General features: G+C 70.3%; 197 protein-coding genes and 10 pseudogenes (2 of these 207 running past the window's edge). 96 read left to right on the forward strand and 111 right to left on the reverse strand.

Annotated features, from left to right (window positions below; genetic code table 11):
- On the reverse strand, positions 1-286 hold the start of the coding sequence (locus MQE23_RS03980; protein ID WP_243378257.1) for a helix-turn-helix domain-containing protein. It extends 3,458 nt beyond the left edge of the window; the window shows 286 of its 3,744 coding nt (coding positions 1-286); its start codon is at positions 284-286; its stop codon lies off the left edge, out of view.
- A gap of 390 nt (positions 287-676) precedes the next feature.
- On the opposite strand from MQE23_RS03980, the gene MQE23_RS03985 reads away from it, so the two are divergent.
- From MQE23_RS03985 to MQE23_RS04020, 8 genes are all read left to right on the forward strand, one after another.
- Positions 677-1,798, forward strand: a complete 1,122-nt coding sequence (locus MQE23_RS03985; RefSeq protein WP_020274613.1) for a PP2C family protein-serine/threonine phosphatase — start codon at positions 677-679, stop codon at positions 1,796-1,798.
- A gap of 138 nt (positions 1,799-1,936) precedes the next feature.
- Positions 1,937-2,854: an L-threonate dehydrogenase gene (gene ltnD, locus MQE23_RS03990; RefSeq protein WP_243378258.1), complete on the forward strand. Its 918-nt coding sequence runs from the start codon at positions 1,937-1,939 to the stop codon at positions 2,852-2,854.
- A gap of 1 nt (position 2,855) precedes the next feature.
- Positions 2,856-4,136, forward strand: coding sequence for a 3-oxo-tetronate kinase (gene otnK, locus MQE23_RS03995; RefSeq protein WP_243378259.1), 1,281 nt, complete (start codon positions 2,856-2,858; stop codon positions 4,134-4,136).
- The gene (locus tag MQE23_RS04000; protein WP_020274610.1) at positions 4,133-4,867 is read left to right on the forward strand and encodes an aldolase; all 735 of its coding nucleotides are present in this window, start codon (positions 4,133-4,135) and stop codon (positions 4,865-4,867) included. The genes otnK and MQE23_RS04000 overlap by 4 nt, the downstream gene beginning before the upstream one ends.
- A 50-nt stretch (positions 4,868-4,917) precedes the next feature.
- Positions 4,918-6,225 (forward strand): MFS transporter, encoded by a 1,308-nt coding sequence (locus tag MQE23_RS04005; protein ID WP_020274609.1) that lies wholly within the window; start codon positions 4,918-4,920, stop codon positions 6,223-6,225.
- Between the two features lie 39 nt (positions 6,226-6,264).
- A complete protein-coding gene (gene otnI, locus MQE23_RS04010) occupies positions 6,265-7,083 on the forward strand; it encodes a 2-oxo-tetronate isomerase (RefSeq protein ID WP_243378260.1) in 819 nt (272 codons plus the stop codon).
- Positions 7,080-8,126 (forward strand): D-erythronate dehydrogenase, encoded by a 1,047-nt coding sequence (gene denD / locus MQE23_RS04015; protein ID WP_243378261.1) that lies wholly within the window; start codon positions 7,080-7,082, stop codon positions 8,124-8,126. Before otnI ends, denD begins: the two co-directional genes overlap by 4 nt.
- 10 nt (positions 8,127-8,136) lie before the next feature.
- Positions 8,137-8,883, forward strand: coding sequence for a FadR/GntR family transcriptional regulator (locus MQE23_RS04020; protein WP_020274606.1), 747 nt, complete (start codon positions 8,137-8,139; stop codon positions 8,881-8,883).
- Positions 8,884-8,922: 39 nt separating this feature from the next.
- Here the strand turns inward: MQE23_RS04020 and MQE23_RS04025 are convergent, their stop codons facing one another.
- A complete protein-coding gene (locus tag MQE23_RS04025; protein WP_020274605.1) occupies positions 8,923-9,546 on the reverse strand; it encodes a TetR family transcriptional regulator in 624 nt (207 codons plus the stop codon).
- A gap of 56 nt (positions 9,547-9,602) precedes the next feature.
- Entirely contained in the window at positions 9,603-10,427 is an 825-nt protein-coding gene (locus MQE23_RS04030; protein ID WP_243378262.1) for an SDR family oxidoreductase, read from the reverse strand.
- Positions 10,428-10,565: 138 nt separating this feature from the next.
- On the opposite strand from MQE23_RS04030, the gene MQE23_RS04035 reads away from it, so the two are divergent.
- Positions 10,566-11,423, forward strand: coding sequence for a helix-turn-helix transcriptional regulator (locus MQE23_RS04035; RefSeq protein ID WP_243378263.1), 858 nt, complete (start codon positions 10,566-10,568; stop codon positions 11,421-11,423).
- 13 nt (positions 11,424-11,436) lie between these two features.
- Here the strand turns inward: MQE23_RS04035 and MQE23_RS04040 are convergent, their stop codons facing one another.
- From MQE23_RS04040 to MQE23_RS04085, 10 genes are all read right to left on the reverse strand, one after another.
- Positions 11,437-12,591: an XdhC/CoxI family protein gene (locus tag MQE23_RS04040; protein ID WP_243378264.1), complete on the reverse strand. Its 1,155-nt coding sequence runs from the start codon at positions 12,589-12,591 to the stop codon at positions 11,437-11,439.
- A 138-nt stretch (positions 12,592-12,729) separates the two neighbouring features.
- Positions 12,730-14,937 (reverse strand): xanthine dehydrogenase family protein molybdopterin-binding subunit, encoded by a 2,208-nt coding sequence (locus MQE23_RS04045; RefSeq protein WP_037671009.1) that lies wholly within the window; start codon positions 14,935-14,937, stop codon positions 12,730-12,732.
- Positions 14,934-15,914: a xanthine dehydrogenase family protein subunit M gene (locus MQE23_RS04050; RefSeq protein WP_243378265.1), complete on the reverse strand. Its 981-nt coding sequence runs from the start codon at positions 15,912-15,914 to the stop codon at positions 14,934-14,936. Before MQE23_RS04050 ends, MQE23_RS04045 begins: the two co-directional genes overlap by 4 nt.
- 6 nt (positions 15,915-15,920) lie before the next feature.
- Positions 15,921-16,574 (reverse strand): (2Fe-2S)-binding protein, encoded by a 654-nt coding sequence (locus MQE23_RS04055; RefSeq protein ID WP_243378266.1) that lies wholly within the window; start codon positions 16,572-16,574, stop codon positions 15,921-15,923.
- Between the two features lie 175 nt (positions 16,575-16,749).
- Entirely contained in the window at positions 16,750-17,613 is an 864-nt protein-coding gene (locus MQE23_RS04060) for a GDSL-type esterase/lipase family protein (RefSeq protein ID WP_243378267.1), read from the reverse strand.
- Positions 17,614-17,650: 37 nt separating this feature from the next.
- Positions 17,651-18,724, reverse strand: coding sequence for a rhamnogalacturonan acetylesterase (locus tag MQE23_RS04065; protein WP_243378268.1), 1,074 nt, complete (start codon positions 18,722-18,724; stop codon positions 17,651-17,653).
- Positions 18,725-18,792: 68 nt separating this feature from the next.
- Positions 18,793-19,848, reverse strand: a complete 1,056-nt coding sequence (locus MQE23_RS04070; RefSeq protein WP_243378269.1) for a glycosyl hydrolase 53 family protein — start codon at positions 19,846-19,848, stop codon at positions 18,793-18,795.
- A gap of 103 nt (positions 19,849-19,951) precedes the next feature.
- Complete coding sequence (locus MQE23_RS04075; protein WP_279345191.1) at positions 19,952-21,754, reverse strand: rhamnogalacturonan lyase; 1,803 nt, start codon at positions 21,752-21,754, stop codon at positions 19,952-19,954.
- A 211-nt stretch (positions 21,755-21,965) separates the two neighbouring features.
- Complete coding sequence (locus MQE23_RS04080; RefSeq protein WP_020276437.1) at positions 21,966-22,847, reverse strand: alpha/beta hydrolase; 882 nt, start codon at positions 22,845-22,847, stop codon at positions 21,966-21,968.
- 198 nt (positions 22,848-23,045) lie between these two features.
- A complete protein-coding gene (locus tag MQE23_RS04085; protein WP_243378270.1) occupies positions 23,046-23,915 on the reverse strand; it encodes a PaaX family transcriptional regulator C-terminal domain-containing protein in 870 nt (289 codons plus the stop codon).
- A 445-nt stretch (positions 23,916-24,360) separates the two neighbouring features.
- On the opposite strand from MQE23_RS04085, the gene MQE23_RS04090 reads away from it, so the two are divergent.
- Positions 24,361-25,530, forward strand: a complete 1,170-nt coding sequence (locus MQE23_RS04090) for a serine hydrolase domain-containing protein (protein ID WP_037672924.1) — start codon at positions 24,361-24,363, stop codon at positions 25,528-25,530.
- Positions 25,531-25,638: 108 nt separating this feature from the next.
- Here MQE23_RS04090 and MQE23_RS04095 read toward each other — a convergent pair whose 3' ends face one another.
- The 4 genes from MQE23_RS04095 to MQE23_RS04110 are packed head-to-tail and all read right to left on the reverse strand — an operon-like array spanning position 25,639 to position 29,727.
- Positions 25,639-26,406 carry an SDR family NAD(P)-dependent oxidoreductase gene (locus MQE23_RS04095; RefSeq protein WP_020276440.1) on the reverse strand — a complete coding sequence of 256 codons (768 nt, stop codon included), beginning with the start codon at positions 26,404-26,406 and terminating at the stop codon, positions 25,639-25,641.
- Between the two features lie 56 nt (positions 26,407-26,462).
- A complete protein-coding gene (locus MQE23_RS04100) occupies positions 26,463-27,467 on the reverse strand; it encodes a transketolase C-terminal domain-containing protein (protein ID WP_243378271.1) in 1,005 nt (334 codons plus the stop codon).
- Entirely contained in the window at positions 27,464-28,354 is an 891-nt protein-coding gene (locus MQE23_RS04105; RefSeq protein ID WP_051185715.1) for a transketolase, read from the reverse strand. The genes MQE23_RS04100 and MQE23_RS04105 overlap by 4 nt, the downstream gene beginning before the upstream one ends.
- A gap of 20 nt (positions 28,355-28,374) precedes the next feature.
- Complete coding sequence (locus MQE23_RS04110) at positions 28,375-29,727, reverse strand: MFS transporter (RefSeq protein ID WP_243378272.1); 1,353 nt, start codon at positions 29,725-29,727, stop codon at positions 28,375-28,377.
- A gap of 200 nt (positions 29,728-29,927) precedes the next feature.
- Between MQE23_RS04110 and MQE23_RS04115 the strand changes: the two genes are divergently transcribed.
- Positions 29,928-30,614: a GntR family transcriptional regulator gene (locus MQE23_RS04115; protein WP_020276444.1), complete on the forward strand. Its 687-nt coding sequence runs from the start codon at positions 29,928-29,930 to the stop codon at positions 30,612-30,614.
- A 178-nt stretch (positions 30,615-30,792) separates the two neighbouring features.
- Positions 30,793-32,175, forward strand: coding sequence for an L-serine ammonia-lyase (locus MQE23_RS04120; protein WP_243378273.1), 1,383 nt, complete (start codon positions 30,793-30,795; stop codon positions 32,173-32,175).
- 164 nt (positions 32,176-32,339) lie between these two features.
- Here the strand turns inward: MQE23_RS04120 and MQE23_RS04125 are convergent, their stop codons facing one another.
- Positions 32,340-33,482, reverse strand: coding sequence for an aromatic ring-hydroxylating dioxygenase subunit alpha (locus MQE23_RS04125; protein WP_020276447.1), 1,143 nt, complete (start codon positions 33,480-33,482; stop codon positions 32,340-32,342).
- A gap of 193 nt (positions 33,483-33,675) precedes the next feature.
- Between MQE23_RS04125 and purU the strand changes: the two genes are divergently transcribed.
- Complete coding sequence (purU, locus tag MQE23_RS04130; protein ID WP_037672928.1) at positions 33,676-34,548, forward strand: formyltetrahydrofolate deformylase; 873 nt, start codon at positions 33,676-33,678, stop codon at positions 34,546-34,548.
- Positions 34,549-34,616: 68 nt separating this feature from the next.
- Positions 34,617-35,408 (forward strand): IclR family transcriptional regulator, encoded by a 792-nt coding sequence (locus MQE23_RS04135; RefSeq protein ID WP_051185717.1) that lies wholly within the window; start codon positions 34,617-34,619, stop codon positions 35,406-35,408.
- 149 nt (positions 35,409-35,557) lie between these two features.
- On the opposite strand, the gene MQE23_RS04140 is transcribed toward MQE23_RS04135, so the two are convergent.
- The 11 genes from MQE23_RS04140 to betA form a co-directional block, all read right to left on the reverse strand.
- Positions 35,558-36,163 carry a sarcosine oxidase subunit gamma family protein gene (locus MQE23_RS04140; protein WP_020276450.1) on the reverse strand — a complete coding sequence of 202 codons (606 nt, stop codon included), beginning with the start codon at positions 36,161-36,163 and terminating at the stop codon, positions 35,558-35,560.
- The gene (locus tag MQE23_RS04145; RefSeq protein WP_243378274.1) at positions 36,156-39,503 is read right to left on the reverse strand and encodes a sarcosine oxidase subunit alpha family protein; all 3,348 of its coding nucleotides are present in this window, start codon (positions 39,501-39,503) and stop codon (positions 36,156-36,158) included. The genes MQE23_RS04140 and MQE23_RS04145 overlap by 8 nt, the downstream gene beginning before the upstream one ends.
- Before the next feature lie 20 nt (positions 39,504-39,523).
- Positions 39,524-40,756 carry a sarcosine oxidase subunit beta family protein gene (locus MQE23_RS04150; RefSeq protein WP_243378275.1) on the reverse strand — a complete coding sequence of 411 codons (1,233 nt, stop codon included), beginning with the start codon at positions 40,754-40,756 and terminating at the stop codon, positions 39,524-39,526.
- Entirely contained in the window at positions 40,753-42,036 is a 1,284-nt protein-coding gene (gene glyA / locus MQE23_RS04155; RefSeq protein ID WP_020276453.1) for a serine hydroxymethyltransferase, read from the reverse strand. Before glyA ends, MQE23_RS04150 begins: the two co-directional genes overlap by 4 nt.
- Positions 42,033-42,893 carry a bifunctional methylenetetrahydrofolate dehydrogenase/methenyltetrahydrofolate cyclohydrolase gene (locus MQE23_RS04160; protein ID WP_243378276.1) on the reverse strand — a complete coding sequence of 287 codons (861 nt, stop codon included), beginning with the start codon at positions 42,891-42,893 and terminating at the stop codon, positions 42,033-42,035. Before MQE23_RS04160 ends, glyA begins: the two co-directional genes overlap by 4 nt.
- A gap of 26 nt (positions 42,894-42,919) precedes the next feature.
- Positions 42,920-45,358: an FAD-dependent oxidoreductase gene (locus MQE23_RS04165; RefSeq protein ID WP_243378277.1), complete on the reverse strand. Its 2,439-nt coding sequence runs from the start codon at positions 45,356-45,358 to the stop codon at positions 42,920-42,922.
- A gap of 226 nt (positions 45,359-45,584) precedes the next feature.
- Positions 45,585-46,547, reverse strand: coding sequence for an ABC transporter substrate-binding protein (locus MQE23_RS04170; RefSeq protein ID WP_020276456.1), 963 nt, complete (start codon positions 46,545-46,547; stop codon positions 45,585-45,587).
- 13 nt (positions 46,548-46,560) lie between these two features.
- On the reverse strand, positions 46,561-48,561 hold the full coding sequence (locus tag MQE23_RS04175; RefSeq protein WP_243378278.1) for an ABC transporter permease subunit: 2,001 nt from the start codon (positions 48,559-48,561) through the stop codon (positions 46,561-46,563).
- Positions 48,561-49,649, reverse strand: a complete 1,089-nt coding sequence (locus MQE23_RS04180) for a glycine betaine/L-proline ABC transporter ATP-binding protein (protein WP_020276459.1) — start codon at positions 49,647-49,649, stop codon at positions 48,561-48,563. Before MQE23_RS04180 ends, MQE23_RS04175 begins: the two co-directional genes overlap by 1 nt.
- Positions 49,650-49,669: 20 nt before the next feature.
- Positions 49,670-51,139, reverse strand: coding sequence for an aldehyde dehydrogenase family protein (locus MQE23_RS04185; RefSeq protein ID WP_037672936.1), 1,470 nt, complete (start codon positions 51,137-51,139; stop codon positions 49,670-49,672).
- Between the two features lie 197 nt (positions 51,140-51,336).
- The gene (gene betA / locus MQE23_RS04190; protein WP_243378279.1) at positions 51,337-52,995 is read right to left on the reverse strand and encodes a choline dehydrogenase; all 1,659 of its coding nucleotides are present in this window, start codon (positions 52,993-52,995) and stop codon (positions 51,337-51,339) included.
- A 208-nt stretch (positions 52,996-53,203) separates the two neighbouring features.
- Here betA and MQE23_RS04195 point away from each other — a divergent pair, with 208 nt between their 5' ends.
- The gene (locus tag MQE23_RS04195; protein WP_020277171.1) at positions 53,204-53,950 is read left to right on the forward strand and encodes an IclR family transcriptional regulator; all 747 of its coding nucleotides are present in this window, start codon (positions 53,204-53,206) and stop codon (positions 53,948-53,950) included.
- Here MQE23_RS04195 and MQE23_RS04200 read toward each other — a convergent pair.
- From MQE23_RS04200 to MQE23_RS04240, 9 genes are all read right to left on the reverse strand, one after another.
- Positions 53,922-55,082 (reverse strand): aromatic ring-hydroxylating dioxygenase subunit alpha, encoded by a 1,161-nt coding sequence (locus MQE23_RS04200; protein ID WP_243378280.1) that lies wholly within the window; start codon positions 55,080-55,082, stop codon positions 53,922-53,924. The genes MQE23_RS04195 and MQE23_RS04200 overlap by 29 nt on opposite strands.
- Before the next feature lie 37 nt (positions 55,083-55,119).
- Positions 55,120-56,283: an FAD-dependent oxidoreductase gene (locus MQE23_RS04205; RefSeq protein WP_082320085.1), complete on the reverse strand. Its 1,164-nt coding sequence runs from the start codon at positions 56,281-56,283 to the stop codon at positions 55,120-55,122.
- A complete protein-coding gene (locus tag MQE23_RS04210; protein WP_037673830.1) occupies positions 56,280-56,642 on the reverse strand; it encodes a bifunctional 3-phenylpropionate/cinnamic acid dioxygenase ferredoxin subunit in 363 nt (120 codons plus the stop codon). Before MQE23_RS04210 ends, MQE23_RS04205 begins: the two co-directional genes overlap by 4 nt.
- Positions 56,643-56,857: 215 nt before the next feature.
- On the reverse strand, positions 56,858-57,493 hold the full coding sequence (locus MQE23_RS04215) for an MBL fold metallo-hydrolase (RefSeq protein WP_243378281.1): 636 nt from the start codon (positions 57,491-57,493) through the stop codon (positions 56,858-56,860).
- Entirely contained in the window at positions 57,493-58,578 is a 1,086-nt protein-coding gene (locus tag MQE23_RS04220) for an S-(hydroxymethyl)mycothiol dehydrogenase (protein WP_020277176.1), read from the reverse strand. Before MQE23_RS04220 ends, MQE23_RS04215 begins: the two co-directional genes overlap by 1 nt.
- A 219-nt stretch (positions 58,579-58,797) precedes the next feature.
- Positions 58,798-60,099 carry an MFS transporter gene (locus MQE23_RS04225; protein ID WP_243378282.1) on the reverse strand — a complete coding sequence of 434 codons (1,302 nt, stop codon included), beginning with the start codon at positions 60,097-60,099 and terminating at the stop codon, positions 58,798-58,800.
- Positions 60,096-61,265 (reverse strand): PLP-dependent cysteine synthase family protein, encoded by a 1,170-nt coding sequence (locus MQE23_RS04230; RefSeq protein ID WP_279345121.1) that lies wholly within the window; start codon positions 61,263-61,265, stop codon positions 60,096-60,098. The genes MQE23_RS04225 and MQE23_RS04230 overlap by 4 nt, the downstream gene beginning before the upstream one ends.
- A 737-nt stretch (positions 61,266-62,002) precedes the next feature.
- Positions 62,003-62,311, reverse strand: coding sequence for a hypothetical protein (locus MQE23_RS04235; RefSeq protein WP_243378284.1), 309 nt, complete (start codon positions 62,309-62,311; stop codon positions 62,003-62,005).
- A gap of 381 nt (positions 62,312-62,692) precedes the next feature.
- Positions 62,693-63,331, reverse strand: a complete 639-nt coding sequence (locus MQE23_RS04240) for a DUF2218 domain-containing protein (protein WP_243378285.1) — start codon at positions 63,329-63,331, stop codon at positions 62,693-62,695.
- Between the two features lie 112 nt (positions 63,332-63,443).
- Here MQE23_RS04240 and MQE23_RS04245 point away from each other — a divergent pair, with 112 nt between their 5' ends.
- Positions 63,444-64,121, forward strand: coding sequence for a TetR/AcrR family transcriptional regulator (locus MQE23_RS04245; protein WP_243378286.1), 678 nt, complete (start codon positions 63,444-63,446; stop codon positions 64,119-64,121).
- A 27-nt stretch (positions 64,122-64,148) separates the two neighbouring features.
- On the opposite strand, the gene MQE23_RS04250 is transcribed toward MQE23_RS04245, so the two are convergent.
- Positions 64,149-64,799, reverse strand: a complete 651-nt coding sequence (locus MQE23_RS04250; protein ID WP_020277183.1) for a TetR/AcrR family transcriptional regulator — start codon at positions 64,797-64,799, stop codon at positions 64,149-64,151.
- Positions 64,800-65,004: 205 nt separating this feature from the next.
- On the opposite strand from MQE23_RS04250, the gene MQE23_RS04255 reads away from it, so the two are divergent.
- Positions 65,005-65,529 (forward strand): DUF4396 domain-containing protein, encoded by a 525-nt coding sequence (locus MQE23_RS04255; RefSeq protein ID WP_243378287.1) that lies wholly within the window; start codon positions 65,005-65,007, stop codon positions 65,527-65,529.
- Positions 65,530-65,542: 13 nt separating this feature from the next.
- On the opposite strand, the gene MQE23_RS04260 is transcribed toward MQE23_RS04255, so the two are convergent.
- Positions 65,543-66,418: a glutathione S-transferase C-terminal domain-containing protein gene (locus tag MQE23_RS04260; protein ID WP_243378288.1), complete on the reverse strand. Its 876-nt coding sequence runs from the start codon at positions 66,416-66,418 to the stop codon at positions 65,543-65,545.
- Positions 66,419-66,846: 428 nt separating this feature from the next.
- On the opposite strand from MQE23_RS04260, the pseudogene MQE23_RS04265 reads away from it, so the two are divergent.
- Positions 66,847-67,407, forward strand: a pseudogene (locus tag MQE23_RS04265) (FAD-binding protein); the annotation flags it as partial.
- Positions 67,408-67,681: 274 nt separating this feature from the next.
- Here the strand turns inward: MQE23_RS04265 and MQE23_RS04270 are convergent.
- A complete protein-coding gene (locus tag MQE23_RS04270; RefSeq protein WP_020277187.1) occupies positions 67,682-68,590 on the reverse strand; it encodes an NADP-dependent oxidoreductase in 909 nt (302 codons plus the stop codon).
- Positions 68,591-69,016: 426 nt separating this feature from the next.
- On the opposite strand from MQE23_RS04270, the gene MQE23_RS04275 reads away from it, so the two are divergent.
- A complete protein-coding gene (locus MQE23_RS04275; protein ID WP_037673837.1) occupies positions 69,017-69,373 on the forward strand; it encodes a MerR family transcriptional regulator in 357 nt (118 codons plus the stop codon).
- 475 nt (positions 69,374-69,848) lie between these two features.
- On the opposite strand, the gene MQE23_RS04280 is transcribed toward MQE23_RS04275, so the two are convergent.
- From MQE23_RS04280 to MQE23_RS04290, 3 genes are read right to left on the reverse strand one after another with little or no spacing between them, the layout of a single operon-like run.
- The gene (locus tag MQE23_RS04280; RefSeq protein WP_243378289.1) at positions 69,849-70,508 is read right to left on the reverse strand and encodes an IS5 family transposase; all 660 of its coding nucleotides are present in this window, start codon (positions 70,506-70,508) and stop codon (positions 69,849-69,851) included.
- Between the two features lie 40 nt (positions 70,509-70,548).
- A complete protein-coding gene (locus MQE23_RS04285) occupies positions 70,549-70,962 on the reverse strand; it encodes a RacP protein (protein WP_243382491.1) in 414 nt (137 codons plus the stop codon).
- A gap of 2 nt (positions 70,963-70,964) precedes the next feature.
- A complete protein-coding gene (locus MQE23_RS04290; RefSeq protein WP_243378290.1) occupies positions 70,965-71,492 on the reverse strand; it encodes a DUF6192 family protein in 528 nt (175 codons plus the stop codon).
- 8 nt (positions 71,493-71,500) lie between these two features.
- On the opposite strand from MQE23_RS04290, the gene MQE23_RS04295 reads away from it, so the two are divergent.
- Together MQE23_RS04295 and MQE23_RS04300 are read left to right on the forward strand one after the other, a co-directional pair.
- Positions 71,501-71,719 (forward strand): hypothetical protein, encoded by a 219-nt coding sequence (locus tag MQE23_RS04295; protein WP_243378291.1) that lies wholly within the window; start codon positions 71,501-71,503, stop codon positions 71,717-71,719.
- 100 nt (positions 71,720-71,819) lie between these two features.
- Positions 71,820-72,593, forward strand: coding sequence for an FAD-linked oxidase C-terminal domain-containing protein (locus tag MQE23_RS04300; protein WP_279345192.1), 774 nt, complete (start codon positions 71,820-71,822; stop codon positions 72,591-72,593).
- 9 nt (positions 72,594-72,602) lie between these two features.
- Here MQE23_RS04300 and MQE23_RS04305 read toward each other — a convergent pair whose 3' ends face one another.
- From MQE23_RS04305 to sfnG, 4 genes are read right to left on the reverse strand one after another with little or no spacing between them, the layout of a single operon-like run.
- Entirely contained in the window at positions 72,603-73,781 is a 1,179-nt protein-coding gene (locus MQE23_RS04305) for an LLM class flavin-dependent oxidoreductase (RefSeq protein WP_243378293.1), read from the reverse strand.
- 26 nt (positions 73,782-73,807) lie between these two features.
- Positions 73,808-75,004, reverse strand: coding sequence for an SfnB family sulfur acquisition oxidoreductase (locus MQE23_RS04310; protein WP_243378294.1), 1,197 nt, complete (start codon positions 75,002-75,004; stop codon positions 73,808-73,810).
- Positions 75,001-75,558, reverse strand: a complete 558-nt coding sequence (gene ssuE, locus MQE23_RS04315; protein WP_020271754.1) for an NADPH-dependent FMN reductase — start codon at positions 75,556-75,558, stop codon at positions 75,001-75,003. Before ssuE ends, MQE23_RS04310 begins: the two co-directional genes overlap by 4 nt.
- Before the next feature lie 57 nt (positions 75,559-75,615).
- Positions 75,616-76,737: a dimethylsulfone monooxygenase SfnG gene (gene sfnG, locus MQE23_RS04320; protein ID WP_020271753.1), complete on the reverse strand. Its 1,122-nt coding sequence runs from the start codon at positions 76,735-76,737 to the stop codon at positions 75,616-75,618.
- Positions 76,738-77,141: 404 nt separating this feature from the next.
- Here sfnG and MQE23_RS04325 point away from each other — a divergent pair, with 404 nt between their 5' ends.
- Both MQE23_RS04325 and MQE23_RS04330 read left to right on the forward strand, forming a co-directional pair.
- Positions 77,142-78,050, forward strand: coding sequence for a LysR family transcriptional regulator (locus MQE23_RS04325; RefSeq protein WP_243378295.1), 909 nt, complete (start codon positions 77,142-77,144; stop codon positions 78,048-78,050).
- A 799-nt stretch (positions 78,051-78,849) separates the two neighbouring features.
- Positions 78,850-81,411: a GH32 C-terminal domain-containing protein gene (locus MQE23_RS04330; protein ID WP_279345122.1), complete on the forward strand. Its 2,562-nt coding sequence runs from the start codon at positions 78,850-78,852 to the stop codon at positions 81,409-81,411.
- Positions 81,412-81,448: 37 nt separating this feature from the next.
- Here MQE23_RS04330 and MQE23_RS04335 read toward each other — a convergent pair whose 3' ends face one another.
- Positions 81,449-81,751 carry a putative quinol monooxygenase gene (locus tag MQE23_RS04335; protein ID WP_020271749.1) on the reverse strand — a complete coding sequence of 101 codons (303 nt, stop codon included), beginning with the start codon at positions 81,749-81,751 and terminating at the stop codon, positions 81,449-81,451.
- Positions 81,752-81,784: 33 nt separating this feature from the next.
- Positions 81,785-82,771 (reverse strand): carbohydrate kinase, encoded by a 987-nt coding sequence (locus MQE23_RS04340; protein ID WP_020271748.1) that lies wholly within the window; start codon positions 82,769-82,771, stop codon positions 81,785-81,787.
- A gap of 245 nt (positions 82,772-83,016) precedes the next feature.
- Here MQE23_RS04340 and MQE23_RS04345 point away from each other — a divergent pair, with 245 nt between their 5' ends.
- From MQE23_RS04345 to MQE23_RS04365, 5 genes are all read left to right on the forward strand, one after another.
- Entirely contained in the window at positions 83,017-84,033 is a 1,017-nt protein-coding gene (locus tag MQE23_RS04345) for a sugar ABC transporter substrate-binding protein (protein WP_243378296.1), read from the forward strand.
- A gap of 167 nt (positions 84,034-84,200) precedes the next feature.
- Positions 84,201-85,214 carry an ABC transporter permease gene (locus tag MQE23_RS04350; RefSeq protein WP_020271746.1) on the forward strand — a complete coding sequence of 338 codons (1,014 nt, stop codon included), beginning with the start codon at positions 84,201-84,203 and terminating at the stop codon, positions 85,212-85,214.
- Positions 85,211-86,038: an ATP-binding cassette domain-containing protein gene (locus tag MQE23_RS04355; RefSeq protein WP_243378297.1), complete on the forward strand. Its 828-nt coding sequence runs from the start codon at positions 85,211-85,213 to the stop codon at positions 86,036-86,038. The genes MQE23_RS04350 and MQE23_RS04355 overlap by 4 nt, the downstream gene beginning before the upstream one ends.
- A gap of 77 nt (positions 86,039-86,115) precedes the next feature.
- Positions 86,116-87,138, forward strand: coding sequence for a LacI family DNA-binding transcriptional regulator (locus MQE23_RS04360; RefSeq protein WP_243378298.1), 1,023 nt, complete (start codon positions 86,116-86,118; stop codon positions 87,136-87,138).
- 116 nt (positions 87,139-87,254) lie between these two features.
- The gene (locus MQE23_RS04365; protein WP_020271743.1) at positions 87,255-87,392 is read left to right on the forward strand and encodes a hypothetical protein; all 138 of its coding nucleotides are present in this window, start codon (positions 87,255-87,257) and stop codon (positions 87,390-87,392) included.
- 78 nt (positions 87,393-87,470) lie between these two features.
- Here MQE23_RS04365 and MQE23_RS04370 read toward each other — a convergent pair whose 3' ends face one another.
- Both MQE23_RS04370 and MQE23_RS04375 read right to left on the reverse strand, forming a co-directional pair.
- Entirely contained in the window at positions 87,471-88,997 is a 1,527-nt protein-coding gene (locus MQE23_RS04370) for a non-reducing end alpha-L-arabinofuranosidase family hydrolase (RefSeq protein ID WP_243378299.1), read from the reverse strand.
- A 218-nt stretch (positions 88,998-89,215) separates the two neighbouring features.
- Positions 89,216-89,938, reverse strand: a complete 723-nt coding sequence (locus MQE23_RS04375; protein ID WP_020271741.1) for a FadR/GntR family transcriptional regulator — start codon at positions 89,936-89,938, stop codon at positions 89,216-89,218.
- 288 nt (positions 89,939-90,226) lie between these two features.
- On the opposite strand from MQE23_RS04375, the gene MQE23_RS04380 reads away from it, so the two are divergent.
- From MQE23_RS04380 to MQE23_RS04405, 6 genes are all read left to right on the forward strand, one after another.
- Complete coding sequence (locus MQE23_RS04380) at positions 90,227-92,458, forward strand: alpha-L-fucosidase (protein ID WP_037668332.1); 2,232 nt, start codon at positions 90,227-90,229, stop codon at positions 92,456-92,458.
- Between the two features lie 177 nt (positions 92,459-92,635).
- A complete protein-coding gene (locus MQE23_RS04385; protein WP_243378300.1) occupies positions 92,636-95,104 on the forward strand; it encodes a SpoIIE family protein phosphatase in 2,469 nt (822 codons plus the stop codon).
- A 211-nt stretch (positions 95,105-95,315) separates the two neighbouring features.
- Positions 95,316-96,422 carry an SGNH/GDSL hydrolase family protein gene (locus MQE23_RS04390; protein WP_279345123.1) on the forward strand — a complete coding sequence of 369 codons (1,107 nt, stop codon included), beginning with the start codon at positions 95,316-95,318 and terminating at the stop codon, positions 96,420-96,422.
- 186 nt (positions 96,423-96,608) lie between these two features.
- The gene (locus MQE23_RS04395) at positions 96,609-98,744 is read left to right on the forward strand and encodes an alpha-galactosidase (RefSeq protein WP_243378302.1); all 2,136 of its coding nucleotides are present in this window, start codon (positions 96,609-96,611) and stop codon (positions 98,742-98,744) included.
- A gap of 44 nt (positions 98,745-98,788) precedes the next feature.
- The gene (locus tag MQE23_RS04400; protein WP_243378303.1) at positions 98,789-100,312 is read left to right on the forward strand and encodes a glycoside hydrolase family 43 protein; all 1,524 of its coding nucleotides are present in this window, start codon (positions 98,789-98,791) and stop codon (positions 100,310-100,312) included.
- 41 nt (positions 100,313-100,353) lie between these two features.
- On the forward strand, positions 100,354-102,123 hold the full coding sequence (locus MQE23_RS04405; RefSeq protein WP_243378304.1) for a cellulase family glycosylhydrolase: 1,770 nt from the start codon (positions 100,354-100,356) through the stop codon (positions 102,121-102,123).
- A 67-nt stretch (positions 102,124-102,190) separates the two neighbouring features.
- On the opposite strand, the gene MQE23_RS04410 is transcribed toward MQE23_RS04405, so the two are convergent.
- On the reverse strand, positions 102,191-103,837 hold the full coding sequence (locus MQE23_RS04410; RefSeq protein ID WP_037673132.1) for a ricin-type beta-trefoil lectin domain protein: 1,647 nt from the start codon (positions 103,835-103,837) through the stop codon (positions 102,191-102,193).
- A 336-nt stretch (positions 103,838-104,173) separates the two neighbouring features.
- Here MQE23_RS04410 and MQE23_RS04415 point away from each other — a divergent pair, with 336 nt between their 5' ends.
- Both MQE23_RS04415 and MQE23_RS04420 read left to right on the forward strand, forming a co-directional pair.
- Positions 104,174-105,766, forward strand: coding sequence for a glycoside hydrolase 43 family protein (locus MQE23_RS04415; protein ID WP_243378305.1), 1,593 nt, complete (start codon positions 104,174-104,176; stop codon positions 105,764-105,766).
- A gap of 53 nt (positions 105,767-105,819) precedes the next feature.
- Positions 105,820-107,838, forward strand: coding sequence for a non-reducing end alpha-L-arabinofuranosidase family hydrolase (locus tag MQE23_RS04420; RefSeq protein ID WP_020276634.1), 2,019 nt, complete (start codon positions 105,820-105,822; stop codon positions 107,836-107,838).
- Here MQE23_RS04420 and MQE23_RS04425 read toward each other — a convergent pair.
- The 3 genes from MQE23_RS04425 to MQE23_RS04435 form a co-directional block, all read right to left on the reverse strand.
- Complete coding sequence (locus MQE23_RS04425) at positions 107,813-108,328, reverse strand: TetR/AcrR family transcriptional regulator (RefSeq protein ID WP_243378306.1); 516 nt, start codon at positions 108,326-108,328, stop codon at positions 107,813-107,815. The two genes, MQE23_RS04420 and MQE23_RS04425, sit on opposite strands and share 26 nt — an antisense overlap.
- A 192-nt stretch (positions 108,329-108,520) precedes the next feature.
- A complete protein-coding gene (locus MQE23_RS04430; RefSeq protein WP_243378307.1) occupies positions 108,521-109,492 on the reverse strand; it encodes a helix-turn-helix domain-containing protein in 972 nt (323 codons plus the stop codon).
- Positions 109,482-109,736, reverse strand: a complete 255-nt coding sequence (locus MQE23_RS04435; protein ID WP_243378308.1) for a hypothetical protein — start codon at positions 109,734-109,736, stop codon at positions 109,482-109,484. The genes MQE23_RS04430 and MQE23_RS04435 overlap by 11 nt, the downstream gene beginning before the upstream one ends.
- A 161-nt stretch (positions 109,737-109,897) precedes the next feature.
- Here MQE23_RS04435 and MQE23_RS04440 point away from each other — a divergent pair, with 161 nt between their 5' ends.
- Positions 109,898-110,092 (forward strand): hypothetical protein, encoded by a 195-nt coding sequence (locus MQE23_RS04440; protein WP_020276638.1) that lies wholly within the window; start codon positions 109,898-109,900, stop codon positions 110,090-110,092.
- 172 nt (positions 110,093-110,264) lie between these two features.
- Here the strand turns inward: MQE23_RS04440 and MQE23_RS04445 are convergent, their stop codons facing one another.
- The gene (locus tag MQE23_RS04445) at positions 110,265-110,459 is read right to left on the reverse strand and encodes a hypothetical protein (protein ID WP_020276639.1); all 195 of its coding nucleotides are present in this window, start codon (positions 110,457-110,459) and stop codon (positions 110,265-110,267) included.
- 157 nt (positions 110,460-110,616) lie between these two features.
- Here MQE23_RS04445 and MQE23_RS04450 point away from each other — a divergent pair, with 157 nt between their 5' ends.
- On the forward strand, positions 110,617-111,510 hold the full coding sequence (locus tag MQE23_RS04450) for an alpha/beta hydrolase (protein WP_037673137.1): 894 nt from the start codon (positions 110,617-110,619) through the stop codon (positions 111,508-111,510).
- A gap of 91 nt (positions 111,511-111,601) precedes the next feature.
- A pseudogene (locus tag MQE23_RS04455) lies at positions 111,602-112,381 on the forward strand (DUF418 domain-containing protein); the annotation flags it as partial.
- 27 nt (positions 112,382-112,408) lie between these two features.
- Here MQE23_RS04455 and MQE23_RS04460 read toward each other — a convergent pair.
- On the reverse strand, positions 112,409-113,317 hold the full coding sequence (locus tag MQE23_RS04460; protein ID WP_037673146.1) for a LysR family transcriptional regulator: 909 nt from the start codon (positions 113,315-113,317) through the stop codon (positions 112,409-112,411).
- Positions 113,318-113,449: 132 nt separating this feature from the next.
- Between MQE23_RS04460 and MQE23_RS04465 the strand changes: the two genes are divergently transcribed.
- The 7 genes from MQE23_RS04465 (at position 113,450) to MQE23_RS04495 (ending at position 121,040) form a co-directional block, all read left to right on the forward strand.
- A complete protein-coding gene (locus MQE23_RS04465; RefSeq protein ID WP_243378309.1) occupies positions 113,450-114,568 on the forward strand; it encodes a PrpF domain-containing protein in 1,119 nt (372 codons plus the stop codon).
- A complete protein-coding gene (gene dctA / locus MQE23_RS04470) occupies positions 114,565-115,998 on the forward strand; it encodes a C4-dicarboxylate transporter DctA (RefSeq protein ID WP_243378310.1) in 1,434 nt (477 codons plus the stop codon). The genes MQE23_RS04465 and dctA overlap by 4 nt, the downstream gene beginning before the upstream one ends.
- 289 nt (positions 115,999-116,287) lie before the next feature.
- Complete coding sequence (locus MQE23_RS04475; RefSeq protein ID WP_243378311.1) at positions 116,288-117,295, forward strand: NADP-dependent oxidoreductase; 1,008 nt, start codon at positions 116,288-116,290, stop codon at positions 117,293-117,295.
- A 21-nt stretch (positions 117,296-117,316) separates the two neighbouring features.
- On the forward strand, positions 117,317-118,369 hold the full coding sequence (locus MQE23_RS04480; protein ID WP_243378312.1) for an alcohol dehydrogenase catalytic domain-containing protein: 1,053 nt from the start codon (positions 117,317-117,319) through the stop codon (positions 118,367-118,369).
- A 127-nt stretch (positions 118,370-118,496) separates the two neighbouring features.
- Positions 118,497-118,829 (forward strand): putative quinol monooxygenase, encoded by a 333-nt coding sequence (locus tag MQE23_RS04485; protein ID WP_020273848.1) that lies wholly within the window; start codon positions 118,497-118,499, stop codon positions 118,827-118,829.
- Positions 118,830-118,974: 145 nt separating this feature from the next.
- Positions 118,975-119,427: a DUF485 domain-containing protein gene (locus MQE23_RS04490; RefSeq protein WP_037670357.1), complete on the forward strand. Its 453-nt coding sequence runs from the start codon at positions 118,975-118,977 to the stop codon at positions 119,425-119,427.
- Positions 119,424-121,040, forward strand: a complete 1,617-nt coding sequence (locus MQE23_RS04495) for a cation acetate symporter (RefSeq protein WP_020273850.1) — start codon at positions 119,424-119,426, stop codon at positions 121,038-121,040. Before MQE23_RS04490 ends, MQE23_RS04495 begins: the two co-directional genes overlap by 4 nt.
- 62 nt (positions 121,041-121,102) lie before the next feature.
- On the opposite strand, the gene MQE23_RS04500 is transcribed toward MQE23_RS04495, so the two are convergent.
- The 6 genes from MQE23_RS04500 to MQE23_RS04525 form a co-directional block, all read right to left on the reverse strand.
- A complete protein-coding gene (locus tag MQE23_RS04500) occupies positions 121,103-123,523 on the reverse strand; it encodes a SpoIIE family protein phosphatase (protein ID WP_037670339.1) in 2,421 nt (806 codons plus the stop codon).
- A 185-nt stretch (positions 123,524-123,708) separates the two neighbouring features.
- On the reverse strand, positions 123,709-124,986 hold the full coding sequence (locus tag MQE23_RS04505) for an ABC transporter substrate-binding protein (protein ID WP_020273852.1): 1,278 nt from the start codon (positions 124,984-124,986) through the stop codon (positions 123,709-123,711).
- A 5-nt stretch (positions 124,987-124,991) separates the two neighbouring features.
- Positions 124,992-126,104, reverse strand: a complete 1,113-nt coding sequence (locus MQE23_RS04510; protein WP_020273853.1) for a branched-chain amino acid ABC transporter permease — start codon at positions 126,102-126,104, stop codon at positions 124,992-124,994.
- Entirely contained in the window at positions 126,101-126,982 is an 882-nt protein-coding gene (locus tag MQE23_RS04515) for a branched-chain amino acid ABC transporter permease (RefSeq protein ID WP_020273854.1), read from the reverse strand. Before MQE23_RS04515 ends, MQE23_RS04510 begins: the two co-directional genes overlap by 4 nt.
- A complete protein-coding gene (locus tag MQE23_RS04520; RefSeq protein WP_020273855.1) occupies positions 126,979-127,797 on the reverse strand; it encodes an ABC transporter ATP-binding protein in 819 nt (272 codons plus the stop codon). Before MQE23_RS04520 ends, MQE23_RS04515 begins: the two co-directional genes overlap by 4 nt.
- Positions 127,794-128,552 (reverse strand): ABC transporter ATP-binding protein, encoded by a 759-nt coding sequence (locus MQE23_RS04525; RefSeq protein ID WP_020273856.1) that lies wholly within the window; start codon positions 128,550-128,552, stop codon positions 127,794-127,796. Before MQE23_RS04525 ends, MQE23_RS04520 begins: the two co-directional genes overlap by 4 nt.
- Before the next feature lie 188 nt (positions 128,553-128,740).
- Here MQE23_RS04525 and MQE23_RS04530 point away from each other — a divergent pair, with 188 nt between their 5' ends.
- The gene (locus MQE23_RS04530; protein WP_243378313.1) at positions 128,741-130,036 is read left to right on the forward strand and encodes a helix-turn-helix domain-containing protein; all 1,296 of its coding nucleotides are present in this window, start codon (positions 128,741-128,743) and stop codon (positions 130,034-130,036) included.
- Positions 130,033-130,653 (forward strand): TetR/AcrR family transcriptional regulator, encoded by a 621-nt coding sequence (locus MQE23_RS04535; protein WP_243378314.1) that lies wholly within the window; start codon positions 130,033-130,035, stop codon positions 130,651-130,653. The genes MQE23_RS04530 and MQE23_RS04535 overlap by 4 nt, the downstream gene beginning before the upstream one ends.
- Positions 130,654-130,704: 51 nt before the next feature.
- Here MQE23_RS04535 and MQE23_RS43475 read toward each other — a convergent pair whose 3' ends face one another.
- Positions 130,705-131,181, reverse strand: a complete 477-nt coding sequence (locus MQE23_RS43475; protein ID WP_347710123.1) for a MarR family transcriptional regulator — start codon at positions 131,179-131,181, stop codon at positions 130,705-130,707.
- A 154-nt stretch (positions 131,182-131,335) separates the two neighbouring features.
- On the opposite strand from MQE23_RS43475, the gene MQE23_RS04545 reads away from it, so the two are divergent.
- The 4 genes from MQE23_RS04545 (at position 131,336) to MQE23_RS04560 (ending at position 135,928) form a co-directional block, all read left to right on the forward strand.
- A complete protein-coding gene (locus MQE23_RS04545; RefSeq protein WP_243378315.1) occupies positions 131,336-132,823 on the forward strand; it encodes an MFS transporter in 1,488 nt (495 codons plus the stop codon).
- A gap of 46 nt (positions 132,824-132,869) precedes the next feature.
- Entirely contained in the window at positions 132,870-133,796 is a 927-nt protein-coding gene (locus MQE23_RS04550) for an NADP-dependent oxidoreductase (protein WP_243378316.1), read from the forward strand.
- 61 nt (positions 133,797-133,857) lie between these two features.
- Positions 133,858-134,562: a type 1 glutamine amidotransferase domain-containing protein gene (locus MQE23_RS04555; RefSeq protein WP_020273862.1), complete on the forward strand. Its 705-nt coding sequence runs from the start codon at positions 133,858-133,860 to the stop codon at positions 134,560-134,562.
- 49 nt (positions 134,563-134,611) lie between these two features.
- Positions 134,612-135,928, forward strand: coding sequence for an aldehyde dehydrogenase family protein (locus MQE23_RS04560; protein ID WP_243378317.1), 1,317 nt, complete (start codon positions 134,612-134,614; stop codon positions 135,926-135,928).
- A gap of 10 nt (positions 135,929-135,938) precedes the next feature.
- Here MQE23_RS04560 and MQE23_RS04565 read toward each other — a convergent pair whose 3' ends face one another.
- From MQE23_RS04565 to MQE23_RS04610, 10 genes are all read right to left on the reverse strand, one after another.
- Positions 135,939-136,823 carry an acyl-CoA thioesterase II gene (locus tag MQE23_RS04565; protein WP_020273864.1) on the reverse strand — a complete coding sequence of 295 codons (885 nt, stop codon included), beginning with the start codon at positions 136,821-136,823 and terminating at the stop codon, positions 135,939-135,941.
- 76 nt (positions 136,824-136,899) lie between these two features.
- A complete protein-coding gene (locus MQE23_RS04570) occupies positions 136,900-137,934 on the reverse strand; it encodes a phosphotransferase family protein (protein ID WP_020273865.1) in 1,035 nt (344 codons plus the stop codon).
- Complete coding sequence (locus MQE23_RS04575; protein ID WP_020273866.1) at positions 137,927-138,709, reverse strand: SDR family oxidoreductase; 783 nt, start codon at positions 138,707-138,709, stop codon at positions 137,927-137,929. The genes MQE23_RS04570 and MQE23_RS04575 overlap by 8 nt, the downstream gene beginning before the upstream one ends.
- Position 138,710: 1 nt before the next feature.
- Complete coding sequence (locus MQE23_RS04580; RefSeq protein ID WP_037670343.1) at positions 138,711-139,940, reverse strand: acyl-CoA dehydrogenase family protein; 1,230 nt, start codon at positions 139,938-139,940, stop codon at positions 138,711-138,713.
- Positions 139,927-140,742 carry an enoyl-CoA hydratase-related protein gene (locus tag MQE23_RS04585; protein ID WP_020273868.1) on the reverse strand — a complete coding sequence of 272 codons (816 nt, stop codon included), beginning with the start codon at positions 140,740-140,742 and terminating at the stop codon, positions 139,927-139,929. The genes MQE23_RS04580 and MQE23_RS04585 overlap by 14 nt, the downstream gene beginning before the upstream one ends.
- Positions 140,739-141,557 (reverse strand): SDR family oxidoreductase, encoded by an 819-nt coding sequence (locus MQE23_RS04590; protein WP_020273869.1) that lies wholly within the window; start codon positions 141,555-141,557, stop codon positions 140,739-140,741. The genes MQE23_RS04585 and MQE23_RS04590 overlap by 4 nt, the downstream gene beginning before the upstream one ends.
- 143 nt (positions 141,558-141,700) lie before the next feature.
- On the reverse strand, positions 141,701-142,393 hold the full coding sequence (locus MQE23_RS04595; protein WP_020273870.1) for a TetR/AcrR family transcriptional regulator: 693 nt from the start codon (positions 142,391-142,393) through the stop codon (positions 141,701-141,703).
- Between the two features lie 55 nt (positions 142,394-142,448).
- Complete coding sequence (locus MQE23_RS04600) at positions 142,449-143,975, reverse strand: AMP-binding protein (protein ID WP_243378318.1); 1,527 nt, start codon at positions 143,973-143,975, stop codon at positions 142,449-142,451.
- A complete protein-coding gene (locus tag MQE23_RS04605; protein WP_020273872.1) occupies positions 143,972-144,613 on the reverse strand; it encodes an HAD family phosphatase in 642 nt (213 codons plus the stop codon). Before MQE23_RS04605 ends, MQE23_RS04600 begins: the two co-directional genes overlap by 4 nt.
- A 10-nt stretch (positions 144,614-144,623) precedes the next feature.
- Positions 144,624-145,823: an acetyl-CoA C-acyltransferase gene (locus tag MQE23_RS04610; RefSeq protein ID WP_020273873.1), complete on the reverse strand. Its 1,200-nt coding sequence runs from the start codon at positions 145,821-145,823 to the stop codon at positions 144,624-144,626.
- 165 nt (positions 145,824-145,988) lie between these two features.
- On the opposite strand from MQE23_RS04610, the gene MQE23_RS04615 reads away from it, so the two are divergent.
- Both MQE23_RS04615 and MQE23_RS04620 read left to right on the forward strand, forming a co-directional pair.
- Positions 145,989-146,825 carry an alpha/beta hydrolase gene (locus tag MQE23_RS04615; protein WP_020273874.1) on the forward strand — a complete coding sequence of 279 codons (837 nt, stop codon included), beginning with the start codon at positions 145,989-145,991 and terminating at the stop codon, positions 146,823-146,825.
- Between the two features lie 50 nt (positions 146,826-146,875).
- A complete protein-coding gene (locus MQE23_RS04620) occupies positions 146,876-147,697 on the forward strand; it encodes a hypothetical protein (protein ID WP_243378319.1) in 822 nt (273 codons plus the stop codon).
- 13 nt (positions 147,698-147,710) lie between these two features.
- Here the strand turns inward: MQE23_RS04620 and MQE23_RS04625 are convergent.
- Positions 147,711-147,788: pseudogene (locus tag MQE23_RS04625) on the reverse strand (NADP oxidoreductase); the annotation flags it as partial.
- A gap of 194 nt (positions 147,789-147,982) precedes the next feature.
- Here MQE23_RS04625 and MQE23_RS04630 point away from each other — a divergent pair.
- Positions 147,983-148,981, forward strand: coding sequence for an RNA polymerase subunit sigma-70 (locus MQE23_RS04630; protein WP_243378320.1), 999 nt, complete (start codon positions 147,983-147,985; stop codon positions 148,979-148,981).
- Positions 148,982-149,554: 573 nt separating this feature from the next.
- Here the strand turns inward: MQE23_RS04630 and MQE23_RS04635 are convergent.
- Positions 149,555-149,716: pseudogene (locus tag MQE23_RS04635) on the reverse strand (DUF317 domain-containing protein); the annotation flags it as partial.
- Between the two features lie 173 nt (positions 149,717-149,889).
- Positions 149,890-150,147, reverse strand: a pseudogene (locus MQE23_RS04640) (helix-turn-helix domain-containing protein); the annotation flags it as partial.
- A 562-nt stretch (positions 150,148-150,709) separates the two neighbouring features.
- Here MQE23_RS04640 and MQE23_RS04645 point away from each other — a divergent pair.
- The gene (locus tag MQE23_RS04645; protein WP_243378321.1) at positions 150,710-152,101 is read left to right on the forward strand and encodes an MFS transporter; all 1,392 of its coding nucleotides are present in this window, start codon (positions 150,710-150,712) and stop codon (positions 152,099-152,101) included.
- A 264-nt stretch (positions 152,102-152,365) separates the two neighbouring features.
- Here MQE23_RS04645 and MQE23_RS04650 read toward each other — a convergent pair whose 3' ends face one another.
- The 5 genes from MQE23_RS04650 to MQE23_RS04670 form a co-directional block, all read right to left on the reverse strand.
- On the reverse strand, positions 152,366-153,427 hold the full coding sequence (locus MQE23_RS04650) for a protein kinase family protein (protein ID WP_243378322.1): 1,062 nt from the start codon (positions 153,425-153,427) through the stop codon (positions 152,366-152,368).
- A 313-nt stretch (positions 153,428-153,740) separates the two neighbouring features.
- A complete protein-coding gene (locus MQE23_RS04655; RefSeq protein WP_243378323.1) occupies positions 153,741-154,232 on the reverse strand; it encodes an amino acid transporter in 492 nt (163 codons plus the stop codon).
- Positions 154,233-154,364: 132 nt separating this feature from the next.
- Positions 154,365-155,762: a glycoside hydrolase family 172 protein gene (locus MQE23_RS04660; RefSeq protein WP_243378324.1), complete on the reverse strand. Its 1,398-nt coding sequence runs from the start codon at positions 155,760-155,762 to the stop codon at positions 154,365-154,367.
- A gap of 61 nt (positions 155,763-155,823) precedes the next feature.
- Positions 155,824-156,663, reverse strand: a complete 840-nt coding sequence (locus tag MQE23_RS04665; protein ID WP_243378325.1) for a carbohydrate ABC transporter permease — start codon at positions 156,661-156,663, stop codon at positions 155,824-155,826.
- A complete protein-coding gene (locus tag MQE23_RS04670) occupies positions 156,660-157,157 on the reverse strand; it encodes a sugar ABC transporter permease (RefSeq protein WP_243378326.1) in 498 nt (165 codons plus the stop codon). The genes MQE23_RS04665 and MQE23_RS04670 overlap by 4 nt, the downstream gene beginning before the upstream one ends.
- Here MQE23_RS04670 and MQE23_RS04675 point away from each other — a divergent pair.
- The 3 genes and pseudogenes from MQE23_RS04675 to MQE23_RS43485 all read left to right on the forward strand — a co-directional run bounded on the left by MQE23_RS04675 (position 157,138) and on the right by MQE23_RS43485 (position 159,276).
- Positions 157,138-157,848: a glycoside hydrolase family 172 protein gene (locus MQE23_RS04675; RefSeq protein WP_243378327.1), complete on the forward strand. Its 711-nt coding sequence runs from the start codon at positions 157,138-157,140 to the stop codon at positions 157,846-157,848. The genes MQE23_RS04670 and MQE23_RS04675 overlap by 20 nt on opposite strands.
- Positions 157,841-158,347, forward strand: a pseudogene (locus MQE23_RS43480) (glycoside hydrolase family 32 protein); the annotation flags it as partial. The gene MQE23_RS04675 and the pseudogene MQE23_RS43480, both read left to right, overlap by 8 nt.
- Positions 158,284-159,276 carry a GH32 C-terminal domain-containing protein gene (locus MQE23_RS43485; RefSeq protein ID WP_279345124.1) on the forward strand — a complete coding sequence of 331 codons (993 nt, stop codon included), beginning with the start codon at positions 158,284-158,286 and terminating at the stop codon, positions 159,274-159,276. The pseudogene MQE23_RS43480 and the gene MQE23_RS43485, both read left to right, overlap by 64 nt.
- 63 nt (positions 159,277-159,339) lie before the next feature.
- On the opposite strand, the gene MQE23_RS04690 is transcribed toward MQE23_RS43485, so the two are convergent.
- Together MQE23_RS04690 and MQE23_RS04695 are read right to left on the reverse strand one after the other, a co-directional pair.
- Complete coding sequence (locus MQE23_RS04690; protein ID WP_243378328.1) at positions 159,340-162,144, reverse strand: GH32 C-terminal domain-containing protein; 2,805 nt, start codon at positions 162,142-162,144, stop codon at positions 159,340-159,342.
- A 198-nt stretch (positions 162,145-162,342) separates the two neighbouring features.
- Complete coding sequence (locus MQE23_RS04695; protein WP_243378329.1) at positions 162,343-165,276, reverse strand: GH32 C-terminal domain-containing protein; 2,934 nt, start codon at positions 165,274-165,276, stop codon at positions 162,343-162,345.
- A gap of 265 nt (positions 165,277-165,541) precedes the next feature.
- Here MQE23_RS04695 and MQE23_RS04700 point away from each other — a divergent pair, with 265 nt between their 5' ends.
- The 6 genes from MQE23_RS04700 to MQE23_RS04725 all read left to right on the forward strand — a co-directional run bounded on the left by MQE23_RS04700 (position 165,542) and on the right by MQE23_RS04725 (position 172,675).
- Entirely contained in the window at positions 165,542-166,576 is a 1,035-nt protein-coding gene (locus tag MQE23_RS04700; RefSeq protein ID WP_243378330.1) for a LacI family DNA-binding transcriptional regulator, read from the forward strand.
- Positions 166,577-166,723: 147 nt separating this feature from the next.
- Positions 166,724-168,028 carry a sugar ABC transporter substrate-binding protein gene (locus tag MQE23_RS04705; protein ID WP_243378331.1) on the forward strand — a complete coding sequence of 435 codons (1,305 nt, stop codon included), beginning with the start codon at positions 166,724-166,726 and terminating at the stop codon, positions 168,026-168,028.
- Positions 168,029-168,116: 88 nt separating this feature from the next.
- Positions 168,117-169,043, forward strand: coding sequence for a sugar ABC transporter permease (locus tag MQE23_RS04710; protein ID WP_243378332.1), 927 nt, complete (start codon positions 168,117-168,119; stop codon positions 169,041-169,043).
- A gap of 1 nt (position 169,044) precedes the next feature.
- Positions 169,045-169,917, forward strand: a complete 873-nt coding sequence (locus MQE23_RS04715) for a carbohydrate ABC transporter permease (RefSeq protein WP_184567858.1) — start codon at positions 169,045-169,047, stop codon at positions 169,915-169,917.
- Positions 169,918-170,032: 115 nt separating this feature from the next.
- Positions 170,033-171,457, forward strand: a complete 1,425-nt coding sequence (locus tag MQE23_RS04720; protein WP_347710124.1) for a glycoside hydrolase family 32 protein — start codon at positions 170,033-170,035, stop codon at positions 171,455-171,457.
- A 159-nt stretch (positions 171,458-171,616) separates the two neighbouring features.
- Entirely contained in the window at positions 171,617-172,675 is a 1,059-nt protein-coding gene (locus MQE23_RS04725) for a carbohydrate kinase (RefSeq protein WP_243378335.1), read from the forward strand.
- Here MQE23_RS04725 and MQE23_RS04730 read toward each other — a convergent pair.
- From MQE23_RS04730 to MQE23_RS04740, 3 genes and pseudogenes are all read right to left on the reverse strand, one after another.
- Positions 172,654-172,776: pseudogene (locus MQE23_RS04730) on the reverse strand (protein-L-isoaspartate(D-aspartate) O-methyltransferase); the annotation flags it as partial. The gene MQE23_RS04725 and the pseudogene MQE23_RS04730 overlap by 22 nt on opposite strands.
- 576 nt (positions 172,777-173,352) lie before the next feature.
- On the reverse strand, positions 173,353-173,877 hold the full coding sequence (locus MQE23_RS04735; protein ID WP_243378336.1) for a shikimate kinase: 525 nt from the start codon (positions 173,875-173,877) through the stop codon (positions 173,353-173,355).
- 83 nt (positions 173,878-173,960) lie between these two features.
- Positions 173,961-174,765 (reverse strand): annotated as a pseudogene (locus tag MQE23_RS04740) (SDR family oxidoreductase).
- Positions 174,766-174,992: 227 nt separating this feature from the next.
- On the opposite strand from MQE23_RS04740, the gene MQE23_RS04745 reads away from it, so the two are divergent.
- Positions 174,993-175,802 (forward strand): methyltransferase domain-containing protein, encoded by an 810-nt coding sequence (locus MQE23_RS04745; RefSeq protein WP_243378338.1) that lies wholly within the window; start codon positions 174,993-174,995, stop codon positions 175,800-175,802.
- 225 nt (positions 175,803-176,027) lie between these two features.
- A complete protein-coding gene (locus tag MQE23_RS04750; protein WP_243378339.1) occupies positions 176,028-176,462 on the forward strand; it encodes a GNAT family N-acetyltransferase in 435 nt (144 codons plus the stop codon).
- 1,124 nt (positions 176,463-177,586) lie between these two features.
- Here MQE23_RS04750 and MQE23_RS04760 read toward each other — a convergent pair.
- The 5 genes from MQE23_RS04760 to MQE23_RS04780 all read right to left on the reverse strand — a co-directional run bounded on the left by MQE23_RS04760 (position 177,587) and on the right by MQE23_RS04780 (position 182,080).
- The gene (locus MQE23_RS04760) at positions 177,587-177,823 is read right to left on the reverse strand and encodes a transposase domain-containing protein (protein ID WP_243378340.1); all 237 of its coding nucleotides are present in this window, start codon (positions 177,821-177,823) and stop codon (positions 177,587-177,589) included.
- A 111-nt stretch (positions 177,824-177,934) separates the two neighbouring features.
- Positions 177,935-178,966, reverse strand: a complete 1,032-nt coding sequence (locus tag MQE23_RS04765) for a LacI family DNA-binding transcriptional regulator (protein ID WP_243378342.1) — start codon at positions 178,964-178,966, stop codon at positions 177,935-177,937.
- Positions 178,967-179,045: 79 nt separating this feature from the next.
- Complete coding sequence (locus tag MQE23_RS04770; RefSeq protein ID WP_243378343.1) at positions 179,046-179,873, reverse strand: ATP-binding cassette domain-containing protein; 828 nt, start codon at positions 179,871-179,873, stop codon at positions 179,046-179,048.
- On the reverse strand, positions 179,870-180,883 hold the full coding sequence (locus tag MQE23_RS04775) for an ABC transporter permease (protein WP_243378347.1): 1,014 nt from the start codon (positions 180,881-180,883) through the stop codon (positions 179,870-179,872). Before MQE23_RS04775 ends, MQE23_RS04770 begins: the two co-directional genes overlap by 4 nt.
- A 180-nt stretch (positions 180,884-181,063) precedes the next feature.
- Positions 181,064-182,080, reverse strand: a complete 1,017-nt coding sequence (locus MQE23_RS04780; RefSeq protein WP_243378348.1) for a sugar ABC transporter substrate-binding protein — start codon at positions 182,078-182,080, stop codon at positions 181,064-181,066.
- Positions 182,081-182,339: 259 nt separating this feature from the next.
- Between MQE23_RS04780 and MQE23_RS04785 the strand changes: the two genes are divergently transcribed.
- The 8 genes from MQE23_RS04785 (at position 182,340) to MQE23_RS04820 (ending at position 190,485) form a co-directional block, all read left to right on the forward strand.
- Entirely contained in the window at positions 182,340-183,302 is a 963-nt protein-coding gene (locus tag MQE23_RS04785; RefSeq protein WP_243378349.1) for a carbohydrate kinase, read from the forward strand.
- Between the two features lie 216 nt (positions 183,303-183,518).
- The gene (locus MQE23_RS04790; protein WP_279345126.1) at positions 183,519-186,080 is read left to right on the forward strand and encodes a GH32 C-terminal domain-containing protein; all 2,562 of its coding nucleotides are present in this window, start codon (positions 183,519-183,521) and stop codon (positions 186,078-186,080) included.
- Between the two features lie 28 nt (positions 186,081-186,108).
- Entirely contained in the window at positions 186,109-186,402 is a 294-nt protein-coding gene (locus MQE23_RS04795) for an antibiotic biosynthesis monooxygenase family protein (RefSeq protein WP_243378350.1), read from the forward strand.
- A 444-nt stretch (positions 186,403-186,846) separates the two neighbouring features.
- Positions 186,847-187,584: a substrate-binding domain-containing protein gene (locus MQE23_RS04800; RefSeq protein WP_243378351.1), complete on the forward strand. Its 738-nt coding sequence runs from the start codon at positions 186,847-186,849 to the stop codon at positions 187,582-187,584.
- Between the two features lie 1,381 nt (positions 187,585-188,965).
- Complete coding sequence (locus tag MQE23_RS04805) at positions 188,966-189,232, forward strand: hypothetical protein (RefSeq protein ID WP_243378352.1); 267 nt, start codon at positions 188,966-188,968, stop codon at positions 189,230-189,232.
- 130 nt (positions 189,233-189,362) lie between these two features.
- On the forward strand, positions 189,363-189,731 hold the full coding sequence (locus MQE23_RS04810; protein ID WP_243378353.1) for a hypothetical protein: 369 nt from the start codon (positions 189,363-189,365) through the stop codon (positions 189,729-189,731).
- Between the two features lie 23 nt (positions 189,732-189,754).
- Positions 189,755-190,084 carry a hypothetical protein gene (locus MQE23_RS04815; protein ID WP_243378354.1) on the forward strand — a complete coding sequence of 110 codons (330 nt, stop codon included), beginning with the start codon at positions 189,755-189,757 and terminating at the stop codon, positions 190,082-190,084.
- Positions 190,051-190,485, forward strand: coding sequence for an aldehyde dehydrogenase family protein (locus tag MQE23_RS04820; protein WP_243378355.1), 435 nt, complete (start codon positions 190,051-190,053; stop codon positions 190,483-190,485). The genes MQE23_RS04815 and MQE23_RS04820 overlap by 34 nt, the downstream gene beginning before the upstream one ends.
- Before the next feature lie 276 nt (positions 190,486-190,761).
- Here the strand turns inward: MQE23_RS04820 and MQE23_RS04825 are convergent, their stop codons facing one another.
- Positions 190,762-190,917, reverse strand: coding sequence for a hypothetical protein (locus MQE23_RS04825; protein ID WP_010059700.1), 156 nt, complete (start codon positions 190,915-190,917; stop codon positions 190,762-190,764).
- A gap of 171 nt (positions 190,918-191,088) precedes the next feature.
- Between MQE23_RS04825 and MQE23_RS04830 the strand changes: the two are divergent.
- A pseudogene (locus MQE23_RS04830) lies at positions 191,089-191,504 on the forward strand (GTP-binding protein); the annotation flags it as partial.
- 1,305 nt (positions 191,505-192,809) lie between these two features.
- On the opposite strand, the gene MQE23_RS04835 reads toward MQE23_RS04830, so the two are convergent.
- Positions 192,810-193,775, reverse strand: coding sequence for a pirin family protein (locus MQE23_RS04835; protein ID WP_243378356.1), 966 nt, complete (start codon positions 193,773-193,775; stop codon positions 192,810-192,812).
- 226 nt (positions 193,776-194,001) lie between these two features.
- Between MQE23_RS04835 and MQE23_RS04840 the strand changes: the two genes are divergently transcribed.
- A complete protein-coding gene (locus MQE23_RS04840) occupies positions 194,002-194,292 on the forward strand; it encodes a tetratricopeptide repeat protein (protein WP_051185616.1) in 291 nt (96 codons plus the stop codon).
- Between the two features lie 67 nt (positions 194,293-194,359).
- On the opposite strand, the gene MQE23_RS04845 is transcribed toward MQE23_RS04840, so the two are convergent.
- Positions 194,360-195,769, reverse strand: a complete 1,410-nt coding sequence (locus tag MQE23_RS04845) for a PepSY domain-containing protein (RefSeq protein ID WP_243378357.1) — start codon at positions 195,767-195,769, stop codon at positions 194,360-194,362.
- 132 nt (positions 195,770-195,901) lie between these two features.
- Between MQE23_RS04845 and MQE23_RS04850 the strand changes: the two genes are divergently transcribed.
- Together MQE23_RS04850 and MQE23_RS04855 are read left to right on the forward strand one after the other, a co-directional pair.
- Entirely contained in the window at positions 195,902-196,546 is a 645-nt protein-coding gene (locus tag MQE23_RS04850) for a peptide deformylase (protein WP_243378358.1), read from the forward strand.
- 172 nt (positions 196,547-196,718) lie between these two features.
- Positions 196,719-198,311, forward strand: a complete 1,593-nt coding sequence (locus tag MQE23_RS04855; RefSeq protein ID WP_243378359.1) for an ABC-F family ATP-binding cassette domain-containing protein — start codon at positions 196,719-196,721, stop codon at positions 198,309-198,311.
- Positions 198,312-198,381: 70 nt separating this feature from the next.
- Here MQE23_RS04855 and MQE23_RS04860 read toward each other — a convergent pair whose 3' ends face one another.
- On the reverse strand, positions 198,382-199,812 hold the full coding sequence (locus MQE23_RS04860) for an NAD(P)/FAD-dependent oxidoreductase (protein ID WP_243378360.1): 1,431 nt from the start codon (positions 199,810-199,812) through the stop codon (positions 198,382-198,384).
- 118 nt (positions 199,813-199,930) lie between these two features.
- Here MQE23_RS04860 and trxA point away from each other — a divergent pair, with 118 nt between their 5' ends.
- Positions 199,931-200,323, forward strand: a complete 393-nt coding sequence (gene trxA / locus MQE23_RS04865; RefSeq protein ID WP_020273887.1) for a thioredoxin — start codon at positions 199,931-199,933, stop codon at positions 200,321-200,323.
- Here trxA and MQE23_RS04870 read toward each other — a convergent pair.
- The 3 genes from MQE23_RS04870 to MQE23_RS04880 form a co-directional block, all read right to left on the reverse strand.
- The gene (locus tag MQE23_RS04870) at positions 200,320-201,756 is read right to left on the reverse strand and encodes a benzaldehyde dehydrogenase (protein ID WP_243378361.1); all 1,437 of its coding nucleotides are present in this window, start codon (positions 201,754-201,756) and stop codon (positions 200,320-200,322) included. The two genes, trxA and MQE23_RS04870, sit on opposite strands and share 4 nt — an antisense overlap.
- A gap of 721 nt (positions 201,757-202,477) precedes the next feature.
- Positions 202,478-203,515: a LacI family DNA-binding transcriptional regulator gene (locus MQE23_RS04875; protein WP_037670368.1), complete on the reverse strand. Its 1,038-nt coding sequence runs from the start codon at positions 203,513-203,515 to the stop codon at positions 202,478-202,480.
- Between the two features lie 94 nt (positions 203,516-203,609).
- Positions 203,610-204,278 carry a TetR/AcrR family transcriptional regulator gene (locus tag MQE23_RS04880; RefSeq protein WP_020273890.1) on the reverse strand — a complete coding sequence of 223 codons (669 nt, stop codon included), beginning with the start codon at positions 204,276-204,278 and terminating at the stop codon, positions 203,610-203,612.
- Between the two features lie 130 nt (positions 204,279-204,408).
- Between MQE23_RS04880 and MQE23_RS04885 the strand changes: the two genes are divergently transcribed.
- A complete protein-coding gene (locus tag MQE23_RS04885) occupies positions 204,409-204,972 on the forward strand; it encodes an NAD(P)H-dependent oxidoreductase (protein WP_037670353.1) in 564 nt (187 codons plus the stop codon).
- Positions 204,973-205,105: 133 nt separating this feature from the next.
- Here MQE23_RS04885 and MQE23_RS04890 read toward each other — a convergent pair whose 3' ends face one another.
- Genes MQE23_RS04890 through MQE23_RS04905 form a run of 4 tightly spaced genes read right to left on the reverse strand, consistent with a single transcriptional unit; the run spans position 205,106 to position 209,877 of the window.
- Complete coding sequence (locus tag MQE23_RS04890) at positions 205,106-206,242, reverse strand: XdhC/CoxI family protein (RefSeq protein WP_243378362.1); 1,137 nt, start codon at positions 206,240-206,242, stop codon at positions 205,106-205,108.
- Positions 206,235-208,349 carry a xanthine dehydrogenase family protein molybdopterin-binding subunit gene (locus MQE23_RS04895; RefSeq protein ID WP_243378363.1) on the reverse strand — a complete coding sequence of 705 codons (2,115 nt, stop codon included), beginning with the start codon at positions 208,347-208,349 and terminating at the stop codon, positions 206,235-206,237. The genes MQE23_RS04890 and MQE23_RS04895 overlap by 8 nt, the downstream gene beginning before the upstream one ends.
- A complete protein-coding gene (locus MQE23_RS04900) occupies positions 208,346-209,338 on the reverse strand; it encodes a xanthine dehydrogenase family protein subunit M (protein WP_243378364.1) in 993 nt (330 codons plus the stop codon). Before MQE23_RS04900 ends, MQE23_RS04895 begins: the two co-directional genes overlap by 4 nt.
- Positions 209,335-209,877, reverse strand: coding sequence for a 2Fe-2S iron-sulfur cluster-binding protein (locus MQE23_RS04905; protein WP_037672286.1), 543 nt, complete (start codon positions 209,875-209,877; stop codon positions 209,335-209,337). The genes MQE23_RS04900 and MQE23_RS04905 overlap by 4 nt, the downstream gene beginning before the upstream one ends.
- Positions 209,878-210,116: 239 nt before the next feature.
- On the opposite strand from MQE23_RS04905, the gene MQE23_RS04910 reads away from it, so the two are divergent.
- Positions 210,117-210,695, forward strand: a complete 579-nt coding sequence (locus MQE23_RS04910; protein ID WP_243378365.1) for a TetR/AcrR family transcriptional regulator — start codon at positions 210,117-210,119, stop codon at positions 210,693-210,695.
- A gap of 37 nt (positions 210,696-210,732) precedes the next feature.
- Here MQE23_RS04910 and MQE23_RS04915 read toward each other — a convergent pair whose 3' ends face one another.
- The gene (locus tag MQE23_RS04915; RefSeq protein WP_243378366.1) at positions 210,733-211,638 is read right to left on the reverse strand and encodes a LysR family transcriptional regulator; all 906 of its coding nucleotides are present in this window, start codon (positions 211,636-211,638) and stop codon (positions 210,733-210,735) included.
- 117 nt (positions 211,639-211,755) lie between these two features.
- On the opposite strand from MQE23_RS04915, the gene MQE23_RS04920 reads away from it, so the two are divergent.
- A complete protein-coding gene (locus tag MQE23_RS04920; RefSeq protein WP_020275894.1) occupies positions 211,756-211,986 on the forward strand; it encodes a hypothetical protein in 231 nt (76 codons plus the stop codon).
- 4 nt (positions 211,987-211,990) lie between these two features.
- On the opposite strand, the gene MQE23_RS04925 is transcribed toward MQE23_RS04920, so the two are convergent.
- Positions 211,991-212,977 (reverse strand): MarR family transcriptional regulator, encoded by a 987-nt coding sequence (locus MQE23_RS04925; RefSeq protein ID WP_243378367.1) that lies wholly within the window; start codon positions 212,975-212,977, stop codon positions 211,991-211,993.
- 110 nt (positions 212,978-213,087) lie between these two features.
- Between MQE23_RS04925 and MQE23_RS04930 the strand changes: the two genes are divergently transcribed.
- The 4 genes and pseudogenes from MQE23_RS04930 to MQE23_RS04945 all read left to right on the forward strand — a co-directional run bounded on the left by MQE23_RS04930 (position 213,088) and on the right by MQE23_RS04945 (position 218,098).
- Positions 213,088-214,338 (forward strand): MFS transporter, encoded by a 1,251-nt coding sequence (locus MQE23_RS04930; RefSeq protein ID WP_243378368.1) that lies wholly within the window; start codon positions 213,088-213,090, stop codon positions 214,336-214,338.
- Positions 214,335-215,309 (forward strand): alpha/beta hydrolase, encoded by a 975-nt coding sequence (locus MQE23_RS04935; RefSeq protein ID WP_020275897.1) that lies wholly within the window; start codon positions 214,335-214,337, stop codon positions 215,307-215,309. The genes MQE23_RS04930 and MQE23_RS04935 overlap by 4 nt, the downstream gene beginning before the upstream one ends.
- A gap of 792 nt (positions 215,310-216,101) precedes the next feature.
- Positions 216,102-216,794 (forward strand): annotated as a pseudogene (locus MQE23_RS04940) (helix-turn-helix domain-containing protein); the annotation flags it as partial.
- A gap of 113 nt (positions 216,795-216,907) precedes the next feature.
- Positions 216,908-218,098 (forward strand): CaiB/BaiF CoA-transferase family protein, encoded by a 1,191-nt coding sequence (locus tag MQE23_RS04945; protein WP_020275900.1) that lies wholly within the window; start codon positions 216,908-216,910, stop codon positions 218,096-218,098.
- Between the two features lie 18 nt (positions 218,099-218,116).
- Here MQE23_RS04945 and MQE23_RS04950 read toward each other — a convergent pair whose 3' ends face one another.
- Together MQE23_RS04950 and MQE23_RS04955 are read right to left on the reverse strand one after the other, a co-directional pair.
- Positions 218,117-219,094, reverse strand: coding sequence for a TerC family protein (locus MQE23_RS04950; RefSeq protein ID WP_020275901.1), 978 nt, complete (start codon positions 219,092-219,094; stop codon positions 218,117-218,119).
- An 83-nt stretch (positions 219,095-219,177) separates the two neighbouring features.
- Positions 219,178-219,822 carry a phosphoribosyltransferase family protein gene (locus MQE23_RS04955; protein ID WP_243378369.1) on the reverse strand — a complete coding sequence of 215 codons (645 nt, stop codon included), beginning with the start codon at positions 219,820-219,822 and terminating at the stop codon, positions 219,178-219,180.
- A gap of 248 nt (positions 219,823-220,070) precedes the next feature.
- Between MQE23_RS04955 and MQE23_RS04960 the strand changes: the two genes are divergently transcribed.
- Both MQE23_RS04960 and MQE23_RS04965 read left to right on the forward strand, forming a co-directional pair.
- On the forward strand, positions 220,071-221,315 hold the full coding sequence (locus MQE23_RS04960; RefSeq protein WP_243378370.1) for a polysaccharide pyruvyl transferase family protein: 1,245 nt from the start codon (positions 220,071-220,073) through the stop codon (positions 221,313-221,315).
- Between the two features lie 39 nt (positions 221,316-221,354).
- Positions 221,355-222,794 carry an FAD-dependent oxidoreductase gene (locus MQE23_RS04965; RefSeq protein WP_020275904.1) on the forward strand — a complete coding sequence of 480 codons (1,440 nt, stop codon included), beginning with the start codon at positions 221,355-221,357 and terminating at the stop codon, positions 222,792-222,794.
- 12 nt (positions 222,795-222,806) lie between these two features.
- Here the strand turns inward: MQE23_RS04965 and MQE23_RS04970 are convergent, their stop codons facing one another.
- Positions 222,807-223,463: an alpha/beta family hydrolase gene (locus tag MQE23_RS04970; protein WP_243378371.1), complete on the reverse strand. Its 657-nt coding sequence runs from the start codon at positions 223,461-223,463 to the stop codon at positions 222,807-222,809.
- A gap of 144 nt (positions 223,464-223,607) precedes the next feature.
- Here MQE23_RS04970 and MQE23_RS04975 point away from each other — a divergent pair, with 144 nt between their 5' ends.
- Genes MQE23_RS04975 through MQE23_RS04990 form a run of 4 tightly spaced genes read left to right on the forward strand, consistent with a single transcriptional unit; the run spans position 223,608 to position 226,850 of the window.
- Complete coding sequence (locus MQE23_RS04975; protein ID WP_037666669.1) at positions 223,608-224,600, forward strand: GlxA family transcriptional regulator; 993 nt, start codon at positions 223,608-223,610, stop codon at positions 224,598-224,600.
- Positions 224,597-225,199, forward strand: coding sequence for a DJ-1/PfpI family protein (locus MQE23_RS04980; protein WP_243378372.1), 603 nt, complete (start codon positions 224,597-224,599; stop codon positions 225,197-225,199). Before MQE23_RS04975 ends, MQE23_RS04980 begins: the two co-directional genes overlap by 4 nt.
- Before the next feature lie 55 nt (positions 225,200-225,254).
- Positions 225,255-225,710, forward strand: a complete 456-nt coding sequence (locus MQE23_RS04985) for an archease (protein ID WP_037672374.1) — start codon at positions 225,255-225,257, stop codon at positions 225,708-225,710.
- Positions 225,711-225,743: 33 nt separating this feature from the next.
- Entirely contained in the window at positions 225,744-226,850 is a 1,107-nt protein-coding gene (locus MQE23_RS04990; RefSeq protein ID WP_243378373.1) for a CapA family protein, read from the forward strand.
- A 43-nt stretch (positions 226,851-226,893) separates the two neighbouring features.
- Here MQE23_RS04990 and MQE23_RS04995 read toward each other — a convergent pair whose 3' ends face one another.
- Entirely contained in the window at positions 226,894-227,913 is a 1,020-nt protein-coding gene (locus MQE23_RS04995) for a sigma-70 family RNA polymerase sigma factor (RefSeq protein ID WP_279345127.1), read from the reverse strand.
- Between the two features lie 133 nt (positions 227,914-228,046).
- On the opposite strand from MQE23_RS04995, the gene MQE23_RS05005 reads away from it, so the two are divergent.
- Both MQE23_RS05005 and MQE23_RS05010 read left to right on the forward strand, forming a co-directional pair.
- On the forward strand, positions 228,047-228,499 hold the full coding sequence (locus tag MQE23_RS05005; protein WP_020275992.1) for a YbhB/YbcL family Raf kinase inhibitor-like protein: 453 nt from the start codon (positions 228,047-228,049) through the stop codon (positions 228,497-228,499).
- Positions 228,500-228,653: 154 nt separating this feature from the next.
- Positions 228,654-229,916 (forward strand): MFS transporter, encoded by a 1,263-nt coding sequence (locus MQE23_RS05010; protein ID WP_243378374.1) that lies wholly within the window; start codon positions 228,654-228,656, stop codon positions 229,914-229,916.
- Between the two features lie 60 nt (positions 229,917-229,976).
- Here the strand turns inward: MQE23_RS05010 and MQE23_RS05015 are convergent, their stop codons facing one another.
- Entirely contained in the window at positions 229,977-230,405 is a 429-nt protein-coding gene (locus MQE23_RS05015) for a VOC family protein (RefSeq protein WP_020275995.1), read from the reverse strand.
- A gap of 269 nt (positions 230,406-230,674) precedes the next feature.
- Between MQE23_RS05015 and MQE23_RS05020 the strand changes: the two genes are divergently transcribed.
- A protein-coding gene (locus MQE23_RS05020; protein ID WP_020275996.1) for an SH3 domain-containing protein crosses the window boundary here: on the forward strand, positions 230,675-230,686 show its 5' portion. 363 nt of this gene lie beyond the right edge of the window; the window shows 12 of its 375 coding nt (coding positions 1-12); it begins with the start codon at positions 230,675-230,677; its stop codon lies off the right edge, out of view.

Consider the following 230,686-nt stretch of genomic DNA (forward strand, 5'->3'; position numbering starts at 1 on the left):
TCTCGTCCGGCGCGGGCGCACGGACCTCGGCGTCCGTCTCCCGCCAGCGTCGCTCCCACTCGTCCGGATCGCCGTCCAGCGCCTCGGCGTACGCCCGCACGACCGCCAGCGACGGCAACTGCTCACCGGCCGCCGCCTGGGACACCGCGGTGATCGAGTAGCCGGCCCGCTTGGCGATCTCCCGGTACGGGGGCTTCCCGGCCTTCTCCCGGAGCACCCGCAGATCGTGCGCAAGCCGCTGCACGGGACCGGCGTCGGGGTCGACCGGCTTCTCGCGTCGCCCCACCGGGACACCTCTCAAACACGCAGCTCGAAGAACAGGCGTTCAAGTTACGTTTCCGCCCCATCTCGCGCAATCTCCGCGTGAGCGCAAGATCATCGCCGCTTCCTGACGCACCCTGTGGATCGACCTCGCCGCGGCGGCCTCACGCACGGATCACCCGGCCCACGCCTACTTCGTCGAGCGCTACGAACGCGGACGCACACAGTTCGCCGAGGGCTTCCTGGACAAGGCGGCCCGCGGCCGGCTGCGCGAGGGGGTCAGCCCCGAGAGCGCCGCGGTTCTCTTCAGCAGCGGAGCGCCACCCGAGCGGACAAGGGGCGGCGGGGCACCTGCCCACGAACGGCCGGGCCTGCATAACGTACGGGAGAGGTCACGAGCTGCCCGGGAGTTCCCATGATCGACACCCGCCGGAGAAGGCCGTCGGACGCCCTTGAGGCGATCGAGCCTCCGGGCAACCTGGAGCTGGCCGCCGGCGTGGTCTCGGTGACGGCCCTGGTGGAGATCCTGGGCGCCCTGTCCGGGTCCGCGGTGTGGCTCCTCGGTCTCCTGGTCTTCCTCCCGGGTACGGCGTCGGCGCTGTGCACCGCCGCGCAGACGAGGTTCGTCGCCGCCTGGACCACGGTCATCGTCACTCTCACCGTGCTGCTGCGCGGCAGTGACGTGGGCCGGTCACTCGACCGCGCCCTGCTGGTCCTGCTGACCCTCGCCCTGGGGGTGACCTCCGTCTACGCCTGCCAGCGCCGCATCAGGCGCGAGCACGAGATGCTCCGCCTGCGCTCCACCGCCGCCGCCATGCAGCGGCACATCCTGCACCCCCTGCCCCTGGTCACCGACGACGTCCTGGTCAACGGCGTCTACGAACCCGTACAGGAGGACCGGCTCGTCGGCGGCGACATCTACGAGGTCGTCGCCTCGCCCTTCGGAACCCGGGTGCTGATCGGTGACGTGCAGGGCAAGGGGCTGGCCGCGGTGGGGGCCGCGTTCGCCGTGATCGGCGCCTTCCGCGAGGCGGCCCACCGGGAACCCACGCTCACGGCGCTCGTCGACACCCTGGACTCCGCGGTCGTCCGGCACAACTCCTACGCCGAACAGAGCGGAGACGACGAGCGGTTCGTCACCGCGCTCGTCGTCTCCATCGACGCCCACGCCGAGGCGCAGATCGTCAACTGCGGGCACATCCCACCCCGCTTGATGCACGAGGGCGTCGTCACGACTCCGCCGCTGGAGTCCGGTGTGCCGCTCGGTCTCGCCGAGTTGGCCTCCGAACCGACGACCGTGGGCTGGTTCGACTTCCCGGCCGGGTCCACACTGCTGCTGACCACCGACGGCCTCACCGAGACCCGCTCCTCGGACGGCACGTTCTACCCGGTCGACGAACGGCTGACGGAACACCTCGCCCTCTCCCCCACCGAACTGCCGCGGGCCCTGTACGAGGATGCCCGCGCCTTCGCCGGCGAGGGCAGCCAGCACGACGACGTCGCCGTCCTGACCGTCCGCCGCTCTCCGTACCGCTGACCGGCACCCCGGCCAGCCCCTCTGTCCGTGTGAGCGACATCACAGCTTGCAACTCGCCGTCCTCAGGTCATCATATGACCTGATCTCCTCCGGGAGTCAGGCCGACCTTCTGGACGACACGGCAGGACGAGGATGGGCATGGACGACGAGAGCAAGCCCGCACGAGTGCGTGTGGGCGTGGTGGGACTGGGAGCCATGGGCCTCGGGATGGCCCGCAGTCTGCGGAACGCGGGCTACGACGTGGGGGTCCACGACCTTCGGCCGGAGGTGGCCGCGGCCTTCGCCCGCGACGGCGGCACGGCGTTCGGCTCCTGCGGCGAGCTGGCAGCCGCCGTGGACGTCCTGGTCGGCGTGGTGGTCAACGCGGAGCAGGTCGAGTCCGTGCTGTTCGGTGCCGACGGCGCGGCCGGCCGGCTCCGCCCGGGCTCCGTCTTCGTGATGTGCTCCACGGTCGACCCGGGCTGGTCCGCGCGGCTCGAAGGCCGCCTGGCCGAGTCGGGGGTGCTCTACCTGGACGCTCCCATCTCCGGGGGCGCCGCCCGGGCGGCGGCCGGCGAGCTCACGATGATGACGTCGGGCTCCGCCGCCGCGTACTCCGTCGCCGACCCGGTGCTGGAAGCCATGAGCAGCACCGTCTACCGCCTGGGCGACCGCGCCGGACTCGGCTCCAAGGTCAAGATCGTGAACCAGCTGCTCGCGGGCGTGCACATCGCCGCCGCGGCCGAGGCGATGGCCCTCGGCATCAGGTCCGGCGTTCCCGCCGAGGCGCTCTACGAAGTGGTCACGCACAGCGCCGGCAACTCCTGGATGTTCGAGAACCGCATGGCCCATGTGCTCGCCGGGGATTACACGCCCCTGTCCGCCGTCGACATCTTCGTCAAGGACCTGGGGCTCGTCCTGGACTCCGCCCGCCCCGAGCGGTTCCCGCTCCCCCTCGCCGCCACCGCCCACCAGATGTTCCTCCAGGCATCGGCGTCCGGACTGGGGGCCGAGGACGACAGCGCGGTGATCAAGATCTTCCCGGGGATCGACCTGCCCGAGCCGGTGGAGGCGTGACATGGGAATCCGCCTCGGATGCATCGCCGACGACTTCACCGGCGCCACCGACCTGGCCAACAACCTGGTGCGCGCGGGGATGCGCGTCGTCCAGCTGATCGACGTGCCGCCGGCCGGCGCCGGACGGGCGGTGGACGCCGACGCCGTGGTCATCGCCCTCAAGTCGCGCACCGTTCCGGCCGCCGACGCCGTCGATGCCTCGCTCCGGGCACTCGCCTGGTTGCGGTCCGCCGGCGCCGAGCAGGTGTACTTCAAGTACTGCTCCACCTTCGACTCGACACCGGCCGGCAACATCGGACCGGTCACCGAGGCGCTGATGGACGCGCTGGGCACCGACTTCACGGTCGCGACGCCCGCGTTCCCCGACAACGGGCGCACGGTCTTCAAGGGCCATCTCTTCGTCGGTGACGTGCTGCTCGGCGACAGTGGCATGCGCCACCACCCGCTCACCCCGATGACCGACTCCAACCTGGTCTCCGTCCTCGGCGCGCAGACCAGGCGGGCGGTCGGCCTCATCGACCACACGGTCGTCGCCGGCGGCGCCGGGGCGATCCGGGCCCGCATCGACGCCCTGCGCGAGGACGGCTTCGGGATCGCCGTCGCCGACGCCGTCTCCAACGACGACCTCCTGCGCCTGGGTGCGGCGGTCCGGGGGCTTCCACTGGTGACCGCCGGTTCGGGTCTGGCGATCGGGCTGCCCGCGAACTGGGGGTTCGAGCCGTCCCCCGCCGCCGCGCAACTGCCGCCTTCCGGCGGCCACCGGGCCATCGTCTCGGGATCGGTCTCCGTCGCCACCAACGGCCAGGTCCTCCGGTACCTGCGCGGCGGCCGGCCCGCGTTCAGCGTGGATCCGCTGCGCGTGGCGGCCGGTGAGGACGTGGTGGGGCAGGCCCTGGCCTTCGCCGAGTCCCAGCTGGACGACGGGCCGGTTCTGGTCTACTCCACCGAGCCGGCCGACGCGGTCCGCTCCGTCCAGGGCCGGCTCGGTGCCGCCGAGGCCGGTGAGCTGGTGGAGCGGACGCTGGCCCGTGTCGCACAAGGGCTGGTGGAACGGGGCGTCCGCCGGCTCGTCGTCGCGGGCGGTGAGACCTCGGGAGCGGTCGTCCGGGCGCTCGGTGTCACCGGGCTCAGGATCGGACCGCAGATCGACCCCGGTGTCCCCTGGTGCGCGACCACCCTGCCCGACGGGGACACGCTCCACATCACGCTCAAGTCCGGCAACTTCGGCGGCCCCGACTTCTTCACCTACGCCTTCGCCCTGCTGGACGAGGAGGCCGCATGACCGGGCAGCCGGGCACCACCGCCGGGACAGGCGACGACGATGCTGTCGACAAGGCCGTGGACGAGGCCGTGGACAGGGCCGTCGAGGAGGCGCGCGACGAGATCGTCCGCGTGGGCACCAGTCTGTTCGCCCGGGGCTACGTCCACGCCAGCGCAGGCAACATCAGCGCCAAAGCCGGCGACCACCACCTGATCACCCCCACCGACGCCGCCCTCGGGTTCCTGGAACCCGGCCGCCTCGCGCTGGTCGACGCCCGTGGCGAGCAGATCGCGGGTGACCGCGCCAGCAAGACCCTGACCCTGCACCGGCGTATCTGCTCCGCCGACCCCACGGCCCGGTTCGTCATCCACACCCACTCCACGCACCTGGTCGCGCTCACCCTGGCCGGCGTGTGGAGCGACGACGACGTGCTTCCGCCCCTCACGCCGTACTACGTGATGAAGGTCGGGCACGTCCCGCTCATCCCCTACCACCGGCCCGGCGACCCGCGCGTGGCCGACCTGGTGACCGCCCGCGTCGCCGCGCACGCGGCGAGCCGTACGCCCCTGCGGGCCGTCCTGCTCGACAGGCTGGGCCCCGTCGTCTGGGGACCCGACGCGGCCACCGCCCTCGCCGTCCTCGAAGAACTCGAGGAGACGGCACGTCTCTGGCTCCTGACCGACCGTCGCCCCGAGCCGCTCCCGTCCCACGCGATCGACGAACTGAGGTCCGCGTTCGACGCCGCGTGGTGACGCGCTCCCCACCCGTCAGAGAATTCCCCTGAGCCGCAGAGGGATCATCCATGTCCATGCCCATAACGGCGTCGGCATCCGCCGACGTCGCCCGTGAGAACGCCGTCTTCCGCAAGGTCGTGCGGCGTATCGTCCCCTTCCTCGTCCTGTGCTACATCGTCTCCTACCTGGACCGGGTCAACGTCGGCTTCGCCAAGCTCCAGATGGCCGACGACCTCGGCTTCAGCGAGGCGGCGTACGGCCTCGGTGCCGGCCTGTTCTTCATCGGCTACTTCCTCTTCGAGGTGCCGTCGAACCTGATGCTCCAGCGCGTCGGCGCCCGTACCTGGATCGCCCGGATCATGATCAGCTGGGGTCTCGTCTCGGGGTCGTTCATGTTCGTCCACAACGAGGCGATGTTCTACGTCCTGAGGTTCCTCCTCGGAGCCGCGGAGGCGGGGTTCTATCCGGGGGTGATCCTGTACTGCACCTACTGGTTCCCCTCCCACCGCCGTGCCCGGGTGATCGCACTCTTCATGTCCGCCATCCCGGTCGCCGGCATTTTCGGCAACCCGCTCTCCGGCTGGATCATGGACCGGTTCCAGGGCGTGAACGGCTGGGAGGGCTGGCAGTGGATGTTCCTGCTGGAGGCGATCCCCGCCCTTCTCATCGGGGTGGCCACGCTGTTCTACCTCGACAACAGCGTGCGCTCCGCGAAGTGGCTCACCGACGAGGAGAAGGCCGTCGTCGAGCGGGCGATCGCCCAGGACGCCGCGCACCAGACCGTGCACGGCCGGGTCTGGGACGCCTTCCGCGAGCCCAAGGTGTGGCTGATGTGCCTCATCTACTTCTGCTTCGTGATGGGCCAGTACGCGCTGACCTTCTGGATGCCCACGTTCGTCGAGTCCACCGGTATCGAGGGCAACCTCGCGATCGGCCTGCTCAGCGCGGTGCCGTTCCTGGCCGCGCTCGTCACGATGAACCTGCTCGGGCGTTCGGCGGACAAGCGCCGTGAGCGCCGCTGGCATCTGGTGGTGCCCAGTCTCATGGGCGCGGTCGGCTTCTCCCTGGCGGCGGGCTGGGCCGGGTCGACCGCGCTGTCCCTGGTCGCGCTGTCCATCGCCGCGGCGGGCGTGCTGACCTGCGCGCCGCTGTTCTGGTCCCTGCCCACCGCGTTCCTCGGCGGCACCGCCGCCGCGGTCGGCCTCGCCGCGATCAACTCGGTCGGCAACCTCGCCGGCTTCGTCAGTCCCTACATGATCGGCGCGCTGAAGGACGCCACCGGCTCGACGTCGGTTCCGATGTACGTCCTGGCGCTCAGCCTCGTCGTCGGTGCCGCCGCGGTGCTCACCACCGACAAGCACGTCGTCAACCGCTGACCGGCCCTCCGGTCCTCCGGTCCTCACCCAGGAGCCAGCATGCCGAGGTTCGCAGCGAACCTGTCCCTGATGTACACCGAGCACGATTTCCCTGACCGCTTCGCCGCGGCCTCGGCGGACGGCTTCACCGCCGTCGAATACCTCTTCCCCTACGTCTACGACGCCACGCAGCTGCGCCGCCGGCTCGACGACCACGGCCTGCGGCAGGTGCTGTTCAACGCCCCTCCCGGAGCGTGGGATTCCGGAGAACGCGGGATCGCTGCCCTGCCCGGCCGCGAGGCGGAGCTCCGCTCCGGGATCGCCCGGGCCCTGGAGTACGCCGCCGCACTGGACTGCCCGCGGCTGCACGTCATGGCCGGGCTCGTACCGCCCGACGCCACGCCGGAGGAACGGGCCGAGCACCGCGCCACCTACCTGGCCAACCTCGCGTGGGCCGCCGAGCGAGCCGCCCCGCAGGGCGTCGACATCCTGATCGAGGCGATCAACGGCCGCGACATGCCGGGCTACTTCCTGTCCCGGCAGGCGGAGGCCCACGCGGTCGTGCGGGAGGTGGGCGCGCCGAACCTCAAGGTGCAACTCGACCTCTACCACTGCCAGATCGTCGAGGGCGACCTCACCACCACCCTGCGCCGCGACCTGCCGACCGGCCGGGTCGGTCACCTGCAGATCGCGGGCGTGCCCGACCGCCACGAGCCCGACCGGGGCGAACTCGACGTCGGCCACCTGTTCCGCGTCGTCGACGACCTGGGCTTCGACGGGTGGATCGGCTGCGAATACATCCCGCTGGCCGGCACGAGCGAAGGCCTCGGCTGGCTGAGCGACTACCGCCCGAACGACTACCGAGGAGACACCGCATGAGGATTGTCATCACGGGCGGCTTCGGCTTCCTCGGACGACAGGTCACCGGCACCCTGCTCAGGACTCGGACCTTCCGTGGAGTGCCGATCGACCGGCTGGTGCTCGCCGACCGGATCGTGCCGCCCGGTGCTCCGGAGACGGCCGACCCGCTCGTGGAGACGGTGCGGGGTGACCTGGCCGAGTGCCTCGACGAGGTGTTCGCGGAGCCGGTGGACGTACTGATCCACCTCGCCGCCGCCGTCTCGGCCGAGTGCGAGGCGGACTTCGACCTGGGTATGAGCGCCAACCTGGACACCACCCGCGCGCTCCTCGAAGCCGCCCGGGGGCAGTCGGCCACCGGCCGGCCCGCTGCGCGCCTGGTGTTCGCCAGCAGTGTGGCGGTCTACGGCTCCGACCCGGCGCTGCCGCTTCCGCCGGTGGTCGGCGAGTCGACGCTGCCCACGCCCCGGTCGAGCTACGGCATCCAGAAACTCGTGTGCGAGCAGCTCGTCGCGGACTACACCCGCCGGGGCTTCCTCGACGGGCGCGTGGCCCGTCTGATGACCGTGTCGGTGCGGCCCGGCAAGCCGAACGCGGCCGCCTCCGGCTTCCTGTCCGGCATCATCCGCGAGCCGCTCGCGGGCCTGCCCGCCGTCTGCCCCGTGCGTCCCGATCTGCGGGTGGCCCTGGCGTCGCCCCGGCGCACGGTCGAGGGGATCCTCCGCATCGCGGAAGCCGAGCGCGGTACCGGGAGGGGCCGCTTCGAGGGCGGACTGCCGGTCAACCTCCCGGGGCTCACGGTCTCCGTCGCCGAGATGCTGGCCACGCTGCGGCAGCTGGCCGGCGACGCCGTCGCCGACCTGGTGACGATCGCGCCCGACCGCGATGTCGAGGCCATCGTGGGTTCGTGGCCTTCCGTCTTCGACCACACGCGGGCCGCGGCTCTCGGGCTCCGGCCCGATCCGGACTTCGCGGCGGTGGTGCGGGACTACGTCGCCGACCACCGTGACGCGGTCCTGGTCGACGGGCCGCTCACGGCGGGGCAGCCGAGCGAGGGTCTATAGACTGAAAACCATGTTTTCCAAGGTGCCCGGTCCCGTCCGGCTCGCCGACCAGGTCGCCGCGACGCTCTCCGAGGAGATCGAGTCGGGGCGGCTTGCCGAGGGCGACCGGCTGCCGACCGAGGTGGAGCTGGTCAAGCAGCTGGGCGTGAGCCGCACCGTGGTGCGCGAGGCCCTGTCGCGGCTCCGCAACGCGGGCCTGGTCGAACCGCGGCAGGGCATCGGCGTGTTCGTCCTGCCGCGGCGCACCCGCCCGCTCGACCTCGACGCCGCCGACACCAAGGCGAAGGTGCTGCAGATCGTGGAGGTACGCCGGGCCATGGAGGGCGAGGCGGCCAGCCTCGCCGCCGCCCGGGCCACCCCGCACGACCTCGCGCGGATGCGCCAGGCGCTGGACACGATCGACTCGGCGGTCGCGGCCGGCGGTGACGGCGTGGACGAGGACCTCGCCTTCCACCGGTCCATCGCCGAGTCGACCGGAAACGCCGTGATGGTCTCGACGGTGCGGTACCTGGGCGACGTGTCGCGCAGCGGTATCCGCATCACGCGCGCGAACGAGGCACGCCGGAACGACTTCATCGAAGCGGTCCGGGACGAGCACCACGCCATTCTCGCCGCCATCGAGTCAGGCGACCCCGAAGCGGCACGCGCCGCCGCACGCCGCCATATGAAACACGCCGCCGGCCGGCTCCAGGACGCCGACGACAGCTTCTGGACGGAGACCGGGGACCTGGCCGTGGATCTCGGCACCGCTCCCTGACAGCGAGCGGACCGGCGTCAGCAGGTGCGCCGGGCCGGGCTACTCCGACAGTGCGCCCATCGCCCGGTCGAGCAGCTCGGCCAGCGGAACCGTGCCCTCGCATGCCACCCACCCCGTCGAGGCGACGTCCAGGCAGGCGAGCGCGGCGGCGGCCAGTGCGCTCGGCCTGGTGTCCTCCGGCCGGTCGGGGCTGACCCCCAGTCGCCGGGCGATCTCCGGCACCAGCAGTCCCTGCCAGATCAGTTGCTTCTCATGGTGCCCCGCGCGCAGCGACGGGGTCTCCTGGAGCATGCGCAGATAGGTGAGGGCCTGCTCGGGTGCCTGCTCGTTCCTCCGCGTCAGGACGTCGAAGGACCGGCGCAGCGCCTCCCAGGGCCGCTCGTCGTCGGGGCGGGCGGCGAGCGCCTCCGCGATCAGACGACCGGACTCCTCCAGGCGTCCGAGGACGATCTGTTCCTTCGTGCCGAAGTACCGGAACAGGCTGGCGCGTGACAGGCCCACCTCGGCGGCGATCTGGTCGACGGTCGTCCGGTCGAACCCCTGCTCGGTGAAGAGCCGGTGTGCCACGTCGACCACTTCCGCCCGGACCGTCGCACGCATGCGCTCACGCAAGCCGGGCGGCTTGCCTGCGGATTCGGCGGCGGTACGGGCGGTCTCGGTCATGCCAAGAGCGTACAGCAACGACTCAATTTGATACCGAGTATCAGATCCGTGGTCGGTTACGCGGCGGTACCCTGCGCCTGCGCGGCGACGTCGGCCCACTCCTCCCAGGTCTTCAGCCGCTCGGCGTAGACCTGCGGGACGAAGTGGAGCGGGGAGGTACCGAAGAAGACCCGCAGGGGCGGGTTGTCGGCGTCCACGACCTCCAGCAGGGCCGCGCCGGCCGCGGTCGGGTCACCATGCTCGATGTTCCCCCAGTTGGCGGCGAGGGCGGTGCGCAGGTCGTCGTAGGCGGGCAGCTGGCCGGCGAAGGTGGCGGAGGAGCCTGCCCAGTCGGTGGCGAAGCCACCCGGCTCGACGAGGGTGACCTTGATGCCGAATCCGGCGACTTCCCCGGCGAGAGCCTCACTCAGGGCCTCCAGGGCCCACTTGGAGGCGTTGTAGACACCGAGGTTGGGGAATGCGGTGACACCGCCGACGCTGGATATCTGCACGATGTGGCCGCGGCCCTGCGCCCTCAGCAGAGGCAGGGCGGCCTGGGTGACCCACAGGGCACCGAAGAAGTTGGTCTCCATCTGCTCACGGACCTGCTGTTCCGTCAGCTCCTCGACCATGCCGAACAGACCGTAGCCGGCGTTGTTGACGACGACGTCCAGTCGGCCGAAGTGGTCGTGCGCCCGCTGGACGGCCTCGGCGACGGCGGTCTTGTCAGTGACATCCAGGGTGAGGGGAAGGATCGCCTCGCCGTGGGCGGCCACCAGGTCCGCGAGGGACTCGGTGGTGCGGGCGGTGGCCGCGACCTTGTCACCGCGCTCCAGAGCCGCCTGGACGAACTGGCGGCCGAAGCCGCGCGAGGAACCGGTGATGAACCAGATCTTGCTCATGAGAGCACTCCTGTCAGAAATGAAGTCTTAATCCAAGACTCTACATCGCTTTGAGACTCAGTATCAAGATGAGTCGTGGATTCGGTGCTGTACGCTGCTCGGCATCTACGAGGCATGTGTGACAACTGGAGGACAGAGATGTCTTCAGGACTCGACCGGCGTGCCGAGCTGAGGGAGTTCCTGCGGTCCCGCAGGGCCCGGCTCAGGCCCGAGGACGTGGGCCTCCCCTCGTACGGGCGGCGGCGGGTTCCCGGGTTGCGGCGCGAGGAGCTGGCGCAGCTGGCGGGGGTGTCGTACGCCTACTACGCCCGCCTGGAGCAGGGCCATGGCGACACCATGTCCGCCGAGGTGCTGGACGCCGTCGCCCGCGCCCTGCGCCTGACCGAGGAGGAGCGCGACCACTTGGTCCGGCTGGCGCAGGCCGACCGGCAGAGCACGGCACAGGCAGCGCCCCCGCCGCAGCGACTGCGACCCTCCGTCCAGCACTTGCTCGAGGCACTCGGCGTACCCGCCTACGTCGTCAGCCGGCGCCTGGACATCCTGGGATGGAACCGGCTCGCCACCGCCGTCTTCGGGGACTGGGACGGGCTGCCGCCCGAGCAGCTCAACGTGGCCCGGCTGATCTTCCTCTCCCCCGAGGCACGTGATCGGTTCGCCGACCCGGCCGGCGCGGCTGTGAAGACCGCCGGCGTGCTGCGCATGAACGCCGGCAAGAGCCCCGGGGACGCGTACCTCTCCTCCCTGATCCAGGAGTTGACGCAGTCGAGCGAGGAGTTCCGGCGGCTGTGGGCACGGCACGAGGTGAGCTGCGGGTCCGTCGGCGAGTCCGTACGGATGCGGCATCCGCTCGTCGGAGAGTTCGACCTCGTCCACGAGCCCATGGCGCTGCCCGGGGGCGCCCCCATGCGACTGGCCACCTACCACGCCGAACCGGGCTCACCGTCGGAGGAAGCCCTGCGGACGCTGGCCAGCTGGGAGATGGAGCCGCTGCGCTGAGCACGGCGTGCCGTCATGCGGCCAGGAGCGCGTCGGGTGACGACACCTGGGCCACGGGCACGGAACCGTGGATGGGCCCGGGGACGCGTGACAGGGGCAGGCCGGTGCCGTTGTGGGTGTGGGCGATGATCTCGGCGGTGATGGAGATCGCTGTCTCCTCGGGTGTGCGGGCGCCGAGGTCGAGTCCGATCGGTGAGCGCAGGCGCGCGAGGTGCTCATCGGGCACGCCGGCCTCCCGCAGGCGTGCCAGGCGGTGCTCGTGGGTGCGCCGGGAGCCCATCGCGCCGAGGTAGCCGACCGGGAGGCCGAGGGCCAGGCGCAGCAGGGGGATGTCGAACTTGGCGTCGTGGGTGAGGACGCAGATGGCGGTGCGGGCGTCGACTCGTGTGGCCTCCAGGTAGCGGTGGGGCCAGTCGACGACGACCTCGTCGGCGTGCGGGAAGCGCTCCGGGGTGGCGAAGACGGGGCGGGCGTCGCAGACGGTGACGTGGTAGCCGAGGAAGCTTCCGGCCCGGCTGAGGGCGGCGGCGAAGTCGACGGCGCCGAAGATCAGCAGGCGGGGCGGGGCCGCGTGGGTGTGGACCAGGAGTGTCAGCTTCTCCGGGCAGCTGCCGGCATCCCCGCCGACCTCCACGCGGGCGGTACGGCCTGCCCGCAGCAGTGCGCGGACCTGGGTGGCCACGGCCCGGTCCTGCTGTCGGCTGCCGAGTGTCCCGTCGTACGCGCTGCCGCCCCCGAGGACGGACAGGGTGCGGCCGAGCTGGTGCTCAGGCCCGTCCACCACCTGTGCCACGGCGACGGGCAGACCGGCCGGCACCTGTTCCAGGGCGCCGACGAGGTGGGGCTGGTCGGCGGGGTCGACGCGCTGGACCAGGACCTCCAGTTCGCCGCCGCAGGTCAGGCCCACGGCGAAGGCGTCGTCGTCGGAGTAGCCGAACCGGGCCCGTACCGGGGGTTCTCCCGACTCCAGCACCTGCCTGCACAGCTCGTAGACGGCGCCTTCCACGCAGCCTCCGGAGATGCTGCCGACCGCCTCGCCGCCGGTGTCCACCGCCAGTGCGGTGCCGGGCGGCAGGGGTGCGCTGCCGCTGACCTGGATGACGGTGGCCAGGGCGAAGGGGCGGGCCTCGCGGCACCAACGGTGCAGCGTGTCGGCGATGTTGAGCATGAGTGGTACTCCTGGGGCGATGGGGAAGCCCGCCGCCGTGCCGGCATGGGGGGGATCGGGTGGCACGGCGGCGGGCCGATCAGCGGGACGGCTCTCGGCGCCCCGGCCAGGTGGCGGGAGGGGCCCTGCCGCCCGGGTTCAGAGCAGGGCTTCGGCGGTGATGGGCAGGTCGCGGACGCGGCGTCCGGTGGCGTGGAAGACCGCGTTGGCGATGGCGGGTCCCACCCCGATCTGCACGACTTCACCGAGGCCTTTGACCCCGATGGGGTCGGCGTGTGGGTCCTTCCCGTCCAGATAGACCGCCCGCAGATCAGGGATGTCGGCGTTGACGGGCACGAGGTAGTCGGCGAGGCCGGCGTTGACGATCCGGCCGTCGCGGTGGTCGGTGACCGTGTGCTCCAGCAGGGCCCCGCCGATGCCGCCCACCATGCCCCCGAGGGCCTGGCTGTCGGCGAGCTTGGGACTGATGATCCGTCCGACGTCGTAGACGCCGAGCATCCTCCGCATCCGCACCAGGCCCAGCCGCCGGTCGACGGCCACTTCGGCGAACACCGCGCTGTAGGCGTACATCGAGTACCGGTCGTCCCCGGCCGGGGTGAAGGTCCCGCGGGTCTCCAGGTGCGTACGGCCATGGCGGGCGAGCAACTGCCGGTAGGTCTCGCCGCGCGCGGGGTTGCCCTGCACGTGCAGTCGGCCGCCGCGGACCACTACGTCGCCGGCGTCGACGCCGTGCAGCGGTGACCGCTCGTCCTCGACCGCGAGTTTGATCGCCTCCTGCCGCAGCTTGTCGCAGCCGTCCTGGACTGCCGAGCCGACACCGGCCATGGTCTGCGAGCCACCGTGCGGCGGGGACGGTGCGAAGGTGGAGTCGCCGAGTTCGAACCGGACGGTGCGCATGGTCAGGCCGAGGGCGTCGGCGGCGAGCTGGGTCACGGAGGTGTAGGTGCCGGGACCCATGTCGCTGGTCGACGCCTGCACCAGGGCGGTGCCGTCGGATTCCAGCCTGACGCGTGCCTCCGACCGCATGCGCAGGGTGTCGTAGACGCCGCTGGCCATGCCCGTGCCGATGAGCCAGTCGCCGTCCCGCCGGGAGCGCGGCCTGGGGTTGCGCCGGTGCCAGCCGAACTCGCGGGCGCCGACCCGCAGGCACTCGCGCAGCCGCCGGGTGGAGAACGGCAGCCCGTTGGACGGGTCTTCCTCCGGTTCGTTGCGCAGCCGCAGTTCGATGGGGTCGACGCCGAGCTCGTGGGCGAGTTCGTCCAGGGCCGACTCCATGGCGAAGACGGCGGTGGAGTAGCCGGGGCCCCGCATGAACGTCGGTGTGTTCACGTCCAGCGGCACGGTCCGGTACGCCTGGCGTACGTGGGGCGTGGCGTAGTGCATCTGTCCCGGGACCATCACGCCCTCGGTGAACTGCTCGTACCTCGACGTCTCGCCCCGCACGCGGTGCACGGCCGCGGTCAGGCGTCCGCTGCGGGTGCTGCCCAGCCGCAGCCCGTACTCGTAGGCGGGCCGGAACCCCACGCCGTAGTACAGCTGCTCGCGGGTCAGGAGGAGCTTGACCGGGCGGCCGATCGCACGGGCGGCGAGGGCCGCGAGGGTGGAGTGCGGCCAGGTGCGCAGCGCGTTGCCGAACGCGCCGCCGACGAACGGCGAGATGACGCGCACGTTCTCCGACGGGATACCGAACACGGCCGCGAGTTCGCCCTGCGCTCCCAGCGTCCACTGGGTCTTGTCCCAGACGGTGAGCTTGTCGCCGTCCCAGCGGGCGATGGTTGCGTGCGGCTCCATCGCGTTGTGGTGGTTGCGGGCGAGCCGGTAGGTGCGCTCCAGCCTCACCTCCGCCGAGGCCAGCGCCTCTTCGGGTTTGCCGCGCGCGTAGTTCTGCTGGGGCAGGGGGTCGTTCTCGGGCGCGCCGGTCAGGTCGGTGGAGGGCTTCTCGGCGTCGTAGGAGACCTTCACCAGGTCCGCGGCGTGCTGCGCGGCCTCCAGTGTCCGGGCCACGACCACGGCGACCGGCTGTCCGAAGAAGCGCACCCTGTCGTCCTGGAAGACGTGCAGCCGTTCGCCGACGGACGGGTCCAACCAGGCCCCCTGGTTCTCGCGGTAGGCCAGCTTGGGTTTGTCCAGGTGGCTGATGACGCCCAGGACTCCGCGCTGGGCATTGGCGGCACGGGCGTCGATGCCGGTGACGCGGCCGCGGGCGATGGTGCTGTCGACGATGACGGCGTGGACGACGCCGTCGATGTCGTGGTCGGCGGTGTACTCGGCCTGGCCGGTGACCTTCAGTCGCCCGTCCACCCGGGACAGCGGCGCTCCGACGGCTGCCTGTGGCTGCGGGCTCACTTGCCACCTCCTACGACGCGCAGTTGCCGCTCGACGGTCCGTCGCAGCAACTCGACTTTGAAACGGTTGTGCTGAAGGGGCCGGGCCCCGTCGGCGGCGTGTTCGGCCGCCTTGGTCCACAGCGCGTCGGACGGCCGCCGCCCGATGAGCTGCCGCTCGACGGCGGGCAGCTTCCAGGGCACGGTGCCCACTCCCCCGGCGGCCACCTTCGCCTCTCGGATCACGCCGCCGCGGATGTGCAGGGCGACCGCCGCCGAGGTGAGCGCGAACTCGTAGGACTGCCGGTCACGCACCTTCAGGTAGCCCGACTTCAGCGGGCGAGGATGGGCCGGGATTTCGACAGAGGTGATCAACTCGCCCGGGCGCAGGGCCTGTTCGCGATTCGGTGTGCTGCCCGGCCTGAGCAGGAAGTCGGCGAAGGGCACGGTCCGCTCGCCGTCCGGGCCCAGCAGGTGCACGGTCGCCTCCAGGGCCGCGAAGGCCACGGCGACGTCGGAGGGGTGGGTGGCCACGCAGTCGTCGGAGGTGCCGAGGATCGCGTGGGTCCGGTTGACGCCGTGCAGCGCCGCGCAACCCGAGCCCGGCTCACGCTTGTTGCAGGCGGCCGTCACATCACGGAAGTACGTGCAGCGGGTGCGCTGCATGATGTTGCCGCCGATGGTCGCCATGTTGCGCAGCTGCGCCGACGCGCTCAGCTCCAGCGCCTGCGAGATCACCGGATACAGCGCGCGCACCCCTCGGTGGGCGGCGGCCTCGGACATCCGTACCAGTGCGCCGATGCGCAGGCCCCCGCGTCGGGTGACCGTGATCTCGCGCAGTGGCAGGCCGCTGATGTCTACCAAGGTGCGGGGGCGTTCGACGGTTTCGCGCATCAGGTCGACGAGTGTGGTGCCGCCGGCGATGTAACGGCCGCCGTCGCGGCCTGCGGTGAGGGCTTGGCGGGTGTCGGACGCCTTCGTGAAGGCAAAGGGGTACATCGGCCCTCACTTCCCGTGCGCGGTCTGCTCGACGGCGCGCACGATCTTCACGTAGCACCCGCAGCGGCAGATGTTGCCGCTCATGAACTCCCGGATCTCGGCCGGTGAGCCGGTGTGCCCTTCCTCGATGCAGCCGACGCCGGACATGATCTGGCCGGGGGTGCAGTAGCCGCACTGGAAGGCGTCCTGGTCGATGAACGCCTGCTGCAGCGGGTGAAGCCGTTCGCCTTTGGCCAGGCCCTCGATGGTGGTGACCTCGGCGCCGTCCAGCCGGACCGCCAGGGTCAGGCAGGAGTTGACGCGGCGGCCGTCGACCAGGACGGTGCAGGCCCCGCAGGCACCGGCGTTGCAGCCCTTCTTCGAGCCGGTCAGCCCGAGGTGTTCGCGCAGCAGGTCCAGCAGCGAGGTCCGGTTGTCGACCGTGACGGTGTGCCGCGTGCCGTTGACGGTCAGGGAGACACGGCTGCCGGGCGGTGCCTCGGCGGCGTCCGCGGGTTCGGCGCCGAACACGGACGGCCCCGCTATGAGGCCGCCCGCCACGACCGCACCGCCGACGGCGGTGGTGCTCGCGATGAACGTGCGCCGGGACGGGGCGGACGTGGATTCCTCGGTGGATCCCTCGGAGGGAGAAACAGGTGACTCGGGGGATTCGATGGACATGCCCACTCTCTTGGTCGACGGGAGACCGAGCCGAGCCCTGGGCGCGGCGTGTCATCCACTGTGGTGCACGCGGCACGATCCAACGAGTGAGCGGTTTTGGGACGACTCCGGTGCCTACCACTGCCGTTGGTACGTCTGGCAGTAGCAGGCAGTCCGGTTGCCCCTCCCCCGGGTGCTACCTGAGATACGCGGCGAGCGGGAGGTTCTGCCGGCGCAGGTCGCCGGCGACGAGCGTGGCGATCTGCTGGGCGCCGTGGGTTTCGAAGTGGGTGTGGTCGTTGCAGAAGAAGGTGCCCAGGGGACCGCTGCCTCCGTAGTCGCCGTTGTTCGGGCAGAAGCGCAGACTGTTGTAGCGCGAGACACTGAGTGTCTGCAGGTCGATGACCGGCGCCCCGGTCGCGGATCCGGCGGCGAAGGTCTGGGAGACGAAGCCGCGGTTCTTGGTCGCCGTGCTGCCGGAGCAGGTGATGGCGGCCACCGGGGTGAGCAGCACCGGGTGCGCGCCCCGGGCCAGGGCGGCCTGGGCCATCATGGTCATCAGCTGCTGGTACCGGGCCGGGCCGACGTGCCGGGGGCAGGTCGAGGAGGAGTCGTTGATGCCGAACTGGATGAAGAGATAGTCGCCGGCCTTCATCCCGGTGCTCGCGTTCAGCATCGCCTGCCAGCGTGACGAGTACGAGCCGGACGTGAGGCGGCACTCGCCGTCGGAGCCCTTGGTGCTGCTCACGTTCCCCTCGTACAGCCAGGTCTGGATGCTGCGGCCGCCCACCGCCTGGTTCCTGACCGTCACGTCGCTGTTGAACAGGGCGTCGAACTGGCTGCCCCAGCCGACCGGGCAGCGGGCGGCGCCCGGGTTGGCCATGGTGGAGTCACCGGCCAGCCACACGGTGACCGGCGCGGCCGCCGCCCGTGCCGCCGGGGCGTGGGAGGCACCGGTGCAGTTCACCGCGCCGCTGTCGGCCGCCGACGCGATGCCGACGCCGAGGCTGGACAAGGCGATCACCAGTGCGGTCGTGACGAGTGTCCGAAGCTTCTTCATCAGGTCCTTCCCAGGAACGGGCGCCGCCGCGCGTCGGTCAGCGCAGGTGCGCGGCCAGGGGCAGGCGCTGCTCCCGGATGCTCTGGAGCACCAGGGCGCCGATCTGCGTCGCGCCGTACTGCGAGAAGTGGGTGTTGTCCGTGACTCCGTCGACGGAGGAGCGCAGGAAGAGCTGTGCGGAGGCGGACGGGCCGAGGGACTCGACCAGCGTCTTGCTCTTGGCGGTCAGATCGATCACCGGCGCCTTCTGTGCCGTGCCGACCGCGCGCATCTGGGCGGGCAGGTCGACTCCGACGCCATTGACGTGCAGCGCCGTAGCCGTGAGCCGGTTGCCGTTGAACTGCCGGCGGACGGGCGGGGTCACCAGGACCGGGACGCCGCCCTTCGCACGGACCTGCGTGATCATGGAGGTCAGGTTGTTCCGGAAGGCGGACGCGCTGGTCTGCTTGTCGTTGTGGCCGAACTGGATGAACACCGCGTCGTTCGCCTTGACCTTCGGCAGCAGCACCCGGAAGAGCGCCGAGTTGGACAGGAAGCTGCCCGAACTCTCCCCCGAGTCGGCGTAGTTGGCGACGACCGCGCCGGGACCCACCGCCGGGGTGATCATCTGGCCCCATCCGGTGTAGGGGGCGATCAGCTGGTCGCACACGGTCGAGTCACCGGCCAGGTAGGCGACCATCGGCTGGTTCGCCGGTTTCACGGAGACGGCCGACACCTGCGGGTTGGTCCCCGCGAACCGGATGTCCAGGCCGGGGTTCCCGGTGCCGCCCTGGCCGGTCGGCTGGCCCTCCGGCTGCCGCACATTGACCGTGAACGAGTACGTGGCGACGGCACCGGCCGCCGTCTTCGTCGCCGGCAGCATCAGGCGCCGGGCCTCCACCCACATCTCGGTCTGCCCGGCGGAAGCGGCGCCGCCGAGGGAGACCGTCACGTCGTAGTTGCCGGGCGAGACCGCGTAGTGACACTTGATCGGCGCAGTGCCGGAACAACCGGCCGGCAGTGCCCGCGGAGCGGCGTCGGCCTGCGCCGTGCCGGTGCCGACCAGTGCCGCAAGGGTCAGGAGACCCGCTGCGCCCAGCCTGACCCCGTGCCCTTGACGTATGAGTGTCATGCTCATTTCAATCACGAGTTCCAATCCTTGACCGGAGGGATGCCCGGGCTGCGGTCCACAGCCGTCGTTCAGGCCTGGGTGAAGCCGTTCATGATGACGGTGGGGCGCTGCGTGGCGGAGTCCCAGGCGCCCATGTTGTAGCCGGTGAACGGGGACATGCACTCCGGCTCCCAGTAGAAGATGCCCTGTCCCCCGTTGGCCTTCAGTGCCTTGATGTAGGCGACCAGCGAGGCTTGGGTCGAGGAAGCCCGGTCCACCCGGCCGCCGAACTCGCTCTGCAGGAACGGCTTGCCGTAGGCGTCGGAGATCTTCCTCATGTTCGCCACGATGCCGGGGGCGACGTCGGCGCTGCCGTAGGAGGAGAACACCGACATGTCCCACTTGCCGCCGTTGGCGGCGTAACGGCTGAAGAACGTCGTCATCGCGTCGTACTTCTGCGGCTGGGCCAGGTGGATGCACACGATCGAGTTCGGTGACACGGCTTTGACCTGGGTGTAGGCGGCGTTGAGCAGGCCGGTCAGCTGCGCCGGGCTGGAGACGCTGCCGACAGGGCGGCAGATCCCGCTGTTGATCTCGTTGCCGATCTGCACCCAGGTGGGGAGCACGTCGTTGTTCCTCATGATCGTCATGGTCTGGTTCACGTACGTGCCCATCGCGGTGCGCATCTGGCTGTAGGTCATGTTCCGCCAGGCGGCGGGCGGGTTCTGCACGCCGACGGAGTTCCAGGTGTCGCCGAACATGTAGTCGAGCATGATCGACATTCCGGCGGCCTTGACCCGCTTGGCGAAGGCCGCGACCTCGTTGATGCCGCAGTGCCCGTCGGTGGGGCTGCTGGAGGGATTGACGAACGTGCGCAACCGCACCGCGCTGATGCCGTACCCCTTGAGAATGGTCAGCAGGTCCTGCTTCTGACCGCTCGCGTTCTTCCAGGAGAAGCCGCGCGCCTCCATCTGCGGCACCCAGCTGATGTCGACGCCCTTGACGAAGCCCGCGGCGGCGCTGGCCGGCGTGTCGAGTTCGGCGAGCACGGCGGCGGTGGCGATCGCCCCGGCGGTGGCCGTGGTGGCCTTCAGCAGGGTCCTGCGGTTGATCCGCCCGGAACCGCTTGCATCGGTGGGGTGCATGGTCGCTCCTTCCTGCGTTCCGGCCGCACTTGAGTCAGGCGGCCGGCGGGCGGTTGGCCGTGGGCCGCCCATGCGTGGGGCACGGGCGGCCACGCGGCGGGGTTCAGGGCGTGTGGACGGTGGGCCGTGGAGCCGTCGGCATCCCGTTGCCGATGAAGAAGCTCGGGTGCGGGGGCTGGTTGTAGGCCGTGTTCTGCCAGGCCAGGGCCGTGCGGTACTGCGTGTCGTGCAGCAGGGTCGTGATCTTCGTGTTCGTCTGGTGCGGGGTCGAGTAGATCCGCAGGGCCCTGTTGTTCGACGTCGGCCAGATGACCTCTTCACGCCAGTCGCCGAGGATGTCCCCGGAGAGCGACGGCGTGGACTTCGTGCCGTTGTTGGAGTGGACCCCGGACCCGGTCAGCAGGCGGGTGTCACCCGAGGTGCCGTACTTGTCGATGCGGGTGCCGTCGAGGAGTTCACGGACCGGGTCGCCGTCCCACCAGGACAGGAAGTTCATGCTGGACGGCTCCCGGCCGAGCGAGGCGCCGGTCGCCGAACGCAAGGTGGTGTCGGTGGCGGACCAGGCCTCGGCGCCCGGGCTGCCGGCGTAGATGTCGGCGGCGACACCGCGGCCGTTGTCCGAGCCCGAGGCCGTCCGCCAGAGGATCTGGCCGGTGCGGGCGTCGGCCATCCACGAGCCGGGTGAGCCGGAGTTCTCGCAGACCTTGAAGTACTCAAGGCCCGCGCGGGAGGGGTTGAGGTCCCCGACGTGGCCGGCGTCGCCGTGGCCCAGCCTCGTCGTCCACAGCCCGTTGCCGTTGTCGTCGACCGTCATCGCGCCGTAGACGATCTCGTCCTTGCCGTCGGCGTCGACGTCCGCGACGGACAGGCTGTGGTTGCCCTGACCGTCGTAGCCCTTGCCGCTGTTGGCGGAGGAGCTGGTGTCGAAGGTCCAGCGGCGGGTGAAGGCACCGTTTCGCCAGTCCCAGGCGGCGATCACGGTGCGGGTGTAATAGCCGCGCGCCATGATCAGGGAGGGGCGGGAGCCGTCGAGGTAGGCCGTGCCGGCCAGGAAGCGGTCGACGCGGTTGCCGTAGTTGTCGCCCCAGGAGGAGACGTTGCCGCGGCCCGGGACGTAGTCGACGGTCCCCATCGCCTTGCCGGTCTGGCCGTTGAACATCGTCAGGAACTCGGGACCGGACAGCACATAGCCGCTGGAGTTGCGGTGGTCGGCCGACGCGTTGCCGATGACCGCGCCGGTGCCGTCGCGGGTGCCGTCGGCGGTCTTCATGGCGACCTCGGCCTTGCCGTCACCGTCGTAGTCGTACACCTGGAACTGCGTGTAGTGAGCGCCCGAGCGGATGTTGCGGCCCAGGTCGACGCGCCACAGCCGGGTCCCGTCGAGCTTGATGCCGTCGACGATGGTGTTGCCGGTGTAGCCGGACTGGGCGTTGTCCTTGGCGTTGGTGGGATACCACTTCAGGACCAGGTCGAGCCTGCCGTCGCCGTCCAGGTCGCCGAGACTGGCGTCGTTGGCCTCGTAGGTGTACGCCGAGTTGCCCGGAGCGGTGCCGCCTGCGGGCGGGGTGATCGGGACGTCCAGGTATCCCGACCGGAACTGCAAGGCTCGCTCCGAGGGGGCCTGTTCGGTTCCGTTCACCACCGGGCGCACCGTGTACTCGGCGGAGTCCTGGGCGCCGGAGTCGAAGTAGTTCGTGGAGCCGGTGATCGGCGAGGAGTTGACCTTGGTGGCGCCGCGGTAGACGTTGAACGACACGTCGTTCGGGTCGGTGGCCAGCCAGCGCCACGACACCAGGTTCCCGCTGCTGGTGTGGACACTGGTGAGTCCCCGGTCGAGGCGCTCCACCTGTCGCGCGGTCGCGGCCTCCGCGGTCTGGGGCAGCACGGTGAGCGCGGAGGCCGCCAGCGCGAAGGCGGCGGCGAGGACGCCTGCCACACGGCCACCCGGGGCTCGGCGGATTCTTCGTGGACGCGGCGCCGTACGGGGGCGCCGGTGAGAGTCGGTCACAGTGACCTCCGGTGTGGGGGAATGCCCCGCCGCGTGACGCGATCATGACAAAGCTGTCTGACGAGCCTCACGTGCGGGAACGTCGGGCCGGGCGTGGAGCGGCTGCTCCTCAGCGCAGGACGGATTCCCACCTGGTGTTGGACCCGGCCGCGTCGGCAGGGAGGCGGTCCCGTGCGGCGGTGTCGCCGTACATGGTCCAGCGGGCCCAGTCGACGACGGTCCTCGGGAAGCGCTGGTCGCTCCAGAAGCTGGTGTGGCTGCCGCCGACGAAGGTGAGGAACGCCTTCGGCCAGGTCATCTCGTTGTACGCCTGCCGGGCAGAGGAGTACTGCGTGGTCGAGTCCCGGTCGCCGTGGACGAACAGGACCTTCGCGGAGACCGAGCTGGACGGGTTGCCCATGTCGGTGCAGGACTGCGGGTTGGCGGAGATGATCCTGCGGTCGGGCCAGGAGGTCAGCAGGCCATGGGTGATCATGCCGCCCAGGGAGTGGCCCGAGACGCCGACGCCGATCCCGGTGTTGATGTGCCCGGCCAGCGGACCGCTCGCGTTGAGCGCGAGGGTGTTGGTGATGACCTGCGAGACGTCCTTGGAGGAGTTGCCGTTGTTGACGTCGCCGAAGTTGTGGTTGAAGTGCGGGGCGGGGACGACGAAGCCCGCCGAGGCCAGGGCCCGGATGATGAACAGGGAGTTCTGCGGGCTGCTTCCGTACCCGTGGGTGAAGTTGTAGACGGGGAAGACACCGCCCGCGACCGGGGCGTTCGTCACCGGGTTGCCGCCGGGGGTGCCGGTGGCGGGGTAGTAGACGTAGGTGGTGCACCGGCGGCTGCCGCGCGTCCAGTCATACCGGCGCACGCCGACCGCGAACGGCGTGGTCGGTGCGCTCTGCGGCCTGGCGATGGCGCCTGCCTGCCCGGTGCCGAGCAGGGACGCGCCCATGCCCGCCGCTCCGGCCGCGCTCAGGGCCAGGAAGGTGCGCCGTTGCATGCTCATGGATGACTCCTGTGTGAGTGGGGGGTTGCACGTGTGGAGCCCGATGCGGCGAGGAGCGACTATGCCACCTGCTCTCTGAGGCACATGACTGTGAACGCTCCCACACCAGGTCGAATAACAGAAAGAGTCACCATCGGGCTCTCATCTGTCAATCGCTGGGACTCAATCCATCTGAACTCAAAGTCAAACCACCGGTGTTCAGTCGGGACTGTGACCGATTCCAGCGCTCATGCCGGCGATCGTGTGGGCGCTGATGCCGAGGTGCGGACCGGCCGCGGACCGGGCCGCCACCGAACGGACGTGTTCCTGGGCCGGGTGGGCCAGACCGTCGTACACCGCGACGCACACCTCCCGCGCCCGGGACCGGGGCCAGTCGGCCGGCAGCAGCTCGATGGGCAACAGGGGGTCCAGCACCGGGAAGTGACGGTAGGTGTTCATCACCTCGGTGCGGGCACGCACCGCCGCGGCGCCCGTGACCTCACCAGCGCTGATACGCGGCAGCAGGCCGCTCCACCGCCGGATGAACACCTCGTACTGCTCGGCGATGCCGGACAGGTCCCACGCCTCGACCGGGTTGCGGTTGGCCTCCGTCTCGAGATCCACCTGCCGCGCGCGGAACACACTCACCGACCCCGGCGCCAACTCGGCCAGCTCGACACGCCCCTTCGTGGTGAGCGGGTGCGGCGACGCCCAGACCGCGTCGTACAACGGCGCGAACCCCCGCCACCGCAGCGCGGTGCGCAGCGCACGCCGACGGGTACTCTCCCGCTCCGGCACGGAGAAGGCGACCAGCGTCCACCATCCGTCCCACGCGTCGGGCTGCGTGGTGAACGTGGCGATCGACGCACCGCCGCTCCACAGATCGACGGCGGCCTCCCGCGTCAGCCGGTACGAGCTGAACCGCCCCTGACGACTGTTCTCCAGCACCCCTCGACGCGCCAGCCTGCTGATCGTCGTACGGGCCGCGCCCGCAGCCACGTCGAACTCCCCCAGCAGCGCCACGATCGCCGCCGCCGGCAACCAGGCCCGAGCCGGAAACGTGTAGTCAGCGACCAAGGTGACCGCCAAACCCGCAGGCGAAACCTCACCCTGCCAACGCGGCAACCGCATCGGCCCAGTGCCGTCACCGGAGAAGATCTCCTCATGGTGGGACAGATTCGCCAAGTGTTGCTCCGACGCGTCGAATACGGCGGCACCCACTCTAACGGCCCGTGCCAACGCCCGGACGCAACCCGGGCGTTGAGCTGCCGTCACCTGTTCGCCGGCGCCTTGACGGCCACCTCCCGCAGGGGGACGTCGGGGGAGGCACACTCGTGCGCCCCCTGCGCCCCTCATCGTGAACTGACAGTTTCGAGCCCGATCGGACATCTGGATGAAGCATGTCGGGTCTGGCGTGGGTGGGTACAGGGGGTTAACCCCACCACCGATCCGGTTGATCGCCCCATCGCTCCGGTGCACCCGGTGCGGGCATCGTGGAATGACACCGCAAGCCCGGACGATCAAGGAAAACCACATGCTCAAGCACAAGCGCGCGCTGGGTGGCGCTCTCACACTGGCCGTGGCGATGGGTGTCGTGGGGGGCGTGCTGCCGGCCACCGCCACCGCGGCCACCGCCGCGGAATCCGCCGTCGGGGAGTCCAAGCGTCACGCCGACTACGCGCGGCTGCGCACCCTGCTGCACAGACTGACCACGGTCGACGGCGCGCCCGGAGCGCTGGCCGAGGTGCGGGACCGGCACCGCAGCACGGTGCTGACCAGTGGTGTCGCGGACGTCGAGAGCCGCGCGCCGGTGCACCGCGACAGCAGGTTCCGGATCGGCAGCATGACCAAGACGTTCACCGCGACGATGATGCTGCAGCTGGTGGGAGAGCGGCGCGTTGATCTGGACGCGCCGGTGGAGCGCTACCTGCCCGGCGTCGTGCGCGGCCACGGCAACGACGGGCGCAGGATCACTGTCCGGCAGATGCTCCAGCACACCAGCGGGCTGCCCGACTTGCTCTCCTACCTCAAGCCGCAGGATGTCATCCAGGACCCGATGGCCCACCACGACCCCCGTGATCTGGTGAAGCTGGCGCTCGCCCACCCGCCGACGTTCAAGCCGGGCACCGGCTGGAAGTACTCCAACACCGGCTACGTACTGGCCGGGATGATCATCGAGAAGGTGACCGGCCGCTCGTACGGCGAGGAGCTGCAGCGGCGCATCGTCGAGCCGTTGCGGCTACGAGGGACGTCCTTCCCGGGCGACGACCCGGCGATCCCCGGACCGCACGCGCGCGGATACGTGCAGCCGGGCCCGGACGCACCGCTCCTGGACATCACCGCGATCAACCCCACGGTCGGCGGCACGGCGGGCGGGATCATCTCCAGCGGCGCCGACGTCAACCGGTTCATGGGCGCGCTGCTGGGTGGCAAGCTGCTGCCCCCGGCCCAGCTCGAGGAGATGATGACGACCCGCCCGACCGGCAGCTCCGACGGCCGCGCGTACGGCCTCGGCCTGGAGAGCAAGCCGCTGCCCGGCGGCGGCCTCTACTGGGGACACACCGGCGACTTCCTCGGCTACGAGACGGCCGCCGGCGCCAGAGTCGACGGCAGGCAGGCCACGGTCATGGTGAACCTCGGTCCGGGCAGCTCGGACGCCCAGAGCGACGACATCCAGGCCGCCATCGAAGCGGCGCTCTCCTAGCGCCTCATGGAGTGGCTGGATTGGTCGCCGCCGCCCCCGGCGAGACCTCTGCACGGCACCATCCACCCACGCCACCCCTGTGATCTGCACGTTCAGGATGAACGCAACTCAGTGGATGTGGGACCCGCCGTTGACGTCGTACGTCGCGCCCGTGAGGTAGCCCGATTCGGGCCGGGCCAGGAAGGCGATGACGTCGGCCACGTCCTCGACATCGCCGATGCGGCGTACCGGGACGTCCGCGACCATGGCGGCCTTGCGCTCCTCGTCCAGCTTCCCTTGTGTGATGTCGGTGTTGATCAGGCCGGGGGCCACGGAGTTGACCGTGACTCCGGACGGGCCGAGCTCGCGGGCGAGGGCCCGGGCGAAGCCCAGGAGGGCGGCCTTGGCCGCCGAATACGCCACTCCCCCGAACACCCCGCCACCGCGCTCGGCGGAGACGGACGACAGGAAGACGATGCGGCCGAACCCCCGCTCGGCCATCCCGCCGGCCACGCGGTGAGTGACGAGGAAGCTCCCGCGGACGTTCACCTCGAAGATCCGGTCCCACTCGGTGGGCGATACGTCGAGGAAGCGGGTCGGGGACGTGATCCCCGCGTTGTTGACGAGGGCTCCGATCGGCGGGAGTGCCGCTTCGATCTCCCCGATCGCGGCGTCGACGGCGTCGGCGTCGGTGACATCCGCCGCTAGCCCCAGCGCTTGCACCCCGTGGCGGTCGGCGACCTCCCGGGCGGTGTCCTCGGCGGCCTCCTTGTCCAGGTCGAGGACGGCTGTGTGGTAGCCGGCGGCGGCCAGGGCGTGCGTGGTGGCGCGCCCGATGCCTCGGAGGGATCCCGCGCCGGTGACGACTGCGGTGCGGGGAGTGTGTTCGGTGACCATGGGTTCTCCTGAAGGAGTGGCGAAAGGGCGGTGAGTCCGGATGTCCTGCGCGGGGCTCAGAGCTCGCGGCGGACGCGTTCCTTGATCGCTGCGACGGAGAGGCCGTAACGGTCGTGGAGGGTGGGCAGCGCACCCGCGGCGAGGAACTCGTCCGGCAGTCCGATCGGTACGATGCGGGCTGTTTGCCGGGCGAAGGCCAGGCAGGACGCCACGGACTCGGCAAGGCCTCCGACGACGCTGTGGTTCTCGAGGGTGATGACGAGGCGTCCCCTGGCGCACTCCCGCAGCACGGTCTCGCGGTCGAACGGTTTGATCGTCGGCACGTGGAGGACGGCGACGTCCACGTGGTCGTCCGCGAGTTCCTGAGCCGCTGTCAGGGCACGGACCGTCATCAGGCCGGTCGAGATGAACAGCACGTCGCGGCCGCCGCGCAGCTCCGCCGCCTTGCCGAGTTCGAACCGGTAGTCGTACTCGTCCAGGACGGTGGGTACCGCTCCGCGCAGCAGCCTCATGTACGTGGGACCCGGATGGGCCGCCAGCGCCGGCACGGCCTGCTCGATGTCCACCGAGTCCGCCGGGTCCACGACCGTCAGGCCGGGCATGCCGCGCAGGATCGCCAGGTCCTCGGTCGCCTGGTGGCTGGGGCCGTAGCCCGTGGTCAGGCCGGGCAGGGCACCCACGACGTTGACGCCCAGCTGCGGCTCGGCGATGTCGAGGCACAGGAAGTCGTAGGCGCGGCGGGTGGCAAAGACGGAGTAGGTGGAGGCGAACGGCGTCAGGCCCACCTCGGCCAGCCCCGCGGCAGCGCCCAGCATCACCTGTTCCGCCATGCCCATCTGGAAGAAGCGGTCGGGGTGGGCTTCACGGAAGACGTGCATGTCGGTGTACTTGGCCAGGTCCGCGGAGAGTCCGACCACGTCGGGGCGTTCGTCGGCGAGCCGGGCCAGTGCGTGTCCGAAGGGGGCCTTGGTGGTGCGCTGCCCTTCTTCGGCGATCGAGGCGATCATCGCGGAGGTGGTGAGCTTGGGCCGGGCGGCCTGGGTCGGTACCGGGGTGTTCATCGAACGGTTCCCTCCTTCCGGGCGGTGGTGCGGTGACGTTCCGTCAACTGTTCGCGCGCCAACTGCCATTCGTGCTCCTCGACCCGCATGAAGTGCGCCTTCTCCCGGGCCTCCAGCATCGGTACGCCGCATCCGATGCGGGTGTCGCAGACGAGCACGGCCGGTGACCCCCGGTGCTCGCGCAGACTGTCGAAGGCCGCGAGGAGTGCCTCGATGTCGTTGCCGTCCACGCGGACGGCGTGCCAGCCGAACGCCTCCCACTTGGCCGTGACCGGCTCGGTGCGCAGCACGCCCTCGGTCGGGCCGTCCGCCTGGAGGGCGTTGACGTCGACGATGGCGGTGACGTTGTCGAGACCGTGGTGGGCGCAGGCGAGCGCCGCCTCCCAGGTGGATCCCTCGTCCAGTTCACCGTCCGACAGCAGGTTGTAGACGTGCGCGTCGCTGCCCTGGTGGCGCAGACCGAGCGCCATGCCGGTGGCGACGCCCAGACCGTGGCCGAGGGAGCCGCCGGAGATCTCCATGCCGGGTGTGTAGGACGCCATGCCCGACATGGGCAGACGCGAGTCGTCGCTGCCGTAGGTGGCGAGTTCGCCGACGTCCAGCACACCGGCCTCGGCGAGCGCCGCGTACAGGGCGATGGCGTAGTGGCCGATCGACAGCAGGAACCTGTCGCGCTGCGGCCAGTCCGGCTCGTCGGCACGGTGGTTGAGGACGTCCTGGTAGACGACGGCCAGGATGTCGGCCACGCCCAGTGCCTGTCCGATGTAGCCCTGGCCCTGGGTCTCCCCCATGTCCAGCGCGTGCATACGGATGCGGTGGGCGGAGTCCTTCAGGGCGGCGGCGCGCCGGGTGGACGGCACCCCTGTTGCGGGTGCCCGAGTGGACATCACGTTGATCCTCGTCTCTGTCAGTGGGCAGCGGGAAGAGCGGTTTCGGTGGACGCGGTCACGGCGCGGTCGGCTTCCCGGCGCTCGTCGACGCCCCACGTCTCACGCGTCAGCAACGTCGCCAGGAGGCCCAACAGCCCGTAGCAGGTGAAGAGAACCGCGGGCCCGGTCCATCCGGTGGCGGAGTACAGCGCGGTGGCGATCATGGGAGTGAAGCCGGAGACGACCGCGGAGAGCTGGTAGGCCAGGGACGTTCCGGCGGTGCGGGTCCCGGTGGCGAACAGCTCGCAAAACCAGGCGCCTTGGACACCGGCCAGCGAGTTCTGGCAGACGGCATAGCTGATCACGAAGGCGATCAGGATGAGTGCCGCGGCTTCGGTGTTGACGAGCAGGAAGAGCGGGATGCCCCATACGACGCTCACCGCGCAGCCGAACAGGTAGACCGGGCGGCGGCCGACCCGGTCCGACAGGCCGCCCCAGAGCGTGGTGGCGGCGATGCCGAGGGCGGCGGCCGTGACCAGGGCGGTGAGGCTGGTGGTGCCGGAGACGTCGGGGGCGTCGCCGTCGTCCAGGTAGGACAGGACGAAGGTGATCGAGACGGCGTATCCCGCCGTCTCGGTGATGCGCAGGCAGAAGGCCCGCAGGACGTTGCGCCAGTCGTCCCGGATCACCACGAACAGCGGGTTCTTGACGACCTCGCCGGACTCCTTGAGGGCCTCGAACTGGGGCGATTCGTCGATCTTGAGCCGGATGAAGATCCCCACGGCGATGAGGACGGCACTGAGCAGGAACGGCACGCGCCAGGCCCAGTTGTCGTCCAGGGTGTGCCGGCTCAGGAGGAAGGCGAGGTTGGCGAGCAGCAGACCCACCGGGAAACCGGCCTGCGTGATGCCCGTGTAGAGGCCGCGCCGTCGCCACGGGGCGTGCTCGAAGGTCATCAGGATGGCGCCGCCCCACTCGGCGCCGAACGCGAGCCCTTGGATCACGCGGACGACCACCAGCAGGATCGGCGCCCAGACTCCGACCATCTGGTAGGTGGGCAGACAGCCGATCAGCACGGTCGCGATGCCCATCAGCAGCAGCGATCCGACCAGTACGGGTTTGCGGCCGACGCGGTCGCCGAGGTGCCCTGCGACGATGCCGCCCAGCGGCCGTGCGGCGAAGCCGATGCCGAGCGTCGCGAAGGACAGCAAGGTGGCCGACAGCGGGTCGGAGTCGGGGAAGAACACGTCACCGAAGTAGAGGGCCGCGGCCGTTCCGAAGCCGATGAAGTCGTACGTCTCGATGGTCGCGCCGACTCCGCATCCGATGGCGACTCTCAGTCGCTCCGGCGAACCCTGCGCCGCCTGCTGTGGCGCTGTGAACTCAGCCATGCCGATCCTCCTTGATCGTAGGCGGGCGTCCCAGATCGGACTGTTGGCTGTCGACTGTTAACAGTCGAGAGTCGATGCTGATCCCGGTGGCGGGACGTGTCAACCCACTCGACAGGGATTGGCCCGGAACTGCCGACTGTCAACAGATGACAGCATCGCGGGCTACTATGATCACTCGCGGAGTTGAAGGGGGTTCGACCGTGTCCGGTCAGGCGCTTTCCAGTCTCACCCGCTCGACGACCCTCCGGGAGCAGGCGCTCGCGGCCTTGCGGACGGCCATCACGACCGGCCGGTACCGCCCCGGCGACCACCTCGGCGAGGTGGAGATCGCCGAGCACCTGTCGGTGAGCCGCGGCACGGTACGGGAGGCCCTGCGCCATCTCCAGCAGGAGGGGCTCGTCACGGCGGGAGCCCGCGGCATGCTGCGCGTGTCCCAGCTGACCCCGACCGAGGTGCGGGAGCTCTTCCAGGTCCGGGAAGCGCTGGAGGGACTCGCGGTGGCACAGATCATCGCGTCACCGCGCAGGCAGGAAGCGGCCGCAGCCCTGGGCGAGGCCCTGGAGAAGCTCCGTGACGCCTTCGAATCAGGCGCGGATCTGGCCGCGAAGGTCGAAGCCGATCTCGGCTTCCATCTCCTGTTGTGTGAACTCTCCGGCAACTCGATACTCCTGAAGACCTGGCGGCAACTCGAGGGACCGATGCGCGTGGTGATCATGAGCGCTGCCGGCGAACGCCGTGATCTGGCCATGTCCGCGACGTCCCACACGCCCATCGCCGACGCGATCGCGCGAGGAGACGCGGCAGCGGCCCAGGAGATCCTGCACGCGCACATGGCCTCGGCGATCGAGCAGCTGGGCATCGAGCGCGAAGACCCCAGCGAAACCTGAGCGGTCGGGGCGCGATGGGCGCTCGTCTCGTTCAGTGACGGACAGCGCGTTTGATGCTGTCATGCACGCGTCACATCGGCTCTGCGGCAGGCGCCTTGACAACACGGAACACAGCAGAAAGGCTGTTGCGTATAGAGATGCCGGTTGCTTCATCAGAAACCCAGGCAGGAGCCCGCTCGTGGCCATCTCCGTCTTCGATCTCTTCTCCATCGGCATAGGCCCGTCCAGTTCGCACACGGTCGGTCCCATGCGGGCCGCCCGCATGTTCACCAGCCGGCTGGAGAAGGAGGATCTGCTCGCGCGGACGGCGTCGGTACGAGCCGAGCTCTTCGGCTCCCTGGGGGCCACCGGCCACGGTCACGGCACCCCCAAGGCCGTCCTGCTCGGCCTCGAGGGCAACGAGCCGCACACGGTGGACGTCGGCGCGGCCGAACGGGACGTCGAGCGGATCAGGGCGACGGGACGGCTGCGCCTGCTGGGCCGCGAACTCGGCGACACCCATGAGATCCGTTTCGACGCGGAGCGGCAGTTGGTCCTGCACCGCCGCCGTTCCCTGCCGTACCACGCCAACGGCATGAGGCTGTTCGCGTACGACTCCGAGGGGCTGTCCCTGCTGGAGGCCACCTACTACTCGGTCGGCGGCGGGTTCGTCGTCGACGAGGCCGCGGCCGGTGCGGACCGGGTCAAGGTCGACGACACGGTGGTCAAGTACCCGTTCGGCAGCGGCGACGAGCTGCTGCGCCTGACCCGGGAGACGGGTCTGTCGATCTCGGCGCTGATGCTGGAGAACGAGCTGGCGTGGCGCACCGAGGAGGAGATCCGGGCGGAACTGCTGGAGATCTGGCGGGTGATGCGGCAGTGCGTGGCGCGCGGGCTGTCCTCTGAGGGGATCCTGCCCGGCGGGCTCAAGGTCCGCCGCCGGGCCCCCGCCGTGGCCAAGGCGCTGCGGACCGACGGCGAACCGGCGGCGCGGGCGTTGGAGTGGGTGACCCTCTACGCCATGGCGGTCAACGAGGAGAACGCGGCCGGCGGCCGGGTGGTCACCGCTCCGACGAACGGCGCGGCCGGCATCATCCCGGCCGTCCTGCACTACTACGTCGACTTCGTCCACGGAGCCGACGACGACGCGGTGGTCCGGTTCCTGCTGGCGGCCGGCGCCGTCGGCCTGCTGTTCAAGGAGAACGCCTCGATCTCGGGCGCCGAGGTCGGCTGCCAGGGCGAGGTCGGCGCCGCCTGTTCCATGGCCGCGGGCGGCCTCGCGGAGGTGCTCGGCGGCTCGCCCGAACAAGTGGAGAACGCCGCCGAGATCGGCATGGAGCACAACCTGGGCCTGACCTGCGACCCGGTCGGCGGCCTGGTGCAGATCCCGTGCATCGAGCGCAACGGCATGGCGGCGGTCAAAGCCGTCACCGCGGCCCGGATGGCCCTGCGAGGCGACGGCCGCCACCACGTCTCCCTGGACAAGGTCATCAAGACCATGAAGGAGACGGGCGCCGACATGAAGGTCAAGTACAAGGAGACGGCCCGCGGCGGGCTCGCGGTCAACGTCATCGAGTGCTGACGACACGGCAGGCGAGATCAGTCCGGCAGGTTGTTGGTGCCGAGGAGCCGGACGAACAGCCGGTAAGAACTCGGCAGGGTGCCGGTGCTTCGGCTCGGGCCGGGCGCGTCCCGGACAGTCGAATCCGCCTGGAGGGTCCGCACAGTCCCGCCTGCCCCACGACGCTAGCGCTCCGCGAGGTTCGCGCGGGTGCCGAGGCGGTCCTGGACCCAGTCGTGGAACTCGCCGATGTGGTGCTCGCTGGGCACCAGGACACCGCCCTTGGCGTACAGCCGGGAGCTCATCGCGGGCTGGCAGCGCTCACAGGCGTCGAAGTCCTGCCGGTTGACGCGGTCGAACAGCTCGACCGACCGGCTGACGTCCCTACCGCTCTCCACCACACCCTTCAGGTACAGCCAGTCGCACTCCACGATCGTGCGGTCGACCGACACCGGGAACATCCGGTGGAAGATCACGTGGTCGGGGACCAGGTTGATGAACACCTGCGGACGCACCGTGATCGCGTAGTACCGGCGGTCCTGTTCCTCGGAGACCGTGGGGATACGGTCCAGGCCCTGCGAGCCGTCCACGGTGAAGCCCTGGACGTCCGAGCCGAACTCGGCGCCGTGCCCCACGTAGAACTGCGCCGCGTAGCCGTCGGCGAACTCCGGGAGGACCTCGGTCAGCTCGGGGTGGATCGTCGCGCAGTGGTAGCACTCCATGAAGTTCTCGATGATGAGCTTCCAGTTGGCCTTGACGTCGTAGACGATCCGCCGGCCGACCTCCAGGCTCTCGACGTCGTACCGCTCGATGGACTCCACGTCGCCCAGGCGCGCGACCACGTCCGCGATCACCGACTGCTCGAACGAGGGCGGATTCTCGGCCAGGCACACCCACACATAGCCGAGCCACTCGCGTACCGCCACTGGTGCCAGGCCGTACTCGGTACGGCCGACGTCCGGCATCCTGGTCAGGTTCGGTGCCGCGACCAGCTTGCCGTTGAAGTCGTACGTCCAGGCGTGGTACGGGCACTGGAAGGCCCGCTTCACTTCGCCGGACTCCTGTGTGCACAGCTTCGCGCCCCGGTGCCGGCACACGTTGAAGAAGGCCCGCACGGAGCCGTCCCGCGACCGGGTCAGCAGGATGCTCTCCCGCCCGACGTCCACGGTCCGGAAGGCGCCCGGCTTGGACAGTTCCGACGCGCGTGCCGCGCAGAACCACATGGATTCAAATATGTGTTCCTGCTCCAGGCGGAAGATCTCCGGGTCCGTGTAGTGGTCACCGGGGAGGGTCGCGATCAGGCTCTCCGGCAGGCCGGTCGTCGTCATGGTTCACCTCGGAGTGAAGCGCCTCGGGCGGGCGAGTGGTTGCCTCATGTGCAACATGCTTCTTGCTACGCAACTCACGGTGCAGTCCGGCCGAAGCGGTGTCAAGCCCTTGACCGCAGGCCGTCACAGCCAGGACCATGTTGCGTATCAGTCAGCTCGTTGCGTAATACGCACTTCCCTCTGGGAGGGCTCCGTGTCTCTTGGACCCACAACCGGCCGCGAGTTCGTCCTCACCCTGTCGTGCCCCGACCGCTCGGGCCTCGTCCACGCCGTGACCGGCTTCCTGGTCCGGCACTCCGGGAACATCCAGGAGAGCCAGCAGTTCGACGACCGGCTGCAGGACCGCTTCTTCATGCGGGTGCACTTCGACGTAGCGGACCCGGGCACTTCACTGGAGGACCTGAAGTCCGGCTTCGCGCAGGTGGCGGAGGCGTACCGCATCTCCTGGCAGCTGTACGAGGCGTCGACGCCGACGCGCACGCTGATCATGGTCTCGAAGTTCGGGCACTGCCTGAACGACCTGCTCTTCCGCTGGCGCGCCGGCGCGCTGAACATCGAGGTGCCGGCGATCGTCTCCAACCACCGGGACTTCGAGCCGCTCGCCGAGAGCTACGGGATCCCCTTCCACCACGTGCCCGTCACCCGGGAGACGAAGCCGGAGGCGGAGGCGCGTCTGCTGGAGCTCGTCGACGAGCTGGACATCGATCTGGTGGTCCTCGCCCGCTACATGCAGATCCTGTCGAACGACCTGTGCAAGCAGCTCGAGGGCCGGGCGATCAACATCCACCACTCGTTCCTGCCGAGCTTCAAGGGCGCGCGTCCCTATGTCCAGGCGTACGAGCGCGGCGTCAAGCTCGTCGGAGCGACGGCCCACTACGTCACCCCGGACCTCGACGAGGGCCCCATCATCGAGCAGGACGTCATCCGCGTGAACCACTCGCAGGGGCCCGACAGCATGGTGGCCCTGGGGCGCGACGTCGAGGCGCAGGTCCTGGCGCGGGCGGTGGAATGGCACACTCAGAGCCGCGTCATGGTCAACGGCAACCGTACGGTCGTCTTCCGTTGAGAGATCTGTTTGAGGAAAATGAGCCCCACCCCCTCACACCCGTTGCCCATTGCACCTAGAGTTTCGCCATGAGCAACCACGGCGCTGAGACCGCAGGCGCTCCCAGTGGCGGAGTGCAATCCGTTGACCGTGCCGTCGCCGTGCTGGAGATCCTCGCCCAGCACGGCGAGGCGGGCGTGAGTGAGGTGGCCGCGGCGATCGACGTCCACAAGTCCACCGCTTTCCGTCTGCTCGGCGCGCTGGAAGCGCATGGGATGGTCGAGCAGGAGAACGAACGGGGAAAGTACCGTCTCGGCTTCGGGGTCGTGCGCCTGGCCGGCGCCGTGACGGGCCGTATCGCCGTCACCAGACACGGGCGCGGGATCTGTGAGCGTCTCGTCGACGACGTGGGCGAGACGATGAACATCGCCGTGCTCGAGTCCCACCACGCGATCAACCTCTACCAGGTGCGCGGCTCGGCGGCCATCGCCGCGCAGAACTGGGTGGGACGGCTGACGCCGCTGCACTGCACGTCGAGCGGCAAGGTCCTCCTGGCCCACCTCGCCCGCGAGGAACGCGACGCGCTCCTCGCCGAGGCCGGCCTCCCCCGGCTGACACCGCGCACGGTGACCTCCAGGAAGAAACTGGAGGCGGACCTGTCCGCAGCCCGTGAGCAGGGCTATGCCATCACGCTGGAGGAATACGAGGAGGGCCTCAACGCCCTGTCCGCCCCCGTGCGTTCGGGCGACGGCGAGGTCGTCGCCGCCCTCAGCGCGTCGGGGCCGGCCTTCCGGCTCACCGTGGAGCGGATGCACGAACTCGCGCCCCTGCTGGTCGCGGGAGCGGACGAGCTCAGTCAACGTCTCGTCCACGCGGACTGAGAGCCAACGTCTTGCCCACGCGGACTGAGAGCCACCGTCTCGCCCACGCGGACCGAGGTTCACGCCAAGCGCGGAACAGGCCCCTCATGCCAAGCGGCGGTCGGTGATCCGGTGTCCGGATCACCGACCGCCGCTTCACGCTGCCCGCGTCAGCCCGTCCACTCCACGGCCGCGTCCAGCAGCCAGTCCGTCAGGTGGCCGGCGAAGGACGCACGGACCAGCACCCAGAACCCGGCCCTGGGGTCGTCACGGGCGACCAGGACGACCTGGGTGCGGGCCAGGTTGGTCTGGGCGCAGCGCCCCGGGCCGAAGACCCGCGGGTGAAGATCGAGCGAGCAGCCGTGGGCCAGCAGGTCGCGGGCCCGGGGGCCGGCGACGAGGAGCGTGGTGCGCTGGGCCGACACATCGATGACGGACACGGGTTCGTCGCCCGCGGCCTCACGGATCCGGCTCTCCAGGTCCCGCCGACCGCCAGGCGGTCCCACCACGAGCCATTCGTCGGGGCCGAGCCACAGCGCGGTCAGCTCCCCGGCGCGGACCACGGCGCCGGGTTCGACGGGGAGTTGGAGCCCCAGCGCCAGTCCCACGGCGTCCGCCGCCGCTCCCTTGGGGTCGAGACGCACATTGAGCTGGGTCAGGAAGGGCAGTTCCGCCAGCCGGACCGCGCCCCCGGAGGCGCGGGTCGCGGCGGCCAGCCGGCCGGCGGCAGGCGACAGCGGGCTGCGGAGCGGGGTGGTAACGGCGGTGTCAGCCATCGCGGCGGGCTCCCTCGGGGTCGTAGAGGACGGGGCTCGCGACGGTCACCGGGACCAGCCGGTCGCCCACGGGGGCGTAGAGGCGCTCACCGATGCGGTCCCGGCCGCCCTTGACGAGCGCGAGGGCGAAGGTCCGGCCGAGGGCCGCGCTGCGGTAGCTGGAGGTGACGTGACCGAGCATCGGGACGGGCGGCGCGGGCAGCACACTGCCGGCGACCAGGTGCGTGCCTTCGGGGAGGAACGTTCCCGGGTCCTCCGGAAGCAGCCCGACCAGGTGCTTGCGGTCGGGGCGGGCGGTGTCGGCGCGGGCGTGGGACCGCTTGCCGATGAAGTCCCGCTTCTTCTTCGACACCACCCAGCTCATGCCGAGGTCCTGCGGCGTCACGGTGCCGTCGGTGTCCTGGCCGACGATCGGATAGCCCTTCTCCGCGCGCAGGACGTGCATGGTCTCCGTGCCGTACGGGGTGATGCCGTACGGGGCGCCGGCCTCGTACAGCGCCTCCCACAGGGCGAGGGCCTCCCACGGTGACACGTTGATCTCGTAGGCGAGTTCACCGGAGAAGCTGATCCGGCACACGCGCGCGTCGATGCCGGCGACGGTCGTCTCGCGCCACGCCATGAACGGGAAGTCCTCGTTGGCGACGGCGAGTCGGGGCGCGAGCGAGCCGAGGACCTCGCGGGAGCGCGGGCCGACCAGGGCGACGGTGGCCCACTGCTCGGTCACCGACGTGCAGTGGACGCGCAGTTCGGGCCACTCCGTCTGCAGCCACTCCTCCATCCAGTCCAGCACGGCGGCTGCGTTGCCCGTCGTGGTGGTGACCAGGTAGCGGTCCTGGTCGAGGCGGATCACCGTGCCGTCGTCGAAGACCATGCCGTCCGGGCGGCACATCACGCCGTAGCGGATCATGCCGACCTTCAGGGTGCTCATCATGTTGGTGTAGAGCAGGTCGAGGAAGACGCCGGCGTCCGGGCCCTGAACGTCGATCTTGCCGAGGGTGGAGGCGTCCATGAAGGCGACGCCCTCGCGGGCGGCGGCACACTCGCGCAGTACGGCCGTCTCCATGTCCTCGCCGTCCTGCGGGTAGTACCAGGGCCGCTTCCACTGGCCGACGTTCTCGAACAGGGCGCCGTGCGCGACATGCCATTCGTGCAGGGCGGTGGTGCGGATCGGGTCGAGCAGCGCACCACGGTCGCGGCCGGCGAGGGCGGCGAAGGAGACGGGGGTGTACGGCGGCCGGAAGGTGGTGGTGCCGAGCGCGGAGACGTCCACGCCGAGCAGTTCGGCGACGACGCCACTGGCCAGGACGCCGGAGGTCTTGCCCTGGTCGTTCGCCGTGCCGGCCGTGGTGTACCGCTTGGTGTGCTCCACGGAGCGCATGCCCGCACCGGTCGCCCGGGCCAGGTCGTCGACGGTGACGTCGCGTTGCAGGTCGACGAAGCGCGGGGCGCCTTCCCGGCTAGGGATGGTGAACACGCGCATGGGCGGCGTCTGCGGTGGCGTGGCCACCTGGGGCAGGCGCGGGGATTCACAGGTGTAGCCCTCGGCCTGAAGCGCGCGGGCACCGGCCGCCGCTCCCTGCGCTAGGACCCGGGCCAGCTCGAAGGCGCCGCTCGCGCCGCCCGCGACCTCGACCGCCTGACGGCAGGTGTCGGGGACGAAGGTGCCGAGCTCCTCGTCGTGGCGGAGCTTGCCTCCCGCCTGGCTGAACAGGTGCGCGACCGGGTTCCAGCCGCCGGAGACCAGGAGCAGGTCGGCGGCGAACTCCCGTCGGCCTGTTGTCTCTCCGTACGGGGCGACGGTCACGGAAGTGAGCCGGGGGGCGCCTTCCGTGCCGGTGACGGCGTGGCCCGTCAGCACCTCGATGCCGGCCTGCCGGGCACGCTCCGCCCACTCCCCCGGCTCGGCGCGGGTGTCGACGACGGCCTCGACCGCCACGCCCGCCGCGGCGAGGTCCAGTGCTGCCGCATAGGCGCTGTCGTTGGTGGTGAAGACGACCGCGTGACGGCCGGGCAGGACGCCGTGGCGGTTGACGTAGGCGCGGGCCGAGGCGGCCAGCATCACGCCGGGGCGGTCGTTGTCCGCGAAGGCCAGCGAGCGTTCGTGCGCGCCGGTGGCGAGGACGACCCGGCGGGCGCGGATGCGCCAGACGCGTTCGCGGGAGACGTGCTCCGGGGCCTCGGCGCCGAGGTGGTTGGCGCGGCGCTCCACGGCGAGGAGGTGGTTGTCGTCGTAGTAGCCGAAGACAGTGGTGCGACGCAGTACGCGTACGTCGGGGGCCGCGTCGAGTCGGGCGGTGGTGTCGTCCACCCAGTCCAGGAGTTCGCCGGTGCCGAGGAGGCTGCCGCCGGGTTCCGGCTGGTCGTCGGCGAGGATGACGCGGGCACCTGAGCGGGCGGCGGCTGCCGCTGCGGCGAGGCCGGCCGGGCCCGCGCCGACGACCAAGAGGTCGCAGTGGGCGTGTACGGCGTCGTAGCGGGCCGGGTCCGGGGCGGTGGCGAGGCGGCCCTGGCCGGGGAGGCCGGTCGCGACCAGGCCGTCGTAGAGCTCGACGGTGGTGGCGGGGAGCATGGGCTCGGGGAACGGGGCCTCGATCTGGACGACCGCGTTGGGCTCCTCGACGCCGGCCGAGAAGATGCCGCGGGGGCGGCCCAGCTTGATGCTGGTGCCGGTCCGGATGACGCCGTTGGCGAGGAGGGCGGAGGCGAGGGTGTCGCCCTTGTAGCCCTGGTACGCGGTGCCGTCGAAGGTGAAGGTGAGCGGGGTGTCGCGGTGGATTCGGCCGCGGGTGGGGTGGCGGAACGGCTGGGTTTCCTCGCCCCCGCCGCCCCTACCCGTCCGATCCTCCAGGGGCTCCGCCCCTTCGACCCCGCTGGGGGCTGCGCCCCCGGACCCCCGCGGGGGCTGCGCCCCCTGCACCCCCACCGGGGCTGCCGCCCCAGGTCCAGACCCCAGCGGTGGCTGCGCCCCCCGCACCTCCACCGGGGCTGCCGCCCCGGACCCCGCTTCGGCCTGAACGGCCTCGTCCTCAAGCGCCGGACGGGCTGGATGCACCTGGCGTGACTCGAAGGTGGCAGGGCGCTCCTCCCCCGCCCGGTACACCGTCAGGATCTCGTTCGTCGACGTGTCCCGCACCGCGTTGAACCAGCGGCGGCAGCCCGACGCGTGGGTCCAGCGTTCGGCGAAGGGGCCCCTGGGGTTGTCGCGGAAGAAGAGGTAGCGGGCCCAGTCCTCGTCGGTGAGGGAGGACGGGTCCTGCGGGTACGGCACGTGGGCCTGGCCGCCGTAGTGGAACTCGGCCTCGTCGCGGGGCCCGCACCACGGGCAGGGGATCAGCAGCATAGGTCGGCTCCCTGATGGTCCTAGTGGGCCACCGCGGCCGCGCCGTGCTCGTCGACGAGCGCGCCGGTGGTGAAACGGTCGAGCGAGAAGGGGGCGTTCAGCGGGTGCGGTGTGTCGTGGGCGATGGTGTGGGCGTAGACCCAGCCGACCCCGGGGGTGGCCTTGAAACCGCCGGTTCCCCAGCCGCAGTTGAGGTAGAGGTTGTCGACCGGGCTGAGGCCGATGATCGGTGAGGCGTCGGGGCTGACGTCGACGATGCCGCCCCAGGTCCGCAGGACGTGGGCCCGGGCGAAGACCGGGAAGAGCTCCAGGGCCGCCGACATCTGCTGTTCGATGATGTGGAAGGCGCCGCGCTGGGTGTAGGAGTTGTACGCGTCGATGCCCGCGCCCATCACCAGCTCGCCCTTGTGCGCCTGGCTGACGTACACGTGGACGGCGTTGGACATGACGACCGTCGGATGGACGGGTTCCAGCAGCTCCGACACCAGTGCCTGCAAGGGGTGGCTCTGGACGGGGAGTTCGATGCCCGCCATGGCCGCGAGCACCGAGGTGTGGCCCGCCGAGCAGAGGGCGACCTTGCCCGCCGCGATCGGGCCGCGGGTGGTCCGGACTCCCACCACCCGGTTGTCGACGACGTCGAGGCCGGTCACCTCGCAGTTCTGGATGATGTCGATCCCGGCGACGTCGGCGGAGCGGGCGAGGCCCCAGGCCACGTGGTCGTGCTTGGCGATGCCCGCGCGCGGCTGGTAGGTCGCGCCCAGGACCGGATAGCGCACGTCCGGGGAGATGTTGACGATCGGGCAGACGTCCTTGACACCGTCCGCGTCGAGCCACTCGGCGTCCACGCCGTTGAGGCGGTTGGCCTCGACGCGGCGCACGCTGTCGCGGACGTCCTGGAGGCTGTGGGCGAGGTTCAGCACGCCGCGCTGGGAGAAGAGGATCGGGTAGTCGAGTTCCTCGGCCAGGCCCTCCCACAGCTTGAGCGCGTGCTCGTAGATGCCGGCGCTCTCGTCCCAGAGGTAGTTGGAGCGGATGATCGTGGTGTTGCGGGCCATGTTGCCGCCCGCCAGCCAGCCCTTCTCGAGCACGGCGACGTTGGTGATGCCGTGGTTCTTCGCCAGGTAGTGGGCGGTGGCCAGGCCGTGGCCGCCGCCGCCCACGATGACGACGTCGTACGAGCGCTTCGGCTCGGGGTTGCGCCACAGCCAGTCGGGGTGTTCGGGGAGCTCGGCGCCGGGGGTGCGGGGGCTCATCGGGCGTCTCCGTCTTCGGACAGGTGCGGGTAGAGCGGGTGCTTGGCGGCCAGGGCCTGAGTGCGGGCGCGCAAGGCGGGCACGTCCGGCTCCGGCTGGAGGGCGAGGGCGATCGCGTCCGCGACCTCGGCGAAGTCCGCCTCCGTGAAGCCGCGGGTGGCCAGGGCCGGGGTGCCGATGCGCAGGCCCGAGGTGACCATGGGCGGGCGCGGGTCGAAGGGCACGGCGTTGCGGTTGACGGTGATGCCGATCTCGTGAAGCAGGTCCTCGGCCTGCCGGCCGTCGAGCTCCGAGTCGCGTAGGTCGACCAGGACCAGGTGGACATCCGTGCCGCCTGTCAGGACCTTCACGCCGGCCGCCGCCGCGTCCGCCCGGGTGAGGCGTTCGGCCAGGATGCGGGAACCGGAGAGCGTACGGGCCTGGCGTTCGGCGAACTCCGGTGACGCGGCGACCTTGAACGACACCGCCTTCGCGGCGATGACGTGCTCCAGGGGGCCGCCCTGCATCCCGGGGAAGACCGCCGAGTTGATCTTCTTGGCGAGGTCGGCCTCGTTGGTGAGGATGACACCGCCGCGCGGGCCGCCGAGGGTCTTGTGGGTCGTGGTGGTCGTGACGTGGGCGTGCGGTACGGGGCTGGGGTGCAGTCCCGCCGCCACCAGTCCGGCGAAGTGCGCCATGTCGACCATCAGCAGGGCACCCACCTCGTCGGCGATCCGGCGGAAGGCCGCGAAGTCCAGCTGCCTCGGGTACGCCGACCAGCCCGCGATGATCATCTTGGGGCGGTGTTCCTTGGCGAGGTGCTCGACCTCGTCCATGTCGACGAGGTTGTCCCCCTCGGACACGTGGTACGGCACGACGTTCAGCATCTTGCCGCTGTAGTTGATGCGCATGCCGTGCGTGAGGTGCCCGCCGTGCGCGAGGTCGAGGCCGAGGACGGTGTCGCCGGGCTGGAGCAGGGCGAAGAAGACGGCGGTGTTCGCCTGGGCGCCCGAGTGGGGCTGCACGTTGGCGAAGCCCGCGCCGAAGAGGGACTTGACGCGCTCGATGGCCAGCCGCTCGGTGACGTCGACGTGTTCGCAGCCGCCGTAGTAGCGGCGGCCGGGGTAGCCCTCGGCGTACTTGTTGGTCGCGACCGAGCCCTGCGCCTCCATGACGGCGGAGGGCGCGAAGTTCTCGGAGGCGATCATCTCCAGGGTGGACTGCTGGCGGTGCAGTTCGGCGCGGAGCGCCGCGTGGACCTCGGGGTCCAGCTCCGCCAGGGGGGTGTTCAGCGCGTTCATACGGGGTTCGCGTTCCTCTCGGCGGCCTCGACGACATTGGCGAGCAACATGGCCCGGGTCATGGGGCCCACACCCCCGGGCATCGGCGCCAGCCAGCCGGCGACCCGGGCGGCGTCCGGGTGGATGTCACCCACCAGGCCCTGGTCGGTGCGGGTGATGCCGACGTCCAGGACGGCCGCGCCGGGGCGCAGCATGTCCTTGGTGATCAGTCCGGGCGAGCCGGCTGCGGCGACGACGATGTCCGCCTCGCGTACGTGCCAGGCCAGGCCCTTGGTTCCGGTGTGGCACAGGGTCACGGTGGCGTTCTCGGACCTGCGGGTGAGCAGCAGTCCGATGGGCCGTCCGACGGTGATGCCCCGGCCGATCACGCACACCCGCGCTCCCGCGAGCGGCACGTCGTGGCGGCGGAGCAGTTCGACGATGCCGCGCGGGGTGCACGGCAGCGGGGCCTCGACGCCGAGGACGAGCCGGCCGAGGTTGACGGGGTGCAGTCCGTCGGCGTCCTTGGCCGGGTCCATGCGTTCCAGTACGGCGTTGGCTTCGAGGTGGCGCGGGAGCGGGAGCTGGACGATGTACCCGGTGCAGGCCGGGTCGGCGTTGAGTTCGTCGATCGTCTCCTCGACCTGCCGCTGCGAGGCGTCGGCGGGCAGCTCCCGCCGGATGGAGGCGATGCCCACCTGCGCGCAGTCCCGGTGCTTGCCGCCGACGTAGGCGCGGCTGCCGGGGTCGTCGCCGACCAGCACGGTACCGAGGCCCGGCGCACGGCCGGTGGTCGCGGTCAACTTGGCCACGCGCTCGGCCAGTTCGAGACGGATGGCGGCGGCGGTCGCCTTGCCGTCAAGGAGTTGTGCGGTCACCTGGAGTTCCTTCCAACGCCGAGGACTCAGCCACGAAGACGGGACATCGCCGGATCGAACAACGGCTCCTCGGCGACCACGGCCTCGACGGACTGGTCGAAGTACCCGATGTGCACGACGGTCCCCGGAGCGGCAAGCTCAGCCGGCAGCCACGCATAGGCGATGCCCTTGCCGATCGTGTAGCCGTACGCCGCGCTCGTGACGTACCCGACCGCACAGTCACCGTCGTACACCGGCTCCTTGCCCATCACGACCGCCCTGGGGTCGTCGATGGTGAGGCAGGTCAGCTTCCGCCGTACGTCGGCCCTCCGCCGCTCCAGCGCCGCCTTGCCGATGAAGTCGTCCTTGTCGAGCTTGACGGCGAACCCGACTCCGGCCTCGTAGGGGTCGTGCTCGTAGGTCATGTCGGTACCGAAGGACCGGTAGCCCTTCTCCAGGCGCAGACTGTTGAAGGCGCCGCGGCCGGCGACGATGCCGCCGAGCGGTTCGGCCGCCTGCCGGAGGGTGTCCCACAGCTTCTGGCCCAGGTCGGCGGTGGTGTACAGCTCCCAGCCGAGCTCCCCGACGTACGACAGGCGCATGGCCGTCACCGGGACGGAGCCGATGTGGGCGCGCTTGGCGCGGAAGTACTTCAGGCCGGTCGCCGAGAAGTCGGCATCGGTGAGCGGCTGCAGGACCTCGCGGGCGCGCGGCCCCCACAGGCCGATGCAGCACGTGCCGGGCGTGATGTCACGGACCTGGACCGTGCCGTCGGCGGGGAGGTGACGCGTGAACCAGTCGAGGTCCAGGTTGCCGTTGGCGCCGACCTGGAAGCGGTCGGGGGCCAGCCGGGCGACGGTGATGTCGCTGCGGATGCCGCCGTCGTGGTCGAGCAGCAGCGTGTACGTCACCGAGCCGACGGACTTGGCGACCTTGCCGGTGCACAGCCGCTCCAGGAAGGCGGCGGCGCCGGGGCCGCTGACCTCCAGGCGCTTGAGGGCCGTCATGTCGTACATCGCGACGGTCTCGCGGGTGACCTGGGCCTCGGCGCCGACGACGGGCGACCAGTAGCGCGCGGCCCAGTCGTTGGGGGTCGGGATGGAACGGCCTTCGACCAGGCCCGCGTTGGCCTCGTACCACTGCGGGCGCTCCCAGCCGTTGGCCTCCAGGAAGAAGGCGCCGAGCTCCTGCTGGCGGGCGTGGAACGGGCTCGTGCGGATCGGGCGCGGGTCTCCCGACGGCTGGAGGGGGTGGAGGATGTCGTAGACCTCGACGAAGTTCTGGCAGTCGCGGGCCAGCACGTACTCGGGCGAGAGCTGGTGCGGTTCAAAGCGGTTGACGTCGCACTCGTGCAGGTCGAACGAGGAGCAGTGACCGTCGACCAGCCACTCGGCCATGGCCCGGCCGACGCCCGCGGAGTGGGTGACCCAGACGGCCTCGGCGACCCAGAAGCCCTTGACGTCCGGGGATTCGCCGAGCAGCGGCAGGCCGTCGGTGGTGAAGGAGAACAAGCCGTTGATGCCCTCTTCGACCTTGGCGTCCTTCGTCGCGGGAAGCAGGGACTGGGTCTCGCTCCAGGCCTCCTCGAAGTCCTCCTCGGTGAACTTCAGGACGGACGGCATCTCGTCGGCCTCGTCCACGGAAAGGATGTCGTCGGCCGAGATCGGCATCGGGCGGTGGCCGTAGTAGCCGATGCCCAGGCCGTCGAAGCGGTCACGGTAGTAGAGGTCGGCGTCCTGGTGGCGCAGGATCGGGCGGACCGCCTCCTGCGTCTGGCCCGCCAAGGCCGGTACCGGGCCCGTCCAGGCCAGCTGGTGGGCGAGCGGCGTGAGCGGGAGGTTCATGCCGGCCATGCGGGCGATCCTCGGGCCCCAGATGCCGGCGCAGCACACGACGATGTCGGCGGGGATCTCGCCCTGGTCGGTGAGGACGCCGGTCACCTCGCCGTCGGCCCGCCGGACGTCGAGGACTTCGTGGCGGGCGAGGAAGCGCACGCCGCGTTCGGTGGCCCGCCGGATCTGCGCCTCGACGGCGAGGACCGCCTTCGCGAGGCCGTCCGTGGGCACATGGAGGCCGGCGAGGACCTTGTCCGGGTTGACGAGCGGGTGCTGTGCGACGCACTCCTCGGTGGTCAGCAGCCGGGACTCGATGCCCCAGGAGGTGAGCCAGCCGTGGCGCCGCTGGAGCTCCGTGACGCGCTCCGGGCTGGTCGCCACCTCAAGGCCGCCGACCTGGAGGAAGCAGGGCTCACCGTCGACGTCCAGCGAGCAGAACTTCTCGACGGTGTAGCGGGCCATCTCGGTCATGGTCTTGGAGGGGTTGGTCTGGAAGACCAGGCCCGGGGCGTGTGACGACGATCCCCCGGTGGCGGGCAGCGGGCCCTGGTCGACGACGGTCACATTGGTCCAGCCTCGCGCGGAGATCTCATCGGCGAGCGCTGCTCCCACGACGCCCGCTCCGATGATGACCACCCGGGGTCCCGCCATCGCCGCACCTCCGACGTTGAAAGCGATGCAGTTGCTGTGTGCGCAACAGAGTTCAGGTTGCGCAACTCAATGTGCCCGCCGTGGACAGGCGTGTCAAGGGGTCCGCGACGCCGGAAAAACCCTGGAAGCGGCGGGGAGGAATCACCGGAAAACGACGAGGCCCGGCAGGCTGAAGACACAGCCTGCCGGGCCTTTCCGGCGGGTTCACACAGACAATCGTGCGCCCCTACTTGATCCAGGCGTCGACCTTGCCGCGGTTGGCCTCGACCCACTTCTTCGCCGCGGCCTCCGGCGCCATCTTGTCCACCGCGATGTACTTGGCCACGGTGTTCTGGTCGTCGTTGGTCCAGTTGAACTTCTTCACCAGGTCATAGGCCGGGCTGCCCGACTTGGCGAACTTGGCGCTGACGATCTTGTCGAGCTTGTACACCGGGTAGTCGCAGGCGACCTTCTCGGCGTCGGCGTCGCAGCCCGTCTTGTACTCGGGCAGGCTGACCTTCTTGAGCGGCACCTCGGACATGAACCACTGCGGCTCGTAGAAGTAGCCGATCACCCATTCCTTGTTCTTCTCGGCGTTGCGGTACGCCTGGATGAGCGCGGTCTCGCTGCCCGCGTACACCACCTTGAAGTCCAGCTTGAGGTTCTTCACGAGCGCCTCGTCGTTGGTGACGAACGACGGATCGCCGTCGAGGAGCTGGCCCTTGCCACCCGACTCGGAGGTCTTGAACTTCGACGCGTACTTGTTGAGGTTCTTCCAGTCGAGGATGTCCGGGTGCGCCTTCGCCAGCCACGGCGGCACGTACCAGCCGATGAGGCCCTTGTTGCCGGTCGGGCCCGCGTCGACGGCGGTCTTCTGCTGGGTGATGTACTTCTTCTTCAGATCGTCGTGGCCCCAGTTCTCGACGACGGCGTCGACCTCGCCCGTCCCGAAGCCCTGCCAGGCGATCTCCTCCTTCAGGTTCTTCTGTTCGACCTTGCAGCCGAGGTCGTGCTCGGCGACGTAGGCGAGGACCGCCGCGTTCGCCTCATAGCCCACCCACGGGTTGATCGCGAGGTTGAAGGTGCCGCACTTGCCCGAGCTGCCCGAGCCGCCTGCGCTGTCGTCACCTACCTTCGCGCCCGAGCAGGCCGTGAGGGTGAGGCCGAGGACGGCCAGGCCGGCCGCGCCGGCTCTGAAGTGTCGTGCCATGGTGTGGTGCTCCTTAAGCGCCGGCGCGGCGAGCCGCTGCCTGAGTGATCCGGTCGAACATGACTCCGAGCAGGACGATGGCGAGCCCTGCCGCGAGTCCCTTGCCGTACAGCTGGCCCTGTGAGAACCCGGCCACGACGTCGTAGCCGAGGGCACCCGCACCCACCAGGCCGCCCACCACGACCATCGACAGCACGTAGATCAGGCCCTGGTTGGTCGCGAGGGTCAGGGCGCCCCGGGACATGGGCAGTTGGACCTTGGTGATGATCTGCCAGGTGTTGCACCCGGTGGACGTGGCCGCCTCGACGGTGGTCTCGGGCACGGCCCGCACGCCGTCCGCGATGATCTTGATGGCGACCGGCGCCGCGTAGACGACGGCGGCGACGATGGCTGTGAACCGTGTCGCGCCGAACAGCGCGAGGAACGGCACGAGGTAGACGAACGGCGGCATGACCTGGGCCGCGTCCAAGGTGGGCCGCAGCAGCCGGTCCACGAGCGCGCTGCGTCCCATCCACACCCCGAGGACGACGCCGAGCAGCATCACGAGCACCGTCGCCACCGCGGTGGACGCCAGCGTCGTCATGCCGTCCGACCAGACACCGGTACCGACCAGCAGGCCCACGCACACGGCCGTGGTGACCCCGGCGCGCCACCCGCCCAGCACCGTGCCGATGGCGACGAGGGCGGCGCCGACGAGCCACCACGGGGAGTCGGTCAGCACGGTCTGGAACGGGTTGAGCAGGCCGTTGGTGAGGGTGTCGCGGAAGGCGTTGGTCAGGCCCGACAGGTTGTCCTGTGCCCAGGTGGTCACGTCGGCCGTCGTCTTGGCGATGCTGCTGCCGATGCCGCCGTCGCCGGGGAACTCGGCCGCCCACACGTACGTGTGCGACAGGTACGCCAGCACCAGCGCCACCACGGCGCCTGCCGCGAGCAGCTGCCGGCGCCACTTGAGGAAGGGGCTGTCAGAGCCCCGGGCCGTCTCCGCCCGCGCGCTCGCCGCGGTGGTGACCCGGTCCAGCACGATGGCCATGACGACGATGGCCAGACCGGCGTTGAACGCCGTGCCGACGTCCAGTGACTGCAGGGCCTGGACGACGGTCTTGCCGAGGCCGGGCGCGTCGATCAGCGCGGCGATGGTCACCATGGCCAGAGCGGCCATGATGGTCTGGTTGACGCCCATCACCACGGTCCGCTTGGACATCGGCAGCAGGACCTTGAGCAGCGCCTGCCGCCGCGTCGCGCCCATCGAGTCCGCCGCCTCCACCGTGGTTTCCGGTACGGAGCGGATGGCGTGCGCGGTGATGCGGATCGCCGGTGGTGCCGCGTAGATGGCGGTGGCGATCGTGGCCGAGGCGGGACCGATCAGGAAGAACAGGGTCAGCGGCGCCAGATAGACGAAGGTCGGCATCGTCTGCATGAAGTCCAGGAACGGCGTGACGATCCGGTGGAACCGTTCCGACAGTCCGGCCCACACGCCCAGGGGAATGGCGAACAGCAGCGCGACGAAGACCGCGGAGAGGGTCAGCGCCAGCGTGTCCATGCTCTCCTGCCAGAGCCCTTGCAGGCCGAGGAAGGTGAAGCCGGCCACGGCCAGCAGCGCCACCCGCCAGTTGCCCACGGCCCAGGAGACGTAGCCGGCGATGCCGACGACGCCGAGCCAGCCGATCTGCGGAACCGGGCGGTCCGCGGACGGCTGCGAGATCAGCTCCTGGACGAAGGTCACCAGGGTGTCGATGACCAGGCGGATCTCGTTGAAGAAGTAGAGGAAGAGGGGGTTGGAGTTGCGGTCGGCGCCGATCGAGTCGTTGACGTCGTTGAACCACCGGTGCAGATCGGTCAGGTCGGCCGCCGCGAGGGACAGGGTCTGCTTGCCGCGCAGCACGGCGAAGAGCACCAGCCAGAGGAGCAGGATCGCGGCCACCACCACGGCGCGGTTGACCGTGCGCACGCGCCGGGCGGGAGCGGGTGGCTCCACGGTCCCGGTCTTCTCCGGTTTCTCCATCGCGACGGTCATCACGCGTCGCCTTCCTGCCCGGCGACCACCGCGAGGATCTCCTCGTCGCCGACGATGCCGAGCAGCTTGCCGTCCTCCACGACCTTGACCGGCTTCTCGGCGGCGAGCACCGCACGCGTGGCCTCCTTCACCACGACGTCCGGGCCGAGCTCGGGGCCGTCCAGGGGGTCGTCGGGCTCGGCCGGGCGCATGATCCACCGCAGGGTCAGTACGTCACCGCGGGGCACGTCCCTGACGAAGTCGCGTACGTAGTCGTCGGCGGGGGCGCCGACCAGTTCGTCGCCGGTGCCGCACTGGACCGTCCTGCCGTCGCGCATGATGAGGATGCGGTCGCCCAGCTTGAGCGCCTCGGACAGGTCGTGGGTGATGAACACCATCGTCTTGCCGACCTCGTGGTGCAGACGGATGACCTCGTTCTGCATGTCGCGGCGGATCAGCGGGTCGAGCGCCGAGAACGGCTCGTCGAAGAGGAGCACGTCCGGGTCACCGGCCAGGGCGCGGGCGAGACCGACGCGCTGCTGCATACCGCCGGAGAGCTGGTCGGGATAGGAGCTCTCGTACCCCGAGAGGCCGACGAGCTCGACGACCTCCAGGGCCCGCTTGGTGCGCTCGGCCCGGCCCATGCCGCGTATCTCCAGCCCGAACGCCACGTTGTCGACGACCCGCCGGTGCGGCAGCAGCCCGAAGTGCTGGAAGACCATGGAGAACTTGCTCCGGCGCAGTTCGCGCAGGCGGCCCGCGTCCGCGTCGCGGATGTTCTCGCCCTCGAAGAGGATCTCGCCGGCGGTGGGTTCGATGAGTCGGGTCAGACAGCGCGCCAGGGTGGACTTGCCGGAACCGGACAGGCCCATGACGACGAACACCTCGCCGGGCGCGACGTCGAAGCTCACGTCGCGCACGGCGGCGGTGCATCCGGTGCGGTCCATCAGTTCGCGGCGGGTGAGCCCGCGCAGTTCCTCGGAGCCCGGTACCTGGTCCGCCTTCGGTCCGAACACCTTCCACAGCTCGCGTACGGAGATGACCGGCGTGCCTGCCGCGTCCTGGGGTGTGCCGCGCCGCTGCGGCACCTCGGTCGTTGCTGGGGTCATGTTCGACCTCTTTTCGGCGTTCAGCCGCGGAACCAGTGCTGCGGCCTGGGTTGGATGTTCTGCCAGATGTGTTTGGGTTCGCGGTACTCGTCCAGGCCGGTCGGGCCCAGCTCCCGGCCCACGCCGGAGTGCCCGAACCCGCCCCATTCCGCCTGCGGCACATAGGGGTGGTAGTCGTTGATCCACACCGTTCCGTGGCGCAGCCGGCGGGCGACCCGCTGGGCCTTCCCGGCGTCCTGCGTCCAGACGGCGCCGGCGAGTCCGTACTCGGTGTCGTTGGCGATGCGTACGGCGTCGTCCTCGTCGGTGAAGCGCTCGACGGTGAGCACGGGCCCGAAGGACTCCTCGTGCACCACCCGCATGTCCTGACCGCACTCGTCGAGCACGGTGGGCGGGTAGTAGTGGCCGCCGGCCAGGGCCGGGTCGTCGGGGCGTTCGCCGCCGCAGCGCAGGACGGCGCCCTCGGCGAGTCCGGCCGCGACGTACGCCTCGACCTTGGCCAGGTGCTGGGCGGAGATCAGCGGGCCGGTCTCGGCCCGCGGGTCGAAGGGGCCGCCGAGCCGGATCCGCCGGGCGCGGCGGACCACCTCGTCGACGAACCGGTCGTGCAGCGAGTCCTCGACGATCAGCCGGGCGCCGGCCGAGCAGACCTGGCCCGAATGCAGGAAGACGGCCGTGAGCGCGAAGTCCACGGCCGTCTCGAAGTCGGCGTCGGCGAAGACGACATTGGGGTTCTTGCCGCCGAGTTCCAGTGCGACCTTCTTCACGGTCGCGGCGGCGGTGGCCATGATGCGTCTGCCGGTGTCCAGGCCGCCGGTGAAGGAGACCAGGTCGACGGCCGGGTCCTCGGCGAGGGGCGCCCCCACCTCGGGCCCGGTCCCCAGGACGAGGTTGGCGGCACCGGCCGGGAGCCCGGCCTCCGCCAGTGCCTTCATCAGCAGGACGGAAGTCGAGGGGGTGAGCTCACTGGGCTTGAGGACGATCGTGTTGCCCGCGAGGAGAGCGGGCGCGACCTTCCAACTCGCCTGGAGCAGCGGGTAGTTCCAGGGGGTGATCAGTGCGCACACGCCGATCGGCCCGTACTCGACGCGGCTGACGGCGTCGGCGCGGCCGGTGTCGATCACCCGGCCCGCATCGGTGCCGCCGAGCCCTCCGTAGTAGCGGAAGCAGGAGACGACGTCGGCGATGTCGTACTCGCTCTCCACCAGCCGTTTGCCGGTGTCCAGCGATTCCGCGCGGGCGAACGCGTCGGCGTCGCGTTCGAGGAGGTCGGCGGTGCGCAGCAGGAGGGCACCGCGCTCGCGCTCGGGGGTGCGCGGCCAGGGCCCTTCGTCGAAGGCCCGGCGGGCCGCGGCGATGGCCGCCTCGGCGTCGGGGCGGGTGCCTTCGGACACCGTCACGGAGAGCGAGCCGTCGGCGGGGCAGCGGATGTCCCGGTGGCCGCCGGCCACGGGATCCCGCCATTGTCCGTCCACGTACAGGTCTGCCACGTCGAGGGCCCTTCGAGCGAATTGCGTTGCGCATCGTGCATCGAATTGCTTGTGGTGGAACACTCTGGAGAAGGCTGCAACCCACGTCAAGGGGTTGGCCGATGACGGTTTAGCCAAGGAGACAGCCACGAGGACGCAGCACCGGCAGGCCCGGAACGCCTCGCCTCCGGGCCGGTCGGCGGTCTGAAAAGTGCTGGTTACGGCAGGGGACGGTGCCGGTAATAGGCGGCGGCGGACGGCGGCAGCGGATCCTTCCCGAGGATGAGGTCGGCCGCCTTTTCCGCGATCATCATCACCGGTGCGTAGATGTTGCCGTTGGTAATGTACGGCATCACCGACGCGTCGACGACACGCAGTCCCTCCACCCCGTGCACCCGCATACTGCCCGGATCGACGACGGCCATCTCGTCGGTACCCATCTTGCAGGTACATGACGGGTGCAGCGCGGTCTCGCCGTCCTTGGCGACCCAGGCGAGGATCTCCTCGTCGGTCTCGACGGACGGTCCCGGCGAGATCTCCCCGGCGTTGTAGGGAGCCATGGCGGGCTGGTTGAGCAGTTCGCGGGCGACCCTGACGGCCTCGACCCACTCGCGGCGGTCCTGCTCGGTGGACAGGTAGTTGAAGCGCAGCGCCGGATGCTCGGCCGGGTCCCTGCTCTTGATCTTGACCGAGCCGACGGCGTCGGAGTACATGGGCCCGACGTGCACCTGATACCCGTGTCCGCCGGCGGGCACGGAGCCGTCGTAGCGGACCGCGACGGGCAGGAAGTGGAACATCAGGTTGGGGTAGGGGACGTCCTCGTTGCTACGGACGAAGCCGCCCGCTTCGAAGTGGTTGGTGGCGGCGGGGCCCGTGCGGAAGAGCCACTGCAGGCCGATGAAGGGGGCGCGCCACTTCGCGAGGTACGGCTGCATGGAGACCGGCTGCTTGCAGGCGTACTGGATGTACACCTCCAGGTGGTCCTGGAGGTTCTCGCCGACGCCCGGCAGATCGTGTACGACGTCGATGCCGAGGGCGCGCAGTTCCTCGGCGTTGCCGACGCCCGAGAGCTGGAGCAGTTGCGGGGAGTTGATCGCACCTCCGCACAGGATGATCTCGCGGGCACGCACCCGCTGGGGTCTGCCGCTCCCCCTCCGGTACTCGACGCCGACGGCCCGCTTGCCTTCGAAGAGGACGCGGGTGACCAGGGTGCGCGTCCTGACCGTGAGGTTGGGGCGCTTTCGCACGGGCTTGAGATAGGCCTTTGAGGCCGAGAGGCGGCGGCCGCGGTGGACGTTGCGGTCGAACCGGGCGAAACCTTCCTGCCGGTAGCCGTTCACATCGTCGGTGGGAGCGTGGCCCGCCTCCTCGGTGGCCTTCAGGAAGGCCTCGAAGAGCGGGCCGGCTCCCGGGCCGCGCTCCAGGACGAGAGGGCCGTCGTGACCACGGAACTCGTCGTCCGAGTCGGCGGCGAGACAGTTCTCCATCCGCCGGAAGTACGGCAGGCAGTGCGCGTAGTCCCAGGTCTCCATGCCCGGGTCGGCCGCCCAGCGCTCGTAGTCCATGGGGTTGCCGCGCTGGAAGATCATGCCGTTGATGCTGCTGGAACCGCCCAGCACCTTGCCTCGCGCGTGGTAGACGCGCCGGCCGCCCATGTGGGGCTCCGGTTCGGACTCGTACTTCCAGTCGTAGAACCGGCTGCCGATCGGGTAGGTCAGTGCCGCGGGCATGTGAATGAAGACGTCCCAGGGGTAGTCGGGCCGGCCCGCCTCCAGGACCAGCACCTGGTTGCCCGGGTCCGCGGAGAGCCGGTTGGCCAGCGCACTGCCGGCCGATCCACCACCGACGATGACGAAGTCGTACTGCAAGTCAGCCATGGGGCCTCGTCTCGCTCGCGCCGTTGAGAATGCGCGGCATGCTAGTACTCGTACCGCTATGTGCACCAGGTTGCGAAACACGCAACTTTCAAGAAGTCGGCACAAGGCCGTGACCTGCACCGCTGGCCGCTATGTTTAACGCCCGTATAGTTGCGTTGTGAGCAACTACCATGCAGAGACCGAAACGACAACTGCGCCGACCGGTGGGGTGCAGTCCGTCGACCGCGCCATCACCGTGCTGGAGATCCTGGCGCGGCGAGGCGAGGCGGGAGTCAGCGAGGTGGCCGCCGAGATCGATGTCCACAAGTCGACCGCGTTCCGGCTGCTCGGCGCCCTGGAGGTGCGCGGTCTGGTGGAACAGGCGGGCGAGCGCGGCAAGTACCGCCTCGGCTTCGGCCTCGTGCGGCTCGCCGGCGCGGTCACCGGCCGCATCGACATCACCCAGCAGAGCCGCCCGGTCTGCGAGCGTCTCGCCGAGGAGATCGGTGAGACCGTGAACCTCGCCGTGATGCAGGAGCGCTACGCGATCAACCTGTACCAGGTGCGCGGTCCCGGCGCTGTCACGGCGTTCAACTGGGTCGGCCAGCTGACGCCGTTGCACGCGACCTCCAGCGGCAAGATCCTGCTGGCCCACATGCCGCCGAAGGAGCGTGCCGCGCTGCTGTCGGAGACCGGTCTGAAGAAGCTGACCCCCCGCACCCTGACCGCGAAGACGAAGCTCGAGAAGAACCTCGCCGAGGCGCTGGAGCGCGGTTACTCCTGGACCCTGGAGGAGTTCGAGGTGGGACTGCACGCCATGGCCGCCCCGGTCCGTAACAGGGACGGCGAGGTCATCGCGGCGCTGAGCGCCTCCGGGCCCGCGTACCGGCTCACCGAGGACCGGATGCACGAGCTCGCCCCTGTGCTGGTCAAGGGCGCGGACGAGGTCAGCCACCGCATGGGCTACCTGGGCTGACCTGCTGCGGTCGCCCCACGCCCAGACGTTCCTGGACGAAGGCGTGGAACTCGCCGATGTGGTGCTCGCTGGGCACCAGGACACCGCCCTTGGCGTACAGCCGGGAGCTCATCGCGGGCTGGCAGCGCTCGCACGCGTCGAAGTCCTGCCGGTTGACCCGGTCGAAGAGCTCCACCGACCGGCTGACGTCCTTGCCGCTCTCGACGACGTGCCGGAGGTAGAGCCAGTCGCACTCGACGACGGTGCGGTCCACGGCGACCGGATACATCCGGTGGAAGATCACATGGTCGGGCACGAGGTTGATGAACACCTGCGGCCGGACGGTGATCGCGTAGTAACGGCGGTCCTGGTCCTCGGTGATGCCCGGAATGCGGTCGAGGCCTTCCGAGCCGTCGACGGTGAAGCCCTTGACCTCGGAGCCGAACTCCGCGCCGTGCCCCACGTAGTACTGGGCGGCGTACCCGTCGGCGAACTCGGGGAGCACCTCGGTCAGTTCGGGGTGGATCGTCGCGCAGTGATAGCACTCCATGAAGTTCTCGACGATGAGTTTCCAGTTCGCCCGCACGTCGTAGACGATGCGCCGGCCGACTTCGAGGCTGTCGATGTCGTAGTGCTCGATCGACTCCGTGTCGCCCAGGCGCGCGACCACATCCCCCACGACCTCGTCGAAGGGGGGCGGGTCCGCCGCGAGGCACACCCACACATAGCCGAGCCATTCGCGCGTGGCCACTGCCGCCAGGCCGTACTCGGTGCGGCTGACGTCGGGCATCTTGGTGAGGTTGGGCGCCGCGACGAGTTTGCCCGTCAGGTCGTACGTCCAGGCGTGATAGGGGCACTGGAAGGCACGTTTGACCTCGCCGGTCTCCGCCGTGCAGAGCTTGGCCCCGCGGTGCCGGCAGACGTTGAGGAAGGCACGGACGGAGTTGTCCCGCGCCCGGGTGATCAGGACGCTCTCGCGGCCCACCTCGACGGTGCGGAAGGCACCGGGCCCGGCGAGGTCGGCGGAGCGCACGGCGCAGAACCACATCGCCTCGAAGATGTGTTCCTGTTCCTGGGCGAAGATCGCGGGATCCGTGTAGGAGGAGCCGGGGAGGGTGGCGATCAGGCTTTCCGGCAGGCCGGTCGGGGGCACGGTGCACTCCTCGAGGAAGCGTGGTGGATCGCCCCGGTCAGGGCGCCTTGGCCGCGAGTTGCTTGCGCCAGCGCGTGAACAGCTTCGGCTGGTTCATCCCGAGCACGGCGACCGGGTGTCCGGCTCGCCGGTAGACGGCGAGGACGTCGCGGTCGTCCGCGGTGCCTTCCTCGATCGTCACGCTGTCGGCGCGGGCCGCGTGGCCTGCGAACTGGATCTTCACGCCGTACTGGTCGGACCAGAAGTACGGCGGGCGGGGTATGCCCGGTTCGCTCTCGCCCCAGGACAGCAGGGCGGCCACGGCCGCGTCGGGGCGTTCCCGGGCGCCGGTCCAGTGCTCGACGCGACGGTGGGTGCCTGCGCGCGGGTCATACCAGGAGGCGCAGTCACCGACCGCGACCACCCCGGCGAGGCTGGTGCGGCCGTCCGCACCGCACTTGACGCCGTCGTCGAGCTCGATGCCGGAGCCGGTCAGCCAGTCGACGCAGGGGCGGGCCCCGACACCCACGACGACGATGTCGGCGGGGAGGCTGCGGCCGTCCTCCATCAGGACGGCGTCGACACGGGTCTCGCCACTCAGCCCCTTGACGCCCACCCCGCACAACAGGCGTACACCGTGGTCCGCGTGGAGGGCGGAGACGATGCGCCCCATGGCCGCGCCGAGCGGTCCGGCCAGTGGGGTGGGCGCCGCCTCGACGATGGTCACGTCGAGGCCGAGAGCGGAGGCGGTGGAGGCGACCTCGGCACCGATGAAGCCGCCGCCGATCACGACCAGGCGTCCACCCTGTGCCAGTTCGTCCCGCAGGGCGCGGGCGTCGTCCAGGGTGCGCAGGGTGTGCACACCGGCCAGTCCGTCCATGCCGGGCAGGGTCCGGGCGGCGGCGCCGGTGGCGATGACGATGCCGTCGGCCCGCACCTGGCGGCCGTCGGTGAGCCGCACGGCGCGGGGCGCGGTGTCGAGTCCGGCCGCGCGGGCTCCGAGCAGCCATTCCGCTTGCAGGTCTTCGTCGTCCGGCTCCAGTGCGAGCTCGGCTTCGCCGATGCCGCCGGCCAGGAACTCCTTGGACAGGGGCGGCCTGTCGTAGGGGCGGTGGATTTCGTCGCCGATGACGACCAGCCGTCCGTCGTATCCCTGCTTGCGCAAGGAGCGCGCCGCGGACAGACCCGCCAGCGACGCGCCCACCACGGCCACTGTCCTCACGCGACGCCCCCGGCGAGCCGGGCGGCGATGCAGGGGGGCAGGTTCGGGGCTGCCGTGGACAGCCGGACGTAGATCATGCCGTCCTCGACGAAGACCTCGTGCGTGCGCACCGGGAGCTTGGCCGGCGGGGCGTCGACGGCTCCGGTCTTGAGGTTGAACTTCGAGGCGTGCAGCGGGCATTCGACCTCACAGCCCTCCAGCCAGCCGTCGGCGAGCGAGGCGTCCTGGTGGGTGCATGTGTCGTCGATGGCGAAGAGTTCGCCGTCGTCGGTGTGGAACACCGAGACCGGCGGGTCGATGTCGAGCCTGTGGGCCTCGCCTCGGGGCAGATCCACGAGACGGCACGCGGCAATCATCATGACACCTCGGTGCGTATAGCGAAACGGATTGCGGTGAACGCAACGTCAGTTTGAGGGCGCCTTCAAACGCTTGTCAAGGAGTTCGAGGGACACCTGACGGCCTCATTTTCTGTTGCGTGATGCGAAACGCTCTGCGTTATAGGAAACGCAGGTCAGGGACGGAGCACCTCTCAGAACCGGGGCGCGAGCGCCCCGGTCGGGATGGTGGGGCTGGGTCACCAGCCGCGGGCGGCCCACTCCTCCAGGTGCGGTGCTTCTGCCTCGACGGTCGTCGTCCCGCCGTGTCCCGTGTGGACGACCGTGGCGCCCGGGAGGGTCAGCAGCCGGTCACCGATGGAGCCGATGATCGTGCCGAAGTCGCTGTACGAGCGTCCGGTCGCGCCGGGGCCGCCGGCGAACAGGGTGTCACCGCTGAACAGCGCCCCCAGGTCTGGTGCGTACAGACACACGGCACCCGGAGCGTGGCCGGGCGTGTGGAGGACACGCAGGCCGATGCCCGCCACCGTGAGTACGTCACCGTCGGCGAGCGGTCCGTCGGGCCGTCGGCCGGGGTGCGTCATCTTCCACAGCACCTGGTCGTCAGGGTGCAGGAGGATGGGCGCGCCCGTGGCCAGGGCGACGTCCGGCGCGGCGCGCACATGGTCGTCGTGGGCGTGGGTGCACACGATGGCCGACAGCCGACGGTCACCGACGGCCGCCAGGACGGCGTCGGAATCGTGGGCCGCGTCGACGACGACCACCTCGTCGTCGTCACCGATGATCCAGACGTTGTTGTCGACGTCCCAGGTCCCGCCGTCGAGGCTGAAGGTCCCGCTGGTGACGAGGTGCTCGATGCGCGGTGCGCCGGCCATCAGAGCACCACCACCGAGCGCAGCACGTCGCCGCGGTGCATCTTCTCGAACGCCTCCTCCACGTCACCGAGGCCGATGGTCTCGGAGACGAACGCGTCCAGGTCGAAACGGCCTCCCAGATACAGGTCGATGAGGGCCGGGAAGTCGCGCGAGGGCAGGCAGTCGCCGTACCAGCTGGACTTCAGCGAGCCGCCCCGCCCGAAGACGTCGAGCAGGGGCAGCTCCACCTTCATCTCCGGGGTGGGCACGCCGACCAGCACGACCGTGCCCGCCAGGTCGCGGGCGTAGAAGGCCTGCCGGTACGTCTCGGGGCGGCCGACCGCCTCCACGACGACATCCGCGCCGAAGCCGCCCGTCAGCTCGCGCACCGCTTCCACGACGTCGCCCTTCGCCCCGTCGACCGTGTGGGTGGCCCCCATGGCCGTGGCCCGGTCCAGCTTGCGCTGGTCGATGTCGACGGCGATGACCTTGCTCGCTCCGGCCAGCCTCGCCCCAGCGACGGCGGCCATCCCGACGCCGCCGCAGCCGATGACGGCGACGGAGTCGCCCCGGCCGACGGCACCGGTGTTCACGGCCGCGCCGAAGCCCGCCATGACGCCGCACCCGAGCAGACCGGCTGCCGCCGCCGGGGCCGCCGGGTCCACCTTGGTGCACTGCCCGGCGGCGACCAGCGTCTTCTCCGCGAACGCGCCGATGCCGAGCGCCGGCGAGAGCGGGGTGCCGTCCAGCAGCGTCATCGGTTGTGCCGCGTTGTGGGTGGCGAAGCAGTACCAGGGCCTGCCCCTGCTGCAGGCCCGGCACTGGCCGCACACCGCACGCCAGTTGAGGATGACGAAGTCACCGGGCTCGACGCCGGTGACTCCCTCCCCGACCGCCTCGACGCGACCTGCCGCCTCGTGCCCCAGCAGGAAGGGGAACTCGTCGTTGATCCCGCCCTCGCGGTAGTGGAGGTCGGTATGACAGACGCCGCAGGCCTCGACCTTGACCAGCGCCTCACCCGGACCGGGGTCGGGGACGACGATCGTTTCGACGGAGACCGGTGCGCCCTTCTTACGGGCGACGACGGCACGAACCTCGTGAGCCATGAGCTGCTCCTCAAGCGGGGATTCTCGCGAGTGCGTTGCCTAATTCGCTACACGCACCGCTATACGCAACCGAGCATCCCGGAGGAGCGCACCGAGGGTCAAGGGCTTGGTTTCAACCGGACCGACTCGGCCATGGCCGGCGCCCGAGCCGCTGCGCCTGACCGTGTGCGGCCGATCAGATCCAGCCGCACCCGGTCAGGCGGTCATTCGGTCAGGCGGTCAGGCGGCGATGGGCTGCGGCCCGGCCGCCGGCGCAGCCAGACGGCCAGTGCGGTGCAGGCCGTACAGAGCGGCCGCGCACGCGAGGCCGAGACCGCACAAGCAGATCCACGGCAGCGCGGGCACCCCCGCCTCGCGGGCGGCGTCGAGCGCCGCACCGGTGAGGAGGTTTCCGAGCGTGATGCCGATGCCGCAGATGGTGTTGTAGAGGCCGTAGTGGGTGGCGACGAGCCGGTCACCGGAGAGGCGGACGATGGTGTCCATCTCGAAGGGATAGGCGATCATCGTGCCGACGGCCAGCAGCAGCGCGGCCAGCATGGGCGGTACCGCGGCCAGCAGCCACAGGCCCACGCCCGAGTCCGGAACGGGCACCGCGGTGGCCGGCGCCAGGGGGACGAAGGCCAGGCCCATGGCGGCCAACCCCCGCGTCAGGGCTTGGCCCGGCTCGTAACGGGCCTTGCACCAGGCGGTCACCCGCGTCTGGCCGACGATCGTGCTCAGTCCGGACACGGCGAAGAGCGCGGCCACCGCCGCTGTGCCGAACTCCCCGTCACCGCCGACCCGTCGTACCTCCAGCGGCAGCGCGAGATAGACCTGGAAGGACAGGACGTACGAGCCGATCATGGCGCCGGAGAAGAGCAGGAACGGCCGGTTGGCGAGGACGCCGCGCCACTGGGTCAGTACGCCGTCGCGGTCCTGCCCCTCCTTGCCGCCCTTGGAGTCGTCGGCCCGTCGCGTCGGCAGGGCACGGATCTGCACGATACTGAGCAGCGCGAAGATCCCGGCCGCGACCAGGCAGGTGACGCGGAAGTCCACGCCGGTCAGCACCATGCCCACGACGGGGCCGAGCAGGATCCCGGCCTGGTAGAAGACGTTGAACAGGGCGAACGCCTCGACCCTGCGCTCCCCCGCGTCCGCGGCGAGATACGCCCGGACGGCCGGGTTGAACAGTGCCCCGGCGAGCCCGGTGGCCGCGGAGGCGGCAATCAGCGCGGCCAGTGAGTCGACCAGACCCAGCGTCGCGAAGCCGGCCGTGCGCAGCACGCATCCGGCCACGATCATCGGCTTGTAGCCGAAGCGGTCGGCGAGCGTCCCGCCGACCAGGAACATGCCCTGCTGGCTGAAGTTGCGCACGCCGAGGACCAGTCCGACGATCCAGCCGGCCAGTCCGAGGGTGCCGGACAGGTGAGCGGCCAGGTAGGGCATGAGCATGTAGAAGCCCAGGTTGATGGTGAACTGATTGACCATCAACAGCTGGACGCTGCGTTCGTGACCGCGTACCTGTGCGAGGGTGCCCTTCACCGGTTCTCCTCCACAGCGTCGGCGTGACCGCGCCCGGCGTTCTCGCCGGTTCCTTCCTCGCGGTCGAGTGCGTCGAGCAGGTCGGATCCCTGCGCCGGCTCGGCCAGGGTGAGCGGGTCGACCACGGTGGTGCACCGGGTCCAGCGTGCGACCTCCTTCTCGTCCACGCGCCCGATCACCTCCGGTTCCGGAGCAGGAGGGGCGTCGAGGAGGCCGTGCGCGCCGCAGTAGTCGTCGTCGAACACCGTCCCGAGGTAACGCTGCGGACCATCCGGGAAGATCGCGGCGATCCGGCTGTCGGCGGGCAGGGTGCGGGCCAGCCATCCGGCGACCAGGGCGACGGCGCCGACGCTCCACCCGCCGGTGGCGTAGTGCGAGCCGGCCAACTGGCGGCAGGTCCACACCGCCTCGGCCGGGGCCACCCAGTGGACCTCGGCGAAGTTGTCGTAGGCGACGTTGCGGGGGTAGATGCTCGACCCCAGGCCCCGCATCAGCCGCGGCCGGGCCGGCTGGCCGAAGATCGTGGAGCCGATGGTGTCGACGCCGACCACCTTCAGCTCGGGGTAGAGCTGCTTCAGCACGCGGGAGACGCCGGCGGAGTGCCCGCCCGTGCCGACACTGCACACGAGGACGTCGATGTGACCCAGCTCGGACGCCAGTTCCAGGGCGAGCGGGGTGTAGGCGGTGGTGTTGTCCGGGTTGTTGTACTGATCCGGGCACCACGCACCCGGATGCCGCGCGACGAGCTGCTCCACGCGCTCACGGCGGGCCTGCTGCCAGCCGCCGGTGGGGTGCGGCTCGGAGACGACGTTGACCTGGGCGCCGTACGCGGTCAGCAGCCGGGTCATCGACATCTCCAGGCCGGGGTCGGTGACCAGGGTGACCGGGTGGCCGTACACCATTCCGGCCAGGGCGAGGCCCAGTCCGAGGGTGCCGCTGGTGGACTCGATGATCCGAGCGCCGGGGCGCAGGTCGCCCCGGGCACGGGCCCGTTCCACCATGTGCAGACCCGGCCGGTCCTTGATGCCGCCGGGGTTGAAGCCCTCCAGCTTCGCCCAGAAACCGCGGTCCGGGGGCGTCAGGGGCTGGGACACCCGCAGCAGCGGCGTGTTGCCCACCAGTGCCGACAAAGCGGACCGCTCGGGCATGGCGGCGGTGTTCGTCATGGACTGCATGTCTTTTCGCTCTCGCTCGATGAATACGCGGTGCACGTTCATCTCGCGCGACGGCCACACGGGACGGTCTCTCCGTCCGAGGTCGTGGGGCCGTCGCGCGGCAGCCGGGCGGGGCCGGCTGCGAGCGAGAGGTCTAGATACGCCACCGCGAGGTGCGGACCAGCGCGGTTCTGCCCGTACGTCTTATGCGGGTTCGGTCCTGCCGACGCCGGGGCTGCGGCCGCACGACAGCCTGGGGAAGGCCGGCGGAGGCCGCCGGCCCGGCCTCGGCGGGTGGCTGGTGAGCGGCTTGCTCCGTCGTACGGGTGGCCCCGTCCAGGCCGCACTCCTCGGCCTCATGGTGCCGATGCGGCCCATGAGGCACCACCTCGCTCGCCACCGCCGGCCGTCCGAAGGCCGTGGCGACGGTGGGTGCAAGACGCTCCTGCTCCTCGAACTGCCCATGCGGGAGGGCGCACAGCCCGAGCATCACGAGCAGAGCTCCGGACAGCAGAGCAAGAAGCGGGCGCTGCCGACGCGAGGTGGCCGGGGCGCGCAAGGCAGGCGTGGGGGTACGGGATCGTGTGGGCACAGGTTCTCCGTGCACTCGCCCCTTTCGGCCACAGCGGCAGCCACGGCTGAGAGGAACGGCAGGCATGGGTGGGGGGATGTACGGCGTCGAGACGCGCAGCCCACGCCCGTTGGCAGGCGCAGGCGGAGCAGCCGCAGGAAGAGGAGGACTGCTGCTTCTAGACCTGCTGAACCACGGACAGTCTCAGGGCGGACGACGACGCCGCAGACAGCGCCTGCTCGTTGAGGCTCGGCCTGCCCGAGAGGCGCCCGGCGCCGGTCGGTTCGGCGACCGACACTGCGAAGCAGGGCGGTGTCAGCACCGGACCCTGCAGCGGCTGGCCGGAGACGCAGTGCTCACCGGTGTGCGAGGAGCCATGACCACCGCCCGGCTCATCCATCGCGACGGGCCGCGGCGCGGCCTGCTCGTCCTCGGCTCCGAGGATCTCCTCGTGCAACACGGCCACGGGGGCAGCCGCGCTGGTCACCAGGTGTCCTTCAGTGCTCTCGGCGCTCACTCCATGGGCGGACACGATGCCGAGCAGCAACACGACCATGGCCAACACGCGCAGCAACGGACCCGCAGACGCGCGAGCCCGCACCAGGCGCGGGAGTGACCAGGCCGTAATCATGCCGTGATACTAACGGCTCGTGGACCTTGGTCCGTCAACTCCCGCCCCGCAGCGCGTCAACGAGCCACACACATGACCGGTTTGCTTCGGCGTGATCCTGGGCACCGAGAAGCCCTCTGCGACCGCGGTCCGGGAGCAGGCCGAACGGGCGGAGCCGGGGTGGCAGGTCGGGATCCGACCGATGAGCTGCCGAACCGGGAGAAGGCGCACACCCCGGCACGTCAGACCGCTGGATGTTCAGCGGCCCTTCGTGGCCCGGCCGCGGCGGACGGCGAATCCGCCCAGGAGCGCGGCCTTCAGCAGCACGACCGCCAGGAGACCACCGACGGCCCAGCCGGTCCACCGCCAGTTCGACAGGAGGACGCTGCCGAGCCCCAGGTGGACAGCTAGGACGATGGCTACGACGCCCGCGACACCCACCACCTTGAGGTGGCTGCCACGCGCCCCGGAATCAGCTGCCCAGAGCTGGGCATCGCCGACGGCGGCTGCGGGAGCACCCACGGCGGAGTCGGTGGCCCGCCAGTTCACCCGCAGCCGGTCGCGTCGGCCGAACCTCTCCACGTGCCCGGCGACGAGGTCTTGCAGCCGCCGCAGGTCGTCCTCTTCGGCTGCCTCGACACGCAGAACCAGCGCCCCTGGGACGGCGCGCAGAACGATCCGCCCCCAGGGAAGGTCGACTTGCCCATCCGTGTCGGCCCACTCGACCTGCGCCTGCTCGGCCACGGCCCGCAGCTCACGGAACGCCTGCCCTTCACCGCCCGGATGGCCGTGGAGCCGCCGGCCGAGGTGGCGGCCCTTGCGGGAGAAGTGCTTGCAGAGCTGGGCGAGGTACCGGCTGGGCCGTTCGGCCTCGACGCGGGCTTCGGCGGTTGGCATGGCGATCTCTGTCCTGTCGTCCGGGTCCCCCGTGACGGCCTCAGCTTTATCGATACACATTGTCTGTGTCAATCCATAGTGTCACGGCATCGCCGGATCGTATGCTGAGGCCGTGCCCAAGCTCTGGAACGAGACGATCGACGCGCACCGCGCCGCCGTACGCAAGGCGGTCCTTGAAACCACCGCGGCGATGGTGGCCGAGCACGGGCTGACGTCGGTGACGATGTCGCGGATCGCGAAGGACTCCGGGATCGGCCGCGCGACGCTGTACAAGTACTTTCCGGATGTCGAGTCGATCCTCCTCGCCTGGCACGAGCAACAGGTCAGCCACCACCTCGACCACCTGGCCGAGGTCCGCGACGGGACCGAGGGTGCCGCAGCGCGCCTGGAAGCGGTGCTCCGGGCGTTCGCCCTGATCTCCCGCGCGTCACGGCAGCACCACGACGGCGACGCGGCGGCGTTCCTGCACCGCGACCGCCGGGTCAGCCAGGCGCAGCAGCGCCTTCACGGGATGGTCGAGGACCTGCTGGCCGACGGTGCGCGGTCCGGTGACGTCCGCGACGACATCGCCCCCGGCGAACTCGCGAGCTACTGTCTGCACGCCCTCACCGCGGCCGGCGACCTGCCGTCCGAGGCCGCGGTGCACCGGCTCGTCACCGTCACCATCGCCGGGGTGCGGCCGGGCGGTGCCGAGGAGTCGGACACTCCCCGATCCGCCGACGCCACCGCGCGTTCGCCGCACCACCCGCGACACCACCCCGCCCATGGTGGCCACTCGGCCCGTTCATGAGCGGGTTGTTCCCGGTCCGGGCGGGACTCAGCGGTCCCGTCCCGGGCCGTAGTGCCCGAGGAACATGTCCACCCCGCTGACGATGAGGCGGTCCGTGAGGCTGTCCTCGATGTGGGTGCCGTAGGTGCTGAAGACCATGTGGGGGAAGACCAGCAGCGAGTAGAGCTGGATGATCGCCGCTTCCAGGTCGGGGATGACCAGCCGGCCCTGGTCCGCGAGCGCGCGCAGGGCACCGGCGACGGCCGGATGGTGCCCCTCGGCACCTTGGCCGTGCCAGGCCCGCCCGAGCTCGGGGAAGCGGTGCTGTTCGGCGGCGACCAGGTTGCGCAGGGCGGTGACGTCCCTGTTCGTCCTGACGGCGTGCACCCAGGTGCGGGCGGCGTCGATGAGGGCCGCGCGCAGATCCTCGGCCTCGGGCAGCCCTTCGAGCGCGGCCGATGAGGCGTGGCCGAGGGGTTCGTCGAGTGCGCTGGTGATGACCGCGGTGAACAGCGCTTCCTTGCTGCCGAAGTGGTTGTAGACGGTCACCTTGGACACGCCCGCCTCGGCGGCGATGGCGTCCATTCCGACGCCGAAGCCTTCCCGCAGGAAGAGTTCGCGCGCCGCCCGGACGATGGCCTGCCGCTTCAGTGCGGCGCGGGGGCCGCTGGGGGGCTGCTTGACACTGTCCACGCTCATGAGCCGATCTTACCTGTCGACTGAACTGAACAGTTGAGTTCACACGTGGGCCGAGCAAGCCGCAGGCGAGGGGGCCGCACGTGGACCGAGGACCGAACCGATCCGCGCGGGGGGAAGTCCTGGACCATATACCCCCCAGGGGTATATGGTCCGGCCATGGGGCTCAAGGAACGGGCCGCACTCGACGGGATTGGGGAAGAGGGTCATGGACCACACCGCTCACCACGCCGGCACCGGGCACGACCACGCCACCCACGAGGGTCACCACGGCCACGCGGACCATGACGGGCACGCCGGAGCGTCCTGGGGTATGGCGGTCAAGGCGACGCTGCACTGTCTGACCGGCTGCGCCATCGGCGAGATCCTCGGCATGGTCATCGGCACAGCCCTGATGTGGGGCAACGTGCCCACCATGATCCTGGCGATCACGCTCGCGTTCCTCTTCGGCTACTCCTTCACGCTGCTCGCGGTCCGCCGGGCCGGCCTGGACTTCAAGACCGCGCTCAAGGTCGCGCTGGCCGCCGACACCGTCTCCATCGCCGTGATGGAGATCGTCGACAACGGCATCATCGCCCTCACGCCCGGCGCGATGGACGCCCACCTGTCCGACGGGCTGTTCTGGTCTGCCCTGCTGGGCGGCTTCGCGGTCGCCTTCCTGATCACCACGCCGGTCAACAAGTGGATGATCGGCCGCGGCAAGGGCCACGCCGTCGTCCACGCCTACCACTGACTGACGAACCCGGTCAGCCGGGCTGCCGCACCGGCTCCCATGCCTGCCGTCGTGCGTACGCCGCCCAGTCCACGATCTGCACGGCCGCGCCGGCGGCCTCCCTGCCCCGGCAGTGCGCGTGGTGCCTCCGGGCGATGCCGTCCAGGTCGAGGCGGGAGCCGAAGGCGGGGTGCTCCGCCAGGCGTCGTGCGTACGCCCACAGACGGGGGTGGTCGGTGATGCGGTGCACTGCGGCGGCGTCCAGGTGGTGGCGGTGCACGGTGTCCAGCTGGACCAGCGTCACCCACAACTGCACGTCCGCGAGGCTGAGTTCGCTGCCCAGCACGTACTCCTGGGAGGCAAACCGCCACTCCAGCACGTCCAGGGCGCGCAGCAGGGTGGCCAGCGCGGTGTCGCGTGCGGCCGGGTCGCCGTCGGACTGCCCGGCGCGCTGGGCGGTTGCGGTGATGCCGTGTTCACAGAGCCGGTCCAAGCCCTCGATCGCCTCCTCGGCACCACGCGGGTGGAGATCAGGACCCTGACCACCGAACCGCCGAGTCAGGTCCCTGACGATGTCCGGGGCGTGCGTGCTCACGATCCGCCCGGTCCAGCCGTCGCTGAGCACCGGCGCCGCGGCCGGCCCCGAGTGCTGGTGCCAACTGGCCTCGTACAGCGGACGCAGTGCCCGGTATCCGCCGCCGGGTGCGTCGGGCACGGCAGGCAGCAGCGTCACCGGGAGCGTGTCGCCGAGGCCGAGCAGGCCGTGCGTCACGGCGAGTTGCAGGGAGCGCGGACAGGAGAGGGCGAGATGGAGCCGGTAGCGGCGCGGGGCGGCGTAGTAGCCGCTGCGCGCGTCAGAGCCGATCCGGCTCCGGAAGGACGGCACGGCTGTCGGGGATGTCGCGGACATGCGTCTCCTTGGGCGTGCTCGGTCTTGGGCATACGACGTCTCGGGCATACGACGTCTTGCGCATACGACGGCGACGGCACGCGGCAGCTCCGGCGCGGCCGGGATGCGGTACTTCTGCGCAGGGGTCAGGCGTGAACGAAGGCTGGGCCGCCATCGCGCGGGGAACTCGCCGCACTGCACACACGCACGAGATCGATGTGGCGGCGGGACGTCAGCAGAGGCAGCGGCCGGACGGCGACGCGGACGGCGTCACCGCCGAGGTCCAGCGCAACACAGCCCATGATTCCCTACCAGCTCACTAGGATTCCCGTAATGAAGTGTCAGGCCGCGTCCACGCCGCGTCAAGAGGGCCGTACAACCGGTACCAGGACGGTCTCACCACGCGAGAGGGACCCGGGCTCCCGGTGCGGTCAGGCCGCGCCTGGACTGTCGTGCACGCGGCGAATCCCGAGCACGTGCGGACGACACTGCGGCATGCGCACGCCCTGCGGGTGCCGGTGGTGCCGCGCGGGACCGGGACCGGACTGTCCCGTGGTGCCAACGCCGGCACGGGCACGGTCGTTCTGGACCTGTCGGGGATGAACCGGATCCTCGACCTGGACCCGCGCGACCAGGTCGCCGTCGTCGCGCCGGGCGTCGTCACCGCCGAACTGGATCGCGCGGCAGGCGAGTTCGGACTGCGCTACGCCCCCGACCCTGCGAGCGCGGCGATCTCCACCGTGGGCGGCAACATCGCCACCAACGCGGGCGGGCTGCGGTGCGCCAAATACGGAGTGAGCAGGGACGCCGTGCTGGGCCTCGACGTGGTCCTCGCGGACGGCACGCCGATCCGGACCGGCCGCCGCACCGTCAAGGGGGTCACCGGTTACGACCTGACGGCCCTGCTCACCGGCTCCGAAGGCACCCTGGGCGTGATCACCGCGGCCACGTTGCGACTGCGTCCGGTGCCGGAGACGACAGCCACCGTCGCGGCGTACTTCGACACCTTCGCCGAAGGAGCCGAGGCCGTGTCGGCGCTGAGAACCCGTATTTGAATCCTCTCACGGGGCTGCTGAAGCTGGATGAGGCTAGTGCCTCGTGGACGACGGCTCATGTGCCACGTGTGGTGCCCGAGTGGGGGCGGCCTGCTTGACGAGGCGCCATGGAGATCGGCCTGCTCCGGACCGCCCGCTCGCCGGTACCGATCGAGGGCACGCCCGCCACGCAGGCCCGCACGTTGCGAGTTACCTACCTCGTGGGCCTGTTCAGATACAGATCGGCTGTTCAGATGCAGATCACGATCTTTCCTCGGGTGCGTCCTCGCTCGGCGTGCGAGTGGGCGTCGGCGATCCGCTCCAGGGGGTAGGCCTGTTCGATACGGGGTGTGTAGCGGCCTTGCCCGCCCAGTTCCGCCGCCGCGGACAGGAGAGTGGAGTCGTTCACCGCGTCGGCCACATGCGTGCCCAGGCGCTGCCCGCCCGCGTGGTCGGCGACCGTCGCGACGCGCTTCGGGTCGCCCGCGATCGCGACGAGGTCGTCCAGGGAGCCGGAGGCCGCGGTGTCGAGCACGATGTCGACGCCGTGCGGAGCGAGGGTGGCGAGGCGCTGTGCGAGGCCGGGGCCGTAGGTGGTGGGAACGGCGCCGAGAGAGGTGAGGAACTCGTGGTTGCGTTCGCTGGCTGTCCCGATCACCGTGCCGACACCTTGCGCCACGGCGATCTCGACCGCCGCGCTGCCCACGCCTCCGGCGGCGCCCTCGACGAGGAGGGTGCGCCCCGCGAGGGGGCCGAGCGCGTCGAGCCCACGCATCGCGGTCACGGACGCGAGACCGGCGCCCGCGGCCTGCTCGTCGTTCCACGTGGCGGGGGTGTGCGCCCAGGCCGAAAGGATGAGCAGCTCCGCGGTCGCGCCGGTGACGCCGCCCAGCCCGAAGACCCGATCGCCGATGCTCACCCCCTGCACCCCGTCGCCGATCTCGTCGACCACACCGGCGCCGTCGCGCCCGGGAATGTCGGGCAGATCCAGAGGGAAGATCTGGTGCAGGGCGCCGGAGCGCAGCTTCCAGTCGATGGGATTGACGCTGGCCGCCGCGACGCGGACACGAATCTCACCGGGTCCGGGGTGGGGGTCGGGGGCCTGCTCGATCACCAGGCTCTCCGCTCCGCCGTATTCGTGGAACCGGGCTGCGCGCATGATGGTCTGCCTTACTTTGACGGGCCGGAATGACGTGTTCATCCGACGCTCGTCACTCTAGAACCTGACGTTGACGTGAGGTGCAAGCCGCAACTGCCGCCGGGCCGGAGGAGGGCAGGCACGGATGGGTGAGGTTGCCGAGCGGGCGGGGGTGAGCGTGGGGGCCTGCGCCACTACGAGGGATCACGCCGCCCGTCACGGTCGACACCCATGTGCCCTCGGGCGGGCTCGGCGATCCCGGCACGACGCGAGGGCTGCCGTGCGTACGTGAACCGCGTGAGCGCCCTCGGGTCCGTCACCGGGTCATGATCAATCGCGGCGCCGGCAACGGTTCGATCGGCCCCCAGGGCTGCCCCCGGAGCCGGTATTGCTAGCCTGAACCTGACGTCAACGTGAGGTACTAGCGGGAAGGGAGTGACCTGCGTCATGCGCATCGGACAGCTCGCCAGACGGTCAGGGGTCAGCGTGCGGGCCCTGCGCTACTACGAGGAACAGCGGCTCCTGGAATCGACGCGAACGCCCGGTGGGCAGCGTGACTATCCCGACGAAGCCCTGGAGCGGGTCCAGCTCATCCAGGACCTCTTCGCGGCCGGCCTCTCCAGCCGTACCGTCGTCGAACTCCTGCCGTGCGTGAGCACCGGCGTCGCGACCCCCGCCATGCTCGACCAGCTCATCATCGAACGCGACCGCATCGCCGCACGCATCCAGGACCTGACCCGGGCCAAGACCAAACTCGGCCGCGTGATCGAGAATGTGACCGCGGCGAACGTGGCGCAGGACTGATCGACCCGTCGCGAGGGGTGGGGCCCCGACCTATCCGGCATCTACCGGGCGCCATCGCGCGTGAACAGGTCTCCCCGCCCGGTCGGGTCCGTGAGCGCCACCGCCACCCCTCCCCTGTACCCGCCATGAACGATCAACGCCTCCACGGTATCGGCCGAGCGAAGCCCACTTGTACATGCCTAACTTGCCTTACATCGCTTCAACCCGTTGATCTGTAGAGACACTTGAAAGCACTAGATAAGCGAGGTCGCAATAGGCTCAGATGCGTGGATTCTCAGCGGCCGAAGCAACGCGCGATCAGTAAGGGTGACCAGAAGTGCGGCAGTGCGGGCACCGTCGGCGGCATCATGCGGATCCAGGGAAGGAGCCCGGTCACACCGCTCCGGAAGGCTGTCTGGCGAGGCGATGCCGCGACTGCTACTCCTTCTGTCCCGTGCAGGAATGGGCCGTCCTGACCGAGGCATCGGGTAGGTAGTCAAGCTGCCTGGACTGCTGTTGTGGGCCGTGGTGTTGCCGCCGTCGGGTAGGCGGTCTGGCGGGTGAGGCGCCGGGTCATGAGCGTGATGGCGGCGAGGGTGAGCATCGCTTCGGAGTGCTCGGGCCGGGTCTCGTAGTCCCGGGCGTTCCTGCGGAGGACCTCCTTGGCGGCGACGGCGTCGTGGGTGCTGGCCGGCGTCACCATGACGAACAGCAGCAGCCCTTTCACGTCACAGACGATATGTCTCTTCCGGCCTGGGATTTTCTTCCCCGGGTCGAATCCGGACGTGGATCTCGGGACGGTGGCGGCGACCTTGACGGACTGCGAGTCGATCACCGCGGCCACGGGATGCGGGGAGGACCTCATGGCGCGGCGGACCTGGCGCCGGAGCTGGTCGCGGATGAGGTTGAAGATGCCGGCCGCTCGCCACCGGCTGAAGCACCCGAAGACTGTCTGGAAGGGCGGGAAGTCCGCGGGCAGGGCCCGCCACCTGCAGCCCGTATCCACCACATACCGGATGGCGTCCACGATCGCGCGGCGAGGCCACTTCTCCGGACGGCCGCCCGTGGACAACTGACATGCTGGCGTGGGTAGCAGAGGCTCCAGCAGGGCCCACTCGCCGATGCTGGTGTCGGAGGGATAGCGGCGTTGTCGCATCCCATGCTCCTCAGGGCCCGTCCCCGCGCGGAGGCGGGGATCAGGCGATCAGGTCGAGGGTGGACTCGACGGAGTTGAGCTGGGCAACCATGTGGCGGACCCACTTGTCCTCGGGGGCGAGTGCGGCGTGGGGGGTGACGGTGCCCGTGATCAGCCTGCGGATCTCGGTCAGTTTCTCGCGGATCACTCCCACTTCGTATGCCTGGAGGACGTCGCCGTCGGCGGTGAACTGGTAGCCGTCGGCGCGTGTGTAGATGAGGGGTGGCCAGCCCTTCTTCGCGATGACGTCGCGCAGCATGGCGAGCCCGGAGCGGACCTGGCTGCGGGTCAGTTCGGTGGCACGCAACAGCTGCGGCATGTGCAGGCCGGCGGGGCGGGCCGACATCAGCACCCGCCAGAGGGCCTCGGCGTACTCGCGGGCGGCATCGCCCTCGCGCCGCGATCGGCGCGGCACCGCTACTCGCACCGCAGCAGCTTGGTCAGCTCCTCGTCCATGTCCAGATGTCCGCTGTCGACTGCGGTGACAATCCACTCGCAGGTCGCCCGGACACAGTCGACGTTCTTGTGGATCACCTCACGCTCGTCCTCGGACAAGGCGGCTCCGCGCATCTGCGGCACCAAGCGGCCGGTCGCGGCCACGAACTTGTGGCAGGCCCCGATCAGATCCAGGAAGTCGATGGTCTGGTCGAGCTGGCGGACTACCGGCGCGACCGGGCTCTCCGGCGGCCCGGGAACCGGTTCGGCCTCATCGGCCTGGCGCCACCGGTCGGTCTGTGCCTTGTTGCACAGATGCCGGGCTGTGTCATCCCCGGCGGCCTGGAAGGCGACACTGGGGCGGCGCAGGAAGTCGGTGGCCACGCGTGCGGCGACCTGGTCGTCGACCGCGAGGTCGTGGATCGCCTCGACCTTCTCCTGCGGGGTCTGTGGGTTGTCGACCCGCCACCCGACCTGGCGTTTCGCCGCGTCCTGCGTCCATCGGGGCACTCCGTCGCGTGGATGACGCGGCGGTTCTGGATCCGGTCGAAGCGGTCGTCCAGCTTCTCAAGGATCCGGTGGATCTCGAAGGAGACGCCCGCGATCCGGTGCTCGGCGGGCCACTTGCCGGCCGTCTGCCGGTTGAGGCGGACCTGGTTGTAAGGGACGCCGATGTCCTCGGCATACAGCTCCAAGGTCTCCTGCACCCCGAGCAGTTCTTCACCGGCAGCCGGTAACGAGCCGCCGTGCGGCCTCATCGGCTCGATCTCCAAAGCGTGGTCACCGATTTTGAACTGGATCTTCGTATCGACCTCGATGAGCTTCCGGTTCTCGGCGATGATCTCCTCGTACCGCGCGCGGGAAACGCTCCCGACCTTCGTGCTCGTGGCATGGTGCCCACCACGAGGCCCATGGCAACCCGCAGCAAACGCTGTTGCGTACAAGCAGGTTCAAAGACGGGTTCTGACCGCCGCCCGGTGGGAGCCGTCCATGGCGGAGTTGCTGGACGGTCCGGTGCTCGGCGCCGTGGACGACGCGCAGGGCACGGACCTGCGCTCCCGTAGGGGTGCGCTGCTGCTTCTGCAGTGTGACGGACAGGCGGCCGCGACGGAGGCGAAGCGGGCGGTACGGCTGCTGCGCGGGCGCGCGACGTCGGTCGAGTCCACCGCCGACCAGGCGGAGGCGGACCGGCCGCTCACGGCCCGCAGGCTCGCTCTGCCCGCCCTGGAGCGGCTGGGGCGGGTGCTGATCGAGGACATCGCGGTGCCCAGGTCCCACCTGGGCACCGTGGTACGGGAGATCACCGCCATCGCGAAGCGCCACGACGTACGGATCTTCACCTTGGCGCATGCCGCGGACGGCAACCTCCACCCCATTCTCGTCCTCGACCCCGACACTCCCGGCATCCCCGACGCGGCGTGGCAGGCGACGGGCGAGATCTTCGCCGCCGCACTGCGCCCGGGCGGCACCCTCACCGGTGAGCACGGCGTGGGCACCCTCATGCGGCGGTGGCTCGTGGACGAACTCGGCCCGGAGCAGCACGCGTTGCAGCACCGCATCAAGGCTGCCTTCGATCCGCACCTCATCCTCAACCCGGGCAAGGCGCTGTGAAGAGGAAGACTAGGGAAGTGTCCGCGCTCCGGCTGACTCCCGTTCCCGCGCGAAGGGGATCTGCGCCGAGGGGGCGGTCTGCCTGCCGGAGGGGTGCTGCCACAGGCCCTGCGCCTGGAGCCTCGGCAGCACGCCCTCGCCGAACCAGTACGCCTCCTCCAGGTGCGGGTAACCGGAGAGGATGAACTCGTCGATGCCGAGGGCGTGGTACTCCTTGATCCGTTCGGCGACCTCCTCGTGGCTGCCGACCAGGGCGGTGCCCGCGCCGCCGCGCACCAGGCCGATGCCGGCCCACAGGTTGGGGTGGATCTCCAGGCGCTCGCGGCTGCCGCCGTCGTGCAGGGCGAGCATCCGCCGCTGCCCCTCGGACTCGCTGCGGGCGAGCCCGGCCTGCACCGACGCGACGGTCTCCGGGTCGAAGCCGTCCAGCAGCCGGTTCGCCTCGGCCCAGGCCTGCTCGGCGGTGTCGCGGGTGATGACGTGCAGCCGGATGCCGAAGCGGATGCTCCGGCCCTCCTTCTCGGCCCGCGTTCGGATCCACGCGATCTTCTCGGCGACCTTCGCGGGCGGCTCGCCCCAGGTGAGATAGACGTCGACGTGCTTGGCGGCCACCTCGCCGGCGATCGGTGAGGAGCCGCCGAAGTACACCTCCGGAACCGGGTCGGGCACCCGGGCCAGCCTGGCGTCCTCGACCTGGAGGTGCTCGCCGACCAGGTCGACGCTCTTGCCCTGCCACAACTCCCGTACGACCTCGAGGAATTCACCGGTACGGCGGTACCGGGCGTCCTTGTCGAGGAAGTCGCCGTACGCCCGCTGCTCGTGGCTCTCGCCGCCCGTGACGACGTTGAGCAGGAGCCGTCCGCCGGTCTGCCGCTGGAAGGTGGACGCCATCTGCGCGGCGAGTGTCGGTGAGACGAAGCCGGGCCGGAAGGCCACCAGGAACTTCAGGCGTTCGGTGTGCTGGCTGACCATGGCGGTGGTCAGCCACGCGTCCTCGCACCAGGCACCGGTGGGGGTCAGGGCGCCGACGAAGCCCAGGTCCTCGGCGGCGCGGGCGATCTGGCTCAGGTAGGCGACCGTCGGCGGCCGGTCCCGGCCGGAGGCGGTGGCCGGGGTGCCGTGGCCGCCGCCGACGACATGGCGGCTGTCGCCGTTGGTGGGCAGGAACCAGTGGAAGGTGAGGGACATGCGGGGTCTCCGATCGGGATCGCCGGTTACAGCAGGCCGTGCCGGGGCGGCCGGGTGCCGTTCAGGACGTAACGGCCGATGTGCTGGACCTTCCAGCGGGCCGGGTCGTGCAGGGTGTGGGTGCGGGCGTCGCGCCAGTGGCGGTGCAGGCCCAGGGAGTCGAGCGCCGACCGGGTGCCGGACACCTCGAAGAGGGCGCTGCCGACCTCCACGGCGGCCTCCGCCGCCGTCACCTTGGCCGCGGCCACCGCGATCGACGCCGCGGCGACCGAGTCGTCGGTCAGGTCGGCGCCGGCGGCGTCCACGGACCGCGCCGCGGTGGACAGCAGCGCGTCGGCGGCCCGTACCCGGATCGCCAGTTCGCCGAAGCGCTGGATCAGCAGTGGGTCCTCGGTGGCGCTCTCGTGCCCTTCGGCGACGCTCTCGAACCAGGGGCGGCTCTTGGTGCGGACGAAGTCCACTGCCTCGGCCAGCGCTCCGGAGGCGATCCCGGCGTCGATGGCGGCGTGCAGCAACTGGGCGACGGCGCCGTGGAGTTGGGGTCCCTGGAAGGTGAGATGGTGCGGCACGACCCGGTCGGCGGGCACGGGCACCGACTCAAGGCGGACGGTTCCGCTGGCGGTGGTGCGCTGCCCCATGCCGTCCCAGTCGTCCACGACCGTGAGGCCGGGTGCGTCGCGCGGTACGTACGCCACGTGCAGGTTGTCGTCGTCGGCGCGGGCGAGGACGGGGATCCAGTCCGCGAACAGGGCGCCGGTCGAGTAGTGCTTGACGCCGTCGAGGACGTACGACCCGTCCGGGCGCCGCGCGAGCCGGGTACGGATGTCCTGCACATGGCTGGTGCCCGCCTCGGACTGAGCGTTTCCGAACCGCTTCCCCGCCAGCACCTCGCCGAAGAGGGACTCCTGCTGCTCCCGCGTCCCCTGCCGGCGCAGCACTCCCACGTACACGAAGTGGCTCTGCGGGATCTGGGCGAGGCTCGCGTCGGCCGCGGCCAGCAGCCGGAAGATCTCGGCGAGTGTCTCCGTACGGACGTCCGCGCCGCCGAACTCCGCGGGCACCGTCACGGCGAGCAGCCCGGAGGCGGACAGCCGCTCCAGCTCCGGGTGCGGAAGTCTGCGCCGCGCATCCCGCTCGGCGGCGTCCTTGCGGAAGTCCGCGGCCAGTCCGGCGGCGGTGGCAAGAGCCTCGGCGTCGTCGGCGATCACGGTCACGGGGCTCACGCGGTGGCCGCCAGCAGTGTCGGGCGGCCGTCGAGAGCGAGCGAGAACTGGTCGATGACCTGGGCCAGGGGCTCGGCGGCGCCCGGTGCGACGGCCAGCGTTCCGTCGTCGCCCACCGTGATGTCCTTGTCGAGCGTGAACCAGCCCGGGGTGATGTGGGCGGCGCCCAGGGAGCTCAGCACCGGGCGCAGGGCGTAGTCGATGGCCAGGACGTGGGCGGTGCTGCCGCCGGTGGCCAGCGGGAGGACGGTCTTGCCCGCCAGGGCGTACTGCGGGAGCAGATCCAGCAGCGACTTCAGCAGGCCGGAGTAGGCGGCCTTGTAGACGGGGGTGCCGATCACGACCCCGTCCGCACGCTCGAACAGGGCGGTGGCCTCCACGATCGCCGGGTGGCCGAAGTCGGCGCGCAGCAGGGCCTCGGGCGGGAGAGTGCGGACGTCCAGCGGGATCACCTCGTGTCCCTGGGCCGTGAGCCGGTCGTCCAGGTGGCGCAGGAGACGGGCGGTGCGGGAGGTGGCGGACGGGCTTCCGGAGACGGACAGGACGGTGGCCATGTGAGGACCTTTCAGAAGTACCGGGTGGGGTGGGGAAGTTCGCCGTTTCCAGAGCGGTCAGGCGTGGGCGGCGACGGGCTCGGGCTCCTGGGCCTCCAGTTCGCGCACGAGGGGCAGGACCCGTTTGCCGAAGTACTCGACCTCCTCCAGGTAGTGCAGGAAGCCGAGGAGGAAGAGGTCCACACCGAGCCGCTTGTAGGCGACGATCCGCTCGGCGATCTGCTCGGGGGTGCCGATCAGGCCCGTGCGGAAGCCGTCGTTGTACTGGACGAGGTCCTCGAAGCCGGAGCCCTGCCACATGCCCTTGCCGTCCGCCGTGGACGCACCGGCCTGCTGCACGGCGTCACGGAAGCCGTGTACGGCTGGTGTGTCGGCCTTGGCGACGATCTCGCGGAGCGTCTCGCGGGCCTCGGCCTCGGTGTCACGGGCGATGAGGAAGCCGTTGAGGCCGAACTTCGGCGCCGTACGGCCCGCTTGGGCGGCGGAGGCGCGCACGTCGTCGATCTGCTCCGTGACGCCGTCGAAGTCCTTGCCGTTGCTGAAGTACCAGTCGGAGACGCGGCCCGCCATGGCGCGGGCGGCGGTGGAGTTGCCGCCCTGGAAGATCTCCGGGTGCGGGCGCTCGGGGGTGTTGAGGGGCTTGGGCTTCAGGGAGAAGTCGCGCAACCGGTAGAAGTCACCGGCGAGTTCGGCGTGGTCCTCGGTCCAGATCTTCCGCAGGGCGCGGATGAACTCCTCGGAGCGCCGGTAACGTTCGTCGTGCTCCAGCCAGGGCTCGCCGAGGGCGGTGAATTCGCCTTTGAACCAGCCGCTGACGACGTTGACCGCGAAGCGGCCGTGCGAGAGATGGTCGGCGGTGGCGCCCAGCTTCGCGAGCACGCCCGGGTGCCACAGGCCGGGGTGGACGGCGGCGATGACCTTCAGCCGCTGGGTCGCGAGCAGGAGGGCGAGGCTGAAGCTGGTCGACTCGTGCTGGTACTCGGCGCCGTAGCTCGCCATGTAGCGGACCTGGCTGAGGGCGTAGTCGAAGCCGTTGTTCTCGGCGAGCACGGCCAGTTCGCGGTTGTAGTCGTAGCCCCAGTCGGTGCGCTGCTCGATGGTGCTGGTGACCAGGCCGCCGCTGACGTTCGGCACCCAGTAGGCGAAGCGGAGGGGGTCGGATCCGGGCGGTACGGGCATGGGGAGCTCCTGGTAAAAGCGCACACGAAAAAAGCACGTGTGGCGACAGGGAAAAGAGTGCGGTGATCGGGATTCAGGCGTGCGGGGACGCCGCTTCCGGCACAGCCGAAATCACCATGGATAGCGGCCGGCAGTGAAATTCACGAGAGAGATCGGCGCGGGTGCGAGGGTTTCCCTCGGGTGCGCTCAGGCTCGACAGCGACAGCAGGAGCTGGAGACACGCGCAAGGTCGACATGGCGTCGCCGCGTGAGGTCCTGTCGCTTCATGTCATCGATCCAACCAGTGCGGAGTCCGGCCGGTCAAGAATGGCCGGAGGTGATTCCACATTCTGAGAGTCGGTATTCACGAGGTTGTGACAGGGATTCCCTTGAACCCGGTGTGCGGCGGACGGCAGTCTCCTGTGGTGCGTATCGAACAGCTCGAATACATCGCCGCCGTCACACGGTTGGGATCGCTGCGGCGCGCCGCCGAGGAACTGCACCTGTCGCAGCCCGCGCTCAGCGAGACCATGCGCAATCTGGAGCGCGAGCTCGGCGTGGACCTGCTGGAGCGCAAGCGGTCCGGGGCGAAGATCAGCGACGAGGGCCGGGAGCTGCTGCCGCACATCATGAGCGTGCTGGACGCGGTCGACCGGCTGCGCGGTGCGGCCGGCGACCAGCACCGCATCAGCCGCATGGTCCGCCTCGGCACGGTCAACACGGCCACCGTCCCGTTGGTCATCCCGACGGTGCGGGAGTTCCGGGCCTCGCACCCGGTCACCCAGGTCGAGTTGGTCGGCGCGCAGCAGTCCGAGATCCACCGCGGGCTGCTGGAGGGCGCGTTCGACCTGGGGCTGGTGAACTACCTCGGGGGCGATGACATGCCACCCGGCTTCGAGACCACCGAGCTGCTGCGCGGCCGGCCCGTGGTGTGCGTGCGCCCGGACAGTCCGCTGGCGGCCCTGGACGCGGTGGACGTGGACAGCCTCCTGGCCGAGCCGCTGGTCGTGATGCGGTCCGGCTATGTCATGCACCGATTCGTGCACCGTCTGCTCGGCGGCAGGACACCGTCCTTCTCGTACTCCACCGACGGCGCGGAAATGGGCAAGCTGATGGTCGCCGAGGGCCTGGGGGCGACGGTGCTGCCGGACTTCAGCGTCACCGGCGACCCCCTGGAGCGGCGGGGCGCGATCACCGTACGGCCGCTCGCGGGGGACGCGACCGAGGTGCTGCTGGTCCTGCAGCGCCGCCATTCCGGCTCCGTGCCCCGGGCCGTGCGAGACCTGCATGAGCTGTTCGTGCGCAATTCCCGTGCGTACGAGGCCTCTTCGTGAAGGGGGCTCGGCCGGTCCGTCGGACAGCGCGGCTCGTTCGTTGTCCGGGGTTTGCGTCATTGCAGCCTCCCTGATCGCGCGACACCGGCCCGATCGGTACGCGCCAGCCTGGGCCACAGTGAACCGGGCCCCAGGTCAGGGGTCCACGACCAAAGATCGATGCCCCGTATAGGCCGGGTCTATCAGTACCGGCACAGGCCGTGTGACGTTCGGTCAAGGCAATCGGCCCGCCCCGCTCCACGCCCCGGGCCGGCACCCCCGCCGCGCCAGGACCCGCACCCCCGCGGGCCGGGCAGGCGCGTCCGGCAGGCGGAATCGGGAGAGCGGGACATTTCGTTGCGCGGGCGCGGTGCGGAGGCTTGGCTGAACGCCATGGCAGACCCACCGGATTCCGATCGAGACCCGGTTCATTGTCGGGCTGAGCGACATCCTGACGGTGCGTCCGGTCGGTCGGCGCGACAGGGATCGCGGAAGTACCGTCCCCGCGACCATCGGCCATGGCCAATTCGACCGCCGGACCCGCGAGTTCGTCGAACGAACGCTTGACGGTGTCATCCCGGCCATGGGATACGCGGCGTAGAAACCCGTGCCTACGGAAACAATCGCGCCCGCACCGTTGACGCACCGGCCGGGCTGCCCTTCATAATCGGGCACTCGATGTCATCGCTGACACAAGTCAACGTTGACACCTCTGGTCGGCTGCGTGACGTCGGCGTCGGCCAGAGTGTCACTTTTCGGTCCGCCCGCGCCGGGGCCGCAGTAACCGGTGCGCGGACGGCCCGCGGGACAAGGAGACACCATGAGCTCTGCACGCGTATCCCGGCATGCCCGCATGCGATTGATGGCGGCGGTGGCGACCGTCTGCGCCCTGTCAGCAGCCCCGCTCGCCCCCCGGGCCGTCGCGGCCGACACCCCGCCGTACACCGAGACCTACAGGCCCCGATTCCACTTCACTCCGCAGAAGAACTGGATGAACGACCCCAACGGCCTCGTCTACTACAAGGGCGAGTACCACCTCTTCTACCAGTACAACCCGAACGGGAACACCTGGGGCGACATGTCCTGGGGGCACGCCGTGAGCAAGGACCTCGTGCACTGGGAGGAGTTGCCGCTCGCCCTGTCGCACGACGACGAGGAGATGGTGTTCTCCGGCAGCGCGGTCGTCGACTGGAACAACACCACCGGGTTCGGCACGAAGAAGAACCCGCCCATGGTGGCGATCTACACCAGTGCCTACAAGAACGGCGGCAAGCAGGCCCAGTCGCTCGCCTACAGCACCGACCGCGGCCGCACCTGGACCAAGTACCAGGGCAATCCCGTCATCGACATCGGTTCCACCAACTTCCGTGACCCGAAGGTGCAGTGGTACGCGCCGACCCAGAGCTGGCTGATGACGGTGTCGCTGTCCGCCGAGCACAAGGTGCAATTCTACTCGTCCAAGAACCTCAAGGACTGGAAGCTGCAGAGCGAGTTCGGGCCGGCCGGCGCGACGGGCGGCGTGTGGGAGTGCCCCGACCTGTTCCCCCTCGCCGTCGACGGGGACAAGGACAACATCAAGTGGGTCCTGGTCGTCAACATCAACCCCGGTGGCATCGCGGGCGGTTCGGCCGCCCAGTACTTCATCGGCGACTTCGACGGCAAGAAGTTCACCGCGGACGACAAGGACTCGTACACCCCGCCCACCGGCAAGGTCGTGCAGGACTTCGAGGGCACCGGCTTCGGAACGTGGGCGGCCACGGGCACAGCGTTCGGCCACGGACCGGCAGCCGGGGCGGTGGACGGGCAGGGGCCCGTCACCGGCTTCGACGGCAAGGGCCTCGCCAACAGTTTCCACGGCGGTGACGGCGCCACCGGCACCCTCACCTCCCCCTCCTTCACCGTCGACAACCCCTACCTGAACTTCAAGATCGGCGGCGGGCGGCACCCGCACGAGCCCGGAACCGTCATGGAACAGGGGCCCCCGCCCGAGGGCAGGGTCCTCGCCGACTTCGAAGGCGGAACCTACGGCGACTGGACGACCACCGGGGATGCCTTCGGCACCGCACCGGCCACCGGCACCCTCCCCAGTCAGCAGGACGTCTCCGGATTCCTGGGCACTGGCCTGGTCAACACCTTCCGGAACGGCGACTCGACCACCGGCACCCTCACGTCGCCCGAGTTCACCATCGACAAGAAGCACATCAACTTCCTCATCGGCGGCGGCAACCACCCGGCCGGCTCCGACAACCCGACCGCCGTCGAGCTCGTCGTGGACGGCCAGGTCGTCCGCAGCGCCACCGGTAAGGACGCCGAGGCACTCAACTGGGCCTCCTGGGACGTCGGCGACCTCGCCGGCAAGCAGGCGCATCTCAGGATCGTCGACGACAACACCGGCGGCTGGGGCCACCTCAACATCGACCACATCATGCTGTCCGACACCAAGGCCCAGCGCGTCTCCCAGGAGACGTCCGTCAACCTGATCGTCGACGGCAAGGTCGTCCGCAGCGCGACGGGCACCGACAGCGAGACCCTGGACTGGGCGTCCTTCGACATGCGCCCGTACGCCGGCAAGAAGGCGCAGATCCAGGTGGTCGACATGAACACCGCCGGCTGGGGCCACGTCATGGCCGACCAGTTCACCGCCGCTGACAAGCCCGCCAAGTCGGTCGTACAGCGCGCCGACTGGGCCGACTACGGCAAGGACTACTACGCGGCTGTGTCCTGGGAGAGCGCGCCGGGTGGCAAGCGCTACATGATCGGCTGGATGAACAACTGGGACTACGGCCAGTCCGTCCCCACCTCCCCCTGGCGCGGCGCGCAGAGCGTTCCGAGGGAGATGGCCCTGCGCACCGTCGACGGCCGGATCCGGCTGACCAGCAAGCCGGTGGGCAACCTGGAGTCCCTCCGGGAGACGCACCCGGCGGCGGCGTCCGCCGTCACCCTCACGAGCGCGTCCAAGCCCTTGATCAGTCCCGCGGCCAAGGGCAAGGCGCTCGACATCGAGGCGACTTTCTCCCTCAAGGACGCGGACCGCTTCGGCCTGAAGGTGCGTACCGGCACCGGAGGCGAGGAGACCGTCATCGGCTACGACACCACGACCCAGGAGCTGTACGTCGACCGCACCCGATCCGGCGTCGGCGACTTCAACAGCACCTTCCCCGGCGTCCAGACCGCACCCCTGAAGCCCAAGAACGGCAAGGTCAAGCTGCGGATCCTGGTCGACTGGTCGTCCGTCGAGGTCTTCGGCGGCAACGGCGAGGCAGTGATCACCGACCAGATCTTCCCCGACCCCTCCAGCACCGGCATCGAAATCTTCACCGAAGGCGGCACCGCCACCCTCAGCGACCTGCGGGCGTGGCAGCTGAAGTCCATCTGGCGGTGACGGTGGCCCCGAGGATCGTGCCGGTGTCCAGCGCTCGCTACGGATGCGTGGCCAACGGATCGAGGAACGTCAGGACCGAGGCGTCCTCCTCGATCAGCGGGGTGAGGGCGGCATTGAACGGCGCGCCGTACGGGGCGCCCAGGTGCGCCTTGAAGGCGTCCTCGTCACGGTAGACCTCGAAGATCCAGTAGGCGCGCGGGGCGGCCGCCTTGGTGTAGACGTCGAAGGCCAGGTTGCCTTCCTCTTCGCGCACCTTCAGGGCGTACTCCCGGATCAGCCGGGCGACTTCGTCCTCCGCTCCCTCTCGGGCGGTGAACTCGGCGAGCAGGGTTTTCGTCATCGTTTTCCTGTCCTTTCAGAGGTGGGGTGAGAGTCAGCGGGTGGAGTCGAGGTGCCGGACGACGCCCTCGTCCGTCGTGAGCTGCGCCGACTGGTCCTGCCACGGCGGGTTCGGGCCGGCGACCGAGCAGGTCAGGGCCGCGACCTGGGCGGCGAACAGGCAGGCCGCCTCGACCTCGCCGAGACGCAGGTCCGTCAGCCTGCCGCCGAGAAGTCCTCGGGTGCCGAGGTGGTGCAGCAGTCCCGCGGTGAAGGAGTCCCCGGCGCCGACCGTGTCGACGACCGGCGTCGCCACCGCGGGCACCCGCACCCGTTCCCCGTCGAGTGAGGCCAGCGCGCCGTCGGCGCCGCGCGTGATCACGACGAGCCGCGCCCCCGCCGCATGCCAGGTGTCGCACGCCTGCTCGGGCGGCGTCCCCGGCAGCAGGAGATCCAGGTCGTCCTCGCTCAGCCGCAGCACATCCGCGAGGCCGCACCAGCGCGCCAGCCGGGCGCGGTAGACCTCGGGGTGCACCAGGAGGGGGCGGACGTTGGGATCGATGCTGATCGTCGCCCGGGGCGCGGCCGCTGCCAGGAAGTCCTCCACCACACCTGCCCCGGGGTCCTTGACGAGGGCCAGTGACCCGGTGTGGACGCAGGAGGTGCCGGCCAGGTCCACTCCGGCCAGTTCGGCGCTCGTCCACTGCCAGTCCGCGGTGGCCTGGGCGTGGAAGGAGAACACGGCCTGCCCCTGGGCGTCGAGCTCGGCCACGGCCAGCGTGCTGGGCTCGGCGGCCTCGACGGCGTGCGACAGGTCCACGCCGGAGGCCTCCAGGTGGGCCCGGAAGAGGCGGCCGAACACGTCGCCGGACAGCCGTGCGAGGAAGCGGGCCGGAGTGCCCAGCCGGGCCAGGGCCACCGCCGTGTTGGCCGGTCCGCCGCCTGGCAGGACACGCAGGGCGAGTTCGTTCCGGGCCCCTGTGGACTGGGTGAACGCGTCGGCGACGCACTCCCCCAGGACGGTGATCTGACGCGGGCACATGGGCGGCTCTTCTCTTGGGACGCGTCGGCGAAACGGGCACATGACGGGCAGTCCCCGGACCGGTTCGGGCGGGTGGCGGCCACGGCGTTGCCGATTTGTGACGAGTGAAAGGCATTGACGTTGCCTGAAGGCGGAGTCCATCATCCTCGCCAAGCAGTGTCAACGCTGACATGAGTCAACGATGACACCTCGGGCGGCATGCGCCCGATGCCGGCCGCTCGTCCGCAATCCCGCAGGAGTCGTTCATGTCACGTATCTCTCGTCTGCCTTCCTCCGTGCTCAGAGCCGCCGCGTGCACGGGCATCGCGGCCCTCACCCTGACCGCATGTGGATCCGGATCCGGATCGGGCACGGCGAACGCCGGGTCGGGCAGCGTCAAGGTCGGTCTGATCACCAAGACCGACACCAACCCGTTCTTCGTGAAGATGAAGGAGGGCGCGGAGAAGGCCGCCAAGGAGAACGGCGTCCAACTCGTCACCGCGGCGGGCAAGTTCGACGGGGACAACGCCGGGCAGGTCACCGCCGTCGAGAACATGGTCGCCTCCGGGGTGAAGGGCATCCTGATCACCCCGAGCGACTCCAAGGCGATCGTGCCGGCGATCGAGAAGGCCAAGGCCAAGGGTGTTCTGGTCATCGCCCTGGACACCCCGACCGAGCCGGAAAGCGCGGTCGACGCCCTCTTCGCCACCGACAACCTCAAGGCCGGCGAGCTGATCGGCGAGTACGCCAAGGCCGCCATGAAGGGCAAGACCGCGAAGATAGCCGCCCTCGACCTCGCGCCGGGTGTGTCCGTCGGCGTTCAGCGGCACAACGGTTTCCTCAAGGGCTTCGGCGCCACCGACAAGGACGTCGCCTGCGCTCAGGACACCGGCGGCGACCAGTCCAAGGGCCAGACGGCGATGGAGAACTGCCTCCAGAAGGAACCCGGCATCAACGTCGTCTACACGATCAACGAACCGGCCGCGCTGGGCGCGTACACCGCGCTGAAGGCCAAGGGCCGGGAGAAGGACGTGCTGATCGTCTCCGTCGACGGCGGCTGCACGGGCACCCAGGCCGTCAAGGACGGCAAGATCGCCGCGACTTCGCAGCAGTACCCGTTGAAGATGGCCGCCGAGGGCGTCAAGGCCGTCGCTACGTACGCCAAGGACGGCAAGAAGGCGTCCGGTTACACCGACACCGGTGTCACGCTGATCACCGACAAGGCGCAGGACGGGATCACGTCCAAGGACACCGCCTACGGCCTGGAGAACTGCTGGGGCTAGGCCGCCGACTCCCAGCCGCCACCGTTCGACACCCCTCAGCGGGGCGGCCGGTCCCTCCTCCCCGACCGGGAACGGCCGCCCCCTCGTCCTCTTGCCGTCCGACCAGGACTGACCTTCCCGTCCGACAAGGACCGGCAAGGGCTTCTGTCTTCCGACAAGGACCTCGCATGACTGCCACGTCCACGCCACCGTCCACGTCCTCGCCGTACGCCGAGCTCAAAGCACCGACCACGGTCCGCAGACTGCTCACGCAACCGACCACCGGACCGCTCGTCGCCCTCCTCCTGGCCTGTGTCTTCTTCTCCATCTCGACCGACCAGTTCCTCACCGGCGGGAACTTCTCGCTGATCGTGCAGCAGGTCATGGTCGTCGGCACCCTCGCCATCGGCCAGACGCTGATCATCCTCACCGCGGGCATCGACCTGTCCTGCGGAGCGGTCATGGCGTTCGGCAGCATCGTGATCGCCAAGATGGCGGCCGAGGGCTCCCTGCCACCGCTCGCCGCGATCGCGTTGGGCCTGGTCGTCTGTGGCGGCTTCGGCCTGCTCAACGGCGCGCTGGTGCAGAGGATCCCTCTCCCGCCGTTCATCGTCACCCTTGGCATGCTCAACGTGGCGTTCGCGCTGACCCACATCTACTCCGAGGAGCAGACCGTCACGAGCCTGCCGGGCCCGCTGACAGCGCTCGGAGAGACCTTCCCGCTCGGCCGCACCGACATCACCTACGGCTCGCTGGTCACCATCGCCCTGTTCCTCCTCTTCGCGTACGCCCTGAGCAGCACCAGCTGGGGCCGGCACGTCTACGCCCTGGGCAACAGCCCGGAAGCGGCGCGGCTGAACGGCATCCGCACCTCCCGGCTGACCATCGGCGTCTACACCGTGGCCGGCCTGATGTACGGCATCGCGGCCCTGCTGCTCATCTCGCGCACCGGAGTCGGTGACCCGCAGGCCGGGCAGACCGACAACCTCGACAGCATCACCGCCGTGGTGCTCGGCGGCACCAGCCTCTTCGGCGGACGCGGTTCGGTCCTGGGCACCTTCATCGGCGTCCTCATCGTCGGCGTCTTCCGCAACGGCCTGCAACTGATGGGCGTCGCCTCCATCTACCAGACCCTGATCACCGGCGTCCTGGTGATCCTCGCGGTGACCGTCGACCAGATCTCCCGGAAGAAGGCCCGATGACCTCCCCCACCCCCGTGCTGCAGGCCCGCGGTCTGGTCAAGCGCTACGGCCATGTCACCGCCATCGACGGCGCCGACTTCGACCTGATGCCCGGCGAAGTCCTCGCGGTCATCGGCGACAACGGGGCCGGCAAGACCAGTCTGATCAAGGCACTTACGGGTGCTGTGACCCCTGACTCGGGCGAGATACGCCTCAACGGCGAGCCCATCACTTTCTCCGGTCCGCAGAGTGCCCGCGCCCACGGGATCGAGACGGTCTATCAGGACCTCGCCGTGGCCGCCTCCATGGACATCGCCTCGAACATGTTCCTCGGGCGCGAGCTCCGCCGTCCCGGTGTGCTCGGCAGTGTGTTCCGCATGCTGGACAAGAAGCGCATGCGTCAGGAGGCCGCCGAGCACATGGCCGATCTGAAGATCGGTCTGCGCTCGCTCACGCAGTCGGTGGAGACGCTTTCGGGCGGGCAGCGGCAGGCCGTCGCGGTCGCCCGTTCTGTCGCCTGGGCCCGCAGTGTCGTGGTCATGGACGAGCCCACCGCCGCCCTCGGCGTCAAGGAGTCCGGACAGGTCCTCGACCTCATCCGCCGCGTCCGCGACAAGGGCATGCCGGTCGTCCTGATCAGCCACAACATGCCGCACGTCTTCGAGATCGCGGACCGGATCCACGTCCACCGGCTGGGCCGGCGCGCCGCCGTGATCAAGCCCTCCGACTACTCCATGGCCGAGGTCGTCGCCATCATGACCGGCGCGCTCACCGTCGACGCGGCCGGAGATACTGTCGTAGCGGATTCCGCGGCAGCGAAAGCCGCCGGAGTCCAGGCCACTTGACAGCTCAACCCCGCTCTCGCACGTTCCGGCCGAGGCCGCGGCCGGAACCCGGGAGCACTCAGGAGACGGTTTCCTCCATGGCAGCGAGCCGCCGCCCCACCCTTGCCGATGTCGCACGAGAAGTCGGCGTCAGCGCCAAGACAGTCTCCCGCGTCCTCAACGAGGACGGACCCGTCTCCGCCGAGACCCGGGAACAAGTACTCGCCGCAGTGGCCAAGCTCGGCTTCCAGCCGAACCTCATGGCACGCAACATGCGCGTCGGCGGGCCGGACACCACCATCGGACTGGTCATCCCCGACCTCGGCAATCCCTTCTTCGGGGCGGTGGCCCGCGCCATCGAGGACACGGTCCGCGAACGCGGACTGACCCTCCTCATGGGCTCGTCCGCGGACGACCCCGACCGCGAGCGCGCCCTGACGGACAAGTTCCTCGCCCGTCGCGTCAGCATCCTGATCGTCGTGCCGTCCGTCGGCGCCGACCACTCCCACCTCAAGTCCCACCGCACGGCGGGGCTTCCCATCGTCTTTCTCGACCGCCCGGGAGTCGGTCTGCCCACGGACAGCATCGTCAGCTCCAACCGAGCCGGGGCCCAGGAAGGCGTCGCCCACCTCATCGCCCACGGGCACCGGCGCATCGGATTCGTCGGCGACCTGCCGATCAAGCTGTACACCCGCCGCGAACGCCTCGCCGGATACCGCGCGGCCCTGCAAGAAGCCGACATCCCCTACGACCGCGCGCTCGTCGCCAACACCCACGACCAGCCAGGTGCCGAGACCGCGACCGCTCAACTCCTCGGACTGGCCGATCCCCCCACCGCCCTGTTCGCCGGGAACAACATCATGGCGCTCGGCATCGTCGCCGAACTCGCGCGCAGCAAGCGCAAGGACGTAGCCGTCGTCGCCTTCGACGACGTAGCACTGGCCGAGGCACTCGAACCGGCCCTGACCGTCGTCGCCCAGGACCCCGAAGAACTCGGCCGCAGCGCCGCGGCCACCGCCCTGGCACGCCTGGACGGCGACCGCTCCCGGGCGCGCACCATCACCGTGCCCACCCGGCTGATCGTCCGGGGCTCGGGGGAGCAGGCCGCGCCCCGCCCCTGAGCGGCTCCCTTGCGCGACCGCGCGCACCAGGACGCGCCCCCTTCGGCAAGCAATCGGATCGCCCTATCCATTTCTGTGATACGGTGGCGACAGTAAACCGGAAAGGCCTATCCGTGATGTCCCTCCAGGCCCGCAGCCTCGCCGCGCTCGCGACGACCACGGACCAGCCCCTCGGGCCGGGCGTGCAGGCCGTCCCCGCGTCCATCGACCGGGGCGTCGCCACGGACCTGGTGGCCATGTTGAGCCGTATCTGAGATCCCACTGGAATCCGGGGGCCGGCCCCGCCGGGTGAGTTGCCCGGCGGGGCGCGGGGATGACCGAGGTTCGGACGGTCAGCAGGGGGAGTTGGTCTGGGTGAGCAGGCCCATCCGCCAGGGCAGGCGTATGTAGTCCGCCCCGTCGGCTCTGGGATCCACGCCCTGGTAGACGTACTGCAGTCGGCACGGATCGATGGGCAGGGTCTGGTCGTTGCCGGCGCGGACCAGCTCGCCGTGGCTGATGTCCTCGGTCCAGGCACCTCCGGGGAAGGTGACGTTGTTGCGGCCGGCGAAGGGTTCGTTCTCCGTGGCGGCCAGCGGCGTCCAAGTGCCGGTGAGGCTGGTGGAGGTGAAGGAGCGGAAGTAGCGCCTACCCGACGTGTTGCTGATGGCCTCCTGGAGGAGCAGGTACTGGTCGCTGCCGGTGACCTTGTACACGTTGGTCGCCTCGAACAGGTTGTTCTTGGTGTCCGACATCACCATCTGCGTGTTCCCGAAGCCGTTCGGGAAGTTCGCCAGGCTGGTCCGGGCGCGGTAGATGTGCCCGTTGTCGTCACTGAAGAACAGGTGGCAGTCGGTGGTGTCGCAGATGACCCAGAAGTCGATCCAAGTGCCTTTGCCCTTGTTGTCCTTGACGATCTGTGGCTCCTCGGACATGAAGAGGCGCGGCGCGGACCATGAGCGCGGGTCGGCCGGGTTGGCGCTGGTGGAGTAGGTGGGCGGACCGGTCTGGTAGACCATGTACCAGAGGTTCTGCGGCGCGAAGTAGAACACCTGGGGCGCGGCCCGGTAGCCGGGGCCCATGGGAGAGGTGTCGAGGTAGGTGTGCGGTGCGGAGGCTGCCTGTGACCAGTCGCTGAAGCTGAACTGCGCCAGACCCCAGTGGGAGGTAGGGCCGGCCGTGGTCGCGAAGGTCAGCCACTGGTTGTTGTACCGCACGATGGAGAAGTCCTTGATCGCCGCCACGTCCGGGTGCTGCGCGTCCGGCTTCGGACCGGCCAGGACGCCGCTGGAGGACCACCGGAACGTCGACGGCAGTGCGCCGCTGCCGCTGTCGACGCGGACCAGTCGCCACTGCTGGTTGGCCCCGCCCCAGTCGGTGAACTGCACGACCTTGGCACCGTCGGCGGTTGAGGCGTTCTGGACCTCGACGGCCTTGCCGCTGTTGCGGTTGATCAGCCGGACATGACCGTCCGGGGAATCGGCCAGCCGGAACTGCTGGTGGGCGCCGCCCGCATCACCCCACTGCACGATGTCCGCATGATCGGCACCGGATAAGTTGTAGACGTCCAGGACCTTGCCCGAATGCTGCGCCTTCAACCGGTAGTAGCCGCCACCCGAGTCGACGAACTGGAACCGCTGGTTGGCGCCGTCGTGGCGGGTCCACTGCGACAGGGCCGCCCCGTCGGCAGTACTCCCTCCCGACACGTCGAGTGCCTTGCCACTGCCCCGATTGACCAGCACGTACCAGCCGTTCGTATCCACCGTGGCCGCCTGCGCCGTCCCAGCGGCACCAAGTCCGCTCAGGAGCGCCGCCATCAAGGCGGTCACCGCCGCGAGCACTCCCGTACGTCTCCCGCATGCCCTGAGCATGCCCTTCATCCGTCTCTCCTTCGCCGGGCCAGGGGGTCGGCGGCCAGGCTGTCGAAGCGACATGCCCTCGTCAATAGCTACCCGAGGTAATACATCCCATGACCAACGTCTCGGAAATCAGAGAGGGAGCCACAACTCCTGCGAAAGGCTGGGATCCACACCTCTCACCTGAACAAGATCTCCTCGACACCTGCCAATACATCCCATGTTCCTGGACTGCCTGCTCGTCAGCTTCGCTCTGCCCCTGCGACGGAGAGGGACTCGCCGGAGCGCAGGTGTTCCCTGAGCCACTGCTCGGTGTTGCTCACATGGAGCAGCGCGGCGGCCTGGCTGAGGGCGGCGTCACGGGTGGACAGAGCGTTGAAGATCGCCTCGTGCTCGGCGAGCGTGCGGCCCGCGGCCTTGTCGTCGACCAGGCCGCGCCAGATGCGGGCGCGCAGGGTGCGGCCGGAGATCCCTTCCAGGAGGGTCAGGAGGCTCTCGTTGCCCGTGGCCGAGACGACGGCGCGGTGGAAGGCGGCGTCGTGTGCGTTGAGCTGTTCCACGTCGTCGCGGGCCTCGCGCATGGCGTCCAGGTGCCGCTTCACCTCGGCCAGCTGGGCGTCGGAGATCCGGGTGGCGGCCAGCGCCGTGGCCATCGGTTCGAGGAGCCGTCGCACCTCCATGAGGTCCTGCAGGGCGACCGCGTCACCCTGCAGGAGTTCCACCGCGCCGCCGAGACCCTCCAGCAGCAGCCTCGGCTGGAGGCTGGTCACGTACGTGCCGTCGCCCCGCCTGACTTCCAGGACCCGTGCGACGGCCAGCGCCTTGACCGCTTCGCGGGCGAGGTTGCGGGACAGTCCCAGCTGGGCTGCCAGGTCCGGCTCCGGTGGGAGCTTCGAGCCCGGCGGCAGGGCACCGGTCCGGATCAGCTCACGGATCTGCTCGATGGCCTTGTCCGTCAGAGACACCGCTCGCCCCTCCCCCCACCGTGCCCGTGAGCACGTCCGACCTGATCAGCGTGACGCTGATGATACTGGGACGCGGGTGCGGGACGGCGATCACCCAGATATGAAGCACTCCAAGACATGCCATGTCTGGTGATCGAAATATCCGCAATATCAACGCAAACCAGTCAACTCACCTGAAGCAATGGCCACTTTCATCCGTGCACGCTGGTTGACATCCCATGGCGACATGACCGACCTTCATGCGTGGCCCTGCATTCCCCCTGCCCCTTCCGCATCAGGGATGTGTCCATGTCGAGCTCGATCAACAGACGCCAGTTCGTGGCCTCCGCAACCTGCGTGGCCGCGGCGGCCGTCGCCGGTGATGTGTTCACTGCCGGTGTCGCCGAGGCGGCGCCCAGCACGTACACGCCCGACTGGGACTCGGTCGACCAGCACCCGCCGGCGCCGGAGTGGTTCCAGGACGCGAAGTTCGGGATCTACTTCCACTGGGGCGTCTTCAGCGTCCCCGCCTTCGACAACGAGTGGTACCCGCGCAACATGCACGAGGCAGGGAGCAACGCCAACCGGCACCACATCGCGACCTACGGTCAGCCGTCGGCATGGCCGTACCACAACTTCATCAACGGAGCGAAGGACCTGGCGGGCAACGCCGTGAAGTTCGCGCCGAAGCTGAAGTCGGCCGGCGGGAAGTTCGACCCCGACGAGTGGGTGCAGTTGTTCGTCGACGCCGGCGCCAGGTTCGCCGGCCCGGTCGCCGAGCACCATGACGGCTTCTCCATGTGGGACAGCCAGGTCAACGAGTGGAACTCGGTGAACAAGGGCCCTGGCCTCGACCTGCTGCGGCTGTTCTCCACGGCCATCCGCGCCAAGGGCCTGAAGCTGCTGGTGGCCATGCACCACGCGTACAACTTCACCGGCTTCTACGAGTACGTCCCCGCCCAGACGGACCCCAGCCTCAAGAAGCTCTACGGACAGTTGGGGCCGGCCGCACAGAACCGGCTCTGGTTCGACAAGCTCAAGGAGGTCATCGACCGCGCCCGGCCCGACATCCTGTGGCAGGACTTCAATCTGGACGCCGTCGACGAGAAACAGCGCCTGAACTTCCTGGCGTACTACTACAACCAGGCCAACAGCTGGGGCCGTGAAGTCGTCGCCACCTACAAGGACGGCATGAACGGCAAGGGCGAGGTCTTCGACTACGAACGCGGCGGCCCGGCCGATCTCACCACGCCGTACTGGCTGACCGACGACAGCATCTCCAGCAGCAGCTGGTGCTACACGCAGGGCATCGGCTACTACACCACCCAGCAGATGCTGCACTCGTTCATCGACCGGGTCAGCAAGAACGGCAACGTGCTGCTGAACATCGCACCGATGGCCGACGGCACCATCCCCCAGGCGCAGAAGGACATCCTGCTCGCCATCGGCGACCACCTGAAGCGCTTCGGCGAGTCGGTGTACGCGACCCGCGCCTGGACCGCGTACGGCGAAGGCCCGACGAAAATGGGCGGCGGCTCGTTCACCACCCCGCACGCAGGCACGCCGCAGGACATCCGCTTCACCCGCAACAAGGCGAACGACGTCCTGTACGCCACCGTCCTGGGCTGGCCCGGCAGCTCGCTGACGATCAAGACGCTCGGCTCGGACCGGATCAATCTCTCCTCGCTGACCTCGGTGAAGCTCCTCGGCACCACCGCCGGCACGTACATCGACCTGCCCACGCCGGCCCAAAGTGCCTCCGGCCTCAGGGTCACCCTGCCGTCCTCGGCGCCGTACAGCGCCAACGCCTACGTCCTGAAGCTCGACTTCTCCGGCACGATCCCCGGCCTGCGGCCGCTCGCCGGCGCCGTCGCCTTCACGGACGTCAACTACACAGGCGGCTCCGCGGTCCTCGCCGTCGGCGACCACACCGCGGCCGACCTGTCAGCGGCCGGCCTGGGCCCGCGCACCCTCTCCTCCCTCCGGCCCGCCCCCGGGTACCAGGTGATCGGCTACTCCGGGGACGACTTCACCGGTACTTCCTGGACCTTCGCCGCCGACAACCCCGACCTCAGGGCCACCGGCAACAACGACCAGATCACCTCACTGAGGGTCCGGTTCGACCCGGCGACGTACTTCCGGATCACCAACGCCACCAACGGGCTGGCCCTGGACAGCGGCGGCAACGTGGCCTCCGGCTCCGACCTCAAGCAGTGGACCTGGGACGGCAGTTCGAACCTGCAGTGGCATGCGGAGGCTGTCGGAGGCGGCTACTACAGGCTGGTCAACCGCACGAACAACATGGTCGCCGACGGCTGGGGCGCCACCGCCGACGGATCCGCCGCCCGGCAGGCCGCCTGGAACGGCGGCACCAACCAGCAGTGGTCCATCACCCACCGGGGCGGCGGCCGCTATTCGATCGCCAACCGCACGACCGGCCTGGTCCTGGACGGCGGCGGCAGCGTCGCCTCGGGCTCCACCACCAAGCAGTGGACCTACGGCAGCAGCACCAACCTGCTGTGGACCTTCACCGCGCTGTAGCCGGCGGAGCCCGCCGTCGCCTCGGCTTCTCGGCTGCCATCGGCACTACTCGGCCCCCGCCGGTCAGGTACGTACCGGTCGGGGCGCCGTGGAGCAGGAGCCGACCTAGGCTGGAAGCTGCGGCTGAAACCAGCCCTGACGGGCCCGGCTGTCCGGACGGAGGCGAGGCGCGTGGACATGGCCGGCGAGCAGGACGCCCGCACTGCCGCGCTCGTGGTGGGCCCGGACGGTGTGGTGAGCGGCTGGAGCGAGAGCGGGCGGCTGCTGCTGGGCTGGACGGCGGAGGACGTCGTCGGGCGCCCCGTGACCGACCTGCTGGCCGCTCCCCCGCCGCCCGGCTTCCCCGAGAGCTCCGGCAGCGGCCCCGACCCCCCGGTGCTCATCCCCCTGCGCCACCTGGACGGATCCACGGTGGACGCGCTGGTGTCGGCTCACCCGCTGTTCGGCGCCGACGGCCGGGCGCTGGGCCGTACGGTGACCGTCCAGCGCTGGGAACGCCGCCCGGTGATCGCCGACCTGGCCTTCGAGCAGAGCCCCTTCGCTCTGGGCGTCTACGACTCTGAGCTGCGGTTTCTGTGGATCAACGCCTCCTCGGGCCGGGTGATCGCGCACTCCGAGGAGCAGGTGCTCGGTAAGAAGTACCGCGAGCTGTTTCCCGAATTCGATCGCGAGCTGTTCCCCGAAAGGGACGACAAGCCCTACACCGACCAGCTCGCCGAGGTGGCGAGGACGGGCGAGCCCGCACGTCTCATCACCGTCTTCCGGCCGCTCGGCAGTAACTACGCCAACGCCTGGGCCACCAGCATCTGGCCCGTCCGGGATGCCGAGGGCAGGGTCCGCGCGGTCGCCAACTGGGGATTCGACATGAGCGCGGAGTACTGGGCCAGGCAGCGCCTGCTCATGCTCAACGAGGCCAGCCGCGGCATCGGCCGGACACTCGACGTGATCGGCACCGCACAGGAACTGGCCAGGACCTCCGTGCCGAGGTTCGTCGACTTCGTCACCGTAGATCTCTTCGACGAGGTGCTGCGCGGAGAGGAACCGCCTCTTTCCCCCGCCCCCGCCTCCGGCGAAGCCATCACGCTCAGCCGTGCCGCCGAGCACGGCGCGAAGCATGACACCGACCGGGCTCCCGGGCACCCGATGCCGGTCAGTCACGCTCCCGGTTCGGTCGCCACCCGCTGCATTGCCACCGGCAGGTCCACGGTTCAGCTCGCGGCCGAGCCCGGCCCCGGCGGCGAATGGGCCTTCGGGCCCGGGCTCGCCGCCGACCCGGCCCACTGGCCGCCGGGCAACCCGTTGATCGACGAGTCCCTCGCCGCGGACGGGCTGACCGGCCGGATCACCGTGCCGCTCCGGGCCCGCGGCGCGCTGCTCGGCGTCGTCGCGTTCTCCCGCAGTGACCGGCCCGAGGCCTTCACCGCCGACGACCTGATCCTCGCCGAAGAGCTGACCGCCAAGGCAGCCGTCGCCATCGACAACGCCCGCCGGTACTCGCGCGAGCGCACGACCGCGCTGACCCTGCAGCGCAGTCTGCTGCTGCAGCAGTTGCCGAGCCAGGAGGCGCTCGAGGTGGCGTCCCGCTACCTGCCCGCCGGGACCGGCGCGGAAGTGGGTGGTGACTGGTTCGACGTCATTCCGCTCTCCGGTGCCCGGGTCGCCCTGGTCGTGGGCGACGTGGTCGGTCACGGCCTGCACGCCTCGGCCAGCATGGGCCGGCTGCGCACGGCGGTCCGCACGCTCGCCGACGTGGACCTGCCACCGGACGAGTTGCTGACCCACCTGGACGACCTGGTCATCCACCTCGCCAGCGACCTCCAGCCCGCCGGCCGCTTCCAGCCGACCGGCGAATTCGGGGCCACCTGCCTTTACACCGTCTACGACCCGGTCTCCCGCCGCTTCACGATGGCGAGCGCGGGTCATCCGCTGCCGTTGATCATCTCCCCGGACGGCACCAGGACCCCGGCGCGCGCCCAGCCGGGACCACCGCTCGGCATCGGCGGACTGCCGTTCGAGGCCACCGAACTCGAGCTGCCCGAGGGCAGCCTGCTCGCCCTCTTCACCGACGGGCTGGTGGGGAGCCGGGAGCGCGACGTCGACCAGGGCATCACCGAACTGCTGCGGGTCCTCAACCATGCGGTCCCCTCGCTGGAGGGCCTCTGCGACACGGTGATGGACGCCATCCTTCCCGAGCGCCGCACCGACGACGCCGCCCTGCTGCTCGCTCGCACTCACGCGCTCGATCCCCAGCATGTCGCCGACTGGGACGTCGTACCGGACCCCGCAGAGGTGCCGCGCGCCAGGAAGTTCGCCCTCGACCAGCTGGACACCTGGGGCCTGGAGGAGACATCGTTCGTCACCGAACTGGTGGTCAGCGAGCTGGTGACCAACGCCATCAGATACGGCGAGCCGCCGATCAGGCTGCGGCTGATTCGCGACTCCTCCCTGATCTGCGAGGTCTCCGACGCCAGCAACACCGCCCCGCACCTGCGCCGGGCGCGCGCCTTCGACGAAGGCGGCCGGGGCCTGCTGCTTGTCGCCCAGCTCACCCAGGGGTGGGGCACCCGGCACACCCCCGACGGCAAGACGATCTGGTGCGCGCAGAGCCTCGCCGAATCCCAGCCGCTCCCAGACATGGGATGTTAACGAGTCGGCGACGGAGAGGGAGAGAGTGCCGAACAGGCCGTTGAATCAGCGGTGTTGGGACGAAACCGGGCAGAACCCGCCCTTGTGCCACTGCTCTCCGAATTCCCCTCATCCATGGGATGTCCAGACAGCGATAGTGCGTGATATCTGTACGAGTGCGCTCCAGGGGCCGGCCAGGACTGAGCAGTCACTCACAGAAGAGGACACCTGCATGAGAAAGCCTTGGCTTCTCCCTCTGCTCACGCTTGTCACTGCCGCCCTCGGGCTGACGGCGGCCGGTGCGACCCCTGCCTCCGCCGCCCCGAACACGCCCTTGCGGGTCATGCCGTTGGGCGACTCGATCACATGGGGCGTGGGAAGCAGTACGGGCAACGGCTACCGGGCTCCGTTGTGGAACCGGCTCGCGGCAGACGGCCATCCGGTGGACTTCGTCGGCACGTTGCGGGGCGGTTCGATGTCCGACCCCGACAACGAAGGCCATTCCGGATACAAGATCCACCAGATCGCCGCACTCGCCGACGCCTCGCTGACCCGCTACCGGCCCAACGTCGTGACGCTGGAGATCGGCACCAACGACCTCAACGAGAGCTACCAGGTCTCCACCGCCGCCGCCCGGCTGAAGTCGCTGGTCGACCAGATCACCGCCGCCGCCCCCGACGCGACCGTCCTCGTGGCCTCCCTGGTCGTGTCCACCAGCGGCTCGGAGGAGCAGTACCGTGCCGCGTACAACCAGGCCATCCCCCGCATCGTGAGCGAGGCACAGGCCGCGGGCAAGCACGTCGCACACGTGGACATGAGCAGTCTGACCACGGCCGACCTGGCCGACACCCTGCATCCCAACGACGCGGGGTACCAAAAGATGGCCGACGCCTTCCACCGCGGCATCCAGGCCGCGGACGGCGCCGGGTGGCTGAGGAACCCCGCTCCCGCCCCCGCACGCGTGTCCTCCGGCATCGCCGGCAAGTGCCTGGACGTCAACGGCGCCGGCACCGCCGACGGGACCGCCGTCCAGACCTGGGGCTGCAGCGACACCGCCAACCAGCTCTGGTCCGCCTACACCGACGGCACTCTGCGCTCCATGGGCAAGTGCCTCGACGCCGCCGGCCGGGGCACCGCGAACGGCACCAAGGTGCAGACCTGGACCTGCAACGGCGGTTCCAATCAGGTCTGGCAGCCCTACAACGGCGGCTACCGCAACCCGGCCTCCGGCCGCTGCCTCGACGTTCCGGGCTCCTCCACGGCCGACGGCACGCAGCTCCAGCTGTGGGACTGCCACGGCGGCTCCAACCAGAAGTGGACCACTCTGACGGCCGGATGACCCGCGCCCCCAGGCTTGAAGGATTGCCTTCATCGAAGCGCTTCGACTCTGCCATTCACCCCGACGGGCGTCAACGGACCAAGCAATAGCTTGCGCATCGCTGTAGGACCCCTTGTTCCATATGAAAATTGTCCGTTACCTTGCGCCTGGCAGTGAAGCGCTTCGACAGCCGCCGAAAGGGACGACATGTCCAAGGAACAAGGGACCTTCCACTGGGGGCACGAGGCCCTTCACCTCGAGATCGTCCTCGATGCCGACGGCAGCCCGCGCCTCACGCATCTCGGGCTGCCCGGCGAAGCGCAGCGCATCCCCGGTGCGTCCCTGCCCCTGGTGGAGGTGACGGCCGCGGGTCACGGCCGTGGCTGGTCGGGCAACCGCCTCGTGGGCACCGATCTCGGCGGGCGGCTGCGCCACCGGACCCACCGGGCGACCCGCGACGGCGACTGGCACACACTGACCGTGCACCTCCACGATCCGGAAACCGGACTGGTCGCGGAGGTGACCTACCGATCACCGGACGGCATCCCCGTGCTCCGCAGCGAGGTGACCCTGCGCAACGAAGGGCGGACCACGCTGCACCTGGAGTCGGTCAGCTCGCTCGTGGTGGGGTGCCTCACCCCGCGGGCCCCGGCGGCCATCGACGCCGCGGACCTGCTGTGGGCGGAGAACGACTGGCTCGCCGAATGCCGCTGGCAGCGACAGCCGATGCGCCTGACCACACCGTCCCTCATCGGACGCGTGAGCTACGGGCACGGCCGAGCGGGCTTCGCCCTGAACGGGCAGGGCACCTGGTCCAGTTGCGGGCGCCTCCCCATGGGCGGCCTGACGGACCGGATCACCGGCCGCACCTGGGTGTGGCAGATCGAGCACAACGGCGGGGGCTGGCGCTGGGAGTGCGAAGAGCGGGACAACGCGGCCTACGCGGCGCTGTTCGGCCCCACCGACACCCACCACGGCTGGCGGCACCCCCTGGAACCCGGCGCCGTCTTCCGCACCGTACCCGTCGCGTTGTCCTTCAGCGCGGACGGCGGCCCCGACGCCGCGTTCGCCGCGCTGACCCGCTACCGCCGCGTACAGCGCCGCCCGCACGCCGACCACCAGCGCCTGCCCGTCGTCTTCAACGACTACATGAACTGCCTGATGGGCGACCCCACCACCGAGAAACTGCTGCCGCTCATCGACGCGGCGGCCGACGCGGGCGCGGAATACTTCGTGATCGACGCCGGCTGGTACGACGGCGACAACGGCGGCTGGTGGGACAGCGTCGGCGCCTGGGAGCCCGCGGACTCCCGGTTCCCCGGGGAACGCGGCATCCACGAGGTGCTGGACCGCATCCGGGAACGCGGCATGGTGCCCGGCCTGTGGCTGGAGCCGGAGGTGATCGGCGTACGCAGTCCCATGGCCAAGTCCCTGCCCGATGAGGCGTTCTTCCGCCGCGACGGCGTCCGCGTCACGGAGGCCGGCCGGCACCACCTGGACCTGCGCCACCCCGCCGCCCGCGCCCACCTGGACCAGGTCGTGGACCGCCTGGTCGGCGAGTGGGGCGTCGGCTACCTCAAGCTCGACCACAACATCGACCCCGGCTCCGGCACCAGCGCCCACCCCGGCGAGGCCCCGGGCGCCGGCCTGCTCGGCCACAACCGGGCGCACCTCGACTGGCTCGACGGCATCCTGGACCGCTATCCGCACCTGGTGGTGGAGAACTGCTCCTCCGGCGGCATGCGCTGGGACCACGCCCTGCTGTCCCGGATGCAGCTGCAGTCCACGAGCGACCAGCAGAACCTCCACCTCTACGCGCCCATCGCGGCGTCCGCGCCCACCGCCGTCACCCCCGAACAGGGTGCCGTCTGGGCGTACCCCCAGCCGGAGGACTCCCTCGACGAGGTGGCCTTCACCATGGCGAGCGCGATCCTCGGCCGGATCCATCTCTCCGGCCGTATGGCCGAACTCGCCCCGGAGGCCCGTGCCTTGGTCCACGAGGCGGTAGCGGCGTACAAGGCCATCCGAGCCGACCTGCCGCACGCCGTGCCGTCCTGGCCACTGGGTCTTCCCGCCTGGGAGGACCCCTGGATCGCCCTGGCCCTGCGCACTCCCGCCACCACCTACCTCACCGTCTGGCGCCGACCCGGCGCCGACGCCTCTGCGGCGCTTCACCTGCCCCACCTGCGGGACACCGCCGCCCGTGTCGACCTGCTCTACCCCTCGGTCAGCCGGGCCGTTTCCGCCTGGACGCCAGGCACGGCCGAGCTGAGCCTGACCCTGCCCACCGCGCCGTCCGCCGTCCTGCTCCGCATCACCCCCACGGACGCCGGCGCTTCCTGAACCACCCCACGCCCCCAGCACGAATCGACGAGAGGACCTCTCGGGTGCCCCCTCTGAGCCAGCCGGACGGACGCGTCGCCCACCCCGCGAACCCCGTGATCCCCGGCTTCCACCCCGACCCCAGCGTCTGCCGCGTCGGCGACGACTACTACCTGGCCTGCTCCAGCTTCGAGTACTTCCCCGGGGTGCCCCTCTTCCACAGCCGTGACCTGGTGCACTGGACGCAGATCGGCAATGTCCTGGACCGGCCGGAACAACTGCGCCTGCCCGCCTCCATGCCGTCCTCCGGCGGGATCTACGCCCCCACCCTGCGCCACCACGACGGCCGCTTCTGGCTGATCGTCACCAACTGCAGCGAGGGCGGCGGAAACCTGATCGTCACGGCCACCGACCCCGCCGGACCGTGGTCGGACCCCGTCTGGGCGCCGGGTGTCCCCGGTATCGATCCCGATCTGGTCTGGGACGAGGACGGCACCTGCTGGTGCACGGTCGCCGGGGTCTCGCAGGTCCGTCTCGACCCGTCCACCGGGCAGACGTACGGAACACCGCACAAGCTCTGGTCCGGCGCACCCGGCGCCAAGGCCCCGGAGGCGCCGCACCTGTACCGGATCGGCGACTACTGGTACCTGCTCATCGCCGAGGGCGGCACCGAACGCGGCCACGGCGTGTCGATCGCCCGCAGCCGTACGCCGGGCGGCCCGTTCGAGCCGTGCCCGGCCAACCCGGTCCTCACCCATCGCGGCACCGATCACCCCGTCCAGAACACCGGGCACGCCGACCTGGTCCAAGGCCCCGACGGCTCCTGGTGGATGGTGCTGCTCGGCGTCCGGCCCGGCGGCGGCACGCCGGGCTGGCACGTGCTCGGCCGGGAGACCTTCCTGGCGCCCGTGGCGTGGGTGGACGACTGGCCGGTCGTCGGCGAGGTCGCCCTGGACCTGCCCGAGCTCCCGTGGCCGCTCTCCCCCGGCCCTGTCGAGGAGCACCGGGACGACTTCGAGCTCGCCGAACTGCGGCCGTACTGGATCTCCGTGCGCGACCGGCCCGCCGAGCACTGCACCACCAAGGAGCGCCCCGGTTGGCTGACGCTCCGCGCGCGGGGCGGTTCGATGGACGAGCCCGACGTGGTGTTCACCGGCCGGCGCCAGCGGCATCTGTCGTGCCGGGCGCGCACGCTGGTGGATGCCGCGGAAGGCAGTGGTGGCCTCGCCGTACGGCTCGACGAGCGGCACCACTACGAGATCGAGGTGTCCGGCACGCGTGTGCGGGTGGTCGCACGGGTCGGCTCCCTGCGCACGGTCGTGGCCGCACAGTCCGTGCCCGCCGGGCCGGTGGTCCTCGCCGTCACGATCACCGGACCGCCGTCTCCGCACGGGCCGTGCACCGGACCCGACATCGTCTCCCTCGGCATCGAGCAGCCCGACGGCACGTTCACCGAACTCGCGTCCCTCGACGGCCGCTACCTGTCGACCGAGGTCGCCGGCGGCTTCACCGGCCGGGTCATCGGCATGTACGCCGCCGAGGGCACCGTCCACTTCGACTGGTTCGACCACGAGCCCCTCGACGGCTGAACCAGCTCCCTCCCTTTCCGCTCGACCGAAAGGCATGCCACATGAGGGACATGCGGCAACCCGCACACCACCGCAGACGCGGCCCCGGCCGCCTGGCCGGCCTGTTGATGGCACTGCTCGTCATCCTGGGACTGTCCGGCAGCACCGCGCTCGCCGCCCCCGGCGGCACGGCACAGCAGGCAGCCTCCTCGGTCAAGGTTCCGGCCGGCGCCATGGACGCCGTCGCGGCGATGCAGCCCAGCTGGAACCTGGGCAACACCCTGGACGCGATTCCGGACGAGACGTCCTGGGGCAACAAGGCCACCAGGGAAGTGTTCAAGACCATCCGGGCGGAGGGCTTCCGCAGCGTCCGCATCCCGGTGACCTGGAGCGCCCACCAGTCCGCCACCGCGCCCTACGCCGTCGACGACGCGTACATGAACCGCGTCAAGCAGGTGGTCGACTGGGCGCAGGCCGAGAACCTCTACGTCGTGCTCAACGTCCACCACGACTCATGGCAGTGGATCTCGAAGATCTCCACCGACCACGACAAGGTACTCGCCCGCTACGACGCCCTGTGGACTCAGATCTCCGCCGCATTCCGGGACGAGCCGCGCACCCTGCTCTTCGAGAGCGTCAACGAGCCGAGCTTCGACAACGCCACGGCCGCGCAGAAGACCCAGCTCCTGAACGAGCTGAACACCTCTTTCCACAAGGTCGTCCGCGCGTCGGGCGGCGGGAACAAGGGCCGCCTGCTCGTCCTGACGACGCAGAGCGGCACCCCGTCCCAGAACCTCATGGACGACCTGTACACCACGATCAAGTCACTGAACGACCGTCAGCTGGTCGCCACCGTGCACTACTACAGTTGGTATCCGTTCAGCGTGAACGTCGCGGGCGGCACCCACTACGACGACGCCGCCCGGAACGACCTCGACGACGCCTTCGCCCGCATGCGCGACATCTTCGTCGCCCGGGGCATCCCCGTCTACCTCGGTGAGTACGGCCTGCTCGGCTACCCCGACCACAACCATCCCTCCCGTGTCGAGCGGGGCGAGGCGCTGAAGTACTACGAGCACCTCGGATACGCGGCACGCCTCGTCGGTGTCACCACCGCATTGTGGGATCCCGGAACTTGGGCCTACCTGAACCGGGAGACGCAGAAGTGGACGGACCCCGCCCTGTTCGCCTGGATCAAGTCCAGTTGGACCACCCGGTCGGGAACGGCCTCCTTCGACAAGGTCTTCCTGGAGAAGAAGGAGCCGATCACGGCCAAGGGGGTCACCCTGAATCTGAACGGGACCAAGTTCCGGGGCCTGTGGCACGGCGAGACGAAGCTCGTCGAGGGACGGGACTACACCCTCTTCGACAAGACGCGGCTCGTCCTCACGGCCGGCGCGCTGACCCGGCTGTCGGGCGACCGCGATTACGGGGTGAACGCCACGCTCCAGGCCCGGTTCTCCCGCGGGCTGCCCTGGCAGATCGAGGTGGTCACCTACGACGCCCCGGTGCTGTCGAACGCCACGGGCAAGACCGACGCGTTCACCATCCCCACCCAGTACCGGGGGGACGTGCTGGCCACCATGGAGGCCAGGTACGGCGACGGGAGCAACGCCGGCCAGACCGACTGGACTCCGTACCAGGAGTTCAACATGGCCTTCTCGCCGGACTACCCGAACGACACCATCATCCTGACCCCCGAGTTCCTGAAAGCGCTGCGCGACGGCGAACAGGTGACGCTGACCTTCCACTTCTACAGCGGCGCCAAGCTCATGTACCACGTCAAGAAGTCCGGGGACTCCGTCACCGGTGCGGCCGTCAAGGAATCCTGACCGACCGGCCCTCGCCCTGGTTGCCCACCTCCCCGGGCAACCAGGGCACTTCTCGAACCGCGGTCCCTCACGCGCGCGTCCACTTCTGGTTGGCCTGGCCGTTGCAGGTCCACAGGACCAGCGGGGTTCCGTTGGTGGTGCCGGCCCCGTTGACGTCGAGGCACAGACCGGCGTGGACGTTGCGGATCGACCCGTCGGAGCCGACGGTCCACTTCTGGTTGTCCTGGCCGTTGCACGGCCAGGTGACGACACGGGTGCCGTTGGCGGTGCCCCGGTTGTGGGCGTCCAGGCACTTGTCGCCGAAGACGCGGATCTCGCCGCCGGCCCAGGTGGTCCACAGCTGGTTGGCCGCCGTGTGGCAGTCCCAGATCAGCACCGTGGCCCCGGCCGCGGTGGAGGCGTTGTCCACGTCCAGGCAGCGGCCGGACGCGGTGCCGCGCAACCGCGAGGTGGTGGCGGCCAGCGGGCTGCCCCCGCTCACCCGGAACACGGCCACACCGTGCGCGGGGACGCTCGCCGAGATCTGCCCGGACGTGCTCGACGTGGAGCCGGTCCACAGGTCGGTGAGGGTGAACGGCCCGCCGGACAGGCCGACTTGCGCTGCTGTCGTGGTGACCGTCGCGGTGCCGCCTCCCCGGTTGAACAGGCCCACCGCGACCGAGCCGTCGGACAGGGGTTTGGCGAACACCTCGGTGCTGCCGTCGTCGCGCACCCTGCGCCCGCCCGCGCCCAGCGGGTCCTGGTTCACCGCCAGCAGACGCGGGTTGCGCAGGATCGCGCTCACGTCGGCGGACATGGTGCGGATGTCGTTGCCGGCCATGAGCGGTGCGCTCAGCAGCGCCCACAGGGCGAAGTGCGAGCGGGACTCGGTCAGCGACAGTCCGGGGCGGCCGACGACCAGCATGTCGGGGTCGTTCCAGTGCCCCGGCCCCGACTGCGCCGCCAGCGGCGCGGTGACGTCCAGGACGTTGCCGACGCCCATCGGATAGCTGTTGGTGTTGCCGTTCTGCCAGATGTCCAGCAGGTCCTCGGTCGTCCGCCACAGGTCGGCGACCTCGCCCCAGTTGTAGGTGGCGCCGGTGATGGCGTGGAAGCTGTTGGGGTTGATGCTGTAGACGATCGGCCGCCCGGTGGCGCGCAGGGCGTCGCGCATGAGCGTGAACCGCGCGACCTGCTCGTCACGGGTGCCCTCGGAGGAGCACCAGTCGTACTTGAGGTAGTCGACGCCCCACGAGGCGAACGTGGCGGCGTCCTGGGCCTCGTGCCCCTTGCTGCCCGTCGCCCCGGGATAGGCGCCGGTGGTCTGCGCGCAGGTGCGTTCGCCCGGCACCTGGTAGATGCCGAACTTCAGGCCCTTGCTGTGGATGTAGTCACCGAGCGCCTTCATCCCGCTCGGGAACTTGGTCGGGTTGGCCCGCAGCTTGCCCGCCGCGTCCCGCTGTGGGTCGAACCAGCAGTCGTCGACCACCACGTACCGGTAGCCGGCCTCCCGCATGCCCGAGGACACCATCGCGTCGGCGGCCTGACGAACCTGAGCCTCGGTGATCCCGCATCCGAAGCTGTTCCAGCTGTTCCAGCCCAATGGCGGGGTGAGCGCCGGGCTGCCGGGCGCGGCCGAGGCGGTGGAGGGAGCGGAGGCCGTCACGGACGCGGTGATCGTCAGCGCGGCGGCCACGATGAGACGGAGCAGTCGTCTGCCTGATCGTCTGGGCACAGTGGGTTCCTTTCGTCGGCAGGCCGGCACAAGACAGGGGATGGCTGCTGCAGCGCCATTCAGCTTTAGCAGGTACATGACACTCTCGGCCATCCGAAATTTCGGCCTGTTTTCGGATCATTGACGCCACGGATACTAGGAAGGTAATCGAGCTTGTCAACTCCGGCGACCACCTCGTCAGCGAAATGTTTCGATGTTTTTGACGAATCATGCGAGACATATTGACGGGAGCTCTGAACCCCCTAGCATCCAGGATGCTCACCAGTCGATTACCGTCCGTCATCCCGAACACCACAGAGGGAGCGACACATGGATATGTCATGCCCTCGTCAATCAATGAGCCGCCGCCGGGCGCTGGCCGCCGGCACCGGCCTGGTCACCGGTGCCCTCCTGCCGCCGGCCGGAGCCTCCCGGACCGCCGCGGCCGCCCCGGCGTACACGAACCCGGTCATCTGGCAGGACTTCGCTGATATCGACGTGATCCGCGTCGGTGCCACCTACTACGCCTCGGCCTCCACGATGCACTACTCACCGGGCGCCCCTGTCCTGCGTTCGTACGACCTGGTGAACTGGGAGATCGCCGGCCATTCGGTGCCCACCCTCGACTTCGGTGCCAAGTACGACCTGAACGGTGGCCGTGGCTATGTCAGAGGGATCTGGGCGTCCTCGCTGGCCTACCGTCCGAGCAACAGGACCTTCTACTGGCTCGGCCAGATCGACTTCGCCCGGACGTACATCTACACCGCCACCGCGGTCGAGGGACCGTGGAGCAGACTCACCACGGTCGGCACGCCGTACTACGACGCGGGACTGCTCGTCGACACCGACGACACCCTGTACGTGGCGTACGGGAACACCACCATCAGCGTGGCCCAGCTCTCGCGCGACGGCCGCACCCAGGTGCGCACGCAGCAGGTGTTCACGACACCGTCGAGCGTCGGCACCCTCGAAGGCTCCCGCTTCTACAAGATCAACGGGCAGTACTACATCTTCCTGACCCGTCCGGCCAACGGCCAGTACATCCTGAAGTCGTCGGGCGGCCCCTTCGGTCCGTACACGATGCGGCAGGTCCTGCTCGACCTGCGCGGACCGATCCCCGGCGGTGGCGTCCCGCACCAGGGCGGGCTGGTCCGGACGCAGAACGGCGCCTGGTACTACCTGGCCTTCGTGGACGCGTACCCCGGCGGCCGGGTGCCTGCCCTGGCGCCGGTCACCTGGACTCCGGACGGCTGGCCCGTCGTGCAGCTGGTGAACGGCGCATGGGGCACCTCGTATCCCAGTCCGGCCGTGCCCACCCCGCCCCGCCAGGTCACCCCCATGACCGGCGTCGACACCTTCGACGGTACGACCCTCAAGCCGAGGTGGGAGTGGAACCACAACCCGGACAACACCAAGTGGTCGGTCGACAACGGGCTGACCCTGCGGACCGCGACCGTCACCAACGACCTGTACTGGGCCCGCAACACCCTCACGCATCGCATCCAGGGACCCACCTCCACCGCGACGGCCCTGTTCGACTTCTCGGCGATGCGGGACGGCGACCGGGCCGGACTCGCGCTGCTGCGTGACTCCTCCGCCTGGATCGGTGTGCAGCGCGACGGCGGCGCGACGCGGGTGGTGATGGTCAACGGGCTCACCATGGACGGCAACTGGAACACCACCGGCACCGGCACCGAGGTCGCGAGCGCCACAGTCTCCGGCGGCCGGATCTGGCTGCGCGCGAGCGCGGACATCCGCCCCGGCGCGGCACGCCCCGGCACCTTCTCCTACAGCACCGACGGCACCACCTTCACCCGCCTCGGCCCCGCCTTCTCCATGGGCAACGACTGGCGGTTCTTCATGGGCTACCGATTCGCCCTCTTCAACCACGCCACACGGGCGCTCGGCGGCGCGGTCCGCGTCGCGCGGTTCGAACTGTCGACGCCCTGATCCGATCCCACCGACCGCACCACCCAACCCCCCGCCAACCGCAGAGGAGAACCATGAACCCGCTGACGCGGCTCGGCCGTCGCCGAGCCTCGGTGTTATCCCTGGTGGCCGTGGCCGCCCTGGTGACACCCGTCGCCGCGACCGCCGCACCCGACGCCGTCCGGGCCTCCACGCTCGGGGCCCAAGCGGCCCAGTCCGGACGGTACTTCGGGACCGCCGTGGCCGCCGGAAGGCTCGGCGACGGCACGTACACCGGCATCCTGGGCCGCGAGTTCAACTCGGTCACACCCGAGAACGAGATGAAGTGGGACGCGACCGAGCGGTCCCGCGGACAGTTCACCTTCGGCGCCGCCGACCAGATCGTGAACGGCGCGACAGCCCGTGGCCAGCGCGTGCGGGGCCACACGCTGGTGTGGCACTCCCAGCTTCCCGACTGGGTCAAGGGCATCAGGGACGCGAACACGCTGCGCGGCGTGATGAACAACCACATCACCACGGTGATGAACCGCTACAAGGGCCGGATCCACTCCTGGGACGTGGTCAACGAGGCCTTCGCCGACGGCGGCAGCGGCCAGCTGCGCGGCTCGGTCTTCCGGGACGTCCTGGGCACCGGCTTCCTCGAGCAGGCCTTCCGCACCGCACGGTCGGCCGACCCGGCGGCCAAGCTCTGCTACAACGACTACAGCATCGAGAACTGGAACGACGCCAAGACCCAGGGCGTCTACCGCATGGTCCGCGACTTCAAGGCCCGCGGCGTGCCCATCGACTGCGTCGGTCTCCAGGCCCACTTCGGCGCCGGCGGTCCCCCCGGCAGCTTCCAGACGACGTTGTCGAACTTCGCCGCGCTCGGCGTGGACGTCCAGATCACCGAGCTGGACATCGCCCAGGCGCCGCCGAACGCGTACGCGAACACGGTGCGGGCCTGCATGAACGTGCGGCGGTGCACCGGCATCACCGTCTGGGGCATCCGCGACAGCGACTCCTGGCGCAGCGGCGAGAACCCCCTGCTGTTCGACCGCAACGGCAACAAGAAACCGGCCTACCAGGCAACGCTCAACGCACTGGGCGGATCGGCCGCGGCACAGCGCGCCGACACCCGTTCGCCCCGGTCCGCCGCCGCACTCCCCTCCTCCTTCCGCTGGAGCTCGAGCGGATCCCTGATCTCCCCCAAGTCGGACGCGACCCACAGGATCGCCGGGATCAAGGACCCGTCGGTCGTCCACCACAACGGCAAGTACCACGTGTTCGCGAGCACCGCGAACTCCTCCGGGTACAACCTGGTGTACCTGAACTTCAGTGACTGGTCGAAGGCGGGTTCGGCCACGCACCACTACCTCGACCGCACCGCCATCGGCGCCGGGTACCGGGCCGCGCCGCAGGTCTTCTACTACGCGCCGCAGCGCCTGTGGTACCTCGTCTACCAGACCGGCAACGCCTCGTACTCCACCAACCCCGACATCAGCAACCCCAACGGGTGGAGCGCCCCGCGCAACTTCTACGCGTCGATGCCGGACATCATCAAGCAGAACATCGGCAACGGACACTGGGTCGACATGTGGGTGATCTGCGACAGCGCCAACTGCTACTTGTTCTCGTCCGACGACAACGGGCACCTGTACCGCTCCCAGACGACCGTCGGCCAGTTCCCGAACGGCTTCACCAACACCGTCATCGCGGCGCGGGACTCCAAGTACGCCATGTTCGAAGCGAGCAACGTCTACAAGGTGCAGGGCAGTAACCAGTATCTGCTGCTCGTCGAGGCCATCGCCTCGGACGGCCGGCGCTACTTCCGGTCCTGGACCTCGAACAGCCTCGCCGGCTCCTGGTCACCGCTGGCCGCGTCCGAGGGCAACCCGTTCGCCAAGTCGAACAACGTGACGTTCCCCGCCGGTACCTGGACCCGGGACATCAGTCACGGCGAGATGATCCGCGCGAGCAACGACCAGACGCTCACGATCCCGGCCTGCAAGCTGCAGTACCTGTACCAGGGCAAGGATCCCAACGCCGGCGGCGACTACAACAGCCTGCCGTGGCGGCTGGGCCTGCTCACCCAGACCAACTCCACCTGCTGATCCGTTGACGACGTGGGCCCCGCCGCTCGTGCGGGGCCCCTTCGTCCAGCGGCACTTCAAGAAGGGCATGCTCACGGGGGCCATCAAGGGCTGACGCCAGTGGGGCGACGGCGAGCACGGCCCTCACCGGCATGGCGGCACGCCGCTGAAGGACCTCCGCGCGGTGTGGCTCCTCCGGGCTGCGGATCTCCCGGGTCCCCACGAACGCTTCGAGGCGGTGCCGGGCGTGGTAGCGCACGTGAGCCTCGGCGGCCCGGCGCAGCCGCTCCACCACGTCCTCACAGCCCGCGACGGCAGCGCGGTGGTTGCGCAGCAGGTCGTCCATCGTGCCGGTCATGATCTGGGTGAGCAGTTCCTGCTTGGACCCCACGTGCTTGTACAGACTCGGCCCGCGCATCACCACCGCTTCGCCGATGTCGGCCATCGTGGTGGCGGCGTACCCTCGCTCGGCGAACAGGACGAGGGCGGCGTTCCGGTCTCCACCGCACACGGTCCCGGAGCCCGACCGGCCGCCGTACGGCCCCGGGCGGTCACCGCCGACTGATTGCCGCGCTGTGACGTCACACTTCCCTGCCTTGTCCGCCGGCCGGCGACACGTAGCCGCATGCCCCATCCACTCCGCCCAGCTCACCGTGAGCCATCCGAGGTCGAACCCACCCCGGGAGGCCGCCCGCTGCGGCGATCACCAACTGGCCAGGAGCTTGAGCCGGTCTTCGGAAGAGGTGCCGGGCTCGGCGGTATAGACGGTCAGGTCGTACACCGCGCGGTCGGACAGCGGCAGATCCATGGATCGGTACGCCAGCTCCACTCGTCCGACGTCGGGGTGCCGCAGCCGCTTGATGCCGTAGTGGCGGATGCGGACGGGGTGTGCGGCCCACTGGGTGCAAAACCGGGTGCTGAGCGTGGACAGTTCGCCGATGAGCTCGCGCAGGGCACGGTCGCGGGGTTCGCGAGCGGCCTCGGCGCGTATCAGCGCGACAGTGGTCACGGCGGCGGCCTCCCAGTCGACGAAAAGATCGGCTGAGCCCGGATCGAGGAAGATGTAGCGGGCGATGTTCGGCCGACCGCGCCGGTCGGTCGTGTCGCTGTCGAACATCGGCGCGTTCAGAGCACGGAACAGCGCGTTATGGGCGATGACGTCCATGCGGCCGTTCCGCACGAAGGCCGACGACTTCGTCATGGAGTCGAGCATCCACTGGACGGAGGGCGGCACCTCGACATCCCTGTGGCGGCGAGGTGCGCTCCGGGCGGGACCGGCCGCCCGGACCAGGTCGAACAAGTACCTGCGCTCGTCCTCGTCCAGGTGCAGGGCCCGGGCGACCGCTTCCAGCACGGAGACGGACGCCCTCATGCGCCCCTGCTCGACCCGGGTGTAGTAGTCGGTGCTGATGGAAGCCAGCTGCGCGACCTCCTCGCGCCGCAGCCCGGGCACCCGGCGTGGGCCGCTGGTGGGCAGTCCGACCTGCTCCGGGGTGATCCTGGCTCGTCGGCCGGCGAGGAAGTCCCGGATGTCGGCGCGGTTCGCGGCGAGGTGGTCGGGGCTGGGGTCCCCGCGATCCGCGCCATTGGTGGATCGCCGCCCGGCAGAGCTCGGCGATGCGCCAGCACGGCGGCCTGGGGTGCCGATCGGCCCGGGACCGGCTTCACCAGGCATACGCCTGCCGGGCTTCCTCTGGTCCCGGCCAGATACGGTCGAGGCGTTCCATGACCTCGATGCCGAGGTGGCGCGGCGCGGGGAGGCCCTGCTCGGAGGTCAGGCCCAGGAAGTGCCGTGCGGTGGCGACTGGCTGGGCGAGGGCCACGTTCCAGCCGGCGACGTTGCTGCTGCCGACGCAACTGGCCGCCGGCTGCGGGCCGCGAGAGTGAGCCTCGAAGGCGCGCATCACGCCGCCGCGCATGGAGGGCTCCTTGCATACGGGGGACCGGCCGCGTCTGACGACCGGGCCGCTGACTGCGACGGCATCCAGGTAACAGGTGTCCCGGGCGGGCAACCAGTTGCTGATGAACCACGTACCGGTAGTACGTCCCTGAGCCCGAGCCGGCGGCGTACGGCCCGGGTGTGGACCTCTACAACTCCCTGACCTTCGACATCGACCCCAGCGTCACCGCGATCAGCGCGATCCTCATCGCCTTCGCCATCCTCGCCCTCGGCCTGATGGCCCTGGTGCGCTGGCTCGGCTCAGGACGGCAGAACTCCCTGCTCTCCGTCGAGACCGCGACAGGCATCGCCGCACCCGGAGGTGAGGCCCTATGACCACTCATGCGATCTGACTATCGACACGTCCTGGCGGCCGACAGTGCTCGTTCACCGGCGGAATCTCTGGCATGGGGGTTGCCTGCCTCTGTCACGGGGCAGGCCCCTCGCGCCGCGGGCGTGAGGGGCCTGCCGGTGCCGGGTGGCGGTGGCGCTACTGGCCGGCCGGCCCTCAGTTGAAAATGTCCAGGAGGTCGGGCGCGGCTCTGAGTAGGTTGCCGCTGCGGCCCTCGCGCGGACGACTTCCGGCCCGCCGCACGCCTCGACCGCGAAGGACGCCGAAGACCTTGGCGAACGCGGCCGGGTCGCGAAACTCCACCCCGAACGCCCGGCCGTCCAGCAGCGACAGACCAGCGCGTCGCCCCACGACCGGAGCAGCCCGCCGTCCAACAGGTACAGGGTCCTCATCTGTCAAAGCACTCCCCCGCGGGGTCGTCGCCCGTCTGCCTATTGCGCGAAGAAGAGCGAGCGTCCATTATCAGGAATCCTGTTATTTTAAAGTTGTAGCGAAGGGTGGCCGAGGCATGCCATTGAGTCCCGGAATCCAGGCCAGGGGGATCCAACTGCTGCTCGGTCGGATGATGTCGCGGGTCCACAAGGACCTGCGCTTCGCGGACATCCCGAAGCGGACCGAAGCCCTCTTGGTGGAGACCGGCGCCGGCCCGGTGCCCTGCACGGTCTACCGTCCGCCGGCCGACACCGGAACTCCTGCCCCCGTGTACGTCAACTTCCACGGCGGCGGTTTCGTGGTCGGCCGCCCGGAGCAGGACGACCACATCTGCCGTTACATAGCCGCCACGGCCGGCTGTGTCGTGATCAACGTGGACTATGCCGTCGCCCCGCAGCGGCAGTTTCCGGTGCCCGTCACCCAGGCGTACGACGTGACCGAGTGGGTCGCCGAGAACGGTCCCGCGGGCGGCTGGGACGGCTCGCGCCTTGCCGTGGGCGGACACAGCGCCGGGGCCAACCTGACGGCCGCCGTCTGCCGCATGGCCCGGGACCGCGGTAGCTTCTCGCCCCGGCTTCAGATCATCGACTCCGCTCCGCTCGATCAGCTCGCCGACCCTGCCACCAAGCAGTCCCCCATCGCCAAGCCGCTGCTCAGCCCTCAGCTCATGCGGGTCTTCACGGCCGCCTATGTCCCCGAGCCCGCCCACCGTGCCGATCCCCTTGTCTCACCCGCACTGGCCGATGATCTCGCCGGGCTCCCTCCCGCCCTGGTCATCACCGCGGAGAACGACCGCCTGCGTGAGGAGGGCGACGCCTACGCCAAGGCTCTGGAGGCCGCCGGCGTTCCGGTCATCCACCGTGTCTTCGAGGGAGTCGATCACTACTTCACCCACACCGGTCCGGTGCCGGCGGGGAAGGCCGCCATCGACATCATGGCAACCACCTTGCGCACCGCATTCAGCATCTGATGCCGTGGCGGGTGTGGCGGCGGCCTTCGGCACCGCTGACCAGGGCGGCCGAGCCACCCCGGCCCGGACCTCATCGGATGTGCTTCGCCGGCTCGTACTGCCGCTGTACCGGCTGGACGCCAAGCCACTGGCGCTTGTCGCCGCGGGATGTGCCCTGATCGGCCCACAACTGCTGTACGTGCTGCGGCCGGTGGTCGGCGATCGTGCGTTCCCCACCGTCGGCCAGGCCGACGGCATCGTCTCGCTGCTCTTCACCGGCGGCTACCCGGCTCTGACCTGGGTCCCGTTCGTCCTCGCCGGCATGGCCGTCGCCCGCCTCGACCTGGCCGCCACCGCCGTACGCATACGCCTCGCCCTCACCGGCGTCGCCCTCGCCGTCACCGGCTACGGCGGCTCCTGGCTGGCGCTGCGCCTCGTGCCCGGCGCCGCCGAAGCCCTCCGGAAAACCGCATGGGGCAGGGCATGTCGTCCGCATCGCCCGGCAGTGACGGCATTTTCGGCGACACCCCGGCCGGCATGCTGGTCGCCTCCCCGCACAGCGAGGCGACCCTGTCCATCGTGGGCAACACCGGTGTGGCGATCCTGGTGATCACCGTGTGCCTGGCCGCCATGGACGCCTTCCCCCGGCTGCGCCGCCTGGCCGGGCCCGTCATCGCGGTCGGCTCGATGTCACTGACCGCGTACGTCTGCCACATCGTCGCCATCTGGTTCCTGGACACCGAGGAAGCGACCGTCCCGCCCCCTGTACATCCTGCTCGGCTTCATCGCGTCCGTCACCGTCCTCGCCACCGTTTGGTCCCGCTTCTTCCAAAGGGGGCCGCTCGAACGGCTGATGGGCAGGGTGACCGGGATCGCCCGGCGCATTCGATGAGACGAACCCGCGGCCGACACATGGCGCTCATGACGCCGTGTCGGCCGAGGCAGCGTCGCGCAGGAAACCCGCGAAGGCCTGGGCGGCAGGCGTGAGGACGTGGTCGCTCATGCGGACCAGGAGGATACGGCGTACGGGGGCGGGTGGTTGGAGTGGCAGGACGCTGACGCCGGCTCGGATGCCTTCAAGGGCGAGGGTGGGCGCGAGGGCGACGCCGATGCCCGCGGCGACCATGGCCTGGGCCTCCTGGTAGTCATGGGCCTCGTAGGCGATCTGCGGTTCGAAACCGGCCGCGTGGCAGCTGCGGGCGAGGGCCTCGGCCACCGGGTGGTGGTCGGCACGGGTGATCCAGGGGTCGTCCGCGAAATCGGCGAGGGCGGCCGAAGAGCGGTCGGAGAGGGGGTGGTCCTTGCTGACGAGGAGGGCCGGCGGGTCGTCGGCGAGTGGGGTGACGACGATGTCCTCGCGGTCGATGCGGTTCCAGTCGTAGTCCCACATCAGGGACATCTCGACCTCCCGGTTCTCCAGCATCGCCCACAAGCCCGCGATGCGGGCGCTGCGCACGGTCAGCCGCACGTCGGGGTGCGCTTCCCGGAATGCGATCACGGCCCGCGGGAGGAGGGAGGCGCCGACGGTGGGGAAGGTTCCGACCCGGAGAGTGCCCGCGCGCAGCCCCGCGAAGTCGGCGAGTTCGTTCTCCGCGGCCGTCAGTTCGCGCTCGATCCGCTCCCCGCGTTCGGCCAGGGCGCGGCCCGCGTCGGTGAGCGTGACGCCCCGCGCATGGCGTTCCAACAGGGGCTGCCCGGCCTCCGCTTCCAGGCGGCTGACCTGCTGGGACACCGCTGACGGCGTGTAGTTGAGGGCCCGCGCGGTCGCGGTGACCGAGCCTCGGCGGGCGACTTCGGTGAAGAGCAGGATGCGCCGGACGTCCAGCACCACAGCACCTCCAGCATTAACTACAGCTTAATAGCTGTGCAGATTTCCGAGATTGTACTTCACGCTCTTCGCGCCCAGTGTGGATCGCACCCCGCACGGAAGTGCCGTCGGGGTTGCCATGAGGAGTCTGTTGTGTTGCGTCTGCAGGGCGAGATGATCCGCGGCGGTACGAGCAAGTGCTGGATCTTCGACCACCAAGCGGTGGCCGCGACCGGTGTGGACGCCGACACCCTGCTGCTCGCCGCCTACAACGCCGCCGACCCCCGCCAGATCGACGGCGTCGGCGGCGCCTCCTCCACCACGTCCAAGGCCGCGATCGTCCGGATGTCGGCCGAGCCGGGCGTCGACGTCGAGTACGCCTTCGCCCAGGTCGGCATCGGTGACGAGCGCGTGGAGTGGGCAAGCAACTGCGGCAACTGCGCCACCGCCGTCGCTCTGTACGCCGTCCACAACGGCCTGGTGCCGGTCACGTCGGAGTCCACCACAGTGCGGATGCTCAACGTCAACACCGGGGCCCGGCTCACCGGCACCATCCCCACCCCGGGGCGCACGGCTCCCGACGAGGGCACGGCCGCGGTGCCCGGCACCGCCGCACTCGGCGTGCCGGTCCTGCTCGGCTTCGAGGACCCGGCGGGTTCGACGACGGGTCGTACCCTTCCGACCGGCCGTGCCCTGGACACCCTGAGCGGGCCGACCGGCCGGGTCGAAGCGTCTCTGGTCGACGCCGGTGCCCCGGCCGCGCTGTTCGAGGCCAAGGCCTTCGGTCTGCAGGGCACCGAATCCCTGGCCGAGTTCGCCGCGGCGTTGCCCGCGCTCACCGTGCTGCGCCGTCAGGCCGCCCTCGCCATGGGCCTGGCCAAGGAGCACGATCCCGTCAGCCACGCCGTGCCGAAGGTCGGCGTGCTCGCCCGGCCCGCCCCCTACCGCACCTCCGACGGCACCCCGGTCGGAGAGGACGACCACGACCTGGCCGTACGCATGGTCTCCATGCACGCCCCCCACCCGGCGATCGGCCTCACCTCAGCCGTCGCCCTGGCCACCGCGGCCGCCATCCCCGGCAGCCTCGCCCACCGCGTAGCCCGGCAGACCGCCGACGGCATGCTCCGCCTGGGCACCCCGGCCGGTGTCATCACCGCCCGAGCCGTACCCGCGGCGGACGGCGCTTCCCGCACGGTGCTGCTGCACCGCGCCGCCCGCCGCATCGCCCGAGCCGAACTCCTCGTTCCCGTCCTGGAAGGACGCCCCGCATGAGCCGCAACGACGCCGCCCCGGGTACCGTCGCCGCGCTACCCGGCCGCATCCGCCGCGCGCTGTCCCTGCTCTACGTCCAGTGCCTGATAGGCGTTCTCGCCGGGGCCGCCGTCGGCTGGCTGTGGCCGTCGTTCGGAGCCGATCTGAAACCGCTGGGCGACGGGTTCATCGCCCTGGTGCGCATGATGATCGCGCCGGTCATCTTCTGTACCGTCGTCCACGGCATCGCCTCCATGGGCAACGCGCGTGCCGTCGGCCGCGTCAGCCTCAAAGCGCTGATCTACTTCGAGGTCCTGACGACCGTCGCCATGGTGATCGGCCTGGTCGTCGTCAACATCGTCAAGCCGGGCAGCGGACTGCACGTCGACCCCTCCACCCTCTCCACCGAGGGCCTGCCGCCGGAGGCGACCCAGAGCCACGAGAGCGTCTCCGCGTTCGTCCTCTCCATCATTCCGGACACCCTGCCCAGCGCGCTGACCGGCCACGAGATCCTGCCGGTGCTGCTGATCTCGGTCCTGTTCGGCTTCGGGCTGAACGCCGCCGGCGAGGCGGGTGCGGGAATCACCCAGGGCGTCGAAAAGCTGTCCAAGGTCCTGTTCACGCTCATCCGCTGGGTCATGCGGCTGGCCCCGATCGGCGCCTTCGGCTCCATGGCCTTCACGATCGGCAGCTACGGTCTGGACACCCTGCGCCACCTCTCCCTGCTGGTCGGCTCCTTCTGGCTCACCGCCCTGTTCTTCGTCCTGGTCGTCCTCGGTACGGTCATGCGCATCAACGGCCTGCGTCTGCTGCCCTTCCTCCGCTACATCAAGGAGGAGCTGCTGATCGTCCTGGGTACCTCGTCCAGCGAGCCGGTGCTGCCGCGCATGATGGCCAAACTCCAGCACGCGGGCGCCTCGAAGCCGGTCGTCGGCATCACGCTGCCCGCCGGGTACTCCTTCAACCTCGACGGCACCGCGATCTACCTGACCATGGGCTCGGTCTTCCTCGCCCAGGCCCTGGGTATCGACCTCAGCCTCACCCAGCAACTGACGATGCTCGCCGTCATGCTGCTCACGTCCAAGGGCGCCGCCGGCGTCACCGGCTCCGGATTCATCGCCCTGGCCGCCACCCTCAGCGCCGTTCCGCACGTCCCCGTCGCCGCCCTGGCCCTCATCTTCGGCATCGACCGCTTCATGTCCGAGGCCCGGGCCCTGACCAGCGTGATCGGTAACGGTGTCGCCACCCTGGCGGTGGCCAAGTGGGAGGGACAGCTCGACGAGGACCGCGCCAAGGCGGTCCTCCGCGGCGATGTCCCGTACACCCCGGTCCCCGAGGACGAAACCACCGCCGAGCCGCAGGCCGCCCCCGTCCCCGGTGAGAAGCCCGCGGAGGCCGGCCCGAAGCCGGGGGCAGAGACGGACCGCGACCCCGTGCCCGCCGTCGGCTGACGCGGCCCTCCCCACGTCCGGCCCGGAGCCCTTGCTCCGGGCCGGACGCATCTCGCAGCGCAGCAGATGATCGCGGCAGACTCCCGACCCCGGCTCACTCGACCACCGGTCACCGGTCACCGGTCACACCGCACCGGATCCCTCTTGCCTCCGACGGGACGGCACCGTACGCTCACCGCTCGTACCGACCAGCCGGTATGTCGGATGGAAGGGTCGGTACGCGACAACGGCGGGCCTGCGACGGGCGCTGACCGCCGATCCCACGCGACCGTCGAAGGAGCCGCCGGAGATGAGCAGAATCAACCACCAGGTGCGTCTGGCCGCACGTCCCGTGGGCGAGCCGCGGCCCACCGACTGGGAGCACGTCGAGGAGCCGGCCGGGGAGCCGGGCGACGGGGAATTCTTGGTGCAGGTGCTCTGCCTGTCGATCGACCCGGCGATGCGCGGCTGGATGAACGCGGGCCGGTCCTACATCCGTCCGGTGGAGATCGGCGAGGTGATGCGCGCCGGCGCGGTGGGAAGGGTGATCGCCTCCCGGCATTCCGGGTTCACGGTCGGCGACCATGTGTCGGGCTCGTTCGGCGTCCAGGAGTACTGCGTGTCGGGCGGCCGCGACGTGACCAAGGTCGACCCGGAGGCCGCCCCCTTGCCGACGTATCTCGGCACTCTCGGCATGTCGGGACTGACGGCCTACTTCGGCCTGATCGACATCGGGCGTCCCGAGCCCGGCCAGACCGTCGTCGTCTCCGGAGCGGCGGGGGCGGTCGGCAGTGTCGTCGGGCAGATCGCCAAGATCCTTGGCTGCCGGGTCATCGGCATCGCCGGCGGCGAGTCCAAGTGCCGGCTGGTGGTCGACGAGTTCGGCTTCGACGCCGCGATCGACTACCAGAAGGAGGACATCCGCAAGGCGCTGCGCGAACACGCCCCCGACGGCGTCGACGTGTACTTCGACAACGTCGGCGGTGACGTTCTGGACGCGGTGCTGCTGCGGCTGGCGCGCGGTGCCCGCATCGTCGTCTGCGGAGCGATCTCCCAGTACAACAGCACGACCCCGCAAGGCCCCGCCAACTACCTGTCGCTGCTGGTGAACCGCGCCTCCATGACGGGCATGGTGGTGTTCGACTACGCCGACCGGTACGCCGAGGGCGTCGCGCAACTGGCCGCATGGCGGGCGGAGGGCCGGCTGAAGTCCCTGGAGGACGTCGTGCCCGGCGGCGTGGCGGCGTTCCCCGACACCCTGATGCGGCTCTTCCGTGGTGAGAACCACGGCAAGCTCGTGCTGAAGATCGCGGACTGACCGGGCGGAGGGAGGAATCCGGTGAAAGCACTGAGCTACCACGGACGTCACGACATCCGCTACGGGGACGTCCCCGAGCCCGCCGTCACCAACCCCACCGATGCGGTCGTCCAGGTCACCACGGCCGGTATCTGCGGCAGCGACCTGCACATCTACCACGGCAACCCGTTCAGTCCGGAGCTGGGCTACACACCGGGACACGAGTGCGTCGGTGTGGTGGCCGACACCGGCGACCAGGTCACCCGCTTCAAGCCCGGCGACCGGGTTCTGGTGCCGGCCTCGGCCGGCTGTGCCGAGTGCCGGTCGTGCGCGGCCGGATTCACCGCCCGGTGCGAGCGCGCCAAGTCCAGCACGGAACTCTGCTACGGGGTGAGCCCACAGCTTCAGGGCAGCCAGGCCCAGGCCCTCGCGGTGCCGTACGCCGATGTCAATCTGGTGCACCTGCCCGAGGACATCTCCGACGAGGCCGCGGTCGTCCTGACGGACAACGCCCCCACGGCCTGGTACGGCTGCCGCCGTGCGCGCATCCAGCCCGGTGAGACGGTCCTGGTCGTCGGCCTCGGCCCGGTCGGCCTCATGGCCGCCCAGGGCGCCTTCGCGATGGGCGCCGCGCGGGTGCTGGGCGCGGACCTGGTCGCGGAACGCCGGGCTTTCGCCGCCACCCTGGGTGTCGAGCCGGTCGAGGGCGAGGACGCGCGGACGGCCATTCGGGAGATGACGGGCGGACGCGGACCGGACGCCGTGGTGGAGGCCGTGGGCTCGGACGCCACGATCGAGCTCGCCCTCAAGGCCGTCCGGCAGGCCGGCCGGGTCAGCGTCATCGGGGTCAGCCAGACCAAGGCGTTCCCTTTCCACATGGGGCTGGCGCAGGTCAAGGAACTGGAGTTCGCCATCGGACTGTGCTCGGTGCACTACGAACTCCCTCCCCTGATCGCCCTGACCCGTGCCGGCCGGATCAAGCCCGAGGTGGTCGTCTCCCACCGCTACGCCCTCTCCGAAGGCCCGGCGGCCTACGGACTGTTCGCCGACCGGTCCGACGGCGTGCGCAAGATCCTCCTCGATCCCACCCGCTGATCCTGCATGAGAGGGAAGACATGGCTTCCCTCTCACACAGGGCACTTCCTGGCGCGGGTGAACTGCCCATGCGCGGCTGACGTCGTACGGTCTTGTCACCACGCGTCACGAGGAGACAGGAAGGCCGATGATCTTCATCACCGCCAAGTTCCGAGTCCGCCCCGAGCATGCCGACCGGTGGCCGGACATCACCGCCGACTTCACCGAAGCCACGCGCCGAGAGCCCGGCTGCCTCTGGTTCGACTGGTCGCGAAGCCTGACGGACCCCACGGAGTACGTCCTGGTCGAGGCCTTCCGCGATGACGAAGCAGGCGCTGCTCACGTGCAGTCGGCGCACTTCAGGGCCGCGCAGCAGACCTTGCCGCCGCATCTGGCCGAGACACCCCGCATCGTGAACGCGAACGTTCCGCAGGACGACTGGTCACTCCTGGGCGAGATGGCCGTCGACGAGCAGGGGTAAGACGGCCTCCGACTGCGGCCGGCTCAACGCCGAAATGTGACCTACGGCAGGCTTACGGGCATTCCAACCAGTCGGTATGGTGCGCCGCCTGAAGCATCCTTTCCCGTTCACCGCACGGATCCGTGCCGTAGTGGAAGGCCAGGCGATGACATACGCAGACGAGAACCGGTACCCACCCTCAGCACCCACGGGATGGCCGGAGTCGTACGGGCACGACGCCCCGCGGTACGACTCGTACGGGTGGCAAGCCCCTTGGGACGCGCCCTACGCCCCGTACGCACACGAGACCCATCGGGGCGACGCCGACCTCGCCGCCCTCCGCTCGGCCTACCGTCTGCTCCGCCGGGTCTCCACGCTCACCGCGCTCGGCTCCTTCGTGGTGTACGTCGTGCTGTCCTGCTACGCGCCCGGCCTGATGGGATCCAAGATCACCGGAGAGTGGAGCCTGGGCATGGCCTTGGGCGTCCTCCAACTCGTCGTCACCTTCGCGGCGGTCTTCTGGTACGGGCGCAGCGCGCAACGCTCGGTGGATCCGCTGGCCCGCGCAGTCAGGGAGCGGGCGGTTCCCGCCGGCGGGAGCGCGGGGACGGCGAGATGAACGACTTCAGCTCCGGGACACAGGCCCTCGTCCTGGTTCTGTTCACCACGCTGGTCACCGTCACGCTGATGATGTGCGTCATGGCGGGACCGGACCGCGACGACCTGGCGAACTTCTACACCGGCTACCTGTCGCTCACCCCGCTCAAGAACGGCCTGGCGATCGCGGGCGACTACATCTCCGCGGCCACCGTGCTGAGCACCACCGGCATCATCGCGCTCGCCGGATACGACGGCTATGTCCTTGCGGTCAGCACCGCCCTGTCCCTGGTGCTGCTGATGTTCCTGCTGGCCGAACCCCTGCGCAACGCCGGCAAGTTCACCATGGGCGACGTCCTCGCCCGCACCATGCCGGGACGGGCCGTGCGTATCGCCGCCTGCTTGGTGACCCTCTCGGCGACCCTGCCCTTCCTGGTCGTCCAGCTCTCCGGAGCCGGGTCGCTGCTCACCTTCATCCTGGACATTCCGTACGCCGCGGGCGCCAGGACGGCGTGCATCGTCATCGTCGGCACACTGATGATCATCTACGCGGCGATCGGCGGTATGCGGGGCACCGCACTCATTCAGATGATCAAGATCGTGCTCCTGCTCGGCACCAGCACCGTCGTCGCCGCTCTCGTGCTCAACCGCTTCGACTGGAACCCCGGCGACATCCTCAGGGCAGCCCAGCACGGCAGCGGCGCGGGCCCCGCCTACCTCCGGCAGGGTCTGCAGCTCGGCACTTCCACCGGTGGCCTGCTGGACTTCGTCAGTCTCCAGATCACCGTCATCCTCGGCGTGGCCTGCCTGCCGCACATCACGATGCGCCTGTACTCCGCGCAGGACGTACCGGCCGTGCGTCGCTCCATGTCATGGGCGGTCGGCACGGTCACCACCTTCTGCCTGCTCGTGATCATCATGGGTACGGGCGCGGCGGCCCTGGTGGGATCGCAGCACATCATCGCGGCCGACCCGCACGGCAGAACATCGGTGCTCATGCTGCCCCAGGTGCTCGGCGGGGCCCCCGGCTCCGCGGGCGCGACGATCCTGTACTCGGCCGTGGCAGGCATGGTGTTCATCACCCTGCTGTCGTCGGTCGCGGGCATGACCCTGGCAGCGGCTTCGTCACTCGCCCACGACCTGTTCGCCCATGCGGTGCGGCGAGGACAGGCCGAGCCCCGTACCGAGATGACGGTGGCGGCCTGGACGAGCGTCGCCGTGGGGATCGTCGCCATCGGGCTCGCCACCATGGTGCAGAACTGGGACGTCGGCGTGCTGACCACGCTGGCCATCTGCATAGGGGCATCGGCGGTGGCACCCGCGCTCACCTACTCCCTGTTCTGGCGAGGGTTCACACGCACCGGCCTGCTCGCCACCCTCTACGGCGGCGCGGCCTGCGCGTTGCTGCTCATGGTCTTCTCCAGGGCCGTTTCGGGGACGCCGTCCGCCGTCTTCCCGCATGCCGACTTCGACCTGTTCCCCATGCAGTCCACCGGGCTGGTCTCCATCCCGTTCGGCTACCTCGCGGGCTGGCTGGGCAGCCGTCTGGACCACCGTCGCCGTGCCGCCGGCAGCCGTGAGCAGCGGCGCCTGTACGAGGAGAGCGAGGCACGGCTGCTCGCCGCGGCCGAATGACCACGGCGGCGCGTGCGGGCCGGCTCCGGGCGGCCTCCCGCGCCGCCCGCGGCCCTGGACGGTCAGACGGGCGTGCCGGTCAGCCGTTGCTCGGTCCACACGGTCTTGCCCTCGCGGGTGTAACGGGTACCCCAGCGTTCGGTCATCTGGGCCACCAGGAACAGGCCGCGCCCGCCCTCGTCGGTCGTACGGGCGCGGCGCAGGTGTGGTGAGGTGTGGCTGGTGTCGCTGACCTCGCACACCAGACACTGCTCACGGATCAGCCGCAGGGTCGCGGGGCCGCCGGCGTAGCGATAGACGTTGGTGACCAGTTCGCTGGCGACCAACTCGGTGGTGAACGCCAAGTGCTCCAGACCCCACTCGGTCAGCTTGGCCGAGATCAAAGCCCTGGCCCGGCCGGCGCTGGCAGGCTCCGGCGGCAGACGCCAGGAGGCGACGTTGTCCGGTGGCAGCATGCGAGTGCGGGCGATCAGCAGGACGACGTCGTCACTGGGGCGCGAGGGCACCAGCGCGTCGACCACCGCTTGGCAGGTGCGCTCCAGCGCGCCCGCGGGGCGGGCGAGCGCTGCACACAGCTTCGTCAGGCCGATGTCGGCATCGATGTGGCGCTCGCCGATGATTCCGTTGGTGTACAGGCACAGCAGGCTTCCCTCGGCCAGTTCGATGTCCCGGGCCTCGAACGGCAGGCCGCCCAGGCCGAGCGGTGGCCCGGCGGGCAGGTCGAGCAGAGCCACTTGTCCGTCCGGAGCTGTCACCACCGGCGGCGGATGACCGGCGCGGGCCACGGAGCAGCGTCCGGAAGCCGGGTCGTACACGGCGTACAGGCACGTGGCGCCGACGACCTGCTCACCCACGGGCCGTTCGCCGACCGCTTCCTGTTCGGCCGCCAGCAGGTTGACCAGGTCGTCGAGGCGGGAGAGGACCTCGTCCGGTTCCAGGTCGAGGCTGGCGAGTGTATGGACGGCGGTGCGCAGCCGGCCCATGGTGGCGGCAGCGTGGATGCCGCGTCCCACCACGTCGCCGACGACGAGGGCGACCCGCGCCCCGGACAGGGGAATGACGTCGAACCAGTCGCCGCCCAGACCCGGCCCCGCGCTGGCGGGCAGGTACCGCAGGGCCACCTCGACGGCCGGCTGGTCCGGAACCGACCGGGGCAGAAGGCTGCTCTGCAGAGTGAACGCGGTCTGCTGCTGCTGGGTGAATCGCCGGGCGTTGTCGACGGCGACGGCGGCGCGCGAGGCGAGTTCCTGAGCGAGGGTGAGGTCGTCCGCCTCGAAGGCATCGGGGCGGCGCGAGCGCCACAGGGTCATCACACCGAGCACCAGGCCACGCGCGGCAAGAGGTACCACGATCAGGGAGTGGGCGCTCAGGTCCGGAGCCTGGGCTCCCTGACGGCCTGCCGCCGAGACCCAGTCGGGCGGGAGAACCGGCTCCAGGACGGGCCGGCCCTCGGCCAGGCACCCGGCCTGAGGTGTCTCGGGCCCGAACTCCACGCGCTCGCCCTCGGGGTGGGGCGGGCCGGGTTGCTGGGCACCGACGCTGCAGGTCCCCAGCCGGACCACGGGCCCTGCCACGGAGCGCACCGGTTCCTCACCGCGCGTCACCGCCTGAAGCAGGTCCACCGACGCATGGTCGGCGAGGTGAGGCACCATCACTTCGGCCAGTTCCCGGGCGGTCTCGGCCACGTCGAGCGTGGTCCCGATACGGCTGCCCACCTGGTCGAGGAGCGCGAGCCGACGCTGGGCCCGATGGCGGTCGGTGATGTCCTCGATCATCTCGGCCACGCCCAGGACGCGGCCGGAGGGATCCTCCATCCGGAAGGACGAGACCAACGCGACCCGCTCCCGTGCCGGATCCTGCTCCAGGCGAACGAACTGCTCGGAGTAGACCAGGGGTCTGCCGGTCTGCATCACCTGGCGCACACGGTCCACAGCCTTGCGCGCGTCGTCGGAGAGGAGCAACCGGCCGGTGGACAGCCCCCGGAAGTCCGCTGCCGGGACGCCGCTGAACCGTTCGATGGCCCGATTGACCCGGAGAATCCTCTGGTCGGGGCCGTGGATGACCAAGCCGATCGGGCACTGGCGGTACAGTCCGTCGAGAACCGCGCGGTCCCTTTGCCATTCGAGGACGTCATCCGCGGGTGCCCCGGCAAGAAACCACTCACGGCCCCGGTCACCGCGTGACAGCTCATGGGCCCTGAGCCCCAGCTCCACGAGCTGCCCGTCGCGGTGGCGCAGTGTGAGTACGCCGAACCAGCCACCGGCTCTCCTGCACTTCGCCGCGGCCTCGGTGACAGCCGGCAGATCACGAGGATCGACGAGGACCTCGAACGCCGGACGACCGATCACGGCTGTGTCCGGATGGCCGAGCAGCTCCTGAGCCCGCCGGTTCCATCCGACCACCACGCCCCGGTCGTCGAGCACCACCAGGGCGGCGAGGTGCAGGGCGAACGGATCGTCGTGGCTTTCGCTGAGCTCCGTCATCGGCTTCTCCACCGCTGGACACCACCGTGTACTCGGTCGCCGATGTTCAGCCTATTGAAACCCGGCGGAGGCCGCGGCCTTGTCCGGCGCGCGGCGCGGCGTGGCGGGCAAGAGGGGGCATGACGGGCTGCGGGGCCGGTCCCCAGGGGTCGGTGCCTCGACCCCTGGGGACCGGCCCCGCAGGCTCACTTCGCCGGCGGGCCGAACTCCTTGCGGGTGTCCACCGGCTTGCCGAACAGCTGCCACCGCTCGCCCTTGAACCGCATCAGCTGCATCGTCTCGATCGGGAAGGCGTCATCGGGCCCGGTGGAGAGAGTGACACCGGGGAGCAGCATGTCCACCTTGACGTCCTTGAGGTTGCGCACCGCGTCCCGCAGCCCCTCCCTGGTCGGGCACTTCATCGCGTCCAGGGCCTTGTGCAGGCTGGAGGCGGCGGCCCAGCCGTAGGCGTTGAACTGGTTGGCCGGGTCGGAGCCGGGCGCGTGCTCGCGCAGCGCGTCCCGGTACGTCTTCATCTCCGCGTCGTCCGCCCACTGCGGGTCGGCGGGGTCCTTGAAGTAGGTCGCCGAGACCACGCCCTGGACGTTCTTGAACCCGACGGGCTTCAGCACGGTGGCGGACGAGGACACGTTGTTCACGATGTGCAGCGGGTTCCACTTGGTGTTCTTGGCATCGGCGGCGAGTGCCTGGCTGCCGAACTTCGGGGTGGTGATGTTGAGCAGCACATCCGCCTCGGACCGGGCGAGGCTGGTCATCTGCGCCGAGACGGAGGGGTCGGTGACCTCGTAGCTCTCCTCGGCGACGACCTTGATGCCGCTGTCGGCGACGGCCTCCTTGAACCCGCCGAGCAGATCCTTGCCGAAGTCGTCGTTCTGGAAGAGGACGGCGACCTTGGCCTTCGGCTTCTCCTCCTTGAGGTATTTGGCGTACACGCGTGCCTCGGAGATGTAGTTGGGCTGCCAGCCGGTGGTCCACGGGTGCTTGTCGTCCGTGCCCCAGACGGAGGCGCCGGTGGCGACGAAGGGCTGCGGCACCTTCCGCTTGTCGAGGTAGTCCCACACGGCGGCCGTGGACGGGGTGCCCAGGGTCTGGAAGACGGCGAAGACCTTCTCCTGCTCGACGAGTCTGCGGGCCTCCTCGACCGCCTTGGGCGGCTGGTAGCCGTCGTCGCGGACGATGAACTCCACTGTGCGGCCGTCGATGCCGCCCTTGTCGTTGACGTGCTTGAAGTAGGCGTTCACGCCCTTGCTGATCGTGCCGTACGCGGAGGCGGGTCCCGACAGCGGGTAGATGCCGCCCAGCTTGATGCTCTTGTCGGTGATGCCGGTGGTCTGCTGGCCCTGGCACGCGCCGTCGGCGGCGGCGTCCTTGTCGTCCTGCCCGCGCTGGCTGGTGCAGGCGGTGGCGAGGAGCAGGGCGGCGGACGCGGCCGCGGCCGCCCGCACAGTGGTTTTCTTGCGCATGCGATTCATTCCTTTTCCGTGCGGGGCGGTGCGCCCACGGGTTCGGCATCGGCAGGGGCGGGATCCGCCGGGGTGGGGGGCGCGGAGGGTTCGGGTTCGGGTTCGGGCGCCTGGTCGGCGTCGCTGGCGGTGCGAGAGGAGCGACGGGCTGCGGCGCTCCGGACTCGTGCCGCCAGACCGGCCAGTCCCGTCGGCGCCACGAACATCACCGCGATGATCAGCAGGCCGAACACCACACCGGGCGCCGCCTCGCTGATGTCCTGGGCCACGCTCGGCACGTACATCACGAAGGCCGCCCCCAGCAGCGGTCCGTACAGCGAGGCGAGTCCTCCGACCACCAGGCCGGCCAGCAGCGTGATGGACAGGACGAAGCTGAACGAGTCGGGTGAGACGAAGCCGATCACCCAGGTGTAGACGCACCCGGAGACGCCCGCGAACAGCGCGCTCCACGCGAAGGCGAGGGTCTTGTGCAGCGACAGCCGTACGCCCATGACCTCCGCGGCGCTCTCGTTGTCCCGCACGGCGAGCAGTGCCCGGCCGATGCGGGACCGCAGCAGGTTGCGGGCGAGCAGCAGGGCCACCGCGGTGACGGTGAGGACGACGAAGTAGGTCCACTGGTCCTCGGCCAGCCCGCTCCACGCGGGCGGCTGCATCTTGTCCACGGTCAGGCCCATCGAGCCGCCCGTGACCGGTTCGAGCCGCTTGAGCAACGGCGGCAGGAACACCGCGAAGGCGAGGGTGACCAGGGCCAGGTACAGCCCGCGCAGCCGCAGGGCGGGCACCCCGAAACCGAGGCCCAGCAGGAAGCATCCGGCGGCCGCGACCGGCAGCGTGGCCAGGTGGCCGGTGTCGTACCGGTCGAGCATGACCGCCGCCGTGTAGGCCCCGGCCGCGAAGAACGCGCCGTGCCCGAGCGAGATCTGCCCGCCGAAGCCGACCAGCAGATTCAGTCCGGCCAGCGCCACGGCGTACAGCAGCACCATGGTCAGCTGGAAGACCTGGAAGGGGGCGAAGTAGAACGGTGCGCACAGGGCGACCGCCGCCACGAGCAGCGCGGTGAGCGCGGCCCGCAGACGCCGGGCGCGGTCGGTGCCGAGGGTTGCGACGATCGTGCTCATGCGCGCTCCACCGCCGCCCGTCCGAACAGGCCCTGGGGCCGTACCAGCAGCACCGCCAGGATGATCACCAGGGGTACGCCCACCTTCAGATCGGCGCCGACGACGTCCACGTACGCCCCGGCCAGCGTCTCGGCGACGCCCACGCACAGGCCGCCGACGACCGCGCCGACCGGGCTGTCGAAGCCTCCGAGGGTGGCCGCGGCGAACGCGTAGATCAGCACCCCGCCCATCATGTTGGGCTCGAGGAACAGCAGCGGGGCGACGAGCACGCCCGACACCGCGCCGACCGTCGCGGCCAGCCCCCAGCCGAGCATCAGCACGCGGCCCACTCGGATGCCCGACAGCCGGGCGGAGGCGGGGTTGCAGGCGACCGCCCGCATCACCAGGCCGGCGGAGGTGTGCTGGAACAGCAGATACAGCAGCCCCATCACTGCGGCGACGACCGCGATGATCCCGAGGGTCGACCAGTCCACGCGTGCCCCGGCCAGGTCGATCCCGCCGTCGGGGAACGGCTGTGGGAAGTCCTTCACGGTGAAGGACCAGATGAGGCCGGCCATCGCGTTGACGAAGATGAACAGACCCACCGTGACGATGACCATCGTCAGCTCGGGCGCGTTCCGCACGGGACGGATGACGATCCGCTCGACCAGCATGCCGCCGGCGAAGGACACCGCCAGGGTGACCGGCAGCGCGAGCCAGAAGGACATCCCGGACGCCACGAGCTGCCACGCCACGTACGTGGAGATCATGGCGAGCTCACCCTGCGCGAAGTTCACGATCCCGGTGAACCGGTGGATCAGCACCAGGGCCAGCGCCAGGCTGGCGTAGACCGCGCCGGAGCCGACCCCTTCCACCACTTGCTGGAGCAGTTCGGTCACGGCGCTCCCCCGTCCTTTCCGGAGCGGACGGAGACACCGAGGTACACCTCGGCGACCTGCCCGTCCTCGCGGATCTCCCGGGACGGCCCGGACAGCACCAGGCGGCCGGCCTCCAGTACGTGCGCCCGGTGCGCGACATCGAGTGCGAGCTGGGCGTTCTGTTCGACGACGACCACGGTGGTGCGTTCCTCCTCGTTGACGGCACGGACGATCTCGAACAGCTCCCGCGTGACCAGCGGCGCGAGCCCCAGCGACGGCTCGTCCAGGAGCAGCAGGGCGGGCCGCAGCATCAGCGCCCTGCCGATGGCGAGCATCTGCTGTTCGCCGCCGCTGAGGCTGCCGGCGGCCTGGCGGGACCGCTGGCGCAGCTTGGGGAAGTAGTCGTAGATCCGTTCCAGGTCGGCCGCCACGGCCGCCCGTTCGGCGCTGCCCCGCCGCCACCGCCCGGTGCGCACGTGGGCGCCGACGCGCAGGTTCTCCTCGACGGTCAGGTCGTTGAAGGTGCCCCGGCCCTCGGGTACGTGCGCCACGCCGAGACGGGCGGTCTGCTCGGGCGAGCGGCCCAGCAGCTCCGTGCCGTTCAACGTCACCGAGCCGCGTCCGCGGACCATGCCGCACAGGGCCCGCAGAGTTGTCGTCTTGCCCGCGCCGTTGGGCCCGAGGATCGCGCACACCTCGCCGCGTGCGACGGAGAAGTCGAGCCCCTGGAGCACGCGGGCCTGGCCGTATCCGGCATGCAGGCCGGCGACCTTCAGGAAGTCCGGCTCCGCCTCCGCCCGCGCGGCTTCGGCGCTGTCGGTGGTGGGTTCCGTCATGCCGCCACCCCCAGGTACGCCTCGATGACCGCCGGGTCGCGCTGGATCTCCTCCGGCGAGCCCTCGGCGATCTTGCGCCCGAAGTCGAGGCAGATCACCTTGTCGCACAGGCCCATCACGAAGCCCATGTGGTGTTCGACCACCACGAGCGTGAGGTCGAACTCCTCGCGCACCGACCGGACCAGATCCGCGAATTGGCCGACCTCGCCGTGGCTGAGCCCGTTGACGGGTTCGTCGAGGAGCAGCAGCCGGGGCCGTACCGCGAGCGCCCGGGCGAGTTCGACGCGTTTGAGCGTGCCGAACGGCAGCCCGGAGGCGGGGTGGTCGGCGACCTCCGCCAGGCCGAGGCGCCGTAGCAGGTCGTCCGCCTGGTCACGTAGCTCCCTCTCCTCCCGCCGGACGCGGGGCAGCCGGAGCGCCGCGGCGAGGTGTCCTGTGCGCCCCCGGCTGTGGGCGCCGACCATGACGTTCTCCCGGACCGTGAGCAGCGGGAACAGACCCAGGTTCTGGAAGGTGCGGGCGATGCCGCGCCCGGCCACGGAGTGCGGCGGGAGGGCGAGCAGGTCCTCGTCGTCGAACCGCACCGTCCCCGCATCGGGGGTGCAGCGCCTGGTGAGGCAGTTGAACAAGGTGGTCTTGCCGGCTCCGTTCGGTCCGATGAGCCCCACGGCGGTGCCCGGCTCGACGGTGAACGCGACACCGTCCAGTGCCGTGATCCCGCCGAAGCGCACGCTGATACCGTCGACCGCGAGCATGAGTGACGCCCCTTCCGAGGTGCTGGGGGGTGGGCGAGCGTCACAGTAGGTGGGGGCCTTCCGAGCGCACATTGGGTGCGAGCACCCAACTTCGAGGCCACCGACTTGTGCGCCGCGCCCAGCTCCCCCGGTATGTCGCCCGCCGGGCCTGTTGACGGGACACGAGAACGCCAGCGACGATCGGCGCCATGTCTCGCGGACCCGCCCTGGGCGCCCCCGCACCCTCCGACCCGCTCAGCCGGGAGCGGCACCGGATCCTGCACGCCGTCCAGGACCGGCTCGAGGACGTGGCGAGTTCCGCCGTCGCGGTGATGCGCACGGAGATCCCGTCGTACGCGCTGCAGGACGAGCGGTTCTTCGACGACGTACGGGACCAGGTCCTCACGCACTACCGGATGCAGCTGGCGGCGCTGGCCGGCGACCGGGACATCGCCCCCGAGGACCTGGTCTTCAGCCGCGCGGCGGCCATGCGCAGAGCACGCGCGGGGTTCGCCCTGGAGGACTGGATCAGTGCCTTCCGGGTCGGCCGGCAGGTGTTGTGGGACGTGCTGCTGGACTGCGCGGGCACGTCCGCCGAGGCACAGCAGGCCGCGCTGTCCCTCGTCACACCGCTGATGCGGTACGTCGACTTCGCCAGCACGCATGCCGCGCAGGCCTATGTCGAGTACCAGCAGCACGTGGTCGCCGACGCGGACCGGGAGCGCCGGGACCTCCTGGACCAGCTCCTGGCCGGCGCGGCACCGACGCGCGGTCCGCTGCTCGCCGCGGCTCAGGCGTACGGCATCGGGCCGCACTCGCCGATGATGGCGGTCGTGGCGGTGTGCGTCGGCGACACCCGCACCGGTGACCTCACCTCGGCCGAGCACGGCTATGCGACCAGCGCGTCCATCGGCATCGCCGGGCCCTGGGCCGGCCGGACCCTGGTCGTCGTGCGCCACGGCGAGGTGGTGGCCGTGCCGGTGGTCCGCACCGGCATGGACGCGGAGGACATCTGTGCCCACTTCGAGGCGGTGCAGCGGCGGCTCGCGCGAGAGGGAACCATGCTCGCCATGGGCATCAGCACGGTCGCCGAGGGCGCCGGCGAACTGCCCCGCGCCTACGAGGAGGCACGGGCCGCCCTCGACCTCGTGCCGAGCGGAGGCGGGGTGGCGGCACTGCCGCGCCTGTCCCCCTTCGACTACCTGGCGCTGCGCGCCGACGACCTCGCCCGCCAGCTGGTCGATCCCCGCGTGCGGGCGCTGCTGGAGGAGGACCGCAGACGTGGCGACCCGCTGGCGGCCACCGTACGGGCCTTCGCGGAGGCCGACCTCAACCTGCGGCTGGCCGCCGACCGGCTGCGGATACACCACAACACGGCGCACTACCGGTTGCGCCGGATCGAGGAACGCACCGGGCGCAATCCGCGCCGGATCGCCGACCTCCTGGAACTGCTGGTCGCCCTCGCCATCCGCGACGGGGCCGGGGAAGGCGGGGATCACCAGTGAGCGGCATCGTGGAGTCGGCGGGGACCGAAGAGGCACCTACCGCGCAGAACCGGACGGTCCGGAGTGCGCTGCTGGACGCCGCGCTGGAGGTGTTCACCGAGCGCGGTTACGCCGATGCCGGTCTCGCCGAGATCGCGGCTCGCTCCGGCATCCCGGTGGGCAGCCTCTTCCAGCACTACGGCGGGAAGCGAGGGCTTTACCTCGCTCTCTGGGAGGAGTTCCGGGAGGCACAGGAGCGCCGGACCGCGGCCACGCTGGCCGGCGAGCGAGGCCGTGGCGTGGACGACCCCATCGCCCTTTTCGTGGCAGGAGCCAGGGCGTACCTGGAAGGCGCCTGGGACAACCGGCGGTTCGGCAGACTGCTCGTGGAGGATGACGGCCCCACGGGATTCGACGCGCTGCGCCGCCAGTGGGACCGCGCGTGGGTCCGGCGCAACGCCCGGCTCCTGGAGGTGGACGAGAAGCGCCGTGCCGGTCGGGTCCGGGTGAGAGTGCTCACCACGGTGATCGGCGGGGCGGCACGCGAGCTGGGCGACTGCGAGGACGAGACGGAGGCCCAGGAGATCGTGGACGAGGTGTGCGGCATCCTGATCCACCTGTCGGCACCGCCCGGCTGAAACGCCCGGCGCCTGCGCGGTCCGACGCGGCGGTCGGCGCTGCGGCCTCGATCAGGTCGTCTCCTGCGTGTCCTCGGGGTGCAGGCGCCCCAGTAGCTCGTAGAGACTGCGGCGCCCCTCCTCGTCCAGACGCGCAAAGGCTTCCGAGGTGCCCCGCATGTCGGCGCGGATGAGGCGGACTGCCTCCCGTCCCTCTTCGGTGGCGACCACGTTCTTGATCCGCCGGTCGGCCGCGTCGGCGTGCCTGGAGACCAGTCCACGCGCCTCCAGCCGGTCGACGAGTCCGGTGATGTTGGAGGCGTCGCAGGCCAGCCTCCCCGCGAGGGCGCGCATGGGCAGTGGTTGCCGCCGGAGCAGGATGAGCATCTTGGCCTGCGTCATGGTGAGCCCGTGCAGTGCGGCCGCCGCTGTCAGGTCCCGGTAGTAACCGGCAGCAGCGCGTGCCAAGCGCTCCATGAGTGCGTCGTGGTCAGGGTCGCTGTCCTGCGCAGCGGAGCGTGCGGCGGGCAGGGCGGAGGTGTGGGCCATGCCTCAAGTGTAGGCGAACCTCAACGTTTGACGTCCTCAACCTTTGAGGTCTACCGTCGCTGTCATTGCTTGGCTGCATCAAGCATCTAACCGCCAACCAGTCCCCTGTCGGGTTCCCGCCACGGCGCCCCACCCCGCCCCGGAGAAAGCACCCGTGTCCCAACCCCTTGCTCCGCCGCACGGCCGACAGCGAGCCGAGACCGCCGTGGTCCTCGCCCTGAGCCTCGCAGCGATGATCGTGTCGATGATGCAGACACTGGTGGTGCCGATCCTCGGCCTGATCCAGAGCAGCCTCGGCGTCAGCTCCGCCGAGGTCAGCTGGGTCACCACCGCCACCCTGCTCTCGGCAGCCGTCTTCACCCCGCTGCTCGGCCGCTTCGGCGACCAGCACGGCAAGAAGCCGACCCTCATCGGCGTGCTGGCGGTGATGATCGTCGGCTCGGTCCTGGCCGCCACGACCGACTCGCTGCTCTGGCTGATCGTCGGCCGGGTGCTGCAGGGCGCCGCCACCGCGATCTTCCCGCTCGCCCTGTCGGTGCTCCGTGAGGAGATCCCCGCCCGCCGTCTGCCGGGAGCGATGGCGCTGGTCAGCGGCACCCTGGCGTTCGGCAGCGGTTTCGCGCTGGTCACCACCGGCCTGCTCACCCGCGGCGAGAACGCCGACTACCACCACGTCTTCTGGATGGCCACCGGCCTCGCAGTGGTCACCCTGCTCACCGTCGTTCTCCTCGTACCGGCGAGCCGCACCAAGACCGGCGGACGCACCGACCTGCTCGGCGCCCTCACCCTCGGCCTCTTCCTGGTTCTCCTGCTGCTGCCGATCTCCCAGGGGCACGAGTGGGGCTGGACCTCCGCCCCTACGCTGGGCAGCTTCGCCGGAGCGGTCCTCATGGCCGGAGTCTGGAGCTTCACCGAGAGCCGGGTCCGCGACCCCATGGTCGACATGAGGATGTTCCTGCACCGCCCGGTGCTCTTCAGCAACCTCGCGGGCCTCTTCGTGGGATTCGGGATGTTCGCCCAGTTCCTCGGCGTCTCCTACCTGGCGCAGGTGCCCAGGGACGTCGCGGGCTACGGCTTCGGCGCCTCCGTGCTCCGCGCCTCCGTCGAGTACCTGCTGCCCAGCACGATCGCGTCGCTCGTCGTCTCCCAGTTCGGTGGCGTGCTGATCCGCAGGATCGGACCGCGCCACACCCTCGCCCTCAGCGCGGTGATCGGCATCGTCGGCTTCACGTGGCTGGCCACCGCCCACTCCTCGGCCCCTTCGGTCATCGGCGCCGGCCTGGCTGTCGGCACAGCCATCAGCCTCGGGTACGCCGCGATGCCCGCCCTCATCGTCGCGGGGGTGCCACCCCACCAGACCGGCATCGCCAACGGCCTCAATTCCATCTCCCGGTCCGTCGGCAGCGCGATCGGCAGCGCGCTGATCACCTCGCTGCTCGCCTCCAGGACCATCGAGAACCTTCCGGCCGGAGTGCCCCCGCTGCCCGCCGAGAGCCAGTTCACCCTGAGCTTCGCCCTGGCCGGTGTCGCCTTCGCCTTCGTCCTGGCCCTCTCGCTGGCCGGCCTCAAGCAGGGGCAGCCGGCGCCCCGTACGGAACACCTGCCCGCGACGGAGCCGGCCGCTGCCACGACCGCTGCCTGACCAACCCCCTGCGATCCGCACCACCACCACACAAGGAGTCACCCCCATGAAGGCCATCACTTACCGCACCTACGGCGGCCCGGAGGTCCTGGAGTACGGCGAGGTACCGAACCCGAAGCTCGGCGTGGACACCGTGCTGGTCCGCGTGAAGGCCGCCGCCGTCAACCCGGTCGACTGGAAGATACAGGCGGGGTACCTGGACGCCGTCATGGACGCCGTCTTCCCCGTCATCCCCGGCTGGGACGTGGCGGGCGTCGTCGAGGAGACCGGCGTCGGGGTCACCGAGTTCGCTCCGGGCGACGAGGTGATCGGCTACGTCCGTGAGGACTTCGTCTCCCGCGGGACCTTCGCCGAGTACGTCGCCGCCCCGGTCCGTACGCTCGCCCGCAAGCCCGCCGGTCTCTCCTTCGAGGAGGCCGCCGGCCTTCCGCTGGCCGGCCTCACCGCGTACCAGGCGCTGACACGCTCCCTGCGGGTGCGGGCCGGCGACACCGTGCTGGTGCACGCCGCGGCGGGTGGCGTCGGCTCTCTGGCCGTACAGATCGCCAGGTCGCTCGGCGCCCGGGTCATCGGCACCGCCAGTGAGTACAACCACGCCTACCTGCGAGGGCTGGGGGCGGAGCCGGTCGCCTACGGCGAGGGCCTCACCGACCGGGTCCGCGCCCTCGCGCCGCAGGGCGTGGACGCCGTCCTCGACCTCGTCGGCGGGGACGCCCTGAAGGTCTCGCCAGGGCTGCTCGCCGAGGGCGGCCGCCTGGCCTCGGCCGTGGACGGCGCCGTGCTCGGCCTCGGTGGCGGGTACGTCTTCGTGCGACCCGACGCCCGGGACCTGGAGGCTCTCACCGAACTCGCCGAGCGCGGTCAGCTGCGGGTGGACGTGGCCGCCGCGTTCCCCCTGGAGCAGGCCGCCGACGCCCAGCGCCTCAGCCGCGAGGGCCACACCCGCGGAAAGATCATCATCACCGTCGCCTGAACCACCGCTCGCCGCCCGCCCCACCACCGCGCGACCCGCGCGCAGTTCGAAGGAGACAGTCATGACCGCAGTTCTGTTCGTCGTCACCGGCGCCGACCACTGGACGCTCGCCGACGGCACCCGCCACGCCACCGGCTACTGGGCCGAGGAACTCGCTACACCGCACCGGCTGCTGCGCGAGGCCGGGTTCGACGTCACCATCGCGACCCCCGGCGGCGTCGCTCCGACCGTGGACGCCGTGAGCCTCGCCGCCGAGTCCACCGGCGGCAAGGAGCAGTCCGATGCCATCGCCGCGTACCTGGCTGCCATCCGCGCCGACCTGGAGAACCCCGCCAAGCTCGAAGAGGTCGACCTCGACGCGTACGCCGCCGTCCTCTACCCCGGTGGCCACGGCCCCATGGAGGACCTCGCCGTGGACGCCCGCTCCGGCCGACTGCTCACCGCGGCGCTGGACTCCGGCAAGCCGCTCGCCGTGCTGTGCCACGCCCCGGCGGCCCTGCTCGCCGCCCGGCGCGAGGACGGCAGCTGGCCGTTCGCCGGTTACCGCATGACCGGCTTCACCAACACCGAGGAAACCGCAGCCGGCTTCGCCGGCAAGGCCAAGTGGCTGCTCGAGGACCGCCTGGTGGAACTGGGGGCCGACTTCCAGGCCGCGGCCCCGTTCAGCGAGCACGTCGTGGCCGACCGCAATCTGCACACCGGTCAGAACCCCGCCTCCTCGGCGCGGCTCGCCCGGAACCTCATCGACGCCCTGAACCGCGGCTGATCCCCCGCAGACGCCCCCTCTTCCGCCCTACCGCACCTGTGAGGGAACCATGAACAACCCCGCCCCCGACCAGCCCGCCGAGCTCGTCGCCCGGCTGCGCGCCACCTTCCGCGCCGGCACGACCAAGCCCGTGGCCTGGCGCACCGAGCAGCTGAACCGGATGCGTACCCTGCTCACCGAGCAGGGGGAGACCTTCGCCGCGGCGCTCCACGCCGACTTGGGAAAGAGCTCCGCCGAGGCGTACCGCACGGAGATCGACTTCGTCATACGCGAGATCGACCACACCCTGGAGCATCTCGACGGGTGGCTGCGCCCCGAACCGGCCCCCGTCCCGGCGTTCATCGGCGAGGCGAGTGCCTGGACGCAGTACGACCCCCTGGGGGTCGTACTGGTCATCGCCCCCTGGAACTACCCGGCGCAGCTGCTGCTGGCCCCGGTGGCCGGTGCCCTGGCCGCGGGCAACGCGGTGGTCGCCAAGCCCAGCGAACTGGCCCCGGCCACCTCCGCCGCCCTCGCCCGCCTCGTACCGCAGTACCTCGACACCGACGCGGTCGCCGTGGTCGAAGGCGGGGTCCCGGAGACCACCGCCCTGCTCGAGCAGCGCTTCGACCACATCCTCTACACCGGCAACGGCACGGTCGGCCGCATCGTGATGGCTGCGGCCGCCCGGCACCTCACGCCCGTCACCCTCGAACTGGGCGGCAAGTCCCCGGTGTTCGTGGACCGGGACACCGACCTGGACACCGTCGCCGCCCGCCTCGCGGCCGGGAAGTTCCTCAACGCCGGGCAGACCTGCGTCGCGCCCGACTACGTCCTCACCGACCCCGAGACCGCGCCTGCTCTCGAAGCCGCCTTGGCCAAGGCCATCGAGGGGCTGTACGGGTCCGACCCCGCCGCCTCCGCGGAGTACGGCCGTATCGTCAACGAACGGCACTTCGACCGGCTGACCGCTCTCCTCGACTCCGGCCGTCAGGTCACCGGTGGCGCGCACGACCGCGAGACGAAGTACATCGCGCCGACCGTCCTGGCCGAGGTGTCACCGGACGCGCCCGTGATGCAGGAGGAGATCTTCGGCCCGATCCTCCCCATCGTCGAGGTGGGCGGGCTCGACGAGGCCATCGACTTCATCAACGACCGGGAAAAGCCGCTGGCCCTGTACGCGTTCACCGACTCCGACACCACCCGGGAGCGGCTCGCCGCCGAAACCTCCTCCGGCGGCCTCGGGTTCGGCCTGCCGCTGGCCCATCTCACCGTCTCGGACCTGCCGTTCGGGGGCGTCGGGGAGAGCGGCATGGGCAGCTACCACGGCCGCTACTCCATCGAGACCTTCAGCCACCGCAAGGCCGTACTCGCCAAGCCTCTGTGACGAACGGTGGTCAACCCCGGTCGGGGACAGCTGGAGCGGGCGGCGACAGGGACGCTTCCCCGTCGCCGTCCTCCGCCCGCCGGGGCCGGTCGAAGCGCATGAGTCCCTCCTGCGCGACGGCGGCCACCAGACGCCCGCCCGTGTCGAACAGCCTTCCGCGGATGAGCGCCCGGCCCTGCTCGGCCGACGGGGAGAGCTGGTCGTACAGCAGCCACTCGTCCGCGCGGAAGGGACGCAGGAACCACAGCGAATGGTCCAGCGACGCACCCTGGACGGCGGTCGGGGGATGCGGCAGCCGCGCGGTGCCCAGCAGCGCCATGTCGCTGAGATAGGTCAGTGCGCAGGCGTGGACGGCTCCGTCGTCCGGCAGCGGATGTCCGTACCTGATCCACACCCGCTGGCCGGCCGGTGCCCCCGGGACGTGGCCGATCTCGCCGCCGGGCACCCAGCGCATCTTCCAGTGGTGCCATTCCGCGGGCCGCGGCATGCCCCAGCCGTTGACGCGGTCGGACTCCGGGATGTCGTCAGGTGCCGGCACCACCGGCATGTCCACCTGGTGGGAGAACCCTTCGTCCCCACGATGGAACGACGCCGTCACCGTGAAGATCGGCTCCCCGGCCTGGACCGCGGTCACCCGGCGGGTGCAGAAGCTGCCCCCGTCGCGGAGCCGCTCGACCAGATGGTCGGTCGGCTCGTGCGGACGGCCGGGCCGCAGGAAGTACCCGTGCAGCGAGTGAGCCGCGTACGACCGGTCGAGGGTGCGCGCCGCGGACATCAGCGACTGGGCGGCGATCTGGCCACCGAACGTCCGCGCCCACTCGCTGGGGATCGGACCGGACCGGAACAGGTCCGGCCCGATCTCGTCGAGGGCCAGGACCTCTGGCAGACCGGCCATGCTTCGGCTCCTCTCACTCGCCCGTGCTTCTTTCCTCTGAGCGTGGGGGTCGAACTACTGTGGGCAGGCGACCCGTTCAAATACCTGCCGTGTCCGCGACTTCGTGGGCCTTCGTCACCAGTGCGTCGATACGCTCCGCGGTCGGGGTCCCGGACGCGGCCTTGTTCCGCGGATCGTCCAGCGCGCGACGCATGACGCCCTCCGCGATGATCGCGACCTTCCACAGTCCCATCGCGTGCCAGTAGCCCAGCGCCGTCAGGTCGCGTCCCGACGCCGCCGAGTAGGCCGCCACGAGTTCCTCGCGGTGCGGGAAGCCGTCGAGAGCCGTCGCGACGAAGTCGCCCAAGGTGTTCTCACCCTTGGCCGGCCAGTAGGCCAGCAGGCTGCCCATGTCCGCCAGCGGATCCCCCAGCGTCGACAGCTCCCAGTCGAGCACCGCCGTCACCTCCCCGCTGTCGTGGGAGGTGATGACGTTGCGCAGATGGAAGTCGCCGTGCACGAGCGTCAGTTCGCGCTGCTCCGGCACGGCCGACACCAGGCGCCGGGTGAGGTCCTCCAGGGCGGGCAGTTCGCGGGTCCTGGACCTCTCCCACTGGGCCGACCACCGCTTGAGCTGACGCTGCGCATACGGCTTGTGGCTCGCCAGAGCGGTCAGCCCGGTCACTTCGAGATCGACCACGTGGATCTGCGCCAGCGTCCGCGGCAACGACAGTCCGATCGCCCGGCGGCGCTCGGGCGTCAACGACCGCGCGATCGACATCGAGTCGACGACCTCGCCGTCCACGAACTCCATGAGCAACAGCGGGACGTCGGTCACGGCGGGATCATCGGTCAGCCCGAGCACCCGCGGGGTCGGGACGGTGGTGCTCTCCAGGGCGGCCAGAATCCGCGCCTCGCGGGCCACGTCGTGCGCCGACGCCAGCAGGTGACCCAGCGGTGGGCGCCGCAGCACCCATCTGCGGCCGTCCTGATCCATGACGAGATACGTCAGGTTCGACTGGCCCAGCCCGATCCGCTCGAAGGCCAAGGGCCCGGCGAAGTCGACGCCGAGGGTGGCGAACCAGCCGCTCACGGCCCCGGCGTCGATTCCGACGATGTCCGCGCTAGACACCGATACCGGCTCCTTGCCTGAACGGGAGCGCGTCGCCGAGCAGTTGCCCGCCGTCGATCACCATGGTCTCGCCGGTGATCCAACTCGCGGCGTCCGAGACGAGGAAGGCGACGGCGGAGGCGATGTCGGCGGGCTCCCCGATGCGGCCCAGCGCCATCGAGGCGGACACGGCCTGCTCGTGCTCCTTCCACAGGGCCTCGGCCAGCTTGGTGCGCACCACACCCGGGGCCACCGCGTTGACGCGGACCTTCGGCGAAAGTTCGAGGGCCAGCTGTTTGGTGAGATGGATCAGTGCGGCCTTCGAGGCGTTGTACAGCCCGATGTTCGCCTCGGATGCCATGCCGCCCACCGACGCGGTGTTGACGACCGCCCCGCCGTGCTCCCCCATCCAGGCCCGCGTGGCCAGACCCGTCCACAGGACGGGCGCCCACAGGTTCACATCGAAGGTCTTCGCGAACCGGCCGTGGTCCTGGTCGATGACCGGCCCGAAGGCCGGGTTGGTCCCCGCGTTGTTGACGAGGATGTCCAGGCTGCCGAAGCGCTCGAGCGTCAGCTCCACACAGCGCCGGGCCGCCTCTTCGTCGACCGCGTGCGCACCGACGCCGACCGCCGTGCCCTTGACCTGGGCCGCGGCGGCGTCCGCCGCCTCCTGGGACCGGGAGGTGAGGACGACGTTCCCGCCGGCCTCCGCGATGGCCTGGGCGATCGCCAGGCCGATCCCGCGCGAGGCCCCGGTGACGACGGCGGTGCGCCCGGTGAGGTCGAGTCCCGCCATCTCAGTTCACCGCCGCCGTCGCCGCGTCGCGGTACTGCCGCAGTTCCTGCCTGGCGATGGCCCGCTTGTGGACCTCGTCGGGACCGTCCGCCAGCCGCAGCGTCCGCAGATGCGCGTACATCATGGCCAGCGGGAAGTCGTCGGTCACTCCCGCTCCCCCGTGCACCTGGATCGCGCGGTCGACGATCTTCAACGCGATCTCGGGGGCGGCCACCTTGATGGCCGCGATCTCGGTGCGCGCTTCCTTGTTGCCGACCGTGTCCATCAGGTACGCGGCCTTGAGCGTGAGCAGGCGGATCATCTCGATGTCGATACGCGCTTCCGCGATCCAGTCCTGGATGTTGGACCGCTCGGCGACCGGGCTGCCGAAGGTCACCCGTGACTGTGCGCGCCGGCACATCAGTTCCAGCGCCCGCTCGGCCGCGCCGATGGCCCGCATGCAGTGGTGGATACGACCGGGCCCGAGCCGGGCCTGGCTGATCGCGAAGCCCTCACCCTCACCCTTGAGGACGTCCTTGGCCGGCACCCGGACATTCTCGAAGACGATCTCCGCATGGCCCTCGCGATCCGCGTACCCGAACACCGGGAGGTTGCGGACCACGGTGACCCCGGGGGCGTCTACGGGTACGACCATCATCGACTGCTGGCGATGTGGAGCCGCCGTGGGGTCGGTCTTGCCCATCACGATGAGCACCTTGCAGTTCTTGTGCATCGCGTTCGAGGCGAACCACTTGCGGCCGTTGAGCACGTACGCATCGCCGTCGCGCTCCATCCGCAGCTCGATGTTGGTGGCGTCGGAGCTGGCGACACGCGGCTCGGTCATCGCGAACGCCGAGGCCATCGTCCCGTCGAGCAGGGGCTTGAGGTACTTCTCCTTGTGCTCCTCGCTGCCGAACAGCGTGAGCACCTCCATGTTGCCGGTGTCGGGCGCGTTGCAGTTGCACGCCTCGGAGGCGATGTGGCTGCGCCCCATGATCTCCGCCAGCGGCGCGTACTCGAGGTTCGTCAGACCGGGGCCCCACTCCGGGTGCGGGTGGAACAGGTTCCACAGTCCACGCCTGCGCGCCTCCGCCTTGAGCTCCTCGAGGATCGGCGGGTGGAAGTGCGGGTCACCCGACGCGCGCATCTGCTCGTCGTACACCGCCTCGGCGGGGTAGATGTGCTCATCCATGAACTCGAGCAGATCCGCCTGGTACTTCTTGGCGCGGTCCGACATCTCAAACAGGGACATCCGAACTCCTGACGGGTAGGGAGGGAAAGTCGGGCGTGCGCTTGTCCAGGTGACTGGCCACGCCTTCGACGACGTCGGACCCGCGGAAGGCCTGGATCATGAGGCCGTCCGCCCGGGCCACGGAATCGGCGTAGGTGCCGTCCGCGTCATTGCTCAGTTGGCTCTTGATGGTGGCCATGGATGCCGGGGAGCAGCGCCTCGCCAGATCGGCGGCGTAGGCGACAGCGGCATCCACCACGCTGCCGGTGGGGACCAGGTGGTCGAGGAGTCCCATACGGAAGGCCTCCTCGGCATCCACCATGCGACTCGACAGCAACAGGTCCGCTGCCCGGCTGTGCCCCACCAGCCGGGGCAACAGCCAGGAGATCCCGTACTCGGCGATCAGCCCGCGTTGCGCGAATGCCGTGGTGAACCGGGCCGAGGGCGAGCCGAAGCGGATGTCGCAGTAGAGGGCCTCCACCATGCCCAGGCCGGCGGCCACGCCGTTGATCACCCCGATCAGCGGTTTGCGCAGGGTCCGCGGAACGTCCCGCGGACGGCGCCGCGCCCGGTCCGCCTCGGAGACCTCGCCGACCGCCTGCAGCTGTTGCAGGTCGGCTCCGGCGCAGAATCCGCGTCCCGCGCCGGTGACCACGACGGCGCGTACGCCCGGATCGTCTTCGGCGGCGTCGAGCAGCGCGAAGTAGCGGTCCTCGAGTTCGTCGGTCCAGGCGTTCAGCTTGGCGGGCCGGTTGAACGTGAGCACCAGCACCGGCCCTCGGTGTTCGGCGAGGACGAGCTCGCCCGGCGGCACGCCGGTCATGTCTGCGCCAGCAGGGAGCTCTGGTAGCGGCGCATCCCGCGCAGCCACCGGTCATAGTCCGAGCCCTTCTGCCGGTACATCTCCAGAACGTCTTCGTGCGGCAGGATCAGGAAGCGCTCGTCCTCCATCGCGGCCAGGACGGCGTCGGCGACATCGGCCGGCTCCAGGACGTCACCGGCGGAGGTGACGGCCCGCGTCGCGGCTCTTCCCAGCGCGTCCCCGGAGTCCTCCCCGGAGAACAGCAGCTTGGTGTTCACTCCCATCGGGCACAGACAGCTGACACGCACCCCGCGATCGCCGTAGGTGACACTCAGCCATTCGGCGAAGGCGACGGCCGCGTGCTTGGTGACGGCGTACGTGGCGGAGCCGACCTGGGTGAGCAGTCCGGCCGCCGAGGCCGTGCTGACGAAGTAGCCCTCACCGCGCTCGAGCCACCCCGGTACCAGCAGCTTTGCCGCACGGATGTGGGCTCGCAGATTGACGTCGATCGAGCGGTCCCAGTCCTGCTCGCCCGCGTCGAGGCCGGGCGCCCCGGCGATGCCCGCGTTCGCGAAGTAGAGATCGACCGGACCGAAGGTGCTTTCCGCCAGGTCGACCAACCGCTGGATCTGCTCGGTGTCCGACACGTCCGCGCCGACGCTGACGGTGCTTCCCGGACGATCGGCGTTGACTTCCTCCGACACCGCCCGTGCGCTGTCCGCGTCGAGGTCCGCGACGACGACCCGGGCGCCCTCGCGAGCGAGCCGTGCGGCCAGCGCTCTGCCGATGCCTGCGCCACCACCGGTGACGACGGCGACTCTTTGTGCAACGTCCACAGCGAACCCTCTCCGTTACGGGGCGTGCGATGCGTCCGACCTGTATAATTGAATCCGACGTCAAGTTCAATACCTGGCGGCACGGATCCACATGGAAAAAGCCGCCCACCCCCAGGGGGATGAGCGGCTACGAGGCAGGCGGATCAGCGGTGGTCGGGGAAGCGGAGGGCGTTCGCCCAGAGCCGGGTCACCGTGGACACGAGCTCCTCGAAGTCCACCGGCGCACCTTCTTCCTGCCGCTCGCCGAGCACGAAGGTGTTGTAGGCCATGACGCTGACCATGCCGGACAGCGCACGGGAGGCCATCATCGGATCGACCTCACGGTCCGCGACACCCCGCGCCTGCAGGTCGGCGATGCCACGGGCGTTACGGCGGATGAACGCGTCGGCGCGCCGACGCCGGAACTCACGGAACTCCGGCTCCACTTGGGCGACCTGTTCGAGCAGGCCCATCAGCTTCGCGTTCCGCTTGTACGCCTCGAGGTACGCACGATTGCTCGCCTCGAGTACCGCATGGGGATCGTCGGTACCCTCCACCCGGGCCATGCCGGGGTGCATCATGTCCTCCTGCGCCTCCAGGAGGACGGCGGCAAGCACCTCTTCCTTGTTGGCGAAGTAGGTGTAGAAGGATCCCGCCGCACATTGCGCCTCTTTGGTGATGTCGGTGAGGCGGGTGTCGAGGTAGCCGTCCCGTTCGAACACCTTCCGAGCGGCTTTCACCAGAGCGGCCCGGGTCCGCGCTCCGCGCTTCGTCGTGGGGGGCTCACGAAGGTGCGTCAGGGGCGCCATGGGCGGCGCCTGCTCGCCGTCGATCTCCTCGGGCGCAGTACTCTCCATCCCCGGAACTGTACTTGAATCCGACACCACAATCACGAACGCGGAGGGCCGAGGCTCAGTGGCGGCGGGCGGCGGGAACGTCGGCGGGCGCCATGTCGCGGGTCAGGACCGTACGGTCGATGGACCGCTTGAGGATCTTCCCGGTCGGGCCCTTGGGCAGCGCGTCGACGAACCGGACGATGCGCGGGATCTTGTAGGCGGACAGCCGCTCCCGTGCCCAGCTCGACACCTCGGCGGCACCGAGCTCCGCACCGGGCCGGGCGGCGATGAGCGCGGCGACCTCCTCACCGTAGTGCTCGTCGGGAACGCCGATCACGGCTGCCTCGACGATGTCCGGATGCTCGTAGAGCACTTCCTCGACCTCGCCGGGGTAGACGTTGTAACCGCCGCGGATGATCAGGTCCTTGATGCGGTCGACGATACGAAGGTCGCCGTCCGTGTCGGTTTCACCGAGGTCGCCGGTCCGGAACCAGCCGTCGGACGAGAGGGCCGCGGCGGTGTCCGCGGGGCGGTTCCAGTAGCCGCGCATCACCGTGGGCCCCTTGATGTGGACCTCGCCGACGCTCCCCGGCGGGCACTCGGTGCCGTCGCCGTCACGCACCTGAACCCGCGTCCGCGGCACTGACCTACCGGTGTACCCGGTCTTGCCGCCGCGGTCGATGTCGTTGAAGGTGCCGAACGCGGTGGTCTCGGTGAGCCCATACCCTTCGAGGATGGTGCAGCCGAAGCGGGCCTCGAAGGCCCGGGCGATCTCGCCGGGAAGCGACGCGCCGCCGGAGACGGCGACACGGAGCCCGGCGAAGTCCGCCGGGCTCGCGTCACCCGCCGCGTGCAGCAGCGCGTTCCACATGGTCGGCACGCCGGCCATGATGGTGAGCCGGTCGCGGCGAAGCATGTCCAGCATCGAGGCCGGGTCGAACCTGGCCAGCAACGACATCGAGCCGCCCACGGTCAAGGTCGCCATCATGACCGACGCCTGGCCGAACACGTGGAACAGCGGGAGGCCGGTGCCGGTACGGTCGGCGCTCGTCGCTCGGCTGCACTCGGCGCCGATCTCCCCGGCTGACAGCAGGTTCCCGACGGTGAGTTGGGCCCCTTTCGGCCGTCCGGTGGTTCCCGAGGTGTACAGGATGGCCGCGGTCTCGTCGCGGTCCCGGTCGACCACGCCGGCCGGGGCAGCGGTGACCGGCGCGCCCGGGGACAGCGTCCAAGAGGGCACCGAGAGCGCCGCGGCCGCCTCCGCGACGGCCGGGCCGAGGGCGTGCCATGCGATCGCCAAGGCGCATCCGGCGTCGCCGAGAACGTACTCGGTCTCGGCCCGGGTGGACATCGTGTTGACCGGCACCACGACACAGCCCGCGGCCTGGATCCCGAGGTAGGCCACCACGAACTCGGGCACCGACGGCGCCGCGAGCAGCACCCGGTCCCCCGGGGACAGGCCCGCGGTGACCAGGGCGCCCGCGTACCGCATGCTCGCGTCCCGTAGCTGAAGGTAGGTCCACTGATCCGTGGCGCCGCGCAGTGCGATGTGGTCGGGGGTGGCGGCCGCGTGGCGGCACACAGGATCGAGAACGCTGGTCATGGCCGGTGCCTTCCAGTGATTCCGAAGCGTTCGGCGAGCTGGCGGCGGGTGTCGGCGGCGCTGGTGTGCAGTACGCCCCCGATTCCGATCCGTGCCGCTCCGTCGAGGTTCTGCCGCAGGTCGTCGATCATGACTGCCTGCTCGGGGTCGATGCCGAGGCGTTCACAGGCGATCGCGTAGATCCGCCGGGAGGGCTTGCGGATCCCGACCTCGGCGGAGATGACGATCACGTCGGCGAGGGACGCGAGTTCGACACCGTCGTAGGTGCCGGTACCGAACGAATTGGACACGAGCGCGACGGGACGGCCGGCTGCTCGGAGATCACCGAGCAGCGCGAGCATGTCCTGGTCGATCGACATGCCCGCCTGCATGCGGGCCGTGAGCCCCTCGGCCGCCACGTCCGCGCCGTGGGCGCGGAGCCGTTCGGCGAACCCTCGCTCGAAGGCTTCGGCGTCGATGCGGCCGCACTCGTGGTCGGACAGGAGGGTGCGAGATGCCTCGTCCCGGGCGAGGAGGTCCAGCGGCAGGCGCGGATCGACGCCGAGCGAGGCACCGAAGTCGGTGAAAGCCCGCAACACACTGGAGGTGATGACACCGCCGAAGTCCACGAGGACGGCGGTTCGCGCCTCGTCCGTCACGCGCGGCACCTCAGGCGACCTCGAACAGTCCGGCTGCGCCCATGCCGCCCCCGACGCACATCGAGATCACCACATAACGAACACCGCGGCGCTTGCCCTCGATGAGGGCGTGCCCCACCAGCCGGGCCCCGGTCATTCCGTACGGATGACCGACCGAGATGGCGCCGCCGTTCACGTTGAACCGCTCCGGATCGATGTGCAGTTCGTCCCGGCAGTACAGCGCCTGGGAGGCGAACGCCTCGTTGAGTTCCCACAGGCCGATGTCGTCGATGGTGAGGTCGTGCTGCTTGAGCAGTTTCGGAATGGCGAACACCGGGCCGATGCCCATCTCGTCCGGCCCACAACCGGCAACGGTCATGCCGCGGTAGACGCCCAGTGGCTGAAGTCCGCGGCGTTCGGCCTCCTTCGACTCCATCAGCACCGACGCCGAAGCCCCGTCCGACAACTGCGAGGAGTTGCCCGCCGTGACGCTGGATCGCGCGCTCACCTCACCGTCGGACAGCACCGGCGCCAGTCCGGCCAGGCCCTCGAGCGTCGTCGACGCGCGGTTGCCCTCGTCGCGGGTCAGGGTCACGGCCTCGTCCCGCACCTGCCCGGACTGCTTGTCCAGGACCTTCTTCACGCTGTCGAGCGCGACGATCTCCTGGTCGAAGCGGCCGGCCTCCTGCGCCGCCGCGGTGCGCTGCTGTGACACCAGCGCGAACTCGTCCTGGCGTTCCCGGCTCACGCCGTAGCGTTCGGCGACGATCTCCGCCGTGTGCAGCATCGGCAGGTAGATGCTCGGCTTGTGCTCGACCAGCCAGGGATCCGCCATGCGGTGGGTGTTCATGTGGTCGTTCTGCACCAGGGAGATCGACTCGACACCGCCTCCGACAGCGATCTGCATGCCGTCCGCGACGATCTGCTTGGCGGCCGTCGCGATGGCCATCAGGCCCGACGAGCACTGCCGGTCGATCGTCATCCCCGACACGACGTCCGGAAGTCCGGCGCGGAGAGCAGCCTGACGCGCGACATTGAAACCCGAGGACCCCTGCTGCACGGCGCAGCCGAAGATCACGTCCTCGACCTCACCTCCCTCGAGCCCGGCCCGCTGCACCGCGTGCGACAGGGCATGGGCGGCGAGTTCCTGCGCCTGGGTGTCGTTGAACGCGCCGCGATAGGCCTTTCCGATCGGCGTGCGTGCCGTCGAAACGATGACTGCTTCCCTCATGTCGCCTCACTGCTTCCTGTTGGCCCGGTGCGTCCGGGTGGAGCCGGTGGCCGGCCTTCCGCCGGTTATAATTGAATCCGGCGTCATGTTCAACCATGTCCCAGCTCTTGACAGTCCATCCTCCCGCCTGGAGGGTACCGACCAGTCGGTACGAAGAGGTGGGTCGTGACTCAGCTGAGCATCTCCACGGGTGCGGGCGTGTTCGACGCGATCGCGGCGGGTCCGCCCGAGGGCCGCCCGGCGCTGCTGTTGCACGGCTTCCCGCAGACAGGGCTGGTGTGGCAGCGGCAGATCGAGGCGTTGGCCGCGCACGGCTACCGGGTGGTGGCACCCGACCAGCGTGGGTACTCCCCCGGCGCCCGCCCCCGGCGGCCCGAGGACTATGGCATCAGCCTTCTCGTGGACGACGTGGTCGCGATCAGTGAGGAACTGGGCTGGGCGGCGTTCGACCTCGTCGGCCATGACTGGGGAGGCGCGGTGGCCTGGTGGACCGCGCACGCCCACCCCGGCCGCGTCCGCACTCTGACGGTGGTCTCGACCCCGCACCCCGGCGCTCTGGCCACCGCCCTGCGTACCGACGAGGATCAGCGCACACGCTCCCACTACATGATCGACTGGCGCGACACACCCGCGACCGAGGAACGCATGCTCGCCCACGATGCCCAGGAGCTTCGCGGTTTCTACGCCGGAAAGGTCCCGCAGGACAGCGCCGACGCCTACGTGTCGCACCTGTCCCGGCCGGGCGCTCTCACCGCGGCGCTGAACTGGTACCGGGCCGGCCGCCCCGACGGCGCGATCGGCGTCATCGACGTGCCCACGCTGTACGTCTGGAGCACGGAGGACAGCGCGTTCGGTCCGGCAGCCGCAGAGGAGACCGAGCGATGGGTCAAGGGGCCGTACCGGTTCGAAACCCTCCAGGGCGTCGGCCACTGGATCCCCGAGGAGGCGCCCGAAACGCTGAACCGCCTGCTGCTCGAACACCTGCAAGCCCACGGCACGTAGTGAACCCGCAGCGAATGTCCCGCTCGTCGACTCTCCGAAGAGGTGACCCGATGCAGACCGCCCGCTCGGCCTGGCGCCGTCTCGAGCCCGTCCACGGCATGATCTACTTCGTTCCCGAGGCAAGGCGACGGTACGCGGAGCTCGGCCTGAGCGGTCGCGCCGGGTACTTCACTTCCAGGAGCGCCGCATTCGGCCGGGCTTCCGCCGAGCTGGTCATCTCGACCTTCTACAACTTCAACCCCGATGTCGTACGGCAGGCGGTCGACGGGGCCTGGGACGCGACGACGCCGCAGCAGGTGCTGGACGCCCGGTACGCCGCGGCGGGCGAAGCCCTGCGACGGGCGGGAGTCCACGAGTTGCCGGGCGTGGACGAGGTGCTGGCGCTGACCCGCCGGGCTGCCGAGGCGGCCTGCGAGCACGCGCAGGGCCGCCCGCTGTTCGCGGCGCATGCCGCACTGCCGTGGCCGGAGGAGCCGGTGGTGCAGCTGTGGCATGCCCAGACACTGCTCCGGGAGTTCCGTGGAGACGGCCATGTCGCATGCCTGCTGAGCGAGGGTGTCGGAGGCTTGGAGGCGCTGATTCTGCACGCCGCGACCGGTGAGGTCCCCGTCGACTTCCTCAAGGCGAGCCGTGCCTGGCCCGAGGAGGAGTGGGCCGGCACCCAGGAGCGCCTGCGCGAGCGAGGTCTCCTGGACGGCGACTCCCTCAGCCCGGAAGGCGTACTCCTGCGCCGGCACATCGAGGACCGTACCGACCGCCTGGCCCTTCCCGCCTACGCCGCCCTCGGTGACGCCGGCTGTGAGCGTCTCGCCGAACTCGCGAGCCCCTTCGGCCGTGCCGTCGTGGACGCCGGCCTCCTCAAGCTGGGCTGACCGGGCCCTCATCGAGGGCCGTCTCATCGTCCCCGCTGACCGGAACGGCCGGTGGCCGCCCGTCGAAGACGGGCGGCCGCATGCGCCACACGTGTCGACGCCGTCGGAGCGTGGGCCTTCGAGTACGGCGATGACGTCATGGCCGCCCAGGAAGCAGCCTGCAGACCATCCTCGCTCTCCATCACGTCGGAACCGCTCAGCCGTCCGACGGACCCCGGTGATGAGTTTTCGCGCCCGCACCCGTCACACCTAGGACGGGACACGACGAGGCGGAAGGATGACGTGATGAGTGCGGACACACGGCTGGAGGAGCTGGGCGTGAGCGGTCTGGGCGAGGTCGACGAGTCGGCGTTCTCGGGGCTGGCGGAGCGGCACCGGCGGGAGCTGCACGTGCACTGCTACCGGATGCTCGGGTCGTTCGACGACGCCGAGGACACCGTGCAGGAGACGTTCCTCCGTGCCTGGCGGCGGCGGGAGACCTTCGAGGGGCGGTCGACGTTCCGGGCCTGGCTGTACCGGATCGCCACCAACGCCTGCCTGGACCTGCTCGCCAAACGCCGCCCGGAGCCCGCGACCGGCGGCGAGGTGCTGTGGCTGCAGCCCTACCCGGACCGGCTGCTCGACGAGCTGCCCGCGGGCGACGCGGACGAGCCGGAGGCCGTCGCCGTCGCGCGGGAGACGATCGAGCTGGCGTACCTGGTCGCAGTCCAGCACCTCGCGCCGCGCCCGCGGGCCGCGCTGATCCTGCGGGACGTGCTCGGCTGGCCGGCGAAGGACGTCGCGGAGCTCCTCGGGGACTCCGTCAACTCCGTGAACAGCGCGCTGCAGCGGGCCCGCGCCGGCATGCGGGAGCACCTGCCCGCCGAGCGGCAGGACTGGACCGGCAGCGAAGAGGACGCAGGGACGCGCGAGCTGGTGCGCCGCTACACCGACGCCAGCGTGGCCACGGACATCCCTGCGCTCGCCGCGATGCTGCGGGACGACGTCCGGTGCTCGATGCCGCCCACGCCGGGCCTGTACATCGGCCGCGACGCGGTGGTGAACGACTGGGTCGAGAGCGGCTTCGAGGGCATGAAGGGCCTGCGCGCCGTCCCCACCTCCGTGAACCGGCAGCCCGCCGTCGCCTTCTACCTCTGGCAGGAGCAGGAGGGCGCGTACCTGCCGCTGACGATCGACGTCCTGCGCGTCACCGGCGGGGCGATCACCGAGATCGTCACGTTCCACGACGACCGGTTCCCGCGGCTCGGGCTGCCGGAGCGCCTGCCGGCGGACGGCACGGCGTAGTCCCGGTGTGGACGCTCGGGCGGCGCGGCGGCGCGCGTGTCGCGGTGGTCGCCGGGGTCGTCGCGGGCGGGGCAGCCATCGCGCGGCGTCTCGAGTGAGGCCGCCTCACAGACCCGTGCCACGACGTCGTGCGGCGTGGCGCCGGTGAGATGCAGGACCGCGGTGAAGGGGTTCTTGAGCCTGGGCGACCCGGACGGCAGCGGCTTGAGGTGTCCCGCGCGCTGCAGTGCGCGGGAGACCTGCGGTCTCGTGTGCATGAGGACGTGTCCCAGCAGCGCCGATTTCCCGGAATCTGCGGCACCGGTGACGACGAACATGCCCTCACGGGCCGTGTCGATCCAGTTCAGGATCCGGGTGCGTTCCGCTTCTCGGCCTTCGAAGTACCATCCCTGCTCCCCCAGTTCGGCACCGCTGGCCTTGTGGGCGAAGTGCCGTCGCTCGTCAGGGGGAGAGCGTGCTGAGGACGGCTTCGACTTCGGCGAGCAGGTCGAGGGATGTCGTCAGGGAGGCGGCGAGCGCCGGCTCCCTGCGCTGCAGCAGAGCTCTTCCTGTCAGCGGCGTGAGGTCTCCAGCGCGCGCTACGGCGGCGGCGACGATGTCGGCCGGCGTCTCGGTATCGAACGACAGGTGGTAGCCGCGGACCTTGGCGGTGCCGGTGACGGCGATCTTCCATCCCTCGCCGTCCGTGCCGGGGCGTCCGAGCGGGAACCACCCGAGGTAGGACCTGCCGTCCTTAAGAACGCCCTGGGCCTGTTCATCAGTGTCAACGGCTTCACGTCCGGTGCACGGGCAGCCTTCCGCGAAGGCACCTCGTTTCTGACTATGAGCTCGTAACAGGATCTTGTTGAAGGTGTCCTGGCCGGGCATGGCTGGTGTGGGTGTCTCGCCCACGACAGCGGATGATGTGCCCGGAAGCGGCGGCGCAGGTTGACTGCCGAGGTGAGTCCGACGCGGGTGGCGATGGCTTCGACCGTCAGGTCGGTCTGTTCCAGCAAGGCACGTGCCGCGTCGATGCGTTGGCCGAGCAGCCACTGTCCTGGGCTGGTGCCGAGTTGTTCGGTGAAGCGCCGGGCGAGGGTCCGGCTGGAAAGCCCGGCGCGTTCGGCGAGCCGGTCGATGGCCAGTCGGGTGTCGAGCCGGGAGGTGGCCCACTCCAGCACGGGTGCCGATCGACGCGCTCCACCACGGGCACGTGCCGGAAGGACACAAGCTGCGGTGGAACGGTCGGCAGCGAGGCGACTGTGTCTTCACACTCGTCGATGAGCAAGCCGAGAAGGCGGTCCAGCCTCCCCGGTGCCGACCATTGACGTGCCGGAGACCCGGGATCGCCCTCATCATCTCGTCCGTGCGACGCGCATAGCCCTCGGCCGGTCTCAGCGCGTGGTCGACACTTGGGACAGACCAGAAGTCATCCCGCTGCACCTGTCCCGCCCACTCGCCGACAGTGCCCTGCGGATCATGCACGCGCTACTGACCGAGGTGGGCGTGGCCCCGTGCATTCGGACCGTGAAGATCTCCCCGGTGGCGCTGGCGGCGCAGATTGTGCACTCCTCGCGGCGCCGGACCACGAGCAGCGGGACATCGAGCACATCGGGTCGCGCATGTTGCTGTCGAGCTGGAGTGGTCGAAGGTGCTGCCGCAGCGTCGCCCGTGGGTAGCTTCGCACTCCTGCTGCTGGGCGCCCAGCAGCGGAAATTGCCGTGCCGCCGGCCTCGATGCCATGCCAGGATGCAGCGCGTCCCGATGCCTTGCGTCTTTGCGGAGCTGCTATTGCCCGGCGATCGCCGCCCGTTCATCGCCGTACTCGCCTCCAATGTCATCTCCATCACCGGGAGTGTGTTCACCGGGATGGGCGTGCCGTGGCTCGTCCTGCAGAGCACCGGGAGCGCCGCCAGGGCCGGGATCGTGGCGTTCTGCTCGGTGCTGCCAGTGGTGCTGTCGGCCATCGCCGGCGGGCCGGTGATCGATGTCATCGGCAGGCTCAGGGTCGGCATCGTGTCCGATGTGGTCTGTGGGGCGGCCGTCGCTGCCATTCCGCTGTTGGAGTTCGCCGGAGTGCTGCAGTTCTGGATGCTGTGCGCGCTGATGGCCGTCACCGGGCTGTTTTATGCTCCAGGCGCGACTGCCCGCGGTGTGCTGTTGCCCACGCTCGCCGAGCGTGCTGGGATGCCGCTGACCCGAGCCGCCGGGTGGTACGACGGTGCCTCACGCTGTGCTGGGATGATCGGCTCGGCGGTCGGTGGTGTGCTCATCGCTCTCCTGGGTGCACAGAATGTCCTGCTGCTGGACGCCGCTACCTTCGCCTTGTCCGCCGCGCTCCTCGCCTTCGGCCTGCGCGGCCTGCCCGAGGCCCGGCCCCAGAGGCGGCCCGAGCCGGCGTCGGTGCGCTCCTATCGCCGCGAGTTGGGAGAGGGTTACCGCTTTGTCCTCGGCACGCCACTGCTTCTTGGCATCTGCCTCATGACTCTGGCCACCAAGGGCTTCGATCAGGGCTGGAGCGCCGTGCTCCTTCCGGTTCATGCACGCGAGGAACTCGGTGGCGCCGCCGACCTGGGCCTGTTGAACGCGACGTTCTCCGTCTGCGCGCTGGCAGGGGCACTGGTCTATGGCGCGGTGGGCAGCCGCTTCCGGCGGTGGCCGGTGTTCACCATCGCGTTCCTGATCGGCGGCATGCCGCGCTTCGTGGTCGCTGCCTACAGCGACACCGTGGCCCCGCTGGCCGTGACGATGGCAGTCGAGGGCATCGCCTTCGGGATCATCAACCCCATCCTGACTACGGTCATGTACGAGATCGTGCCCGAACGGTTGCGCAGCCGCGTGCTCAGCGCGACCACCGCCTCGGTCCTGACGATCACCCCACTCGGCGGCCTCACCGCCGGCTACTTCGTGGACTCCACGGGCTTGTTCACCACGATGTTGGTGGTCGGCGGTGCGTATCTCCTCGCCACCCTCGCCCCGACGATCTTCCCTGCATGGAAGCAGATGGACCATCCCGCCCCCTCCGTGGGCGAGTCGAAGAGCCCCATACCGCAGGATGCAGAGAGCCCGTCGGCAGGTCCGCAGCGACCTGCGACGGACAACAGATGTGCCGACCCCGACGCCCCCGAACGTGGAACTTGAGAACCCACCCCTGCTGAACGACCGGTACCTCCCTCGTGATCGCCTCCAAAGTCCCCTCGGAGATGCAGAGGCACGCGCACTAACTGACCGAAGGTCATCGCCGCAGGCGCCAAAAACCAGGCGGGCGGCCCCAGCTGGAGTACACGCTCGCGCACCTGTCAATGGCCACCCACCACCCCCGACTTCCTCACTCGCATGTTCGAGTGAGATGCGAGCCTGTGCACGAGTCGCGCGGCTTTCCTCCCGATGACCCCCGTCGCCGCATCAGGCGGGCTGTCCTGCTCCGATCCGGCGGATCGCCTCCAGCGGGTAGGGGGTCGCCCGGCTCTCCTGCCGGAATTGGCGATAGAAGTCCCCCATCACCGCGGCGACCGGCGCGTAACGGACCAGGACCTCCGCGACCGCCGCTGGAATTCCCCCCGGGGACACCCCCTCAGCGCACGTGCGCACAAACGCCCTGCGTTCTTCCGGTTCGCACCCGTACAGAGCGACGGCCAGCCAGTTCACCAAATGCGTGGCGGTGTAGCAGCGGTCGTAGGTGCGGTGCTCGTCGAAGAAGTCGGCCTCGTTCTGTGTGAGCTCGAAGCGGGAGGAGATAGCGAGGCCGTAGTCGGCGAAGAAGAGCCGCCGGCCGTCGGTCAGGATGTTCTGGAAGTGGGCGTCGAAGTGCAGCAGCCCGCGAGCGTTCATGAACGAGATGCCGGCTTTCAGCTCGTTGTCCACCATGGCGCAGGCCCGCTCGGTCACCTCGTCACCGGCCCCGATCTGGACGCCCAACCAGTCGTGCAGGTTCTGCGGGATGTACTCCAGGAACAGCATGAGGCTCGCCGAGGACTGCTGGAGAGCCTCGATCCGGCGGCGTACCTCCGCTCCGCCTCCCCAGTAGGCGACAGCTCGTTCCACATCGGCCAGTTCCTCGGGAAGCGGCTGGCCGTTGTCTGGTAGCACCCGCCAGTGGTACATCAGGGGGAAACCCTCGTAGTCTCCCGAGATCACCCAGTTCGTCGTCATGGTGTGCACGGCCAGCTCCCGCCAGGCTCCGCCCCCCGGGCCGCCGATACTGCCGATGCCGTACTGGCAGAAGACCGGCAGTCCGAACAAGTTCGCCGTGGAGTGAACGTTTTCCGGCCGTCGCTCCAGATCGGTGAGGCGTACCTGCTTGACGAAGACCGACGTTCTGTCGACCTCCAGCACTACTGTCTTCCCGCCGATGCCGGATCCGATCGGTGTGGCGGCGTCCACGAGCTCGTGCAGTCTGCGATCACTGCAGAGCGCCAGCGATGTCGAAACGGCACCGTGGGCGGCCAGACGAGCACCGCGGGACATGTCAGGGCTCTTCACCTATGCCTCCAGCCGGGCACCCGCCTCTCGTGCACTTCAACGAACACTGGGGCAGGAGCTGCCGACACCGTCTCACGTCGAGAGCGATGATCCGCCCCAGGGGCCCTGACGGCTGCCGCAGCGACCCAGGGGCATCAATCCACCGTGACTTTGATCTGTAGTTGGCGGGTGCCGCAGCCGGACCTGCCGGTCAAACGTCTTTGATCTCTGGTTGGCGGGTTCCTTGATTGACAGTTGGCGGCTCGGAGACCCCGATGAGTCACTCAGCGTGTGGAGGGTCTTCGCCCGCTGACGTGGGTCAAAAGTGTGTAGCGATGCCGAAAACGCGGCGGAGTTGTGCCATGTCGTGACGATCGCGTTCCGAGGGCTCGTAGCCCTGGTGGAAGTAGACCTGCTGATCAGCGGACAAGCACGGGACTGACGTCCCATGGATGGTGCCCGTCACGAAGCATGAGGACGGGTAGGTGAATGGACGCTCGGGTTCGGGTGATGCCTGCACTGCTGAGCCGTCGTCGGCGAAGACCAGCGGGTGGAGGTCAATCTCGCGTCCGTCCGGTGCCGTCACGACGAATCGGATGGGCCTCCAGTTCAGGGTCTCAACGAAGCCGGCCTCATGGAGGGCTGTCAACACGGCGTTTTCCTGGTCCTGCCGGTGCATCAAGTCCAGGTCGCGGTGGTCTCGCGTCTGCTCGCCGATCAGAGAGTCGATCCCCCATCCTCCACCGATCCAGACGTCTGCCTTCGCCTGTCGTAGCAGGGTGAGAACGAACAACACGTCGTCAGCTGTCATCACCTGACGCAGACTAGAAGCGTCCCTCCAGGGCCGCGAATTAATTCCCCGTCGGGCCGGTGACTGGAGGGGGCCATACCTCGATCCACTTGCTTGTGTCGGAGGTGTTGCCGTGGATGCCCCCGGGGGGGATCAGCACACTGTGCGGGCGAGGAACCTGGCGCGCACCTCAGCGGCGAACTCCTTGTTCTTGGCAGCGCGTTCGCGGGATTCGACGGCCCGGCGCTCGAACCACTCGTCTCGCTGCGCGGTGAACTCGGCCATGCGGGCGTCGCGCTGCTCGTACATCTGTCGGCGCAGGGGGTCGAGCCCGGTCCGGTCGACCGTCGGGAGGTCCGCCATGCCGGGGCCTTCGGCCTTGCGTGGGAGGCGCTGGCTGACCGGGAGGATGTCGAGGCGGGGGGCCGGGAGGGTCTGGTACCAGTACGCGGTGGTCGACCAGTCGTCGGCGAGGTGGTTGCCGTGGCCGTGCTCCATGGTGACGCGGATGCGTTCGTTGAAGCGGACGGAGTCGGCGAGGTGGAAGCGGTAGTGGACCTGGAGGCCGGGGACGTCCTCCTCGTGGATGATCGTGCCCTGGAAGGGATAGTTGATCTTCTGCATGCCCCAGCCGTGGCTGAAGTAGTCCTCGCCGCCGGTGCCGTGCATTGACGGGGGCCAGCTGGTGGTGCCGTCCGGGTTGAAATCCTCGTCGATCCAGATCATGTCGTCGCCTTCGCCCCACCAGGTGCTGGTGAAGTGGTTGACGGTGTGGACGCAGCCGATGTAGTTGCCGGCGCCCTCGGTGTCGAGGATGACGTAGTTGTCCTTGCCGTCGAGGTTGGGGACTTGGGTTTCCAGGCTGTTGACCTGGAGGTCGGGGCCCCAGCCGTTGCAGGGGTTGTTGCGGCGCCAGTGGGCGTGGAAGTAGAGGGTGTCGTCGGGGAGGTCCTCGGCGAAGAGCTCGTAGTCGATGTAGAAGTACTGGACGTACGGGTGCTCACCCTGGTTCTCGACCTCGATGCGGGCCCGCCGGTTGAACGGCATGGGCAGGAAGCAGTTGAAGGCCGCGGGGCCGCCGTACCGGCGCTCCGAGTCGTCCTTGACCGACACGGTGAAGGGCATCGACTGGAAGCTGGCCGGCATCGAGTTGCCGACGCCGAAGAAGTCTCCGAGCGGGGCGACGACGGAGGGGTGCTCCTGGTCGTCCCAGTACATCTTGATGACGACCTTGCGGTAGTAGTCGGGGTCGTTGACCTCCCAGTTGTAGCCCAGCGCGTTGTTGAACTCGACCATGGCCGTGCCGGCCTGGCGGGCGTCGAAGAGGCCGGGGCCGAGGATGACGCGGCAACCCTGGACGAACCACAGGTGGGTGATGGCGCCGGGGCCCTCCAGGTCGGCCAGGACGGCGGTCTCGCCCGGCATCACGATGAACGCGTCCTCATTGAGGCCGGTGTGGTCCCAGCTGGCGACCCGTGCGGAGCGGGACCGGCGACGCTTGGCGGCCCTGCCGAGCAGGTCGTCGCCGAGGGAGAAGGAAGAGACGGACATGGAGCAGAGGTCCTTTCGGTTGCGCGTCCGGGCGGTCGGCCCCGGGGAAGAAGGGGGCGGATCAGCCCTTGACGGCGCCCAGGGTGAGGCCGGCCACGATCCGCCGTTGCAGGACGAGCGTGAGCAGGATGACCGGGATCGAGTAGAGGGTGGCCATCGCGGTCATGGGTCCCCACTGAAGGCCGTACTGGGTCTGGAAGTTGGCGATGAGGATCGGCACGGTCTGGGCCTTGACCGCGGTCAGGAGCAGGGCGAAGAGGAATTCGTTCCAGGACGCCAGGAAGGCGAAGATCGCCGTCACGGCGACGCCGCCCGACACGACCGGGAGGACCACCCGGATCAGCGCGCCCAACCGGCTGCACCCGTCGACTTTGGCCGCGTCCTCCAGCTCGGCGGGCACGGCCTCGAAGAAGCTGACCATGAGCCAGATGGACAGCGGAAGCGAGATCGTCGTGTGGGCGATCGCCGTGCCGACCGGTGTGTCGGTCAGGCCCAGGGACTTCATCATTCCGATCAGCGGTACGCCGATGGCGACGGGTGGGACCATCCTGGTCACCAGGGCCACCACGATGAACACCCGGCCGCTGAGCGTGCCGAAACGGGACACGGCGTAGGCCGCGGGCACGGCCAGTACGAGGGAGATGACGGTGCTCAGCACGGCGGTGGTGACGCTGTTGATGAACGCGGCGGTCACGCCCGGGGTGTTCAGCGCCTTCGTGAAGTTCTCCAGGCTCCACACCTTCGGCAGGATCGTCGGCGGCACCGCGAGGGCGTCCGACGGCGTCTTGAACGAGGTGAGCATCAGATAGAGGAAGGGGAAGGCGTACGCGGCGACGACCACGAGCAGCAGGGCCCACAGCAGCGATCGCCTGGTGGCGAGCCGGTCCAGTACGGCGGTCATGACTGCCCCTTTCCGGGCCGCCAGATCATGCGCATCGTGACGATGGCGACGGCGAGCATGGCGATCAGGTAGAGAGTGCCCATGGCGGAGGCCAGGCCCTGCTCCCCGAAGCGCACGGTGGTGCGGTAGATCAGCAGGCTCAGGGTGGTCGACGCCGACTCGGGGCCGCCGTTGGTCTGGATGACGATGGTGTCGAAGGCGCGCGCGGCGTCGATGCCGCGGACGATCAGCGCGACGGCGATGACCGGCCGAAGCAGTGGCAGGATGATCCGGAACAACTGCTGGCGGGCGTTGGCGCCGTCGAGCCTGGCCGCCTCCAGGACGTCGCCGGGGATGTTCTGCAGGCCGGCGAAGAGCACCAGGGTCATGAAGGACGTCGTGAGCCAGATGTCGGGCAGGGCGACCGAGGCGAGCACGATGTCCGGGTCGGACAGCCAGCCGATGTCGGCGGGGCTGTCCAGGATGCCGACCTTGGTGAGCCCTGAGGTCAACATCGTCGACGTCACCGGTGAGGACAACTACGTCATCCTCGACACCGAGGGCAAGGGACACTACGTCGGCTGCAACCTCTCCGTCCATCACCGGCAGGGCAGTTGGTGGGGTGAGGGCAACGACATGATCTGGATCGACGACGACTTCCTGCCCGACGGCTCCACCAGCTGGCCGCCCTCCCTGCACGGCACGGGCACCGAGGACTACTTCAACCATGCCTGGGGCATGCAGAAGAACGCCTACCTGTACCACGGCGCGATCCTCCACGAGGCCGATGTCCCCGGCTACTCCGTCAACTACCGCTTCCATGTGGCCGATCCGGTCCACTTCGAGGAGCGCATCCGGGTCTCCATCGAGCACGGCCACGGCAACCACCTGGCCGACGACTGGGCTTCGACGGCGTACTGGTACCAGACCCTGCCCTCCCCCAAGGCCACCATCCTGCCGCTGGAGCAGCGCCTGCCCGTGCGCCCGGCCGGCCAGCCGATGCCGGTCCCTGCCGCGCGTTCCGGCGCGGTCGCCGAGGAGATCGCCGTGATGCGTGAGCGGTACTCGGCCCGCTTCGAACGCCACATGAACAACCTCGCCGAGCGCACCCGGCAGCGGGGCGAGCGCTCGTTGCAGGAGTCCGAGGCGAACATCAAGCAGGCCGCGGCCGTCCGCCGCCGTTACGACGAGCGCGCCGATGACTGAGACCACAACCGCACTGGACACGCACTTCCCGGCGGTCCACCTCCGCCCGCCGGCGTACTGGATCAACGACCCGAACGGCCTGGTCTTCGACGACGGCCACTACCACGTCTTCTTCCAGTACAACCCGCGCAGCGCCCGCCACGCCGACATGCACTGGGGCCACTACCGCAGCCGCGGCCTCATCCACTGGGAGCTGCTGCCGGTCGCCCTGGCCCCCACCCCCGGCGGCGACGACAAGGACGGGGTCTGGTCCGGCAACGCGGTCTCCCACGACGGCCGCCTCACTGCCTTCTACTCCGCCCGACACAACGGGCGTTGGCACCAGCCCGTGACCTCGGCGGTGTCCGACGACGGCGGTACGACCTTCACGAAGCGCGACGGCTTGCTGATCCCGGAGGCGGCCGACGGCACGACGATGTTCCGCGACCCGTACGTGTGGCGGGACGGCGACCGCTGGCGGATGCTGGTCGGCGCCGCGCTTGCCGACGGACGCGGCGCGGCCCTGGCATACACCTCGGACGACCTCGACGACTGGGCGTACGAGGGCGTCTTCCTGGCCCGCCCCATCCCCTGCGCGATGGCCGGAACACCGAGGAGGGCTGGGAGTGCGCCCAATACGCCGCCTTCCCCGACGGCACCGGCGCGGTCCTCGCGAGCGCCTGGGATCCGCAGGAGGGGGCGAGCTGCACGATCTACTGGCCGGGGCGTGAGCAGGACGGCGAGTTCCGGGCGGACAAGCCCCACCTCCTCGACCACGGCCCCGACTTCTACGCCCCCGCCCTGCTGCACGCACCTGACGGGCGCTGGCTGATGTGGGCCTGGATCTGGGAGGCACGGGACGAGGAACGCGTCGGCGCCCCCAGCGCCTGGACCGACGAGGCCGGTTGGGCGGGCATGCTCTCCCTGCCCCGCGAACTGACGCCCGGCCCGGATGGAGAGCTGGTCCAGCGACCGGCCCGCGAGCTGCTCGCCCTGCGCGGCGAACGGCGGATCGCCGCAGCGGGCAGGGCGAGCGCCGAGCAGCCGGTGGACCTGGGCGAGGTGTCCCGGGCCACCGACCTGACCGTGACCCTGGAGCGCGGCGGGCGCCTGCGGCTGCTCACCTCACCGGACGGCAGCGAGTACCTCGACGTCGTCCATCACCTGGTCACCGGCGAACTGGTCGTCGACCGCGACCACGCCTCCCTCGACCCCCGTGCGAAGGGCGGCAGTTGGCGCCTTCCGCCCGAGGGGCCCAACGCGACCCTGCGGATTCTGCTCGACCACTCGGTCGCGGAGATCTTCACCGCCTCCGGCCGCACCCTCACCCTGCGCTTCTACCCCGTCGGCGACGGCCCTTGGCGCGTGCAGATGGGAGCCACAGGGGTGGCCCCCGCCGCGTACACGGTCGGGGCATGGGATTTGACAGCGCCGGAACCCCTCGGATGACGAGAGACGCATCGACCCGGTTGGCTCGCCAGACGTGCCAACCGGGTCGATGGCGCCGACGGGTCAGTCGGTCAGGTTGCCCATCTTCCAGATGGTCATGGACTTGACGACACTGCCGTCGCCGAAGAGCCGCAGGCCGAGAGAGTCCTGCCGGAAGGGGTAGGCGCGGGTGGTGATGGACTTGTGCGCGTCCGCGTATGCCTCGATCATCGAGCGGTCCAGGAACACATCCAGTGACAACTCTCCGTTGGAGAGCGTCAGCGGACCTTTCTGGATGCCCAGGTCGGCGTCGACGCTGGAAGTGTTTCCGGATCGTGTTCGATCGACGCCCAGCTGTCCGGCTGGGGCGTCGTAGAACAGACGGGTCCGCTCTTCGTCACCGGGGCTGCGCAGCACATCGAGTCCGAAGGTGCCGGCGCGGCCCCGTTCCAGGGTCAGCTTGATGTGGAGCATGTCCCCCTTGATGTCTACCAGGCGCGCGTTGGCGTCGGCGACGGAGGTCGGTTCGTTGATGTTGAGGAGTGGCTCGCCCACATGGAGCCGGGAGACCTCCTCGACCGGGCTGACTCCCAGGTCTCCGTCAGGTCGCATGGACAGTTGGACGGGGAGTCCGGCGTTGTGGGCCCAGCCGGCGTCGTAGTGGGCGCGCTCCGTGCGCCGGTCCTGCGCGATGCTGAAGACGAGGGAGCGTCCCTTGTCGTCGACCGTTCCGCTGGGCCCGGTGAAGTGATCGCCGTAGTCGATCAGCTTGGGCTCGGTGGTGTCGGGTGTCCATCGGCGGGCCTGGGCGTCCCAGGTGCCGACCCAGTAGTAGACGTACTTGCTGCTGTAGTCGGCTGGGCCGTCGGGGAAGGACGGGTTGACGAGCAGCGCCCGGCGCTGGCGTCCCTGGTCGTCCTTGCCGATGGGGAGGAAGGTGGGGAGCTCCCAGACCTGGCCGGTCTTGGGGTGGGCCGCCACGTCACCGACCATGAGAGGCCCCGAGTAGGTCCAGTCGGTGAGGTTCTTGGAGGTGTAGAGGAGCGCCGTCCCGCCGACGCTCTGGCCTGACGTGGTCTGGACTCCCGAGCCGACCAACTGGAACCAGGTGTCGCCTTCCTTCCACACGTCCTGGTCGCGGAAGTCCCCGAAGCGGACCTTCCGTCCGGCGCCGACGTCCAGATCGGCGGTCTGGCTGGTCACCAGGGTCGGGTGCATCTTCCACTTGACCAGGTCCGGGTCACCGGGGTCGACGGGGCGTGCGAGTCCGGTTGCCTGATTGGGGCGCTGGGAATCGTTGCCGGCCGTGAACAGCAGGACGGGGACACCGTTCTCGTCGAGGGTCGCGTCGCCGGACCAGACACCGTCGGGTGCCACACTCCCCGCGGTGGGAGCGAGGGCGACGGGCAGGTCGCGCCAGTGCACCAGATCCTCGCTGACCGCGTGCCCCCAGCCGATGTTGTGCCAGTAGGGGCCATGGGAGTTGTGCTGGTAGAAGAGGTGGTACTTGCCGTTGACCTGGATGGGGGCGTGGGGCTCGTTCATCCAGTGGTTGGGGGCCGAGAAGTGATAGCCCGGGCGGTAGCGGTCGCCGTCGTAGCGTGAGCGGTCCATGGCCATACGGGCCTCGGGGATGCTGCCCCCGGCGAATGTCTGCATGTCGTGCTCGTGGCCGGCCCGCACGGATTCGGCGGTGAGCGCGTCCGTGTGGACCTTCACCTCGTCGATCTGGCCGTTGAACATGTTCACGGCAAAGGTGCCGTTGATGATGGCGGGCTGGTTGTGGCGGCCGATGAGCAGGGGAACGTCGGCCTTGGCCAGGCGGGCCGTGGTGGGGATGGCTGTACGGGCGACCTGCTCGCCGTTCAGGTACAGGCTGATGGTGCCCTCGCTCGGAGCGAAGACCGCCGCGATGTGCGCCCACTTGCCTGCGGCCAGAGCTGCCGCCTGGGGAACCGCCGTCTCGTACCAGGCGTCACCGGTGCCGATGCCGAACTGCCACACGCCGTGCCGGCCGACGCCGAGCGAGAATCCGCGGCGTGCTGCCTTGTCCTGCTGGTTGACGATGGCCGAGGGCTTGCCTTCGTCGCCCCATTCGAAGGCGCGCGGTGCGACCCAGGCTTCCACGGTCATGCCGTCCGCGGGAAGCTGCGTCTGCGATGCGGCGCGGGTGGCCCAGGTGGAGTAGCCGTCGAAGAGAAGGGCGCCGGAGAGAACGCCGTCCTCCTGCCGTTTGGTACGCCACAGTGGGTCGCTGTTCGGCTTGTAGACCGCGTTGTTGAAGACGTAGCTGATGGGATCCGCGCTCTGGCTGATCCGCTCCGTGGTCGCGGTGCCCTGGCCCTCGGCGAAGTCCCAGTAGGCGGCGAGCCCCTCGAGGCCCGGGTCCGGAGCCTCGTCCAGACCGACTCTCACGTCGTCCAGGTTGATGTGTCCCCAGCCGCCGGTGGCCCGGTCGACCGCCGTGATGCGTAACTGCTCGCCCAGGTGCTCTCGCGCGTCCCAGGTGACGCGGCGGTACGCCTCGTCGTCGGTGCCGGTGGCCTTGTGCAGGACGGTGCCGTCCAGGGTCGTCAGAGCCACGTACAGCTGGTCGTCGTTACGGCCGCCGGAAACCAGGACGCTGACCATTCCGGTGCCGGTCAGGGTGAACGGCTCGGAGGTGACGGTGCCCGTGGGGGCATCGCCGCCGCCCGCGAATCCCCACAGGTGGTAGGTGCCCTGCTGGTTGAAGCAGCAGCCCCATCCCCAGCCCGGCTGGTTGGTGACGGATCCGTTGAAGGCGGTTCCTGTGGTGCTCCAGCCGCTCAGGTCGCCCCTCTCGAAGCCGGGGTTGGACAGGGTGCTCTCGCTCGCGCCGGCCTGTCCCGACATGAGGGGTGTTGTCATGCCGAGACACGCCACGAGGACGAGCAGTGTGCGTAGCAGGCTGCCCGGGGGCCCTGTCCTGGATGTCGCTGGTGAACGCGTGCGCATGCATACCTCCGGTGATGTGTTGAGGTGTGTTGAGCAGGCTGATCAGTGCGTTCTCCTGGTCGCGGGCCCACGGCAGGGCCCCGGGAGCGTGGAACGTGGGTGAGCAGGTGGTCAGGAGCGCTGGACGGGTACGTTGACGTCGTCGACGTTGATGTGGCCCCAGCCGCCCGTCGCCTTGTCGACGACCTCGACGTAGATCCGTTCGCCGATGTGCTCGGACAGGTCGAAGACGACACGGCGGTACTGTTCGGCACCGCGCCCGGTTTCCTTGGCCAGCACCTTGCCGTCGTCGGCTCGGACGACGGCGGCGTAGAGCCGGTCGGGGTCGTTGCCGCCGGACACGAGCAGGTCGACCACGCCGTCTCCGCCGAGGACGACGGTGGCGGAGCGGAGTACGCCTGTGGCGTCGTCGCCGCCCGCGTTCGGGTTGTAGCCCCACAGGTGGTGGCCGGCCGGGTCGTCCGCCGTCTCGGCCTGGTAGAAGGGTCCGCCCCAGCCCCAGTCGGTGCGGGTGGTCACGTTGGCGTCGCCGAAGGTGGTGCCCGAGACGACGGTCCATCCGGTGAGGTCGCCGGTGGCGAAGTCGTGGTTGGGCAGGGCGTCGACGTCCGTCGGGCGCGGCGGGTCGTAGGCGGCCGGCACTACGGATGTGTCGTAGGCGCCGTTCATGCGCCAGACGTCCAGGGAGAGAACCCGGGCGGAGCCGCCCTCGCTGGTCAGCCGCAGGCCGGTGGCGTCCTTCCGGGTCGGGTAGACGCGGCTGGTGAGGCTGTTGGTGCCGTTGACGTACGCCTCCAGCATCGAGCGGTCGAGCAGGACCCTCAACTTCAGCTGTCCGCCGACGAGTTCGACCGTGCCGCCGTGGACGCCCTTGCGGACGTCCGGGTCGAGGCTGGAGCGGCCGCGGTCGATGGAGAAGCGGTGCTTGCTCGTGTCATAGGAGAGCAGAGTCCGCTCACTGCCGTCGCCGCTCGCCCGGACGGCCAGGGTGACGGTCGTGGCGTCGCGGGGCTCGATGACGGCCTCGATGTCCAGCATGTCGCCGGAGACGCCGGCGAGTCGGCGGTCGGCCTCCTTCACCGAAGCCTGACGGATCTTGACCAGCCGTCGGCCCCGCAGTCCGGCCGCCTCTTCGATCGGCTCGACACCGAGGGTTCCGTCCTGGCGCAGCGAGACGCTGACCGGCATGCCGGCGTTGTGGGCCCAGCCGGACTGGGCGTGCTGCTGTTCGCTGCGGCGGTCCTGGGTGATGCTGAAGAGCACCGAGCGGCCGTCGGGGGTGACGAAGCCGGACGGGCCGGTGAAGTGCTCGCCGAAGTCGAACTCGCGGGGCTTTTCGTGGTCGGGCACGAAGCGGAACGCGCGCTTGTCGAAGGTGCCGATCCAGTAGTAGGTGTGCTTGACGGCGTCAGGATTGAACGCCTCCCACCAGGGGCTGACCAGCAGGATGTGCTTGCCGGTGCGCTTGCCCTTGGGGCCGGGGAGCGGGAGGAGCACCGGCAGCTCCCAGACCTCTCCGGGCTCGGGGACCTTCGCGAGGTCGTTCCAGTGCAGCGGCCCCCGGTACGTCCAGGGCCCCTCGGGCCTGCGCGCGGTGTAGACGAGTGCGGTGCCGCCGTGCTTCTTGGTGACCTGGGTGCCGTTGTAGTCGACGATGCCGCTGCCGACCAGCTGGTACCAGACGCCGTCCTCCTCCCAGACGAACGGGTCGCGGAAGTTCTCCGCCCACGCGGTGCCGGGACCGGCCGGGAGACCGGCCGGGGCCTCGGTGACCGGCTCGGACTTCATGGTCCAGGTGGGCAGGTCCGTGTCGCGGTCGGTCTTGTACGAGGACACGGCCATCCCGGTGCGCTGACGGTAGGGCAGCCGGTCGTCGCCGCCGGTGAAGAAGAGCACCGGCCCCCGTTCGCCGTCGACGTATGCCGAGCCCGACCAGATCCCGTCCGGCCCGACCGAGTCCCCTGCCGGGGCGAGGGCTATGGGCATGTCCCGCCAGTGCACCATGTCGGTGCTGACGGCGTGTCCCCAGTGGATCTGGCCCCAGTAGGGGCCGAGCGGATCGTGCTGGTAGAAGATGTGGTACTTGCCCTTGAAGTACACGGGTGCGTGCGGCTCGTTCATCCAGTGCCAGGGCGGCAGCATGTGGAACTGGGGGCGGTGCCGGTCGCCGTCGAAGCGGGACCGGTTCAACGTCAGGTCCGGGCGGGGCACGCGGTTGCCCGGCAGCGCGGCGACCCTCTCGGCGTGCTCCCGCTGGGCGGTGGTGTCGTCCAAGGTGCCGGGGCGGATGACGAGGTTGTCCATCAGGCCCATGTACATGTTGGCGTGGAACTCGCCGTTCAGCAGCGTGGGCCGGTTGTGCCGGCCGATCAACAAGGGTTCGCCAGGTGCCAGTTGGGGAGCCTTGTCGGGAGTGGTGGCGGTGCCGATGAGGCGGCCGTCGCGGTAGAGGCGAAGCTGGTGTGCGGCCGGGTCATAGCTGGCGGCGACATGGGTCCATCGGCCCTTGGCGGCCGGCTGGTCCTGGGCTCCCTTGACCTCGATCAGGTCGGTGCCGAAGCCGAGTTGGAAGACGATCTGCCCGAAGCGGCGCAGACCGAGCAGGAACCCGGTCTTCGCGTCCGGGTTGTGCTGGTTGACCAGGGCCTGGGGCTTGCCGTCGATGCCGTGCTCGTAGGCGTAGGGGGCGATCCACGCGTCGATGGTCAGGCCCTGGGCAGGGGCCAGCTTGCCGGGGCCCTTGGCGGTGACGACGGTGGAGTAGCCGTCGAAGTACAGCGCCCGGCCCCGCACTCCGCGCCGCCGGACGGGGTCGGTGTCCGGTTTGTAGCGGGCGTCTGCGAAGACGTAGTCGATGGGGTCGGCGGAGCCCGAGACCGCCTCGCGGGCGACCGTGCCACCGCGCTCGTCGAAGTCCCACCGGGCGGTGGGGCTTTGGGGGCCGCGTCGGCTCTCCGCGGCGGCGGAAGCGGAAGCGAACGAGAGCGGTACGACGGCCCCGCCGATGGCGGCGGACACGACGGTGAGGGCTGTTCTTCTCCTCATGGGCGGGCTCCTGGGTGGTGCGCGGCAGGTCTGACGCTCTGCCAAATCGGTTTAAGCGAGATGGCTCGGCATCGTTGGCGCCCCGCCCCTGCTAACGCAAGAGCTAATGCATACCGTTTTACCCGGGGGGCATGAGAGAGGCGGACAAATAGGCATACATCTCCCCCGTTTCTCATTCGAGATGTCTGCGGTGTTGACATCCGGCCACGGGCGCATCAATCTCTTCGCAACTTGCTAATCCGATTTAACAACGGAGCTGAGCAGCGTGTCTGAACGTCGTGTGACCATGGCCGATGTCGCCCGCCATGCGGGCGTCTCGCCGACGACCGCGTCGTTCGCCCTTTCCGGTCGCACCGACATGCGCATCTCCGATGCCTCCCGCCAGAAGGTGCTGGACGCCGCGAAGGAGCTGGGCTACCGCCCCAACGTCACCGCGCGCAGCCTGCGGACGAAGTCGACGCAGACCATCGGGTTCGTCTCGGACCGGATCACCACGACGCCCTTCGCGGGCGAGGTGATCCGCGGCGCGATGGAGGCCGCCCGGGAGCGGGACAACCTGCTGTTCATCACGGAGGCCGGCGGCGATCGCGACGCCGAGTCATCGCTGGTCCACGCGCTGCTGGACCGCCAGGTCGACGCGGTCATCTATGCGTCCATGTTCACCCGGTACGTCACTCCGCCCAAAGAGCTCTTCGGGCGCCGGGTAGTCCTGCTGAACTGCCTCGCCCCCGGCTTCGACGCCCCGTCCGTCGTCCCCGACGAACTGGAGGCCGGCCGGGACGCGGCCCGCGCCCTGCTCGCGGCCGGTCACACCGAGGGCATCTGGGCGATCGGCGGGCACCAGGCGGTTCCGGCCACGCCCGAGGGGATCATCGCCGGCAACGAGCGCATGCGCGGCCTGGAGGAGGTTCTGCGGGAGGGCGGCGCACGCCTGGACGGCGTCATCGAGTGCGACTGGGACACGCTGGACGGCTACCGGGAGGTCTCCGCGCTGCTCGCGGCGGGTCACCGTCCCCGGGCGCTGGTGTGCCTGGCCGATCGGGTGTCCCTCGGCGCCTACCAGGCGCTCGGCGAGGCGGGTCTGTCCGTGCCCGGCGATGTGTCGGTGGTCTCCTTCGACGACCAGGACATCGCGGCCGTACTGCGCCCGGCGCTCACCACGCTGAAGCTTCCGCACTACCAACTCGGCCGCCTCGCCGTGGAGCTGATTCTCCGCAGGGGGCCGCTCGAAGCAGTCGTCCACCGTGTGCCCATGCCGCTGCGGGAACGTGCCTCCATCGGCGCCCCCGCCGGGGGCTGACACCGGGCACCCGAAGACGGTTGTCCCGCCGCCAGGAGTACTGACCCTCCGGGCGGCGGGACGACCACCAAGAACAGCGACCGTCGCAACCGGTCGCCAAGGCGGGTCCGGCAAGACCCGTCTCAGTGAGATGGAGGAACCCTCGTGGTGTTCAGAACCAGGCGCCTCGCAGTAGCGAGTGTAGCCGCGGCAGCGGCGACCGCGCTGGTCGCCGGATGCGCGACCGGAAGCGGCGGCGGCAGCACGTCCGGAGCCGACGGCGACACGCTGACGCTGTGGACGCACAACGCCGGCAACTCTGCCGAGCTCGACGTCGTCAAGAAGATCATCAAGGACTTCAACGGCTCCCAGAGCAAGTACAAGGTCAAGCTCCAGGCGTTCCCGCAGAGCGACTACAACAACTCTGTCGTCGCCGCCGCCTCGGCCCGCAAGCTGCCGTGCCTGCTCGACGTGGACGGGCCCAACGTGCCGAACTGGGCGTGGGGCGGCTACCTGGCCCCGATCGACGTCGACGGCAGCGAGGTCCCGCTGTCCGACCAGTTGCCCAGCACCGTCGGCCGCTACAAGGACAAGGTCTACGGCTTCGGCTTCTACGACGTGTCCCTGGCCTTCTTCGCCCGCAAGTCGGTGCTGAACAAGTACGACATCCGCATCCCCACCATGGACAAGCCGTGGACGAAGACCGAGTTCGACGCGGCGCTCGCCAAGCTGAAGAAGAGCGGGAAGTTCAAGTACCCGCTGGAGATGGGCACCGGCGGCACCGGTGAGTGGTGGTCGTACGCGTACTCCCCGCAGTTGCAGAGCTTCGGCGGTGACCTGGTCAACCGCGACGGCTACAAGACCGCCTCGGGCACCCTCGACGGCAAGAAGTCCGTGGAGTGGGCGACCTGGTTCCGCTCGCTGGTGTCCAAGGGCTACATGTCGAAGAAGTCCGGCGCCGACCCCAACAAGGACTTCCTGGCCGGCAAGAGCGCCATCCAGTGGGACGGCAGCTGGAACGCGACCAAGAACGCCGACAAGCTCGGCGACGACCTGGCGATCATCCCACCGGTCGACTTCGGCAACGGTCCCAAGATCGGCGGCGCCTCCTGGCAGTGGGCGATGAGCTCCAGCTGCTCCAACAAGGACGGCGCGCAGGCGTGGCTGAAGTTCTCCCGTCAGACCAAGTACTTCGTCGACTACGCCAAGGCCACCGGCACTATCCCGGGCACCGAGGCCGCCGCGAAGCAGATCGACGGCTACCAGCCGGGCGGGAAGTTCAACGAGCTCGTCCAGTTCGCGCGCAAGTACGCGGAGGTACGCCCGGTGACCCCCGCCTACCCCTACATCTCCACCGAGTTCGAGAAGGCGGCCCAGGACATCCTGTCCGGCGCCGATCCCAAGAACGCTCTGGGTCAAGCCGCGAAAGACATCGACAACAACCTGAAGACGAACAACTACAACGCCGGCTGACCCTGCTCCGGTCCGGTTCGGGCCCCGACCGCGCCTCCTCACGCGCCCGAACCGGACCGGCTCCCCCCCTGGAGCTACCGTGACCACCATGATCGCAGCCCTTGAGCGGCTGCGTCCGGTCCGGCGAACCCGAACGACCAACGCACGCCGCCGGGAGAGCCTCACCGCCGTCGGCATGGCCACCCCGGCCGTCGTGCTGCTGATCGTCTTCCTCGTCGTACCGGTCGCCCTCGCCTTCGCCCTGGCGTTCACCGACGCGAGGCTGATCTCACCCACCCCGGCCCGCTTCGTGGGCCTTCGCAACTTCACCCAGCTCTTCGAAGACCCGGTCTTCTACAAGTCCCTGCGCAACACGGCCTACTTCGCCGCCGTCGTCGTCCCGCTCCAGGCCGGGCTCGCCCTGCTGCTGGCACTGCTGGTCAACGCGAAGGTACGCGGCGTCAACTTCTTCCGCACCGTCTACTTCCTGCCGGTCGTCACCTCGATGGTCGTCGTGTCCCTCCTGTGGACCTTCCTCTACCGGCAGGACGGCCTGGTCAACCACATCATCTCGGCACTCACCCTCGGACACGTCGACGGCCCGGACTGGCTGGGCAACCCGGACACCGCCATGCCCGCCATCATCCTGATGTCGGTGTGGCAGGGCGTCGGCTTCCACATGATCATCTGGCTGGCCGGTCTCCAGACCATCCCCGCCGAGCTGTACGAGGCCGCCGACCTGGACGGAGCCACCCGCTGGCACCGCTTCCGCCACGTCACCTGGCCCGGACTGCGCGCCACCCGCACCTTCGTGCTGGTCACCATCACCATCGCGGCGTTCAGCCTCTTCACCCAGATTAGGGTGATGACGCAAGGCGGCCCGCTCGACTCCACCACCACCGTCGTCTACCAGGCTGTGCACACCGGCTACGACCAGCAGCAGACCGCGTACGCCGCGGCGATCTCGCTGATCTTCTTCGTGCTCGTGCTGACCGTGTCCCTCGTCCAGCGATTCCTGACCCGGGAGAAGGACTGACATGACCTCCGTCCTCAAGCACCTCGGCGGTCACGTCGGCCGTGTCGTCCTGGCGCTGGTCTTCGCGCTCCCACTCGTCTTCATGCTGATCTCGTCGTTCAAACCGGACGACCAGATCTTCAGCGACCTGGGCTCCCTGCGCGCCTTCCTGCCGGTCGGAGCCCTGTCGCTGGACAACTACACGGCCGTGTTCGAGCGAGTCCCGGCGGCACAATTCCTGCTGAACTCCGTACTGATCTCCTCGATCACCGTCGTGCTCGGCATCATCGTCAACAGCATGGCCGCCTTCGCCCTGTCCCGGATGCGCTGGCCCGGCCGCAAGCTCGTCCTCACTGGCATCATCGCCACCCTCATCGTGCCGTTCGAGACCTTCGCCCTGCCGCTGGTGTGGTGGGTCAATCAACTGCCGCTGCTCCGCGTCAACGGCTTCCACCTGGAGTGGACCACCGGCTGGATGGACACCTACCAGGTCCAGATCGTGCCGTTCGTCGCCAACGCCTTCTCGATCTTCTTCTTCCACCAGTACTTCCAGAGCATCCCCAAGGAGATCGACGAGGCGGCGATCGTGGACGGCGCCGGCTGGTTCACCATCTACCGCCGCATCGTCATGCCGCTGTCTGGCCCGGCCATCGCCACCGTCGCCATCCTCACCTTCCTACCGGCCTGGAACTCCTACCTGTGGCCGCTGATGGTCGTGCAGAGCGAGAACCTGCGGCCGGTCATGGTGGGCATCTCCTACTTCTTCCAACTCAACGTGGGCTGGGGCCAGATCATGGCCTACTCCTCCATGATCACCGTGCCGATCCTCGCCCTGTTCGTGGCGTTCCAGCGGTCGTTCGTGAACAGCATCGCGTCGACGGGCGTGAAGGGCTGAACCCGCGCCCGCGCAACGCACCGCGTTTCTCCACCCCTCTTCTTCCCCCATGCTTCACGCACCCCGAGAAAGGCCCCGTGTGTCCACGCCGCCTGCTGACCCCCACCTTCCGGCCGTGCATCTGCGCCCCCCGCGCAACTGGATCAACGACCCCAACGGGCTGGTCTTCCACGAGGGTCACTACCACGTCTTCTTCCAGTACAACCCGTACGGCCCGCGGCATTCGAACGTGCACTGGGGCCACTACCGCAGCCCCGACCTGATCAACTGGGAACCTCTCCCGGTGGCCCTCGCCCCCACTCCCGGCGGCTACGACGCCGACGGCTGCTTCTCCGGGAACGCCGTCTCCGACGACGGCCGCATGGTGGCCTTCTACTCGGCCCACCGCGCCGACCGCTGGTGGCAGCCGGTGACCACCGCCGAGTCGTACGACGGCGGAATCACCTGGGCCAAGCGCCCAGAGCTGCTCATCCCCGAGCCGCCCGCCGACACCACCATGTACCGGGATCCCTACGTCTGGCAGCAGGACGGCCGCTGGCGGATGCTGGTCGGCTCGGCCCTCGCCGACGGCCGCGCCGCGGCGCAGCTGTACGAGTCCGACGACCTGGAGCACTGGGAGTACCGCGGCCCCTTCCACGTCAGCGATGCCGCGGCCGGCTCCGGCCCGGTCGGATGGGAGTGCCCCCAGTATGCGACCTTCGGCGACAGCGGCGTCCTGATCATCAGCGACTGGACCCCGCAGGGCGGCCCCAGCCACACGACCGTCCACACCGGCCGCGAACAGGCCGGACGCTTCACGGCGACCGCGGCCCCGGTGCCGCTCGATCACGGCCCCGACTTCTACGCCCCCGCCCTGCTGAGGGTCCCCGGGGAAGAGCGCTGGCTGCTGTGGGGCTGGGCGTGGGAGGCCCGCGACGACGCCTGGGCGCATGAAGCCGGCTGGGCAGGCACCCTCACCCTCCCCCGCGAGGTGACCCTCGCCGCCGACGGAACGGTCGTCCAACGCCCCGCTCGCGAACTGCTCGCGCTCCGTGGCGAACGCGTACTGCACCGCACCGGGCACGTCACACAGTCCGGGGCGGCCGAACTCGGCCAAGTCAGCCGCAGTTTCGACCTCACTGCCGTCCTGACCCCGGACTCCACCGGCACGAGCGGCCTGCGCCTGGTCACCTCCGCGGACGACACCGAGTACCTCGACATCAGCCTCGATCCCACCACCGGCCGGCTCACCGTGGACCGCAGCCACGCGTCACTGGACGCGAGGGCACGAGGAGGCTCGTATGCCGTCCCGTGCCCAGCCGCGACGGCCGGCACCCCCGTGGAACTGCGCGTGATCGTGGACCGTTCGATCGCCGAGGTCTATCTCGGCGACGGCCGGGTCCTCACCCTCAGGTTCTATCCACTCGCCGAGGGACCCTGGCGACTCCAGGCCCGCACGACAGGCACGGGTCGCAGCGACTTCACCGTCGAGGCATGGAACCTGACCCCGGGCGGAATCCGTCAGGAACCGCTGCTGGCGGGCCAAGGGCAGGACGCGTAACGCGCCGCCTGTCCCACGTGTCCTCAGAACGCCGTCCTCACCTCGAAGCGGGTGAGGACGGCACCGTCGTCGACCTACCCGTTGACCTCGGCGTACCAGCCGGACGCAGGCACGGGAGCCGCAGCCCCACGCCCTCCCCCAGAAAGGCAGAGAGTCACCATGCCCCGACACGGCTCCCCCAGCAGTGTCACCGTCCTTGGCGAGTGCGTCGCCGACACCTTCGCCGACCCTGGCCGGTCCGGCCTCGGCGAACTCGCACTGCGCGCCCTGCCCGGTGGTGGCCCGGCCAACACCGCCGTCGCCCTCGCCCGGCTCGGCACCCCCACCCGCTTCCTCGGACGGTTCTCCAACGACGTCTTCGGCGCCTTCTTCCGAGACCGCCTCAGCGCCTCCGGCGTCGACCTGACCGGCAGCGTGAGCGCCCCCGAGCCCAGCACTCTCGCCGTCGCCGACCTCGACGAGACCGGCCAGGCCACCTACACCTTCTACGCCGACAGTGCCGCCGACTGGCAGTGGACCGCCGACGAACTCGCCGCCACCCAGCAGGACGACGCGGTCTGCCTGCACACCGGATCCCTGGCCCTGGTACGCCAACCCGGTGCCGGCCACATCGAGGACCACCTCGCCAGCGCCCGCGAGCACGCCACCGTATCCGTCGACCCCAACGTCCGCCCCCTGCTCGTCCCACCCTCGGCCTACCGGGAGCGGCTTCCTCGCTGGTGCGCCCTCGCCGACATCCTGCGCCTCAGCGAGGACGACCTCGCCCTGCTCCTCCCCGGTACCGGCCTTGAAGAGGCTTGCGACACCTGGCACACCGCCGGCGCACGACTCGTCGTCATCACCCTCGGCGGACGCGGCGCACTCGCCTCCCTCGACGGCCACCGCATCACCGTCCCGACCCCGGCCATCGACATCGTCGACACCGTCGGCGCCGGAGACTCCTTCACCGCCGGCCTGCTGCACCGCCTCGCCACCCTCGGACACCTCGGCGCACGACTCGACCGACTGAGCCTCGAAGACGTCGCCGACGCCTGCTCGTTCGCCGCCCACGTCGCCGCCCTGACCTGCTCCGTCCCCGGCGCGAACCCGCCCAGGGCAGAACACCTGGCGACCCGGTTCCTCTCCGGGGAACGCCGCTTCGCCAAGTCGGCGTCCCGTCCACTTCCACCCTCGTGCCCTGACCATGACCGAACCGGACACGCAAGGGCAGTGCCGTAGCCGACGCCGGTGGTGACCAACATGGTCGAGCCGTCGGCGACCGTCGCGTGGCGGTACATACGAACGACGAGGCTGGGCAGTGTGGACGACAAGGTGGGCCTACCGTTGAGGCTCAGCCCGACGTCGTCCATGTCGTCGGTTCGCCGCCGGATCCGCGCTTCGCCAGTACGGGACAGTGCAGGCGAAGGCAGCGGCGCGCAGCTCTTCCTGTCGGGACTGGGGAAAGGAGTTGCGGCTTCTGCCTCATCCACGCCCGAGTCGGCGCTCTGGATCGACATCGAGACCTCAGGAGCGGCCGGAGCTCGTTGAGGCCCGGCGGTCGCGCCAGCAGGGACTTGCTCCTTGCGGAACTGACACGTCAGGCCCCCTCTCCGCATCTGGTCCCAGGGCGCCGGAGAGGCTGAGTACGCGGATGAGGTCTGCGGTCACGAATCGGTAGGCTCGGCCCGCCCGGACGATGCGACAGTGGAACTGCCGTCTGCGGGCAAGCTCAGACCGCTCCGAGTCCTTTCGAACGACTCCCAATGTTTTCCAGTTGGCATTTTCGGGCGGGCGGTACGGCATAGGTTTCCACTGGGCCAATGACTCACAAGGGGTGTAAGCACACTGCGGCCGGCATCGTCGACGAATCGTGCGACGCCGGCGGCACCGAGGCCCTTGATCCCAGTCCATCGCGACTACCGCCGCTGAGAGACCTGCCAGGCGGCCACTTCCTGCTTCGTCTGCAGATGGACCAAACGCACATGACCAAACTCAGGCCGGTCCAGCATCTCCGGAACCACCGATCGAAACCTCGCAGGCTCGCGCCAGGCCGAGTGGAAAAGCCGATCGCGCCAGGCTGCCCGCAGCGATTGGCGACACCCGGGAAGCACATCCTCGCGACGCACGACCTGGCGGACAGTCCTCCTGAGCACACGCGAGAATGAAACCCGTCGGGGTAAGTCGAGCCATACGACGGTGTCGGCCCGAGCCCACACCAGATCTGCGACCTGATTGAAGTAGCTGCCCGCGATGATCCAGGACTCGTTGGCAAGCACCTCCTGCGTCCGCTCACGAAACACATTGAGGTCGACACGACTCCAGGCCGGCCCCCAGAACAGCAAGTCCAAGTCCGTGACCGGTCTCCCGAGCCCCTCGCCCAGTGCCCTGGCCAGCGTGGTCTTGCCCGATCCGGCAACCCCCACCACCACGATCCGCTTCATCACCCGGTTCACCTGCTCAGCGACATATTTCGGACCTGACTGCCCCTCAACCGCGCGGAGGGATGTGGGATGGGGCTGGTTCTCTACTTGAAGCCACCGTTGCTCATCAACAGCTGGCCGTTGATCCACTCACCTTCCCGGGAGCACAGGAAGTCGACGAGGTTCGCGGTGTCCTGCGGCGTACCGAGCCGGCCCCAACGGCGTCTGGCGGATGCCGCTCGCCCGTATGTCGTCCGACATCCAGCCCGTGTCGATCGGGCCAGGGTTGATGACGTTGGCACTGATGCCGAGGTGGGCGAGTTCGTGAGCCGCAGCTAGTGTGATCCGGTCCAGAGCACCTTTGCTCGCACCGTACGGGAGGTTGTTGACGGTGTGGTCGCTGGTGAGGCTGATAATACGCCCCGTTCCCGGAGTTGCTGCGAAGCGGTGTCCGAACTCGCGGATGAGCAACCAGGTGGCGCGCGCGTTGACGGCGAAGTGCCGGTCGAAACTCTCCACGGTGGTGTCGAGCAGACCAGAGGCGACCGACTCGCAGTGGCACATCACCAGCGCGGTGACTTTGCCCAGCCGTTGTTCGACCTCGTCGAAGACGCGTGTCGGCGTGCCCGAGTCGGCGAGGTCCGCCTCGATCGCCGCAGTGGACGCACCGTATTCGATCAGTGCCTGGCTGATCGCTTCGGTTGCACCGGGCTCCCTGCCCCAGGCCATGCGGTCCTCATATGGGGTCCAGTAGGTGAAGGCGACGTCCCAGCCTGACGCGGCCAGACGGCGGGCGATGCCGGCGCCGATACCGACGGTGCGGCCCACGCCGGTGACCAAGGCGAGGGGACGGGTGGTGGGAGGAACCTGGCCGTGGGCGGACTGGTCTTGATCAGTGCTCGTCGTCACAGTCTGGGATCGTCCATGACTGGTTCTGGAGCGTCAATCGCTTTTCCCTCAATCCAAATTGGCCCAGCTCAGACGGCTCCGACGCACAAGGGCGTAGCGCTTCGGAACGTGTGCTGTTCCCGGCGTACAGTCTGGCGGCACGTCGTTTTGGCGCGGCCGGTATGGCACCGCCAAGTGCTTTCACCGGAGGGGCTCGCCGGAGGAGTTGGGCGATTAGCGTTGCTCCCATGCACGATCGCGATGTTGCTCATGGCTTCACATCGGTGGACACGCAGCCCCGGCCGACCGACTGGGTTCAGGTCTTGGACCGGTTGGGGGCGGAGCCGTTCTACGCCGCCTATAAGCAGCGGTTACAAGAGCTGCTACATGCCGGGGGCGGCGGACTGTTCCTCGAGGTCGGAGCGGGTACCGGGGACGCCGCTGCGGCCGTGCGCTCACGCTGGGGGGCCGAGGTCGTCGCGGTCGACAGCTCAGTAACGATGATCACGCAGGCGCGGGCTCGAGGGCTGCCGCATGTCGCTGTCGCCGACGGGCACCGGCTGCCGTTCGCAGCGTGCCGGTTCGACGGCGCCTGGGCCGATCGGGTCCTGCAGCACGTTGCCGACCCCGGCCGGGTGCTGGACGAGATGCTGCGGGTGGTCCGCCCAGGTGGGCGGGTCGCGTTGGCGGACCCGGACTACGACACCCAGGTACTCGACATCGACGACCAGGACCTTGCCCGCCGGGTGTTGCGCTTCCGGGCTGATGTGGGGCTGCGCAACGGCTCGTTGGCCCACCGGCACGCTGGACTGCTCGCGGCCCGCGGCCTCCACGACATCACGTTGGAAGCTCGGACTCTGGTCGTGCGCGACGCGTCGGCGGCCGACAATGTCATGGGCTTGCGTACCTGGGCGCACACTGCGGCGGCCCGGGGTCACCTCGATCCCATGGACGCGGACCGGTTCGTGGCTCAGTTCGATGATGCCGTGCGTGCGGGGCGCTTCACCTACGCCGTCACGTTCTTCCTGACTGTCGGCACGCTGCCCCCGTCAGACTGACCACGAGAGGGCGAGAACGGCGTGCGGCAGGTCAGGCCACGACGGTCATAGCCCTGACGCCGATGTCCTGGCCGGGGCCCGCTGGGCCTCGCTTGCGGGAACGGGGGGCACTTGCTCTGCTGTCCAACGTGAGTCCAACGTGTGCCCGCCAAGAGGATTGGCTCCAATGCCATGTAGTTAGCTGTTGATCAAGTGCCGTGTTCGGTTGATCTGTAGCCTGAGGTGGTGCTGATCAGCGAGTTGTCTGACCTGTGGTCCCGGCTGGACGGGGAGGATGTTCGAGGGTTGCTGGCCCTGGCTGTCGGCCCTGGGCCGGGAAGGCTGAGCCGGGCCGTCGAGGACTACCGCACCGATCCGGCAGTGCGGTTGCTGGGTTTTCTGGGTGACGACCGGGCTCTCGCTGTCCTCGGCCTGTGCATGGAGGAGAAGCGTGCGACCATCGTCCACATCGCGGTGGACCCTTCCTGGCAGGGGAAGGGCCTGGGGCGCGAGCTCCTGAAGGCAGTTGCTGAGACGTTTGACATTCTTCGTATGACAGCCCGCACTGATGCCGGGGCAGTGGGTTTCTACCGACGGTGCGGGTTCTCAGTGTGCAGTCTCGGTGAGGTCTACCCGGGTGTCGAGCGGTTCGAGTGCACGCTGCACGTCATCCGCAGGTGACCGGGCGGGCGGGCACGGGCTGTGGGGGGCGAGGATGTCGATGTCGATGGTGGCCTTGTAGGTGGTCCGGTCGACAATGCCTTTGGCGTTGTACTTCGAGATGGCCCGTTTGACGACGCGGGGCCGTGTGCGGATGCGCCGGTCGGGCATGAGGCTGGCCAGGATGCGGCGGCCTATGGTGCCGACGAGTCGCACTGCTGAACACGCTCGCGGCTTGTATGACCAGATCGCGGGCCGTGTTCAGGGCGATGGTGAAACTGGCCCTGTCAGGGTCGGTGCCGGGCCTCGTTGCCGTCGCGTCGGCCATCGCCAGTCGCAGAACTTGGTAGGTGACCAGCAACGCGAAGACTTCCTGGGCGACACCGGCGGGCGTGCGGGCGCGAAGGACCCGGCCGCCCAGGATGGTGGACTTGATCTCCAGATAGGCGGTCTCCACTTCCCACCGCTTGTGGTAAAGCTTGATCAGCTCGCCGGCCGGGTGCACGGAGGCGTCGGTCAAGGTAGTGACCAGGCGGTAAGCGGTGGTGCGGTGTCCACGGGAGGTGCTGAGGGTGATCTCGCAGTCGATGACACGGAACCGTGACGGCTCCGATCCTCGACAGCCAGGAGCCATCGAGCAGGCGTCGCAAGACCGGCAGCCTGCGGTGCTGTTTGACCCAGACCAGGACGTGAGCGCCCTTCGACGCCACCGCTTCGATAACTGCCTGGACGGCGAAGTGCCGGTCCAGCAGGATGATCATCCCTCCCCTGAGGCTGCGGACCAGACGCGGAGCATAGGACGTCTCACCGACCCTGGCCGGGCCGAACACCGCGTCCAGGACGGTGCGCGTACCGCAGGACACCAGTACCAGTAGCCAGAATGAGGGGTATCCCGCTCCTCCGTTGTTGCAGTGGTGCTTGCTGAACTCCGCCTGGTTGGCCGGGCTGCCCGGCACGGCCATCAGCGTCCCGTCGATCGCGCAGACGAGCAGCTCCCTCTACCGAACTCCCGCGATACTGATGCCGGCGGCTGGCCCGCGCAGCAGACCGAACAGGCGGCGCAGCGGACCGATGCCGACCCGCCTGCGGGCCTGTGCGAGCGCCGCCCGTCGGCGATGCGGTAGGCAGTCCGTCCAGGCCGGCCGTCAGCCGCTGCCACACCTGCTCCAGCCCATCTGGGGGAACAAAGCCCCGGCCAGCAACAGGTAGACCACCACGCGGGACGGAAGACTGCCTATCCGCTGCTGCGTCCTGCCGGTCTCGGCCAGCACCTCGTCGACCATCTCGAACGGGACAATCTGCGTTAGCTCACCCAGATGCCCAGGAGCAAACGCACCCGCCGCAACCGCTACTTCACGAGAAATGACACACTTATCGTCCAACGGAGCTCCTGCGGAACGGTGATCTTGGTCGACACGGTTCTAGCAGGAGCTCCGTCACCGCTTCAGGCCACTTGACACAGCGGTCAGCACGCTAACTACACGGCCTTGGGATTAGCTCTCCAGCGTTACCAGAGAAGACCGTTCCCCCGATCCCCGGATGATCAGTCGGGTGGGGACGGTGATGGTGCGGGCGCGGGTGCGGTCGCCGTCGAGGCGGGCCAGGGCGGTGGTCGCCGCCGTCCTGCCGATTTCCTCGGGGTCCTGGGCGACGACGGTCAGGGCCGGTTCGAGTGCTTCGGCGAGTGCCACGTCGTCGAAGGCGACGAAGGCGACGTCCTTGCGCTTGCTGCGGGCCAGTTCGGCGACGATGCCCAGCGCCATGATGTTGTTCCCGGCGAACAGGGCCGTGGGGGGATCGCTCAGGCCGAGGAGCTGGGCCGTCGCGGCCTCGGCGCCCTGCTGGTCGTGGGCGTTGGTGACGAGCGAGCGGTCGTAGGGGATGTCGGCCTCCTGCAGCGCCGAGCGGTATCCGGCCAGACGTTCACGGCGGGTGTACAGCTTCGGGGGAAGGTCACCGACGAAGCCGATGCGCCGGTGGCCATGGGCGATCAGGTGGGCGACGCCGTCGTGGGCTCCGGCACGGTTGGAGCTGACGATGATGTCCGTGGCGAGGCCGACTCCGGGCCGGTCGAGGAAGATCACGGGCAGGCCCGCCGCGCGGTGGGTCTTGAGGTGGGAGTGGTCGGCGCCGACGGACGGCACGACGATCAGGATGCTGACTCGGCGGGCGAGGAACTTGTCCGTCAGGGCACGTTCACGCTCGGGATCGTCCGCGGAAGAGCCCATGAGCAGGGTCAGGCCGCGCTCGCGGACGGTGTCCTCGATGGAGCGGGCCACGGCTCCGAAGAAGGGGTTGGCGAGGTCAGGGATGACCAGTCCGATGGTGGTGTCGGGTCCGCCGACGCGGATGTTGCGGGCCATGAGGTTCGGCTGGAAGCCGAGCTTGGCCACTGCGGCGAGTACTTGTTCCCGGGTCTCGGCGGAGACGGGTCCGTCCTCGTTGAGGACGCGGGAGACCGTTTTGGCACTGACGCCCACTTCTCGGGCGACGTCAGCCAGGGTAGGGCGGCGGTTCGCTGCCATGGGGAAACTGTCTCCTGAGGGCTCTCGGTTTCCGGCCGCAGCCTCGGCCGGAAACCGTGAGAGCGGTTGTGTTGTGCTGTCAGGTGGCTTTGACACCGGCGGCCTTGGCCGCCTCGGAATCCGCTACGACAGTATCTCCGGCTTCGTCGACGGTGAGCGCGCCGGTCATGATGGCGACGACCTCGGCCATGGAGTAGTCGGAGGGCTTGATCACGGCGGCGCGCCGGCCCAGCCGGTGGACGTGGATCCGGTCGGCGATCTCGAAGACGTGCGGCATGTTGTGGCTGATCAGGACGACCGGCAAGCCCTTGTCCCGGACGCGGCGGATCAGGTCCAGCACCTGGCCGGACTCCTTGACCCCGAGGGCGGCGGTGGGCTCGTCCATGACCACGACACTGCGGGCCCAGGCGACAGAACGGGCGACCGCGACGGCCTGCCGCTGCCCGCCCGAAAGCGTCTCCACCGACTGCGTGAGCGAGCGCAGACCGATCTTCAGATCGGCCATGTGCTCGGCGGCCTCCTGACGCATGCGCTTCTTGTCCAGCATGCGGAACACACTGCCGAGCACACCGGGACGGCGGAGCTCGCGCCCCAGGAACATGTTCGAGGCGATGTCCATGGAGGCGGCCACGGCGAGGTCCTGATAGACCGTCTCGATCCCGTGGGCGCGGGCACTCTGCGGACCGGAGAAAGTGATGGGCTCGCCGTTGAGGCGTATCTCGCCCGAGTCAGGGGTCACAGCACCCGTAAGTGCCTTGATCAGACTGGTCTTGCCGGCCCCGTTGTCGCCGATGACCGCGAGGACTTCGGCGGGCATCAGGTCGAAGTCGGCGCCGTCGATGGCGGTGACATGGCCGTAGCGCTTGACCAGACCGCGGGCCTGCAGCACGGGGGTGGGGGAGGTCATCGGGCCTTCTTCCGGGAGATCTGGTCGACGGTCACCGCGAGGATCACCAGGACGCCGGTGATCAGGGTCTGGTAGATGGAGGCGACCCCCATCAGCTGCAGGCCGTTGCGGAAGACACCGACGATGAGGACACCGATGAAGGTGCCCAGGACCGATCCGCGTCCGCCGAAGAGGCTGGTGCCGCCGAGGACCACGGCGGTGATGCTGTCGAGGTTGTCGGTCTGGCCGGCTTGCGGATCGCCGACTCCGGTGCGGGAGATGAGCAGCAGGGCGGCGATGCCGTAGAGCAGGCCGGCCGCGGTGTAGACGCCGATGGTCAGGCGGGAGGTGCGGATGCCGTTCAGCCGTGCCGCCTCCTGGCTGTTGCCCAGGGCGTAGACGTGCCGGCCCCAGCCGGTGCTGCTCAGCGCGTAGGCGAGGAGGAGGAACAGGGCGATGGTGACCAGGGAGCCGTAGGTGATGTCGGTGTGGCCGAGCGGGAAGGTCTCTCCGAGCGCTGTCAGCGGGCCGGGCAGGTTGGTGACCGTCTGCTCCTCGGAGTAGATGTGGGTCAGCGCGAACGCCACGTTGAGCATGCCGAGGGTGACGATGAACGGCGGCAGCGGGATCTTCTGCACCAACAGCCCGTTGAGCAGCCCGAAGCCGCCGCAGACGGCTATGCCCACGGCGATGGCGACGAGCGGGGGCAGGGAGCCCTCGGCGGCCATCTTGGCGATCATGATGCTGCCGAACGCCATCACTGCACCGCACGACAGGTCGATGCCCGCCGTGAGGATGATCAGTGTCTGACCGATGGCGAGGGTGCCGACCACCATGACCTGCTGCACGATCAGCGAGAAGTTGCCGCCCGTGAGGAACTGGTCGGTCGAGAAGGAGAAGAAGGCGCAGGCCAGGAGGAGGGCGACCAGCGGGCCAGTGGTCGGTGCCGTGAGCAGCCTGCGAGCCGTGGTCGGCGCTTTGAGCCCGGCGTACGGCGAGGACGTGCTCGGGGGCGTGGTCGTGGCTGTCATACGAAGTCCTTGTCGGAAGACAGAAGTCGTTGTCCCCGGTCGTCCCTCTCGGGCTGAGGACAAGAGGACGAGCGGGCGGCCGCCCCCCGGTCAGGGGAGGAAGGGACGGCCGCCCCACTGGAGGGAGAGGCGGAGTCGTACGCGCCTGGCGGCGGGGCGGCCTCAGGTTCCGGGGGCGGCTCAGCCCCAGCAGTTCTCCAGGCCGTAGGCGGTGTCCTTGGACGTGACTCCGTCCTGCGCCTTGTCGGTGATCAGGGTGACGCCTGTGTCGGTGTAACCGGACGCCTTCTTGCCGTCCTTGGCGTACTTCACGACGGCCTGTACACCCTCGGCGGCCATCTTCAACGGGTACTGCTGCGAAGTCGCGGCGATCTTGCCGTCCTTGACTGCCTGGGTGCCGGTGCAGCCACCGTCGACGGAGACGATCAGGACGTCCTTCTCGCGGCCCTTGGCCTTGAGCGCGGTGTACGCGCCGAGCGCGGCGGGCTCGTTGATGGTGTAGACGACGTTGATGTCGGGGTTCTTCTGGAGGCAGTTCTCCATGGCGGTCTGGCCCTTGGCCTGGTCGCCGCCCGTGTCCTGGGCGCACGCCACGTCCTTGTCGGTGGCGCCGAAGCCCTTCAGGAAGCCATTGTGCCGCTGGACGCCGACGGAGACGCCCGGTGCGAGGTCCAGGGTGGCTATCTTCGCGGTCTTGCCCTTCATGGCGGCCTTGGCGTACTGACCGATGAGCTCGCCGGCCTTGAGGTTGTCGGTGGCGAAGAGGGCGTCGACCGCGCTCTCGGGGTCGGTCGGGGTGTCCAGGGCGATGACCAGGACGCCCTTGGCACGGGCTTTCTGGATCGCGGGCACGATGGCCTTGGAGTCGCTGGGGGTGATCAGGATGCCCTTCACCCCGGAGGCGACCATGTTCTCGATGGCGGTGACCTGCCCGGCGTTGTCCCCGTCGAACTTACCTGCGGCGGTGGACAGTTGGGCGCCGTTCTCCTTGGCGGCCTTCTCCGCGCCCTCCTTCATCTTCACGAAGAACGGGTTGGTGTCGGTCTTGGTGATCAGACCGACCTTGACCTCGCCAGAGCCGCTGCTCGAGGAACCCGATCCGGAGCCGGAGCCGCAGGCCGTCAGGGTGAGGGCGGCGACGCCCGTGACCGCGGCGGCTCTGAGGAGGGAGGAGGACAGACGAGTGGTTCGAGACATGATCGACTCCTGTGGGATAGCGAGCGGGCACGGGGGTGGGATCAGAGCATGCCGCCCGGGGTGTCATCGTTGACTCATGTCATCGTTGACACTGCCTGGCGAGGATGATGGACTCCGCGTCCCGGCAACGTCAATGCCTTCCACTCGTCACAATTCGGCAACGTCCGCAGTCGTCGTCGCTGCGCCGCCGGTCAGCGGCTGTGTCGCCGTGCGGCCCCTTTACCCGATCTTTCCGAGCCTTTCCGAGGGAGAGCAGCCCATGAGCCCGCGTCAGATCACCGTTCTGGGAGAGTGCGTCGCGGACGCCTTCGCGGAACCGGCAAACGCCTCGAACGAACTCGCTCTGCGTGTGCTGCCGGGCGGCGGACCTGCGAATACGGCGGTGGCCTTGGCTCGGCTGGGCACGCCGGCCCGCTTCCTCGCACGCCTGTCCGGTGATGTGTTCGGCCGCCTGTTCCGGGCGCACCTGGAGGCGTCCGGTGTGGACCTGTCGTACGCCGTCGCCGCCGTCGAGCCCAGCACGCTGGCCGTGGCGGAACTGGACGCCACCGGGCAGGCCGCCTTTTCGTTCCACGCGCAGAACACGGCCGACTGGCAGTGGACTGCGGGCGAGCTGGCAGCAGTGGATATGTCCGAAACAACCTGTGTGCACACCGGGTCGCTGGCGCTGGTCCGTGAGCCCGGCGGGGCGGCGGTGGAGGAGTTCCTGGCGGCGGCGGCTCCGCGGGCCACCATCAGCATCGATCCCAACGTCCGGCCGCTGCTGGTGCGCCCCGAGGTCTACCGCGCCCGGCTGCCGCACTGGTGCGCTCTCGCCGACATCCTGCGGCTGAGCGAGGACGACCTGGAACTGCTCCTGCCGGACACCTCACCCGAGCAGGCGTGTGACACCTGGCACGCCGCGGGGGCACGGCTCGTCGTGATCACGCTCGGTGCCGACGGCGCCCTGGTCTCACTCGACGGCGAACGGCTGCGGGTACCCGCGGTGACCGCGCAGGTCGTCGACACCGTCGGCGCGGGGGACTCCTTCACCGCCGGCCTGCTGCACCACCTCGGCGCCCGCGGACTCCTCGGTGGTCGGCTGGCCGACCTCGGTCTCGACGAGGTCGCGGAAGCCTGCCGGTTCAGTACTCGGGTCGCGGCCCTGACCTGCTCGGTTGCCGGGCCCAACCCGCCATGGCAGAACCAGTTGGCACAGTTGACGACCGGCGGTGGTGCCTGACGGGCGGGCCGCGCCGGGTAATTCCGCCCGAACCGTTGACGCATTGGCCGGATTCCGCTCATCATCGGGCCACTCGATGTCATCGATGACACCAGTCAACGATGACACTCCTGGTCGGCGACGTGGACGTCGACGCCGACCAGGGCGTCACTTTTCGGTCGGTCCCCGCCGAGCCTCAGGCTCGTCCCAGTGGACGGCCACAGCACAGGAGACACCATGAGCTCTGGACGTGTATCCCGGCATGCCCGCGTGCGGATGATGGCGGCGGTGGCGACCGTCTGCGCCCTGTCCGCCGCCCCGCTCGCCCCCCGGGCCGTCGCCGCCGACACCCCGCCGTACTCCGAGACCTACCGGCCCCAGTTCCACTTCACCCCGGAGAAGAACTGGATGAACGACCCCAACGGCCTCGTGTACTACAAGGGCGAGTATCACCTCTTCTACCAGTACAACCCCAACGGCAACTCCTGGGGTGACATGTCCTGGGGCCACGCGGTGAGCACGGACCTCGTGCACTGGAAGGAGCTGCCGCTCGCCCTGTCGTACGACGACAACGAGATGGTGTTCTCCGGCAGCGCGGTCGTCGACTGGGACAACACCACCGGGTTCGGCACGAAGAAGAACCCGCCCATGGTGGCGATCTACACCAGCTACAACAAGAGCACAGGCGTCCAGGCGCAGTCGATCGCCTACAGCACCGACCGCGGCCGTACCTGGACCAAGTATCAGGGCAATCCCGTCATCGACATCGGCTCCAAGGACTTCCGCGACCCCAAGGTCCAGTGGTACGAGCCGACGAAGAGCTGGCTGATGACGGTGTCGCTGTCCGCCGAGCACAAGGTGCAGTTCTACTCGTCCAAGAACCTCAAGGACTGGAAGCTGCAGAGCGAGTTCGGGCCGGCCGGCGCGACGGGCGGCGTATGGGAGTGCCCCGACCTGTTCCCCCTCGCGGTCGACGGGGACAAGAACAACATCAAGTGGGTCCTGGTCGTCAACATCAACCCCGGTGGCATCGCGGGCGGTTCGGCCGCCCAGTACTTCGTCGGCGACTTCGACGGCAAGAAGTTCACCGCCGAGGACAAGGGCACCTACACCCCGCCCACCGGCACGGTGGTGCAGGACTTCGAGAACACCGACTTCGGATCGTGGACGACCACGGGCACCGCGTTCGGCACGGCGCCGGCAGCGGGAGCAGTGGACGGGCAGGGGGCCGTCTCCGGCTACGACGGCAAGGGCCTCGCCAACAGCTTCCACTCGGGTGACGGCACCACAGGCACCCTGACCTCGCCCTCCTTCACCGTGGAGAGCAAGTACTTGAACTTCAAGGTCGGTGGCGGTCGGCACCCGCACGTACCCGGAACCGTCATGGAGCAGGGGCCGCCGCCCGCGGGCACGGTCCTCGCAGACTTCGAGGGCGGCACGTACGGCGACTGGACGACCTCCGGGGATGCCTTCGGTACCGCACCGGCCACCGGCACCCTTCCCAACCAGCAGGAAGTCTCCGGCTTCCTGGGAAGCGGCCTGGTCAACAGCTACCTGAACGGCGACTCCACCACCGGCACCCTCACCTCTCCCGAGTTCACCATCGACAAGGACTACGTCAACTTCCTGGTCGGCGGCGGCAACCACCCCATCGGCTCAGACAACCCGACCGCCGTCGAACTCCTCGTCGACGGCCAGGTGGTCCGCAGCACCACCGGACAGGACGGCGAGGCACTCAACTGGGCCTCGTGGGACGTCAAGGACCTCGTCGGCAAGAAGGCCCAGATCAAGATCGTCGACGACAACACCGGTGGCTGGGGCCACATCAACGTCGACCACATCATGCTCTCGGACACCCAGGCCCAGCCCGTCTCCCAGGAGACGGCCGTCAACCTGATCGTTGACGGCCAGGTCGTCCGCAGCGCCACCGGCTCCAACAGCGAGACCCTGGACTGGGCGTCCTTCGACATGCGCCCGTACGCCGGCAAGAAGGCGCAGATCCAGGTCGTCGACATGAACACCGCCGGCTGGGGCCACATCCTCGCCGACCAGTTCACCGAAGCCGACGCTCCCGCGAAGTCCGTCGTACAGCGCGCCGACTGGGCCGACTACGGCAAGGACTACTACGCGGCCGTGTCCTGGGAGAACGCACCGGGCGGCAAGCGCTACATGATCGGCTGGATGAACAACTGGGACTACAGCGGCTCCATCCCCACGTCTCCCTGGCGCGGCGCCCAGAGCATCCCCCGGGAGATGGCCCTGCGCACCATCGACGGCCGCATCCGGCTGACCAGCCAGCCCGTGAACAGCGTGACGTCCCTGCGGCAGGAGCCCCCGGCATCCGCGGCCGGTGTCACCGTCAAGGACACCTCCAAGACCCTGATCGGCCCCGCGGCCAACGGCAAGGCCCTCGACATCCAAGCGACCTTCTCCCTCAAGGACGCCGACCGCTTCGGCCTGAAGGTGCGCACGGGCGCGAACGGCGAGGAGACTGTCATCGGCTACGACGCCACGACACAGGAGCTGTACGTCGACCGCACCCACTCCGGCGCCGTTGACTTCAACAGCACCTTCCCCGGCGCCCAGACCGCACCGCTGAAGGCGAAGAACGGCAAGGTGAAGTTGCGGATCCTCGTCGACTGGTCGTCCGTCGAGGTCTTCGGCGGCAGCGGCGAGGCCGTGATCACCGACCAGATCTTCCCCGACCCCGCCAGCCAGGGAGTGCAGGTCTTCGCCGAGAACGGCTCGGTGAAGCTGGACCAGGCCGTCGTCTGGCACCTCGACTCCGCCCACAAGTGATATCCGCGACCGACAAGGACACGGGACCGTGAAGAAGACCCTGCTCGCCGAGTTCACCGCCCGCGAGGGAGCACAGGACGAGGTCGCCCGCCTGATCGGGGACTACGCCCTGAAGGTGCGCGAGGAAGAAGGCAACATCGCCTTCGACGTCTACACCAAGGCAGCCAACCCGCGCGCCTTCTGGATCTTCGAGGTGTACCGGGACGAGGACGCCTTCCAGGCGCACCTGAACGCCCCGTACGGCGGCCCCTTCAACGCCGCCCTCGCCCCGCTGATCGAAGAGGATGCCTCCGTGCTGACCTTCCTCGATCCGCTGGCCTGACAACGCCGGGCACGCTCCACGGAAGCGGCGAGGATCACCTCGCGCGTCCAGCGGCCGCGCATCCGTAACGCACCGTTGCCAAGGACCCCCAACTGGGGAGCAGTCTCGTCCCGCACTCACTTGCCAAAACGATTGGGCACCACATGGGCAGGCGGATCGGGATCAAGGACGTGGCAGCAGCCGCCGGAGTCTCGGTCACGACCGTTTCCCACATCCTCAACGAGGTCGAGGGCAAACGCATCAACGCCGAGACCCGGCAGCGCGTTCTGGAGGCGGCCCGGCAACTGGGGTACACCCCCAACGGGCTGGCCCGTGGCCTGAGGCTGAAGCGGTCGAGCACCATCGGCTTCGTCAGCGACCAGATCGCCCCCCCCCCCCCCACGCGCGGGCGGGATCATCCTCGGAGCACAGGAAGAGGCAGCCAAGCACGACCTGCTGCTGCTCATGCTGAACACCGGCGGCGACCCGGAGCTGGAGCGCAAGGAGATCGACCTGCTGCTCCAGCACCAGGTCGACGGGGTGCTGTACGCGTCGATGTACCACCGGGTCGTGGAGGTGCCGGAGCAGTTGCGCTCGGTCCCCACGATTCTGCTCGACGCACGCTCCGACGACACCACTGTCCCCTCGGTGGTGCCGGACGAGGTCCAGGGCGGCTACACCGCCGTACACGAACTGCTCCGCCACGGCCACCGCCGTATCGGCTTCCTCAACAACGTCGACGACATCCCGGCCACCCACGGACGCCTGGAGGGTTACCGGCAGGCCCTCGCGGAAGCCGGCGTTGCGTTCGATCCCCGGCTGGTGGTGACTGAGACCGCCTCCGCCGCCGGCGCGTACCGGGCGGCACGCACGCTGCTCCAGACGACGGAACGACCCACAGCGTTGTTCTGCTTCGCGGACCGGATGGCGATGGGCGTCTACCACGCCGCCGCCGAACTGGGGCTTTCGATCCCCGCCGGCCTGTCCGTCATCGGCTTCGACAACCAGGACCTCTTCTGCGACGGCCTGTTCCCCGGGCTGACCACCGTCGCCCTGCCGCACTACGAGATGGGAGCGCGGGCCGTCGCACAACTGCTCGCACTCACAGACGCAGCGGGCGAGGAGTCCGGCCCGGCTGTTCAGGAAATGCTGCCCTGCCCTTTGGTGGCACGGGGATCGGTCGCTGCGCCGCCCCGACTCTGACCCCGGAACGGCGAAGCACCACCGATCAGACGGCCGTCAGTGCCGGCCGCCGGCGCGATCTGCCAGGACCGTGCCAGTGAAAATGAAGGAGCCATGTGGAATCGAGAACCAGGCGCCTCGCGGTATCGAGCATAGTCGCCCTGACCACAGCGGCACTTGTGGCTGGCTGCGGTGGCAGTGGGAGCACCAGCTACTTCGCACAGCAGGAGGTCAGGTGCCGCGTCAGTTGAACGAGCGTCAACTGCAAATGCTGCGGTGGGTCGGGCAAGGCTGCCCTGAGGCTATATGGCAGGGAGAGGCGCACAAGCTCAGCTGCCAGGCGTTACAGAGCCGAGGACTGGTCAAAGTCCCCCCGGGGCAATGGTCCGCGACACTCACGACCGCCGGCCGATATTTCCTCGACCACGACAGCTATCCCCCCGACAAATCTCCTGCCACAGGTACCGCTCCCATGCAGAAAGCTGCAACGCAGCCGACAGCCGACTCCGGCAGGCAGAAAAAACTGGCAACCAGGTAGCCACGCCGCCACGGCTATCGAGCCCCAACTCCGGACCCCGGGCAGGTAAGAAGACCGTCACGGAGCAGCTCCTAGAAGAGCTGGAGGAGGCTGGCGGCCGGATCGTCAACGGGAAGCCAGCGGCCGTGAGACCGAAAAATGGCCGGTCCGTGTCGCCGCTGCCCGGAGATCGAGGAAGATCCCGAAAACCCAAGAGCTGCACGGAGGCTGGTGCCTCGACGAATTCGACTCCTCGGCACGCCCGCCTGGCGCTTGGCCACGCTGACACCCCTTCCGGTACCGGCACGACTCGTGCAGCCGCACCCAGTCGTCAAAACCCTGCAGGGCCTCTCCCATCCCATGGGACTGACCAAGTCCGTGCAGAACCGGGCTTTCCGACTCATCCATGCCCTGTTCACCGCAACACAGAAATCGGGGCACACCGCCGTAATCGGTAAAGCGAATACGGCACCACTACCGCATCGCCGGCGAAGCGGCCCACCTCACTTCACCATTACGGCGCAGGGCCAGACATGCGAACTTCGCGTCCCGCAGGAACAGGACCGGGTCGAACACGTCCCCACGCAAAAGGAACTCGCGGATGCACAAAAATACTCCTGGGTCAGGATCCCTCGCCACGACTACTCCCCCGTTGACCGCCTGAGGATCTGCCTGAGTGGCGGGCTGCCGCACCGGCCGGCGAGTCGGCCGACACGGCCACACCCTCTCGAGGACCAGCTCGCCGAGATCGTGCAGGAGGTCGGTCTCCGCTGACAGGCAGCCGAACGCAAGCGACTGGCCGACCTGGAGGAAGCACACCAAAGGCGCCTGCGATGGGAAGCCGCCAAGCGGCAAGCCCACACCGAATACGCAGAGGCATACCGTGTGCGCCACCTCGAAGCACAGCACGCGGCGTGGCAGCGTGCAGCGAGCCTCGTCGAGTACATCGGCGCACTCCGGCTTCATGCACAGGGTCTGCCGCCCGGGCGGGCCAGGGAGGAAGCCGAGGCATGGATCGCGTGGGCCGAGCGCCACGTGCAACGCCTGAACCCGCTCAACGGTTCACCGTTGCTACCGGAAAATCCCGAGCCTCGCACCGAGGACCTCCAGCCGTTCATGCACGGGTGGAGCCCCTACGGACCCACCTATTGAGCGCCCACTCCTCCGGACTCCCGGTGCAGGCGGCGGGCCGCCGAGACGAGAGACAGAAGCCGCGAGACACGGCCCCGTGGACCGTGTCTCTCTTGCTTTCGCGTCTCACAGACGCCCCTATAACGCGGGGGTGCGGGCGATCGACCAGGCCGTCGACGGCCTGGTCCGCGGCGAGGCCGCCTGGGCCGCCTGCGACTTGGCGAAGCGACGGAAACTGCTCGAGCAGATGCAGGCAGCCACCGCCGAAGCGGCCGAGGCGTGGGTGCGCGCGGCCGTCGTCTACAAGCGGCTGCCCGACGACAGTCCGCTGATCGGCGAAGAATGGATCACCGGCCCCTACCCGGTGCTGACCTCCCTCGGCGCGCTCGCCGCCAGCATCACCGCCCTGGTGGAGAACCGCAGTCCCGTCGACGGCTTCTCCTTCAGCCAAGCACCTGGCGGACGGGTCACGGTCCACGTCCTGCCCTGCCCCACAGCATCTGGGACCGCCTCCTGCTGAACGATCTCAGCGCCGAGGTGTGGATGCCGCCTGGCACCACGGAGGAGGAGGAGGAGGAGGTGCGGGAGCGCGCGGGCCTCGCCCAGCTCCACCCGTCCGAGACCACAGGCGTCGGCGTCGTGCTCGGCGCCGGCAACATCACCTCGGTCCCCATCCTGGACGTGCTCCACGAGCTGTACGCGCACAACAGAGTGGTGGCCCTCAAACAGAACCCGGTCACCGACGGCCTCCTCGACGTCTTCAACCGAGTACTGGCGCCGCTGATCGACCTCGGGCGGTCCGGGTCCTCACCGGTGGCGCCGACGTCGGGACGTACCTGGTGCACCACCCGAAGGTCCGCCACGTCCACATGACCGGCAGCGCCGCGACCCATGACGCGATCGTCTTCGGTACGGGTACCGAGGGCGCCGGCCGCAAGAAGGCGGGCACACCGCTGCTCGACAAGCCGGCCACCAGCGAACTGGGCGGGGTCTCCCCACGATCGTGCTGCCGGGCGGCTGGTCCGAGGCGGACCTGCGCTACCAGGCCGAGCACATCGCCACCCAGAAGCTGCACAACAACGGCTACAACTGCGCAGCGAGCCAAGCGGTCGTCGTCAGTGCCGACTGGGCGCAGAAGGACCGCTTCCTGGCCCACCTGCGAGCCGCGCTGGCCGACGCACCCGCCCCCTACCCCGGCAGCGACGACCGGGGCGCCCACGCCCTCGACACGTACAGCGACGACGCCGAACGGCTCGGAGCAGGCCGCGTGCTGATCACAGGTCGCGGCAGCATCCGCCTCACCCCGCAGCCAGGCTCTGCGCTCGACGACCGGCGGGCAGGGCCCCCGGCTCAGGGCAAACTCATCGCCAACGAGACAGGGCGGGTCGGCGCATGGCCCCGCCCACGGGGTTCCCAACTGTCTCTCTGGCCGGCTCTCACCTCGTCCCGGCCTCGAGTGGTCCAGAAGCTCCTCACGGTGTGGACTTTCCGACGCGGAGGGAGTCATGGACACGTCGCTCGTCGCAGCGAGTTGGTGAGGCGCCCTGACTTTAAAAGAAGTGCTTGCGTCCACCGACCGCGCGACCGGTCGCACCCAGGATCCACAGGATGGCGCCAACCAGAATGAGGATGCCGCCGATCGTCGTCAGCAGACCCATGCCGACAAGCAGGCCGATGATCAGAAGAATAAGCCCAAGAATGATCATTTTAATCCCCATCGTCAATTCCGGCTCAGGCGCGTGTGCGTATGAGCTTCACAAGGGCCTGAGTTCGTCCCTTGGTGGGCAGATCCCGACCAGCTCCGAATTCCAGGACCTCGGTGCAATAGCCCTTGTGCCCGGCGACACGGTGTTCACGCCCTCCTTCGAAACTTCGTTCAGTACGCCATCTCCTCGACCGTCCTCTGCTCCGGAAGGTCCTTCCACCCCGGACGGTTTGGACGTTGGTGACGGAGACACCTGGCAGCGGCGCCTACGGGCAGGTCCTCAGGTCCAAGGGCTTCTTCACCCTCGCCAGCCGGCCCTGGGTGACGGGACCGTGGCCGCAGGCCGGTCCGGTGGCTCGCTTCGAGCCTTCCTCTGCTCGTGACACCGCCAACCCTTATGCGCAGGAACTCGTCTTCATCGGCACCCAGATGGACGCGGAGCTGCTGCGGGCCGACCTGAACGGCTGCCGCCTGCAGGAAGGCGTAGCTCTGCCCGCTTCCGATCCCTTCCCTGCCTGGGACACCTACGGCTCCTGCGAGAGCTGCGCGCATGAGCACGACCCCCTCACCACGGTGACGGGGCACTGAAACTCCGGGTCGGTCGGTGGTCGCAGCCACGGCGGAGCTTCAATGGTCCCTGACACGAGACTTTTCTGGCGCCAGCCCCGTCCTGCCTCCCCGCGGGGTTCCGTCGTCTCACGGCTGCAATGTTGACAGCGGATGCGATCGCAAATCCGTCGTCCCCACAAGCAACGCAGGAACCTGACTGAGTGAGGAGCCGAACGCGTCTTGTGCGCCAGCGCGTTCGACCTCACGGCGAAGCCGCACCGGAGTGCTCCGGTGCGGCTTCGCCGTCTCACGGATCCGCGCAGAGGTCCCGCCCGGACGGACCTCGGTGGGGTCTCGCCGTATCACCCGCGTATCACACAGCCATCACCAACTGGTCAGACCCACCCGGACCAAGAGGCTCTGACCTGCAATTCCATGCCCGCACTGGACTGGCATAGACGTACCTGGACGGTCTCTACAACCTGTGCCAGGTGGGACCTTCACGGCCCAGGGCGGGCAGACACTGCCCGCCCAGCCGTCTCGCTTTCAGTGGCCGGACGAGTGCCTGGAATACCGACTGAGCACCCGCTACAGTCACTCAGCGTGCCTGCGGCAGCGCTAAGTTTCGTCTCCCGCCGTCCGTCACGGCGGCCCGCCCTGGGGAGAATTTGGGGAGGAGCAGCGTTGCGGGGAGCGGCTGGGGAGGGTCGACTACATAAGACGGAACGCCCCTGAAAGACGCTGAAAGATGTATCTGCGCTGGTCAGAGACTGCTGAAGCTGCATCGCTCCAGGTCAGCGCGACGTGGTAGACAACTTCACGACGAAGTTCCCCTGGTGCTCGTCACGCCGAAGGGTGCACTGCGCATCACCAGCGCGCCCCCGCCACACGCCCCTCAACAACGCGTTCTGTTCGCGTCGCACAGTCACTCGCCGTCGGCCGGGGTAAGCAGGTCGCCCTCCGTTTTGTGGAAGGTGGACAAGGTGCGACTGGTCGACGTCAGCGAGACAGGGCGACAGCTACGCCTCACGTGTCCACAAGGGACTCAGTCCGTCACCAAGTCAGCGTCCGCACGATGGCCACCCAGCGTGCAATGCCATCCGGCCGACGCAAAGGTAGGCCATGAGCTCTCGCCCTCAACTGATGACTCGTCAGTAGAGTTAGCAAAGGGTTAGCAAGCGTCCTGCCACAGCCGCCCACAGGTTGCCAGACCGTGGACTCGCTCAGCATCATCCTTCGAGCCTGCAACATGCCTAGCCGCCCTACTGCCCCCAGGGGAAGGAGGGAGACGAGTCACGGCGATACGTCGCCCACCTGCCCCCATCACCCAGCCATTTGCGCAGGTCAGCGAGCCCTTCCGCGCGGTTTGAGAGGCGTCGCCGGCAGCTCGGGGGCACGCAGCGGAGCGCCGTCGTACCCCTTCACCTCCCCGAACCGCGACCCTTCCATCCAGTCCCGGCGGGCCTGTACGATCTCCTCCTGCGACCGTCCGATCCAGTTCCAGAACATGATCAGTTCCTCCTCGAACGGCTCGCCTCCCAGCAGCATCAGGCCCGCGTCCGACTCCGCCCGCAGCGGCAGTTCTCTGCGGCCGCAGCCGAGGTAGAGCATCGAGCCGGGCAGGACCGGCACGCCGTCCACGTGGGCCTCGCCGGACATGGACAGGACGGCGTACTCGAAGTCCGGTTCCAGCGGGAGGCGTACGTCCGCCCCCCGGGTGAGGGCCAAGTCGGCGCCGGTGATCGGGGTGTACGCCGTGCCGGGCGAGGTCGCGCCGTCGAGGTCACCGAGGATGAGCGTCGCCTTGATACCGGGTGCCGTGACGACCGGCAGGTCGGCGTGGTGTTCGAAGCGCGGGTCGGTGTGGCGGTGGCCGTCCGGGAGGGCGACCCACAGTTGCGCTCCGTGCAGGAAACGGGCGTGCGAGCGGGGACTCTCCTCGGAGTGGCTGATCGCCCGGCCGGAGGTCATCAGGCCCAGTTCGCGCGGCCGGATCATCTGGAGGCTGCCGGTGGAGTCGCGGTGCAGCACCTCCCCCTCGTGCAGCCAGCTCACCGTCTGGAGGCCCATGTGAGGATGCGGCGGCACCTGCATGCCGGGTTCGTCGGCGATGTCGTCGGGGCCGTAGTGGTCGACGAAGCACCAGGCGCCGACCATACGGCGGCCGAGGTTGGGCAGCAGCCTGCGGACCTCGCTGGATTCGCCCAGCTTGACGTGGCGCGGACTGAGAAGTTCGCGAACCGGCTCGGCTACGACGAAGCCGCGGCCACCGCACAGGGAGGGAGCCGCCTCGCGCTCAAGATTGCTCATGGCGCACAACCTAGTCCGGTGGATGGGCCCGCGTCGCGCGTCATTCGGGCCGCGCCCGGGCTCCCGTGTCGGCCGGCCGCCCTGACCGAGCAGCGGTCCGCTCTGTAGTGGAATATTAAACCAACCCGTTCGGTTGTCGGCCTCGAAGGAGGCACGAGTGAACACGACCTACGACGCGACGTACTACGCCCACGGGACACCGGCGGAGCGCTGGGAGCGCGCGCAGATGTTCTTCGACGCCAAGGACTACGCCGCCGCCGCGCGGGTCCTGGGCGGGCTGGTCGAGGAGGTGCCCGAGCAGACCGGGCCGCGGCTGCTGCTGGCGCGCTCCTACTACCACTCGGCCCAACTGCGCCGCGCGGAGGCCGAGTTGCGGACGATCGTCGAGCGGGACCCGGTCGAGCACTACGCCCGGCTGATGCTCGGCCGCACGCTCCAGCGGCAGAACAGGCACGAGGAGGCGGAGCCGCACCTGCGGATCGCCTCCGCGCTCGCGGGTGACTTCGAGCAGCGCTGACCGGTACGCACCTGACGGTGCCCGGCTCCCCGACGGGGAGTCGGGCACCTGTGCGTCGGCCGGTCCGCTACTGCGCCGGCGTCCCCGCCCCGTCGGTCCGCCGGTCCCGCCGGTAGGCGATCTCGCCCAGCACGATGTCGACAGCCAGGAAGGCCGCGAGCGGGATACCGAACAGAGGCAGGAAGTAGCCGAGTACGGCGACCCCCGCGAGCAGCGGTACCAGGATCTGCGGCGGCACCTGCTGCCAGGCGCCGCGTGGGATCGGGCGGCCGAAGGCGCTGCCGCGGCCGCGCTGCCACCACATGCGGTAGCCCCACACGATCAGCAGGATCAGGCAGAGCGCGAGCAGCATCAGGGCGATCTGGTTGGCCAGGCCGAACAGGATGCCGGTGTGCAGGTCGATGCCCCACCGGGTGAGTTTCGCGAGCACCGGGTAGTCGGCGAACCGCAGCACGTCCATGACCTGACCACTGGCCGGGTCGATGGCGACGGAGTCCTGTTTCTCGGGCCAGCTGCGCTGCACCTGCTTGACGACGTACGCCGACTTCGCGTCCGCCGGCGGCACGATCTCCACCGGGTCGCCCAGGCCCTCGGACCGGGCCGCGGCCAGGACCTTGTCCAGGCCCACCCCGTGCGCGGCGTCTCCGGCCTGCCCCGCGGCGGAGCCGTGGCCGGTGTGTTCACCGCCCGCCGACGCCGACACCGCCGGGGTGGCCTGCCCCAGCGAGGTCCGCAACTCGTCGATGTTGGCTCCGGCGTAGGCCGACCAGGTCAGACCGGTCGCCGAGAGGAAGAAGAACCCGGCCGCCGCCCACACGCCGACGCTGCCGTGCAGTCCGAGGGTGCGCCGCCGTCCGTTCGTGCCCCGCACCTTGCGCAGGGCACGGCGGCGGGAGAACCACAGCACCAGTCCCCCGGCCGAGATCACCCACAACCAGCTGGCCGCCAGTTCGCTGTACAGCCGGCCCGACTCGCCCAGGTGCAGGTCCCGGTGGAACTCGTCGATCCAGGTGCGCAGCGGCAGCGCGCCGGTCGAGCCGTACTGGTCGAGGGAGCCGCGCACCTTCGCGGTGTACGGGTCGACGAACACGGCGAGGGTGTGTCCGTCGTCGACGCCCGGGACACCCGACAGCATCACCCTGGTCGTCGCGTCCGCCTCGGGTGAGGGCCGTACGGCCGAGACCGTGCCCTCGGGGTGGGCCTTGCGGGCGGCGGCCACCTGCTCGCTGATCGGCAGCTTCCGCTCGCCTGCGGGGACGGTCAGTTCATGGTCGTACACGATCTTCTCGGCCTGGAAGGAGGCGGCGTACAGCAGGCCGGTGGTGGCAGCGATAAGGAGGAACGGCGCCACCAGGACCCCGGCGTAGAAGTGCAGGCGGAGGATCAGCGGGCGCAGGGGGGCCCAGGTGTTCTTCGACGGTGCCGGGGTGGCGGGTGGCGGGGCCTCGTCCGTGGTGGTCGAGGGAGCGGTGGTCATCGGCAGGTTCTCCCGGGGACGTCTTCGTGGCCGTTGCGGTGCAGTAGTCGGGCGGAAGGGGGGTCCAGTTCCCGGGGAGGGTGTGTGACGTGCGACACACGAGGGTGGGGGGTGCCGTGTCATCCTGACGCGATGGGAACTCCGAGCGATCACGCACCCCTGGCCGAGCGGGTCGAGGAACTCCTCGCCGGTGGCGGCCCGTTGCCCATCGTGGCAGCCGGCGATCCGGTGCTGCGGCGTGGCACCGAGCCGTACGACGGTCAGCTGGGGCCCGCGCTGCTGGCCCGGTTCGTCGAGGCCCTGCGGATCACCATGCGCGCGGCGCCGGGGGTGGGCCTTGCGGCGCCGCAGGTCGGTGTGGAGCTGAGGATCGCCGTGATCGAGGACCCGGTGCCGGTGCCGGAGGAGGTGCGGCTGGCGCGCGGGCGGGTGCCGCAGCCGTTCCGGGTGCTGGTGAATCCCGCCTACGAGCCCGTCGGCGGCGCGCGGGCCGCGTTCTTCGAGGGCTGTCTGAGCGTGCCGGGCTGGCAGGCGGTGGTGGCGCGGCCCGCCGAGGTGCGGCTGACCGGGCAGGACGAACACGGGCACGCGCTGGACGAGATGTTCACGGGCTGGCCCGCGCGGATCGTGCAGCACGAGACGGACCACCTCGACGGGGTCCTGTATCTGGACCGGGCCGAGTCGCGTTCGCTGTCGTCCAACCAGGCGGTGACGGAGCGCTGGGCTCAGCCGACGCCGGAGAAGGCCGCGCGGGCACTCGGCTTCGAGCTGCCGTAACGCCGACTGCCGTCATGACGCCGACCGCCGCGGAAATTCGGAGGCGCCCGGCAGGCGCCTCCGTTACCGTGACGGTCATGTCTACGCCCCGAATTTCCTAGCCGAGGACCCGCTTCCACGCCACCCGTGTGTCCTCTTGCTTGTTCGGATTGCTTGTTCGGAGCGTTTTCTCATGATCACCGTTCGTGACGTCGACGTGCGCGTGGGCGCGCGTCTGCTGCTGTCCGGCGTGTCCTTCCACGTCTCCCCCGGCGACCGCATCGGCCTGGTCGGCCGCAACGGCGCGGGAAAGACCACCCTGTTGCACACCCTGGCGGGCACCCTGCGGCCCGCCGCCGGGACCGTCACCCGCACCGGGGACGTCGGCCATCTCCCGCAGGACTCGCGCGCGGCCGACCAATCGGTCACCGTCACCGACCGGATCCTGTCCGCGCGCGGCCTGGACCACGCCGTACGGGCGCTGCGCCGCGCCGAGGCCGCGATGGCCGACGGGACGGAGCGGTCGATGAACGCCTATGTGCGGGCCGAGGCCGAGTTCCAGACGCGCGGCGGATACGCGTCCGAGGCGGAGGCCGCCCGGGTCGCCGCCGGGGTCGGACTGCCCGCGGATCTGATGGACCGGCCGCTGCGCGCCCTGTCGGGCGGTCAGCGGCGACGCGTGGAGCTGGCCCGCATCCTTTTCGCCGGCCACGGCACGCTGCTGCTGGACGAGCCGACGAACCATCTGGACGCGGACTCGGTCGCCTGGCTGCGCGGGTTCCTCCACAGCCACCAGGGCGGGCTCGTGATGATCAGCCACGACGCGTCCCTGCTGGCCGGCACCGTGAACCGGGTCTTCCACCTGGACCCGGGGCGTGCCGCGCTCGACGTCCACAACACCGGCTGGGACGAGTATCTGGCCCAGCGGGACGCCGACGAGCGGCGCCGCGCCCGCGAGCGGGCGAACGCCGAGCGCAAGGCGGCGGCGTTGCACGCCCAGGCCGACAAGATGCGGGCCCGGGTGGCGACCGCGGTGGCCGCGCGGAACATGGCCCGCCGAGCCGACCGGCTGCTCGCGGACCTCGAACCGGCCCGGCGCGCCGAGAAGACGGCCAGGATCCGGCTGCCCGAGCCGGCGCCCTGTGGCCGGATCCCGCTCGGCGCCGTCAGCCTGACCAGGTCGTACGGCGGGCAGCACGTCCTGCGGGGCGTCGACCTCGCCGTCGACCGGGGCAGCCGCCTGGTGGTGCTTGGGCCCAACGGCGCCGGAAAGACGACCCTGTTGCGGATCCTCGCCGGGCAGGACGCGCCGGACAGCGGCCGGGTGGTCCACGGGCACGGGCTGCGCCTCGGCTACTTCGCCCAGGAACACGACACGCTGGATACGGAACTGACGGTACGTGAGCACCTGGCGGGTGCCGCCCCGCACCTCGCCGACGGCGAAGTCCGCCAGGTCCTGGGCGCGTTCCTGTTCTCCGGCGACGACGCCGGCAAGCGCGTCGGTGTCCTCTCCGGCGGCGAGAAGACCCGGCTCGCCCTGGCCGGTCTGGTGCACTCGGGCGCGAACGTGCTGCTCCTCGACGAGCCCACCAACAACCTCGACCCGGCCTCCCGTGCCGAGGTCCTGGCCGCGGTGGGCACGTACCCGGGCGCGATCGTGATGGTCACGCACGACGAGGGCGCCGTCGACGCGCTGCGGCCGGACCGGGTGCTGCTGCTGCCGGAGGCGGAGGAGGACCTGTGGAGCGACGACTACCGGGAGTTGGTGGTGCCTGCGCACGCGTGACCTTGCCGGATCCCGTCCGGCCGCCGGAAAAACGGGGCCGGACGGGCAGGACGGCCGGACGACCCGGAGGTCAGGCCTCGCGGTAGGCCTCCAGCAGCCGCAGCCACACCTCGCTGATGGTCGGGTACGAGGGGACAGCGTGCCACAGGCGGCCGATCGGGACCTGGCCGGCGACGGCGATCGTGGCGGAGTGGATGAGCTCGCCGACGCCGGGGCCGACGAGGGTCACTCCGCGCAGGATCTCGTCCTCCAGATCCACGACCATGCGGGCGCGGCCCTTGTAGCCGTCGGCGTACAGGCCCGCGCCCGCGACGGTGGACAGGTCCACGTCGACGGCCTTCACCCGGTGCCCCGCGTGCTCGGCCTCGGCGAGTGACAGGCCGACGGCCGCCGCCTCCGGGTCGGTGAAGACGACCTGGGGGACGGCGGCGTGGTCGGCGGTCGCGGCATGGGCGCCCCAGGGCTCGGCGAGGAGGGTCTCGCCGGTGGCCCGCGCGGCGATGGCTGCGCCCGCGATGCGGGCCTGGTACTTGCCCTGGTGGGTGAGGAGGGCGCGCTGGTTGACGTCGCCGACCGCGTACAGCCAGTCGTGGCCGGTGACGCGGAGGCTGTCGTCGACGTCGAGCCAGGAGCCCGGTTCCAGGCCGATCGTCTCCAGGCCGAGGTCGTCGGTGCGCGGCGCGCGGCCGGTCGCGAAGAGGATCTCGTCGGCCTCGACGCGGTCGCCGGTGTCCGTGACGGCCACGACGGTGCCGTTCTCGCGGGTCACCGATTTCACCGACGTGCCGGTGCGGACGTCGGCGCCGGCCTCGGTGAGCGCCTCGGCGACGAGTTCCCCGGCGAAGGGCTCCATCCGGGGCAGCAGGCCCTTGCCGCGCACCAGCATGGTGACCTTCGAGCCGAGGGCCTGCCAGACGGTGGCCATCTCGGTGGCGACGACGCCGCCGCCGACCACGATCAGGCGGCCGGGCACGTCCTTGGAGCTGGTGGCCTCCCGGCTGGTCCACGGCCGGACCTCGTCGAGTCCGGGCAGGCCGGGCAGCGCGGCGCGGCTGCCGGTGCAGACGGCGACGGCGTGCCGGGCGGTCAGGACGCGGTCGCCGCCGTCCGGGCCGGTGACCGTCACCGTGCGCGGGCCGGTCAGGCGGCCGTGGCCGCGGTACAGGTCGGCGTCGATGCTGTCGAGCCATCCGACCTGCCCGTCGTCCTTCCAGTTCGAGGTGTAGTAGTCCCGGTGGGCGAGGACCGCGGACGCGTCGAGGGGGCCCTGCACCGACTGGCTCAGGCCCGGCACGCGGCGGGCGTCCGCGCGGGCGATGACCGGCCGCAGCAGGGCCTTGCTGGGCATGCACGCCCAGTACGAGCACTCGCCGCCGACCAGTTCGCTCTCCACGACCGCGGTGGTCAGACCGGCCGCGCGGGTGCGGTCGGCGACGTTCTCCCCCACGGGCCCGGCCCCGAGCACCACGACGTCGTACGCGTTGGTTTCCGTTTCCGTCATGAGGTCAGTCTGGTGGGTGGTGTGCGCCCTGGCCACACGGGTAGGGGCGCGGAATACGTACCAGGTCGGCCGTGTTGTGCCGACGGCTTGACCCACACCAGGAAGAGGGATTTACGCCATGAGCAGCACCGTGGAGCTCACCAAGGAGAACTTCGACCAGACGGTCACGGACAACGAGTTCGTCCTGATCGACTTCTGGGCGTCCTGGTGCGGGCCGTGCAAGCAGTTCGCGCCGGTCTACGAGAAGGCGGCGGAGGAGAACCCGGACCTCGTGTTCGGCAAGGTGGACACCGAGGCCCAGCCGGAGCTGGCCGCGGCCTTCGGTATCCAGTCGATTCCGACGCTGATGATCGTCCGTGACCAGGTCGCCGTGTTCGCCCAGCCGGGCGCCCTGCCCGAGGCCGCCCTGACGGACGTCATCGGGCAGGCCCGCAACCTCGACATGGACGAGGTCCGCAAGGCGATCGCCGAGCAGCAGGCCCAGGAGGGCCAGCAGGCGCCGCAGGGCTAGAACGGATACGGAGCCACGTCTCCGCGTACCGTCGTCCAGCGCAGTTCGGTGAAGGCCTCCAGGTTGGCCTCGCCGCCGAAGCGGGCGCCGGTGCCGGAGGCGGCGACTCCGCCGAAGGGTGCCACGGCCTCGTCGTTGACGGTCTGGTCGTTGATGTGGACGATGCCGGTCGGTATGCGCTCGGCGAGGTCCAGGCCGCGGGCCGTATCGCGGGTGACGATGCCCAGGGAGAGTCCGTAGTGGCTCTGCGCGGCCAGGGCCGCCGCCTCGTCGGGCGTGGTGAAGGAGCGTACGGGCGCCACGGGCCCGAAGACCTCCTCCGTGTAAGCCGGGGTGTGGTCGCCGACGTGGGCGAGGACCGTGGGCCGGTAGAAGAGCCGGTCGTGGGTGCCGCCCGCGGCGAGTTTGGCGCCCGCGGCCTTGCTGGACTCGACCAGGCCGCTGATCTTGGCGAGCTGGCCGGAGTCGATGATCGGGCCCAGGTGAACCTGTTCGCGGTACGGGTCGCCGACGGCGAGCGAGTCGGCCTTGGCGGCGAGCCGCTCGACGTACTCGTCGTACAGGGACGCGTGCACCAGGTGGCGGCCGGTGGTCATGCAGATCTGGCCCTGGTGGAAGAACGAGCCCCAGGCGGCGGTGGAGATCACCGCGTCGAGGTCGGCGTCCGCCAGCACGATCATGGCCGAGTTGCCGCCGAGTTCCAGGTGGGCCCGCTTGAGGTGGCGGCCGGCGGCCTCGCCCACGGCCCGCCCGGCGGGGGTGGAGCCGGTGAAGGAGATGACCGGCACGCGCGGGTCGGCGACCAGGGCCTGTCCGGCGTCCGGGCCGCCGGGGAGCACGTGCAGCAGGTCCTGCGGCAGGCCCGCGGCGGCGAAGACCGCGGCGAGGGACAGTCCTCCGCAGACGGCGGTGCGCGGATCCGGCTTGAGGACGACCGCGTTGCCGAGGGCCAGGGCCGGTGCGACGGAGCGGATGGACAGGATCAGCGGGGCGTTGAACGGGGAGATCACTCCCACCACACCGGCGGGGACGCGGCGCGTGTACGACAGGCGCGGCGCCTCGCTGGGCAGGACCTGTCCGGCCGGGCGGGAGGCGAGTGCGGCGGCCTCGTAGCACTCCTGGGCGGCGACGTGCAGTTCGAAGTCGGCCTTGCCGGGAACGGAACCGGACTCGCGGACGAGCCATTCGCGCAGTTCGGCGGCGTGTGCCGTGAACAGGTCGCCGGCCCTGCGGAGCACGGCGGCCCGGGCGAAGTGCGGGGCGCGGGCCCACTCGAGCTGGGCGGCGGCGGCCCTCTCGGCGGCGGCCCCGACGTCCTCGGGGCCGGCGAGGGCGAGGGTGCCGAGGGCTTGGCCGGTGGCGGGCTCGGTGACGGTGTACCCGGGGCCCGTCAGGGTCTGGGGCTGCCAGGTCCTGGTGTCGAGCAACGGCATGACGGCTCTCCGATCGATCGGTCACCGGCTGACGGGGTGAGCGGAACTCCCGTGAGTGCGCGGCCGGTTCGGCGGTCACATGGCGGGACGCGCCGCCCGGGCCGCAGCCGTGCGTGCCGCGGCGGCGTCGGTACGCGTCCCCGTTTTGTTGAGCATGCAACATCCTAGTCATGCCGCGGGCCGACGAGCGGCCGACCCGGCCTCCGCGGGGGCCGCGCGGTCCGGATCGGTGCCCCGATCCGGATCGGGGCCACGCGAACCGATCGGCGATCCCGAGCGGCTGCCGAGGGGCAACCGCAGAACCCCGACTGTGACCGCGGGATCCCGAGCTGGTGGCCACGCGAACCCCGCCCATCGCCACGCGAACCCCGCCGATCGCCGCGCGACCCTGACCGGCTGCCCCGCGACCCCGACCGGCTGTCAAGCGAAGCCGAGTGGTCGCCGCGCGATGCCGAGTGGTGGCCGCGTGAAGCAATCCGCCGCCCCCGCCAACTCGACCGGCTACCACGCGAACCCGAGCAGGGGGCCCAGGCGAACCAACCCGCCGCCACCCCAACCCGATCGGCCACCACGCGAACCGACCGGCTGCCGTGCGAACCGGCCGGCCGCCACTGAGCCGCACCCGGCACGGCCGGCCAGGGCCTGTCGGTTGGATCAGGTCGCAGGAAATCGGCAGCGCGTGCCAGGCCCCGCGTCTGCGGGGTGATCCAAACGACAGGCCCTAGCTCGACTCGCGGTGCAGCACCGTCGCGCCCAGCACCTTGTGCGTCTCGGGCTCGGTGCCGGGCTTGCGCACGGCGCGGTGGACCAGTTCGGCGAGTTCACGGCCGGAGGGCAGTTCCAGGCGGACCGTGCTGAGCCGCGGCCGCAGCAGCCGGCCGAGCATCAGATCGTCGGCGCCGATCACGGCCGTCTCCTCGGGGATGCGGATGCCCTCGTCCTTCAGGGCCCGCATGAGCAGCATCGCGTACTCGTCGTTGTAGGTGAACACGGCGTCCAGGCCGAGGCTCCGCCAGCGGGCGGCGAGGTGCGCGGCGGCCTCCTCGTCGTACGCGAGGGGCAGTTCGGTCACGGTGGCGTCGGTGCCCCGCACGGACTGGCGCACACCGTCGAGCCGGGGCGCGGAGAACGCCTCCAGGCCGGGTTCCTGCGGGACGACGACGCCGATGCGGCGCCTGCCCCGGTCGTAGAGGTGAGCGCCCGCGCTGTGGCCGACCACGTCGTGGTCCATGAGCAGGGCGTGCGCACCCTCGATGGTCTCGGGGCCGAGGGTGACGACGGCACGCGCCCCCGAGCGCTTGAGCACCGCCACCCCCCGCGGACCGAGCCCGGAGCCGGGCACGAGCACGGCCACGGGCCGCAACTCGGCCCAGGCGCGGGCGGCTTCGTCGCCGTGCGGGCCGCCGGTGCCGTACTGAACCACCGTGTAGTCCAGGCTGCCGAGCGCGCCCTGGAGGTCGGTGAGGAACCGGCTGTAGAGCGGGCCGACGGGGAAGGTCGGCGCGGGGATCAGGACCATACGGCTGTGCCCGGCGCGCAGGCTGCGGGCCGCCGCGTGCGGGACGTACCCGAGTTCCTTCGCGGCCTCGTGGACCCGGCGGCGGGTGGGCTCGCTGATCCGTACGGCGCTGGTGTTGTTGAGGACGTAGGAGACGGTCGCGCGCGAGACGCCGGCCAGGCGGGCCACATCGGCGCTCGTGGGCACGGAGCGCAACGGTGCGGGCGACGGGGGCGCGGGCGTTTTGGGTATCTGCACCATGACGTACGGCATCTTGGCAGAAGCCCCAATGCGCCTGTCGGGCGGGGGAGTTGTGTGGAAGCCGTGAGCGGTCACGGGAGCCCCGGACGGACGCTCAGCCGCCCGTGGCCGTGCCCGTCACCCGGTCGACGAGGTCGACCCAGGCGTCCTCCAGTCGGGCCATGGGTATCCCGCACTGCCTGGTCAGGTGGTGGATCAGCGCCGGGTCGAGCTGGCCCATCAGCGTGTGGGAGAGCAGTTCGCAGTCCGCTTCCGGGACGGCCTGCCGCAGCAGCATGGCCACGTGGTGGCGCAGCACCCGGCGGGGCGGGGCGGTGAAGCGGCGACTGGCGCCCGGCTCGGCCGCCAGTTGCAGCTCCAGTTCGTCGGCCGAGCGGCGCAGCATCGCGCGGCCGAACGCGCGCAGCCGCTCCACGGGCGGCGCTCCGGGCCCGAGCGGCGGCGGCCCGGCGAGGAACGCGGCCTGGAACTTCTTCTCCGAGTGGTCCAGCAGCGCCGTCAGCAGGCCGGTGCGGTCGCCGAACCGGCGGAAGACCGTGCCCTTGCCCACACAGGCTTCGGCGGCCACCGCCTCCATCGTGACGGCGTCCGCGCCGCGCTCCGCCACCAGCCGCGCCGCGGCCTCCAGCAGCCGCGCCCGGTTGCGCGCGGCGTCGGCCCGCAGGCACGGCTCGTCGGGCTCCAGGGCGGTGCCCAGCTGGAGCAGCTCGGGGTGGCCGACGGACTCCTGGGGCGTCGGGAAGGGGGGCGGGACGGTGGACATGAAGCCAGCGTAAAGCATCGGGAACAAAACTGGACCGCGGTCCGGTTAGGATGCTAGAACAATAAACGGACCCCGGTCCGGATCGTAACGGCAGTGTTTCGGAGCCGTTCTTCACTACGTGGGAGTCAGCATGTCTGTTCGTATCCTCGCCCTCGTCGGCAGCCTTCGCGCCGGTTCGCACAACCGCCAGCTCGCCGAGGCCGCGGTCAAGCTCGCCCCCGAGGGTGCGGAGGTGTCGCTGTTCGAGGGGCTGGCGGAGATCCCCTTCTACAACGAGGACATCGACGTCGAGGGCAGCGTTCCGGCCGCCGCCGCGAAGCTGCGCGAGGCCGCCAACGCCGCCGACGGCCTGCTCCTGTTCACGCCCGAGTACAACGGCACCATCCCGGCCGTCCTGAAGAACGCCATCGACTGGCTGTCCCGCCCGTACGGTGCCGGTGCCCTCAGCGGCAAGCCGGTCGCCGTGGTCGGCACCGCGTTCGGCCAGTACGGCGGTGTCTGGGCGCACGACGAGACCCGCAAGTCCGTGGGCGTGGCCGGCGGCAAGGTGCTGGAGGACGTCAAGCTGTCCATCCCCGGCTCGATGACCCGCTTCGCCGAGACGCACCCGGCCGACGACGCCGAGGTCGCCGCGCAGCTGACGGAGGTCGTCGCCCGCCTGCACGGCCACGCCACGGAGCCGGCCGCAGCCTGACCCGTTCACGCGCGGTGCCACGGAGGGGCCGAGGCCGTCGCCGGCCACGGCCCCTCCGGCATGTCGCCGGGTCCGGCATGTCGCCGGGTCCGGCATGTCCCCGGCTTCGGCTTGTCGGCGGTGTGGTCGCCGCTCAGACCGGCTGCGACAGCAGTCCGGCCGCCCGCTCGTCCCGGTGGATCGGGGTGTTCGCGCCGGTGAGCGGCCGCCCTGTGCCTCCGTGCCGCGCGGCGACGATCTCGGCCGCGATGGACAGGGCGGTCTCCTCGGGCGTACGGGCGCCCAGGTCGAGGCCGATGGGTGACCTGAGCCGGGCCAGCTCGCGCTCGCTCACGCCCGCTTCCCGAAGCCGCCTGTTGCGGTCCTCATGGGTACGGCGGGAGCCCATGGCGCCGACGTAGGCGACGGGCAGCCGCAGGGCCTCGGTCAGCAGGGGGATGTCGAACTTGGCGTCGTGGGTGAGTACGCACAGCACCGTCCGCGCGTCCGTGTCCGTGCCCGCCAGGTAGCGGTGGGGCCAGTCGACGACGATCTCGTCGGCCTCGGGGAAGCGGGTCCTGGTCGCGAAGACCGGGCGGGCGTCGCAGACCGTCACGTGGTAGCCGAGGAACTTGCCCGCCCGTACGAGGGCGGCGGCGAAGTCGATCGCACCGAAGACGATCATGCGGGGCGGTGGGACGGCCGACTCGACGAGCAGGGTGAGTCGGCCGGGGCAGTGCGAGCCGTCCTCGGACACCTCGATCGTGCCGGTGCGGCCGGCCTCCAGCAGGGCGCGGGCCTGGGTGATCACCGTACGGTCCAGGTCGTCGTGGCCGCCGAGGCCGCCTGCGTGGGTGCCGTCGGGGCGTACGAGCACCGCCCGGCCGAGGAGGCCGGCCGGGCCGTGGACCACCCGGGCGAGCGCGACCGGCTCGCCGTGGGCGGCGGCCGGCAGTGCGGCGGTCTGGGCCGCATCGCCGGCGTCGTACGGGGTGACCATGATGTCGATGACCCCGCCGCAGGTCAGTCCGACCGCGAAGGCGTCCTCGTCGCTGTAGCCGAACCGCTCGACCCTGGTCTCCCTGTCCTGGAGGGCCTGGAGGCACAGGTCGTACACCGCGCCCTCCACACAGCCGCCGGAGACCGAGCCGATGGCCGTGCCGTCGGCGCAGACGGCCAGGGCGGCGCCGGGAGGGCGCGGGGCGCTGCCGCCGACCGCCACGACGGTGGCGACGGCGAAGTCCCGGCCCTCCTCGGCCCATGCGTGCAGCTGCCCGGCGAGGTCAAGCATCGCCGCCCGCCATCAGGACACGGTCGGGACGGATGGGCAGGTGCCGGTGGCGGACGCCGGTCGCGTGCCACACGCCGTTGGCGACCGCCGCGGCGGCGCCCACGATGCCGATCTCGCCGATGCCCTTGATGCCGACCGGGTCGTCCGGGTCGGGGTCGTCGACCCAGTCGGCCTCGATGTGCGGGATGTCGGCGTGCGCGGCGACGTGGTAGCCCGCGAGGTCGGCGCCGTAGAGGCCGCCCGTGGCCCGGTCCCGGACGGCTTCCTCGTGCAGGGCCATCGAGATGCCCCAGATCATGCCGCCGACCAGCTGGTTGCGGGCGGTGAGCGGGTTGACGATCCGGCCGGCCGCGAAGATGCCCAGCATGCGGCGGACCCGGACCTCACCGGTGGCCGGGTCGACGGCGACCTCGGCGAACTGCGCCCCGAAGGAGTGCCGTTCCTTCTGGGCGAGGGCACCGATGGCCTCGGCCGTGTTCGACCGTACGGTGATGCCCTCCGGCGGAATGTCGGCGCCCGGCGCGAGGCTCTGCCGCAGCTCCTCGGCCGCCGTTGTGACGGCCCACGCCCAGGAGCGGGTGCCCATCGAACCTCCGGCGATCATCGCCGGACCGAGGTCGCTGTCCGCGATACGCACCCGGACGCGGTCCGTCGGCACCCCCAGCGCGTCGGCGGCGACCAGGGCGAGCGCGGTCCGGGCGCCGGTGCCGATGTCCGCGGCGTTGACCCCTACCGTGAAGGTGCCGTCCGCCTCCGCGGTGACGGCCGCCGTGGAGGGCATGGCTCCCGCGGGGAAGGAGGCCGCTGCGGTGCCCGTGCCGAGCAGCCAGCGGCCGTCGCGGCGCACGCCGGGCCGCGGGTCCCGGTCGGCCCAGCCGAACCTGCGGGCGCCTTCCCGGAAGCAGGCGATCAGGTTGCGGCTGCTGAACGGCAGCCCGGACACCGGGCCCACCGCGGGCTCGTTGAGCACGCGCAGCTCGATCGGGTCGATGCCGCACCGCTCGGCGAGCTCGTCGAGCGCCGCCTCGAGGGCGAACGAGCCGGGCGCCTCACCGGGGGCCCGCATCCAGGTCGGGGTCGGTACGTCGAGCCGCACGATCCGGCTGGCCGTGTGATGCGCGTCGGCGTCGTACATCGCCCGGCTCGCGGCGGCGCTCGGCTCCACGAACTCGTGCACGGACGAGGTCATGTTCAGGGACTGGTGCTCCAGGGCGCGCAGCCTCCCGTCCGCGTCGGCGCCGAGCCTGACCCGCTGGGCCGTGGGGCTGCGGTAGCCGGCGAGAGAGAACATCTGCCGGCGGGTCATGACGACCCTGACCGGGCGTTGCAGGACCGTCGCGGCCATCACGGCGGCCACCTGGTGCGCACGGACGCCCTTGCTGCCGAAGCCGCCGCCGACGTGCTCGGAGCGCACCCGCACGGAGGCCGGGTCGAGGGAGAACAGGTTCGCGAGCTCGCCTGCGACCCAGCTGGTGCCCTGGTTGGAGTCGACGACCTCGAGCCGGCCGCCCTCCCACAGGGCCGTCGCGGCGTGCGGCTCCATCGGGTTGTGGTGTTCCTCCGGAGTGGTGTACTCCGCGTCCACCACGACGGCGGAGGAGGCGAGTTGGGCCTCCAGGTCGCCCTTCTCCACCACTCCCGGCGCATGGCCGTCGACCGGATAGGCCTCGGTCTGCCGCTCGGCGGAGAACGCGACGTCGTGCGGCTCCTGGTCGTACGTCACGACGAGGGCCTCGGCGGCCTCCCTGGCCTGCTCGGACGTCTCGGCGACGACCAGCGCCACCGGCCAGCCCATGTGGATCACCCGGTCGTGCTGGAAGAGGGCGACGCTGGGGTCCGGCGGGACGCCCAGCAGGCCGACATAGTCGTTGTCGACGCGCGGGGCGTTGTGGTGGTGGAGCACGGTGAGCACGCCGGGCATCCGGAGCACGGCCTCGGTGTCCAGGGCGCGGATGCGGCCGCGGGCGACGGTGGACAGGACCAGCCAGCCGTGGGCGAGTTCGGCGAAGGGGATCTCGGCGGCGTAGCGGGCGGCGCCGGTGACTTTGTCGCGGCCTTCGACGCGGGTGTGGGAGGTGCCGACGGAGCCCTTGGTGGCGGTGGTCATCGGGCGGCCTCCTCGGCGAGTTCGCTCAAGCAGGCGACGACGAGGTTGCGCATCAGGGTCACCTTGTATCCGTTGTGGGGCAGCGGTTTCGCATCGGCCAGCTCGGCGTCCGCGGCGGCCGCGAAGTTCTCGGCGTCGGCACGGGTCCCGAGCAGGGCGCGTTCGGCTGTGCGGGCTCGCCAGGGGCGGGAGGCGACCGCGCCGAAGGCCAGCCGGACATCCCGTACGACACCGTCCTCGACGTCGAGGGCGGCGGCGATGGAGCCGATGGCGAAGGCGTAGGAGGCGCGCTCGCGCACCTTGCGGTAGCGGGAGTGGGCGGCCACCGGGGTGGGCGGCAGGGTGACGCCGGTGATCAGTGCGCCCGGCGGCAGCGCCGTCTCCAGATGCGGGGTCTCACCCACCGGCAGGTAGAAGTCGGCGAGCGGCAACTCCCCCGGCCCGTCGGCCGTTTCGTAGGACACGACGGCGTCGAAGGCGGCGAGCGCCACTCCCATGTCGGAGGGGTGCGTCGCGACGCAGTGGTCGGAGGCGCCCAGGACGGCGTGATTGTGGTGCTCACCGGTGACGGCCGGACAGCCGCTGCCGGGGTTGCGCTTGTTGCAGGCGGAGGAGACGTCGGCGAAGTAGCCGCAGCGGGTGCGCTGGAGCAGGTTCCCGCCGACGGTGGCCATGTTGCGCAGCTGACCGGAGGCGCCGGCCAGCACCGCCTGCGCCAACGCCGGGTAGCGGAGCCGGACTTCGGGGTGGGCGGCGAGGTCGCTGTTGGTGACGGTGGCACCGATGCGCAGCCCGCCGTCGGCGGTCGGCTCGATCCGGTTCAGGGGCAGTTCCCGGACGTCGACGAGCAGGGCGGGCCGCTCGACGCCGGTCTTCATCAGGTCGACGAGGTTGGTGCCGCCGCCCAGGAAACGGGCTTCCCCGTCACCGTCGAGCAGCGCCACGGCGCCGGAGACGTCGTAGGCGCGCTGGTAGCCGAACTCCCTCATGCTGCCGCTCCCTTGGTCTCGGCGGCGCGGGCCACGGCCTGGACGATCGACACGTACGCACCGCAGCGGCACAGGTTGCCGCTCATCCGCTCCCGGATCTCCTCCGGTGTCAGCGGTGGCGGTCCCGCGTCGGGGCGTATGTCGTCGGTGGCGGCGCTGGGCCAGCCCGCCGCGTGCTCCTCGATCAGGGCGATGGCCGAGCAGATCTGCCCCGGCGTGCAGTAACCGCACTGGAAACCGTCGAGGTCGAGGAACGCCTGCTGCACCGGGTGCAGTTGATCGCCGTCGGCCACGCCCTCGATGGTGGTGATCTCACGCCCTTCGGCCGCCACCGCCAGCTGGAGGCAGGACACGGCCCGGCGGCCGTCGACCAGGACCGTGCAGGCACCGCACTGGCCCTGGTCGCAGCCCTTCTTGGTGCCGGTCAGATCCAGGCGCTCGCGCAGGGCGTCCAGGAGGGTGGTGCGGTGGTCGACGGTCAGCGTGTACTTCTCGCCGTTGACGGACAGGGTGAGGTCGCTGGACGTCGATGGGGGCATGGAAGCCTTCTTTCTCACGTCGCACGGTCAGGCGGCAGGGGTCGTGGGTGGCGGGGCCGGTTCGCAACGGTGCAGGATGCGGGGCAGGCCTGCCGCGGCGCGGCCGTCCCGGGCTGTCCGCGCGGACGTCCCGCCGATACGATGGAGCAAGCGGACACTTGTCCGTTACCCGGAAACGTAACGGACAACTGTCCGCTTAACAAGGGCCGGGTTTCGGCCAAGGACCGCGAGGAGGGCGAGTGCGGCAGAAGAAGGACGCGCCGTTGCGCTCGGACGCGCAACGCAATCGCGAGCGCATCCTGGAGGTTGCGCTGGTCGAGCTGACGCGCGCGGCGGACGCCCCGCTGAGCACGATCGCCAAGAAGGCGGGCGTCGGGCAGGGGACCTTCTACCGTCACTTCCCGAGCCGTGAGGCGCTCGTCATGGAGATCTACCGGCACGAGATGCAGCAGGTCGCCGACACCGCGGCACCGCTGCTGGAGTGCCGGGAACCGGACCGGGCGCTGCGCGAGTGGCTGGACCGTTGCGCGCAGTTCGCCATGACGAAGGCCGGTCTGGCCGACGCGATCCGCCAGGCCACCGGCGCGCCGGGAAAGCCGGCGAAGCCGTCCCCCACGCCGCTGACCGAGGCGGCCGAACTCCTCCTGCGCGCCAACGAGAAGGCCGGCACCATCCGTCCGGGCATCACCGCGGACGATCTCTTCCTGGCCGTCGGCGGCCTGTGGACGATCGACCCGCACACCGACTGGCAACCCCGCGCCGACCGCCTGCTGGACCTCGTCATGGACGCGCTGCGGGTGGGGGCGCCCGGGCGGTGACGGGGGTTCGCACAGTTCCCCGCAGCCCGGAGTTACTTCAGGCGACTGCCGTGGGGGCCAGTTCCCGTAGTTCCCGGAGCGCCGCCGCCACCGCCGGGCGGGCGTGGCCGCCGCCGCGGGTGCAGGTCAGGAGCTTGCGGTGGGGGTTGCCTTCGCAGCGCACCCGGGTGATCGGGAGATGCGGGGTCAGATGCGCGAGGCGGGGGATGAGGGCGACGCCGAGCCCGTGGGCGACGAGGTGGGCGGCGACGTTCCAGTCCAGGGAGTGGTGGACGACGCCGGGGCTGAAACCGGCCGCGCCGCAGGCGGACATGATGTGCGTGCGGCAGGGGCTCTCCTCCACCGGCGCGATCCACGCCTCGTGTGCCGCCTCCGCGAGATCGACCCGGGCCCGTCCGGCCAGCCGGTGCCCGTCGGGGACGACCAGGTCGAACGGGTCGTCGAGCAACGGCTGCTGGTCGAACCGCGTGTCGCTCAGCGGCGGGTTGTACGGGGTCGACTCGACGATCGCCAGGTCGATGTCACCCTCGAAGAGGAGGTCGAAGCTCTCCGGGACGCCCGCCTCGGTGATCCGTACGGACAGCCGCGGGTGCCGCTCCCCCAGCCGGGCCGCCATCGGCGCCAGCAGGACCGAGATGGCCACGGGGAAGCCCGTCACGCGCAGCACGCCGGACGGCGCCCCGTGGTCGGCCCGCAGATCGAGTTCCGCCTGGTCCCAGCGGGCCTGGATGGCGTCGGCGTGCGCGAGCAGGCTCTCGGCGGCCGGAGTGAGGCGCACCCCGCGCCCCTGCGGCTCCAGCAGGTCGACACCCAGGTCACGGGCGAGCTGGCGGATCTGCTGGGAGGCGGCGGACGGGGTGAAGTGCAGGGCTCGGGCGGCCGCGGTGACCGTGCCGTAGTGGGCGACCGCCCTCAGGACATGCAGCCGGCGCAGGTCAATCATGAAGCCCACGCTTCACAATGCCGTCCACAAAGTCAACCTGGACGTGTACGGATTCTTCGACGCACCCTTGCTGTGTCGCGACGGTCAACCAGCCACGACATACAAGGAGTCAGAGACATGACCAGCACCACCGGCACCGTCTGCCCGCACTGCGGCTGGCCGGACGGAGGCGAGCCGTTCCAGGTGCTGTCCCGGCACACCACCGCGACGGGCCGCACCGAATGGACGCGCTGCGGATGCGGCTCGCTCCAGGTCCGGGTCGTCGACGGCTGCGGCACGCGCGTCGTCTCGCGCAGCAGGCCGCCGTCCGGGTCCGCTCCGGCTCGGTCGGGCACGACGAGCCACTGAGCAGTCAGACCGAGCCGTGCTGGGCCAGCTGCTCCCCCAGCGAGCTGCGCCGGTAGAGGACATGGCGGCCGTCGCGGGCGCGGGTGACCAGGCCCGTCGCGTGCAGGACGCGCAGGTGCTGGGACACGGCGCTCGGGGTCACCCCGAGGCGCCGGGCCAGCTCCACCGTCGGCAGGGGCTCGGCCAGCAGCCGCAGCAGCGTGCTGCGGGGCGCGCCGAGCAGGGCCGTCAGGGCGGGTGCGTCCGGCTCGGGCTCCGGTTCCCACAGGGTGGCGGCGCCCCGGCCGGGGTAGGCGAGCATCGGCGGTTCCGCGGCGCTGACCGGCGGCGCCGCCTGGTGCGCGAACAGGGACGGCACCAGGCGCAGGCCGCGTCCGGAGCCGTCCACATGGTGGTGTCCGCGCATCCGGTCGACGTGCAGTACGCCGTCGTCCCAGCGCAGATTGCGATGCAGGTCGGCGAAGAGCAGCCGGGCGCCGCCGGTGGCCAGCTGCCGGGCCCGGTGGGTGATGTCGGCCTCCAGCACGAGCCGCATCCGGGGCCAGTACGGCAGCAGCGCCGACTCCCAGTACCGCCGCAGGAGTGCGCACAGCTCCTCCAGCAGCTCCGCGACGGGTGCGTCGCTGGGCGCGGTGACCGCCCGCAGGGCGGGCGGCAGGGGCCTGGGCGCGTGGGCGGCGAGCAGATCACGGCGTACGGTCTGCGCGGGTGTGGCCCGTACGACGGTCAGCTGCTCGTCGAGAGTGGGCGCGAAGGACGCCGGCCTCGGGGTCAGGAAGTCGGGCAGGGCCAGGGTGTCCCCCACCAGGGCCGCGAGCAGCCGGGCATCGGCCGGGTCGAGCTTCTGGAGCACGGCGGCGCGCCACCGCACGTGCAGGGGGTAGAGCGCGGGGGCGCGCAGGGCGCGCAGGCTGCCCATCACCTCGCGCAGGGGCGAGATGGCGAAGCGGGTGTCGGCGAGGTCCGCGGCGTCGAGCCGGAAGCTGATCATTGAGGCCCCCGCTACATCCTTTGGCAACCGCCCTGCCATGGCGTGGACTTCGGTCCATGACGGATCACGATCGACGGCAGCCTACAGCGCACCCGGGCGCGAGTCCCCGGGTGATTCTGGCCCTGGCGCTCGTCTGCGGCGCGGCCGTGGGCAACGTCTACTTCCCCCAGGCCATCAGCCCGCTGATCGCGTCCGGGCTGCACGTCTCGCCCGACGCGGCCGCCGGCGTCGTCACCGCGACCCAGTTCGGCTACGCGGCCGGGATCTGCCTGCTCGTCCCGCTCGGCGACCGCCTGCCGTACCGCCCGCTGCTGGTCAGCCTCCTGACGCTGACCGGCCTCGGGCTGTTCGCGGCGAGCGCCGCGCCGGGGCTGGTCCCGCTGGTCGTCGCCAGTGCCCTGGTGGGGGTGACGACGGTGGCGGCCCCGCTCGCCGGGCCGCTGGCGGCCGGTCTGGTGCCGCAGGAGCGGCGTGGCGTCACCGGCGGCACCCTGCTCAGCGGCTCCCTCGCGGGCATGCTGCTGTCGCGCACCGCCGGCGGCGCGCTCGGCGACTGGCTGGGCTGGCGGGCCCCGTACGTCCTGGCCGCCGTGCTGTCCCTGGCGGTGGCCGCGCTGTCGGCGCGCCTGCTTCCGCGGACGTCCCCGCCCTCCTCCCAGGGCTACGCGGCGCTCCTGGCCGAGCCGCTGCGGCTGCTGCGCACCGAACCCGGTCTGCGCCGCTCCTGCCTGTACCAGGCCCTGGTGTTCGCCGGTTTCTCCGCGGTGTGGACCGGCGTGGCCCTGCTGCTCACCGGTCCGGTGTACGGCGGCCTGGGCGCGGGGGCCGTGGGGCTGCTCGCCCTGGTCAACGCGGTGACCATGGTGTGCACGCCGGTCGCGGGCCGCCAGGTCGACCGACGAGGGCCGGACGCGGTCAACCGGGTGTGCTTCCTGGTGGTGGGCGCCTCGGCCGCGGTGCTGGCGGTGGGCGGTCTCGGCGGTGCGGCGGGGGTGGCGGCCCTGGTCGTGGGCACGCTGCTGCTCGACGTCGGCATGCAGTCCGGGATGGTCGCCAACACGGTGCGGATCCAGACACTGCGCGCCGAGGTGCGCAGCCGGCTCACCACCGCCTATATGACCTGCGCGTATCTTGGTGGCGCCGTCGGCTCGTGGCTGGGTGTGCGGGCGTACGGCCGTTTCGGGTGGCTCGGGGTGTGCGCGCTGGTCGCGGCGCTCACGGCGGTGGCACTCGCCCACCACCGGTGCGCCACCCGCCGTACGGCGGGCAGGTTCCGCCGGACGGCGGCGCCCGGGCCCGGCGCGGCGGGACCGATCCTGGCAGCACGAGCCGCCGCGACCTCACCCGAGGAGACGTCATGACGCATGTTCCGCCCCCGTTCGACCCGGAACTCGCCGGAGCCCTGGAGCTGATCAAGGACATGATCAGCCCGGGTCTCACCCTCGACGAGATCGCCGAGGTCCGCCAGGGCCCGGGTATACAGCTGCTGGCCGATCTGGACCTGACGATGGGCGGGACGTTCGAGGTGGAGGACCGGCAGGTGCCCGGGCCGCAGGGCGAGCCCGAGATCTCGCTGCTGATCTGCCGGCCGACCGCTCCGGCGAGCGCCGGGGCGCGGCCCGTCATCTACCACGTGCACGGCGGCGGCATGGTCATCGGGAACAACCGGGTCGGCGTCGACGTCCCGCTGGCGTGGGCGCAGGCGCTGGACGCGGTGGTGGTGTCGGTGGAGTACCGGCTGGCACCGGAGCATCCGCATCCCGCGCCGATCGAGGACGTGTACGCCGGGCTGCTGTGGACGGCGGACCACGCCGCCGAGCTCGGTGCCGACGCCGAGCGGATCGTCATCGCGGGCGCCAGCGCGGGTGGCGGGCTGTGCGCGGCCCTGGCCCTGCTCACGCGGGACCGCAAGGGGCCGCAGCCGATCGGGCAGGTCCTGATGTGCCCGATGCTCGACGACCGCAACGACACACCGTCGACGTACCAGATGGCGGGCCTCGGGGTGTGGGACCGCACCGCCAACGAGACCGGCTGGACGGCGCTGCTGGGCTCGCGGCGCGGCGGCCCCGACGTACCGGCGTACGCGGCACCGGCCCGCGCCGAGGACCTGACCGGGCTGCCCCCGGCGTTCCTCGACGTCGGCTCTGCGGAGACCTTCCGGGACGAGGTCGTCGCCTACGCGTCGCGCATCTGGCAGGCCGGCGGCGTGGCCGAGCTGCACGTCTGGCCCGGCGGCTTCCACGGCTTCGACGGCTTCGCACCCCAGGCGGCGCTCTCCCAGTCGGCGCGGGCGGCGCAGGTGAGCTGGCTGCGGAGGTTGCTGGGCGCGTGACGGGCGGGCGCCCGGTGCGTCGGCCACGGCGGAGCGCTCGGGCAGCCACCGGCGAGCGGGGCCCGTTCGGCGGCCCCATGCCGCACCATGGGGCCTATGAAAGAGCTGGCCGGGCGCCTGACCGCGCTCGATCCGGATGCCGGTGCGGCGGTCCGGGTCATCGCCTACTTCGACCGTCTGGCCGAGACCAGGGCCGGTGTGGAGGCACTCGTTCGCGGTGCCGCCGTACTGTCCGGCTGCCCGGCCCGGCTGGTGGACCCCGAACGCCGCGTGCACGTACGTGTGGAGCCCGACGGCACCCGCCGGGACACGGATGAGCCGCCCGACCCCGCCTGGCCGTCCGCCCGGCTGGCCCCGGACGGCACGGCGGCCCTTTGGCTGGAGCGGGTCGGGGCGGCGTCCGGGGTGGTGGACACGGGCCGGGCCGGGTCGGCGCCCGGCGTGACCGAAACCAGCCGTGCCGGGGTGACGCCCGGCGTCGCGAACGCGGACCACGCCAGGGCGGCGTCCCAGGTGGGCGACACCGGCCGTGCCGGGGCGGCGTCCCGCGCCGTGGACAGCGACCGAGCTGGGGTGGCGTCCCCACTGGGCGCGCCCGACCGCACCGCGCCGGCACCCGGCGGCGTGAAAACGGTCCGTGCCGGGGCGGCGTCCGGCCTGACCGAAACCAGCCGCGCCGGGGTGACGCCCGGCGTCGCGAACGCGGACCGCACCAGGGCGGCGTCCCAAGCGGTCGACACCGGCCGTGCCGGGGCGGTGTCCCGGGTCGGCCACGTCGGGCAGGCCCGGGTCGCGTCCAGTGTGGTCGACGCGGTGATTCTCGAGCGGGCCGCCGGTGTGCTGCGGCTCGTTCTCGACCGTACCCGCGGGCGGGTCCCGGCCGACGATCCCGCGCTGGTCGAGACCCTGCTCGACGGCACGGCCCCGGAAGCGGCCCGGCTGCATGCCGCCCGCCGCCTCGGTCTGGACACCACCCTTCCGGCCCGGGCTCTCGCCCCGCTGCACGAGCGGCCACGCGTCGTACCCGCCGGGACGGAGACCGACGCGGTCGGACGGCTCGGAGTCGGGCCCGCCGTGCCCGTGCTCGAACTCCCCCGGTCCTGGGCCGAGGCCCGTACCGCCCTGCGGTTCACCGCCGAGGGCACCCCGCAGGACCCCGGGCCGCGCGTCGTGCACGCCGAGGAGCTGGGCGGCATCGCCCTCCTCGCCGATCTGGTCGTACCGGGCGCCGAGCCGCCGCCCGACGTCCGTGCCCTGGAGACGGCCGCGGCGACCACGCCCTGGCTGCCGGCGACCCTGCACGCGGTCGCGGCCACGACGAGCTTGCGGGCGGCCGCCAACGAGATCAACGTCCACCACTCCACGCTCCAGGACCGGCTGGCCCACGCCGAGCACCTGCTCGGCTGGCCGGTGCGCACCCCGCAGGGCCGGCTCCGGCTGCAACTGGCGCTGGCGATGCGGCACCTGGCCCGGCCGGAGCCGTAGCGCGCCCGCCCGGACCGGGTGATCCGGATCGCGTCCAGGGGTCCGTGCCGCCGCCGCCCGGCTGGGAGAGACTGTCCGGGCGCCGTCCGGTACGAGGTTCAGGAGCATGAGGCATGAGCGTGCAGCGGTATCCCCTGGCCGGGGTCACGGTGGTCAGCCTGGAGCAGGCCGTGGCCGCGCCCTACGCCACCCGGCAGCTCGCCGACCTCGGCGCCCGGGTCATCAAGGTGGAGCGGCCGGGCGGCGGCGACTTCGCCCGCCGGTACGACACGACCGTGCACGGCCACTCCAGCTATTTCGTGTGGCTGAACCGCTCCAAGGAGTCCCTCACCCTGGACCTCAAGGACCCACGGGGCCGCGAGATCCTGCACGAACTCCTCGACGGCGCCGACGTGTTCGTGCAGAACCTCGCCCCGGGCGCCGCCGGCCGGCTCGGTCTGGACGCCGCCACCGTCACCAGCCGCCGCCCCGGTCTGATCCCGTGCACGATATCCGGCTGGGGCACGACCGGCCCCTGGGCCGACCGCAAGGCGTACGACCTGCTCGTGCAGTGCCAGACCGGGCTGGTGTCCCTGACGGGAACCCCCGAGGGGACCGCCCGGACCGGGATCTCCGTCGCCGACATCGCCGCCGGGATGTACGCCTACAGCGGCGTCCTCACGGCCCTGTACACCCGCGCCGTCACCGGCGAGGCCCATCCGGTGGACGTGTCCCTCTTCGAGGCGCTGGCGGAGTGGATGGGCCAGCCCGCCTATTACACCCGGCACGGCGGCACCCAGCCCCCGCGACTGGGCACGCAGCACGCCACCATCGCGCCGTACGGGACGTACGAGGCCGCCGACGGCAAGGAGGTGCTGTTCTCCATCCAGAACGAGCGGGAGTGGGCGGCCCTGTGCGCCGAGTTCCTCGGCCGGCCGGAGCTGGTCGGCGATCCGCGCTTCGCCACCGCCTCCGACCGGGTCGCCCACCGCGAGGAGCTCGACGTGATCCTCGCCGCCCGCTTCACCCGCTCCGGTTCCGAGGAGATCCTCAAGGACCTGGAGGCCATCGGCATCGCCTGCGCCGGGGTCAACGACGTCGCCGCGTTCCTGGACCATCCGGTGCTGGCCGCCCGCGGCCGCTGGACAGAGGTCGCCGTGCCGGGCGGCACGGTGGAGGCCCTGCTCCCGCCGGCCGACCTCGCCGGCCTGCCCGCCCGGATGGACCCCGTACCGGCGGTCGGCGAGCACACCGCGGCGATCCTCGCCGAGCTGGGCCGCACCGACGAGGAGGTGTCGGCCCTGCGCGCGGACGGCGTCGTCTGACGCCCTCGGCCGGAGAACCTACCGGGATCCGGTGATCCGCTCCGCCTCCTCGGCCTCCTGCTTCCTCGAGGCCCGCAGGCTGGTGAACGTCGTCACGGCCAGGACCAGCACGATGAAGGTCAGCGAGAAGGGGATGCTGATCTCGGGCACGTGGACGCCCGACTCGTGCAGGGCGTGCAGCACCAGCTTCACTCCGATGAAGCCCAGGATGATCGACAGGCCGTAGGAGAGGTGGACCAGCTTCTTCAGCAGGCCGCCGATGAGGAAGTACAGCTGGCGCAGGCCCATCAGGGCGAAGGCGTTCGCGGTGAACACGATGTACGGGTCCTGCGTCAGCCCGTAGATCGCGGGGATGGAGTCGAGGGCGAACAGCACGTCGGTGGAGCCGATGGCGAGCATCACGACCAGCATCGGGGTCATGATCCGCTTGCCGTTCTCGGTGATGAACAGCTTCGTGCCGTGGTAGCGGTCGGCGACGCCGAAGCGCTGCTCCGCCATCTTCAGCAGCTTGTTCTCCTGGTACTCCTCCTCGTGGTCCTGCTTGCGCGCGTCCTGGACCAGCTTCCATGCGGTCCAGACGAGGAAGGCGCCGAAGATGTAGAACACCCAGGAGAAGGCCGAGATGATCGCCGCGCCGGCCGCGATGAAGACGGCCCGCAGCACCAGGGCCATCAGCACGCCGACCATCAGCACCCGCTGCTGGTACTGCGAGGGCACCGCGAACTTCCCCATGATCAGGACGAACACGAAGAGGTTGTCGACGCTCAGCGACTTCTCGGTGATGTAACCGGCGAAGAACTCACCCGTGGGCCCGCTCCCACCGAAGTACCACAGCCCCAGCCCGAACAGCGCGGCCAGGACGATCCACACCACCGTCCACGTCCCGGCTTCCTTCACGGACACGTCGTGGGGCTTGCGGCCGACGAAGAAGTCGACGGCGACGAGCAGGCACAGAGCTGCCACGGTCAGCAGCCACACGGAGAGGGAGACGTTCACTGGTGCTCCTGTTACAGGTGTGGGGATGGATATCGTTGTCCGTCGTGGCTGATTTCCGCCACACCTGTCAGGTGAACAATCGATCACAGTTGCGCGTGCAGCGCCTCCAGCACGTCCTGGTCCGTCAGCTGGTCGAAGTTCTCGTACCAGAGGCCCACGGCCATGAACGCGGTCGGCTGGTGCAGGCAGATCACCTCGTCGGCCTCGGCGCGCATCAGCTCGGCCGCCTCCGGGGAGCACACCGGCGCGGCCAGCACCACCCGTTCGGGCGCCTGGCGGCGGACGAACCGCAGCGCGGCCCGGGCCGTGGAACCGGTCGCCAGGCCGTCGTCGACCACGATCACGGTGCGTCCGCGCAGATCGGGTGCGGGGCGGCCCTGCCGGTACAAGGCCTCGCGGCGGCGCAGTTCCGCGCGCTCCCGCTCGATGACGGGCGCGAGGGCGGCCTCCCGGAGGCCCAGGTGGCGCATGGCCTCCTCGTCGAGGAGCGGCACCTCGTCCCCGGCCATCGCTCCGACGCCGAGCTCCTCCTGGAAGGGCGCCCCGATCTTCCGTACGACGAGCACGTCGAGCGGGGCGTCCAGCGCCCCGGCGACCTCGCGCGCCACGGCGACGCCGCCGCGGGGCAGGGCGAGGACGAGGGGATCGGGCAACGCACCCTCGCTCTGCCGGGTGCGCAGTTTTTCGGCCAGTTCGCCGCCGGCCTGCCGGCGATCACGGAACCGCATGACGGTCACCTCTGCTTCCCGCACGGAGACAGCCCCCGGCCGGTCCGGCTCCCACGTACCCCTGACCCACCGGACAATGCGCACCTTCCGGACCTCCGTCACACTCGGAACGCGGGGTGTTTCCGGCCGTGCGGCCCAGGCAACCCGGGACCGTGCGCACGGCACGAACCGTACGCACGGGCACGGACTCTCCGCACCACCGGCGCACCAGGCCACTGAGCAGACTCCGACGCGACGGGAGCACCCGGATGACCACTGCCCCTTCTCATCCGCAGCCTGCCCGACCGGGCCCGCGCATCGGCGTGCTCGGTTCCTACGGCGGCTTCAACATCGGCGACGAGTCGATCCTGACCTGTGTCCTGCGCTGTCTGCGCGCCCAGCGGCCCGAGGCCCGCCTGGTCGTCTTCAGCCGGAACGCCGAGCACACCCGGGCCCATCACCCGGGCGCCGACGAGGTGGTGGACTGGGAGGGCGTCAGCCGCAACCAGGTCCTGGACACGCTGGCCTCACTGGATCTGCTGGTCCTGGGCGGCGGCGGGCTCCTCTTCGACGGCGAGGCGCGCCGCTATCTGCGCCTGGTCCGGGCCGCGCAGGAGCGCGGCATCCGCACCTTCGCCTACGCCATCGGCGCCGGCCCGCTGCGCGAACCCGACGACCGGGAGGCCGTGCGCACGGTGCTGGCGGACATGGACGACGTCGTGGTGCGGGACGAGGAGTCCAAGCTGGTGCTGGAGGAGGTCGGTGTCGAACGCGACGTCGTCGTCACCGCCGATCCGGCGCTGCTGCTGGAGCCGGAGCCGTTCACCGACGAGATGATGCGCCACGAGGGCGTGCCCACCGACGCGCGGCTGGTGGGGATGTCGGTGCGGGAGCCGGGCCGGGCGGCCGAGAAGCTGGACGAGGGCGACTACCACGCCCTGCTCGCGGACGTCGCCGACTTCCTCGTCCGCCGACTGGACGCGCACGTGGTGTTCCTGCCGATGGAGCGGCACGACGTGCGGCACGCGCACGCCGTGCTGTCCCACATGACCGCTCCCGACAAGGGTCGGATCCTGCACGGCTCGTACAGCCCGGGGCAGGTGCTCGGCTTCATGCGCCATCTGGATCTGGCGGTCGGCATGCGCCTGCACTTCGTGATCTTCGCGGCGCTCTCCGGGCTGCCGGTGCTGCCGCTCCCCTACTCCGGCAAGGTCTTCGACTTCGCACGCCGGATGGGGGCTCCGGCCCTGGTGGGCGTGGCGCGGGAGCAGGCCGGGCTGCTGCTGGCGGAGGTGGACCGGCTGTGGGACGAGTACCCGGAGCGGCGGGAGGAGCTGCACTCCCGCGTCCGGGAGCTGTCCACACAGGCCCGGGAGACCTGCGCACGCTGCGGACTGCTGCTGGACGAGGTCGACGGCGGGACGGCGTCGGCCGTCGGCACCGCTGCCCTCCTGGACACGGAGGCGGAAGCACCGCCCGCGCCCACTGCCGAACCCCGCCCGCTGGGCGTGTGACGCCGGCGCCACCTAGGCCCCGCCCGCGGGAGGACACCGATGCCGATCCTGCAAGAACCGCGCGAGCCCCGCACGGTCACCCTGCCCGAACGGCCCGCCCGGCACGGCGGCCGGACGGAGGTCCTGGTGGTCGGCGGCGGCCCGGCAGGGTTCGCCGCGGCGGTCGCCGCGGCCGACGCCGGGGCCGAGGTCGTCCTGGTGGAGCGCTACGGGTTCCTCGGCGGCAACGCGACGGCGGCGCTGGTCATGCCGCTGATGTCGTTCCACAACGAGCACAAGCAGGCCACGTTCAGCGAGTCGGGCGAGGACGCCCGCCTGCTGCCCACCGACCACGGCGAGGGCGAGCCGGTCGTCCAGGGGGTGCTGTGGCGGCTGCTGGACCGGCTCATGGGGCGCGGCGGCTGTCTGAAGCCCTCGCCGAGGACCGGGTACACGGTCCCCTTCGACCCGGAGCTCTTCAAGCTGGTCCTGCTCGACATGGTGGACGAGGCGGGCGTGCGGATGCTGTTCCACGCCTTCGCCTCCACGGCGCTGCGCCTCGACGACGGCTGGCGTGTGGTGTTCGAGACCAAGTCGGGGCCGGTGGTGATCGACGCCGACGTGGTCGTGGACGGCACGGGCGACGGCGACGTCGCGGCGGCCTGCGGGGCGCCGTACGAGATCGGCCGGCCGGAGGACGGGCTGGTGCAGCCGATGACGCTGATGTTCCGGGTCGCGGACTTCGCCCGGCCGGACTTCGCGGAGTACGTGCGGGAGCATCCCGACCAGTGGCGCGGCGTGCACGGCCTGTGGGACCTGGTCGAGGAGGCCCGGGCGGACGGTGATCTGCGGCTGCCGCGCGAGGACATCCTGTTCTTCGCGACGCCGCATCCGCGCGAGGTCAGCGTCAACAGCACCCGCGTGACCAGGGTGCTCGGCACCAGCGTGTGGGACCTGACCCGGGCCGAGTACACCGCCCGGCGCCAGCTCGCGGAGATCGACCGCTTCCTGCGGACCCGCGTGCCCGGTTTCGAGGAGTCGTACGTGGTGCAGAGCGGCACGCACATCGGCGTCCGGGAGACCCGGCGCGTCGTCGGCGACTACCACCTCACCGGCCACGACATCCTGGCCGCCCGCCGCTTCCCGGACGTCGTCGCGCACGGCGCCTACCCGGTCGACATCCACAACCCGCGCGGCTCCGGAACGACCCTGAAGCGGGTGCCCGAGGGCAGCTTCTACGACATCCCGCTGCGCTGTCTCGTGCCGCAGGGCACGGAGCGGCTGCTGGTGGCGGGCCGCTGCATCTCGGGAACGCACGTGGCGCACTCGTCGTACCGGGTCATGCCGATCGCGATGGCGACCGGGCAGGCGGCGGGAGTGTGCGCCGCGCTGACCGTACGTCACAAGCACGGGCCGCGGGGTGTGCCGTACCGGCTCGTGCAGCGGGAACTGCTGCGGCAGGGCGCCCGGTTGCGCATCGACCTGCCGGTGGGCGGCTGACGCGGGCCGCCGTCAGCCCGCCGTTGTCCGCAGCTGGTCGTGGCACCACTGCCGGGCCACCTCGGTGACCTGGTCGAGCGCGCCCGGCTCCTCGAACAGGTGCGTCGCGCCGGGCACCACGTGGAGGGTGTGCGGGACGTGCAGCCGCCGGGCCGCTTCCTCGTTGAGCCGCAGCACGTGCTGGTCCCGGCCGCCCACGATCAGCAGTACCGGAGCCCGGACGGCGTCCAGGGCGTCGCCGGCCAGGTCGGGCCGCCCGCCGCGCGAGACGACCGCCGGCACCCGGTCGGGGCGTTCGGCGGCGGCGACCAGGGCCGCGCCCGCGCCGGTGCTGGCGCCGAACAGGACGACGGGCAGGCCCTGGGTGCCGGGCGCCTGTTCCAGCCAGTCGACGGCGGCAACCAGCCGGCGGCCCAGCAGCGGGATGTCGAAGCGGAGTTCGGCGGTGCGGACGTCCAGCCGTTCCTCCTCCTCGGTGAGCAGGTCGATCAGGAGGGTGCCGAGTCCGGCGGTGCGCAGGCCGGCGGCGACGTCGCGGTTGCGGGGGCTGTGCCGGGAGCTGCCGCTGCCGTGGGCGAACAGCACGACCGCGCGGGCGGCCGGCGGCACGGTCAGATCGCCGGTGAGCGTCGCGCCACCGGCGGGCACGGTGACCGTCTGGGAGTTCATCGGAGGCCTCCTCTCCCCCACGTCCCTCGTCCTGCCGCCCGCCTACCCACACCGGGGCGGTCGTCCCGCCTCGCCTCCGGTATGGCGCGATCCGTGGGATGCGTGTCGTTGACGCCACACCCTGGCCGGAGGAGCGTGGAGGGCGTGACTTCCCGCCGTGTCGTCTTCGTCGTCTTCGACGGCTTCCAGCCGCTCGACCTCACCGGCCCGCACGAGGTGTTCCACAGCGCGGGCGACGACTACGTCTGCGAGGTCGTGGCGCCCCGGGCGGGTCCGGTCAGGTCGGTCAGCGGGCTGCTCGTGCATGCCGGGCACGGCGTGGCGGACCTCGGCCCGGCCGGGATCGACACGCTCGTGGTGGTCGGCGGCCGGGGTGTCGACCGGGCCCGGCAGGACGAGGCGCTGGTCTCCTGGGTCGCCGCCGCGGCGACCCGTGCCCGGCGCGTGGCCTCGGTGTGCAGCGGGGTGTTCCTGCTGGCGGCGGCGGGGCTGCTGGACGGGCGCCGGGTCACCACGCACTGGGCCCGCGAGGAGCAGTTGGCCCGGGAGCACCCCGAGGTGCGGGTGGACTGTGAGCCGATCTTCGTCCGGGACGGGCCGGTGTGGACGTCGGCCGGTGTGACGGCCGGCATGGACCTGGCGCTCGCCCTGGTGGAGGACGATCTGGGCCGGGACGTCGCGCACGCGGTGGCCCGCCGACTGGTGCTGTTCCTGCGGCGGCCGGGCGGCCAGTCGCAGTTCAGTGTGGCGCTGTGGTCGCGGCAGCCGGCGACGGACCCGGTGCGGGCCGCCGTCACCGCGATCCACGCCGATCCGGGCGCCCGGCACGACATCGCCGGTCTCGCCGCGCACGCCGGGCTGAGCCCCCGGCACCTCCAGCGCCGTTTCACCGCCGAACTGGGCGTGCCGCCGGCCGCGTACGTCGAGCGGGTGCGCGTCGAGGCGGCCCAGCGGGCCCTCACCGAGGGGGACGAACCGGTCGAGGCCATCGCCCGCCGCTACGGCTTCACCACCGCGGAGACCCTGCGCCGCACGTTCCACCGCCGGCTCGGCATCGCGCCGTCCGACTACCGCGCCCGCTTCCGCTCCACCGCGGAAGCCGCCCACCACGTCTCACCGAAAGGGGAACCCGTATGACGACATACGGCCTGCTGGTCTTCGAGGACGCCGAGGAGCTCGACTTCGTGGGGCCCTGGGAGGTCTTCACGGTCTCCGCCATGCTCCGCGACGGCGCCGACTCGGCCGTGCTCGTCGCCGAGCACCCCGGCCCCGTGCGCTGCAACAAGGGCCTGCGCGTCCTGCCCGACCACACCCTCGACGACCATCCGCCGCTGGACGTGCTGCACGTGCCGGGCGGCCGGGGCGCGCGCGAGACGCAGCTGCACAACCCGGTGGTCACCGACTGGATCGGGAAGACGGCGGAGCGGGCCGCGTGGGTGCACGGCGTGTGCACCGGCACGTTCCTGCTGCACGCCGCGGGTACCGCGCGCGGGCGGCGGGTGGCCACGCACTGGAGCCAGGAGGACACCCTCGAGGCCCGCGGCGACGTGACGGTCGTCCGGGACGTCCGCTACGTCGTGGACGGCGACCTGGTCACCAGCCAGGGCGTCTCGGCCGGCATCGACAGCGCGCTGTGGCTGGTGGGGCGGCTGCACGGCCGGGACCACGCACGGGCGGTGCGGCGCTACATCCAGTACGACCCGGCGCCGCCGTACCTCGCGGACGAGCCCGTCTGACCCACCGCCGGGCCGGTCGCTGCATGGGTGCGGCAGCCTCGGGCAGTCGATGTTCATGGGCGGTGACAGGGGCGACGACGGGCAGGGACGGCAGGCGGGCGAGTGCGGGCACCGGGCGGTGCCGCATCCGGAGAACATCCGGATCGAGGCGTGGGCGGCGTGCCGGGAGCACTGTCTGGCGGAGGCTGTCCTGGCGATGGTGGAGTGCTTCGCGGACGTCTCGGGAGTGCGTCCGACCGCCGTGGACCGGGTGCGGCTGGCCGAGGCCAGCGACGACGACCTGCTCGCCTCGCTGCTGGACGAGATCATCTTCCGGCTGGAGGTGTACGGCCAGGTGCCGGTGGACGTGGAGGCGGACGAGGCCGACGGCGGCCTGGACGTACGGCTGGCGGTCACCGGCCTCGCGGACGTGGAGGTCACCGGGGCGGTCCCGAGGGCGGTGGCGTGGGACGAGCTGCGCATCGGGCCGGGTCCGTACGGGTGGTCGTGCGCGGTGACGGTCGACGCCTGACCCCGCCGTCCTGGGTGCGCCTACCGTGGAGGTGTGGGCGGCGGTGTCGTGACGCTGTTCCTGTGCGGTGACGTGATGCTCGGGCGCGGCGTCGACCAGATTCTGGCGCACCCCGGTGATCCGGCACTGCGGGAGGCGTACGTCGAGGACGCGCGGTCCTACGTCCGGCTGGCGGAGTCGGCGCACGGCCCGGTGCCCGCGCCCGTCGATCCGTCCTGGCCGTGGGGCGAGGCGCTGCGGGTGCTGGACGAGGCCGCCCCGGACGTCCGGATCGTGAACCTGGAGACGTCGGTGACGTCCGCGGACACGTTCGCCCCGGACAAGGAGATCCACTACCGGATGCACCCGGCCAACCTGCCGGCCCTGGCCGTGGCCCGGCCCGACGTGACCGTCCTCGCCAACAACCACGTCCTGGACTTCGGCCGCCCGGGTCTGCTGGGGACACTGGACGCGCTGGCCCGGGCGGACCTGCGGACGGCGGGTGCGGGACGTGACGCCGAGGAGGCGTACGCACCCGCTCCGGTTCCCCTCCCCGGTGGCCGCCGGCTGCTGGTCTTCGCCCTCGGCGCGCGCTCCAGCGGCATCCCGTCCGGCTGGGCGGCGACGGCGGACCGGCCCGGTGTGGCGTACGTGCCGGAGCTCTCGCCCGCCGCGTCCGACACCGTACTGCGGCACGTCCGGCGGTCCCGCCGGGCCGGTGACCTGACCGTGGTGTCCGTGCACTGGGGCACGAACTGGGGGTTCCGCGTGCCCCGCGAGCAGGTCCGCTTCGCGCACGCCCTGGTGGACGGCGGGGTCGACATCGTCCACGGCCACTCCTCACACCACCCCCGCCCGCTGGAGGTGTACCGGGACCGGCTGATCCTGTACGGCTGCGGCGACTTCATCGACGACTACGAGGGCATCACCGGCTACGAGGAGTACCGCGACGACCTGCGGCTCGCGTTCCTCGCCTCGGTCGAGGCGGACAGCGGCCGACTGGCGGCGCTGCGCATGGTGCCGCTACGGGCACGCCGGCTGCGACTGGAGCCCGCGTCCCGCGCGGACCGCACATGGCTGCGGACGACGCTCGACCGGATCAGCAGCGGGGTGGGGGTGACACCGACACCGGACGGCTCGCTGGCGTTGACGGGCGGATGAGTGTCAGCCCGCCCGGTCCTGCGGTGCCGCATGAGGTGGGAGGTCAGCCTGCCCAGGCCATCAGCCGTTCCCGGTTGTTCGGCTCCCGGAGGCGGGCGAGGGACTCCTTCTCCAGCTGGCGTACCCGCTCGCGGGTGAGGCCGACGCGGCGGGCGACCTCGTCGCGGCTGCGGGTGTGGCCGTCGTGCAGGCCGTAGCGGAGGCTGAGGATCATGGCCTCGCGGGGCGCGAGCGTGCCGACGGCCTCGTGCAGTTCCTCGGCGAGTGCCTGGTACTCGGCCACCTCCGGGGCCTGGAGCACCTCGGTGTCGGGGATGAGGTCGCCGACGACGGTCTCGCCGGTCTCGTCCACGGGCGTGTCCAGGCTGACGGCCTGCCGGCCGACGCGGCGCAGCCAGCCGATCCGGTCGGCGGCGAGGCCGCTCTCCCTGGCCACTTCCTCGACGCTCGGTTCGCGTCCCAGGTCGAGTTGCAGACGCCGTTCGATCTTGGCGACCTTCTGGAGCTGCTCGACGACGTGCATCGGCAGCCGTACGGTGCGCGCGTGCGCGGCCAGGCCCCGCTCGATCGCCTGGCGGATCCACCAGGTCGCGTAGGTGGAGAACTTGAAGCCCTTCGTGTGGTCGAACTTCTCCACGGCCCGGATCAGCCCCAGGTTGCCCTCCTGGATGACGTCCAGCAGGGGCAGGCCCCGGTGGGCGTGCCGTTTGGCCATCGAGACGACGAGCCGGAGGTTGGCCCGGACCATGTGGTCCTTGGCGGCCTGCCCGTCCCGGGCGGCCTCCTCCAGCTCCCCCCGCCGCTCCGGCGCCAGGTCGAGCTCACCTGCGTCGGCCCGTTCCAGTTCCTCCAGCGCCCGCACGCCGGCCTCCAGCCGCCGGGCCAGCAGGACCTCGTCCTCCGCCGTGAGCAGCGGTGTCGCCGCGATCTGCGTGAGGTACTGGCCGAGGAGGTCGGGTTCCTCGTCGGGCTCGGGGATGCGGTTGCGCAGCCGTGCGGTGCGGGCGGGGGCGCGGCGGTCCTCCCGGGGGTGTGCCGCGGAGTCTTCTGCCAGGGGAGACATCCTCGTGATCCTCCGTCCCCTACCTCTTTCCGGCTCGCTGCCTCATTCCGGCTCGTTCCGGACGGCTCACGGGTACCCGAGGCGGTCCGTCCCGAACCGCATGTCCGGGTCCCGCGGGGGTACTCCGGGGCACATGACCGGCATCGAACTGCGCAGCAACGCGTTCAACGACCACTCCTTCATCGCGCGCCGGTACGCGTACGAGGGACCGAACGTCTCTCCGCCCCTGACCTGGAGCGGCGTACCGGACGACGCGGCCGAACTGGTCCTGCTCTGCGAGGATCCCGACGCCCCGTCGGGCACCTTCGCGCACTGGGTCGTGGTCGGCATCGACCCGCACAGCGACGGCGTCGAGGCCGGGCACTGCCCACCGGGCGGCACGGAACTCGTCAACGGCTACGGGCAGCAGGGCTGGGGCGGCCCGCATCCCCCGCCCGGGGACGACGCACACCACTACTTCTTCCGGCTCTACGCCCTGTCCGAGCCGTGCGTCCTGCCCGACGCGCCCCGCGCGGACGAGGTGCACGAGGAGGTCGAGAAGCGCCGCATCGCGGACGGCACGCTGGTGGGTCTCTACCAGCGCTGAGACGGCTCTCGGGGGTCCGCCCGTACCGATGTGACACAACGGTTGGTTGTGCCACGGGTGACGGACGGTTGTTTGCCCGGGCGCCCCGGTGCCCGCTTGGATGGCTGCCGGTCAACACCGGGTTGTCCGCGGGAGCTGGGGGTGTGCGCCGGGTATGGCGGGCAGGCGGTCGCTGGGGCGGCGGTTCGGGTGGCTGTGGGGGGCGTACGCGGTCAGCACGGCCGGCACATGGCTCGCGTTCGACGCGTTCGCGCTGCTCGCGGTCCTGGTGCTGGACGCGGGACCGACGCAGGTGTCGCTGCTGGCGGCGGTGGGACCGGCGGTCGGCGCGGCCGTGTCGGTGCCGCTCGGGCCGTGGGTGGAGGTCCGCCGCAAACGGCCGGTGATGATCGCGACGGACCTGGTCCGGTGCGCGGTGCTGCTGAGCATCCCCGTGGCGTTCGCCCTGGGCCGGCTGGGCTTCGTACAACTGCTGCTGGTGTCGGTGGCCGTCGCGGCGGCCGACATCACCTTCAGCGCGGCGGCCGGGGCGTTCCTGAAGGATCTGGTGCCGCGACGGGACCTGCTCGTCGCGAACGGCCGGTTCGAGGCGACGAACTGGACGGCCAGCATGGTCGGGCCGCCGCTGGGCGGGGCCGCGATCGGGCTGTTGGGTCCGGTGACGACCGTGGTGGGCAACGCGGTGAGCTATCTGCTCTCGGCGTTCGGCCTCCGGGCGATGGGCGGCGAGGAGAAACACCCCGTGCGGCCCGGGGCCGGCGAGGCCAGGCCCCGGGCAGGCGACCTGCTCGACGGCTGGCGCTGCATCCTGGCCGACCCGGCGCTGCGCCCGCTCTTCTTCAACACGGTCCTCGCGAACTCCCTGATCATGGCGGCTTCGCCACCGCTCATGGTCCTCATGGTCGGTGAGCTGCGGTTCGCCCCCTGGCAGTACGCGCTCGCCTTCGCGGTGCCCTGCACGGGCGGCCTGCTCGGCTCACGTCTGGCACCGCGGCTCGTCGCACGGTGGGGCCGGCACCGCGTCATGTTCACGGCGGGGGTGCTGCGGGCGTGCTGGTCGCTCGGGCTGGCCTTCGTCGGCCCCGGTACGGCCGGGCTGGCGCTGGTCATGGTGGTCGAGTTCGGGCTGATCACCTGCTGTGCCGTGTTCAACCCGGTGTTCGCCACGTACCGCCTCGACCGGACCCCCGCGGACCGGGTCACCCGCACCCTGGCCGCCTGGTCGGCCACCGGCAAGGCCACCACGGCGGCCGTGACCGCCCTGTGGGGCCTGGTGGCCCATCTGACCGGCCCGCGTACGGCCATCGCCCTGGCCGGCGTCTTCCTTCTCTGCACCCCCGTTCTGCTCCCCCGCCGCGACCACGCGCCGGACACCGGCCCCGAGCCGGCTCCCGTGGCGCTGAAGGACGGCACCTGAACGGCCGGGCCGGGGCCGGGAGCAGCTCGGTTTGCGAGGTCCCGCCCCCGGCCCGGGGGCTCAGATCGCCCCGGGCACGTCCTCCGTGACGCCGTTCAGCGGCGAGGACGGGTCCGCGCCGTACGGGCGGGTGATGATCTCCAGGCCGTGGCCCGCCGGGTCGAGGAAGTACACGCCCCGGCCGCCGTCGTTGCGGTTGATCTTGCGCGGGTGGTTGCCGTGCGGGTCGGCCTGGATGGGGATCCGGGCCGCGACGAGCCGGGCGAGGGCCTCGTCGAACTCGTCCTCGGAGACGAGGAACGCGTAGTGCTGCATGGGGATGTCGGCGTCGATGGTGAGGAAGTCCAGCGTGACGCCGTTGGCGGTCGTCACGGGCAGGAACACCCCGGCCGGCGCCCCGACCTCCAGACCCAGGATCTCCGCGAGGAAGCGGGCGGACTTCTCTCTGTCGCGGGACAGGACGATGGTGTGATTGAACTCGACTGACACGGTTGAATGCCTCCACGGGCATCTCCGCGGCGCCTCCATGCCTCACCCGGCCGGTGACCGACACGCGATGCCGCGCGGTGGATCGTAGACAGCGGCGGGTCCGGTCGTCGAGCGGTTTTCGGCCGTATCGCACGGCCCGCGCGCAGCAGGCCAAGTCGCCCTGCTCGCACCCCTGTTGTCCCGCACGACCCTGACAATTGTCAGGGACCGTGTCGCCCCTGGTCTCCCTACTGTTCTGAGCGTCGGCCACACCTCAGGGGGAACTCGACATGTCCACTCGC

Source organism: Streptomyces sp. HP-A2021 (genome assembly GCF_022807935.1).
Lineage (GTDB): Bacteria > Actinomycetota > Actinomycetes > Streptomycetales > Streptomycetaceae > Streptomyces > Streptomyces afghaniensis.

Bases quoted from the DNA above. Each gene is read 5' to 3' on its own strand.
- MQE23_RS03985 (WP_020274613.1), top strand. From the start codon at position 677: ATGATCGACACCCGCCGGAGAAGGCCGTCGGACGCCCTTGAGGCGATC.
- ltnD (WP_243378258.1), top strand. From the start codon at position 1,937: ATGGACGACGAGAGCAAGCCCGCACGAGTGCGTGTGGGCGTGGTGGGA.
- otnK (WP_243378259.1), top strand. From the start codon at position 2,856: ATGGGAATCCGCCTCGGATGCATCGCCGACGACTTCACCGGCGCCACC.
- MQE23_RS04000 (WP_020274610.1), top strand. From the start codon at position 4,133: ATGACCGGGCAGCCGGGCACCACCGCCGGGACAGGCGACGACGATGCT.
- MQE23_RS04005 (WP_020274609.1), top strand. From the start codon at position 4,918: ATGTCCATGCCCATAACGGCGTCGGCATCCGCCGACGTCGCCCGTGAG.
- otnI (WP_243378260.1), top strand. From the start codon at position 6,265: ATGCCGAGGTTCGCAGCGAACCTGTCCCTGATGTACACCGAGCACGAT.
- denD (WP_243378261.1), top strand. From the start codon at position 7,080: ATGAGGATTGTCATCACGGGCGGCTTCGGCTTCCTCGGACGACAGGTC.
- MQE23_RS04020 (WP_020274606.1), top strand. From the start codon at position 8,137: ATGTTTTCCAAGGTGCCCGGTCCCGTCCGGCTCGCCGACCAGGTCGCC.
- MQE23_RS04025 (WP_020274605.1), bottom strand. From the start codon at position 9,546: ATGACCGAGACCGCCCGTACCGCCGCCGAATCCGCAGGCAAGCCGCCC.
- MQE23_RS04030 (WP_243378262.1), bottom strand. From the start codon at position 10,427: ATGAGCAAGATCTGGTTCATCACCGGTTCCTCGCGCGGCTTCGGCCGC.
- MQE23_RS04035 (WP_243378263.1), top strand. From the start codon at position 10,566: ATGTCTTCAGGACTCGACCGGCGTGCCGAGCTGAGGGAGTTCCTGCGG.
- MQE23_RS04040 (WP_243378264.1), bottom strand. From the start codon at position 12,591: ATGCTCAACATCGCCGACACGCTGCACCGTTGGTGCCGCGAGGCCCGC.
- MQE23_RS04050 (WP_243378265.1), bottom strand. From the start codon at position 15,914: ATGTACCCCTTTGCCTTCACGAAGGCGTCCGACACCCGCCAAGCCCTC.
- MQE23_RS04055 (WP_243378266.1), bottom strand. From the start codon at position 16,574: ATGTCCATCGAATCCCCCGAGTCACCTGTTTCTCCCTCCGAGGGATCC.
- MQE23_RS04060 (WP_243378267.1), bottom strand. From the start codon at position 17,613: ATGAAGAAGCTTCGGACACTCGTCACGACCGCACTGGTGATCGCCTTG.
- MQE23_RS04065 (WP_243378268.1), bottom strand. From the start codon at position 18,724: ATGACACTCATACGTCAAGGGCACGGGGTCAGGCTGGGCGCAGCGGGT.
- MQE23_RS04070 (WP_243378269.1), bottom strand. From the start codon at position 19,848: ATGCACCCCACCGATGCAAGCGGTTCCGGGCGGATCAACCGCAGGACC.
- MQE23_RS04080 (WP_020276437.1), bottom strand. From the start codon at position 22,847: ATGAGCATGCAACGGCGCACCTTCCTGGCCCTGAGCGCGGCCGGAGCG.
- MQE23_RS04090 (WP_037672924.1), top strand. From the start codon at position 24,361: ATGCTCAAGCACAAGCGCGCGCTGGGTGGCGCTCTCACACTGGCCGTG.
- MQE23_RS04095 (WP_020276440.1), bottom strand. From the start codon at position 26,406: ATGGTCACCGAACACACTCCCCGCACCGCAGTCGTCACCGGCGCGGGA.
- MQE23_RS04100 (WP_243378271.1), bottom strand. From the start codon at position 27,467: ATGAACACCCCGGTACCGACCCAGGCCGCCCGGCCCAAGCTCACCACC.
- MQE23_RS04105 (WP_051185715.1), bottom strand. From the start codon at position 28,354: ATGTCCACTCGGGCACCCGCAACAGGGGTGCCGTCCACCCGGCGCGCC.
- MQE23_RS04110 (WP_243378272.1), bottom strand. From the start codon at position 29,727: ATGGCTGAGTTCACAGCGCCACAGCAGGCGGCGCAGGGTTCGCCGGAG.
- MQE23_RS04125 (WP_020276447.1), bottom strand. From the start codon at position 33,482: ATGACGACGACCGGCCTGCCGGAGAGCCTGATCGCGACCCTCCCCGGT.
- MQE23_RS04135 (WP_051185717.1), top strand. From the start codon at position 34,617: ATGAGCAACCACGGCGCTGAGACCGCAGGCGCTCCCAGTGGCGGAGTG.
- MQE23_RS04140 (WP_020276450.1), bottom strand. From the start codon at position 36,163: ATGGCTGACACCGCCGTTACCACCCCGCTCCGCAGCCCGCTGTCGCCT.
- MQE23_RS04145 (WP_243378274.1), bottom strand. From the start codon at position 39,503: ATGCTGCTGATCCCCTGCCCGTGGTGCGGGCCCCGCGACGAGGCCGAG.
- MQE23_RS04150 (WP_243378275.1), bottom strand. From the start codon at position 40,756: ATGAGCCCCCGCACCCCCGGCGCCGAGCTCCCCGAACACCCCGACTGG.
- glyA (WP_020276453.1), bottom strand. From the start codon at position 42,036: ATGAACGCGCTGAACACCCCCCTGGCGGAGCTGGACCCCGAGGTCCAC.
- MQE23_RS04165 (WP_243378277.1), bottom strand. From the start codon at position 45,358: ATGGCGGGACCCCGGGTGGTCATCATCGGAGCGGGCGTCGTGGGAGCA.
- MQE23_RS04170 (WP_020276456.1), bottom strand. From the start codon at position 46,547: ATGGCACGACACTTCAGAGCCGGCGCGGCCGGCCTGGCCGTCCTCGGC.
- MQE23_RS04175 (WP_243378278.1), bottom strand. From the start codon at position 48,561: ATGACCGTCGCGATGGAGAAACCGGAGAAGACCGGGACCGTGGAGCCA.
- MQE23_RS04180 (WP_020276459.1), bottom strand. From the start codon at position 49,649: ATGACCCCAGCAACGACCGAGGTGCCGCAGCGGCGCGGCACACCCCAG.
- betA (WP_243378279.1), bottom strand. From the start codon at position 52,995: ATGGCTGACTTGCAGTACGACTTCGTCATCGTCGGTGGTGGATCGGCC.
- MQE23_RS04210 (WP_037673830.1), bottom strand. From the start codon at position 56,642: ATGATGATTGCCGCGTGCCGTCTCGTGGATCTGCCCCGAGGCGAGGCC.
- MQE23_RS04215 (WP_243378281.1), bottom strand. From the start codon at position 57,493: ATGGCCGGCGCACCGCGCATCGAGCACCTCGTCACCAGCGGGACCTTC.
- MQE23_RS04220 (WP_020277176.1), bottom strand. From the start codon at position 58,578: ATGGCTCACGAGGTTCGTGCCGTCGTCGCCCGTAAGAAGGGCGCACCG.
- MQE23_RS04230 (WP_279345121.1), bottom strand. From the start codon at position 61,265: ATGACGAACACCGCCGCCATGCCCGAGCGGTCCGCTTTGTCGGCACTG.
- MQE23_RS04240 (WP_243378285.1), bottom strand. From the start codon at position 63,331: ATGCCAACCGCCGAAGCCCGCGTCGAGGCCGAACGGCCCAGCCGGTAC.
- MQE23_RS04250 (WP_020277183.1), bottom strand. From the start codon at position 64,799: ATGAGCGTGGACAGTGTCAAGCAGCCCCCCAGCGGCCCCCGCGCCGCA.
- MQE23_RS04255 (WP_243378287.1), top strand. From the start codon at position 65,005: ATGGACCACACCGCTCACCACGCCGGCACCGGGCACGACCACGCCACC.
- MQE23_RS04260 (WP_243378288.1), bottom strand. From the start codon at position 66,418: ATGTCCGCGACATCCCCGACAGCCGTGCCGTCCTTCCGGAGCCGGATC.
- MQE23_RS04270 (WP_020277187.1), bottom strand. From the start codon at position 68,590: ATGCGCGCAGCCCGGTTCCACGAATACGGCGGAGCGGAGAGCCTGGTG.
- MQE23_RS04275 (WP_037673837.1), top strand. From the start codon at position 69,017: ATGCGCATCGGACAGCTCGCCAGACGGTCAGGGGTCAGCGTGCGGGCC.
- MQE23_RS04280 (WP_243378289.1), bottom strand. From the start codon at position 70,508: ATGCGACAACGCCGCTATCCCTCCGACACCAGCATCGGCGAGTGGGCC.
- MQE23_RS04300 (WP_279345192.1), top strand. From the start codon at position 71,820: ATGATCTCCTCGTACCGCGCGCGGGAAACGCTCCCGACCTTCGTGCTC.
- MQE23_RS04305 (WP_243378293.1), bottom strand. From the start codon at position 73,781: ATGTCCCTCACCTTCCACTGGTTCCTGCCCACCAACGGCGACAGCCGC.
- ssuE (WP_020271754.1), bottom strand. From the start codon at position 75,558: ATGGCCACCGTCCTGTCCGTCTCCGGAAGCCCGTCCGCCACCTCCCGC.
- sfnG (WP_020271753.1), bottom strand. From the start codon at position 76,737: ATGCCCGTACCGCCCGGATCCGACCCCCTCCGCTTCGCCTACTGGGTG.
- MQE23_RS04330 (WP_279345122.1), top strand. From the start codon at position 78,850: ATGAGCTCTGCACGCGTATCCCGGCATGCCCGCATGCGATTGATGGCG.
- MQE23_RS04335 (WP_020271749.1), bottom strand. From the start codon at position 81,751: ATGACGAAAACCCTGCTCGCCGAGTTCACCGCCCGAGAGGGAGCGGAG.
- MQE23_RS04340 (WP_020271748.1), bottom strand. From the start codon at position 82,771: ATGTGCCCGCGTCAGATCACCGTCCTGGGGGAGTGCGTCGCCGACGCG.
- MQE23_RS04345 (WP_243378296.1), top strand. From the start codon at position 83,017: ATGTCACGTATCTCTCGTCTGCCTTCCTCCGTGCTCAGAGCCGCCGCG.
- MQE23_RS04350 (WP_020271746.1), top strand. From the start codon at position 84,201: ATGACTGCCACGTCCACGCCACCGTCCACGTCCTCGCCGTACGCCGAG.
- MQE23_RS04355 (WP_243378297.1), top strand. From the start codon at position 85,211: ATGACCTCCCCCACCCCCGTGCTGCAGGCCCGCGGTCTGGTCAAGCGC.
- MQE23_RS04360 (WP_243378298.1), top strand. From the start codon at position 86,116: ATGGCAGCGAGCCGCCGCCCCACCCTTGCCGATGTCGCACGAGAAGTC.
- MQE23_RS04365 (WP_020271743.1), top strand. From the start codon at position 87,255: ATGTCCCTCCAGGCCCGCAGCCTCGCCGCGCTCGCGACGACCACGGAC.
- MQE23_RS04370 (WP_243378299.1), bottom strand. From the start codon at position 88,997: ATGAAGGGCATGCTCAGGGCATGCGGGAGACGTACGGGAGTGCTCGCG.
- MQE23_RS04380 (WP_037668332.1), top strand. From the start codon at position 90,227: ATGTCGAGCTCGATCAACAGACGCCAGTTCGTGGCCTCCGCAACCTGC.
- MQE23_RS04385 (WP_243378300.1), top strand. From the start codon at position 92,636: ATGGCCGGCGAGCAGGACGCCCGCACTGCCGCGCTCGTGGTGGGCCCG.
- MQE23_RS04390 (WP_279345123.1), top strand. From the start codon at position 95,316: ATGAGAAAGCCTTGGCTTCTCCCTCTGCTCACGCTTGTCACTGCCGCC.
- MQE23_RS04395 (WP_243378302.1), top strand. From the start codon at position 96,609: ATGTCCAAGGAACAAGGGACCTTCCACTGGGGGCACGAGGCCCTTCAC.
- MQE23_RS04405 (WP_243378304.1), top strand. From the start codon at position 100,354: ATGAGGGACATGCGGCAACCCGCACACCACCGCAGACGCGGCCCCGGC.
- MQE23_RS04415 (WP_243378305.1), top strand. From the start codon at position 104,174: ATGAGCCGCCGCCGGGCGCTGGCCGCCGGCACCGGCCTGGTCACCGGT.
- MQE23_RS04420 (WP_020276634.1), top strand. From the start codon at position 105,820: ATGAACCCGCTGACGCGGCTCGGCCGTCGCCGAGCCTCGGTGTTATCC.
- MQE23_RS04430 (WP_243378307.1), bottom strand. From the start codon at position 109,492: ATGCCTGGTGAAGCCGGTCCCGGGCCGATCGGCACCCCAGGCCGCCGT.
- MQE23_RS04435 (WP_243378308.1), bottom strand. From the start codon at position 109,736: ATGCGCGGCGGCGTGATGCGCGCCTTCGAGGCTCACTCTCGCGGCCCG.
- MQE23_RS04450 (WP_037673137.1), top strand. From the start codon at position 110,617: ATGCCATTGAGTCCCGGAATCCAGGCCAGGGGGATCCAACTGCTGCTC.
- dctA (WP_243378310.1), top strand. From the start codon at position 114,565: ATGAGCCGCAACGACGCCGCCCCGGGTACCGTCGCCGCGCTACCCGGC.
- MQE23_RS04475 (WP_243378311.1), top strand. From the start codon at position 116,288: ATGAGCAGAATCAACCACCAGGTGCGTCTGGCCGCACGTCCCGTGGGC.
- MQE23_RS04485 (WP_020273848.1), top strand. From the start codon at position 118,497: ATGATCTTCATCACCGCCAAGTTCCGAGTCCGCCCCGAGCATGCCGAC.
- MQE23_RS04490 (WP_037670357.1), top strand. From the start codon at position 118,975: ATGACATACGCAGACGAGAACCGGTACCCACCCTCAGCACCCACGGGA.
- MQE23_RS04495 (WP_020273850.1), top strand. From the start codon at position 119,424: ATGAACGACTTCAGCTCCGGGACACAGGCCCTCGTCCTGGTTCTGTTC.
- MQE23_RS04500 (WP_037670339.1), bottom strand. From the start codon at position 123,523: ATGACGGAGCTCAGCGAAAGCCACGACGATCCGTTCGCCCTGCACCTC.
- MQE23_RS04505 (WP_020273852.1), bottom strand. From the start codon at position 124,986: ATGCGCAAGAAAACCACTGTGCGGGCGGCCGCGGCCGCGTCCGCCGCC.
- MQE23_RS04510 (WP_020273853.1), bottom strand. From the start codon at position 126,104: ATGAGCACGATCGTCGCAACCCTCGGCACCGACCGCGCCCGGCGTCTG.
- MQE23_RS04520 (WP_020273855.1), bottom strand. From the start codon at position 127,797: ATGACGGAACCCACCACCGACAGCGCCGAAGCCGCGCGGGCGGAGGCG.
- MQE23_RS04525 (WP_020273856.1), bottom strand. From the start codon at position 128,552: ATGCTCGCGGTCGACGGTATCAGCGTGCGCTTCGGCGGGATCACGGCA.
- MQE23_RS04530 (WP_243378313.1), top strand. From the start codon at position 128,741: ATGTCTCGCGGACCCGCCCTGGGCGCCCCCGCACCCTCCGACCCGCTC.
- MQE23_RS43475 (WP_347710123.1), bottom strand. From the start codon at position 131,181: ATGGCCCACACCTCCGCCCTGCCCGCCGCACGCTCCGCTGCGCAGGAC.
- MQE23_RS04550 (WP_243378316.1), top strand. From the start codon at position 132,870: ATGAAGGCCATCACTTACCGCACCTACGGCGGCCCGGAGGTCCTGGAG.
- MQE23_RS04555 (WP_020273862.1), top strand. From the start codon at position 133,858: ATGACCGCAGTTCTGTTCGTCGTCACCGGCGCCGACCACTGGACGCTC.
- MQE23_RS04560 (WP_243378317.1), top strand. From the start codon at position 134,612: ATGAACAACCCCGCCCCCGACCAGCCCGCCGAGCTCGTCGCCCGGCTG.
- MQE23_RS04565 (WP_020273864.1), bottom strand. From the start codon at position 136,823: ATGGCCGGTCTGCCAGAGGTCCTGGCCCTCGACGAGATCGGGCCGGAC.
- MQE23_RS04575 (WP_020273866.1), bottom strand. From the start codon at position 138,709: ATGGCGGGACTCGACCTCACCGGGCGCACCGCCGTCGTCACCGGGGCC.
- MQE23_RS04580 (WP_037670343.1), bottom strand. From the start codon at position 139,940: ATGTCCCTGTTTGAGATGTCGGACCGCGCCAAGAAGTACCAGGCGGAT.
- MQE23_RS04585 (WP_020273868.1), bottom strand. From the start codon at position 140,742: ATGACCGGCGTGCCGCCGGGCGAGCTCGTCCTCGCCGAACACCGAGGG.
- MQE23_RS04595 (WP_020273870.1), bottom strand. From the start codon at position 142,393: ATGGAGAGTACTGCGCCCGAGGAGATCGACGGCGAGCAGGCGCCGCCC.
- MQE23_RS04600 (WP_243378318.1), bottom strand. From the start codon at position 143,975: ATGACCAGCGTTCTCGATCCTGTGTGCCGCCACGCGGCCGCCACCCCC.
- MQE23_RS04610 (WP_020273873.1), bottom strand. From the start codon at position 145,823: ATGAGGGAAGCAGTCATCGTTTCGACGGCACGCACGCCGATCGGAAAG.
- MQE23_RS04620 (WP_243378319.1), top strand. From the start codon at position 146,876: ATGCAGACCGCCCGCTCGGCCTGGCGCCGTCTCGAGCCCGTCCACGGC.
- MQE23_RS04630 (WP_243378320.1), top strand. From the start codon at position 147,983: ATGAGTGCGGACACACGGCTGGAGGAGCTGGGCGTGAGCGGTCTGGGC.
- MQE23_RS04645 (WP_243378321.1), top strand. From the start codon at position 150,710: ATGCAGCGCGTCCCGATGCCTTGCGTCTTTGCGGAGCTGCTATTGCCC.
- MQE23_RS04650 (WP_243378322.1), bottom strand. From the start codon at position 153,427: ATGTCCCGCGGTGCTCGTCTGGCCGCCCACGGTGCCGTTTCGACATCG.
- MQE23_RS04655 (WP_243378323.1), bottom strand. From the start codon at position 154,232: ATGACAGCTGACGACGTGTTGTTCGTTCTCACCCTGCTACGACAGGCG.
- MQE23_RS04660 (WP_243378324.1), bottom strand. From the start codon at position 155,762: ATGTCCGTCTCTTCCTTCTCCCTCGGCGACGACCTGCTCGGCAGGGCC.
- MQE23_RS04665 (WP_243378325.1), bottom strand. From the start codon at position 156,663: ATGACCGCCGTACTGGACCGGCTCGCCACCAGGCGATCGCTGCTGTGG.
- MQE23_RS04670 (WP_243378326.1), bottom strand. From the start codon at position 157,157: ATGTTGACCTCAGGGCTCACCAAGGTCGGCATCCTGGACAGCCCCGCC.
- MQE23_RS04690 (WP_243378328.1), bottom strand. From the start codon at position 162,144: ATGACAACACCCCTCATGTCGGGACAGGCCGGCGCGAGCGAGAGCACC.
- MQE23_RS04695 (WP_243378329.1), bottom strand. From the start codon at position 165,276: ATGAGGAGAAGAACAGCCCTCACCGTCGTGTCCGCCGCCATCGGCGGG.
- MQE23_RS04710 (WP_243378332.1), top strand. From the start codon at position 168,117: ATGATCGCAGCCCTTGAGCGGCTGCGTCCGGTCCGGCGAACCCGAACG.
- MQE23_RS04715 (WP_184567858.1), top strand. From the start codon at position 169,045: ATGACCTCCGTCCTCAAGCACCTCGGCGGTCACGTCGGCCGTGTCGTC.
- MQE23_RS04725 (WP_243378335.1), top strand. From the start codon at position 171,617: ATGCCCCGACACGGCTCCCCCAGCAGTGTCACCGTCCTTGGCGAGTGC.
- MQE23_RS04735 (WP_243378336.1), bottom strand. From the start codon at position 173,877: ATGAAGCGGATCGTGGTGGTGGGGGTTGCCGGATCGGGCAAGACCACG.
- MQE23_RS04745 (WP_243378338.1), top strand. From the start codon at position 174,993: ATGCACGATCGCGATGTTGCTCATGGCTTCACATCGGTGGACACGCAG.
- MQE23_RS04765 (WP_243378342.1), bottom strand. From the start codon at position 178,966: ATGGCAGCGAACCGCCGCCCTACCCTGGCTGACGTCGCCCGAGAAGTG.
- MQE23_RS04770 (WP_243378343.1), bottom strand. From the start codon at position 179,873: ATGACCTCCCCCACCCCCGTGCTGCAGGCCCGCGGTCTGGTCAAGCGC.
- MQE23_RS04775 (WP_243378347.1), bottom strand. From the start codon at position 180,883: ATGACAGCCACGACCACGCCCCCGAGCACGTCCTCGCCGTACGCCGGG.
- MQE23_RS04780 (WP_243378348.1), bottom strand. From the start codon at position 182,080: ATGTCTCGAACCACTCGTCTGTCCTCCTCCCTCCTCAGAGCCGCCGCG.
- MQE23_RS04785 (WP_243378349.1), top strand. From the start codon at position 182,340: ATGAGCCCGCGTCAGATCACCGTTCTGGGAGAGTGCGTCGCGGACGCC.
- MQE23_RS04790 (WP_279345126.1), top strand. From the start codon at position 183,519: ATGAGCTCTGGACGTGTATCCCGGCATGCCCGCGTGCGGATGATGGCG.
- MQE23_RS04800 (WP_243378351.1), top strand. From the start codon at position 186,847: ATGCTGAACACCGGCGGCGACCCGGAGCTGGAGCGCAAGGAGATCGAC.
- MQE23_RS04815 (WP_243378354.1), top strand. From the start codon at position 189,755: ATGCCGCCTGGCACCACGGAGGAGGAGGAGGAGGAGGTGCGGGAGCGC.
- MQE23_RS04825 (WP_010059700.1), bottom strand. From the start codon at position 190,917: ATGATCATTCTTGGGCTTATTCTTCTGATCATCGGCCTGCTTGTCGGC.
- MQE23_RS04835 (WP_243378356.1), bottom strand. From the start codon at position 193,775: ATGAGCAATCTTGAGCGCGAGGCGGCTCCCTCCCTGTGCGGTGGCCGC.
- MQE23_RS04840 (WP_051185616.1), top strand. From the start codon at position 194,002: ATGTTCTTCGACGCCAAGGACTACGCCGCCGCCGCGCGGGTCCTGGGC.
- MQE23_RS04845 (WP_243378357.1), bottom strand. From the start codon at position 195,769: ATGACCACCGCTCCCTCGACCACCACGGACGAGGCCCCGCCACCCGCC.
- MQE23_RS04850 (WP_243378358.1), top strand. From the start codon at position 195,902: ATGGGAACTCCGAGCGATCACGCACCCCTGGCCGAGCGGGTCGAGGAA.
- MQE23_RS04855 (WP_243378359.1), top strand. From the start codon at position 196,719: ATGATCACCGTTCGTGACGTCGACGTGCGCGTGGGCGCGCGTCTGCTG.
- MQE23_RS04860 (WP_243378360.1), bottom strand. From the start codon at position 199,812: ATGACGGAAACGGAAACCAACGCGTACGACGTCGTGGTGCTCGGGGCC.
- trxA (WP_020273887.1), top strand. From the start codon at position 199,931: ATGAGCAGCACCGTGGAGCTCACCAAGGAGAACTTCGACCAGACGGTC.
- MQE23_RS04870 (WP_243378361.1), bottom strand. From the start codon at position 201,756: ATGCCGTTGCTCGACACCAGGACCTGGCAGCCCCAGACCCTGACGGGC.
- MQE23_RS04875 (WP_037670368.1), bottom strand. From the start codon at position 203,515: ATGGTGCAGATACCCAAAACGCCCGCGCCCCCGTCGCCCGCACCGTTG.
- MQE23_RS04880 (WP_020273890.1), bottom strand. From the start codon at position 204,278: ATGTCCACCGTCCCGCCCCCCTTCCCGACGCCCCAGGAGTCCGTCGGC.
- MQE23_RS04885 (WP_037670353.1), top strand. From the start codon at position 204,409: ATGTCTGTTCGTATCCTCGCCCTCGTCGGCAGCCTTCGCGCCGGTTCG.
- MQE23_RS04890 (WP_243378362.1), bottom strand. From the start codon at position 206,242: ATGCTTGACCTCGCCGGGCAGCTGCACGCATGGGCCGAGGAGGGCCGG.
- MQE23_RS04895 (WP_243378363.1), bottom strand. From the start codon at position 208,349: ATGACCACCGCCACCAAGGGCTCCGTCGGCACCTCCCACACCCGCGTC.
- MQE23_RS04900 (WP_243378364.1), bottom strand. From the start codon at position 209,338: ATGAGGGAGTTCGGCTACCAGCGCGCCTACGACGTCTCCGGCGCCGTG.
- MQE23_RS04905 (WP_037672286.1), bottom strand. From the start codon at position 209,877: ATGCCCCCATCGACGTCCAGCGACCTCACCCTGTCCGTCAACGGCGAG.
- MQE23_RS04915 (WP_243378366.1), bottom strand. From the start codon at position 211,638: ATGATTGACCTGCGCCGGCTGCATGTCCTGAGGGCGGTCGCCCACTAC.
- MQE23_RS04920 (WP_020275894.1), top strand. From the start codon at position 211,756: ATGACCAGCACCACCGGCACCGTCTGCCCGCACTGCGGCTGGCCGGAC.
- MQE23_RS04925 (WP_243378367.1), bottom strand. From the start codon at position 212,977: ATGATCAGCTTCCGGCTCGACGCCGCGGACCTCGCCGACACCCGCTTC.
- MQE23_RS04935 (WP_020275897.1), top strand. From the start codon at position 214,335: ATGACGCATGTTCCGCCCCCGTTCGACCCGGAACTCGCCGGAGCCCTG.
- MQE23_RS04945 (WP_020275900.1), top strand. From the start codon at position 216,908: ATGAGCGTGCAGCGGTATCCCCTGGCCGGGGTCACGGTGGTCAGCCTG.
- MQE23_RS04955 (WP_243378369.1), bottom strand. From the start codon at position 219,822: ATGCGGTTCCGTGATCGCCGGCAGGCCGGCGGCGAACTGGCCGAAAAA.
- MQE23_RS04960 (WP_243378370.1), top strand. From the start codon at position 220,071: ATGACCACTGCCCCTTCTCATCCGCAGCCTGCCCGACCGGGCCCGCGC.
- MQE23_RS04965 (WP_020275904.1), top strand. From the start codon at position 221,355: ATGCCGATCCTGCAAGAACCGCGCGAGCCCCGCACGGTCACCCTGCCC.
- MQE23_RS04970 (WP_243378371.1), bottom strand. From the start codon at position 223,463: ATGAACTCCCAGACGGTCACCGTGCCCGCCGGTGGCGCGACGCTCACC.
- MQE23_RS04980 (WP_243378372.1), top strand. From the start codon at position 224,597: ATGACGACATACGGCCTGCTGGTCTTCGAGGACGCCGAGGAGCTCGAC.
- MQE23_RS04985 (WP_037672374.1), top strand. From the start codon at position 225,255: ATGGGCGGTGACAGGGGCGACGACGGGCAGGGACGGCAGGCGGGCGAG.
- MQE23_RS04995 (WP_279345127.1), bottom strand. From the start codon at position 227,913: ATGTCTCCCCTGGCAGAAGACTCCGCGGCACACCCCCGGGAGGACCGC.
- MQE23_RS05005 (WP_020275992.1), top strand. From the start codon at position 228,047: ATGACCGGCATCGAACTGCGCAGCAACGCGTTCAACGACCACTCCTTC.
- MQE23_RS05010 (WP_243378374.1), top strand. From the start codon at position 228,654: ATGGCGGGCAGGCGGTCGCTGGGGCGGCGGTTCGGGTGGCTGTGGGGG.